The 187187-nt window shown below is 65.1% G+C and carries 183 protein-coding genes, 1 pseudogene and 1 riboswitch; of the genes and pseudogenes, 69 read left to right on the forward strand and 115 right to left on the reverse strand.

The genetic code is table 11. The features are described 5' to 3' along the window. Positions 1-565 (reverse strand): annotated as a pseudogene (locus ACPUD7_RS06160) (IS1380 family transposase); the annotation flags it as partial. A gap of 158 nt (positions 566-723) precedes the next feature. On the opposite strand from ACPUD7_RS06160, the gene ACPUD7_RS06165 reads away from it, so the two are divergent. Further along, positions 724-1059: a hypothetical protein gene (locus ACPUD7_RS06165; protein WP_135538378.1), complete on the forward strand. Its 336-nt coding sequence runs from the start codon at positions 724-726 to the stop codon at positions 1057-1059. 37 nt (positions 1060-1096) lie between these two features. Here the strand turns inward: ACPUD7_RS06165 and ACPUD7_RS06170 are convergent, their stop codons facing one another. The 5 genes from ACPUD7_RS06170 to ACPUD7_RS06190 all read right to left on the reverse strand — a co-directional run bounded on the left by ACPUD7_RS06170 (position 1097) and on the right by ACPUD7_RS06190 (position 6155). Then, positions 1097-1750 carry an MBL fold metallo-hydrolase gene (locus ACPUD7_RS06170; protein ID WP_135538376.1) on the reverse strand — a complete coding sequence of 218 codons (654 nt, stop codon included), beginning with the start codon at positions 1748-1750 and terminating at the stop codon, positions 1097-1099. A 73-nt stretch (positions 1751-1823) separates the two neighbouring features. After that, positions 1824-2894: an NADH:flavin oxidoreductase/NADH oxidase gene (locus ACPUD7_RS06175; RefSeq protein WP_135538374.1), complete on the reverse strand. Its 1071-nt coding sequence runs from the start codon at positions 2892-2894 to the stop codon at positions 1824-1826. A gap of 28 nt (positions 2895-2922) precedes the next feature. Further along, the gene (locus ACPUD7_RS06180) at positions 2923-4569 is read right to left on the reverse strand and encodes an SLC13 family permease (RefSeq protein ID WP_135538372.1); all 1647 of its coding nucleotides are present in this window, start codon (positions 4567-4569) and stop codon (positions 2923-2925) included. Between the two features lie 104 nt (positions 4570-4673). Continuing rightward, on the reverse strand, positions 4674-5453 hold the full coding sequence (locus tag ACPUD7_RS06185; RefSeq protein ID WP_135538370.1) for an alpha/beta fold hydrolase: 780 nt from the start codon (positions 5451-5453) through the stop codon (positions 4674-4676). A 60-nt stretch (positions 5454-5513) separates the two neighbouring features. Beyond that, positions 5514-6155 (reverse strand): thymidine kinase, encoded by a 642-nt coding sequence (locus ACPUD7_RS06190; protein ID WP_135538368.1) that lies wholly within the window; start codon positions 6153-6155, stop codon positions 5514-5516. A gap of 155 nt (positions 6156-6310) precedes the next feature. Between ACPUD7_RS06190 and ACPUD7_RS06195 the strand changes: the two genes are divergently transcribed. The 3 genes from ACPUD7_RS06195 (at position 6311) to ACPUD7_RS06205 (ending at position 9735) form a co-directional block, all read left to right on the forward strand. Beyond that, entirely contained in the window at positions 6311-8539 is a 2229-nt protein-coding gene (locus ACPUD7_RS06195; protein ID WP_425119430.1) for an NADP-dependent isocitrate dehydrogenase, read from the forward strand. 98 nt (positions 8540-8637) lie between these two features. Then, the gene (locus ACPUD7_RS06200; protein WP_425119431.1) at positions 8638-9087 is read left to right on the forward strand and encodes a LapA family protein; all 450 of its coding nucleotides are present in this window, start codon (positions 8638-8640) and stop codon (positions 9085-9087) included. A gap of 3 nt (positions 9088-9090) precedes the next feature. Continuing rightward, positions 9091-9735 (forward strand): 4'-phosphopantetheinyl transferase family protein, encoded by a 645-nt coding sequence (locus tag ACPUD7_RS06205; protein WP_135538363.1) that lies wholly within the window; start codon positions 9091-9093, stop codon positions 9733-9735. A 9-nt stretch (positions 9736-9744) separates the two neighbouring features. Here ACPUD7_RS06205 and ACPUD7_RS06210 read toward each other — a convergent pair whose 3' ends face one another. Further along, positions 9745-10116: a hypothetical protein gene (locus ACPUD7_RS06210; RefSeq protein WP_135538361.1), complete on the reverse strand. Its 372-nt coding sequence runs from the start codon at positions 10114-10116 to the stop codon at positions 9745-9747. Beyond that, positions 10113-11495 carry a PLP-dependent aminotransferase family protein gene (locus ACPUD7_RS06215; RefSeq protein ID WP_135538359.1) on the reverse strand — a complete coding sequence of 461 codons (1383 nt, stop codon included), beginning with the start codon at positions 11493-11495 and terminating at the stop codon, positions 10113-10115. Before ACPUD7_RS06215 ends, ACPUD7_RS06210 begins: the two co-directional genes overlap by 4 nt. 212 nt (positions 11496-11707) lie before the next feature. Between ACPUD7_RS06215 and pdxS the strand changes: the two genes are divergently transcribed. Both pdxS and pdxT read left to right on the forward strand, forming a co-directional pair. Beyond that, on the forward strand, positions 11708-12589 hold the full coding sequence (gene pdxS / locus ACPUD7_RS06220; protein ID WP_425119432.1) for a pyridoxal 5'-phosphate synthase lyase subunit PdxS: 882 nt from the start codon (positions 11708-11710) through the stop codon (positions 12587-12589). Continuing rightward, positions 12586-13167, forward strand: a complete 582-nt coding sequence (pdxT, locus tag ACPUD7_RS06225; RefSeq protein WP_425119433.1) for a pyridoxal 5'-phosphate synthase glutaminase subunit PdxT — start codon at positions 12586-12588, stop codon at positions 13165-13167. Before pdxS ends, pdxT begins: the two co-directional genes overlap by 4 nt. 36 nt (positions 13168-13203) lie before the next feature. On the opposite strand, the gene ACPUD7_RS06230 is transcribed toward pdxT, so the two are convergent. The 6 genes from ACPUD7_RS06230 to ACPUD7_RS06255 form a co-directional block, all read right to left on the reverse strand. Beyond that, a complete protein-coding gene (locus ACPUD7_RS06230) occupies positions 13204-14253 on the reverse strand; it encodes a diacylglycerol/lipid kinase family protein (RefSeq protein ID WP_425119434.1) in 1050 nt (349 codons plus the stop codon). 2 nt (positions 14254-14255) lie between these two features. Then, positions 14256-15365, reverse strand: a complete 1110-nt coding sequence (locus tag ACPUD7_RS06235; protein WP_425119435.1) for a winged helix DNA-binding domain-containing protein — start codon at positions 15363-15365, stop codon at positions 14256-14258. A 122-nt stretch (positions 15366-15487) separates the two neighbouring features. After that, complete coding sequence (locus ACPUD7_RS06240; RefSeq protein ID WP_135538350.1) at positions 15488-16792, reverse strand: carboxylesterase family protein; 1305 nt, start codon at positions 16790-16792, stop codon at positions 15488-15490. A gap of 9 nt (positions 16793-16801) precedes the next feature. Next, positions 16802-17305, reverse strand: a complete 504-nt coding sequence (locus tag ACPUD7_RS06245; RefSeq protein ID WP_135538349.1) for a phosphoribosyltransferase — start codon at positions 17303-17305, stop codon at positions 16802-16804. Between the two features lie 59 nt (positions 17306-17364). Further along, positions 17365-17844, reverse strand: coding sequence for a DUF2087 domain-containing protein (locus tag ACPUD7_RS06250; protein WP_425119437.1), 480 nt, complete (start codon positions 17842-17844; stop codon positions 17365-17367). Positions 17845-18015: 171 nt separating this feature from the next. Beyond that, entirely contained in the window at positions 18016-18378 is a 363-nt protein-coding gene (locus ACPUD7_RS06255; RefSeq protein ID WP_135538345.1) for a YchJ family protein, read from the reverse strand. Positions 18379-18453: 75 nt separating this feature from the next. Between ACPUD7_RS06255 and ACPUD7_RS06260 the strand changes: the two genes are divergently transcribed. The 3 genes from ACPUD7_RS06260 to ACPUD7_RS06270 all read left to right on the forward strand — a co-directional run bounded on the left by ACPUD7_RS06260 (position 18454) and on the right by ACPUD7_RS06270 (position 20689). Beyond that, complete coding sequence (locus ACPUD7_RS06260) at positions 18454-19041, forward strand: HhH-GPD-type base excision DNA repair protein (RefSeq protein ID WP_135538344.1); 588 nt, start codon at positions 18454-18456, stop codon at positions 19039-19041. A gap of 137 nt (positions 19042-19178) precedes the next feature. Continuing rightward, complete coding sequence (locus ACPUD7_RS06265) at positions 19179-19820, forward strand: hypothetical protein (protein WP_135538343.1); 642 nt, start codon at positions 19179-19181, stop codon at positions 19818-19820. Positions 19821-20335: 515 nt separating this feature from the next. Next, positions 20336-20689, forward strand: a complete 354-nt coding sequence (locus ACPUD7_RS06270; RefSeq protein WP_167854360.1) for a hypothetical protein — start codon at positions 20336-20338, stop codon at positions 20687-20689. Positions 20690-20748: 59 nt separating this feature from the next. Here ACPUD7_RS06270 and ACPUD7_RS06275 read toward each other — a convergent pair whose 3' ends face one another. Beyond that, entirely contained in the window at positions 20749-22254 is a 1506-nt protein-coding gene (locus ACPUD7_RS06275) for a DHA2 family efflux MFS transporter permease subunit (protein WP_135538338.1), read from the reverse strand. Between the two features lie 98 nt (positions 22255-22352). Here ACPUD7_RS06275 and ACPUD7_RS06280 point away from each other — a divergent pair, with 98 nt between their 5' ends. After that, positions 22353-23630, forward strand: a complete 1278-nt coding sequence (locus ACPUD7_RS06280) for an oleate hydratase (protein ID WP_135538337.1) — start codon at positions 22353-22355, stop codon at positions 23628-23630. Between the two features lie 6 nt (positions 23631-23636). Here the strand turns inward: ACPUD7_RS06280 and ACPUD7_RS06285 are convergent, their stop codons facing one another. After that, on the reverse strand, positions 23637-24305 hold the full coding sequence (locus ACPUD7_RS06285) for a hypothetical protein (RefSeq protein ID WP_135538336.1): 669 nt from the start codon (positions 24303-24305) through the stop codon (positions 23637-23639). Between the two features lie 110 nt (positions 24306-24415). Between ACPUD7_RS06285 and ACPUD7_RS06290 the strand changes: the two genes are divergently transcribed. Beyond that, positions 24416-25132, forward strand: a complete 717-nt coding sequence (locus tag ACPUD7_RS06290) for a PIG-L deacetylase family protein (protein ID WP_425119438.1) — start codon at positions 24416-24418, stop codon at positions 25130-25132. A gap of 112 nt (positions 25133-25244) precedes the next feature. On the opposite strand, the gene tpx is transcribed toward ACPUD7_RS06290, so the two are convergent. The 5 genes from tpx to ACPUD7_RS06315 form a co-directional block, all read right to left on the reverse strand. Continuing rightward, on the reverse strand, positions 25245-25745 hold the full coding sequence (tpx, locus tag ACPUD7_RS06295) for a thiol peroxidase (RefSeq protein ID WP_135538332.1): 501 nt from the start codon (positions 25743-25745) through the stop codon (positions 25245-25247). Between the two features lie 122 nt (positions 25746-25867). Then, on the reverse strand, positions 25868-26875 hold the full coding sequence (locus ACPUD7_RS06300; RefSeq protein WP_425119439.1) for a DUF368 domain-containing protein: 1008 nt from the start codon (positions 26873-26875) through the stop codon (positions 25868-25870). Positions 26876-26918: 43 nt separating this feature from the next. Next, positions 26919-27437, reverse strand: coding sequence for a DinB family protein (locus tag ACPUD7_RS06305; RefSeq protein WP_425119440.1), 519 nt, complete (start codon positions 27435-27437; stop codon positions 26919-26921). Positions 27438-27514: 77 nt separating this feature from the next. Continuing rightward, positions 27515-27886 carry a VOC family protein gene (locus ACPUD7_RS06310; RefSeq protein WP_135538327.1) on the reverse strand — a complete coding sequence of 124 codons (372 nt, stop codon included), beginning with the start codon at positions 27884-27886 and terminating at the stop codon, positions 27515-27517. Positions 27887-27993: 107 nt separating this feature from the next. Then, complete coding sequence (locus ACPUD7_RS06315; RefSeq protein ID WP_425119441.1) at positions 27994-28812, reverse strand: thioesterase family protein; 819 nt, start codon at positions 28810-28812, stop codon at positions 27994-27996. A gap of 341 nt (positions 28813-29153) precedes the next feature. Here ACPUD7_RS06315 and ACPUD7_RS06320 point away from each other — a divergent pair, with 341 nt between their 5' ends. Further along, positions 29154-30098, forward strand: a complete 945-nt coding sequence (locus ACPUD7_RS06320) for a GNAT family N-acetyltransferase (protein WP_425119442.1) — start codon at positions 29154-29156, stop codon at positions 30096-30098. Between the two features lie 89 nt (positions 30099-30187). Then, the gene (locus ACPUD7_RS06325; RefSeq protein WP_425119443.1) at positions 30188-31498 is read left to right on the forward strand and encodes an ISL3 family transposase; all 1311 of its coding nucleotides are present in this window, start codon (positions 30188-30190) and stop codon (positions 31496-31498) included. Between the two features lie 151 nt (positions 31499-31649). Here ACPUD7_RS06325 and ACPUD7_RS06330 read toward each other — a convergent pair whose 3' ends face one another. Beyond that, positions 31650-33803, reverse strand: a complete 2154-nt coding sequence (locus ACPUD7_RS06330) for an LPXTG cell wall anchor domain-containing protein (RefSeq protein WP_425119444.1) — start codon at positions 33801-33803, stop codon at positions 31650-31652. A gap of 264 nt (positions 33804-34067) precedes the next feature. Continuing rightward, entirely contained in the window at positions 34068-35981 is a 1914-nt protein-coding gene (locus ACPUD7_RS06335; RefSeq protein ID WP_135538322.1) for a S1 family peptidase, read from the reverse strand. 244 nt (positions 35982-36225) lie between these two features. Between ACPUD7_RS06335 and ACPUD7_RS06340 the strand changes: the two genes are divergently transcribed. Genes ACPUD7_RS06340 through ACPUD7_RS06350 form a run of 3 tightly spaced genes read left to right on the forward strand, consistent with a single transcriptional unit; the run spans position 36226 to position 38042 of the window. Further along, positions 36226-36705, forward strand: coding sequence for an META domain-containing protein (locus tag ACPUD7_RS06340; RefSeq protein ID WP_135538320.1), 480 nt, complete (start codon positions 36226-36228; stop codon positions 36703-36705). Next, a complete protein-coding gene (locus tag ACPUD7_RS06345; RefSeq protein WP_425119445.1) occupies positions 36702-37022 on the forward strand; it encodes an META domain-containing protein in 321 nt (106 codons plus the stop codon). The genes ACPUD7_RS06340 and ACPUD7_RS06345 overlap by 4 nt, the downstream gene beginning before the upstream one ends. Then, on the forward strand, positions 37023-38042 hold the full coding sequence (locus ACPUD7_RS06350) for a DUF808 domain-containing protein (protein ID WP_425119446.1): 1020 nt from the start codon (positions 37023-37025) through the stop codon (positions 38040-38042). Positions 38043-38122: 80 nt separating this feature from the next. On the opposite strand, the gene ACPUD7_RS06355 is transcribed toward ACPUD7_RS06350, so the two are convergent. The 6 genes from ACPUD7_RS06355 to ACPUD7_RS06380 all read right to left on the reverse strand — a co-directional run bounded on the left by ACPUD7_RS06355 (position 38123) and on the right by ACPUD7_RS06380 (position 43463). Beyond that, positions 38123-38944: an ABC transporter ATP-binding protein gene (locus ACPUD7_RS06355; RefSeq protein ID WP_425119447.1), complete on the reverse strand. Its 822-nt coding sequence runs from the start codon at positions 38942-38944 to the stop codon at positions 38123-38125. Beyond that, positions 38941-39954 (reverse strand): FecCD family ABC transporter permease, encoded by a 1014-nt coding sequence (locus ACPUD7_RS06360; RefSeq protein WP_425119489.1) that lies wholly within the window; start codon positions 39952-39954, stop codon positions 38941-38943. The genes ACPUD7_RS06355 and ACPUD7_RS06360 overlap by 4 nt, the downstream gene beginning before the upstream one ends. 86 nt (positions 39955-40040) lie before the next feature. Beyond that, positions 40041-41108, reverse strand: a complete 1068-nt coding sequence (locus tag ACPUD7_RS06365) for an iron chelate uptake ABC transporter family permease subunit (protein WP_425119448.1) — start codon at positions 41106-41108, stop codon at positions 40041-40043. Between the two features lie 98 nt (positions 41109-41206). Further along, on the reverse strand, positions 41207-41692 hold the full coding sequence (locus ACPUD7_RS06370; protein WP_135538309.1) for a SufE family protein: 486 nt from the start codon (positions 41690-41692) through the stop codon (positions 41207-41209). Continuing rightward, entirely contained in the window at positions 41692-42600 is a 909-nt protein-coding gene (locus tag ACPUD7_RS06375) for a sulfurtransferase (RefSeq protein WP_425119449.1), read from the reverse strand. Before ACPUD7_RS06375 ends, ACPUD7_RS06370 begins: the two co-directional genes overlap by 1 nt. A 74-nt stretch (positions 42601-42674) precedes the next feature. After that, positions 42675-43463 (reverse strand): alpha/beta fold hydrolase, encoded by a 789-nt coding sequence (locus ACPUD7_RS06380; protein WP_425119450.1) that lies wholly within the window; start codon positions 43461-43463, stop codon positions 42675-42677. A 94-nt stretch (positions 43464-43557) separates the two neighbouring features. Here ACPUD7_RS06380 and ACPUD7_RS06385 point away from each other — a divergent pair, with 94 nt between their 5' ends. Then, positions 43558-44022 carry an NUDIX hydrolase gene (locus ACPUD7_RS06385; protein WP_425119451.1) on the forward strand — a complete coding sequence of 155 codons (465 nt, stop codon included), beginning with the start codon at positions 43558-43560 and terminating at the stop codon, positions 44020-44022. An 87-nt stretch (positions 44023-44109) separates the two neighbouring features. Here ACPUD7_RS06385 and ACPUD7_RS06390 read toward each other — a convergent pair whose 3' ends face one another. The 3 genes from ACPUD7_RS06390 to ACPUD7_RS06400 form a co-directional block, all read right to left on the reverse strand. Continuing rightward, positions 44110-45063, reverse strand: a complete 954-nt coding sequence (locus tag ACPUD7_RS06390; protein ID WP_425119452.1) for an iron-siderophore ABC transporter substrate-binding protein — start codon at positions 45061-45063, stop codon at positions 44110-44112. 38 nt (positions 45064-45101) lie between these two features. Continuing rightward, positions 45102-46586, reverse strand: coding sequence for an amino acid permease (locus ACPUD7_RS06395; RefSeq protein ID WP_425119453.1), 1485 nt, complete (start codon positions 46584-46586; stop codon positions 45102-45104). A gap of 61 nt (positions 46587-46647) precedes the next feature. Continuing rightward, positions 46648-46863, reverse strand: a complete 216-nt coding sequence (locus tag ACPUD7_RS06400) for a hypothetical protein (protein WP_425119455.1) — start codon at positions 46861-46863, stop codon at positions 46648-46650. Here ACPUD7_RS06400 and ACPUD7_RS06405 point away from each other — a divergent pair. Beyond that, positions 46863-47345, forward strand: coding sequence for a hypothetical protein (locus ACPUD7_RS06405; RefSeq protein ID WP_425119456.1), 483 nt, complete (start codon positions 46863-46865; stop codon positions 47343-47345). The two genes, ACPUD7_RS06400 and ACPUD7_RS06405, sit on opposite strands and share 1 nt — an antisense overlap. On the opposite strand, the gene ACPUD7_RS06410 is transcribed toward ACPUD7_RS06405, so the two are convergent. Further along, a complete protein-coding gene (locus tag ACPUD7_RS06410) occupies positions 47323-48594 on the reverse strand; it encodes an alpha-hydroxy acid oxidase (RefSeq protein ID WP_135538294.1) in 1272 nt (423 codons plus the stop codon). The genes ACPUD7_RS06405 and ACPUD7_RS06410 overlap by 23 nt on opposite strands. Before the next feature lie 131 nt (positions 48595-48725). Between ACPUD7_RS06410 and ACPUD7_RS06415 the strand changes: the two genes are divergently transcribed. Continuing rightward, positions 48726-49301 (forward strand): histone deacetylase, encoded by a 576-nt coding sequence (locus ACPUD7_RS06415; protein WP_135538292.1) that lies wholly within the window; start codon positions 48726-48728, stop codon positions 49299-49301. On the opposite strand, the gene ACPUD7_RS06420 is transcribed toward ACPUD7_RS06415, so the two are convergent. After that, positions 49255-50202: a 2-dehydropantoate 2-reductase gene (locus ACPUD7_RS06420; protein ID WP_135538290.1), complete on the reverse strand. Its 948-nt coding sequence runs from the start codon at positions 50200-50202 to the stop codon at positions 49255-49257. The genes ACPUD7_RS06415 and ACPUD7_RS06420 overlap by 47 nt on opposite strands. Then, the gene (thiE, locus tag ACPUD7_RS06425) at positions 50199-50882 is read right to left on the reverse strand and encodes a thiamine phosphate synthase (protein ID WP_135538288.1); all 684 of its coding nucleotides are present in this window, start codon (positions 50880-50882) and stop codon (positions 50199-50201) included. The genes ACPUD7_RS06420 and thiE overlap by 4 nt, the downstream gene beginning before the upstream one ends. Positions 50883-50893: 11 nt before the next feature. Beyond that, a riboswitch (TPP riboswitch) is annotated at positions 50894-50997 on the forward strand. On the opposite strand from thiE, the gene thiO reads away from it, so the two are divergent. The 4 genes from thiO (at position 50987) to moeB (ending at position 54437) form a co-directional block, all read left to right on the forward strand. After that, the gene (thiO, locus tag ACPUD7_RS06430; protein ID WP_135538286.1) at positions 50987-52114 is read left to right on the forward strand and encodes a glycine oxidase ThiO; all 1128 of its coding nucleotides are present in this window, start codon (positions 50987-50989) and stop codon (positions 52112-52114) included. (Overlaps the previous riboswitch by 11 nt.) After that, on the forward strand, positions 52107-52448 hold the full coding sequence (thiS, locus tag ACPUD7_RS06435) for a sulfur carrier protein ThiS (RefSeq protein ID WP_346763074.1): 342 nt from the start codon (positions 52107-52109) through the stop codon (positions 52446-52448). The genes thiO and thiS overlap by 8 nt, the downstream gene beginning before the upstream one ends. Position 52449: 1 nt before the next feature. After that, on the forward strand, positions 52450-53217 hold the full coding sequence (locus ACPUD7_RS06440) for a thiazole synthase (RefSeq protein ID WP_135538284.1): 768 nt from the start codon (positions 52450-52452) through the stop codon (positions 53215-53217). Continuing rightward, positions 53214-54437 carry a molybdopterin-synthase adenylyltransferase MoeB gene (moeB, locus tag ACPUD7_RS06445; RefSeq protein ID WP_425119457.1) on the forward strand — a complete coding sequence of 408 codons (1224 nt, stop codon included), beginning with the start codon at positions 53214-53216 and terminating at the stop codon, positions 54435-54437. Before ACPUD7_RS06440 ends, moeB begins: the two co-directional genes overlap by 4 nt. A gap of 46 nt (positions 54438-54483) precedes the next feature. Here the strand turns inward: moeB and ACPUD7_RS06450 are convergent, their stop codons facing one another. Further along, positions 54484-54969, reverse strand: coding sequence for an SRPBCC family protein (locus ACPUD7_RS06450; RefSeq protein ID WP_135538280.1), 486 nt, complete (start codon positions 54967-54969; stop codon positions 54484-54486). A gap of 23 nt (positions 54970-54992) precedes the next feature. On the opposite strand from ACPUD7_RS06450, the gene ACPUD7_RS06455 reads away from it, so the two are divergent. Beyond that, the gene (locus tag ACPUD7_RS06455; RefSeq protein WP_240689622.1) at positions 54993-55637 is read left to right on the forward strand and encodes a mismatch-specific DNA-glycosylase; all 645 of its coding nucleotides are present in this window, start codon (positions 54993-54995) and stop codon (positions 55635-55637) included. Between the two features lie 58 nt (positions 55638-55695). Here the strand turns inward: ACPUD7_RS06455 and ACPUD7_RS06460 are convergent, their stop codons facing one another. From ACPUD7_RS06460 to ACPUD7_RS06475, 4 genes are all read right to left on the reverse strand, one after another. Next, the gene (locus ACPUD7_RS06460; RefSeq protein WP_276606426.1) at positions 55696-56280 is read right to left on the reverse strand and encodes a thymidine kinase; all 585 of its coding nucleotides are present in this window, start codon (positions 56278-56280) and stop codon (positions 55696-55698) included. Next, positions 56261-56944, reverse strand: a complete 684-nt coding sequence (locus ACPUD7_RS06465) for a PepSY domain-containing protein (RefSeq protein ID WP_240689620.1) — start codon at positions 56942-56944, stop codon at positions 56261-56263. Before ACPUD7_RS06465 ends, ACPUD7_RS06460 begins: the two co-directional genes overlap by 20 nt. 136 nt (positions 56945-57080) lie before the next feature. Beyond that, entirely contained in the window at positions 57081-57542 is a 462-nt protein-coding gene (locus tag ACPUD7_RS06470) for a VOC family protein (RefSeq protein ID WP_135538277.1), read from the reverse strand. 112 nt (positions 57543-57654) lie between these two features. Continuing rightward, positions 57655-58437: a hypothetical protein gene (locus ACPUD7_RS06475; RefSeq protein WP_135538275.1), complete on the reverse strand. Its 783-nt coding sequence runs from the start codon at positions 58435-58437 to the stop codon at positions 57655-57657. Positions 58438-58541: 104 nt separating this feature from the next. On the opposite strand from ACPUD7_RS06475, the gene ACPUD7_RS06480 reads away from it, so the two are divergent. After that, positions 58542-58829, forward strand: coding sequence for a YrhK family protein (locus ACPUD7_RS06480; protein ID WP_135538273.1), 288 nt, complete (start codon positions 58542-58544; stop codon positions 58827-58829). Here the strand turns inward: ACPUD7_RS06480 and ACPUD7_RS06485 are convergent. The 6 genes from ACPUD7_RS06485 to ACPUD7_RS06510 are packed head-to-tail and all read right to left on the reverse strand — an operon-like array spanning position 58762 to position 64077. Beyond that, positions 58762-59301, reverse strand: coding sequence for an HXXEE domain-containing protein (locus tag ACPUD7_RS06485; RefSeq protein WP_135538271.1), 540 nt, complete (start codon positions 59299-59301; stop codon positions 58762-58764). The genes ACPUD7_RS06480 and ACPUD7_RS06485 overlap by 68 nt on opposite strands. A gap of 41 nt (positions 59302-59342) precedes the next feature. After that, a complete protein-coding gene (locus ACPUD7_RS06490) occupies positions 59343-60749 on the reverse strand; it encodes an ATP-binding cassette domain-containing protein (protein WP_135538269.1) in 1407 nt (468 codons plus the stop codon). A 1-nt stretch (position 60750) separates the two neighbouring features. After that, positions 60751-61584 (reverse strand): energy-coupling factor transporter transmembrane component T family protein, encoded by an 834-nt coding sequence (locus ACPUD7_RS06495; RefSeq protein WP_135538267.1) that lies wholly within the window; start codon positions 61582-61584, stop codon positions 60751-60753. Further along, entirely contained in the window at positions 61581-62459 is an 879-nt protein-coding gene (locus ACPUD7_RS06500; protein ID WP_135538265.1) for a histidine kinase, read from the reverse strand. The genes ACPUD7_RS06495 and ACPUD7_RS06500 overlap by 4 nt, the downstream gene beginning before the upstream one ends. Beyond that, positions 62456-63589 (reverse strand): nucleoside hydrolase, encoded by a 1134-nt coding sequence (locus tag ACPUD7_RS06505; protein ID WP_425119458.1) that lies wholly within the window; start codon positions 63587-63589, stop codon positions 62456-62458. Before ACPUD7_RS06505 ends, ACPUD7_RS06500 begins: the two co-directional genes overlap by 4 nt. Before the next feature lie 26 nt (positions 63590-63615). Then, a complete protein-coding gene (locus ACPUD7_RS06510) occupies positions 63616-64077 on the reverse strand; it encodes a DUF2695 domain-containing protein (RefSeq protein WP_135538261.1) in 462 nt (153 codons plus the stop codon). Between the two features lie 119 nt (positions 64078-64196). Between ACPUD7_RS06510 and ACPUD7_RS06515 the strand changes: the two genes are divergently transcribed. Beyond that, positions 64197-65102, forward strand: coding sequence for a carbohydrate kinase family protein (locus ACPUD7_RS06515; protein WP_135538259.1), 906 nt, complete (start codon positions 64197-64199; stop codon positions 65100-65102). On the opposite strand, the gene ACPUD7_RS06520 is transcribed toward ACPUD7_RS06515, so the two are convergent. From ACPUD7_RS06520 to ACPUD7_RS06530, 3 genes are all read right to left on the reverse strand, one after another. Next, entirely contained in the window at positions 65053-65562 is a 510-nt protein-coding gene (locus ACPUD7_RS06520; protein ID WP_167854358.1) for an SRPBCC domain-containing protein, read from the reverse strand. The two genes, ACPUD7_RS06515 and ACPUD7_RS06520, sit on opposite strands and share 50 nt — an antisense overlap. Then, positions 65555-65887 carry a VOC family protein gene (locus ACPUD7_RS06525; protein ID WP_135538255.1) on the reverse strand — a complete coding sequence of 111 codons (333 nt, stop codon included), beginning with the start codon at positions 65885-65887 and terminating at the stop codon, positions 65555-65557. Before ACPUD7_RS06525 ends, ACPUD7_RS06520 begins: the two co-directional genes overlap by 8 nt. 103 nt (positions 65888-65990) lie before the next feature. Then, positions 65991-66380, reverse strand: a complete 390-nt coding sequence (locus ACPUD7_RS06530) for a DoxX family protein (protein ID WP_205683313.1) — start codon at positions 66378-66380, stop codon at positions 65991-65993. Between ACPUD7_RS06530 and ACPUD7_RS06535 the strand changes: the two genes are divergently transcribed. Further along, on the forward strand, positions 66380-67318 hold the full coding sequence (locus ACPUD7_RS06535; RefSeq protein WP_425119459.1) for a sigma-70 family RNA polymerase sigma factor: 939 nt from the start codon (positions 66380-66382) through the stop codon (positions 67316-67318). The genes ACPUD7_RS06530 and ACPUD7_RS06535 overlap by 1 nt on opposite strands. A 12-nt stretch (positions 67319-67330) precedes the next feature. Here the strand turns inward: ACPUD7_RS06535 and ACPUD7_RS06540 are convergent, their stop codons facing one another. Beyond that, on the reverse strand, positions 67331-67822 hold the full coding sequence (locus tag ACPUD7_RS06540; RefSeq protein ID WP_135538251.1) for a winged helix-turn-helix transcriptional regulator: 492 nt from the start codon (positions 67820-67822) through the stop codon (positions 67331-67333). Between the two features lie 120 nt (positions 67823-67942). Here ACPUD7_RS06540 and ACPUD7_RS06545 point away from each other — a divergent pair, with 120 nt between their 5' ends. Then, complete coding sequence (locus ACPUD7_RS06545) at positions 67943-68188, forward strand: hypothetical protein (RefSeq protein ID WP_135538249.1); 246 nt, start codon at positions 67943-67945, stop codon at positions 68186-68188. 5 nt (positions 68189-68193) lie between these two features. Here ACPUD7_RS06545 and ACPUD7_RS06550 read toward each other — a convergent pair whose 3' ends face one another. Next, positions 68194-68880, reverse strand: a complete 687-nt coding sequence (locus ACPUD7_RS06550) for an SDR family oxidoreductase (RefSeq protein WP_135538247.1) — start codon at positions 68878-68880, stop codon at positions 68194-68196. Positions 68881-69056: 176 nt separating this feature from the next. On the opposite strand from ACPUD7_RS06550, the gene ACPUD7_RS06555 reads away from it, so the two are divergent. From ACPUD7_RS06555 to ACPUD7_RS06570, 4 genes are read left to right on the forward strand one after another with little or no spacing between them, the layout of a single operon-like run. Then, positions 69057-69638 (forward strand): hypothetical protein, encoded by a 582-nt coding sequence (locus ACPUD7_RS06555; protein WP_425119460.1) that lies wholly within the window; start codon positions 69057-69059, stop codon positions 69636-69638. 33 nt (positions 69639-69671) lie between these two features. Further along, positions 69672-70277 carry a 1-acyl-sn-glycerol-3-phosphate acyltransferase gene (locus tag ACPUD7_RS06560; protein WP_135538243.1) on the forward strand — a complete coding sequence of 202 codons (606 nt, stop codon included), beginning with the start codon at positions 69672-69674 and terminating at the stop codon, positions 70275-70277. A 1-nt stretch (position 70278) separates the two neighbouring features. Beyond that, positions 70279-70722 (forward strand): alternative ribosome rescue aminoacyl-tRNA hydrolase ArfB, encoded by a 444-nt coding sequence (gene arfB, locus ACPUD7_RS06565; RefSeq protein WP_135538241.1) that lies wholly within the window; start codon positions 70279-70281, stop codon positions 70720-70722. A gap of 45 nt (positions 70723-70767) precedes the next feature. Continuing rightward, positions 70768-71262 carry a mycothiol transferase gene (locus tag ACPUD7_RS06570; RefSeq protein ID WP_135538239.1) on the forward strand — a complete coding sequence of 165 codons (495 nt, stop codon included), beginning with the start codon at positions 70768-70770 and terminating at the stop codon, positions 71260-71262. A gap of 6 nt (positions 71263-71268) precedes the next feature. On the opposite strand, the gene ACPUD7_RS06575 is transcribed toward ACPUD7_RS06570, so the two are convergent. The 8 genes from ACPUD7_RS06575 to ACPUD7_RS06610 form a co-directional block, all read right to left on the reverse strand. Further along, positions 71269-72132, reverse strand: coding sequence for a GNAT family N-acetyltransferase (locus ACPUD7_RS06575; protein ID WP_205683312.1), 864 nt, complete (start codon positions 72130-72132; stop codon positions 71269-71271). 2 nt (positions 72133-72134) lie between these two features. Further along, positions 72135-72692 carry a GNAT family N-acetyltransferase gene (locus tag ACPUD7_RS06580; protein ID WP_425119461.1) on the reverse strand — a complete coding sequence of 186 codons (558 nt, stop codon included), beginning with the start codon at positions 72690-72692 and terminating at the stop codon, positions 72135-72137. A gap of 4 nt (positions 72693-72696) precedes the next feature. Then, on the reverse strand, positions 72697-73668 hold the full coding sequence (locus tag ACPUD7_RS06585; protein WP_135538233.1) for an alpha/beta fold hydrolase: 972 nt from the start codon (positions 73666-73668) through the stop codon (positions 72697-72699). A 97-nt stretch (positions 73669-73765) separates the two neighbouring features. Next, positions 73766-74263: a nucleoside deaminase gene (locus ACPUD7_RS06590; protein WP_135538231.1), complete on the reverse strand. Its 498-nt coding sequence runs from the start codon at positions 74261-74263 to the stop codon at positions 73766-73768. 178 nt (positions 74264-74441) lie between these two features. Next, positions 74442-74831 (reverse strand): hypothetical protein, encoded by a 390-nt coding sequence (locus tag ACPUD7_RS06595; protein ID WP_135538229.1) that lies wholly within the window; start codon positions 74829-74831, stop codon positions 74442-74444. Between the two features lie 353 nt (positions 74832-75184). After that, positions 75185-75625, reverse strand: a complete 441-nt coding sequence (locus ACPUD7_RS06600) for a YtoQ family protein (RefSeq protein ID WP_135538228.1) — start codon at positions 75623-75625, stop codon at positions 75185-75187. Positions 75626-75763: 138 nt separating this feature from the next. Next, positions 75764-76906 carry an alpha/beta hydrolase fold domain-containing protein gene (locus ACPUD7_RS06605; protein WP_425119462.1) on the reverse strand — a complete coding sequence of 381 codons (1143 nt, stop codon included), beginning with the start codon at positions 76904-76906 and terminating at the stop codon, positions 75764-75766. Between the two features lie 292 nt (positions 76907-77198). Continuing rightward, positions 77199-77792, reverse strand: a complete 594-nt coding sequence (locus ACPUD7_RS06610; protein ID WP_135538224.1) for a TetR/AcrR family transcriptional regulator — start codon at positions 77790-77792, stop codon at positions 77199-77201. 250 nt (positions 77793-78042) lie between these two features. On the opposite strand from ACPUD7_RS06610, the gene ACPUD7_RS06615 reads away from it, so the two are divergent. After that, positions 78043-78810, forward strand: coding sequence for an NAD(P)H-binding protein (locus ACPUD7_RS06615; protein ID WP_240689616.1), 768 nt, complete (start codon positions 78043-78045; stop codon positions 78808-78810). A 402-nt stretch (positions 78811-79212) separates the two neighbouring features. Here ACPUD7_RS06615 and ACPUD7_RS06620 read toward each other — a convergent pair whose 3' ends face one another. The 3 genes from ACPUD7_RS06620 to ACPUD7_RS06630 are packed head-to-tail and all read right to left on the reverse strand — an operon-like array spanning position 79213 to position 80116. Continuing rightward, complete coding sequence (locus tag ACPUD7_RS06620) at positions 79213-79494, reverse strand: GNAT family N-acetyltransferase (RefSeq protein ID WP_240689615.1); 282 nt, start codon at positions 79492-79494, stop codon at positions 79213-79215. Positions 79495-79539: 45 nt separating this feature from the next. Continuing rightward, positions 79540-79860, reverse strand: a complete 321-nt coding sequence (locus ACPUD7_RS06625) for a HigA family addiction module antitoxin (RefSeq protein WP_135538222.1) — start codon at positions 79858-79860, stop codon at positions 79540-79542. Next, positions 79835-80116: a type II toxin-antitoxin system RelE/ParE family toxin gene (locus ACPUD7_RS06630; protein WP_135538220.1), complete on the reverse strand. Its 282-nt coding sequence runs from the start codon at positions 80114-80116 to the stop codon at positions 79835-79837. Before ACPUD7_RS06630 ends, ACPUD7_RS06625 begins: the two co-directional genes overlap by 26 nt. 222 nt (positions 80117-80338) lie before the next feature. On the opposite strand from ACPUD7_RS06630, the gene ACPUD7_RS06635 reads away from it, so the two are divergent. Then, positions 80339-80728, forward strand: coding sequence for a VOC family protein (locus ACPUD7_RS06635; RefSeq protein ID WP_135538218.1), 390 nt, complete (start codon positions 80339-80341; stop codon positions 80726-80728). 22 nt (positions 80729-80750) lie between these two features. On the opposite strand, the gene ychF is transcribed toward ACPUD7_RS06635, so the two are convergent. Continuing rightward, positions 80751-81836 carry a redox-regulated ATPase YchF gene (gene ychF / locus ACPUD7_RS06640; RefSeq protein ID WP_425119463.1) on the reverse strand — a complete coding sequence of 362 codons (1086 nt, stop codon included), beginning with the start codon at positions 81834-81836 and terminating at the stop codon, positions 80751-80753. Between the two features lie 72 nt (positions 81837-81908). Between ychF and ACPUD7_RS06645 the strand changes: the two genes are divergently transcribed. After that, positions 81909-83108, forward strand: a complete 1200-nt coding sequence (locus ACPUD7_RS06645) for a DNA recombination protein RmuC (RefSeq protein WP_135538206.1) — start codon at positions 81909-81911, stop codon at positions 83106-83108. 52 nt (positions 83109-83160) lie between these two features. On the opposite strand, the gene ACPUD7_RS06650 is transcribed toward ACPUD7_RS06645, so the two are convergent. After that, positions 83161-84147 (reverse strand): 4-hydroxy-3-methylbut-2-enyl diphosphate reductase, encoded by a 987-nt coding sequence (locus ACPUD7_RS06650; RefSeq protein ID WP_135538414.1) that lies wholly within the window; start codon positions 84145-84147, stop codon positions 83161-83163. A gap of 188 nt (positions 84148-84335) precedes the next feature. Between ACPUD7_RS06650 and xseA the strand changes: the two genes are divergently transcribed. Together xseA and ACPUD7_RS06660 are read left to right on the forward strand one after the other, a co-directional pair. After that, positions 84336-85682, forward strand: a complete 1347-nt coding sequence (gene xseA / locus ACPUD7_RS06655; protein WP_425119464.1) for an exodeoxyribonuclease VII large subunit — start codon at positions 84336-84338, stop codon at positions 85680-85682. Positions 85683-85773: 91 nt separating this feature from the next. Continuing rightward, the gene (locus ACPUD7_RS06660; protein WP_135538202.1) at positions 85774-86013 is read left to right on the forward strand and encodes an exodeoxyribonuclease VII small subunit; all 240 of its coding nucleotides are present in this window, start codon (positions 85774-85776) and stop codon (positions 86011-86013) included. 67 nt (positions 86014-86080) lie between these two features. Here the strand turns inward: ACPUD7_RS06660 and ACPUD7_RS06665 are convergent, their stop codons facing one another. After that, positions 86081-86650 carry a DUF4245 domain-containing protein gene (locus tag ACPUD7_RS06665; RefSeq protein ID WP_240689613.1) on the reverse strand — a complete coding sequence of 190 codons (570 nt, stop codon included), beginning with the start codon at positions 86648-86650 and terminating at the stop codon, positions 86081-86083. Between the two features lie 198 nt (positions 86651-86848). Between ACPUD7_RS06665 and glpX the strand changes: the two genes are divergently transcribed. The 3 genes from glpX (at position 86849) to ACPUD7_RS06680 (ending at position 90136) form a co-directional block, all read left to right on the forward strand. Continuing rightward, positions 86849-87973 carry a class II fructose-bisphosphatase gene (gene glpX / locus ACPUD7_RS06670; RefSeq protein WP_205683308.1) on the forward strand — a complete coding sequence of 375 codons (1125 nt, stop codon included), beginning with the start codon at positions 86849-86851 and terminating at the stop codon, positions 87971-87973. A gap of 67 nt (positions 87974-88040) precedes the next feature. Continuing rightward, on the forward strand, positions 88041-88667 hold the full coding sequence (locus ACPUD7_RS06675; RefSeq protein WP_135538200.1) for a carbonic anhydrase: 627 nt from the start codon (positions 88041-88043) through the stop codon (positions 88665-88667). Between the two features lie 65 nt (positions 88668-88732). Then, complete coding sequence (locus ACPUD7_RS06680) at positions 88733-90136, forward strand: class II fumarate hydratase (RefSeq protein ID WP_135538198.1); 1404 nt, start codon at positions 88733-88735, stop codon at positions 90134-90136. A 107-nt stretch (positions 90137-90243) separates the two neighbouring features. Here ACPUD7_RS06680 and ACPUD7_RS06685 read toward each other — a convergent pair whose 3' ends face one another. Together ACPUD7_RS06685 and ACPUD7_RS06690 are read right to left on the reverse strand one after the other, a co-directional pair. Continuing rightward, the gene (locus ACPUD7_RS06685; protein ID WP_135538196.1) at positions 90244-91551 is read right to left on the reverse strand and encodes a PhoH family protein; all 1308 of its coding nucleotides are present in this window, start codon (positions 91549-91551) and stop codon (positions 90244-90246) included. A gap of 243 nt (positions 91552-91794) precedes the next feature. Beyond that, positions 91795-92559 carry an isoprenyl transferase gene (locus ACPUD7_RS06690; RefSeq protein WP_135538194.1) on the reverse strand — a complete coding sequence of 255 codons (765 nt, stop codon included), beginning with the start codon at positions 92557-92559 and terminating at the stop codon, positions 91795-91797. A gap of 103 nt (positions 92560-92662) precedes the next feature. On the opposite strand from ACPUD7_RS06690, the gene trhA reads away from it, so the two are divergent. Then, on the forward strand, positions 92663-93448 hold the full coding sequence (gene trhA, locus ACPUD7_RS06695) for a PAQR family membrane homeostasis protein TrhA (protein WP_135538192.1): 786 nt from the start codon (positions 92663-92665) through the stop codon (positions 93446-93448). A 50-nt stretch (positions 93449-93498) separates the two neighbouring features. Here trhA and ACPUD7_RS06700 read toward each other — a convergent pair whose 3' ends face one another. Both ACPUD7_RS06700 and mca read right to left on the reverse strand, forming a co-directional pair. Further along, the gene (locus ACPUD7_RS06700) at positions 93499-93894 is read right to left on the reverse strand and encodes a hypothetical protein (protein WP_240689612.1); all 396 of its coding nucleotides are present in this window, start codon (positions 93892-93894) and stop codon (positions 93499-93501) included. Beyond that, positions 93891-94901, reverse strand: coding sequence for a mycothiol conjugate amidase Mca (mca, locus tag ACPUD7_RS06705; protein ID WP_135538190.1), 1011 nt, complete (start codon positions 94899-94901; stop codon positions 93891-93893). The genes ACPUD7_RS06700 and mca overlap by 4 nt, the downstream gene beginning before the upstream one ends. Before the next feature lie 123 nt (positions 94902-95024). Between mca and ACPUD7_RS06710 the strand changes: the two genes are divergently transcribed. Both ACPUD7_RS06710 and greA read left to right on the forward strand, forming a co-directional pair. After that, entirely contained in the window at positions 95025-95450 is a 426-nt protein-coding gene (locus ACPUD7_RS06710) for a DUF4307 domain-containing protein (protein ID WP_135538188.1), read from the forward strand. A 207-nt stretch (positions 95451-95657) separates the two neighbouring features. Beyond that, the gene (greA, locus tag ACPUD7_RS06715; protein WP_135538186.1) at positions 95658-96152 is read left to right on the forward strand and encodes a transcription elongation factor GreA; all 495 of its coding nucleotides are present in this window, start codon (positions 95658-95660) and stop codon (positions 96150-96152) included. Positions 96153-96209: 57 nt separating this feature from the next. Here the strand turns inward: greA and ACPUD7_RS06720 are convergent, their stop codons facing one another. After that, the gene (locus tag ACPUD7_RS06720; protein WP_425119466.1) at positions 96210-97664 is read right to left on the reverse strand and encodes an AI-2E family transporter; all 1455 of its coding nucleotides are present in this window, start codon (positions 97662-97664) and stop codon (positions 96210-96212) included. Between the two features lie 76 nt (positions 97665-97740). Between ACPUD7_RS06720 and ACPUD7_RS06725 the strand changes: the two genes are divergently transcribed. The 3 genes from ACPUD7_RS06725 to ACPUD7_RS06735 all read left to right on the forward strand — a co-directional run bounded on the left by ACPUD7_RS06725 (position 97741) and on the right by ACPUD7_RS06735 (position 101258). Then, positions 97741-98649: an SGNH/GDSL hydrolase family protein gene (locus ACPUD7_RS06725; protein WP_425119467.1), complete on the forward strand. Its 909-nt coding sequence runs from the start codon at positions 97741-97743 to the stop codon at positions 98647-98649. Beyond that, positions 98646-99323 (forward strand): Maf family protein, encoded by a 678-nt coding sequence (locus ACPUD7_RS06730; RefSeq protein WP_135538181.1) that lies wholly within the window; start codon positions 98646-98648, stop codon positions 99321-99323. Before ACPUD7_RS06725 ends, ACPUD7_RS06730 begins: the two co-directional genes overlap by 4 nt. Before the next feature lie 123 nt (positions 99324-99446). Then, a complete protein-coding gene (locus ACPUD7_RS06735) occupies positions 99447-101258 on the forward strand; it encodes an acetyl/propionyl/methylcrotonyl-CoA carboxylase subunit alpha (protein ID WP_425119468.1) in 1812 nt (603 codons plus the stop codon). 70 nt (positions 101259-101328) lie between these two features. On the opposite strand, the gene ACPUD7_RS06740 is transcribed toward ACPUD7_RS06735, so the two are convergent. The 4 genes from ACPUD7_RS06740 to ACPUD7_RS06755 form a co-directional block, all read right to left on the reverse strand. Continuing rightward, positions 101329-102606 carry an RNA polymerase sigma factor gene (locus ACPUD7_RS06740; RefSeq protein WP_425119469.1) on the reverse strand — a complete coding sequence of 426 codons (1278 nt, stop codon included), beginning with the start codon at positions 102604-102606 and terminating at the stop codon, positions 101329-101331. Beyond that, on the reverse strand, positions 102606-102947 hold the full coding sequence (locus tag ACPUD7_RS06745; RefSeq protein ID WP_135538175.1) for a YciI family protein: 342 nt from the start codon (positions 102945-102947) through the stop codon (positions 102606-102608). Before ACPUD7_RS06745 ends, ACPUD7_RS06740 begins: the two co-directional genes overlap by 1 nt. A gap of 122 nt (positions 102948-103069) precedes the next feature. Beyond that, on the reverse strand, positions 103070-104494 hold the full coding sequence (locus ACPUD7_RS06750; RefSeq protein ID WP_135538173.1) for an NAD(P)H-quinone dehydrogenase: 1425 nt from the start codon (positions 104492-104494) through the stop codon (positions 103070-103072). 136 nt (positions 104495-104630) lie between these two features. Further along, the gene (locus ACPUD7_RS06755; RefSeq protein WP_135538171.1) at positions 104631-105182 is read right to left on the reverse strand and encodes a gamma carbonic anhydrase family protein; all 552 of its coding nucleotides are present in this window, start codon (positions 105180-105182) and stop codon (positions 104631-104633) included. A 262-nt stretch (positions 105183-105444) separates the two neighbouring features. Between ACPUD7_RS06755 and ACPUD7_RS06760 the strand changes: the two genes are divergently transcribed. Next, positions 105445-105693, forward strand: coding sequence for a WhiB family transcriptional regulator (locus ACPUD7_RS06760; RefSeq protein WP_009374875.1), 249 nt, complete (start codon positions 105445-105447; stop codon positions 105691-105693). 183 nt (positions 105694-105876) lie between these two features. On the opposite strand, the gene ACPUD7_RS06765 is transcribed toward ACPUD7_RS06760, so the two are convergent. Further along, a complete protein-coding gene (locus ACPUD7_RS06765; protein WP_135538170.1) occupies positions 105877-107391 on the reverse strand; it encodes a sensor histidine kinase in 1515 nt (504 codons plus the stop codon). Positions 107392-107560: 169 nt separating this feature from the next. Further along, positions 107561-112441, reverse strand: coding sequence for an NAD-glutamate dehydrogenase (locus ACPUD7_RS06770; RefSeq protein WP_425119470.1), 4881 nt, complete (start codon positions 112439-112441; stop codon positions 107561-107563). 141 nt (positions 112442-112582) lie between these two features. On the opposite strand from ACPUD7_RS06770, the gene ACPUD7_RS06775 reads away from it, so the two are divergent. Further along, positions 112583-113047: a DUF2505 family protein gene (locus ACPUD7_RS06775; protein WP_135538166.1), complete on the forward strand. Its 465-nt coding sequence runs from the start codon at positions 112583-112585 to the stop codon at positions 113045-113047. 13 nt (positions 113048-113060) lie between these two features. Here ACPUD7_RS06775 and ACPUD7_RS06780 read toward each other — a convergent pair whose 3' ends face one another. From ACPUD7_RS06780 to ACPUD7_RS06790, 3 genes are read right to left on the reverse strand one after another with little or no spacing between them, the layout of a single operon-like run. Further along, the gene (locus tag ACPUD7_RS06780) at positions 113061-113546 is read right to left on the reverse strand and encodes a DUF6912 family protein (protein ID WP_135538164.1); all 486 of its coding nucleotides are present in this window, start codon (positions 113544-113546) and stop codon (positions 113061-113063) included. Between the two features lie 18 nt (positions 113547-113564). Then, complete coding sequence (locus ACPUD7_RS06785) at positions 113565-114833, reverse strand: AAA family ATPase (RefSeq protein ID WP_240689628.1); 1269 nt, start codon at positions 114831-114833, stop codon at positions 113565-113567. Beyond that, a complete protein-coding gene (locus tag ACPUD7_RS06790; RefSeq protein ID WP_135538162.1) occupies positions 114833-115480 on the reverse strand; it encodes an SAF domain-containing protein in 648 nt (215 codons plus the stop codon). The genes ACPUD7_RS06785 and ACPUD7_RS06790 overlap by 1 nt, the downstream gene beginning before the upstream one ends. A 141-nt stretch (positions 115481-115621) precedes the next feature. On the opposite strand from ACPUD7_RS06790, the gene ACPUD7_RS06795 reads away from it, so the two are divergent. After that, positions 115622-115843, forward strand: coding sequence for a helix-turn-helix domain-containing protein (locus tag ACPUD7_RS06795; protein ID WP_135538160.1), 222 nt, complete (start codon positions 115622-115624; stop codon positions 115841-115843). A gap of 37 nt (positions 115844-115880) precedes the next feature. On the opposite strand, the gene ACPUD7_RS06800 is transcribed toward ACPUD7_RS06795, so the two are convergent. Next, positions 115881-116396 carry a hypothetical protein gene (locus ACPUD7_RS06800; RefSeq protein ID WP_135538158.1) on the reverse strand — a complete coding sequence of 172 codons (516 nt, stop codon included), beginning with the start codon at positions 116394-116396 and terminating at the stop codon, positions 115881-115883. A 149-nt stretch (positions 116397-116545) separates the two neighbouring features. On the opposite strand from ACPUD7_RS06800, the gene ACPUD7_RS06805 reads away from it, so the two are divergent. Together ACPUD7_RS06805 and ACPUD7_RS06810 are read left to right on the forward strand one after the other, a co-directional pair. Continuing rightward, positions 116546-117352 (forward strand): LysM peptidoglycan-binding domain-containing protein, encoded by an 807-nt coding sequence (locus tag ACPUD7_RS06805; protein WP_135538156.1) that lies wholly within the window; start codon positions 116546-116548, stop codon positions 117350-117352. A 92-nt stretch (positions 117353-117444) separates the two neighbouring features. Then, complete coding sequence (locus ACPUD7_RS06810; RefSeq protein WP_240689611.1) at positions 117445-117834, forward strand: Rv3235 family protein; 390 nt, start codon at positions 117445-117447, stop codon at positions 117832-117834. Between the two features lie 18 nt (positions 117835-117852). Here the strand turns inward: ACPUD7_RS06810 and secA are convergent, their stop codons facing one another. From secA to mtrA, 7 genes are all read right to left on the reverse strand, one after another. Further along, positions 117853-120543: a preprotein translocase subunit SecA gene (gene secA / locus ACPUD7_RS06815; protein WP_425119471.1), complete on the reverse strand. Its 2691-nt coding sequence runs from the start codon at positions 120541-120543 to the stop codon at positions 117853-117855. A 54-nt stretch (positions 120544-120597) separates the two neighbouring features. Beyond that, positions 120598-121839: a winged helix-turn-helix domain-containing protein gene (locus ACPUD7_RS06820; RefSeq protein WP_425119472.1), complete on the reverse strand. Its 1242-nt coding sequence runs from the start codon at positions 121837-121839 to the stop codon at positions 120598-120600. A 98-nt stretch (positions 121840-121937) separates the two neighbouring features. After that, positions 121938-122606 carry a ribosome hibernation-promoting factor, HPF/YfiA family gene (gene hpf / locus ACPUD7_RS06825; protein ID WP_135538148.1) on the reverse strand — a complete coding sequence of 223 codons (669 nt, stop codon included), beginning with the start codon at positions 122604-122606 and terminating at the stop codon, positions 121938-121940. Between the two features lie 66 nt (positions 122607-122672). After that, positions 122673-123395 (reverse strand): ComF family protein, encoded by a 723-nt coding sequence (locus ACPUD7_RS06830; RefSeq protein ID WP_135538147.1) that lies wholly within the window; start codon positions 123393-123395, stop codon positions 122673-122675. A gap of 43 nt (positions 123396-123438) precedes the next feature. After that, complete coding sequence (locus tag ACPUD7_RS06835) at positions 123439-125163, reverse strand: LpqB family beta-propeller domain-containing protein (protein WP_425119473.1); 1725 nt, start codon at positions 125161-125163, stop codon at positions 123439-123441. Continuing rightward, positions 125160-126986: an MtrAB system histidine kinase MtrB gene (gene mtrB / locus ACPUD7_RS06840; RefSeq protein ID WP_240689610.1), complete on the reverse strand. Its 1827-nt coding sequence runs from the start codon at positions 126984-126986 to the stop codon at positions 125160-125162. The genes ACPUD7_RS06835 and mtrB overlap by 4 nt, the downstream gene beginning before the upstream one ends. Beyond that, positions 126983-127663, reverse strand: coding sequence for an MtrAB system response regulator MtrA (mtrA, locus tag ACPUD7_RS06845; protein WP_135538143.1), 681 nt, complete (start codon positions 127661-127663; stop codon positions 126983-126985). The genes mtrB and mtrA overlap by 4 nt, the downstream gene beginning before the upstream one ends. A gap of 116 nt (positions 127664-127779) precedes the next feature. On the opposite strand from mtrA, the gene ACPUD7_RS06850 reads away from it, so the two are divergent. From ACPUD7_RS06850 to ACPUD7_RS06870, 5 genes are read left to right on the forward strand one after another with little or no spacing between them, the layout of a single operon-like run. Then, positions 127780-128847 carry a hypothetical protein gene (locus tag ACPUD7_RS06850; RefSeq protein ID WP_240689609.1) on the forward strand — a complete coding sequence of 356 codons (1068 nt, stop codon included), beginning with the start codon at positions 127780-127782 and terminating at the stop codon, positions 128845-128847. Next, the gene (locus ACPUD7_RS06855) at positions 128844-129545 is read left to right on the forward strand and encodes a DUF4129 domain-containing protein (RefSeq protein WP_135538142.1); all 702 of its coding nucleotides are present in this window, start codon (positions 128844-128846) and stop codon (positions 129543-129545) included. Before ACPUD7_RS06850 ends, ACPUD7_RS06855 begins: the two co-directional genes overlap by 4 nt. Next, complete coding sequence (locus ACPUD7_RS06860; protein ID WP_135538140.1) at positions 129542-130795, forward strand: DUF4350 domain-containing protein; 1254 nt, start codon at positions 129542-129544, stop codon at positions 130793-130795. Before ACPUD7_RS06855 ends, ACPUD7_RS06860 begins: the two co-directional genes overlap by 4 nt. Further along, positions 130792-131877: an AAA family ATPase gene (locus tag ACPUD7_RS06865; protein WP_135538139.1), complete on the forward strand. Its 1086-nt coding sequence runs from the start codon at positions 130792-130794 to the stop codon at positions 131875-131877. The genes ACPUD7_RS06860 and ACPUD7_RS06865 overlap by 4 nt, the downstream gene beginning before the upstream one ends. Next, positions 131878-133164: a DUF58 domain-containing protein gene (locus ACPUD7_RS06870; RefSeq protein ID WP_135538137.1), complete on the forward strand. Its 1287-nt coding sequence runs from the start codon at positions 131878-131880 to the stop codon at positions 133162-133164. Between the two features lie 68 nt (positions 133165-133232). Here ACPUD7_RS06870 and ACPUD7_RS06875 read toward each other — a convergent pair whose 3' ends face one another. Further along, entirely contained in the window at positions 133233-134231 is a 999-nt protein-coding gene (locus ACPUD7_RS06875) for a stage II sporulation protein M (RefSeq protein ID WP_135538135.1), read from the reverse strand. A gap of 67 nt (positions 134232-134298) precedes the next feature. On the opposite strand from ACPUD7_RS06875, the gene ACPUD7_RS06880 reads away from it, so the two are divergent. Beyond that, a complete protein-coding gene (locus ACPUD7_RS06880; protein WP_135538133.1) occupies positions 134299-135123 on the forward strand; it encodes an RDD family protein in 825 nt (274 codons plus the stop codon). Between the two features lie 107 nt (positions 135124-135230). On the opposite strand, the gene ahcY is transcribed toward ACPUD7_RS06880, so the two are convergent. From ahcY to ACPUD7_RS06895, 3 genes are all read right to left on the reverse strand, one after another. After that, positions 135231-136691: an adenosylhomocysteinase gene (gene ahcY, locus ACPUD7_RS06885; protein WP_425119474.1), complete on the reverse strand. Its 1461-nt coding sequence runs from the start codon at positions 136689-136691 to the stop codon at positions 135231-135233. Positions 136692-136791: 100 nt separating this feature from the next. Next, the gene (manB, locus tag ACPUD7_RS06890) at positions 136792-138282 is read right to left on the reverse strand and encodes a phosphomannomutase/phosphoglucomutase (RefSeq protein ID WP_135538129.1); all 1491 of its coding nucleotides are present in this window, start codon (positions 138280-138282) and stop codon (positions 136792-136794) included. Next, the gene (locus ACPUD7_RS06895; protein ID WP_135538407.1) at positions 138279-138635 is read right to left on the reverse strand and encodes a DUF3499 domain-containing protein; all 357 of its coding nucleotides are present in this window, start codon (positions 138633-138635) and stop codon (positions 138279-138281) included. Before ACPUD7_RS06895 ends, manB begins: the two co-directional genes overlap by 4 nt. An 88-nt stretch (positions 138636-138723) precedes the next feature. On the opposite strand from ACPUD7_RS06895, the gene ACPUD7_RS06900 reads away from it, so the two are divergent. Continuing rightward, on the forward strand, positions 138724-139086 hold the full coding sequence (locus ACPUD7_RS06900; protein WP_135538127.1) for a hypothetical protein: 363 nt from the start codon (positions 138724-138726) through the stop codon (positions 139084-139086). 68 nt (positions 139087-139154) lie between these two features. On the opposite strand, the gene ACPUD7_RS06905 is transcribed toward ACPUD7_RS06900, so the two are convergent. The 3 genes from ACPUD7_RS06905 to ACPUD7_RS06915 are packed head-to-tail and all read right to left on the reverse strand — an operon-like array spanning position 139155 to position 144033. Further along, entirely contained in the window at positions 139155-140612 is a 1458-nt protein-coding gene (locus ACPUD7_RS06905; protein ID WP_135538125.1) for a DUF5719 family protein, read from the reverse strand. Continuing rightward, on the reverse strand, positions 140609-143785 hold the full coding sequence (locus ACPUD7_RS06910) for a glycosyltransferase family 2 protein (protein ID WP_135538123.1): 3177 nt from the start codon (positions 143783-143785) through the stop codon (positions 140609-140611). The genes ACPUD7_RS06905 and ACPUD7_RS06910 overlap by 4 nt, the downstream gene beginning before the upstream one ends. After that, entirely contained in the window at positions 143782-144033 is a 252-nt protein-coding gene (locus ACPUD7_RS06915; RefSeq protein WP_167200753.1) for a WhiB family transcriptional regulator, read from the reverse strand. The genes ACPUD7_RS06910 and ACPUD7_RS06915 overlap by 4 nt, the downstream gene beginning before the upstream one ends. Before the next feature lie 537 nt (positions 144034-144570). On the opposite strand from ACPUD7_RS06915, the gene ACPUD7_RS06920 reads away from it, so the two are divergent. The 4 genes from ACPUD7_RS06920 to ACPUD7_RS06935 all read left to right on the forward strand — a co-directional run bounded on the left by ACPUD7_RS06920 (position 144571) and on the right by ACPUD7_RS06935 (position 147918). After that, positions 144571-145698: a coenzyme F420-0:L-glutamate ligase gene (locus ACPUD7_RS06920; RefSeq protein WP_135538121.1), complete on the forward strand. Its 1128-nt coding sequence runs from the start codon at positions 144571-144573 to the stop codon at positions 145696-145698. Positions 145699-145786: 88 nt separating this feature from the next. Next, entirely contained in the window at positions 145787-146485 is a 699-nt protein-coding gene (locus ACPUD7_RS06925) for a hypothetical protein (RefSeq protein ID WP_135538119.1), read from the forward strand. Beyond that, positions 146473-147243: a CoA transferase subunit A gene (locus tag ACPUD7_RS06930; RefSeq protein ID WP_135538117.1), complete on the forward strand. Its 771-nt coding sequence runs from the start codon at positions 146473-146475 to the stop codon at positions 147241-147243. The genes ACPUD7_RS06925 and ACPUD7_RS06930 overlap by 13 nt, the downstream gene beginning before the upstream one ends. A gap of 12 nt (positions 147244-147255) precedes the next feature. Continuing rightward, positions 147256-147918, forward strand: a complete 663-nt coding sequence (locus ACPUD7_RS06935) for a CoA transferase subunit B (protein ID WP_135538116.1) — start codon at positions 147256-147258, stop codon at positions 147916-147918. A 360-nt stretch (positions 147919-148278) separates the two neighbouring features. Here the strand turns inward: ACPUD7_RS06935 and manA are convergent, their stop codons facing one another. The 8 genes from manA to ACPUD7_RS06975 all read right to left on the reverse strand — a co-directional run bounded on the left by manA (position 148279) and on the right by ACPUD7_RS06975 (position 159591). Beyond that, on the reverse strand, positions 148279-149628 hold the full coding sequence (gene manA, locus ACPUD7_RS06940) for a mannose-6-phosphate isomerase, class I (RefSeq protein ID WP_135538114.1): 1350 nt from the start codon (positions 149626-149628) through the stop codon (positions 148279-148281). A gap of 285 nt (positions 149629-149913) precedes the next feature. After that, on the reverse strand, positions 149914-152706 hold the full coding sequence (locus tag ACPUD7_RS06945; RefSeq protein ID WP_425119475.1) for an NlpC/P60 family protein: 2793 nt from the start codon (positions 152704-152706) through the stop codon (positions 149914-149916). A gap of 262 nt (positions 152707-152968) precedes the next feature. Beyond that, on the reverse strand, positions 152969-154489 hold the full coding sequence (locus ACPUD7_RS06950) for an LCP family protein (protein ID WP_135538112.1): 1521 nt from the start codon (positions 154487-154489) through the stop codon (positions 152969-152971). A 304-nt stretch (positions 154490-154793) separates the two neighbouring features. Next, positions 154794-155942, reverse strand: coding sequence for an acyl-CoA dehydrogenase family protein (locus ACPUD7_RS06955; RefSeq protein ID WP_135538110.1), 1149 nt, complete (start codon positions 155940-155942; stop codon positions 154794-154796). A gap of 37 nt (positions 155943-155979) precedes the next feature. Continuing rightward, positions 155980-156504, reverse strand: a complete 525-nt coding sequence (gene purE / locus ACPUD7_RS06960; RefSeq protein WP_135538108.1) for a 5-(carboxyamino)imidazole ribonucleotide mutase — start codon at positions 156502-156504, stop codon at positions 155980-155982. A 104-nt stretch (positions 156505-156608) separates the two neighbouring features. Then, entirely contained in the window at positions 156609-157811 is a 1203-nt protein-coding gene (locus tag ACPUD7_RS06965; protein WP_135538106.1) for a 5-(carboxyamino)imidazole ribonucleotide synthase, read from the reverse strand. Positions 157812-157825: 14 nt separating this feature from the next. Beyond that, positions 157826-159004 carry an alkaline phosphatase family protein gene (locus ACPUD7_RS06970; protein WP_135538104.1) on the reverse strand — a complete coding sequence of 393 codons (1179 nt, stop codon included), beginning with the start codon at positions 159002-159004 and terminating at the stop codon, positions 157826-157828. After that, the gene (locus ACPUD7_RS06975; protein ID WP_135538102.1) at positions 159004-159591 is read right to left on the reverse strand and encodes a DUF5998 family protein; all 588 of its coding nucleotides are present in this window, start codon (positions 159589-159591) and stop codon (positions 159004-159006) included. The genes ACPUD7_RS06970 and ACPUD7_RS06975 overlap by 1 nt, the downstream gene beginning before the upstream one ends. A 98-nt stretch (positions 159592-159689) precedes the next feature. Here ACPUD7_RS06975 and ACPUD7_RS06980 point away from each other — a divergent pair, with 98 nt between their 5' ends. From ACPUD7_RS06980 to ACPUD7_RS06990, 3 genes are all read left to right on the forward strand, one after another. Continuing rightward, the gene (locus ACPUD7_RS06980; protein ID WP_135538100.1) at positions 159690-162362 is read left to right on the forward strand and encodes a bifunctional GNAT family N-acetyltransferase/acetate--CoA ligase family protein; all 2673 of its coding nucleotides are present in this window, start codon (positions 159690-159692) and stop codon (positions 162360-162362) included. A gap of 272 nt (positions 162363-162634) precedes the next feature. Next, positions 162635-163189 (forward strand): TetR/AcrR family transcriptional regulator, encoded by a 555-nt coding sequence (locus ACPUD7_RS06985; RefSeq protein ID WP_135538098.1) that lies wholly within the window; start codon positions 162635-162637, stop codon positions 163187-163189. 148 nt (positions 163190-163337) lie between these two features. Then, positions 163338-166130: a DNA gyrase/topoisomerase IV subunit A gene (locus ACPUD7_RS06990; protein ID WP_425119476.1), complete on the forward strand. Its 2793-nt coding sequence runs from the start codon at positions 163338-163340 to the stop codon at positions 166128-166130. A gap of 23 nt (positions 166131-166153) precedes the next feature. Here the strand turns inward: ACPUD7_RS06990 and ACPUD7_RS06995 are convergent, their stop codons facing one another. Together ACPUD7_RS06995 and ACPUD7_RS07000 are read right to left on the reverse strand one after the other, a co-directional pair. Then, the gene (locus tag ACPUD7_RS06995) at positions 166154-167905 is read right to left on the reverse strand and encodes an adenylate/guanylate cyclase domain-containing protein (RefSeq protein ID WP_240689605.1); all 1752 of its coding nucleotides are present in this window, start codon (positions 167903-167905) and stop codon (positions 166154-166156) included. After that, positions 167905-168777, reverse strand: a complete 873-nt coding sequence (locus ACPUD7_RS07000) for a biotin--[acetyl-CoA-carboxylase] ligase (RefSeq protein WP_135538094.1) — start codon at positions 168775-168777, stop codon at positions 167905-167907. The genes ACPUD7_RS06995 and ACPUD7_RS07000 overlap by 1 nt, the downstream gene beginning before the upstream one ends. A 67-nt stretch (positions 168778-168844) precedes the next feature. Between ACPUD7_RS07000 and ACPUD7_RS07005 the strand changes: the two genes are divergently transcribed. Both ACPUD7_RS07005 and ACPUD7_RS07010 read left to right on the forward strand, forming a co-directional pair. Beyond that, the gene (locus tag ACPUD7_RS07005) at positions 168845-170425 is read left to right on the forward strand and encodes an acyl-CoA carboxylase subunit beta (protein WP_135538092.1); all 1581 of its coding nucleotides are present in this window, start codon (positions 168845-168847) and stop codon (positions 170423-170425) included. After that, entirely contained in the window at positions 170422-170835 is a 414-nt protein-coding gene (locus tag ACPUD7_RS07010; RefSeq protein WP_240689604.1) for a hypothetical protein, read from the forward strand. The genes ACPUD7_RS07005 and ACPUD7_RS07010 overlap by 4 nt, the downstream gene beginning before the upstream one ends. Positions 170836-171046: 211 nt before the next feature. On the opposite strand, the gene ACPUD7_RS07015 is transcribed toward ACPUD7_RS07010, so the two are convergent. The 4 genes from ACPUD7_RS07015 to ACPUD7_RS07030 form a co-directional block, all read right to left on the reverse strand. Then, positions 171047-172840 (reverse strand): MDR family MFS transporter, encoded by a 1794-nt coding sequence (locus ACPUD7_RS07015; RefSeq protein WP_425119477.1) that lies wholly within the window; start codon positions 172838-172840, stop codon positions 171047-171049. After that, positions 172837-173544, reverse strand: coding sequence for a TetR/AcrR family transcriptional regulator (locus ACPUD7_RS07020; RefSeq protein WP_425119478.1), 708 nt, complete (start codon positions 173542-173544; stop codon positions 172837-172839). Before ACPUD7_RS07020 ends, ACPUD7_RS07015 begins: the two co-directional genes overlap by 4 nt. Positions 173545-173754: 210 nt before the next feature. After that, positions 173755-174552: a carbon-nitrogen hydrolase family protein gene (locus ACPUD7_RS07025; protein WP_425119479.1), complete on the reverse strand. Its 798-nt coding sequence runs from the start codon at positions 174550-174552 to the stop codon at positions 173755-173757. A 153-nt stretch (positions 174553-174705) separates the two neighbouring features. Further along, positions 174706-175902, reverse strand: a complete 1197-nt coding sequence (locus tag ACPUD7_RS07030; protein ID WP_135538084.1) for an MFS transporter — start codon at positions 175900-175902, stop codon at positions 174706-174708. Positions 175903-176021: 119 nt separating this feature from the next. On the opposite strand from ACPUD7_RS07030, the gene ACPUD7_RS07035 reads away from it, so the two are divergent. Further along, entirely contained in the window at positions 176022-177698 is a 1677-nt protein-coding gene (locus ACPUD7_RS07035; protein WP_425119480.1) for a DUF885 domain-containing protein, read from the forward strand. A gap of 11 nt (positions 177699-177709) precedes the next feature. After that, positions 177710-178429, forward strand: a complete 720-nt coding sequence (locus tag ACPUD7_RS07040; RefSeq protein WP_425119481.1) for a GntR family transcriptional regulator — start codon at positions 177710-177712, stop codon at positions 178427-178429. A gap of 67 nt (positions 178430-178496) precedes the next feature. Here the strand turns inward: ACPUD7_RS07040 and ACPUD7_RS07045 are convergent, their stop codons facing one another. The 7 genes from ACPUD7_RS07045 to ACPUD7_RS07075 all read right to left on the reverse strand — a co-directional run. Then, the gene (locus ACPUD7_RS07045) at positions 178497-179234 is read right to left on the reverse strand and encodes an aspartate/glutamate racemase family protein (RefSeq protein WP_425119482.1); all 738 of its coding nucleotides are present in this window, start codon (positions 179232-179234) and stop codon (positions 178497-178499) included. Between the two features lie 10 nt (positions 179235-179244). Beyond that, positions 179245-180762: an NCS1 family nucleobase:cation symporter-1 gene (locus ACPUD7_RS07050; protein WP_425119483.1), complete on the reverse strand. Its 1518-nt coding sequence runs from the start codon at positions 180760-180762 to the stop codon at positions 179245-179247. A 199-nt stretch (positions 180763-180961) separates the two neighbouring features. Beyond that, positions 180962-182443, reverse strand: coding sequence for an MFS transporter (locus ACPUD7_RS07055; RefSeq protein ID WP_425119484.1), 1482 nt, complete (start codon positions 182441-182443; stop codon positions 180962-180964). 108 nt (positions 182444-182551) lie between these two features. Continuing rightward, the gene (locus ACPUD7_RS07060; RefSeq protein ID WP_425119485.1) at positions 182552-183865 is read right to left on the reverse strand and encodes an MFS transporter; all 1314 of its coding nucleotides are present in this window, start codon (positions 183863-183865) and stop codon (positions 182552-182554) included. An 89-nt stretch (positions 183866-183954) separates the two neighbouring features. Then, entirely contained in the window at positions 183955-185334 is a 1380-nt protein-coding gene (locus ACPUD7_RS07065; protein WP_425119486.1) for an LLM class flavin-dependent oxidoreductase, read from the reverse strand. A 55-nt stretch (positions 185335-185389) separates the two neighbouring features. Then, the gene (locus ACPUD7_RS07070; RefSeq protein WP_425119487.1) at positions 185390-186652 is read right to left on the reverse strand and encodes an MFS transporter; all 1263 of its coding nucleotides are present in this window, start codon (positions 186650-186652) and stop codon (positions 185390-185392) included. A 293-nt stretch (positions 186653-186945) separates the two neighbouring features. After that, positions 186946-187187 (reverse strand): hypothetical protein (locus ACPUD7_RS07075; protein WP_425119488.1); only part of this gene is annotated, 242 nt, incomplete at its 5' end.

The following is a 187187-nucleotide window of genomic DNA, read 5'->3' on the forward strand; positions in this document are numbered from 1 at the left end:
CTTTGCGCAGACGCTGGCCCACAATGATCTGGCTGGAGTCGCGGGTTGACGCGGTCGCCAACAGTGCGTTGAGGCCGCGACTGCCTTGGTAGCCGAACCCAGCTCCCTGCTTCGACGCAGAGTGAACGTCGATGACGGTGTCGTCGACATCGACGAAGACTGTGGATGATTGCTCGTTGTCCTGACTGGCCGGCAGCAGAGGGGTGTGTTCATTGAGGTTGGTCAGGAAGCGGGAGGAGATGGCGTCGAGTTGTCTGACGTGGCCGAAGGCGAACGAGCGGAGGAACGAGCCCAAAGTCGAAGGGGCATAGACGCGGTCGAAGAGGTGTTTCATGCCGCCATGGCGGAGGATGTTCATGTCATCGATCGAGTCAGCCCCGGCGGCCATCCCCGCGACCAGTGTGGCCAGCTTCGCTGCTGGGTTCGCGCCCTTATCGGCCCCGGTGGTGGTCACGGTCAGATGGTCATCGGCAAGGTCTGGCAGGGCGGCGTTCTGGGCCAGTGCCATGGTCGGGACGAGCCCGGTGGCAGCGGTGAGGTTCGTGTCGTCGAAGGAGTGGGACACAGTCGTGGGTGTGTGGTTGAATAGCACCTGAGAGGTGCCCCTTTCTGTGTGGGATATGGAGACTTAGAACATCACCATTTTCCCAGTTCAGGAGGGGCATTTCCATTTCACGCGCGGCTTGATCCGGCTACTCGCATCGGTGGATCAAGGTTAACCCAATGCAGACCGTGACCATCCCCTGGAACCTCGTCGATGGCTTCGAGACGCATTTCGGCCTGACCGTGCGTACCCATGAGAAGAGGTTCTCGTCCTGGCCGCTGGCCGGCAAGGGCAAGAAGTGGGAGAAGGATGAGAACGAAATGCGTCGGCTCGTCGAGAGCCCGAGCCCGGCCGTCGATGCGGTGCTCGACCGCTACTCAGGTCTCAGCGATGAAGAGCTGGCCAACCCGGGCGGGAAGCGCACGATCGAGACGCGGTGGAACCTCGGCATCATCGTCGTGGGCCTCCTCGCCGCGGCCTGGGCCGTAGTGGGAATAGCAACGCTGCCCGGCTGAACGAGCCACCGGGCGTGGCAGCACAGGCAGGTGGAAGTCACCAGCCGCGTTCGCGCCACTCCCCCAGCTTCGGGCGCTCATCGCCGAGCGTCGTCGATGCCCCATGTCCGGGCAGCACAAGGGTGTCATCGGGCAGCGCAGCGAAGACCCGTTCCTCGAGGTCGTCCATGAGCGAGGTGAAGTCATCTCGCGACCAGGTCTTGCCCGGCCCGCCGGGGAACAGCGAGTCACCGGCGAACAGGATCGTATGTCCTCCGTCGCGCAGCAGCAGCGCGACCGACCCCGGGGTGTGCCCACGCAGCCCGATGGCTTGGAGGACGAAGCCGCCGAAGTCCCCGACGTCGAGGTGGTCGACTCTGTGTGCGATCTCCACTCCCTCGGCTTCGGCGATCGCTGCGGCGTCTTCGGACCCGGCGATCGTCATCGCATCCGGATATTTCGCCGAGGCGGCCGGCAATGCGCGGATATGATCCCAATGCCGGTGCGTGGTGATGATCGCCCGCAGCTCCGGCTGCGCCTCGGTGTCCGCGGCGCCGGCGGCCACGAGCCCGGAGATCGCCTCGATGTCGTCGGCCGCGTCGATGAGCACCTGCGAACCGGTCTCCTTCGCCGTGATCAGGTAGACGTTGTTCTCCATCTCGGAGACTGCGATCGATCGGATGACGACGTGCTCGGTTGCGATCGTGTTCATTTCCCAACTCCTCTTCACGCTGTGCACGGTTGAGTGCGCTGTCTGCGGTCCGTCCGCAGGGATCAGTGGCAGGTCACCAGGCTCCTCGAGTGTACTGCGGCGGGTAGGGACCGGGTTCGACACCGAGGACATGTGCGGCACGCTGCGGCCACGACGGCTCGCGCAGGGCGGCCCGAGCCATGAAGATCGCATCGGCCTGGCCGGTGCTGAGAATGGTCTCGGCCTGCTCCGGGTCGGTGATGAGGCCGACGGCGCCCGTCGGTACGCCTTCGGCGCGGATGGCGGCGGCCAGGGACACCTGGTAGCCGGGACCGATGGGGATGCGTACCGGATGATTGCCCCCGGACGAGACGTCGATGAGGTCGACGCCTGCTTCGGACAGGCTGCGGGAGACCTCGGCGGCCTCGGAGATGTCGAAGCCGCCTTCGGTCCATTCGCTGGCCGAGATCCGCACGAACACCGGCACGTCCTCGCCGACCTCGGCGCGGACTGCCGCGTTGACCTCGTGCAGAAGCCGGGAGCGACCGGCGAGGTCGCCGCCGTATTCGTCTTCACGCTGGTTCGACAGCGGGGACAGGAACGAATGGAGCAGGTACCCGTGGGCCGCGTGGAGTTCGACGAGGTCGAACCCGGCGTCAACAGCACGTCGGGCTGCGGATGCGAAGGCTGCGACCACCTCGGCGATATCGTCTTTCGTCATCGCCTGCGGCTCGGCAAGATCCGGGTAGGCAACAGCACTGGCACCGGCGGTCGGCCATCCGCCGGCGGACTCCGGGACGCTGCCCCGAGGTTCGCCTGCGAATGGCCGGTACGTGCTCGCTTTGCGGCCGGCATGGGCGAGCTGGATGCCGATGATGCTGCCCTGGGAGTGGACGAAGTCGACGACGGCCGACCAGGATTCGGCCTGTTCGTCGTTCCAGATTCCCGCGTCCTGCGGAGAGATGCGTCCCTCTGGGACAACGGCAGAGGCTTCGGTGAGGATGAGACCGAAACCGCCCTGAGCCCTGGCGCCGAGGTGGACCAGATGCCACGGACCGGGCATACCGTCCTCGGCTTCGCAGGAGTACTGGCACATCGGGGCGAGCCAGATGCGGTTGGGAATCTCGATGCCACGCAGGGTCAGCGGTGTGAAGAGCTCAGTCATGGCTCAAGTCTGCCAGTTCCGATCGGGCTCACACAGCGATCCCGAATACCGGTACGGCGAGCAGATAGACGGTGGCTGTGATGAGAACGATGCCGATGATGTTCAGCCACAGGCCGCCCTTGACCATCTGGCCCACGGTGACATATCCGGAACCGTAGGCCACCGCATTCGGCGGGGTGGCTACGGGCAGCATAAACGCGCAGGTCGCGGCCAGGGCGACGGGGACCGTCAGCAGCAGCGGGTCGAAGTTGAGTCCCATGGCCACTCCCCCGACAACGGGTACGAATGTCGCCGCCGTTGCTGTGTTCGAGGTCAGTTCGGTGAGGAACAGGATGATGGCGGCGAAGATCGCGACGACGAGAACGACCGGCAGAACGCCGAGGCCGCTCGTCGTCTTGCCTATCCACTCGGTCAGTCCGGAGTCCGAAAACTGCGCCGAGAGCGCGAGACCGCCGCCGAAGAGCAGGAGCACACCCCACGGGAGCTTCTCCGCAGTATCCCAGTCGAGGAGGCGCACCCCGCGGTTCGCCCCTCCCGGGATGAGGAAGAGGAGTAGGCCGATGACCATTGCGATGCCTTCGTCACTGATCGGCGGTTCGTCGAAGATCAGAGGCAGCGAGATCCAGCTCGCGGCGGCAAGCACGAACATGACGAGGACCAGCTTCTCACCGGTTGACATAGGCCCGAGCTTGCTCAGCTCATCTCGGATGAGTTCGCGCCCGCCGGGGATGTGATCGATCTCGGGTCTGAACAGGACCTTGACAAGCAGGAACCAGGCGATCGCCATCATGACGATCGACAGCGGCACACCGACGATCATCCATTGGGCGAAGCCAATGGAAATGTCGTGATTGTCCTTGAGGTACCCGACGAGAAAGAGGTTGGGAGGAGTGCCGATGATCGTCCCCAGCGATCCGATCGATGCGGAGTACGCGATGCCGAGCATCAGCGCGGTGCCGAAGTTCGACTTGACCACCGCTCCGAGACCGGTGTCATCGCCGCCGGCAGATGCCTGATCTGCGGCTTCGTCAGCCGCGGTTCGGTCAGCGTCATCGCCTTCGTCCGTATCCGCAGTTTTGCCCGCACTGTCGGTGAGCGCTGTGCCCACGACTTTCGACACGATCATGAGCACCGACATGCCGATCGGCAGCATCATCACCGCGGTGGCCGTGTTCGACACCCACATCGAGATGAATCCGGTGGCGATCATAAAACCGGCGATCATCGGCCCTGGCCGATCGCCCATGATGCTCAGAGTCACGAGCGCGATCCGGCGGTGCAGATTCCATCGCTGCATCGCCAGAGCGATGAGGAAGCCGCCGAGGAAGAGGAAGATGATCGGGTTGCCGAAGGAGGCACCCACCGTCTCCATATCCACATCCGTGCCGAGCACCGGGAAAGCGACGAGCGGGACGAGCGAGGTCGCTGCGATCGGCAGCGCCTCGGTCATCCACCAGACGGCCATCAGCACCGCGACGGCTGCGGTCAGCTTCGCGGGATGACCCACACCAGCAGGCATGATCGCATATATGAGGGTGGAGAAGATGAGCCCGAGCAGGAATCCGGTCCACCGGATCCGCAACGTGCTGCGGCTGATGCCGGGTTCTCGTTCGCCGGGAGACCGCAGATCGATTTCGGTGGAGCTGAACTCAGGTGTTTTCGAGCGCGGGGACATTTTCGCTCCTCTACGAGCAGAGTTGCCTGTGCTTTCGCACCACCCTACTGCAGCGGCGGTCTCCCTATCGGATGCAAAGTGCTCTGACCCTCGCTGCTCCGATCTCAGAGCCCGTCGCAGAACTCCTGGATGTGGTCGGCAACGATGTCCGGATGTTCGACTATCGGCAGGTGCGCGGAGTCGGGAATCGTGACGAAGCGCGAACCCTCGACCTGATCGGCCATGGCCCGCATCGCCTCCGGGGTGCACCCGGAATCCTGGGCTCCCGCCATGAACAGGGTCGGAGTGGTGATCGCTGAGAGCAGCCCGGTCAGATCATAGGACTTCAGCGCCGAGGCGGCTCCGATGTAGGCGTCATCGTCGATGAGGGCGAGGTCGGCGAGCACGAGGTGGCCGGTGGCGATGTCCTCACCGAGGAATCCCGCCGCGAACCACCGATCGGCGGTGTCATCGACGAGGCCGCGGGTCCCGGAGGTTCGCACCTCACCGATCCGCTCCTGCCAGGAATCCGGTGTGCCGAACTTCTCCGCGGTCGCACACGCGACGAGCCCGGTCAGCGCGTCGGGATGGCTGCGCGCAAGCGAGAGCCCGATCGCACCGGAGATCGACACCCCGCAATAGGCGAAGGAGGTCACGCCCTCGGCGGCCAGGGACTCGACGAGGCCGGAAGCCAGCTGATCGATCGTGGGCGGTTCGGCCGCCTCGGCGAGGGGCTCAGGCCCCGGCACGGTGTGTCCGGGCAGGTCGGAGACGTAGATCTGGAAATCATCGGCCAAGCGTGCGGCCACAGACGACCACAAGGTCATCCGTGTGCCCAGGGCGTTGCCGAAGACGAGGACGGGAGAACCGGGATTGTCGTTGAAGGCACGGACGGCGATGCGCATGGGAGGCTCCTAGAGAAGAGGTGGGGCAGGATTTCGACGGGAGGGCGACGTCGCGATCGGTCAGGAGTCTGTCGATGTCAGCCTACCGCCGGAGTACTCGAGATAACAGCGTGGGCACAGCGACTCATAGGTCACGGCGTTGCCGTCGATGGCGACCTGATCACCATCGAAGATGAACTGACCGTCGACGAGGCGACCGTTGAACATCGCCTTGCGTCCGCAGCGACAGATCGTCTTGAGCTCTTCGAGGGTGTGGGCGATCTCGAGCAGCCGTGCCGATCCGGGGAAGGCCTTTGTCTGGAAGTCGGTGCGGATTCCGTAGCACATCACCGGCACCGAAGCATTCGTGGCGATCCGCATGAGCGAATCCACTTGGACGGGGGTGAGGAATTGCGCTTCGTCGATGAGCAGGCAGGCGACGGGAGTCTTCGGTGCGTCGATCGACTCGAGCAGAGCATCATGGTCGACGTAGTCGGCGTGCTCGGCGTAGATGGTCTCGGCATCGCCGTCTGGAGGGATGAGGAAGTCGACCTCCCGAGTCACGCCCAAGCGCGACACGATCTCGGAGGCGCCCTTCGTATCGACGACCGGTTTGGCCAACAGGACCCGCTGTCCGCGCTCCTCGTAGTTGAAGGCAGCTTGCAGGAGAGCGGTCGACTTGCCGGAATTCATCGCCCCGTACCGGAAGTAGAGTTTGGCCACTGTCATCCTCTTTCTGTTGTCCGTGCCGACACAGAAGACTACCCGGTGCCGGGCGGGGTGTGAGCACCATCATCGGCCCGGGCCGACTACCGAAATCGTCCGGAAGGTAAGATGGAGGCGACAAACCCCAAGAAGATGCGGAGTAGTCCACAACTATGGCTAAAATCATTTACACGCGCACGGATGAAGCACCGCTTCTGGCGACCTACTCGCTCAAACCGATCATCGAAGCCTTCGCCACATCGGCCGGCGTCGAGGTCGAGACGCGAGATATCTCCCTTGCCGCGCGCGTGCTGGCCCAGTTCAGTGACCGCCTGCCCGAAGATCAGCAGGTCGGCGACGCCCTGGCCGAACTGGGCGCTCTGGCCCAGACGCCCGATGCCAACATCATCAAGCTGCCGAACATCTCGGCTTCCGTGCCGCAGCTCAAAGCCACCATCGCCGAGCTGCAGGGACAGGGCTACGAGCTGCCCGACTACCCGGAAGAGCCTTCGACCGATGAAGAGAAGGACATTCGGGCACGCTACGACAGGGTCAAGGGCTCGGCCGTCAACCCGGTGCTGCGCGAAGGCAACTCCGACCGCCGCGCGCCCGAGGCCGTGAAGAACTTCGCCAAGGCCCACCCGCACTCGATGGGCGAATGGTCCAAGGACTCGAAGACCCACGTGGCCACCATGGACTCGCAGGACTTCCGCGACAACGAGAAGTCCGTGATCATCGATGCCGATGACACGCTGACGATCCGTCTGCGCACCGAATCCGGTGAGACGCAGGTCCTCAAGGAGTCCCTGCCCGTCCTCGCCGGTGAGATCATCGATGCCACGAAGATGGATGTCGCCGCTCTCGACGAGTTCGTCAAGGAGCAGATCGAGCACGCCAAGGCCGACGGAGTCCTGTTCTCCGTCCACCTCAAGGCCACGATGATGAAGGTGTCCGACCCGATCCTCTTCGGCAAGGTCATCGAAGCCTTCTTCCCCGAGGTGTTCGCCGAATACGGAGACGTCCTCGCCGAGGCGGGGCTGACCTCCGACAACGGACTGGCCGCGATCCTCGCCGGCCTCGACACCCTGCCTGCCGACGCTGCAGCCGGCATCAAGGCCGGAATCGAGAAGGGCCTGGCCGACGGACCTGACCTGGCCATGGTCAACTCGCACAAGGGGATCACGAACCTCCACGTCCCCTCCGACGTCATCGTCGATGCCTCGATGCCCGCGATGATCCGCGTCGGCGGCAAGATGTGGAACAAGGACGATCAGACCCAGGACACCCTGGCCGTCATCCCCGACTCCTCCTACGCCGGCGTCTACCAGACCGTCATCGAGGACTGCAAGGCCAAGGGCGCCTTCGACCCGCAGACCATGGGCACCGTGCCCAACGTCGGTCTCATGGCGCAGAAGGCCGAAGAGTACGGCAGTCACGACAAGACGTTCGAAATCGCCGCGCCCGGAGTCGTCGAGGTCGTCAACTCCGCCGGTGAGGTGCTCATGAGCCACGAGGTCGCCGCCGGTGACATCTGGCGCGCCTGCCAGACCAAGGACATCCCGGTCCGCGACTGGGTCAAGCTCGCTGTCACCCGTGCCCGTCTCTCCGACACCCCGGCCGTGTTCTGGCTCGACGAGACCCGTGCGCATGACAACAACATCCGGTCGAAAGTCGAGGAATATCTCCGCGACCACGACACCGAGGGACTCGACATCCGGATCATGAACCCGGCGGAGGCGACCCAGTTCTCCATCGACCGCATCCGCGAGGGCAAGGACACCATCTCGGTGACCGGCAACGTGCTGCGCGACTACAACACGGACCTGTTCCCGATCCTCGAGCTCGGCACCTCCGCGAAGATGCTCTCCGTGGTTCCGCTCATCGCCGGCGGCGGACTCTTCGAGACCGGTGCCGGCGGTTCGGCACCCAAGCACGTCCAGCAGCTCGTGGAGGAGAACCACCTGCGCTGGGACTCCCTCGGTGAGTTCCTCGCCCTGGCCGAATCGTTCCGCCACGAGTTCAATGTTCACGGCAATGAACGTGCCGGCGTCCTCGCCGACACCCTCGATGCCGCCACGGGCAAGTTCCTCGAAGAGAACAAGTCCCCGTCACGCAAGGTCGGCGAGATCGACAACCGCGGAAGCCACTTCTACCTCACCCTCTACTGGGCGGAGAACCTGGCCGAGCAGACCTCCGACGAAGCGCTGGCCGAGGCCATCGCACCGGTGGCGAAGGCTCTGGCCGAAAAGGAAGAGACCATCGCGGCCGAACTCCTCGAGGTGCAGGGCAGCCCGGTCGACCTGGGCGGCTACTACTACCCCAACGAAGAGAAGATCTCCGCGGCGATGCGCCCCTCGGCCACGCTCAACGAGATCATCTCCTCGCTGAGCAAGAACGTCTGATCTCCTGATCGACGTTCCCGCAGTGCCCTGACAACGGTTCGGGGACACCCACAGCACTACCCGACTCATGCGCCCCATCAGCAGTTATGATGGGGCGCATGAGTACTCAAGACCCGCGCGGCGAATCCCAGACGCCCGAAGAGCTCCTGGCCGAAACCGATTCCGTGCTCGGGAACGAGACTCCCGCGACCGGCGAGACACGAGAGATCGATCCGCACGGGCAGACGCAGCCGCCCGAACCGACGCAGCCTCCGGCCGAGCACACCAACGACCTGCCATCGACGAAGGGCGGCACAGGAATGTCGGCGGGCATGTGGATCTCCCTCATCATCGGGGCGATCATCGTCGTACTGCTCCTCATCTTCATCCTGCAGAACAATGTGCCCGCCGAGTTCAAGTACTTCGGCTGGCAATTCGAACTGCCCTTGGGCGTAGCCATGCTCTTTGCCGCGATCGGCGGCATCCTCATTGCCGGTCTCCTCGGTTCGGTGCGAATCTTCGTCCTCAGCCGCAAGCTGAAGAAGATCCACAAAGCACTGGGCCGCTGAACCATGCCGTTCCATCCCAGCTTCACCGAGTTGTCCACCACGCTGCCCGCGACCCTCATCCTCGCCGATACCGCAGCCGAGGCGGCCTGGACGCGCACAGACGATTCCGTGCTCACCGAGCAGGAACGCAACTATGCCCGCGAATTCGACGCCGAGGCGGCCGCCACCTGGTCAGCCGGCCGTGTCGTTCTGCGGCACGTGCTCGGATCGCATCTGGACCAGGATCCGGGCGGGATCGAGATCCGTCTCGACTCGGCAGGCAAACCCCGCAACGACGACTGCGAGTTCTCCGTGTCCCGATCGCGCAGGCTCGTGATCGTCGCCGTCTGTGAGGATCCGGTCGGCCTCGACATCGAAGCCGCTCCGGACACCGCGATGGCCCTCGAAGCGCTGAGCCTCGTGCATCCGACAGAACGCAGTGAGCTTGAGGCACTGCCCGAATCCGAGCTGGCTGTCACGTTCGCACGGCTGTGGGCGCGCAAGGAGGCATTCCTCCGGGCACTGAGCACCGGGCTGGCTCGCGATCCCGGGATGGACTATGTCGGCTGCGGACCGCAGCCGCAGTCACCGCACCCGGATATCGACATCCACGACCTCGATTCGGGGATCCCCGCCGGGCACGTCGCAGCGATCGCGTTCAACCGCTGAGCCGCGGGTTCAGTCGTTGAACCGCGGACCGTTCTCTCCCGTTGTGAATACCACGGCGATGCCCAGTGATCCCACAATCACGAGGCCGAAGAGGATCCAGGCACCAGCAGGATTCGCAGCTGCGGCGAGGACGAGACCGATGACGATCGCCAGGATGATCAGGGCGTCGAAGATCATCGGGTACTTCAGGTAGCGCTTCTCCCCTTTACTCACGGCGTAGGAGATCTGAGTCGCAGCGCTGAGGAACAGCAGCACCATGGCGGTGATGACCAGCCAGCGCGGTGACAGGAAGAAGTGCGCAAGACCATTGGAGAACACTGCGCCGAGGACGGCAAGGACCAGTTTGATCGTGCCGTCGACCGCGAAACCGGATTTCCTCATGCCTGCATCCTACTCAACAGCTCCTGCACGGTGGCCAGAGCCCCCTGCAGCACCGTGGCCTCGACGTTCGAATGGGCGATGACGAGTCCATGCCGCACCTCATCCCCACCGGTCCAGCCTCGGGCCAGGGACGCGACGAGGATGCCGCGCTCGGCGAGCTGTCGCAGCAGGCTGTGCGCCTGGGCCTCGGAGGTTTCGATGACGAGTGTCCTCCCTTCGTGGACCAGCCCGGGGATCGGCCCGACGCCGGCGACGATGCCTTCGGCCGCCCGCAGCCGTCGTCGGCCGCGGGAGATGCGCCGACGCAGTCCCCCGGAACCGAGGTAGGAGGCGATGGCCATCTGCAGGATCGGTGAGAACGCCGGTCCGAGTGCTGTGCGCATCCCCATGAGACGGGTGGACAGTTCACCTCGGGCGATGAGGTATCCGGTCGACACGGCCGAAGTCAGCAGGGTGGAGAAGGTTCCGATGTGCACGACCTGGGCGCGACTGCCCGTTGACGACGCGAGTTCGAAGAGAGTCGGCAGCACGGTGCGGGTGTAGCGGGCTTCGCTGTCGTAGTCGTCTTCGACGAGGACGATGCTGTTCGCCGCGGCCCAGTCGAGAAGTCGGACTCTGTGATCGACCGGCATCGGCGTTCCGTGCGGGAACTGATGGTTCGGAGTCACAACGGCCGCACCCACCCCGTGCGGTGCCGGCGCCGACTCGTCGAATTCGAGCGGCACGAGTTCCTGGTCCGTCATCGCCTGCCGCAGACCGGGGAAGCCCGGGTTCTCCACCGCGATCGTCCCGGTCACGCCGAGGCTGAGCAGCAGTCGCAGTCCATCGCGGGATCCGCTGGTGAGGATGATCTCGTCGGGATCGACGGCCATGCCCCGGGTCAGACGCAGATAGTCGGCGATGGCCCACCGGGCGTCCGGTTGGCCCAACGGGTCGATGGGGCCCGGATCGAGGTCGAGTGACTCCCGCCAAGCGCGCCGGAACGCCGGTTCCCGCAGCGGGTCGTCACCGCCGAAACCGGGGCGCAGGTCGACGTAGTTGCGCAGACGCCGCCGCGGGGAGTCGGGCACTCGGGACCGCGGACGGGCACGCTCCGGCGTGGACGGCAGCTCCGGGTTGATCCGGGTCATCGACCGTTCAGCGCTGACGAGGAATCCCTCGACGGCGAGCTGGCCGTACGCGGTCTCGACGCTGCCTCGCGAGATCCCGAGGTGCTTAGCCAGACGCCTGCTCGAGGGCACAGCATCTCCGGAGCGCAGCGTGCCTTCGGCGATGAGCCGCCGCATCTCCTGGGTCAGCTGATCGGGCAGCGGAGTCGGTCGGGTCTTGTCGACGCTCACGGGAAGAGCGATCCCCTCAGCCTGCTTGCTCGCATCCATCCGTCGATAGTAGTCCCCCAATGATCATCTGGCCTAAAATCCTTCCTGCTTTCTGGCTCTCTCGTTGAGCCACCGAGCCGTTTAGGCTGAGAAGGAACGGCCGTTCACCCCTGAAGAAACTCGATCCTCGACCCCATGACAGCCCGCGGCAATCTGCTGCAGCGCTGGGTCGACTCGGATCGTCTCCGCAACAGTGAATGGACAAACACCCAATGACCGAGACACAGACCCTGCTCAACACCGGACTGGCTCAGATGCTCAAGGGCGGCGTCATCATGGACGTCGTCAACGAAGAGCAGGCACGCATCGCCGAAGCCGCCGGAGCATCGGCCGTGATGGCCCTCGAACGCGTTCCCGCAGACATCCGCGCTCAGGGCGGAGTCGCCAGGATGAGCGATCCCGATCTCATCGATTCGATCATCAGCGCCGTGTCCGTCCCGGTCATGGCGAAGGCTCGTATCGGCCACTTCGTCGAAGCCCAGATCCTCGAGACCCTCGGGGTGGACTACATCGACGAATCCGAGGTCCTCTCCCCCGCCGACTACGTCAACCACATCGACAAATCCGTCTTCCAGGTTCCCTTCGTCTGCGGGGCGACCAACCTCGGTGAGGCGCTGCGCCGCATCACCGAAGGCGCTTCCATGATCCGGTCGAAGGGCGAAGCCGGCACCGGCGATGTCTCCGAGGCGATGCGTCACCTGCGGACCATCAATTACGAGATCCGTGCCCTCGGCGCCAAGAGCGAAGACGAGCTCTACGTTGCGGCTAAGGAGATCGCCGCCCCATACCACCTGGTCAAGCAGGTTGCGAGCCTCGGTCGTCTGCCCGTCGTGACCTTCGTGGCCGGCGGCATCGCCACCCCGGCCGATGCGGCGATGATGATGCAGCTCGGCGCCGACGGCGTGTTCGTCGGCTCCGGCATCTTCAAGTCCGGCAATCCGGAGGCCCGGGCGAAGGCCATCGTCGAAGCCACCACCCACTTCGATGACCCAGCGGCGGTGGCGGCGGCTTCGCGCGGGCTCGGCGATGCCATGGTCGGCATCAATGTCGCCGACGTTCCCGCTCCCCACCGCCTGGCCGAGCGCGGCTGGTGAGAGTCGGGGTCCTCGCCCTCCAGGGAGCGTTCCGTGAGCACCTGATCATGCTGCGCTCCCTGGGGGTCGACTCCTGCCCGGTCACCCGAGCCGAACACGTCTCCGACGTCGATGCGGTCATCCTGCCCGGAGGCGAATCCACGGCCATGGTCCGCATCGCCTCCGGTACGGATCTCTTCGCCCGTCTGCGAGAGCGGATGGACGGCGGGCTCCCTGTCTTCGGCACTTGTGCCGGGCTCATCCTCATGGCTGACCGGCTGAGCGACGATTCGCTGGGCGGCTTCGAACGCCTCGGCGGTCTGGACATCACCGTGGCCCGCAACGCCTACGGACGGCAGCGGGACTCGTTCACAGCACCGGTCGACGTCTCAGGATTGGCCGACCCGTTCAACGCGACCTTCATCCGGGCCCCGCAGATCCTCGATGTCGGATTCGACACCGAGGTCCTGGCCTGTCACAACGACCGCCCGGTGCTGGTGCGACAGGGCAACCTCTGGGGCGGCAGCTTCCACCCGGAGTTAGCGCAAGATCCGCGGGTCCATGCAGAATTCCTCCAACGCCTCGGCGCCACGGTGTGAGGTTCGAGTCATGGCCGCCCCGGAACCTCCGACCCCTTACGAGGGAGGCGCTGACACCCACAATCGGCTCTCACCGGCGTTCACTCGCAGTTCGAGACAGTCACCGATGAGATCCCCGTCGACCTGTGCGGGTGCGGGGCTCGTGAGCTTCACCATCGCCGAGGCAGACCTGCGATAGTGCATGAACGGACTCTGCGCGGGGCGTCCTTGCAGGCAGGCCGAGGCGATGCCGCCCCAGGCCAGGAAGCGTCGAGCGGTGCCGCGCGGCAGAGGGCCGACCCTGAGCACGGAGAATTCGGCGTCATCGATCCGGGCATCCGGGAACACCGAGGTGGGCCCGGCGGGACGAGCGACCTTCGACGCCATCATCGACCACATCGATTCCGGTGTGGATGCTTCGACGGCTCGCCGCGTCTGTGAGGCCAGATCGGCGGCGAAGAGAGCACGCGCTGCACCCCAGGCGTAGCCGAGCAGCCCGGGCGCACGATGGTGATGGGCGACGGCTCGGGCGTCGCCCCCGATCCCGGCCAGGCTGATGAAGTCATGTCGGGTCCAGCTTCCGTCGGCGCCCCTGGCTTCGACAGTGTTGATCGGGATGCTGCGTCCGTGATTCGTCGCGGCCGCAGAGACCACTGTCATGGTGTCTGCGTGCTTGCCCGCCTGGTTCGACGGCCGGTGCCCGGGTTTCGGATCTGCGGTCAGAGGCAGGGTGTGCAGACAGTGGTCGATCGCCTCCCGTGCAGAACTGATTCCCACGTGGCGGCTGAGCACATTCGCCGTTCCCGTCGGGATGAGGAACGTCAGGACACCGGCCTCGGCGAGGACCGGTGCTGCGGCCCGAATGGTGCCGTCTCCTCCGAGGATGATGATGGTCTCTGCACCCCAGGCCAACAGCTGTTCTGCTTGCCATCGGCCGGAACGAGATTCGGTCGTCGTCATCGTCCGATACCGCATCCGGAGCCGGCGCAGCCCGGCGGTGAGAACGGCATAAGCACGGTGGGTCGGGGCATGTTTCGGGTTGACGATGATCCCGATGCCGGTCATCGGGTGGACAGTCTCGGCTCGGCCTTCCACTGGTTCTTGCATTGTCATTCGAAGGCCGGATGGGTGGCGGCGACCTCTTCGACAGCACGGGTGTCGATCGTCTGATCAGGAAAGGCCTCGACGAGAACGCGCGGACCGGTTTTGCGCGGTGAGCGTTTCCAGGTGCCGCGGGCGCGGCTTCCGCTCACGACCGTATTCTTGAACATTCCGTTGCCGCCGGGCACGACGAGCTTCTCGCACTCCCGGTCGAGAGTCGCGCTGCGATCCTTGTATCCGAGGATGAGCTCGTCGAATCCGGGCAGCAGCATCGTCTTGTGCGCGGTCGATTCCCATTCGCTGAGTCGGTGCTCGAGGTCGGGGGCCTGAACATAGTCGGTGTCGCCGATTCGCACATTCGTGATCTCTTCGGCGTCGATGGCGGCCCGGATGGCTTTCCTCACTTGGGTCTTCGGCAGTCCTGTCCACCGGGTGGCGTCGTCGATCGTCACCGGGCCGTGGCTGGTGACGTAGCGTCGCATCCATTCGTGCAGGGCCTCCTCGGCGTCCAGTTCTGTGGGAGTGGGGACCCATTCGGCGGTCAGGACGTACCGCATTTCGTCCTTCCCCTCGATCATGGGGGCTTGGACGATGAGGTTGTTCAGCGCCAGTGAGGTGATGAGGTACCGAGCGTGACCGTATTCGTCTCCGGCTCTCAGCGGCGCGAAGGCTTCGAGCAGTTCCTCCCTGGTCAGGGGCCCACGGTCGCGCAGGGCCGCGACCGCGAGTTCGGCAGCGGATTCGAGCATGGCATCGGTGATGCCGAAGACCTCCCGGCGTTTCGTCGTGGATTTCATCGTCCGTGCCCCGGTCAGTCCGAGGATCCATCCGAGGTCCTTGGCTGTGGTCAGGTGGATGGTGCCGCGTTGGGTCCAGGAGCGCACGATCTCGCCTGCGTCGATCGCGGCTCTCACGGCGGCCACACCAGCGGCGGCCCCGGCGCCGAGGCGCAGTGCGACCGAGGCCAGGGCACCGCCGAGTGCTTGGGCTTGGACGCATCCGAGATGTTCGACGACGGCCCCGGCCGGTGAGAGTCCGCTGCCGGTCGGCGATGGGGGCGGAGGTCCGGCGAGTCCTTGGGAGATCAGACGTGCGGCCGAGATCTGGTGTGCGTCCATGGTCCAACGGTAGTCGACGCCGGTGACACGACGACTGTGGGAACCTGACATCGCCCGACAGTCTCAGTCGCGTTCACCCCGCGACCACGGTCCGGCAAACGCTTCGAAGTCGGTCGATCGACTCAGCCCATGATGTCGACGAGGCCGGGCACTGGAACGCGCGGCAATGCCCCCGAAGCGGCGAACCGACCCCAGATTCGTCGCAGTTCGGGACCGGCGACGGCGGTGGTCTCACCGTAGTCGAGGAAGGAGTCATGCCAGATCTCGCCAGGGAAGATCAGCGGCAGATCGCCGGAATGGGCTGCGTCGAAGAAGCTGCCGTCGCCGCGGGAGACGATGAGCAGACGTGCTCCCTGTCCACCTGACATCCTGTGCCGATCGTAGAACTCTCTTCCGGCGCGGGTGTATACCGCCGAGGTGAATCCGGCGATGAGGGATTCGAGCATGGGCGAGGTCAGGGTTCGGTCGTGGAGGCGGCGCAGCGCGGGCACGAATCCGGCGAAGAAGGCGATCTCGCGTTCCGTTCGGGTCATGAGCACGTCGTATTTCGGTGCGACTTCGGCCCAAGCCGCTGCCGCGTCTGCACGTGTCGGCAGCGGATACCGGCCGTAGTGGACTCCGAAGCACATTCCGGCGTGCAGGCCTCCGACGAGAGCGGCTCTATGGACCTCTTCCTGAGCTTCGAGTATGTCGTCGACGCTGGCGTCGGGGTCGATCTTCTGCGCGACCTTCGCCATCGCCCAGTTCATCGTGTCCGTGCCGCCGGCCAGCCCCAAGGGGGCTGAGGCCATGAGCACTCGGCGGAAGAGATCCTCGGTGCCTTCGGCGATCATCAGATGGGCGCAGGCATCGGCTCCGGCGCTCTGCCCGGCGATCGTCACGTTCTCCGGGTTCCCACCGAAGGAGGCAATGTTCGTCTGCACCCAGCGCAGGGCGGAGATCTGGTCGAGCACTCCGAGGTTCGAATGCTCGGGCTTGCCGGTGCCGAGGTAGCCGAGGACACCGAGGCGGTAGGTCACGGAGACGACGATGATGTTCTGTTCGGCCGCGAGGGTGTGCGGATCGTAGATCTCAGCATCCCCGGCACCGGCAACGTAGGCTCCGCCGTGGATCCAGACGAGGACGGGCAGCCCCGCCTCGGTGTCGGTGTCCTTGGGGATCGTCACGCTCAGGCGGAGGCAGTCCTCACTGATGGGCAGACCGCCGAGCTGGTCGAAGGTCATTCCCGCGTTCGGGTCCCGACGCAGCTGCGGACTCGCGGGGCCGGGACCGCCGCCGTCGATGAAGTCGACGGGCGGTGCGTCGACGGGCCGGTGGAATCGCTGTGCGTGGGCGTAGCGGATGCCCCGTGCTCGGATCACATCGTCGTACGCATAGGCGCGGACCCGTCCGCACGGGGCGAGGAAGTCCCGTGAATCCTCACTCATGCGGTCAGTTTACTTGTTGGGTTCCACCGGGGGTTCAGCCGACCACGGGAAGACGATCCACTGATCGGTGCGCTTCCACACGAAGTCCGGGTCGATGATCGACGCTGACTTGGCGTAGATGACAGCCGACTGCGCCTCGGCGCCGTGCTTGCGCAGCAGCTCGAGGACGAGTGCCAGAGTGCGACCGGAATCGGCGACATCGTCGACGACGAGCAGCTTCTTGCCCTTGATCGCTTCGATGTCGAGCATCGGAGCGAGGAGGATCGGATCGGGCAGAGTTTCGTGCACATCGGTGTAGAACTCGACGTTGATCGCGTCGGAGAGCTTGAGCCCGAGGGCGTAGGCGAGGGCACCGGCTGGCAGCAGACCTCCACGGGCGACGGCGATGACGATCTCGGGATCGTAGTCGGAATCCGCGATGGTCTGGGCCATCTCCCGAGCCGATTGGCCGAACATATCCCAGCTGAGAATCTCTTTTTCGTCGAGATCAGTCGAATCGGCATGGTAGGCCATGAATACTCCTCGTGTCTGCCCGGTGTTGGCTCGAGCTTCAAGGATACGCCGTCGCCGTCTCAGCGCAGAAATGCCTCGAACCCGGCCATCTCCTGCGCCTGCGGACCCGTGGGCGTCGAAGGGTTCGGGTTGACCCAGTACCGTCCTGTGTGCGGGTTGCGTTCGAGCAGTCGGTAGTCGATGAGTTCTCGCCGCAGGAGCGCGAAGTCCGGGTGGAAGTCGGCGAGGTGCTCGTTGAGGGCCTTCTCGTCATAGATCCGATCCGCATCCAAGGTCGCCACGATTTCGATGAGGAGGACGACGAGGGCTCGGCGTTTGGTCGGGATGGCAGTGATGCGGCCCGACGACATGAACGTCTTGAGTGTCTTCGTGCGGAATCTTAAGACGCTCTGATCGATGGCTTCGGCCGCATTCGGAACGGCGGGGTTCGTCGCGCTGTTGGCCGAGTCGAGCAGGGTTTGGCGAGCGGTTGTGAAGTTCTCACCGGTCTCGGTCATCCGCGAACGGACGAGCTTCTTGAAGTCTTTGTCCTTGGTCATGGTGTCTGTTCCTCTTCGACCAAGTCTCTCCCAGCACGAAACCTGGTCAGGAATTCACCGTGCCAGATTCGTCCGAGGATCTTCTCCCCTTCGCCGTGCGGTCGATGTGCTGGGACCACGACCTCGGCTGGGCGTTGGATGCGCCGAAGTTCAGTATAGACACAGTTCCCGTCAGTTCTCGAGCGCGTCGAAGTACATCCATCGTCCCGCGCGGCGGACGAACGAGGAGTTCTCTTCGAGCACATGGTCGCCGAGGTGGTCGCGGAATTTCGCACGGAAGTGCACCGTTCCGGTGGCATCGCCGACTCCCCCGTCCGTGGTGTGGAGGATTTCGAGACCGCGCCATTCCGTGTCCTCGTCGACGCCGAGGTCGACGGGTCGAGTCTTCGCGTGCCAGGTGCGGAAGAGGTGGTTCTCATCTCTGCGGACGAATGCGGTGTAGCGGGAGCGCATGAGCGCCTCAGCGGTGGTCGGCCAGTTCTCACCGTCGAGTGCCGGCCGGCAGCAGTGGTCGTAGTCGGTGCCAGGCGGCATCCCAGAACAGGGGCAGATCATTCGACGATGATATCCGGAGATGAACGACCGGCGTTTGCGTGCGAGGATGGTCTCATGAGTTCAGTGTTCCTCTCTGGAGACCCGAAGGCCGATGCGCTGTTGGCCGAAGACCGTTTCGCTCTGCTCATCGGCATGTTGCTTGACCAGCAGGTGACCATGGAGAGCGCCTTCGCCGGGCCTGCGAAGCTGGCCGAGAGATTGGGGAAACTCGACGTCGATGAGATCGCCGAGATGAATCCCGACGACTTCCTCGACACTTTCGCGCAGACGCCTGCTGTGCACCGGTTCCCCAAGTCGATGGCAGCGCGGGTGCAGAAGTTGGCTGCGGCGATCGTCGATGACTATGACGGAGATGCCGAGGCGATCTGGACCACGGGTGATCCGAGTGGCGCCGAGGTGCTCAAACGCTTGAAGAAGCTGCCAGGTTTCGGTGATCAGAAGGCGAAGATCTTCCTCGCTCTGTTGGGCAAGCAATTCGCGCTCAAGGCTGAGGGCTGGCAGGAAGCCGCGGGAGATTACGGGGCTGAGGGCACCCGGCGGTCGATCGCCGATGTCGTTGATGAAGACACACTGCTGGAAGTGCGTGCTTTCAAGAAGCAGCAGAAGGCGGCGGCAAAGGCCGCCAAGGTGGCGAAGAAGTAGGGTCGAATTCACCCCTCCGCAAGTTATCCACAGATTTGACTTCGCCTGTTCTAAAAGACGCGCCCGTCGAATAATGTAGGGGTTCCGGGTGTCGGCCGAAGGGGCCGCGCCACAGTTGCAGACCACAGAGGCGTGGAATGAGAACTGGAACGACCCGACCGCATCGTCGACCTGCTCTGCTGTTCGTTGCTCTTTTTGCCGCATTGAGCCTGCTGTCTCTGGCGGGGTGCGCAGGCAGCTCCCCCGTGGCTGTGCCGACGTCGACTCTGCCTGAAGAGCAGTCTGATGATAGTTCGACAGATGGCACCGCCGAGGTGGAGGTCCCCGAATACGAGACTGACCTCGACCTATCGGAAGAAGAGAAGGAAGCTGTCGACGGCGCACTGGTGGCGTTTGTTGGCTACATCAAAACGATCAACCGCGTGTTCTCCTCGGGCGGGACAGACATGAAGGGCATAGACACCTTTGCTGCTAAAGATTCGCTCCGATCTCTAAAAGACAGCGCAAACGGTCTGAAAAAAGAAGACAAATACATGGCGGGTGAGTACGACTACTACAACCTCCGAATTCACGAGACAACTCTTGACTCTAAATCTCCGGAGAAGGACTCGGTCAAGATTCTTTTCTGCTCCCACGACAGCAAACATGCCGTCGTTAAGACTGGCAAATCTATGCCAAGCCAGACGAGCAAAAGCCTTACGATCTTGCAAACTGCGAGCAAGCATGGAGGCAAATGGAAAATCTCTAATCAGGAGCTATGGAGCGAAAAGTGCGAGTAGGTTCCCACCTCTTCGCCGCATTCGCGTTCATACTTGCGGTGATCCTTAACCCGTTAGTTCCCGCCAACGCTAATAGCGGTCCAGCCTGTGACGCCCTTCAAGAACGTAACTGCAGTGTCGTCAAACCTCCGGCACCGGCACCACCCCCAGGGGGCGGCTCCGGCGGAGGTTCAGGTGGCGGAGGTTCAGGTGGCGGCGGTTCAGCTGGCGGCGGTTCAGCTGGCGGTGGCTCAGGAGGCGGATCCGGCGGCGGCAGTGGTGGAGGCGGCGCTGCACTCCCAGACTGCCCGACTGAAGTAGTCGGCCATCTCTGTGTCATCGAACCCGGCCCCGGCGGTGGAGGCTCCGGTGGTGGCGGCGCTCCGGCTCGTCCCGAACCGCCGACTCGGATCCCCGAGTCGCAGTTCCAGAACTTCGACATTCCTGCTCCGACGATCTATGCATGGCCGAAGGATTGGGCCGTCGTCGGCAAACCCGCGGCCTTCTGGACCGACACCGAAGTCAGCTACATCGACATGACTCTGCTGACCTACGCTGTCACGGTGAAGGTCATCCCGGAGCGGTACAACTGGGATTTCGGTGACGGCACCGGCACGACCACCTCGGCGAAGGGGGCGAAACCGCTGCCCGGAAACAGCCCCCAGATCGGACACGAATACCAGAAGTCAGGGAAGGTCGCGGTGTCGATGACGGCAACATTCAGCGGAGAATTCTCCGTCGACGGAGGTCCCTGGCTACCAATCGACGGATTCGCCCACGTCGCCAGCAACGACATCGGCATCGATGTCTACCGGTACCACCGCTACCTCGTCGACGAGGACTGCTACACCAATCCCCGCGGACCTGACTGCACCCGCTCTGCCCGATGACACCGACTCCGCCTGACATCTCGGTGTCGACGGGACCGCACCACATCGGGCACAGCGATTCAGCTGTGCACGCGCGGTTTCGGTCGTTCGAAGAACATGACAGCGATGAATCCGACGATGACCAGCCCGGCAGGCACCCACAGTGATTGCCCCATAGCATGAGCGAAACCAGAGGCGATGGCTTCCGGCATTCCTGCCGACGCTCCCCCGGTTGCCTCAGCGGAACCCGCACCCGCCTCGGCGCCGGCGCCACCGACCGCGCCGCTCGAGGAACCGATATTCGCCGCCAGCCGCGACTCCATCGCGACGGAGATCGCGGCGCTGCCGAGCACCGCACCGACCTGCCGCACCGTGTTGTACACGCCTGACCCGGCCCCGGCATGATGCAGCGGAAGGTTCCTCGTGGCCGTGGAGCTGATCGGTGCCCACATGAACCCGTTGGCCACACCCAGCAGCAGCACCGGCGGGATGATTTCCCACAGAGAAGTGTGCGCACCGAGGATCGCCCCAAGCCAGAACAGAGCGACCGAAAACGAACCGAGTCCGATACCGGCCAACAGTCGCGGATTCCCATGATCGACGAGACGGCCGACGAACGGGGCAAGCACACCGGAGAGGATCGCCATCGGCGCCAACAGCAGCGCCGCCTGAGTCGGTGAGTAGCCGAGCACCGTCTGCGCCCACAACATGAGAGGGAACGCCATCGCCGTGACGCCGAACCCGACCGTCAGCATCGCGATGGCAGCAATCGTGAAATTGCGGTCTTTGAACAGCGACAGCGGCACCAGCACCTCTGAGCGGTTTGCCCTCTGCCACAGGACGAAGGCAATGAGGAACACCACCCCGCCGGCAAGAACGAATGGCACGGTCACCGGCCCGATGAGTGGGCCCCAGTTCACTCCGTGAGCCTGTTGGATCCCGTAGACCAACAGGAACATCCCGCCGGCAGAGAGCACGACGCCGAACCAGTCGAAACGGTGCGGATGCGTCTCGAGCCGTGGCACCAGCCAGATCGCCATGACCAGGGCGATGATGCCGACCGGAACGTTGATGAAGAAGATCCATTCCCAGCCGAGGGCGTCGACGAGCACCCCGCCGAGGATCGGGCCGACCAGGGTGGCGACTCCGGCGACAGCACCCCACATGCCCATCGCCGCACCCCGTCGGTCGGGTGGGAAGATGCGGGTGATCACGGCCATCGTCTGCGGAGTCATCGCCGAGGCGCCCAGCCCCTGCACGACGCGTGCGACGATGAGCGCAGCGACCGTGGTCGTCAGTCCGCACCACAGCGAACTGGCCGTGAACACGACAAGCCCGACGAGATACACGCGTTTGGGGCCGAACCGGTCCCCGAGACGGCCGGTGATGAGCAGCGGCACGACGTAGGCGAGCAGATACGCCGAAGTGACCCAGATGACGGCGTTGATATCCGCGTCCAGGGAGTCCATGATCTCGCGTATGGCCACGGACACGATCGTCGAATCGACGAGGATCATGAAGAAGCCGAGGCACAGGGCCCACAGCGCCCGCCACGGATTCGATACAGCGTTCTGTTGAGAGCTCACCGCATCATCTTTCTCCCATTCCACCGTCTGGTCAATCCGAACGGCGGTCAGAGCACGCCGCCGGCGACATGGCCGTGGGAACCTGAAACAATGGCGCCATGGTGTGCCGAATAAACGAACTCCTCGTCGACTCACACTGGTCCGTCGTCATCATCGGCGCAGGCCAGGCCGGCCTGTCGGCGGCGCACTACCTGTGGCGCGACGGCTTGGTCCCCGGCAGAGACTTCATCATCCTCGACGCCGGAGACGGACCGGGCGGCGCCTGGCGTGAGCGCTGGGACTCCCTGACCCTGGGCACGACGAACCACATCTCCGACCTGCCCGGCTTCCCCCTCGGCCGGCCGAATCCGAATGTGCCCGCCTCGCGAGTCGTCTCGGACTACTATGACCAGTTCGAACGCGAACTCGAACTCTGCGTCGTCCGTCCCGCCGACGTCTCCTCGGTGACCTCTGAAGAACGCAGGGCGGGAATTCTCCACATCACCACCGACATCGACGGTCAGCGGGTACGGCTGTCGACCGATTTCCTCATCAACGCCACAGGGACATGGACCCAGCCGTATGTTCCCTTCGTCCCGGGGATCGGCGACTTCGAGGGCCGCCAACTGCATACGGTGAACTTCCGTGATGTCGAGGACTTCCGCGGACTGCGCACTCTCGTCGTCGGCGGCGGCATCTCCGCCACCCAGTTCCTCCTCCAACTCGCCGAAGTCACCGACACTGTGTGGGCGACTCGCCGTCCGCCGAATTTCACCACCAGAGAGTTCGACGGCCAATGGGGGCTCGAAGTCGAACGGGCCGTCCGCGAAAGGACACTGTCCGGTCTGGCCCCGGCCAGCGTCGTGAGAACGACAGGTCTGCCGATCCGTCGCGAATTCCGTGAGGGTGTCGACTCCGGGGTCCTCGTCTCCCGCGGAATGTTCGACCGCATCCTCCCCCATGGCGTGCACTTCCCCGGGACCACCGAATCCCCGCCGCCGACCACCTCGGACGGCCTGGGGCCATCAGCCAACGATGTCCTCGCGGTTCCCGAATCGTGGGCACCGTTTGCCACCGCCCGGGTCGAGGAGATCGACGTGATCTTCTGGAACACCGGTTTCCGCGCCGCACTCAAACATCTTGCCCCCTTGCACCTGCGCACCCCCGAAGGTGGAATCGCCATGGACACCGAGGTGGCGGTCAGGGACGATCCCCGGCTCTTCCTCGTCGGCTACGGTTCGGCCAGCTCCACTCTCGGCGCCACCCGTGCCGGCAGGATCGCCGCGCGCGAGCTGCTCAAGCGGATGTCCGGCCGACAACGATCGCCACGCTCCTCGCGCCCGGAAGCCGGCGCTGAGCTGGGTCCCGAGTCCGCAGGAAACACCGCCGAGAGCTGACCGAGTTCATGTGAGGTCGGGCACCCGGAGTTCCTGATCGTCTAAGCGAACTGTCGGCAGCATCTGTCGGAAATCGTCGGCAGCTTCCGCATCATCGGCTGGCGCGAGCATGTCGACGCTGACTTTGAACAGTCGTCCGTCGACGGAGATCCCAGCAACGACTCCGAAGAACACCGAATCCTGTTCGTCCACGGCTCGCATGTCCTCAGGGGCGAGCCGGCCGTGAACGACCCAGTACTCGCCGCCGTCGAGTGCCCCGGCGGCTTCGCTGGCCCGGGCCGAACCTGGGGTGCTGAACATCCGCTCCCGGGCCTTGTCGACCAGCTTGCTCGCCGATGGCTCATCGTCTTCGAAGCAGTCGACCGTGATGATGGCTTCCGAACCGCTGGTGAAGAGCCGGTACCCGTCATACCCGGACTCATCCGTCCAGTCCGGCCCCACGGCGAAACTGACCTCGACGGGACATTGGCTGCCGAGGTCGACGGTGGTCTGGGTCATTCCGTCGGGGATCTGTGCTTTCGTCGGACTCGGCTGGGCGGTGGACTTGCCGTCATCGATTCCCACGTGCGCCGGTTTCGGTCCGGCCTCCTCGGTGCTGCTGATCTTCAGTGCCGAACACCCGCTGAGGATCATCGCCAACCCCACCATCGCCGTTACGAGCACGCTGTTCTTCATCGGCTGCCTTCATTCGGTCGGAGATTCCTCCATATCGTACCCACGATCACTTTCGGACACCGGACCTCGGGTCTCTGGCGGAACCTTCTATTGCCGCCTAGCCTGGAGGCATGACTGAACTCCCGCTCTTCGATGACAGCGATGTCGACCGGATCCTGTGCGTGGTCGCCCATCCCGACGATATGGAATACGGCGGTTCGGCGGCCGTGGCCAAATGGACCGATGAGGGAAAGGAGGTGTCGTACCTGCTGCTGACGCGCGGTGAGGCCGGTATCCGGAACATGTCTCCGGAGGAGGTAGCCGCTCTGCGAGCCGACGAGCAGCGGCGGGCGTGCAACCTCGTCGGCGTCGATGACCTGGAGATCCTCGATTTTCCCGACGGGCTCCTCGAACCCGATCATGAGCTCCGACGTGCGATTGCGCGCAAGATTCGCCAGTTCCGCCCCAATGCGGTGGTCGTCACGACCTTCGACCTCAAGGTGCGGTGGGGGCTCAACCATGTCGATCACCGGCATGCCGGCATCGCCACCGTCGACGCGATCCGAGACGCCGACAACCCGTGGATCTTCACCGAGCTCAAGGACGAGGGCCTTGAGGCGTGGAAGGCGGACCGTCTGCTCATCAACGGTGCCGAGCCCACCCATGCTGTGGCCCTGACAGCCGCACATGTCGACCGGGGTGTGCGATCGCTCGAAGCCCACGGGGTCTACCTCGAGGCGCTGCCCGACCATCCGGCTCCGAAGGACATGATTCCCGACATCACCGCCTCCGGTGGGGAGCTTGCCGGAGTCGACTACGCACTTCCGGTCACGGTCGTCAATATGTGAGCTTCGGACCCCATACGAGAACCGGGCGGGACGTTGGAGGACGTCCCGCCCGGTTCTGCTGTCACGCTGCTCGCCGAACGACCGATCGCCCGGCGGGGTCACCTGAGGTGACTCAGGCGCCCAGAGCGGCCATCGCTGCGTCGTAGTCGGGTTCGGTGGTGATCTCGTCGACGAGCTGCGTGTGGGTCACGGTGCCCTTCTCGTCGAGGACGACAACGGATCGAGCCAGGAGACCGGCCAGCGGACCGTCGACCATGGTCACACCGAAGTCTTTGCCGAAGGAGCTGCGGAACCCCGAAGCCGCGACGACGTTTTCGATGCCTTCGGCACCGCAGAAGCGGCCCTGGGCGAACGGGAGATCGTTGGACACACAGAGAACGGTGGTGTTCTCCAGCCCTGCCGCGAGTTCGTTGAATTTGCGCACCGAGGCGGCGCAGACTCCCGTGTCGACGCTGGGGAAGATGTTGAGCACGACGCGCTTGCCCGCGTTGTCCTGCGAGTTCACTTCGCCGAGGTCGCCACCGACGAGGCTGAAGGCCGGTGCCTGCTCGCCCTTGGCCGGCAGATCGCCGACGGTCTTGACCGGAGTTCCCTGAAATGCTGTGTTGGCCATGCTTGTCTCTCTCCTTCTTCAGAGCTGACTGCTGTCTCTCCCACTCTACGTGAGAGGCGCCCATGACCGTTCCAACGTTCACCGTTGGGCTGCGAGCCACGCGCATCGAGGAGGTTGGCGACTCAAGATGAGCCGGCAGATGCACTGTCGGCTTCGGCCTTCTCGTCGGCGAACTTCGCTTCGACCATGATGAGGACCACGACGACGATCGCGCCGAGGGCGGCGAGCAGAACCGGGCCAAGCACGGGGTCGGCCGGGGCCAGCAGTCCCCCGGCGCCATGTGCTTCGCCGTCGGCACCGATTTCGGCTTCGGCCTGCCAGGGCCACAGGGCACGCAGTGAGCCGAGCATCAGTCCCGCCATGACGAGGAGAGTCCACCATCGGTGGTTGTGGAGGAAGTATTTGAGGATGTTGACGAAGACCGCCAAGCCGAGGATCGCGCCGAGCATGAAGATCCCGAGGTATCCGAAGTCGCGGTCGTCAACGGCCCGCAGTGTCGTGGAGTACATGCCGACGGCGAGGAGGAAGAACGATCCCGAGACGCCGGGGACGACAAGAGCGCAGATGGCGATCGACGCGACGAAGAAGACAGCGATGAGCGGAGGATTCTCCACATCGGCTCCGCCGGCCAAGCTGGTCATCCAGAACGCGAGTGCTGCAGCGGCGAGGAACGCGAGGATCCCGAGGAGTATGGGTTGGCGTGGCCCGCGCGCCGGCAGCATCCGCAGGGGCACGGCGATGCTGGCGGCGACGAGGCCGAAGAAGAGTCCTCGGGCCAGCTCGGGGTTGGAGGAGACGAAGGACTCCATGACACCGGCGATGGTGAACACGGCAGTGGCCATACCGAGGAGGACCGGAATGACGAGGAACCAGTCCGTGCGTCTCAGCTCGGCCAGGGCTCCGGAGACCCGGTGGGGTCCGGTTACCAGGGTTTTGGCCGCGGAGACGACGTGCGAGGCGGAATCGATGAGCTGGTCGTAGACTCCGGTCACGAGCGCGATCGTGCCTCCGGAGACTCCAGGAACGAGTTCGGCGCTGCCGATGAGGAAACCGCGGGCAAGGTCGAGCGGGATGAGCGCTTTGGGTCGATCGGGCGCGGTCTCGGCGCCGGCCGTCGGAGTATTCGTCATGGCTCCCAGCCTAGAGGATGCATCCTCCACGCACGGTGAGGGCTCAGTCGCCCGTCTGGCCGTCGATGTCCTCGCGGATGAGGTCTGCGTGTCCGGCGTGGCGGGCATATTCTTCGACGAGATGGATGAGGATCCAGCGGACGTTGAACTTCGTTCCGTCGTGACCGCTGCGCACGGTGAGCAGGTCGAGGTCGTCCACCTCGGCTAGGATCTCACGGGAACGCTCACAAGCGTGTGCGTGCGTTGCCAGCAGTTCCTCGGCCGTCGAACCTGCTGCGCTGTCGAAGTCCCAGTCCGGTTCGGACTTCCAGTCGGCACTCGCCCATGGTTCACCGAGTTCTCCGCCTTGGAATACTTCGAGGAACCAGGACTCTTCGACGAGTGTCAGGTGTCGGACGATGCCGCCGATCGTCAGCGACGAGGATGCGACCGAGTGGGTGAGCTGGGCCGGAGTCAACCCTTCAGCCTTGCGCCTCACGACCTGCCGGAAATAGTCGAGGAACTCTTCGAGTCCCTGCCGTTCGGCCGGGGTCTTGTTCGGGTCGGTCAATGGAAGTGTCACGCTGAGCCTCTCTGATCATGCGCAGACAAGTCCCCCGCTTCCCGGCGGGCGCATCCGTCGGTCACGAGGTCGGGACATCAGTCTACTGTGCGACGGCCGATGTCGAAGACGTTTCCTTCGGGATCTTTCAGCGTGGTCCATTCGATTCCGTACTCGGAGAAGGATCCGAGTCGTTCCGCCCCCAGCGCCACCGCTCGATCGACATCCGCCGGATAGTGCGGGTCATCGAGGTCGATGTGCACGGGGTTCTTCCCCTCGACGCGTTCGTCGACCTTGAGGAAGAGCATGCCCGGTGTCGGTGATTCGGCATTGTGCACACCGCCGATGCTGGCAACGAATTCGTCGGCCCCGGGGTCGAGATCCGCGCCGAGGAGCTCGGCCCAGAAGAGCGATTGCGCTTCGACATCGAGGCAGTCGAAGGTGATGCTCAGTGATGACAGCGACGCCATGAGCGTGGTCCTTTCACCGTAGGGTCAGAATGGTTCCGACTCTAGCCCCGACCACGGACACGGATCGCCGGCCTCGTCATCGACGGTTATCCTGCGTCATCTTCGGTTCAGCCGCGCGGCTGGCGTGCCAATTGGCGCGACTGCGCGACGAGGCGGCCGGAGGAGTCCCACAGGTCGCAGTCCTCTTCGAACATGCCGCCGGCGATGTTCTTCGTGGAGATGCGGGCGCCGATCCAGCCCGGTGCCGGCAGGGCACGAACATGAGCGGTCAGCTCCATTGTCGGTGCCCAGTTGAATCGGCCGAGGTCGAACATCACCGGAGGGAAGGCATCAAGGAAAGTCAGCAGCGACAGCGGTTCCGGGTCAGTCCCATCGACGAGTCGGATCCAGCCCTGCAGCAGGCCCCTTCCGCTCGGTTTGCCCACCGCGAATCCGGCGGTCGCCGGATCCAGGCGCATATCGAACCGATCGATGATCGGTGCCGCGTTCTTGAAGTCTTCGCTGGCCTCGGCAACACTGATGCACTCTTCCGGCGGCGGCAGATGAGGCGGCGTGGCGGTGGTGGCGACATCGTCGGGAAGCGCACCGAGGTTGCCCATTGTGGCCATCGCTGCGATCGTCGGCGCCCCGTTCTGTGAGAGTTCGATGCCGTAGTTTGCCGTTGACCGGCCTTCGCGCAATGTGCGTGTGGTGATGTCGACGGGGCCTTCTCTGCTTGGGCCGAGGTAGAAGGTGGAGATCACCAAGGGATCCGGGGTTGTCGGACGAAGGTCGCGCAGGGCACGTCCGGCGACGCCGAGCAGGTATCCGCCGTTGACAGCACCGGCGACCTTCCACCCGGCGTCGAGGTCGGCAGTGAAGCTGTGATCGCCGTTCCGTTCGACGGCGGTGGCGCGGGCGAATTCGCTGGAAGTGTCGTGGGTCATAGCGTAAGACTATCAAGCACTGAACGAACGTCCAGCAAGTGTCATAAGTGACGGGGCCGACGTTCGTTGCCGTGTTGATAATTGCCTGTCGCCCGGGCCAGCAGCTGCTGGTTGGTATCGGCATCGCGTCCGAGCCTGGGGATTAGAGCGGCGGCCTTCTTCCCGCCGAGTTCCATGACGGCATGGCCGCCTCGGCGAATGAGCAGGACTCCAGATTTGGTGATCTGCTAGTCGAACGGATCGTCGTCTAGACTCACGGGTGGACTCCTTCATCGGTTGAGCCAGCGACCTGCCGCCGAGAAGCTGTCCCGTGGCAAAGAGGATTGCCCTAGTCTAAGGGTATGGGCGTGAAACTGACTGCGATCGATCCCACAGGAGCCGACCGGGACGCACTTGTCGAGTTCTTCTCGTCTCAGTCCTTTCCGTTCCATGTCGCCGCAGACGCCTGGTCAACCGGTACGGTGATGGAACGGATTGCGGTCGGGTATTTCCTCAACGCTGACAATGCCGCGTTCTGGCTAGACCACGACGAGTTCGGTCGGGTCGGATACGTGCGGCTCGAGGATCTTCGCGATGACACCCCGATGTTCGATCTGCGCTTGTCCGAACAGCACCGGGGCAAGGGACTCGGCGTCGATGCGCTGAATGCGATTGCCGGCCATGTGTTCTCAACTACTCGGGCACTCCGCATAGAGGGGCAGACCCGTGAAGACAATCATGCAATGCGTGTGGTGTTCGAGCGGGCCGGGTGGACGCAGGAGGCGCACTACCGTCATGCATGGCCGGCAGCTGACGGCGTCCGGCTGGCCTCTGTGGCTTGTGCGATTCTGCGTGAGGAGTGGCAGGCAGGGCGCACTCTCGGCGTGCACTGGCAGGATCGTCCCCGCTTTCGGCCACGGAAGAGCGCCGGGATCACTTATGCGTCAAATGTCCTGCCTTCCCTCGGCGAGCTCCTCCATCTCTACGATGCGGTCGGCTGGTCGGCCTACACCGAGGATCCGGCACGGTTGCTGCGCAGCCTCAACGGGTCAGCGCATGTCGTGTGTGCACGTGTCGATGAGGAGCTGGTCGGGTTGGCCCGCATTGTCAGCGATTTCGGCACTCTCGTCTATGTCCAGGATGTTCTTGTCGATCCGCGACTGCAGCGTCGTGGAATCGGTGCCGAACTCATCCGGAGTGTGCTCGAGCCATTCGACGATATTCGCCAGACCGTCCTGCTTACCGATGATGCCCCTGCCCTCGCCGCGTTTTACAGGCTCTTCGTAAAAGAGAGTGTAGATCGGTGATTCCAGGACACGGCGCGTCGCTGCGCGGATAGACGTCGAGGTCTTCCGATGATGGAAGTTCCTACACCGTCCATCCGAAAGACCTCGACGTGGCCAAGCCTACTTTCTCGACCCCTGACCTCACGACATTCTGCCGACTCGACACCCTCGATCTGACCTGTATTGGCCAGCACATCACCGGGCACAAAGCCATTCTGGAATGCCGTCCAAACACTGCTGATGACTGGTGCCGACGGTGCGGTGGCCACGGGATCGTTCGCGATACCGTCGTCCGCCGTCTGGCCCACGAACCTTTCGGCCACCGACCGACCACGCTTCATATTCGCCTCCGCCGTTACAAGTGCGTCGAGTGTGGCCGCGTATGGCGTCAAGACACCACAGCTGCGGCGCCACCACGAGCGAAGATCTCGCGAACCGGCCTCGACTGGGCGTTGCGTGCTCTCGTGATCGATCACGACACCGTGTCCGTGATCGCTGCGAAGCTCGCCGTGTCCTGGCACACCGCGAACTCCTCCGTCCTCGCCGAAGGTCAGCGGTTGTTGATCGACGACCCGACTCGTTTCGACGGGGTCAGCGTCATTGGTGTCGACGAGCATGTATGGCGGCACACCCGGCGTGGTGACAAGTACGTCACCGTCATCATCGACCTCACCCCGATCAGCCAGGGGGCAGGCTCGGCACGTCTGCTCGACATGGTGGCTGGCCGTTCGAAGCAGGTGTTCAAACAATGGTTGAAAGCCCGACCGAAAGACTGGCGTGATGGCATCGACGTCGTCGCGATGGACGGATTCTCCGGCTTCAAAACAGCCTCAGCTGAGGAGCTGCCCGACGCTGTCGAAGTCATGGACCCCTTCCACGTCGTCAAACTCGCCGGTGATGCCCTCGACGAGGTACGTCGCCGAGTTCAGCAGGAGACCACCGGCCATCGCGGACGAGCAAAGGACCCGTTGTACCGGGCAAGAAGAACTCTTCACACGGGCAGCAGCTTACTCACGACCAAGCAGCAGGAAAGAATCGCGAACCTCTTCGCTGACCCGAACTTCACCGAAGTCGAAGTCACCTGGGCCGTCTACCAAGACATTGTCAGCGCTTACCGAACCGCGGACCGCAAAGAGGGCAAGAGACTCTTGCAAACGGTCATCGACGCCCTGACAACGAATCTGCCGACAGGACTGGTCGAGCTCAAACGGTTAGGACGAACGTTGAAGCGTCGAGCTGCTGATGTGCTCGCATTCTTCACCCGACCGGGAACGTCGAACGGTCCCACTGAAGCGATCAACGGCAGACTCGAGCATCTACGCGGGTCCGCGCTGGGATTCCGCAACCTCACGCATTACATCGCCAGATGTCTGCTCGAGTCCGGTGGCTTCAGACCGGTTCTACACTCTCAATTACGATGAGCCGTTTTACACTTCGCTGAGCTTCACGGAGGCATCCGCGGCTGCCGGCTCTTCCCTGCGCGCTTTCTTCCGCATATGAGAAAGTGCCCCTGACCGGATGGTCAGGGGCACTTTCGCTCAGTGGGTCAGCTGGTGACCGTCAGAGGGTGTTTCAGTTGTTCTTCTTGCGACGCATGGTCAGAACGACTGCGGCTCCACCGACGATGAGGAGACCGGCTCCGGCAGCGAGACCGGTGAGTTCGGCACCGGTGCGAGGCAGATCGGATCCGCCGTCACCGTTTCCGTCGTCATTGCCGTTGTCGTCACCGTCGTTTCCGCCGCCGTTGCCGTCTTCGTCGGCAACGACCTGGAACGAACCGGTCAGAGCGGACTCATCGGCGGTGTCATTAGCTCCGGTGACCTCGAGCTCGTACTTACCGAGGTAGGCCTCGGGGTTCGATGCGCTGGTGCCATAGATCGAGAAGCCGACGACGCCATCCGCGTTGGCGGTCTCGTCGAGGGTGATTCCCTCGACGTTCTCCGGACCGGCCACAACTTCAAGAGTGACCTTTTCGCCCTCTTCGAAGCCTTCAGCGGTGATCTGCACGCCCTTGTCTTCCTTCACGAAGTCCGCAGCGGAGATCTCCTTCGGATCGACAGTCAGCTTGCGCTCAGCGGGAGCCTCTTCGGCTTCAACGGTCACGGTGAACTCGGCTTCCGCGGAGTTCTGTCCGTTCACATTGACGACCGCGGTGTAGTTGTAGTCACCGGCTTCAGCGGGAGCTTCCGTCGTGAACTTGCCGTTCGCATTGGTCTTGACGGTGGTGCTGCCCTGAGCCGGTGCGGCGTGGGCGGAGACCTCAGAAGAACCGGCATTGGCGCCAGCGGGCTTCCATGTCAGCTTCACCTCGGCGTTCGGAGCAGCCTGACCGGTGATCTGTCCGCCTTCGACGACGGTCTGGTCGCCGACCTTAGGAGCTTCGGGCTTTTCGTTGCCGTCGGCGTCCGAGTCGGCATCCTTGCCGTCAGCAGCGGCGTCCGAGTCAGCATCCTTGCCGTCAGCAGCGGCGTCCGAGTCAGCATCCTTGCCGTCAGCAGCGGCGTCCGAGTCAGCGTCCTTGCCGTCGGCAGCGGCGTCCGAGTCGGCATCCTTGCCGTCGGCAGCGGCGTCCGAGTCAGCATCCTTGCCGTCAGCAGCGGCGTCCGAGTCAGTATCCTTATCGTCGTCGCCCGGGGGTTCCTCATTGGGATCTTCGAACGAGATCGTCTTGCCCGACTTCTCAAGCGAGTAGTCAAGGTCGGCGACCCAGCTCGCATCGATGGCGTCACCATTCTCATCGGTCATAGGGCCGCCGCCTGAGATCACGCCGACAGCTGTATCCCCCTGGAAGACACCTCCGCCCGAATCGCCGGGGGCCGAGAAAGGGTCACCGAGAGGCGCCTTGACACCAAAACCGTGGACAAAGCGTCCACCGACATTCATGAAGTCAATTTCCTCGTTGAGAGCCGTCCAAGTCTCGTTTTCGGTCAGTCCGGTCGTACGGCCGGCCTTCTCCACCGTTCCTTCGGTGTGGGCTCCGACCTTAGTGATGTCAGTGGCGAGCTTCGCGCCGAGATCCTCGCTGTCTGCGGTCGACCAATCCGTCACCCCGGTCTTGACCTTGTACTTCGCTTCGTCAACGTTGATGACGGCGAAGTCAATGTCGTCTTCTTCAGGCTTTTGCTGGTCGCTCGTCACAAGCTCTCCACCGAACTTGTGGTAGCCCCACTGTCCGACGACTCCGAGTCCGGACCGGATGAAGCCCTCGCCCTCGTTCGCCGGGGCTGTTGAAGGCTGCTCGGTCTCATCGACCGTAGTGTCACCTTCGAACTCGTTCGTCTCTTCATTGATGATCTTCGCGCAGTGCCCTGCGGTGAGCACGATCGGCTTTCCGTCGGCATCCCAGCCAGAGAACCCTGTCGAGCAGGCGCCGCCGCTGGCCCCAGCTGTCACCAGGTAGCCTGCTCCACCAACGAGATCCTCGGCGGCGTAAGGCTCGAGTGCGTCGATTCCCTTGAAGACCTTGACGTTCGAGTATTTCTTCTCCAAGGCGTCAGCATTGTCGTTGTCACCAGACACACCAATGGTCAGCTGACCGTTCTTGGCACCGTAGGCATTGACCCCGCCCACGTCCTCAAGAACGTCCTGCACTTTGGCGTCGCTCTGCACATTCAGCTCTTGCGGGCCGTTGTCAGCAACAGCCGGGCCGGCGACGAACGAGCTGCCGAGACCGAGCGCCGCGGCGGCGGTCAGTGCAAGCGAACTCTGCATGAGTTTCTTCTGCATAAGTAGTTGTCTCTCTTTTCTGAGGGATCAAGGTTACAAATCGATGACCTAAGTCACGATAAGGTTACGGGCAATCCTCAGCGACTACCAAGAAAGTACGTCCGAAACTGTGAACTAAATGAACGAAACTTCAGGCGGTGTAGAACCCTCCGGTTCCGTGCCGTCTCCTTCGAGTCTGAGTGAATCGACGAAGCCCCCGGTCACACGACCGGGGGCTTCGTGCTGAGTTCTCAGCGGACCGTCATTCGGTCAGCATCACTGCACTCAGTTGTTGTTCTTGCGACGCATGGTCAGAACGACTGCGGCTCCACCGACGAGGAGGAGACCGGCTCCGGCAGCGAGACCGGTGAGTTCGGCACCGGTGCGAGGCAGATCGGATCCGCCGTCACCGTTTCCGTCGTCATTGCCGTTGTCGTTGTTTCCGTCGTCATCGCCGCCGGTTCCACCGCCGGTACCGTCTTCATCGGCAACGACTTCAAAGGTTCCGGTCAGTGCGGACTCATCTTCGGTGTCATTGGCACCGGTGACCTCGACATCGTACTTGCCGAGGTAAGCCTCGGGATCCGATGCGCTGGTGCCGTAGATCGAGAATGCAGCCGCGCCGTTTTCGTTAGCGATCTCATCCAGCGTGATGCCTTCGACGTTCTCGGGGCCGGAAGCAACCTTCAGTGTCGCCTTCTCACCTTCGTCAAAGCCCTTGACCGTAATCGTCACACCCTTCTTCTCCTGAACGAAGTCAGAAGCGGTGATCTGCTTGGGGTCGATGCTGATCTCGCGCTCGGCGGGAGCAGGGGCCTCAGACTCATCCTTCTCGACGGTCACGTCGAACTCTGTGGTCTTCGACTCCTGTCCGTCGACGGTCGCAGTCGCAGTGAACTTGTAGTCACCTTCGGCCTTCGGCCCCTCGACGGAGAAGTTGCCTTCCTTATTCGCCGTAACGGTCTTCGAGCCCTGCTCCTCAGCCTGGGCACCGGTGCCTTCTTCACCCGTGGCTTCCCAGGTCACCTTGACCTTGGAACCCGGCTCAGCCTGACCTGTGACCTTCGCCTCGGGCTCGATGGTCTGGTCCTCAGCCTTCGGAGCATCGGGGACCTCTTCACCCGGCTTCTCGAGCTTGAAGTCCGTGCCGGACTCCTCGAGCGAGTGATCGAGGTCGGCGACCCAGGTGAACGAGGTGTTCGCGTCAAGGTCTCCACCACCGGAGATGACACCGACCGCGGTGTTGCCCTGGTAGACGCCTCCGCCGGAGTCGCCGGGCTGCGAGAAGGGCTTGTCGATCGGTGCGGTCACGCCGAAGCCGTGGACCCAGCGCCCGCCGACGTTCTGATAGTCAAAGTCGTAGGACTCGCGGGGCAGTACCTTGCCCTCGGTCTTGCCTGTCGTCCGGCCCGACTTGCTGATCGCACCTTCCTTGTGCGCACCCACCTTGGTGATCTCGGTCGTCGATTTGGCCAGGTCATCCGAATCAGCGGTGGACCAGTCGGTGATTCCGCCCTTGACGTTGTACTTCGACTCGTCGACGTTGATGACGGCGAAGTCGATGTCGGACTCACTCGGATTCGGCCACTCCTCTTCGTCGGCACCTTCGAGAAGATCGCCGCCGAAGTTTGCGAAGCCCCACTTACCGATGACGCCGTTGCCGGAGGCCTGGAAGCCTTCACCGCCGTTGGCAGCGGAGGTCGAGGGCGTCTCGGTCTGGTCGACCGTGGTGTCACCTTCGAACTCGTTTGAGTCCTCGTTGATGATCTTCGAGCAGTGTCCGGCGGTCAGCACGACGGGCTTGCCGTCGCCGTCCCAACCGGAGAAGCCGGTGGAGCAGGCTCCGCCGCTCTCGCCGGCCTTGACGAGGTAACCGGCGCCACCGACGAGGTCGTTGTCCGCGTAGGGCTTGAGTTCCTTGATGCCCTCGGTGACGTTGATGTTCTTGTACTGCTTTTCGAGATCCTTGATCTCGTCAGTCTTTTCGGCAACGCCGATGTTGAGCTCGCCGTCTTCGGCACCGTAGGCGTTTACGCCTTCGATTCCGGACAGCGCCTTCTGAACGTGCGCTTCGCTCTGCAGGTCAAGCTTCTGCGGGGCACTGTCGGCCATCGCGGGTGTCGCGACGAACGCGCTGCCCAGGCCGAGCGCCGCGGCGGCGCTCAGTGCCAGTGAACTCTGCACGAGTTTCTTCTGCATACTGTTGATTCCCTTGATCGTTGTCGATGCTTCGATTGTCCGGTACCTCAACACGATCCACGGTTACCGATGTTTCGTGCCTCTGGTGTCAGATTTTCAACCGTGTGAAAGGTTACGGTTTGATCACGACGCATAGCAAGAACAATGAGAGTTGTGAGTGAACACAACGTACAGAAGTCGCCAGATGCCCTGCTCCAGCGGTTCTTGCAGACGACTCCGAATCGAGGCCGTTATGATCAGGGGCATGTCGAACCACACCTCACTTCGCACACCGGCCACACCTCGTCTGGCGTCCAGACTGGCGCTTGGCATCGCCACACTGGCGCTGGCCCTGCCCCTGGCCGCCTGCGACTCGGGAACCGACCCTCAGGATCCGAGCTCCCCGACGCCGAGCGAATCGACCGAGACTTCGTCTCCGAGTGATGACGCGGCTGCACTCGACCCGGTCGGCAAATGGACCTCCCCGGAGAAGGGCGATCCGTTCCTCGAGTTCTCCGATGACGGCTCGCTCAAAGGCTCCGACGGCTGCAATGCGATCGTCACGACGTGGGAGGTCAAGGACGATGAGATCGCCATCGACTCCTTCATGACCACGCAGAAGGCCTGTGCCGGTGTCGACCCCTGGCTGAGCAAGGCATCCTCGGCCACGATCGAGGGCACCGTGATGAAGGTCCAGGACAGCAACGGCAAGGTCATCGGCGGTCTGGAGAAGGAAGAGAAATGACACAGGAAGTCATCGGCCGCTGGGTTGCCGAGAAGAACGACAGGGCGTTCCTCAAATTCCAAGAGGACGGAACGCTGCGCGGCAGCGATGGCGCCAATGCCCTCGCTACCTCATGGACGCTCGAGTCTGAGGGCATCACGATCAAGCCCTCGCTGACGACGCTGAAAGCCGCTCCCGGAATGATCACGTGGCTCCCCAAAGCCCGCAGGGTCTCCCCCGACGGAGATCGGCTGCAGCTCTTCGACGCAGCCGACAACCACCTCGGCGATCTTCACCGGCAGCCGGCGGGCACCACCTACGCCCTCGGCGGTCGATGAGTGGCCGGTGGTCTCATCGCACTGCTCGACGACGTCGCCGCGCTCGTCAAGCTCTCTGCCGCCAGTCTCGATGATGTCGCCGCCGGCGCCTCACGAGCAGGCGCGAAAGCAGCCGGCGTCGTCATCGATGATGCCGCCGTAACCCCGAAATTCGTCGAAGGCGTGAGCCCGAAACGCGAACTGCCGATCATCGAACGCATCGCCTTGGGCTCGCTGGTCAACAAGATCGTCATCATTCTGCCGATCATCCTGCTGCTCAGTCAGTTCCTGCCGTGGCTTCTCACCCCGCTCCTCATGGTCGGCGGCACATACCTGTGTTTCGAAGGCGCAGAAAAAGTCTTCGAGAAGCTCGGATGGATCGCCCACCATGAGAAGGAAGCAGCCGGTGCGGACACGCCAGCCGATGGCGCAGCCGCCGATGGCGCAGCCGCCGAGAAGAAGATCGTCCGCTCGGCCATCACCACCGATTTCGTGCTCAGCTGCGAAATCATGGTCATCGCCCTCAACGAGGTAGCCGTCGATTCCCTGACGAGTCGAGCCGTCATCCTGATCATCGTCGCTTTGGCGATCACGCTGGGGGTCTACGGTGTCGTCGCGCTCATCGTGAAGATGGATGACATCGGACTGCACCTGGCGAAGAAGGATTCGCCCGGTCCGCAGAGGTTCGGTCGCTTCCTCGTCAGTGCCATGCCGAAGCTGCTGACGCTGCTCTCCGTCGTCGGCACTTTCGCCATGCTCTGGGTCGGCGGGCACATCATCCTCGTCGGCACCGACGAGCTCGGTTTCCATGCCCTCTACGGATTCGTCCACCACCTCGAGGTGCCGGCCGCGGCGGTTCCCGCGATCGGCGGGATCCTCGGTTGGGTGGTCAACACTGTCTTCTCCCTCATCTTGGGAGCAATCTGGGGCGGGATCGTCGTCGCGGTGATCGTTGGCGCCAAGGCACTCTTCACCGTGAACAAGAAGAACAACAGTGAGGACCGCCCCGAAGGCGAAGAGCACGCCGCTCCCAGAGCCTGAACGCAGCATGGAAAGCCGCTTGGCCCGGCGAAGACGCCCCGGGCCAGGTGGAATCCGCCGCTTGGCCAGGTGGAGCAGTCTCAGGCGAAGGTCTTCTTCGGCATTCCGGCCACGATCATCGGGGCACCGGTCACCGGGTCATCGATAACGGTGCACCTGATTCCGAAGACCTCATCGACGAGCTCAGCGGTGATGATCTGCTCCGGCGATCCCTGGGCGACGATCGCGCCGTCCTTCATCGCGATGATCTCATCGGCATAACGGCACGCCTGATTGAGGTCGTGGAGCACGGCGACCAGCGTGTGCCCGTATTCGTTGTTCAGCTGCGAGAACAGGTCGAGCAATTCGATCTGGAAGGCGACGTCGAGGAAGGTCGTCGGTTCGTCGAGCAGCAGCAGGGAGGTCTCCTGAGCCAGGACCATCGCTACCCATACACGCTGCCGCTGACCGCCTGAGAGCTCGTCGACCAACCGCGAGGACAGAATCTCCGTGTTCGTCGCTCGCAGAGCAGACAGCACAGCCTCCTCATCAGCATCGGTCCACTGGCGCAGGAATGACTGATGAGGATGACGGCCACGGGAGACGAGCTCGGCGACGGTGATCCCCTCCGGGGCGATGGACGACTGCGGAAGCAGACCCAACCGCTGGGCGATCTTCTTCGTCTTCATCTGCGCAATATTGTGCCCGTCGAGCAGCACCGACCCCTTGGCCGGCGGCAGCAGTCTGGCCAGGGCCCTGAGCAGAGTCGACTTTCCGCAGGCATTGGGTCCGACGATGATGGAGAACTTCCCGTCGGGAATGCTCACATCGAGGTCGGTCACGATCTGTCGGTGGTCGTAGGCCAGATCGAGATTCTGGGCGACCAGCGGCGACTGATCGCCGGGGAGATGAGGAGCGCTCATGATGCCTTCCGAGCTTCTTGGATGAGGAGCCAGATGAGATAGATGCCGCCGATGCTCACGGTGATCACACCGACAGGCAGCTGGATGTCGCCGAATGCGTGCTGGGCGATGAGGTCAGCGCCCACGAGCAGCAGAGCACCGACGGCCGCAGAGGTGAGCAGGCTGGTGCCCTGCGCCCGGGCGATCCGTCGTCCGATCTGCGGGGCGGCCAATGCGACGAAGGCGATCGGGCCGGCCGCAGCGGTGACCACAGCGACGAGTGCGACCGCGATGACGATGAGGACGGCACGCACCGGTTCGTTGCGCACGCCCAGCGCCTTCGCAGTGTCATCGCCGAGTTCCAGCGTGCCCAGGTCTCGGGCGAAGAGAGCACAGGCTAGGCCGAGGACGATCGTGGCAACGGCGGCCGGGACGATCGTCGGCCAGCCCATGCCGTTGAGCGTACCCGCGCCCCACGTGGCGGCGGCCATTGCGAGGTCGAGGTCGGCACGGAGGATCAGCCAGGTGTTGAAGGCGTTGAGCATTGCGGTCAGAGCGATGCCGACGATGATGAGGCGGAACCCCTGCACACCGCCCTTCCACGTGAGCAGGTAGACGATCGCAGCGGTGAGGAGCCCGCCGAGGATCGCCCCGGCGGCCGTGGACACGAAGCTCGAGCCGAAGACGATGATGGTGACGATACCGCCGGTGTAGGCACCGGTGGAGAAGCCGATGATGTCCGGGGAACCCAGCGGATTGCGCGTCAGGGACTGGAAGACCGCACCGGAGACGCCGAGCCCGGCGCCGAGGACGATGCCGGCGATGATCCGCGGGGCCCGCCACTCCCCGACCACGGTGTTGACGATGCGCTTCTCCGCCACGCTGAACAGACCTTGGAACACCTCGGCCGGGGTGAGGGAGAACTTGCCGAGCATGAGACCGGCAAAACCGCAGGCCAGTGCGAGCAGAGTGAGGATGCCTGCAGTGATGACAACCCGCATGTCGATGCGGAATCCGAAGATCCGCAGCATCGGGCGGCCGAAGTCGATCTTCTCTCCGGGCAGAGTGCTCGGGCGTGGTGCGAGTGTGCGGTCGTGCACCGCTGAGTCGGTGGACTTCACAGGCCGCTCGCCTTCTTCCGACGTACGAGTGCGATGAGTACGGGTGCGCCGACGAACGCGGTGACGACCCCGACCTGGAGTTCTCCGGGCTTCATCACGACTCGGCCGATGACGTCGGAGGCCAGCAGCAGAATCGGTGAGAGCACCAGGGAGTAGCCGAGGATCCACCGTTGGTCGGGCCCGACGATCCACCGGGCGATGTGCGGGATCATCAGTCCGATGAATCCGATCGGCCCGGCGGCCGCAGTGGCCGCGCCGGCGAGCAGGGTGACGGCGAGGATCGAGAGAATTCTCGTCCGATTGACCGAGGTGCCGAGGCTGGCGGCGAGGTCATCGCCCAGGGCTACCGCGTTGAGCGAATGGGACAGGCCCACAGCGAGCACGGTGCCGATGATCATGAACGGCAGGATCGCGGTGACGGTGTCGAAATCGCGTCCGGCGACAGCTCCGACATCCCAGGAACGGAATGAGTCGAAGGCGCGTTCGTTGGTGAGCAGGATGCCTTTGGTCAGTCCGGTCAGCACGGCGGCCACGGCGACTCCGGCCAGGGTGAGTCGAATCGGGTCGACGGTGCGGCTGCGCCCCGCGGAGCCGATGATGTAGACGCCGACGGTGGTGATGAGCGCACCGGCAAAGGCGAACCAGATGTATCCGGTGATCGTTTCGGCGCCGAAGAAGGCAACTCCGATGGTGATCGCGAACGAGGCTCCGGCATTGACTCCGAGGATGCCCGGGTCGGCCAGCGGGTTGCGGGTCAGAGCCTGAATGAGTCCGCCCGCCAATCCGAGCCCCATGCCGACGAGGATGCCGAGCACCGTCCGCGGCAGACGGAGTTCAAGGACGACGAGCTGATCATCACTGCCCGTCGGGTTGAAGAAGGCTGCGAGCACCTCGGAGACCGGCATGTCGCGAGCTCCGACGGCCAGGGAGGCCATCACCACGGCGATGAGCGCGATGACGGCCGCCACCAGCCCCACCACCCGCTTGACCCACAGATTCCGACCGGTCGAACGACCTGTGTCGGAGTGCGGTTCCGCCGCAGCGGTGGTGGCAGAACCGGTCATCGGGGTGGTCCTTCGCAGTTAAGCTGATCATCAGTGGACTAAGGGCAGGCTAACCACACTGTAACCCACTGATCCACCTCAGCCAAGCGAAATCGGTCTCACCGAACTGTGATCTTGCCGATCCTCTCAGACACCTGGCGCTGGATCCGGGAGAGCATTCCGCTCATGCCGCGCAGCCGCAGCGGGCTGACGATATCGGACAGCGACAGTCGCAGCGGCAGATCCGAAGGAACTGAGAGGATCACTTCGGCGGTGGACCCGTCGAGCCCCTCGTGGAGGATCCCGGCGAATCCGCGAGTCGTCGGCGATTCCGGCGGGGCGGAGAAGTGCAGCCGCACTTCGGCCTGCTCCCCCGCCTCGGGGGATTCGACCTCGGTGACGAGGAAGATCGGAGACTGGCACTCGGGCACGGGCTCAAGCAGTTCGGGATGATCCGTGTACTTCTCCGGCAGATCCGGCAGATCCGTGGCGAACTCGAGCAGCACCTGCAGACGATCGTCGGCCGGTGTCTCAGCGAAATCGGTGACGATCTCGGCCAGGCCCTCGGGCAGGTCGGCGGTCTCGGGGGTGGTGGTCTCGGCCATCAGCGTCCGGAGACCTCCCCGGGCTCGGAGCCGGTGACGATCGGCACGCCCACGACATTGCCCCATTCGGTCCAGGAGCCGTCGTAGTTGCGGACCTTGTCGTAGCCGAGCAGGTGTGTGAGGACGAACCAGGTGTGACTGGAGCGTTCGCCGATGCGGCAGTAGGCGATGACCTCTTCGCTTTCGCCCAGTCCGGCCTGCTCCGTGTAGAGCTCGCGCAGCTCGGCCGCCGACTTGAACGTGCCGTCCTCGTTGGCTGCCTTGCCCCAGGGCATCGACTTCGCGCCGGGGATGTGACCGCCGCGCAGTGCGCCCTCCTCCGGGTAGGCGGGCATGTGGGTGCGTTCTCCGGAGAATTCTTCAGGGCTGCGCACATCGATGAGCGGCAAGTCGCCGAGGCTGTCTCGAACCTCGGGCAGGAAGGCGCGAATCGCCGAATCGTCGCGCTCGACGACCGGGTACTCGGTGGGTTCGGGCTGCGGCTTCTCCGTCGCCATCTCACGGCCTTCGGCCTGCCATTTGGCGCGACCGCCGTCCATGAGGCGGACGTCTTCGTGACCGAAGAGAGTGAAGACCCACAGCGCATAGGCGGCCCACCAGTTGGATTTGTCGCCATAGACGATGATCGTGTCATCGCGGGAGATGCCCTTACGCGACATGAGCGCGGCGAAGCCTTCCCCATCGACATAGTCGCGGGTCACGGAATCGTTGAGCTCGGTGTGCCAATCGACCTTGACCGCTCCTGGGATGTGGCCGGTCTCGTAGAGCAGTACGTCCTCGTCGCTTTCGACGATGACGAGTCCGGGATCACCAGCATGTTCAGCGACCCAATCGGTGCTGACCAGTCGGGTTCCGTCCGCGTATTCGGCGAACTTCGGTGTGGGATCGGCCGGGATCGAAGTGCTCACGCATTCCTCCTGAAATGTAGTCACGGTGACGTGCTCGTTGGGGCAACGTCGTGCTCAACCAGCATATTCCCTTTTCAGGGTCGGCCGAGAAATGTCACGAGTGCCGAGACGAAGGCCTGCGGCTTCTCCGAGTGCACCCAGTGCCCGGCCCCTTTGACGGTGAGCAGCGTGGTACGGGGGAACAGCGCCCGCATCTGGGGCAGATCCTCGCGGCTGACATAGTCGGATCTCTCACCGGCCACCCACAGGACCGGGCGGTCGAATTCTGCGTCACCGAGGTCGGGGAAGTCGCCGATGACATCAAGGCTGGCATGCAGCAGTGCGAGGTTGGGCTGCCAGGCGAGGCCCGCCAAGGTGGGGCGCAGGTTCTGCAGCAGGAATCCCCGGATCGCCGCCGCGGGGATCGGCTCTCGCAGTGCGGCGTCGGCGTCCTTGCGCGATCCGACCTGATCCAGATCGAGGGCGGCGAGGCTGGAGAGCAGGTGGTCGAAGACGCCGGTCGATCCGCCTGCGTTGGGTCCGATGTCGACGATGACGAGTCTGTTGATCAGCTGCGGGTGGCGCAGTGCGAGCACCATGGCGACCTTCCCGCCCAGGGAGTGTCCGACCAGATGCACGGGCCTGCGATCGTCGTCGATCGCATCGACGATATGGTCGGCCACGGCATCGGCGATATCGATGTAGTCGAAGGTCTCGGTCCAGTCGGAGTCGCCGTGGTTGGGCAGGTCGACGAGCAGGCTCGAATACTCGGGTTCGAGTGCCTTGGCGATCTGAGTGAAGTTCTTGCCTCGACCGAAGAGCCCGTGGAGGAAGACGAGGCGCGGGCCCGAGTCACCGATGAGTCTGCTGCTGATGGAAGTCACCCCTCCAGACTATCCGGTGAGCGGATGCGGTCGAGCTCGCCTCATCGGATTCGGTTCCATCGGCCTCGGAACGGGGCGCGGGTAGGGTGAGGGCATGCACTTCTCCGAATATGACACTCGCCTTGCCGGTTATGCGATCATCGTCAACGATGACGACGAAATCCTCCTCAGCTGGTTCAACGGAGGGCGGGATCACTCCCACGCGATCTGGACGCTGCCCGGCGGCGGGATCGAGTTCTCCGAGAGCATCGAAGAGGGCACGATCCGGGAGATCAAAGAGGAGACCGGCTACGATGCGGAGCTCGTCCGTCCCCTGACCACGCATTCGTTCACGGAATCGCGCCGCAATCCCGCATTCGGAGCTTCGACGGCTCGGCCGTTCAAAGGAGTGCGTGTCGTCTTCGAGGCGCGGATCACCGGAGGGACTCTGGGCACGCTCGAGGTCGACGGGACTACGGATCGGGCAGAATGGCTGGCGATCGAGTCTCTCACCGACATCCGCCATGCCCGCATCATCAACGTCGGCCTGGAGGCGCTGCGCGGCGACGGGCGAGACTGAGAACGCGACGGGCCCCGAGGCACAGAGTCCTCGGGGCCGGTTTCTTCGCCTCGGCCGTCTGTCGGCTCAGCCGGCGGCCCGTTCGCCTCAGTTCAGCGTGTCGGCGATGAGATCGGGCATCTCATCCGCGGCGAAGGAAGCCGAGAGCACCGAGTTCAGTGAGAAGGCCTGGCGCACATCGTCGAGGTCTTCGGTGAGCACCAGGTCGTGGCCGTCTTCGACCGCAGGCACGCGTTTGAACGCGGGATCGTCCGTGACCTCGGCGTCCTTGATGTAGATGGGGAAGACGACGAGCAGGTCGGCGTCGAGCTGGTCGAGCTTCTCCTCGGAGATGCTCACGCTGAAGCCTTCGGGTTTGAGCGCCGCGATCTTCTCCGACGGCTCGAAGCCGAGGTTCTTCATGAACTCCACACGTTCCGAACCCTCGACGTAGGCACCCCAGCCTTCCGAGGTCTTCGACCCCACAGTCACGGACTTGCCGGCGAACTCCGGGTGATCCTTGCGCACGGATGCGAACTTCTCATCGAGGTCCTCGAGGAGCTTCTTGCCGTCGTCTTCCTTGCCGAGGGCCTCGGCGACGAGATCAACCTGCTGGTCCATCGTCGTCAGGTAGTTGTCTCCGCCTTCCGGCGCACCGACGGTCGGGGCGATCTCGGAGAGACGGTCGTAGCGCTTCTGCTCGCCGGAGCTCTTCGTGTCGAGGATGAGGTCGGGTTCGAGGGCGGCGATCGCCTCGTAGTCGGGTTCCATCGTGGCGATGATCTCGGGAGCCTCATCGTAGAGATCCTCTGCCCAGGGGCCGACGCCCTGACCGCCGAATTCGACCCAGTCGGAGGCACCGACGGGCTGCACCCCGAGCGCGAGGGCCGTCTCGGCGTCGCCCCAGCCCAGAGCGACGACGCGCTGCGGGTCGGAGGGGACTTCGACGGAACCGAACTTCGTCTCGACGCTGGGCCCGGAGGCCTCCTCGGCAGCACCTCCCCCGCCGCAGCCGGCAAGGACGAGAACAGAGGCGAACAGTGGGGCGAGAATACGGCGCATGGATTCCTTCTCAAGTAGTTAGGCGAGCCTAGCTTAACTCATTTTTCGGAATCCGTGATCTTCAACCCGGCGACGTCCATCTCGTCGAGGGCGACGACGCCGGAGGCACGGCCGGTGAGGATGCGGTGGATGAGCCACAGGAGCAGGAACGCCGGCAGCCCGGCATAGGCGCTGGCGACCTGGAGCAGCTGCCCGTTGACGATGGCCTGCACGTTCTGGCCGATGATGACGACGATGAGCATGATGAGCGCGATGACCGGGCCGATCGGGAACAGCGGCGCCCGGTACGGCAGATCGTCGATGCTGTGGCCTTGGCGCACATAGGCACGGCGGAAGCGGAAGTGACACCAGGCGATGCCGACCCAGACGATGAACCCGGACAGGCCGGAGACATTCATCAGCCACGTATAGGCACCGCCGTCGCCCATGATCTCGGTGAGGAATCCGAACAGGCCGATGACCGCGGTGGCCAGCAGTGCCATGACGGGGACTCCGCGCGCGTTGAGTCGGGCGAACATCCTCGGCGCGGTTCCCTCTTTCGCCATGGCGTAGAGCATGCGGGTCGAAGCGTAGAGACCGGAGTTGCCGGCAGACAGGATCGCGGTGAGGATGACGGCATTCATCACACCCGCGGCGACAGCGATTCCGGCGCGCTCGAAGACGAGCGTGAAAGGTGAGGCCGTGATGTCCTCGTTGTTCGCCGAGGCCAGGAGCGAAGGGTCGGTGTAGGGCAGGAGGAAGCCGATGATGATGATCGCGCCGATGTAGAAGAGCATGATGCGCCAGAACACGGTCCGGATGGCCCGGGGCATGTCTCGGCGCGGGTTCTCGGATTCCCCGGCGGTCACGCCGACGAGCTCTGTGCCCTGGAATGAGAAGCCGGCGATCATGAACACGCTGACGACCGACATCCACCCGCCGACGAACGGGGCCTGCCCCGTCGTCCAATTCTCCACCCCCGGCGAGGAACCGCCGATGATGCCGATGATCATGAGTACGCCGAGGACGAGGAACGCGAGCACTGCGGTGACCTTGATCGCGGCGAACCAGAATTCGCCTTCGCCGAAGGCCCTCGCGGATAGGAAGTTGAGACCGCCGAGGAGGATGAGGAAGCTGGCCGCCCAGATCCACGATGGCACGCCGGGGTACCAGAAGGACATGATGACTCCGGCGGCCACGAGTTCGGCAGCGAGGGTGATCGCCCAGTTGAACCAGTAGTTCCAGCCCATCGCGAAGCCGAAGGAGCGGCTGACGTACTTCGCGCCGTAGGTATGGAAGGAACCTGCCACCGGAAGGTGCGTCGACATCTCCCCCAGCGACTGCATGACGAAGAGGACCATGACACCGATGGCCGCATACGCCAGCAGGGCACCGCCGGGTCCGGCTTGGGAGATGGTGCCGCCGGATCCGAGGAAGAGTCCGGTGCCGATGGCTCCGCCGATGGCGATCATCTGCAGGTGACGCGACTTCAGCCCCCGTTTGAGTTCGCGGTTCTCCATCGCCGAGGCGGCTGCTGTTTTCATCGTGTCCCTTGACTGTCGTGCGACCGGCGTCCCGTTCGGGCCCCGGCCATTTTTACCACATTCAGTTGTCGGAGCTGCGCACCTTGTCCGTTCCAGCCGGGTGCTTGAGCAGGTCGATGATCGGTGCCAGTGCGGCCTTGATGCTCACCAGTCGGAAGAGGAGTTCTCGCGGACCGGTCAGGATCTTGGGCAGGTGGAACATGAGGCCGGCCAGTTGTCGAGAGGTGGACTGTGCCTGTTCGACTCGGGGCCGCTGGACGGCCTCGTAGCGGGCCAATGAGCAAGAGCTCCTTCTACCACGTCATCGACTCCAAAGAATCACTGTTGTCACTGGTCGTCGATGAGCTTCGGGAGCAGGCGAGGAAGGAGTGGACTCCCCCGGACCCGAGCGATTTCGCCTCTGATTTCTGGGCGACTGCGGCCGACATCTTCGACGATGCCCTGCATGTCTGGCCGCAGAGTCGGGCCCTCGAACTGCTGTGGCGGATCGTGCATGCCAATCGGGCCGATCCCGGTGTGAGCAGTCTTGACCACGACTACAGGACGTGGATCTCGTCGGTGTTGGAGGTCGGACGGGAGACAGGCGCCGTCGATGCGGACTGCCCGGCAGACCTCCAGGCCCTGGCGGCTGCGACCCTGTTGACGGCCTTCGACGAATCGGCGCTGCGGCAGGTCGACGGCGACAGGCTGACCGGCGGCGACCTCGAGGCTGCCGCCGGTCAGCAGTTCCGTCTGCTCAAACGTCTGCTTCAGGCGTGAGGCGCCAGCCCGGTGCCTCGTCGGGCAAATCGGCAGCTGTCGGAAGCCCTCTGGCCAACTGCGGCCCGAGGTCGGAGATATTCCGGGCGCCCATCAGCCCCATGGCAGTCAGCATTTCGGTCCGGATCAGGTCGATGGCCCGCTCCACCCCGCGCTGTCCGCCGGCCATCAGTCCGTAGAGATAAGCCCGGCCGATGAGTACGAAATCCGCTCCGGCGCACAACGCGGCCACGACGTCGGTACCGGACATGATTCCGGAGTCGAGGATGAGCTCCATCTCCTCTCCGACCGCCGCACGCACCTCTGCCAGCGCGGTCAGGGAGTCGGGAGCGCGATCGAGCTGGCGCCCTCCGTGGTTGGACACGACCAGGCCGTCGGCACCGATGGACCGGGCCCTGCTGGCATCCTCGGCGGTGAGGACGCCTTTGACGAAGAGTCGGCCCTTCCACTGCTCGCGGATCCACCTGAGGTCATCGAGATCAAGCGTCGGATCGAACATCGTCCGCGTCAACTCGGCCAAGGACTGCGAAGAGCTCGACAAGGAGGCATACTTCGGCGGTTCGGTCGTGAGGAAGTTGAACCACCAACCGGGTCGGTAGGAGGCGTCCAGAATCGTTTTGAAGGTCAGCTTCGGCGGAATCGAGAGTCCGTTGCGGTTATCGCGCAGACGCAGTCCCGTGATCGGAGTGTCGACGGTCACGAGCAGGGTCTCATATCCGCTGGCCTGGGCGCGCTGAAGCAGGTCGAGGCTGCGTTCGCGGTCCTTCCACAGATAGAGCTGGAACCACCGCGTCGATCCCGGTGCCGCCTGCGCGACCTCCTCGATCGACCGCGTGCCCATCGTTGAGAGGGAGAAGGGAATGTCGGCCTTCGCCGCGGCGCGAACTCCCCCGATCTCCCCCTCGGAATGCATCATCCGCGTGTAGCCGGTCGGGGCGATGCCGAATGGCAGCGCAGTGTCCTGACCGGCGATCGTCGTCGATGTGTTCGGAACGTCGACTCCATGCAGAATCCGCGGGAGGAGTTCGACGTCGGCGAAGACCTGGCGATTCTTGCGCAGCGTGTGCTCGTCGAGCGCACCTCCGTCGACGTAGTCGAAGGGCGCCGTCGGCGTCACCCGTTTCGCGATGCGGCGAAGGTCCCAGATATCGGCGGCGGATTCGAGTCTGGCCGCGACGCGATCGAACCGGGGCGGCTCGAACTGCAGCAGCGGGGCAAGCTCTCTGATGTCGGGGAATCGACGCTTCATCTCTCTCCTAGCTCACGATCGCGGAACCGCCAGTCTAGGCACGGAGTCTCGGCTCCGGCCGGGCCGACCGCGATGCGAACCGCGCCGCCCGGTTCCACGCGTTGCGGGGCGGAGATGGCATCATGGAGGTGATGTCTCAAACGCATGTGTGGTACGTCAGCTACGGTTCGAACATGGCTCGTGATCGGCTCGCCTGCTATCTGCAGGGCGGGCGACCACCCGGAGCCCAGGTCACCTATCCGGGAGCACGGGACACGACTCTGCCCCGTGCCGAGGCCGGAATCGAACTGCCTGGCACGATCTACTTCGCCGGAGCTTCGAGAGTCTGGGGCGGCGGAATGGCCTTCTATGACCATCACGTGCCCGGCCCCACCCCGGCCAAGGCCTATCTCATCACCGCCGCACAGTTCGCCGATGTCGCATCCCAAGAGATGAATCGGCCCCCGGCCGCCGATTCCCCGCTGGAGCGCCTCGTGTTCGACCTGCCCGCCGGTACCTCGCATTCGGTCGGCCCCGGCGGATATGAGACTCTCATCGTCCTCGACACGCTCGACGACGTTCCGATGGTCACATTCACTGCTTCGCATGGTTCGGCTGACATCGAGCACACTCAGCCCAGCGAACCCTATCTGGCGATGCTGCACACGGGAGCGGCCGAGGTCAGTGCTGCTTCCGGGCTGCACCTGCACGCAGCTGCACAAGCGTAAGGTCGAGCAGCGGGGTCCGGACTCCCAGCCCGGCGGCCTTCGTAGCCAGATCGCCGAGGATGTGCTCGGCTTCGCTGTCCAGACCCGCAGTGACGTCCCGGTAGAGGGATGAGGTGAACGCCGACCCCTCCTCGGTGAGCATCTTCACCGTCACGGCGTGCGACTTCTCCGACACCGGGTGCCCGGCGGCGTTCGCCACGGCTTCGATCTCGTCGATGATCTGCAGCACCTGATCACGTCCGCCGGCGCTCATGATCGCGCCCACCGGGGCCCGGAAGAGGCAGGTGACGACGCCGGCGGCAGCGATGAAAGCCCATTTCTCCCACAGCCCGTCGATGATGCCGTCGATGACCTGCAGCCGGTACCCGGGCACGTCGAGAGCCGCGGTGATCGGGGCGGGCACCGCCGTCCCGTCGAGGTCGCCGATCGTCATCACGGACAGGTCGGTGAGCTGATGGACCGCATCGTCCTTGATCGTGCCCACGATCTTGACGAGCCCGCCGAGCACCTGCCCCGGGTAGTCCTCCGCCAGCCGATCGATCTGCGCCATGCCGTTGAGGAAGGGGATGATCTTCGTCTCCGGACCGACGGCAGGGCGGATGTCGGTGAGCACCGAGTCGAGTCCATTGGCTTTGACCGCGATGATGACGAGGTCGAACGCACGCGGAGCCTCGTGGAGTTCGGCCGCGGTGAGCACATTCACGGAATTCGTCCGGTCTGCGTCGGGTGAGACGAAGCGCAGTCCGGCGGCGCGGATCCGCTCCGCCTTGGCCTCGCGGAGGAGGAAGGTGACGTCGCGGCCGGCCTCGAGCAGGTAGGACCCGAAAGCCCCACCGGTGGCTCCGGCCCCGGCGATGAGGATCGCGGGTCCGTCGGGTCGGGCATTCGTCGTCTCGGTCATTCCAGCGCCTCCTTGAGTTCCCGTGCGGCCGCAGCGGGGTCCTCTGCCGAGGTTATCGCACGCACGACCACCGCCCGGTTCGCGCCCGCTTGCCGGATCGCCGTCAGCCGCGGTCCTGCCGCAATCCCGCCGATGGCGAACCAGGGTGTGCTCACCGAGGCGGCCACCTCGGTGAGCAGAGACCTGCCCACGGCCGGTCGGCCGGGTTTCGTCGGCGTCTCCCACACCGGTCCGACGCAGAAGTAGTCGACCTCCGGATCCGCCTCGGCGGCGAGCGCCTGGTCCAGGGAATGGGTGGAGCGGCCGAGGATGACGTCGGGGCCGAGGACGGTGCGGGCCTGGGCGCTGGTGAGGTCGCCCTGTCCGACATGGAAGACGTCAGCTCCGGTGAGGAGTGCGACATCGGCACGGTCATTGACAGAGAAGAGTTTTCCGTGTTCGGCGGCGATGTCGCGCAGCACTTCGAGGGCGGCGATCTCGGCTTTGGCCTCAAGGGTCTTGTCGCGAAGTTGGATGATGTCGACTCCCCCGGCATAGGCGGCCCGAAGGAAGTCGGGCAGATCCCCTTCGTCGCCTCTGGCATCGGTGCACAGGTAGAGCGTGGAATCTGCCAACTGGGCTTCCCGTCGGGCCCGCAGTGTTCCGGGCCTTTCGGTGCGCGGTGGAATATCTGTGGTCATGGTCATAGAGTAGAGGAGTTCGCGGGAGCCTCCCAACGAGGCTGAGAGGGCGTAAGAGCCGACCGTCAGACCTGATGCGGGTTATGCCGCCGGAGGGAGAATCCATGCACGTCATCGTCGTCGGCGCCGGAATCATCGGCCTGGCCACGGCTTGGCATCTGCGCCGCCTCGGTGCAGTCGTCACCATCATCGATCCCACCCCCGCCCAGGGAGCCTCCCATGCCGCGGCGGGGATGATCGCCCCGGCCGCCGAAGTGGTGTGGGGTCAGACTCCCCTGTATCCGCTGATGCGATCATCCGGTGAGTTGTACCCCGGGTTCACTGCCGAGGTGGCGAGCGCAACGGGAGCCGAGCTGGGGCTCAATTCCACCGGGACTCTCGTGTGCGCCGGCGACCGGGCCGATCTGCAGACCCTGCGGGAACTGCGCGGGGCCCAGTCAGCAGCCGGGTTCACCACCGAACTCATCTCCGGGTCGAAGGCCCGGGCGGTCGAGCCCTCTCTGGCCCCCTCGATCATCGGCGCCGTGGACATCCCCGACGACTGGTCGGTCGATCCCCGGCGACTGAGCGCGGCGCTGCTGTCGATGACCACGGAGACGCTTGTCCGAGAAACAGTCACCGAGGTGGTTCGCCGTGGCGAGACGACCATCGGAGTCAGACTGGCCGACGGGCGCAGTCTCGAGGCCGACCAGGTGGTGCTGAGCACCGGCAGCGCATCGATCACCGGTGCTCCGGTCCTGCCCGTGCGACAGGTGTGGGGTGATGTGCTCCGGTTACGGACCCAGGCCGAGCACACTCCCCTGCTCACTCGCACCATCCGTGGTTTGGTCAACGGTCGGGCCGTCTACCTCGTTCCGCGTCCGGACGGTGAGATCGTGCTCGGGGCCAGTTCCCGTGAGGACGGTCGATCCGCCACATCTGCCGGGGCTGTGCACCGTCTGCTCCAGGACGGTCAGCGCCTCGTCCCCGGCATCCTCGACTGTGACATCACCGAGGTCACGACTCGGGCCCGCCCCGGCTCCCCCGACGATCTGCCGTTCATCGGCCGTGCCGACGACGGCTGTGTCGTGAGCACCGGGTACTTCCGTCACGGAATTCTGCTCGCCCCTCTCGGCGGACGGTTGGGGGCCGAGCTCGCCCTCGGGATCTCCCCGGACTGGTTGCCCGACGGTGCCCTCGATTCCGTCTCCCCACATCGTTTCTCCGAGGCGGCGCCGGTGTCGAATGCCTGATGCCGTGTTCACCCGCCACCTGTTCAGCCCCGACCATCATCACTTCGAAGAGGAGCCCGATATGACCCGATCCGCATCGACACCCCGAGCCGCCCATTCACCGTCCATCGTTCTCAACGGGGAACGCCGTGAGCTCACCACATCCTCGGCGCTCGACCTCGTCGCCGAGGTCACCGGACGGCAGCTGCACAGCGACGGAACCCCGGCCGACGGAGGACGACTGGGCATCGCCGTGGCCGTCGACGGCGAGGTCATCCGTCGCGGCATGTGGTCCGACTTCACTCTGTCCGACGGGCACACCGTCGACATCGTCACCGCGGTGCAGGGAGGCTGAGATGACCTGGACGATCGATGGTGTGGACATGACCTCCCGGCTCGTCATGGGCACCGGAGGGGCGAGCTCGCTGAGCATCCTCGATGCCGCTCTGCAGGCCTCGGGGACGGAACTGACGACTGTGGCGATGCGTCGCTTCGATGCGCAGTCACGTGATTCGGTATTCAAGCTGCTCGACCGCTTGGGCATCCGCATCCTGCCGAACACGGCCGGATGCTATACCGCCCGGGATGCTGTGCTCACGGCGCAGCTGGCCCGGGAGGCACTCGAGACGAATTGGCTGAAGCTCGAAGTCATCGCCGATGAGGACACCCTGCTGCCGGATCCGATCGAACTCTTCACCGCCGCCGAGGAGCTCGTCCTCGACGGCTTCACCGTCTTCGCGTACACGAACGACGACCCTGCACTGGCCAAACGCCTCGAAGATGCAGGAGTGGCGGCGGTGATGCCCGCCGGTGCGCCCATCGGCAGCGGACTGGGCATCCTCAACCCGCACAATATCGAAACCATCGTCGACCGGGCCGAGGTGCCGATCATCCTCGACGCCGGTGTCGGCACCGCCTCCGATGCGGCCCTGGCGATGGAACTCGGGTGCACCGCGGTGCTTCTGGCCTCAGCGGTCACCCGCGCTCATGATGCGCACGCCATGGCCCGGGCGATGTCCCTGGCCGTCAAGGCCGGGCATCTGGCCGCCGGTGCCGGACGCATCCCGAAGCGGCCGCTGGCGCTGGCGTCCTCGCCGCTGGACGGAATGGTCGGATCACGATGACCGCCGCCGACTCCCGATTGGCTCCGCTGGTGGCCCCCGGGCCACCGCTGTCACCGGAGGAGATCGCACGCTACTCCCGTCACCTCAGCCTGCCGAGTTTCGGACTCGAGGGTCAACGGCGGCTGCGGGCCGCCTCGGTGCTGGTCATCGGTGCCGGCGGACTCGGCTCCCCAGTGCTCAACTATCTGGCGGCGGCCGGGATCGGATCGATCACGATCGTCGACGATGATGTGGTCGAGACCTCGAATCTGCAGCGCCAGATCATCCACGGCACGGCCGATGTGGGCCGGTCGAAGGTCGAATCGGCCGCCGCCGCACTGCACCGGCTCGACCCGGATCTGACCGTCCGGACGATCGAGGGCCGTCTGAATCCGGACAATGCGCTCGACCTCTTCTCCGGACACGATGTGGTCCTCGACGGGGCCGATAACTTCGCCACCCGCTACCTGTCCAATGATGCCGCTGAGCTCACCGGCACGCCGCTGGTGTGGGGCACGATCTTCCGGTTCTCCGGCCAGGTGAGCACCTTCGTGCCCGGCCACGGACCGATGCTGCGCGACCTGTTCCCCGACATCCCCGACCCTGATTCGGTGCCCAACTGCGCCGAGGGCGGGGTGCTCGGTGTGCTGTGCGGGACCGTCGGTTCCGCGATGGCCACCGAGGCGATCAAACTCATCTGCGGCATCGGCACACCGTTCATCGGCAGGCTGCTGCGCTATGACGCTTTGGCCGGGGAGTATTCGACGCTGCGGTTCTCCCCCGATCCCGATCGGCCGACCGTCACCGACCTCACCGAGGTGGCCGCCGCCTGTGCTGTCACCGCATCCACGAGTGCCGCGGCCGACGGCTCAGCGGCCGGAGTGGAGGAGATCGACCCGGCCGAACTGCTCTCGCTCGGGGACACGACGGTGCTCCTCGACGTCCGGGAGGACTGGGAGCGGGCGCTGAGAGTCATCCCGGGCAGTCTCCATCTGCCCTTGGAGCGGATCCGCGAACACGGCTGGGACGCCGTCTCCGAGGTGTGCGACTCTGCGGCCGAGGGGCCTGCCCGGCGCGAGGTCGTCGTCCATTGCAAGTCAGGGGTGCGTTCGGCCGAGGCAGTCTCTCTGCTCACGAAGGACGCACCGCCCGCGATGCGGCTGCGGTCCCTGGCAGGCGGGATCGACGCCTGGGCGGCCCAGGACGAGACCGGCGAGGACGCTGCCGGCCGCTTCTCCTGAGCCAGACGCACCCGAGTCAGGCGCACCCGCGTCAGGCACTCCTGAGTCACGCACAGGCACGTCCGGACAGTCGTCGACGGAGACCGCGTTCACCGGCTCGCATCACGAGTGCGTGCATGAGCCCGGACAGCGGCCGCAGCGCACGGATGACCGGGCGGGTGGTCGTGACACACCACAGCGAATCGATGTGCGTGGACGAGCCATGGGGCGTCAGCGTCCACACTCCTTCGCCGCGCAGATCACCATGGGCGCTGAAACTGATGCGCCTCGGTGCGTCGACGTGTTCGGCGGCGATGGTGAAGCACAGCGACATGCCGATCGGGGTGCGCACCTGGATGTCGGCCCGGCTGCCGGGGATGATTCGGTCCTCGAACCAGTGTGCTCCGGCCAGGCCCGGCCACCACTGCGGCCAGGCTTCGACTTCCTCCAGGACCGCCCACACCGACTCTCTCCCGGCTTCAACCGTCCACCGGTCGTCGAAATGGAATGGAGCGGATTCCCCGGCCCGCTGTCGCACATGTTCGTGGCTCATGGTACGACGGTAGTGTGAAAGACGTGAGTGAGGAAAGCAGTGTCAGCAGCCGCCGCCCCTCCCCCTTGGGCGGTCGCAAACCGACGAAGGACGACCTCGCCGCGTTCGCCACGGATGATCCGAATGCGATCGATGACATTCTGCCCGGCGATTCCTCCGGGTTGAAGATGCTCATCGTCGGCATCAACCCGGGTCTGTGGACGGCCGCGGTCAACGCCCCGTTCGCTCGGCCCGGCAACCGGTTCTGGCCGTCTCTGCATCAGGCGGGCCTGACCGACCACCTCGTCGATGCTTCCCGTGGACTCGACCCGGCCGATGAACAGCAGCTGCTGCGCCGCGGCATCGGTCTGACCAATCTCATCGGGCGGGCCACCGTGCGTGCCGACGAACTCTCCCGCGAGGAGCTGCGTCATGGTGCCAGTCACCTCATCGACCGGCTCGCTGACATCCGTCCGCGTGCGGTGGCGATCGCCGGCATCACATCGTTCCGGATCGGCTACCGGCAGCCGAAGGCGCAGTTCGGTCGGCAGGACACCTCGCTCATCGACGGCTGGCCCCGAGAGGTCGCCTTGCATGTGGTGCCCCAGCCCAGCGGTCTCAACGCCCACTATCAGGTCGCCGACCTCGCTCGGATCTGGCGCGAAGTCTGGGACAGCATCGACGACTGAGTTCCGTCGCACCGGTCGCGGCTCGTGACGACCCGGGTCGTCGACCACAGGCTGCGGTCTAGTGTGGGGCGCCGGTGAAATGTTCGCGGCACCGGGCGACGTACGCGTCCGATCCGCCGATGTGCCGGGCGTCGATGGCGGTTGCAGCGAGATCCGACGAGTCGGTGCGCTGGTGGAAGACGGCATCACGACCACAGACCGTGCAGACTGCGGTGAGTCTGAGGACGTCTTCGGCTGAGGCCATGAAGCTCGGCAGCGGTTCGAACGGCTGCCCGTCGAAGGTCACGCACAGGCCTTCGACGATGACGTCGATTCCCCTCCTGAGCAGATCATCGACGACGGGGATGAGCTCGAAACCGAAGAACTGGGCCTCATCGATGGCGATGAGGGCGTAGTCAGCGGCCCGCGCCGCCTCGGCGAGGGCCGAAGCCTCGCCGAGGGGAACGGCAGGGATATTCATCCCGATGTGGGAGGTGATCGTCGCGATGTCCACTCGGGTGTCGAGGGAATGAGAGACGACGAGCACCTTCGTCCCAGCGATCGTGGCCCGCCGGACCCGGCGCATGAGTTCTTCGGACTTCCCGGAGAACATGGGTCCGGCGATGACCGCGAGTCGGCCGAAATCAGTCGTCGACGGTGACACGCTCGGTTTCGGTGTCGACGGTGACCTCCGTCTCTTCACCGCCCTTGTCGAAGTCGAACTGGAATTCCTTCATGTTGTCATCGTATTCGAGCTTCCAGCCGACGAGTTTCCCGGACGCCTTCTTCTGGGCGAGTTCGAGTGCTTCGTCGAAGGTCATCGGATCGTTGAGATCGATGGCCTTCTCCTTGTCGTCGGTGGAATCCTGCTCATGTTTGACGATCTTGCCGGAATCGGCGTCGATCTCGACGTCATGATCGGTGCTGCCGTCGAGGATGGACACCTCGTACTGCCACGCCTGGTCCTTCTCGTCCCAATCGAGTTCGATGCCGTGGACGATGCCGTCGCCGACCTTCTTCTCCGCCGTCTTGATCGCATCTTCGGCACTGGTTGCCGGGGTGTCCTTGCTCAGGTCGGCATCGGCGGACAGACCGTCCCCGGACGAATCCTGCTTCGAACCCTGCTCGGAATCCGTGTCATCGCCGGTGTCCTCGCCCTGGTCCTCGGCGTCCTCGGTGGTGCTGTCGGAGGTCGATTCGCTGGCCGCGGGCGAATTCTGAGCCTCATCGGCTCCGTCTCCGGAGTCACTTCCGGAACACCCGGCCAGGCCGAGAGTGAGTGCTGCGAGTCCTGCCACTGTGCTCATTGCCATGCGATTCGTCTTCATATTTCACACGCTAACAGTCGCCTGCGGCTGACCCTACGTTTCTGAGAGAAGTCTCATCTGCACATCCTGCGGATCCGGTCGGACGTGTCCTTCCCGAAGAGGACCCGATGTGACCATCCCGGCTGGGAGGGGGCGGTCAGTCGAGACAGAATTCGTTGCCCTCGGGGTCGGCCATGACGATGAACCCGAATTCCAATGGAGGATCCGGATCGACCCGTCGAAGCCGACCTCCCCCAAGCTCCACCAGCCGGGAGCATTCGGCTTCCAAGGCATCCATTCGTTCATCGCCGTCGAGTCCCGGCGCGGCACGCACGTCGAGGTGGACCCGGTTCTTCACCGTCTTGGCTTCGGGCACTGTTTGGAAGAAGATGCGCGGGCCGGTCCCCTCGGGGTCCTCGATGGCGGCGCGCATGTCCTCTGGCCGCAGTTCGATTCCGAGGCCGGCGAGGAACTCCTTCCACGCGTCGAGAGGGTCGTCGTCGGCACCGAGTCGGACCCCGGGCGGGCCCGGCACGATGTAGCCGAGGACTTCGGCCCAGAAGCGGGCAAGTCTGCCAGGATCGTGGCAGTCGAAAGTGACTTGGACTGTTCTGCTCATAGCGTCCTCTTCATCGTGGAAATGAGCCGACCTCGACCCTATTGTGCGCTCTCCGAACTCCTGACACCAGGGTCCGGCCCCGAACTTCTGAAGTCGGCTTCGGTCCCCGAGGTCAGACCGCCAACTGCTCGTCGAGATCGAACAGGCTCGGCATTTCGTGGCGTACGGCCGTCCCGAAGGCGAGCGCCCCGCCGAAGAGACGCTCGATCGCGTTGACCGTGTGCAGCACACGGTCGCGGGAGACCGGCGGCATGAGCTCACCGTGTTTGAGGTAGCCCTTGAGCGAACCGGTCGCTGCCGCCCGCAGCCCGATCCTCCCGGCGATGAGCCAGGTGATGCACTCGGTTTCGAATCGCACTTGTGACCGCTCGACATGCGGGTCGGCTGCGCTCACGGCGAGTTCGGGCCGCGAACCGCGGTGCCCGCTGTAGATGAGCGCCAATTCCGTGAGGAGACGGGTGAGCATGACGCTGGCGCTGCGTGTCTGCGGCAGGTGCTCGGGAAGCAGGTTCTTCCGGCGCAGTGTGGCAACGACGAGGTGCAGTCCGTCCCAGGTGGGTGCACCGACCGCCGCGAAGGGGGTGGACACTTCAGTCGGCAGTTCGGGCCCTGTGGTGTCGGCGATGTCGTAGACGAAGCGGACGGGCCCGAAAGGATGGAGGATGACCATGGAGGTGGCGTCGGCCTCGACGCTTCGGCCGAATCGCTCCCGCCATCCGTCCTCGGTCTCGACGAAGGTGGCAGTCGGCCGCTGTTGGGCGATGAGAGCGGCGTTGAAGGCCGCCAGCTGAGGGAATCGGCGAACGAAGGCGAGCAGCTCGTCCCAGCGCATGAGCGGTCGATGCTCGTGCGCGTCGTTGTAGAGAGCGTCGAATGAGTTCGTGTTCTGATCCATGTCCTCACGGTAGACGTCGCTGCTGACACGAGATTCTGAGCAGATCAGCCGACTGCGCCAGTAGGCTCACTGAGAGGACTATTCGATGGAGAGGGGACAGCGCGATGGCTGAGAGCAACCGGGACATTCATCTGCGGATCGGGCGTGAGGAGCTCGTCATCCGGCAGCGCTACCAGGTCATCAGCATCTCCAATGATGTGCTCATCGGTGTGTGGTTCCTCGTCGGCAGCTTCATGTTCTTCTCCGACTCCCTCACGTATACGGGAACGTGGCTGTTCGTCATCGGCAGTGTGGAGATGCTCATCCGCCCGGTCATCCGCCTCATCAGGCACCTGCACCTGCAGAGGCTTCGCAGCCCCGCAGCGGCCGGCGACGACTCCTTCGATTTCTGAAGCCGACAGACCAATCGGTGCGCACAGCCAGGTGGGCGGCCGCAGCCACCGCTGCCATCAGTGCACTGCCACCTCGCCAGTCGGCTGCGGTCAGTGGTCGCCCCAGTGCGGCAAGCTCTCGTCTGGCCAAGGCCGCTCCCGGCAACATGATCGGCACGGCAGTGATCACTCCAGCCGTGTAGCGTCGCAGCACGGCCGACGACAGCAGGTGAGTGAAGACGTGGGCTTCAAGACCGGCGACCGCGTATCGGTACAACGGTGACTCCCCCTTGGTCTGCGCCCCACGGATACCTGCCCCTGCAACGACCGCGCCGACCAGCCCGATGGCTGCCAGACTCTGTCTCGTACTCATCCGCAGCGCATCGATGCCGGTGAGTTCGGCCAGCTGGTTCGCTGTGGCGGGGAAGGTCAGCGCCTCCTCGGCGTCATGCAGCGTCCAGGCGATGAACATCAGCGCTGGTCCTCGCATCATGGTGCGTCCTTTCCGCAGGCGAACATCTGTTCACCATTCCATCATGCTTGCGCTCGACCGTTCGCCAGCCGCAGATTGCGGTGCGCCGACTCACCTGCCCAGCGCTGATCGTGGGTGGTCGCCACGACGGCGCCCCCACGCCCGAGGACCCGCCCGATGATCGCATTCAACCGGTTCATCCCGGCCAGGTCGCGCCCGATCGTCGGTTCGTCGAGCAGCAGCACAGGTGCTCCTGTCATCAGCGCCGAGGCGATGACGACGTCTTTGCGTCGGGGCACATCGAGATCGAACGGATGTTCTTCGGCAACGGAGCTCAGCTCGACGTCGGTGAGGACGGAATCCACGACCGAGCGTCGTCGGCGGCGCACTTCGGTCCGGTCACGCCGTCGGTGGGCCGGCAGCGGTGCCGAGTGCAGCAGCTCATCTGCCACCGTGGCCGCGCAGAGTTGGAGTCCCGGGTCCTGCCCCACCCACCCGAGGTGGGTGCTGCGCTCATGAGCCGGCAGCGCATCCACATGCGTCACCTCGCCGAGGCGGCTGAGCGTGATCGTGCCCGTCACCGTTGCCGTCCGTTCGAGGAGTCCGACGAGCGCCTTCAAGAGAGTCGATTTTCCGGCACCGTTGGCTCCGGTGACGGTGACGAGCTCGCCGGGGCGCAGGTCGAGGTCGACACTGTCGAGGATACGAGTGCGCCCCCGCTCCACTCTCAGGTCACGCACCGTGAGCAGCGGATCCCTCCGCGGAGTCGGTGCTTTCCGACCGGGCTCGGCAGCATCGGGACGAGTGTCCCAGACGCCGATGGACTGTTTTGACGCGGTCGCCGGCCGCAGCTGTCCGGAGTCGAGGTGGTGCACTGCCCGACAGTCGCGAGTGAGTTCGTCGATCTGATGACCGGTGATGAGCGCCGATCCTCCGTGAGCGCAGAACTCCTTGAGCACGGTCGACAGGCGAGCCCGCATCGTCGGGTCCAGAGACTGCGCGGGCTGGTCGAGGACGACCAGGTCGGGGCCGGGTGCAAGGATCCGTGCCAATGCGACCAGTTGCCTCTGCCCGCCGGAGAGCGTGTCCACCCGTCGGTCCCACAATTCGTCGATGCCCAGCTGTCGCTGCATGTGCAGGGCGCGGGCTCGGGCATCGGCCGGGGCGTATCCGCGCAGTCGGCATGCCAGCTGCGTCTCATCGCTGACGTGGCTGGTCATTCCGCTCAGCTGCGCTTCCGGATCGTCACCGAGCAGGGCGACCGTTCCGGCGCAGTCGATGGTGCCGGACAGCGTGCCCCGGGCGGCGAGTTCGCCGGCCAGCAGGCGGCACAGCGTCGAAGTGCCCGAACCGATGGGGCCGAGCACGGCGGTCATGGCTCCGCCGCTGAGTTCGAGGCTGATACCGGTCAGCGCGGGATCAGCTTCTCCGAGAAAGGTGAAGCCGGCGTCGGTGATTCTGGCGGTCATCTCAGGCACCGCCGATGAGCTGTGAGGCTCCCGGCAGCGGCAGGAGTCCCGCCACCGAGGCGATGATGAGTCCGAGGGTCGCGAGCGGAGTCAGGATGCGCAGGAGGCTCTGGCCCGGTCCGTCTCTGTGGTCCTGCAGCGCGACCGTGGTCGGGCGGGTATCGAGTCCGCTCTGTTCGAGCACTTCGTGACGCTGTTCGACGGTGAGGAGGACCGCGGTGACGAGTCCGACGACGATCCCGGGCAGCAGTCGGATCCGCACCGTCCAGGAGTCCGCTGCCCACCCGCGGGCCTTCCTGGCGTCGATGATGTGTCGGGTGCGTGCGCCGATGAGCGGGATGAGGCCGATGGCCGAGGCACAGACATAGGCGAGCCCTGCGGGCAGGCGGAGTCGGCGCAGCCCGTCGAAGAGCCGTGCGGAATCGGATCCGAGCCCGAACAGGGCGCACAGGCCGATCAGGGCGGCCACGCGCAGCCAGATCTGCACGGCGATGCTCAGTCCTTCGACGCTGAGGTGGGCGGGTCCGGCCTGCCAGAGCACATGCACCTCCGTGCCCGGGTAGAAGAGCCCCTGGACGACGACGAGGACGAGCAGAGTCGGCAGGCACAGCAGACCCACCGTCAGCGACCACGACCGCAGACTCATCTTCGACGAGGAGAGGACGGTCCCGATCGTGCCGACGATGATGAGTGTCGGCACGATCGGTGAGGGCACCCCGAAGACGAGCAGCAGACCGCACAGCAGGATGACGAGTTCCGTAGCCGGATGCAGTCGGCGTGCGGGTCTGATGATGTCGTCCTCAGGTGTGGCGGGTTCGGGACGAACGGGACTCATTCCGCTCGGGGAACCGAACCGACCGGTGATGTCGACGAATCCTCTCGGGCCGCCTCGGCGCGGGGGCGACTGTGCAGGGCGAAAGGATAGCGCCCGATGATGCGTCTGGGCAGGGACCTGATGACGACACAGGCCAGGGCGAAGATCAGTGCCTTGTCGGCGATGTCGGAGACCATGCTCTGGGCGAAGGTGGCGTTGAACATCTCGAGGCCAGCGGCTTGGAGGATCGCGACGACTCCCCCGGTGCCGGCGCCGAGACCACCGCCGAAGACGTAGGCGGCGACAGGGGCTCCGATGGCTCCTGCGGGAACACCGGCGATGGCTCCGACGAGGACCGCTGTCCACGGGGTGCGGAAGGTTCCGAGTCGTGCGGCCCATCCGGCGGCGGCACCGATGAACGCGGCTCCGGAGCTGAAGGCGATGACGCTGGGGCTCAAGGTCACACCCCAGATGAGGTTCGAGATGATTCCGGTGAAGGCTCCCGCCGCCGGTCCGGCGAGGACGCCGATGAGAACGGTGCCGATGGAGTCGAGGTAGAGCGGAACCGGAGTGTAATTGCCGATGACCTGACCGATGACGATGTTGAGCGCGACGGCGACGGGGATGAGCGCCAGGACACTGCGGGGAATGAGTGGGAGGGTGCCGGAGGCCAGCAGGGCTCCTCCGGCGAGGTAGCCGAGCATGACCCACAAGGTGGTGTGGCCGAGTTCGATTCCGAGGTCGGCCGGCTGGGTGAGGAGCACGGCGAGGTAGGTGCCGATGACGACGAGGGAGCTGAGCAGCGTGAGGGTGAGGGGAAGAGCGAGGTTGCGGTTTTGTCCGGGACCGACCGTGGTGGTCGGCCCCTGCCCAGACCGTCTGGAGTGTGTGGTCATGCGGGTGGTCCTTTCATCAGGGTGGTGCTGAGGTGGTCGAGGAATGCGGGAGCATCGATTCCGCGGATGATCTCTGCGTTCACGGGCCGGTTCCACCGCCCCAGCCAGTCGGCGACGGTTTCGCCTCGTGTGAGTGTACCCGTGAGTTCGACATCGACCGGCGCCCACAGCGTCCTCGCCCAGGGAAGTGAGCCGGTCGTGCCGTTCCCCATTGCCGAAGCTGCTCGCGGCCCTTCGCCGGCGCTGGGTCGCTCCGGTGTCGGGTCGGTCGACGCACTGGAGTGCTCTCGAACCCAGTTGAGGGCGCAGGCGAGCACGAACGGGTCGTGAATGTGGGCGAGGTAGCCGAGCCCATCGGATTCGTGGAATTCGAAGTAGAACCGCAGCGCCTCGGACAGTTGCCTCAGCACCGCTTGCCATGCTTTTCCGGTGCAGAGAGCTCCGTCGAGGATGTGCTCGAATCGCTGAGAGGTCATCTCCACGGCTTCGGTGGCTTCGATCGGTGCGATGACAGGAAGATGTTCGGGGTGAGCGTGCGCATGGACCGATCCGAAAGCGGCGATGACCCGAGAAGTGGATTCCGGGTCGAAGGTGACGTTCCATTCCGTCGTCGGGCGGGTATTGCCCCGATAGTTGAACGCACCTCCCATAATGAAGATCCGTTTGAGCAGTCGCGGCAGTTCCGGGTCGATGTCAAGCGCCAGAGCGAGGTTCGTCGCCGGGCCGATGACGACGCCGAGGAGCTGCCCGGGATGAGCGTGAGCCGCATCGACCCAGGCCTGCGCGGCCGACACCGAACTGACTGGGACGGTGGCTCCCGGCAGCTGGGCGTACCCGCAGCCGGTGTCACCGTGTGTGAGGTCGGCGTATTCCAATGGTTCGTCCGGCGCTGTCGCCGGAGTCTGCCAGGCCAGGGGAAGTTCGTGGCCGGCATGGACCGGGATGTGGGAGCGTTCCGCCAGTGCCAGCCATCGGCGGGTGTTCTCAACGACCTGCCTGGTGGCGACATTGCCTCCGGACGCCGCGATGCCGACGACATCGACGTCGTCTTGGCAGCACAGGTAGGCGAGGGCGAGCGCATCGTCGATCCCGGGGTCACAGTCGAGGAACAGCGGCAGAGTGGAAGACATGGTTCCATTCTGCCGGACGTTTCCGGTCACCACCCGGGGATGCGCTTCCAGTTCCCGCAGGGCTGCGTTGAACCGCGCCTGACGATCTTGCAGCACAGGTACTTCGTGCTCTCCTTCGCCTCATCGATCTCCTCGAGGCTCTTGCCTTCATCGACCTCGACCGTCCTGATAGGGGTGCCGAGAGCTTCGGCGAAGGAGCCGGCTTCGATGATCCACGGGTTCGTCGAAAGCTGGTAGGCATTGCCGAAGATCTCTCCGTCGCAGCAGCTCGCCCCCATGTTCCTCAGCCGATCGAACAGGGCCGTGGCCCGCGGGGCCGTCTGATCCCGAAAGATGCGCGAGAAGCGGTGAGTGCCGTTGCAGCCGAATTCGCTGAGTTGGCGGAAGACATAGCAGACCAGGCATTCGCCGGGCCGAGGGGTGAGGATGCGGGCCGAAGCGCCGTCGATGATCGTTCTGACGTCTGTGTCAATCGTGTTCTTGTCCATGACCGCACACTTCCAGACGGCACTGACACGAAATCGATCAATCTCACAGCAGTCACCGATTTTCGTCCTATTGCCGCAGGTCACAGTGGAGATATGATTTTCATCTTAGAATCGTGACCATGAGCATTCTCGTCGTCGGTGAAGCCCTCATCGATATCGTCAGCACCCCCGGTGCCCCTGACCGCTACGCGCCCGGCGGAGCGCCTGCGAATGTCGCTCTCGGTTTGGGCCGCCTCGGCGATGAGGTCGAGTTCCTCACCGATGTCGGTGATGACTTCCACGGTGGATTCCTTCTCGCCCATCTGCGTGAGTCCGAGGTCACCGTACTCACCTCCCCGCGTGGCAGCACCTCCACGGCACTCGCCCGACTGGCCGCGGACGGTTCGGCCGAGTACACGTTCCGACTGCGGTGGGATCCCGATGCCTCGCTGTTCGACAGCAGTGGGCGATCCGTCCTGCACTTCGGGTCGATCGCAGCGTTCCTCGAACCCGGTGCCGCCGTGATCGATCGGCTCCTCACCACTGCTGCGGAGGAATCCGGGCCACAGTCACGTCGTCCTCTCATCAGCTTCGATCCGAATATCCGGCCGTCGATCATCGGCTCCCATGAGGAGGCCCTGCCGCGGTTCGAGGATCTGGCTCGACGCGTCGATGTCCTCAAACTCAGCGATGCCGATGCCGATTGGCTCTATCCCGGCCTCGACGAAGAGACGCAGATCGGCCACCTGCTCGGCTTGGGCCCGACGCTCGTGGCGATGACTCGCGGGGGTCAGGGCGCGACCGTGGCGACCGCCTCGGCGCGAGTGGCAGTGGCCTCGGCACACGTCGATGTCAAGGACACGATCGGCGCCGGGGACACGTTCATGGTCTCTCTCATCCACGATCTGCACGCTTCAGCACAGGGACTGTCCGGTCTCGGTGCAGCGGAGCTCACGACGCTGGCCGAACGGGCCACAGCGCTGGCGGCGATCACCGTCAGTCGCGAAGGAGCCGACCTTCCCTGGGCCCAGGACCTGAAGAGCTGAGGAATTCTGCGAGCTGTCGCAGGCAGATTTCGTGGCCGCTGCGGTGGCCGTCGATCATCCCCTGACCGGCGAAGGACACGACCTGGTCGACGAGATCGACGCGGGCGCCGGTCGGAGTCGCGGCAAACGTCCAAGTGATGATCGCGGTCGAGAGGATCTCATCGTCTCTGGTGAGGGTCTCAGTGGTCACGAGGTGACGCTCTGGCGCAAGTGAGCAGTACTGCCCAGCGGAGACGAACTCCAACACTCCTGGTGACCCACAACGGGCGCGGCTCGCTCCGCCGGGGCGGAACTCGTCGATATCGCAGATCATCTCCTCTCCCTCGGGGACTCCCCACTGCACGCGCTGCCTCGTATCGGCGAAGGCGTTCCACACCTTCGAGACAGGCTGATCGAAATCAGCGCCGAGGTTGATCGTGGCGGCCACCGGCGCACCCTGATCGGAAGATGCGTCACTCACCGAAGAACACCACCTGATTTCCATCCGGGTCGCTGACCGGGAGGATGCGCTGTCCGCCACCGCGGCTCGGCTCGTCGTGGTCGATTCCGGCCGCTCGCAGATGCTCGGCCATCGTGTCGAGGTCGTCCACGTCGATGACCACATTGGAGCCTCCGGCTCGCTGCGGGTCCTCCCAGATCTGGACGCCGAACTTCTCGTCGAAGCACCATTGGGCCAGCCCCGCCATCGGCTTGTCATCCGGCTGCCTTTCGAAGAGTCGAGAGTACCATTCGGTCGCTTCTTTCTCGCCGGTGACAACGATATTGGCCATGAGTCCTGTGAACATGATCGCTCCTTCGGGATCAGCCTGGAGTATAGGTGCTTGCAGTTTGCAATCACTTGTTCCATAGAAGCACACATCGGCCCCGGGGACAAGAGCGATGTTCAACTCAGCCGCCGAACGGGGCCAGGGCAAATCGACCCCACGCGAGGAACGCAAACACCAGCAGGTATGCGGTGTCCCCTGCCATGAGGCCCCATTCGCTGCGACGAAATCGTGTCGTCGCCGCCCCTGTCATCACCAGCATGAGTCCACACGCCGCGATCGGTGAGAGCACCGGGAGGATCCCGACGAGTGGCGGTACGATCAGCCCGAGCACGCCGAGGAGCTTGATGGTTCCGATGGCTTTGATATGCCCAGGGCCGAAATCATCCACCCAGTGCTGGCTGCGAGCGAGCGCACGGTATCTCTCCTTTGGCAGGACGATCTGCGAGGCTCCGCCGATGCCGAAAGCCAATGCCATCGCGGCGGCGACGACCCATAGTACGATATCCATCATTGCAATTCTCCTTTGCCGAAAGAGCCCGGTCTGGCTCTCACTCCGATGACGCACCGCCGCCCGGAAAGGTAACAGCCATCGCGGAGTCACCTTCGATCTCAGAGTTCGAAGCTCATCGCCCTCGCCTCACCGCGCTGGCCACACGAGTGCTCGGATCCCACTCGGACGCCGAGGATGCCGTTCAGGAGGCGTGGCTCCGCTGGGAGAGACACAGTTCGGAGTCCATCGACAATCTCGGCGGGTGGCTGACCCGTGTCGTCGGACGAATCTGTCTCGATATGCTCCGCCGCCGTACCGCCCGGGGAGAATCGTCGCTTGACGCCTGGGTCGATGAAGCCATCGTCAACGAGGATGAGCTGACTCCTGAGCAGAGTGCGACGCTGTCGGATCTGTTGGGACCGGCCATGCTCATCGTGCTCGACTCACTGTGCCCGGAAGAGCGATTCGCCTTCGTTCTGCATGACATGTTCTCAGTGCCCTTTGCTGAGATCGCCGCCGTCATCGGTTCCTCGGAGGCGGCGGCGAAGATGGCCGCCAGTCGGGCGCGGCGCAAGGTCAAGGACGCACCAAGTCCCTCAGGAGAGCTCGCGCAGCGTCGTGCTGTCGTCGACGCCTTCCTCACTGCCGCACGGAACAGTGACTTCGACGCCCTGTTGCACATCCTCGACCCGAGTCTGACTTGGCACCGCACCACCGCCCGCGGTCACATGGTCCAGATGGGTGCGAACGAGGTGCTCACAGCGATTCGGCGAGGCGATCCGGACAGGATCGAAATTCGAAAGGTCAACGTCAACGGCGAGCCAGGTCTCCTCGTTTTGACGCCGAGCGGCCGCCGCTTGGGATTCATGGCATGCACCGTGGCAGACGGCAGAATGGTCGGCATCGTCTCGATCACCTCAAGGAAGCAGCTGGAGCGGCTGAGACTGCCGAGACAATAGCCCCTATCTGATTCAACTTCCGGCGATCTCCGCCTCGTAGGCGGCCTGCAGTCGCTGAGAGGAACGCGGAGCACCAGGGTTCGGGCGGGGCACTCCGAGGTGGGTCTCTCGGAGTTCATCCATGAGGCCGTCCACGAGCTGCGGATCTTCTGCCATGAGGCGGGAGCGGATCGTCAATTCCCGCGAGGTCTCACGGTGGGTCATCCCCCAGCTCCCGAGAGCGACCATGACCGGCAGAGTCTGGATTCCAGCCTCGGTGAGGGAGTATTCGGCTCGCTGCCCGCGTGCGGCTTCCGCCTTTGTCAGCAGCCCTTCGTCGATGAGCTTCTTCAGACGACTGGCGAGCATGTTCGAGGCTATGCCCTCATTGTTGTGGGTGAGCAGCTCGCGGAAGTGCCGGCGATTGCCAAAGATGATGTCGCGCAGGACGATGAGCGACCAGTTGTCGCCGAGGACTTCGACGGCGGCGTTGATCGCACATCCTGAGCGCGGCTGTGCAGGCATCGATCCACCTCCAGTGATTGCATTCTGAAACTACTTAATCTTACACTGGGTCCACTTCCCGGGAACCGACGCTATCCATCCGACTGCAGACATCAGCCGAACCATCACATCGGGGTGCTCATGGCCAAAGCGTGTGTCAACAACCTCTTCGTCTCCCTCGACGGCTTCGCTGCCGGCGAGTTCGTCACCTTCGACCAGCCGATCGGTCAAGCGCAGGCGCTGTTCTCCTACTTCGACGGCCGCGGGATCTGGCTCTGGGAAGGCCTCGACGGCAGCTTCGACATACCTGCACTGAATACACCGATGGCCTGTCGTCTCCGATCGGAGACGACAGGCCATCGCACGGGGCTGTGTCCGTGTGGATGATCAGGTCAGCTGATCGCCTCGGCGATGGGGGTCTGCCCGTCGTAGAAGTTCACGGTCTCACGCACGGCCACCGTTTCGGCGATGACGTGGGTCATGACGTCAGCGACGAGTTCGCGGGAGGTCACGCGCACATCGTCTGCCGGCTTCTGCCCGTCGAGGTCACCAGCGGCGTCGGCGATGAGGACTTCGCCGCTGGAAGGTTCGAGGGTGAGCCCGCCGGGACCGAGGATCGTATAGTCGAGCGAGCTGGCTCGCAGATGCTCATCGGCACCACTCTTGGCCTGCACGTAGGGGTAGAAGGAGCTGTCCGGATCGACGCGGTCGGAGTCGACACTCGCGCTGGCGTAGGAGACCATGACGAAGCGCTTGACGCCGGCCTGTTCGGCGGCATCGACAGAGCGCTTGGCAGCGTCGAGGTCAACGGCCTTCGTCCGGTCAGGGTTGCCGCCGCCGGCACCGGCGGAGAACACGACCGCTTGGGCTCCGGCGAAGACGTCGGCGAGCGCCTGGGTGTCGGCGGTTTCGATGTCGAGCACGACCGGGTTGGCCTCTGCGGCTTCGACGTCGGAGGACTGGTCAGGATTGCGGATCACTGAGTCAACGGCGAAGCCCGCAGCCGTGAGTTTGGGTGCTGCCAGGAGCGCGATCTTTCCATGGCCGCCGAGAATGACGACACGAGCTGAATCAGACATATCTACCTCCGTTGTCGGTGATGCTTGGTGCTCGGTACAGCGATGTCTCCGGCGCGAATATTCCCGGACAGGTGAGACCGGAGCCGTCGACCGCCTCGGCGAGCGCATCTCAGCCGTCGACGATGATCGTCCGTTCTTCGGTTCGGACCACGCCGGCGCGGGGTATTCTGATGACCATGGCCGACGACTTCTCCCCTACCGCTGTCGTGGCCACGTTGGAGCACGGTCGATCGGTGCTCATCCCCTCCTCGAACCGACATTCCATCCTCGTTCTGGTTCTTGCCTTTGTCATCGGGATCGGCCTGCTCGCCTTCTTCGTCGTCATCGTCACCGCAACGCTCCAGGACGGGCGCAGCCGGTGGATCATCGTCGCCAATCTGCGCATCTGGGCTCTCGTCGTCGGCATCGTCGGGTGCTTAGTCGTCGCACCGATCGCTGTGGTGGTGCGGATGCGCAGGCGCGAGTCCCTCGTTCTCTCCCCCGCAGGCGTCGCGTTGGCCCGGCATGGTGAGGTTCTGCCCGGCACGCTGCTGCCCTGGCACGACATCGTGGAGGTTGTCTTCGAACAGGCGGTGCGCCGAGGGCCGAAGGCACTGGCTTATATTCTCACTGAGGACGCGACCCGTCGACGGCGCGGCCGCAACCTCAACCCACGGCTGCTCGTGAAGGGCGGGTTCGTCCTCAGCCATCGTCGGCTCTACCCGGTGCTGGCGGCCGCCCATGCGCGATTCGCACCCCGCATTCATGGGCGCCGGTAGGCCTGCAGATGCGCGTGCTCTACCGTTGAGATCATGATCCGACGCCTCCTCGCTCGCACATTCTGGACGTTCAGCAAGTGGAAGCTCGTCAGCGAGCCCGCCCCACAGCGCCCGACCGTACTCATCGGCGCACCGCACACGTCCAATTGGGACTTCGCGCTCATGCTCGCCATCGCCTGGCGCTTGGGGGTGAAGGTGCATTGGCTGGGCAAACATTCTCTGTTCACCGGCTGGCGGGGTCCGATCATGCGTGGACTCGGAGGGGTCCCCGTCGATCGGTCCGATCCCAGCAGAATCGTCACCGAGATGGTCGAACGTGTCCGCGCCGGCGAAGTCTTCGGCCTCGTCATCACCCCGGACGGCACTCGCGGCGGACACTCGCATTGGAAATCCGGCTTCCACCGCATCGCCCGTCAGACCGGCATGCCCGTGACCTTGGGATATCTTGATTCGGCCACACACACCACTGGGCTCGGCCCGACCTTGGACATGACCGATGACCTGGTCCATGACATGGACCGGATCCGCGCGTTCTATGCCGACAAGCACGGCATCCGCCCGCATCTGCAGATCGTTCCGAGTCTGCGTGAGGAGAGCCCCGAAGCAGATCCGCGCAGCGGCGAAGCGGAGTCGAACTGAGATGGACGGTGATGTGCGGGTGCCGTCCGGGCCGGGGATCCCGACCGGACTCGTCATCCCCGCAGCAGAGATCTCCGAACAGTTCTCCCGGTCTTCCGGCCCCGGCGGCCAGCATGTCAACACCTCTGATTCGCGGGTGCAGCTGAGCCTCGATCTGGCTTCGGCGAGCTTCCTCACCGAGACTCAGCGCGAGCGGGTGCTCGGCCGATTGTCGCCTCGCCTGTCGGGCACGGTACTCACCGTGACCTCGGAGAAGCAGCGTTCTCAGCTGAAGAATCGCCAGGACGCGCGGAGGCGTCTGGCGCAGCTGCTGCGCGATGCGCTGGCTCCGCCGGTGCAGAGACGAGCAACGAAGCCGTCCAGGAATTCCCGGCGCAGACGAGTCAGGTCCGAACAGCGCCGCTCGGAGATCAAACGCAACCGCCGCAGGCCCCGTCTCGATTGAGCCCCGGTGGTGACAGCGGTTGACGTGAAGAGCAGAATGGGCGACATGAACAGCATCGACATTCTCACCGACCTGTCCCAGCGCCCTCTCCAGGCAGCACAAGCTCTGCCCGACCTCTCCCCCGAACAGCTCAACAGCCGTCTGGGCGGTCATCCGAATTCCGTCGCCTGGCTGCTGTGGCACAGCGGCCGTGAGATCGACGTGCAGCTCTCAGCCCTCACGGGCAAGCCCGAGCAGTGGGAGGACTTCCGGAACCGGTTCGATCTCGGCGAGATCGGCGAGACCTTCGGCTACGGACACAGTCCCGAACAGGCGGCAGAGATCAAGGTCGACGATCAACAGCTGCTCGTCGACTACCTCGCCGCTACTCTGAACGCGTTCACCGACTATGCAAAGACGCTCTCCGAGGATGACTTCGACGAAGTCATCGACAGGAACTGGACTCCCGCAGTCACTCGTGGCGTTCGGATGGTCTCGATCATCGACGATGCGATCCAGCATGTCGCGCAGGCGGCCTTCATCGCAGGTGCGTCTGTTTGATACGGTTCAGGGTCGACAGAAATCCCTGACTTCGCCGAGGATGCTCATCCCAGCCGCACGGTAAGTGGCGACGGCGACTGTGTTCGATGTCGGCGTGGCAACGGTGACGCTCGAGGCTCCCATCTCCCTCAGCGCCGCGGCCGCGGCCAGTGTCATCTCGACTCCGAATCCGTGACCCCGGTGGTCGCCGTGGACGCCGAGTGGTTCGATGACACCGGGGCGCCTAGGGCCGGCCGACCAAACGGTTGTGGCACCGGCTGGAGCGCCGTCGGCGGTAAATCCGACGAGACATTTGGCCTGCTTGTAAGCGTGACCGTCGGCCATGGACCGCCAACGGTCCGCAGTCAATGAGGACCCGGGAAAAGCCGAGGATTCGACCGCGATACGGTCGGCGATACGGTTATCTGCTCTGTCGGGGTCGACCGTTTCGATCCGCTGGGTAACGGATGGGATCGGTTCGCTCAGATCTCGGTGGAGCGTGGTCCACGCTTCGTCGGATCCCCATCCCGCCTCGGTGAGGGTATGTTGCAGGGCGGATCCGAATCGAGCTTCGACGATGCCCTTCCCTGCAGGCAGCAGTTCGGTGAGATCTCCGGTGAAGTCGGCCAAGATCGCCTCGGCGAGCGCTTGGTCATCGGAGTGATCGGGTGAGATGGCCATTCGGATGAGTTCGGATTCGTCGAGGAATCCGACGGCCGCGGGGTCGTCACCGACCGTCCACACCCGCAGGGCCGAGGCGAGCGCTTCGGCTCCGAAACGCTGATACCAGCCCAGGTCGCCGGGATGAACCTGCAGAGGCAGTCCTTCGCGCTGCCAGGACCCGACGGTGTCGATGATGCCCGGCAGGTCCGTCGTAGTCGGTTTCGACATGGTCATTCCTCTGTCCTCGTCTCTGCTCGCCAGATGACTTCACCGTCGTCGATCTCGTCGGTCGGCTGCAGTCCGAGACGGTCAGCGATTCGGGCGGAAGCGGCGTTGTCAGGATGGATGGCCGCTTGCAATACAGTCACGAGGTGATCCGCCAGCCAATCGACCATGGCTCGGGCCGCCTCGGTTGCGAATCCCTGCCCTTGACTGTCGACGCCGATGACCCAAGCGATGTCGGCTTGATAACCGGTTTCGACTGTTGTCACTGTGGCCTGGACATATCCGACTGCAGCGGACTCAGCCGTTTCGCGAACGATCCAGTTCAGCCAGCCGGCGTCACCGGTCGGAGAGGCACCTGCGGATTGGAGTGCATAGAGTCGTTCGAGTTCGGACAGGCTCGGGCTCGTCCCACCGATATGGGTGTATAGGTCGGGTGAGGACAGTGTCTCCACCATCTCCGACGCATGGTGGACTGCGAGCGGCTCAAGCTGCAGCCTGTCGGTGACGATGGGTGTCGCCCGTGGCCAATTCACACTGCGGTTCGAGCTTTCTGCCGGGTTCACGGATTCAGCTCTCGTTCGTTTGAACGGGCCTCGTCCGATTGCTGACGCGGGAAGCGAAGTCGACGATCTCCGCCTCGACCTCGAGGCGGGTGGTCGGTTCGTTGTGGACTTCGTGGCGGACTCCGGCGAAGACGCGGGTGCGCACATCGTCGTGTCCGGTCGCGCGGAGGCGGTTCGCGACGTGATAGGCGCCTTCGCCGTAGTTCGCGACAGGATCCTGGTCACCTGCGAGGATGAGCACCGGCAGACCGCTGGGGATCGTCGCGTACCAGGAATCGGCATTGGCACCGTCATAGAGGTCGACGAACCCCTGCAGGAATCGCGCACTCATCGGGGCGCCGAAGTTGTTGAAGGGGTCGCGCCCATGATCGGCGACGACAGCCTCGTCGAGGGCGACCCAGGCGGTGGGGCCGGCATCCGGACCGAAACGTTCGATGAATCCGTCGAAGAGCTGGCCCACCAAGTGATCGGATGCAGGGTCGGCCCGTCGGTCGCCGATGGCCGCCTCGGCGAGCTCATCCCGGTCGATGGTCTGGTCGATCCCGCGCATCTGCGCAGCGACCCCGCACAAGGCGAGCCCGGCGAGGTCGGCATCCGGGTGGGAGGCCATGACACGGGCGATCATCGATCCCCAGCTGTGGCCGAACACGATGTACGGCAGGCCCGGGAGAATCTCACGGGCCTTACGCTGCAGCGTCAGCTCATCGCTGACGACGATGCGGGCTGCTTCGTCGCCGGCGTCGCCCCAGATCCCTGATTGCATCGCCGTCCTCCCGTGCCCGGCATGGTCATCGGCGACGACGGCGAAACCGGAGTCGAGGAGGGTTGTGATGAGGTGAAGGTAGCGTCGGGAGTGTTCGCCGAGACCGTGGATGAGATGAATGATTCCGGTCGGCGTGGTGGTCGGTGTGTAGAGCCAGCCGTGGATGGTATCGCGGTCGTTGCTCGAAGTGAAGTCGATTTCATCAATCGCCACGGCAGGACTCCTCGGGTGCAGGTCGAACTAGCAGTATGATCCAGATCACTGTATCGCAGGGCTCAGCTCCGTGGGGAGCACGTCCGGCCGGCCGAGTTCAGAGTTCGATCCCGTGCAGCCGTGCCTGCAGCCTTCGCACCTGCTCGCTGAGTTCCGAGTCTGGTCCGTCCACGTCGAGTCCGGGGGCCACGGCTCGCACCGGCAGCGGCAGCACGGGCCCGGGTGCCACTCCCCATTCTCTCTGCCAAGTTGTGAGCTGTTCGCTGCTGCTGGCGTAGACGATGCGTCCGAGGCCGACCCACGCGTGCGCCGCCGAACACATCGGGCAGTGCTCGCCCGAGGTGTACACGGTCGTTTTCTCTCGTTCTTTCGGGGCGAGGTGCTCGGCCGCCCAGCGAGCGATTTCGAACTCGGGGTGACGGGTGTGGTCTCCGCCGGCGACATGGTTGCGATCGGCGAAGAGTTCACGCCCGTCACCGGAGACGAGCACGGAGCCGAAGGGTTCGTCTCCTGCGTCGAGAGCCTCGCGTGCCAAATCCACACAGCGCTCGAGGTGCCTGCGGTCATCATCGTTGAGATCGAGGTGGTGTGCCATGGCCCCATCCAATCACATCGATGGATTCCGGGAACGTCACCGGCACTGACGAGCTGGTGACGGGATCAGTCCCTGAGAATGCAACGCAGGGGCTCGACGACCTGATCGGTTGTCGTGCACCAGGCTTCGGCCTCGGCGTCGGGTTCACCCTGGTGGGCCCGTCATTCCAGGTCTCGGGTCAGGGCGCTCTGGTGGCTGCCAACTCGTGCCAGGTGAGCCGGACCTCACCCGAGGTTTCCCGAAGTGCCGCAGTGAGGTCATCGGCTGCGCTCAGCACCGAGTCGAATCCGTCCTCACCTGCCGACGCCAGAACGATCTGCAGAGCGCCAGCATCATCCGTCGGCATGGTCTCGACGGTGAAACCGCCCTGGTAGTAGAGGTCGACGCCGGCTGGCACTCGGGCATCGGGGTTGTGTGTGAGGGGTTCCAGGAAATGCTGTACCGCACGTGTCGCCGCCGCTCCGGTGACAGAGGCGAGGATCTGAACCGACGTCGACACTCCGTGCGGCCAGTCTGCGTACCAGTCCTCGCTCGGGTTGAACGATGGGATCACCGAGTTGTCACACATATCGGACCTCCCTGCCCGCCAGCGGGGCAGAAGTCATTGAACTGCACTCACGAGCGTCCGCCCGTCACGGCGCGATTGTATTCCATCGCGATCTCGACCCAGGAGGACAGCTGGCTGTTGTCACGGATCGTCGACAAGCAGGGCGCGGATGCGTTCGATGAGAATGTTCTGTTCGGGAGTCATGCCATGTACTCGCTTCAGTTCTGCTCGGGCGGACCGATGAGTATTGGGGCGAAACCGCCGATGAATTTCTGATCGGCGTCTTTGCCGTCCAAATCTACTCCTGGAGCACGGCAGGTGATGTCGTCGGAAAGGTACGTCGTCGCCGAGTCGATGACGAGATGGTGACAGGCTCAGTCCCTGAGAATGTAGCGCAGGGTCTCGACGACCTGATCGGTTGTCGTGCACCAGGCTTTGGCCTCGGCGTCGACTTCTTTGAGCGGGTGGATGATGTCGGCGTCGTGGAGAGTCACATAGGGTTTGCCCAGTGCGGCGCAGTATCCAGCGTCGAAGGCAGCATTCCATTGTTTGTACTTGTCGCCGAAGCGCACCACAACCATGTCAGCCTTCTCGATCAGGGTACGTGTGCGGATCGCATTGACCTTGGCTGATTGATGATCCCGCCAGAACTGGCTGTCATTCTCACCGAGGTGGTCGCCGGCGGCATCGCTGGCAGGGTGGTCGGTCACCGGTGCAGTGAACACGACATCCAGGCCGGCCGCCTTGGCACCGTGTTGGATCTCGTCACGCCAGTCGGTGTGGATCTCGCCGGAGAGATAGACGCTGAAGCTCATGATCGAAGACTCCTGATTCGAATATGGGTGGGACCGGTATGCCCCTTCCGGCACCACCATAGCCAATTGGTGATCATCAATCTTGTCCTGAAGCTTCCTGCGCACCTCCGAAGCGCTTTTCGGGTCGGGAGGCAGGGGTCAGCGAAGCCGTTCGGACAGGTATGCCTCTGCGATGCTCAGATGACCTTGACTGCCGAGTGAGTTCTTCGATTTCTGCGTGTAGGCATGGTTGGCGAGTGGAATACGCACGGTCTGGACGTCGACTCCACGGCTTCGGGCCGCTTCCGCCCATGCAAACTGGTCGGCTGGGGTGATGACGTCATCGCGCATCGCAGTCATCATGAGCATCGGAGGCGCGGGATCCTCGAGATGAGTAACGGAATTCACCGCTGCGTAGCGTTCCGGATATTCCTCCGGTGTGCCACCCGTGTAGCTGGTGGCAAAAAGGCGAGTGCCGGCTCCCGCTCCAGGGCCGGCCGGAGCGTTCTCGTAAAGGCCAGTCACGTCGAACGCAGGGTAATCTGCGACGACAGCGGCCGGAACCGGAACCTTCCCACCACATGACGATTCGGCGGTGCCTTGGGCTGCGGCGCCGGCGGTATTGGCGACCATGTTGCTGCCTGAGCTCTCGCCCCAGAACACGAGGCGGTCCATATCTGCACCGAGCGCATCTGAGTGGGTCTGAATCCAGCTCGCCGCACACGCAACCTGCGAGGGCGCGCTCTGCCAGGTTGCGTTGTCCAGGCTCGCGAGTTCGTATTCGACCGAGACGACCAGGTAGCCGTGATCAGCGAGTTCGCGGAGCTCCGAGCTCGAAGCGTTCGGCTCGCCCGCGATCCAACCGCCCCCGTGAACGTACATGATCGTCGGTGCCGAGCCTGTCACGCCCTCCGGTTCGTAGATCGATACGGAAAGGTCGTCGCCGGATCCGGTCTTGTCGTACACTTCCTGTCGATCGGGCGTCGCCGCGTCTATTGCGGACAGCCCGAACGTTGCGGTGAAAAGGTTCACCGTGCCGCCGGCGGCCGAGATGGCGCCGACGAGGACGATGATGACCGCGAAGTTCCCCAGCGTGCCGACCCCGCCCAGCACTGCTGCGACCGCTCCGGTTCGTCGAGTACCCCTGCGCACAGCAGCGATTCCGATCAGGAGCGCAATCAACCCCGCCAGCGCTACCGGCGGCGCCACGGTGGGAGCCCATCGAGACGCGATCGGACTGAGTGGGCCAAGCCCGGGAATGAGCGATGCGAGGCCGAAGACCGCAGAGATCGCACCCAGCATGAGCGCGAGGATGAGACCTGTGGCTCGAAGTGTATGGGCGACGTTCTGCGACACCGACAGCTGTGACGAACTCTTGTTGCCTGTCATCTTCGGTCCTCGACTTTCGATCTTTCGGGCTGGTATTCCCCTAACGCAGATCTCATCGTTGCGATCACATGCTGATGCCAGGGGTCACTCTAACTCAGGTCGATTCGCACAATCTTGCTGTTTCGTGTGCGGCGAAGACGAGGAGCGGGATGTTGCAGACTGCAGAGCACCCTGCACCCAGGGCAGTCTCTTCGACCCCGCGAGGCTAATCGGACGCACATGACGATGCGCAGATCCCACCGAGCACGAACGCGGTTCGGCGATCGTAGTCGGCCCGAGTCGGCCGACCACCGTGCTTGAGGGCCAGAGCATTGTCTCGAGCGAGTGCGTGGAAGTCAGCAGGGGTGAAGTCGGGAGCCAGGACGCCTGCGGCATGCCCTTGAGCGACGAGGCTGTCGTGAAAAGCCGTCCCAGCATGACACAGAGCGAGCAGAGGCTCGGAGTCGCGGTACACCTGCAGCAGGACATCATTCACTGCTGGAAGTCGATACTGCAGGTCCCGGAGCGCTCCAACGTAGGAGCAGATCCGCTCTCGGACCTCGACAACGGACCGCGCATCCTCGATGATGGCCCGCAGCTTCACCGCGACGACGTCGTCGATGACGGCATCGATCAGCCCGATCCTCCCGCCGAGCCGATTGAAAATGGTCGCCTTGCTCACTTTGGCGGCTGCGGCGACCTCCTCGAGCGGTGCAGAGAACCCCTGCTCCCGGAAAACCTGCGCCGCCGCATGCCGGATCCGATCGACGTTTCGGCGGGCATCCGCCCGCAGAGCTGACGCGCCTCGAGAGTCGGTCATGGTGCAGGCTCCTTCCGGATCGACGACTAACTTGATCCTAGCAGTCAAGTTAATGCAGGATGGATCGCGGGGAAGTTGACCATGAGAGTCAACTTCACGTTCATCCCCGCCCGGCGTTCGACCAAAGCAGCATGCCGGGTCACCGCCGCACGAAAGGACGTTCAGATGATTGTTGTGACCGGAGCTACAGGCACTCTCAATGGGGCCACGGTCGACCACCTCCTCAAGCGGATGCCGCCACACCAGATCGGTGTCAGCGTCCGTGACCCCACGCGTGCGGCGCACCTTGCCGCTCGCGGAGTCCGCGTGCGGCAAGGCAGCTACGACGACCCCGGCCCTGCGCCACTCCTTCGCTGACGCCGAGCAGGTCCTCCTGGTCTCCTCGAGCGACCTCTCTTCTGACGTCGTCGCGCAGCACCATAGGGCGATTGATGCTGCCGTCGATGCAGGAGCACAGCGGATTTTGTACACGAGCGCCCAGGGGACGGCTTTCGACACGCCGTACCCGCCGCTCGCGATCCACGCCGCCACCGAACAGCATCTCGCAGCATCCGGAGTCGCCTGGACTGCTTTGCGCAACGGCTTCTACGGCGATCCCGCCCAGCTGCTCGGCGCGTGGCAGGAAACGGGCGTGATCGCCATGCCCGCCGACGGCCCCTTCTCTTGGGTCGATCGGCGAGATGCTGCAGAGGCCGCCGCTGCGATCCTCACCGCTGATGACCCCTTCGACGGGCCGATCGATCTGACGCTGCCTCAGCCAGTCACCCTCGCGGACTTCGCCGCCTCCGCGTCCGAGATCACCGGCCGCCAGATCGATCGCATCGTCATCGAAGACGAGAAATGGGTGTCCGATGCGACCACCAGCGGAATGCCCGAGGCCGTCGCGCGCTTTACCCTATCGATGTTCCAAGCCACCAGGAGCGGACACTTCTCAGGTGCGGACCCCACACTCTCGCGACTCCTGGAGCGCGAACCCCGCAGCATCACCGATCAGCTGAACGATCTAGAGGTCCGGTAGTCCATGACTTCATGCGGCGCCCGCGCTCGATGGGGCTGATTGACTCAGCCTGACCATTCGACGTCGACGCGGGCAGGTCGGCTCGATTCCGGTGATGAGGGCAGCCCTGGCCCCGAGCTCCACCGCCAACAGTGGCGCCACGAGCCACGTCGAGCAAACCGGTCCGCTCCCCCGCATACGGCCATGGTCGATTAGCGGAACGGCATCGTCTGCTTCAGCAAATGAGGCCGTTCTGTCGCTTCGAGACTCACACGTTGAACCGGAACTCCACCGAGTTCCGACCGATACCAACTTCTGGGTGGAACTCGCGCAACGCTCGTGCCCGCATACCTCTCAAAACCTCGATGATACAGGGATCGTCAGGGCGTACCTGCTGTTCGCGAGGCAGCGACTTCACCATGATCAGACAGGGGTGCCTTGACTCCAGAGCGCGGTCTCCTCAAGCGGCAGAAAACCCCACCGCTCATAGAAGAGCCGAGTGCGCGCATATCCGGGATCTGGGTGCGAGGCTCCGACGGTCTTCACCTGCAACAGCCGCACCTCACGGCAAACCGCATCGACTTCGACGGCCCTGAGCATTGCGGTGCCGACGCCGGTCCCGTGAACTGACCGGTCGACGACGGTGAGGTGCACTTCAGCGACATACGGAAAGTGGCGATCGATCAGCGTGGCACCGACGACCACTCCATTGCTGTTACGGACCGTCCATGTCTCCTTGGAGCGAGTTGCTCATGCGACCTGCAACGGCGTGATCGCGGCAACCTTGTCGTGCAGTGCACGGCGCTGGAGCCGCAGCTCGTAGTTCGACTGCAAGTTCATCCACAACTCCTCGGACGTTCCGAAGTAGCGCGCCAGACGGATCGCAGTATCAGCGGTGATCCCCCGCTTGCCGTGCACAATCTCGTTGATCCGGCGCGGCGGCACACCGATGGACACGGCGAGCTTGTTCTGCGTGATACCGAAGCCCTCGATGAAATCCTCCATCAGGATCTCTCCCGGGTGGATCGGCTCGATCAGGTCGCTCTCAGTGGTAGTCGACGAGTTCGACATTGTCCGCACCTCCATCTCTCCAGACGAAGCAGAGACGCCATTGCGCATTGACGCGGATGCTGTGCTGCCCGCGTCGGTCGCCGACCAGACGCTCCAGGCGGTTGCCTGGCGGTGCCCTGAGGTCCTCGACATCCTTCGCCGCGTGGATGAGTTCCAGCTTCCGCAAGGTCGCCCGCTGCACCGTCCGGTCAACGCTCTTGACGTACTGCTCATGCCAGATCCGCTCGGCGTCCTTGCTCCCGAACGATCTGATCATGAACCCATTGTATAACGGCAACCGTCAATAACGCTAGACGTTAACCCGGATCTTCACCGTGTTCCGGCACATACGGCCATCTCCTCGACATCGGCGCAATGGTCGCTTCACCAGGCTCAGGTGGCACAACTCCCTGATCTGCGCGCCGACCAGGTGGCAGCTCGCGCCTGGGGGCTTGCTCTCTCATCCTGTTGTCATCCCTGCCCATGGCAAACTGACGACATGACGGTCTTTCGAACACCCCAGGTCGTTCTGTTCACGCGCGACATCGACCGTGCAGCGGAGTTCTATCGTGGCCTCGGCTTCGACGAAGTGTTCCGCACGCCCCGGACAGGGACACCGATCCACGTCGATCTCGTCCTCGACGAGTACCGGATCGGACTCGCGACCGAGACCAGCACCCGCGATGACCACGGGCTCGATCCTGTCGCGGACGGCCAGCGTGCAGCGTTGATCCTCTGGACGGACGACGTTCCTGCCGGCTATGCACGTCTGGTCAAGCTCGGCGCGACGCCCATCAAGCTGCCCGAGCCATGGCTCGACCGTCTGCTCATCGCCTGGGTCGAGGACCTCGACGGACATCTGGTGCAGGTCGTGCAGACCGTCAACTGACGAGGTTCCACCCCAGCACGGATCACACGTTGAACCGGAACTCCACCACGTCGCCATCGACCATGACGTAGTCCTTGCCTTCCATCCGGACCTTGCCGGCGGCCTTCGCCGCCGCCATCGTTCCGTTGGCATCGAGATCACCGAAGGAGACGACCTCAGCCTTGATGAAGCCCTTCTGGAAGTCGGTGTGGATGACCCCGGCTGCCTCGGGGGCGGTGGCACCTTTCGGGATCGTCCAGGCTCGGGATTCCTTGGGGCCGGCCGTCAGGTAGGTCTGCAGACCGAGAGTGTCGAAGCCGACACGTGCGAGCTGGTCGAGCCCGCTTTCGTCCTGACCGGTCGACTCGAGCATCTCCCGGGCTTCTTCCTCATCGAGTTCTGCGAGTTCGGATTCGAACTTCGCGTCGAGGAAGATCGCCTCGACCGGGGCCACGAGGGACCGCATCTCGTTCTTCTTGCCCTCGTCACCGAGCACATCGTCATCAACGTTGAACACGTAGAGGAACGGTTTGACGGTCATCAGCTGCAGCTCACGCAGAGCTGAGACATCGAAATTGTCGGCTTGCATCGCCTGGTACAGCGTCCGACCGCCTTCGAGGATCTCGGTGGCGGCGTCGATCGCGGTCAGCTGCTCGGCAGGGGCACGCTTGCCCTTGACTTCCTTCTCGATCCGCGGCCGCGCCTTTTCCAGCGTCTGCAGGTCGGCAAGGATGAGCTCGGTGTTGATCGTGTCGATGTCATCGGCGGGACTGATCTTGCCGTCGACGTGGACGACATCGTCGTCGACGAACCCACGGATGACCTGACAGATCGCGTCGGCTTCGCGGATATTGGCGAGGAACTGATTGCCCAAGCCCTCGCCTTCGGAGGCACCGCGCACGATCCCGGCGATGTCGACGAAGTCGACGGTCGCGTTGAGGATGCGTTCGGAACCGAAGATCTCCGCCAACCGCGTCAATCGGACGTCGGGCAGAGGGACCACGCCCACGTTCGGTTCGATCGTCGCGAACGGGTAGTTCGCCGCGAGAACTTGGTTCTTGGTCAGTGCGTTAAACATGGTCGACTTGCCGACATTCGGCAGCCCCACGATTCCAATAGTCAAAGCCACGATATCCAAGTCTAGCCGCCGCCGAGGTGGTCCTCGAATTCTCGTGTCCGTGCCCTCTGTCACCCTGGAGTCATGAATGCTTTCCCCGCATCCGGAGTCATCATCGCCTTCGTCGTGGCGATCCTCTTCGCCGCCGTCCTCGGGTTCCTCCTCGGGCGCACGCTCACGCGTTCGCGCTACCTTGAGAGGATCACCCGAGCGGAGACGACCTCCCGCATCCTGTCCGAACGCACCGAAGACCTCGAAGCCGATGCGCAGATGGCCGGTGAGATCACCGCAGCCATCGGGCCGTTGGCGGCGAGTGTGAAGAGCCTCCAGGACAATCTCCAGACCCAGGACCGCACGCAGATCGAACAGATCACCCGGCTGAACTCCCAGATCGGCCACCTCAGTCAGCAGAACCTTCGACTCCAGGAATCGACCGGGTCCTTGGCCAACGCCCTGAATTCGACTACTCACCGTGGTGACTGGGGTGAGGTGCAGCTCAAACGCATCGTCGAATATGCGGGGCTCCTCCCCCACGTGGACTTCGACACTCAAGTCACTGCCGACCGCGACGGGAAGCGTCATCGCCCCGATATGGTCGTCCACCTGCCTGGCGGCGGCACGATCGTCATCGATGCGAAGACACCCCTGTCGGCCAGAATCAGTGAAGAGACCACCGAGGCAGCCGGCGGGGCTGCGGCGGGTGGCCATGACCATGCCCGAGCGCTGCTGCGGCATGTTGATGCGCTGGCGTCGAAGGAGTATTGGAAATCCTTCGACTCCTCCCCTGATTTCGTCGTCTGCTTTGTCCCCACCGACGGTCTCCTCTCGTCGGCCGCAGCCAGCTACCCGAAGATGATCGATCATGCGTTGGGCAAGAACGTCGTCCTCGCCTCACCGGCAACACTGCTCGTTCTGCTCAAGACGGTCGCGCTCAACTGGCGCCAAGCCGACATGTCGACCTCGGCCTCCGAGGTGCTGCGGCTGGGCACAGAACTCTATGAACGCATCGGCACACTGGTCACGCATGTGTCGCGGCTGGGTGCGAGCCTCGACCGGTCCGTCGAGGACTACAACCGGTTCGTCTCCTCCCTGGAGTCCCGGTTCCTCGTCACAGCGCGGAAGTTCCCGTCGACAGGGATCGTCGCCGATGAACTCGACACCGTTGCCGAACTCGATACCCGTGCTCGAGGCGTCAGTGCCGAAGAGCTGTCGCGTCCTCACTCGACGGCATTCGACCACAGTGGCCCCACAGATCTGCGCGATCGACAGACCGGTACGCACTGAACAGTCGACCGCAGGCGGCCCCGGGTTGCCCTGCCGCACAGGGGCTGGAGCTTCAGCCGAGTTTGCGCAGTTCCTTCGGCAAGGAGAACAGGAGGTCTTCCTCGGCGGTGATGACCTCGTCAACGCTGTCGAAGCCGTAGTCGGCCAGCAGCCCGAGCACGTCCTGGACAAGAGTCTCGGGAACACTCGCTCCTGAGGTGAGCCCGACGGTGGCGACATCGTGGAACCAGGTTTCGTCGATCTCGCGGGCGAAGTCGACACGGTGCGCGGCTTTCGCCCCGTGTTCGAGCGCGACTTCGACAAGACGCACAGAGTTCGAGGAGTTCGCCGAACCGACGACGAGGACGAGATCCGCCTCGGGAGCAATCTTCTTCACTGCGACCTGCCGGTTCTGTGTGGCATAGCAGATGTCATCGCTGGGCGGATTCTGCAGGTGCGGGAAACGCTCGCGCAGAATCTCGACGGACTCCATCGTTTCGTCTACGCTCAGCGTCGTCTGGGAGATCCACACGAGCTTCTCTGAATCAGGGACTTCGACGGTGCGTGCATCGTCGGGACTCTGCACGAGCGTGATGTGCTCCGGCGCCTCTCCCATGGTTCCTTCGACCTCTTCGTGTCCGGCATGGCCGACGAGCAGGATCCGGAAACCGTCGCGAGCAAACCGGATCGCTTCTTTGTGGACCTTCGTCACCAGCGGGCAGGTCGCATCGATCGTGGACAGTGATCGTTCGGCTGCCTCGGCGTGGACGACCGGTGAGACTCCGTGAGCGGAGAATACGACCCGTGCCCCTTCCGGCACTTCATCAGTGTCATTGACGAAGACGGCACCGCGGTCGGACAGGGTTTCGACGACATGCCGGTTGTGCACGATCTCCTTGCGCACATAGATCGGCGCACCGAAATGCTCAAGGGCACGCTCGACTGCGATCACCGCGCGATCGACCCCGGCGCAGTAGCCGCGCGGGGCAGCCAGCAGCACCCGCTGTTCGGTGCCCTCGGGGGTGCGGATATCGCTGGCAGGCACACGCCGGCGCGGCATCGTCGGGGTGGGTACGGAAACGGCAGTCACCTCTCCAGTCTAAGCAGGGGCCGGCGGTGGCGGCCAGGGTGACCGCACGCACGGTGCAGAAGCGGATGCCCGCCGAAGAAGCGGCGGACTGGCGGGAGCCGAGAAATGGGCTGTGTCCGTGTCGTTCGTTAGGCTTGGGGCTCGGAAGGGGACTTACCATGGCGCAAAGAATTTCCGGCACTCCCGGCACACTCGGCGAAACCGTCGAGCCGAAGGAGCTCGCGGCCACCGCGGCCGAGACCACCGCGGAGAACCCGTGGCCGCTGAGCCTGCTCTCGTCGAAGATGAAGTCCTATATCGATCGCATGTCGAGCGTGTGGATCGAAGGACAGGTCGTCGAGCTCAACCATCGCGGCAAGGCCAGCTACCTCACCCTGCGCGACACCGATGTCGAAATGTCCCTGCCCGTTCAGATCTGGAAGAACGTCCTCGAGCGCACCGGTGCTCCGCTGACCGAGGGCAGTCATGTCGTCGCCAACCTCAAAGCCGACTTCTGGACGAAGACCGGTCGACTCACGATGCGCGCCAACGACATCCGCGCCGTGGGCCTCGGCGAGCTGCTCGCTCGTCTGGAGCGGCTGAAGAAGCAGCTGGCCGCAGAAGGGCTCTTCGACCCCAGCCGCAAACTGCGACTGCCGTTCCTGCCCAATAGGATCGGGCTCATCACCGGCCGTGACTCCGACGCGCAGAAAGATGTTGTGCGAAATGTGCACCTGCGCTGGCCGGCCGCGGAATTCGAGATCCGCAACTGTGCGGTCCAGGGACCTGACGCGGTGCCTGGAGTGATGAAGAACCTCGCCGAACTCGACGAGGACCCGCAGATCGACGTCATCGTCATCGCCCGCGGCGGTGGCAGCATGGAAGATCTCCTTCCCTTCTCCAACGAAGCTCTGGTCCGTGCCGTGTCCGCCGCACGCACTCCGGTGGTCTCTGCAGTGGGGCATGAGGCCGACCGGCCCATCCTCGACGAAGTCGCAGATATGCGAGCTTCGACCCCGACGGATGCTGCCAAGCGGATCGTTCCCGACGTCGCCGAGGAGGGCATGAACCTGCTGCGCGCCCGGGCCGAACTCGAAGCCGCAGTCCATCGCATCCTCGACCGCGAACAGGAGATGCTCACCGCGGTGCGCTCTCGACCGGTCCTGGCCGAACCGCAGACGATGATCATCGCTCATGAGAACGAATTGGCGACGATTCGTCGCCGCAGCCTGCAAGCGACGACCGGTCTTGTCATTCAGGCGCAGAACGAGATCCACCATCTCCGTTCACAGGCCCGCTCACTCTCGCCCCTGCGCACCCTCGAACGCGGGTACGCAGTCGTCCAGACCGATGCCGGACAGGCGGTGCGCAGCGCCGCCGAGGTCGCAAGCGGGGATGCGGTGCATGTGCGCGTCGCCCATGGCCGTTTCGATGCCGCGGTCACCGACGTCACCCCCGAACCCGCATCCGATTCCACCGACGATGCGAACGACGCTGCCGAGACGGCGAACGGATCCGAGAGCTGAAGGTTCACCGGACGATCCCGTTCGTCGACACCGCCCCAGCTCCGCACAGACAGACCAGCACAGTTCCACCATTTCCACGAAGGAGACTCCGATGACCGAACCGACGACCCAGCAGGATCAGCCCGAAATCAATTCGCTCAGCTACGAACAGGCTCGCGAAGAACTCGTCATGACCGTCAAACGTCTCGAGACCGGCAATCTGCCGCTGGAAGAGTCTCTCCGGCTGTGGGAGCGCGGCGAGGCACTGGCCGATCGTTGCCAGTCATGGCTCGACGGGGCCAAGGAACGCCTCGACAAGGCACGCCAGGAAACCTCCGACGACGCCGACTGAGCACTGACCACCTCTCACAGGTCGACAGTGCAGGCACCGACTGATCACTCAGTCCGGCCCACAGCGGTCACTTGAGCTGTGCGGCGACCTGGTCGGCGAAGGTGTTGATGGTATCGGGTGCGGCGGTTGCGGTCAGCACGACGTAGACATCGCCCTTGTTGGTGACCCAGTATTCCTTCGCATCATCGGTGCGGTAGATCTGGAAGTCGGCACCGCCGACGGTGACCTTCTCGGCGGCGATCGCGCCGTCGGTCTTCTTCTTCGCCCAGTTCTCGCTCGACTTGGACTGTTCGATGCTCACCCACTGGTCCTCGGGGCCGATGAACGACATGTACCACGAGGTGTATTCAGAGTCATTGAGCCGATCGAGGCTGGCTTCGTTCGACGTCCATCCGCGCGGAATCTGAGGAACGATGAGATCGAAGTCGGCGTTTCCCTCCGACTGTTCGGCGATGCCCTGGTAGTCGACGACGCGTTCGGAATCGACCTCCGGCTGGGGTGCGAGGAACAGGATCCCCACCGCGACCGCCAGGCAGGCGAGGATCGCAATGACCATGTTGACCCAGTTGGAGTTCTTCCTCAGGAAGCGCATCTCTTCACGGGATCCTGGCAGCATCACTCCGGACTCGTCAGCCATGGACTCTCCCTCAGGGACCCGCGCCGTGTCATCGACGACTGCTCGGGCTCCCGTCTCGTCGGCAGCATTTCGGACATTCACACCGCCATTGTCCTCGGCTCGCGCGCGAAGAGCCAATCCCACAGCACGGAGGTGACTGCGGCCACAACCCGGTGCCGCTGTCGCGACCTCGATCACAGGGGTGGCACAATTGAGAGCATGAGTGACTCCAAAGAGCCTGTTGACGTGAAATCTCACCATGACCGAGGACGAGTCGATGACGAGACTCCCCCTGTCGCAGTGACCGATGCTTGGTCACAGAAGGCACAGGTCGGAGAGGACGCTCCCGACCGCAACCTCGCCCTCGAACTTGTCCGAGTCACCGAGGCGGCGGCCATCGCCGCCGCCCCCTGGGTCGGCCGCGGCGACAAGATCGCCGCCGACGGAGCGGCCGTGGCCGCCATGCGCAATGTCATCTCCACCGTCCGGATGGCCGGCACCGTCGTCATCGGCGAAGGCGAGAAAGACGAAGCGCCGATGCTCTTCAACGGTGAGCAGGTCGGAGACGGCACCGGACCCCACTGCGATGTGGCCGTCGACCCGATCGACGGCACCCGCCTGACCGCTCTGGGCATGCCCAATGCGATCTCGGTCATGGCTGTCACAGAGGACGGCGCCATGTACGACCCATCCGCCGTGTTCTACATGGAGAAGCTCGTCACCGGACCCGAAGCCGCCGATGCGGTGGATCTGCGTCTGCCGATCGCTGAGAACATCCGCCGGGTCGCCAAGGCGAAGGGAACGAAGGATCCCACCTCGGTGACGGTGATGATCCTCGACCGTCCACGCCATCAGCAGATGATCGACGAGATCCGCGCCGCCGGCGCGCGTATCCAGCTCATCACCGACGGCGACGTCGCCGGTGCCATCGCCGCCTGCCGCCCCGGCACCGGAGTCGATATGCTCATGGGCATCGGCGGCACCCCCGAAGGCATCATCACCGCATGTGCGATCAAGGCTCTGGGCGGAGTCATCCAGGGTCGACTGTGGCCGCAGGACGATTCCGAGCGCGAGGCCGCAGCGGCCGCGGGCCTGGACGTCAACCAGGTGCTCAACACCGATGACCTCGTCACCGGCGACAACAGCTACTTCGTCGCCACCGGTATCACCAACGGCGACCTGCTCGACGGAGTGAAGTTCCAGGGCGGTCACGTCACCACGCACTCGCTCGTCATGCGTTCGAAGTCGGGCACTGTCCGTCAGGTCTTCGCCGAGCATCAGTCCGCGAAGACCCACTCCTACGTGGAAGCCGCCGAGGAAGCAGCCCGACGCGGACTCATCTGACATCCCTGCCGGACCCGAGCCCGGGTGCGACGCAACCATCTCGAAATCGGAAGCAGGTTCGAAAACAATGCCCAATGCGGCTTGGAATCGACTCTTGGAGGGAAATCGGCGTTTCGTCGACGACGTTCCACAGCACCCCAATCAGGACACGGCACGGCGTGAAGCGCTGTCGAGCGATCAGACGCCCTTCGTCACGCTCTTCGGCTGCTCGGACTCCCGAGTCGCTGCGGAGATGATCTTCGACGTCGGCCTCGGCGACATGTTCGTCGTCCGCAACGCCGGCCAGGTCGTCGATCCGGTCACCCTCGGCTCGTTGGAATACGGTGTCGAACTCCTCGGCACTCCCCTGCTCGTCGTGCTCGGCCACGACAGCTGCGGAGCCGTGACGGCAGCCTACAACGCCTACGATTCAGGTGAGACGCCCCCGGGATTCATCTCCGATGTCGTCGCGCGCATCCTGCCCACCGTGGCCCGGGCCCGGACGAACAAACGCACCACGGTCAATGAGACCGTCGCGCAGAACACCATCGACACGGTCGACAAGATCATGCAGCTGTCGTCGATCATCAGGACCGCAGTCGAAGAGGGCCGACTCATCATCGTCGGTCTCACCTATCAGCTCCACGACGGTCGCACGACCGTCGTCGCCCAATACGGAGGCGACGAGGCGGCAGTCTCGCACCACGCCTCCTGACGCTCGGCCACTTCGGTGGTCGATCACATCGACAAAACTCAGACAGCCCAACGGAAAGGACAACAATGAGCGAAGAATTTCGCATCGAACACGACACCATGGGTGAGGTCAAGGTCCCCAAGGACGCTCTCTACAGTGCCCAGACCCAACGCGCCGTCGACAACTTCCCGATCTCCGGCAAGAGCCTCGAATCGGCGCACATCGCGGCCCTCGCCCAGGTGAAGAAGGCCGCTGCGAAGGCCAACCTCGAACTCGGCGTCCTCGACGAGGCCCGCGCCAAGGCGATCCAGGACGCGGCCGACAAGGTCATCTCCGGTGAGTACGACGCGCACTTCCCCATCGACGTCTTCCAGACCGGTTCGGGCACCTCCTCGAACATGAACACCAACGAAGTGCTCGCTTCGCTGGCGACCAAGTCCCTCGAAGCCGACGGTGTCGATGTCCACCCGAACGACCATGTCAATGCTTCGCAGTCCTCCAACGACGTGTTCCCCACTTCGGTGCACCTGGCCGTGACCAAGGCACTCGTCAACACGCTCGTTCCGGCCATGCAGACCCTGGCAACTTCGTTGGAGAAGAAGGCCGAGGAGTTCTCCTCCATCGTCAAGTCCGGCCGCACCCATCTCATGGACGCCACCCCGGTGACGTTGGGCCAGGAGTTCGGCGGATACGCCGCGCAGGTCCGCTACGGCATCGAACGCATCGAGGCCTCCCTGCCTCGTGTTGCCGAAGTGCCGCAGGGCGGAACTGCAGTGGGCACCGGCATCAATACGCCCAAGGGCTTCTCCTCGCGTGTGGTCGAGATCCTTGCCGAAGAGACCGGTCTGCCCATCACCGAAGCGCGCAACCATTTCGAAGCGCAGGCCAACCGCGACGGGCTCGTCGAGGCCTCCGGTCAGCTGCGGACCATCGCCTACGGCTACATGAAGATCTGCAACGACCTGCGCTGGATGGGTTCGGGCCCGAATACCGGTCTCGGTGAGATCGCGATCCCCGACCTGCAACCCGGTTCGTCGATCATGCCCGGCAAGGTCAACCCGGTCATCTGTGAGGCCACCATTCAGGTCGCCGCCCAGGTCGTCGGCAACGACACCGCGGTGTCCCTGTCCTCGACGAACGGTGCCTTCGAGCTCAATGTCGGCATCCCCGTCATGGCCTCCAATCTCCTGGAGTCGATCCGCCTGCTCGCAAACTCCTCGACCGTCATGGCCGAGAAGATGATCGACGGGCTCACCGCCAACGAGGAGCGCGCTCGCTTCCTCGCCGAGGCCAGCCCCTCCATCGTCACCCCACTGAACAAGGTGATCGGCTACGAAGCTGCGGCGAAGATCGCCAAGCACGCTGTGGCCAACAAGATGACCGTCAAGGAGGCGACGATCGCCCTCGGCTTCGTCGAAGACGGCTCCATCACCGAGGCGGATCTCGATCAGGCGCTCGACGTCACGACGATGATCGGCGACTACAAGTAAGCACCCGGCCTCTCTGATCAGCAGACGGCCCATGCTGGTCAGCACTCGGCACGGCCGATCAGCATACGGCGCCCGGACAGACCCGTCCGGGCGCCGTTTCGTGCTCTTCAGCCCCGGAAGGGATCGAACTCCTCGAGCACGTCGGTGACCAGCGCCGCGATCTCCGATCGTTCCGAACGCGTCAGCGTGACGTGGGCGAAGAGGTCGTGGCCCTTGAGCTTCTCTATCACCGCAGCGATTCCATCGTGCCTGCCGACCCGCAGATTGTCCCGCTGCGCGACGTCGTGGGTGAGAACCACCTTCGAATTCATCCCGATGCGTGAGAGCACCGTCAGCAGCACATTGCGCTCCAGGGACTGCGCCTCGTCGACGATGACGAAGGCATCATGGAGCGAACGTCCTCTGATGTGCGTCAACGGCAGCACCTCGAGGATGCCCCTGTTGACCACCTCGTCGATGACGTTCTTGCTCACCAGTGCGCTCAGGGTGTCGAACACCGCCTCGGCCCAGGGGTTCATCTTCTCCCCTTCGCTGCCGGGAAGGTATCCGAGGTTCTGCCCGCCCACGGCGTAGATCGGCCGGAACACCATGATCTTCGAGTGCTTGTTCTCTTCGAGCACCTTCTGCAGTCCGGCAGTGAGGGCCAGCGCGGACTTCCCCGTTCCGGCTCGCCCTCCCATCGAGACGATTCCCAATGCGTCGTCGAGCAGCATGTCGATGGCGATCCTCTGCTCCGCCGAACGTCCGCGGACTCCGAAGAGGTCGCGGTCCCCGCGGACCACGGACACACGGTTGCCTGCCTCGACCCGCCCGAGACCCGAACCCCGCGGTGAGGTGATGACCACGCCGGTGTTGACGACCTCCTCGGACACCGCCTCGGTGACGATCGCCCCCGATTCGTAGAACTCGCTCATCTGCTCCTCGTCGAGAGCGAGTTCGCTCATTCCCGTGAAGCCCGAATCGGCGGCCAGCTCCGCCAGATACTCCTCGGCATGCAGTCCCAGCGCAGAGGCCTTCACCCGCATCGGCACGTCTTTGGTCACGACGACCACATCGTGGCCTTCGGCTGAGAGGTTGCGGGCCACCGCCAGGATGCGTGTGTCGTTCTCTGTGCGGTCGAAACCCACCGGCATCGTCGAAGCGTCGATGTGGTTGAGTTCGACGCGCAGCGTCCCACCCGCTTCGCCGACGGGTATCGGCTGGTCCAGTCGGTCGAATTCCGAGCGGAAGTCGTCGAGGATGTGCAGGGCTCTGCGGGCGGTGAAACCGAGCTCGGAATGGTTGCGTTTGGCTTCGAGTTCGGAAACGACGATGAGTGGGATGACGACGTGATGTTCGGCGAAGCGCAGAAGTGCGCCGGGATCCGAGAGCAGCACTGAGGTGTCGAGAACGTAGGTGTGAACATTTTCAGCCATGAGGACCTCTGTGGCGTGAGTTCCGCCGAGATCCGGTTCTGACATCCCCCGATCTCGGGTTGGTGTCGACCAACTACTGTCAACCTAACCCGATTCGACCGCAATCACGTGTCGGCACGCGCGGTCGGGCACGTCGAGGTCGTGAACTTCGCGTGAATGCGAGATGCCCCGGTCCGCATCCCGAAACCGTGGTCTGCTGTCTGTACTCGATGCCCTGCCGGCGGGCACGAGGATGACCATTGCCTATTTGCCGAAGCGGCGTTGACGCAGACCGTAGTCGCGGACGGCGCGGAGGAAGTCCGTACGCCGGAAGTCCGGCCAGTAGGCTTCGCAGAAGTAGAACTCGGAGTACGCGCTCTGCCACATGAGGAATCCGGAGAGTCGCTGCTCGCCGGACGAGCGGATGATGAGGTCGGGATCGGGCTGGCCCTTGGTGTAGAGGTGTTCGCCGATCTGTTCCGGCGACAGTTCCGAGATGATCGTCTCAAGATCCGTGCCCTCACCCCGGCGGGCCCGCAGCAGGGACTTCACCGCGTTGACGATCTCCTGCCGACCGCCGTAGCCGACGGCGACGTTGACGCGCATCCCGCAGTCATCGGTGTTCGTGGTCACCGCTTCCAGGCGGGCCCGCAGATCGTCGGGGAGGATGTCCAGGTCACCGACCAACTGCACTCCGACGCCGTCGAGTGCGGCGATCTTCTCCACGAGGTCCGAGATGATCTCGATGAGAATGGCGACCTCTTCGGCCGATCGTGCGAGATTCTCCTTGGACAGCACATAGAGGGTGACGATCTCCACGTCGATCTCGAAGCACCAGCCGAGGAACTCGACGATCTTCGCCGCCCCCGCCCGATGCCCGTCAGCGGTCGTCGCCCCGAATTCCTTCGCCCACCGACGGTTGCCGTCGGTGATGACCCCGACATGGCGCGGAACCGGCACCGACTTGTCGAGCTCACGCTTGAGCCGTCGCTCATACAGCCGATAGAGCAGGTTCACTGGTCGCGCCACGGCTGTCCTCTTTCGCGTTGGTCTCCGGTCGATTCGAACACTGTACAGACTACTAGCCGCCGTCGCTGAATGAGGCTTCAGACTCACTGGTTACCATGGTGTCATGAATGCTCCCGTCACAGGTCCGTCCCCGATCGTTCCCGACGCCTCCCGGCCCATCGGCGATACTTCCGCGGACGCTGCTTCGACAGGCAATCACCAGCGCATCGCCCGCCGTCGCATGGCGTTGCGTGCCGAACTGACCAAGCTCGCCGGGCAGGTCAAGCCGAAGCTGCGCGGCTGGTTCCACGCCGGTGCGTTCCCGCTGGCGATGCTCGGCGGACTCGCGCTCGTGATCATCTCTCCGACGATCGAATCGCGCATCGCGGCGGCAATCTTCGCGATCACCGGAATGCTGCTCTTCGGCACCTCCGCCGTGTACCACCGCGGTCGGTGGCGCACCCGCGTCCGCCTCGTTCTGCGACGCCTCGACCACGCGAACATCTTCCTCATCACGGCCGGCACCTACACTCCGCTGGCCGTGCTCATGCTCCGCACCGATCAGGCCATCCTGCTCCTGTCTGTGCTGTGGGGCGCGGCCGCGCTCGGCGTCGCCTTCCGCACGATCTTCACCACCGCACCGAGGTGGCTCTTCGTACCGATCTATGTCGGCTTCGGAGTCGCCGGAGTCGGCTATATCCCGCAGATCTGGGCGACGAACCTCTCCGTCGGTCTCCTCGTCGTCCTCGGCGGCGTGTGCTATGTCGCCGGTGCCGTCATCTACGGCATCAAGCGTCCGAACCCGTCACCGAAGTGGCTGGGCTTCCACGAGATCTTCCACATCCTCACGATCCTCGGTTACGGCTGCCATCTCGCCGCGCTCATCGTCGCGGCCGTCGCCGCATACTGATCCCCACACCGAGGCGGCGGGATGCCGAGCAGGCCCTGCCGAGCAGAGTCTCAGGACTGTTTGTCGGAGTCTTCGGTGCGCTCCTGCGCCCCTGTCGCCTCCGTGGCTTCGTCCGCCTGCTTCGCCCCTGGCGTTTCGTCGCCTGCCGCTTCGTTGCCTGTCGCTTCGTTGCCTGCGGGCTTCTGGGCCTGTTCGGGCTCGTCCGGTCCCGAGAGCTTCGACTGGTTCGGAACCACGTGCCTGCGCAGCGGAATCGGGTAGGCATCGCTGGCCCCTGAACGTGCACGGACCCGACGGACTCGGCGCAGAGCATCGCGGATGAGGAAGATCGTCACGACCACCACGGCCAGGGTCGCGAGGAAACCGATCGTTCCCGGGGTCACCAGATCCGGATTCGGAGAGCCTCCGTCGGTGGTCGGAGCTGGAGTGGAGGCGAGGAGGATCATGCGTGAGTATCGCTTTCGGTCAGGGTGGAGTCAGCGGCGGTGGTGTCCTCACCGGCTGGCGAATCCGGCAGCATCCCCTCGTCCGGAACACGCCGCCCGTCGTCGCGGGTCACTCCCGCGAAGAGGTCTTCTTCCTGGAAATCGACGTCCGGAGTCAGCGGCGCACGATCGGTGCGGTCGACGGCCAGTTCGAATTCCTCGGTCGGCCAGTAGGTGCGAGCGGCATTGCGCGAAGCGGAGAAGAATCCGCCTTCGGGGTCGATCTGGGTGGCGTGTGAGAGCAGCGCCCGGTCTCTGGCGGGGAAGAACTCCGAGCAGGCGATTCGGGTGCTCAGCCAGTTGCGACGGGCACTGTCGCGCTTCTTGAAGTCCTCGAGGTGGTCGGCGAAAGGGGATTCGAGTCCCGCCTCGGCCATCTTCTCGTGGATGGTGATCCACTTCTTGGCTGACAGGTCCTGGTTGTAATAGACCTTCTGCACCTGCCACGGCTCGCCGAGCTCGGGATGCGAATCCGCATCGGCTGCCGCTTCGACGGCGGCCATGGTCACGGCATGGTTCTTGATGTGGTCGGGGTGCGGGTACCCGCCGAGTTCGTCATAGGTGGTCACGACCTGCGGACGGAAGGTGCGGATGATGTGGACCAGCGGCAGCATCGCCACTTCGTCCGGCACCCGATAGAAGCAGCCGGGCGGAGTCTGGTTGTCGAAGTCGCCGTCGGGCAGACCCGAATCGACATGGCCGACCCAGACGTGCTCGGCACCGAGCGCGGCGGCCGCGGCAGCCATCTCCTCACGCCGGAGACCGGCGATGTCACGACTGGCCTTCGGACTCTGCAGCAGTGCGGGGTTGAGGATGTCTCCGGCCTCGCCGCCGGTCATGGTGGCGATGAGGACCCGGGCCCCCAGAGAAGCGTACTTCGCGCTCGTCGCCGCACCCTTGGAAGATTCATCATCGGGGTGGGCATGAACCGCGAGCAGTCGCAGCCCATGGTACGGAAGCGAAGTCATAATGAAGATGTCCCTTTCGAATCAGCCTGGTCGCCACCTGCTGCCGGCACAGGGTCTGACATGATCGCCGGCAGAGGATCGACTACTCTAGATTAGTGCGCGAAGTACTTAAAGAGGAATTCAATGACTGAGGTAACAGTGGCCCAACCGCTGCAGGATGATCGTTACGGTCGACCCCGAACGCACAAACGCGGTCTGAGCCGTCGAGCCAGGATCATCTCCGTCATCGTCCTCCTCGTGGTCGCCGCGGTCATCGCCGTGTGGGCGTTCCGTCCGCAGACGAATCCCACGACACCGCAGACCCTCGACTATTCCGTTGTCGACTCCTCTGCAACGCACGTCAGCGTCGGAATATTTCCCGACCGGGAGCGCGATGTCCACTGCATCATCCAGGCCACGAACGACAGCGAAGCGATCGTCGGCTTCACCGAGGTGACCGTCCCGGCCTCCGCGGACAACGATCCGAACTCGCCGAAACGCGTCGAGGTCGAATTGGCGACAACACAGCTGGCCGCATCGGGACACGTCGATTCCTGCTGGTTCGAATAGCGCGAATCCCTTCGAATAGGTCTCGCACGCATCAGGGTTCTGCCGCAGCACCGGCAGACTCGATTGCGGGAACGTGACTCAGCTCATCGTTTTCGCTCACGGATGCGTTACACTGTAGTTTCATTCAACTTCCGGGCGTGCCCATACGCCCGGTTTTTTCGTTGCCTGACATGCCCGTCAGCGCACCGAACCGTAGAAGGAGAAGTCATGACCGAGGAAGTCACCCAGGAAGAGACATGGTTGACCCAGGAAGCCTTTGACCGCCTGTCGAAGGAACTCGAGCATCTCTCCGGACCGGGTCGTGCAGAGATTGCTGAGAAGATCGAAGCCGCCCGCGACGAGGGTGACTTGAAGGAGAACAGCGGTTACCACGCAGCGCGTGATGAGCAGGGCAAACAGGAAGCACGCATCCGCCAGCTCGAGGTGCTGCTGCGCAACGCGAAGGTCGGCTCCAGCGACAGCGACGGCAAGACCGTGGCTCCCGGAACCGTCGTGACCGCCAGCGTCGCCGGCAACTCGATGCGCTTCCTGCTGGGCAACCGCGAGATCGCCGGAGATTCCGACATCGACGTGTTCTCGGAGAAGTCACCGCTCGGTGCCGCCGTGCTCGGCGTCAAGGCCGGAGACACGAGCTCCTATGAGGCTCCCAACGGCAAGACCATCGAGGTCAAGGTCGAATCCGTGGAGGCCTTCACCGGCTGAATCGGTGTCAGAACAGTTGTGGGCGGGTGAGATCACCCGCCCACAACTGTTCTCAGATCATTTCCTTCGACCGTCGGAATCGTCGGGACTCTCCCCATCGGCATCCGCAGAATCCGGTCCGAGTTCCTCGGGATCGGTCGCGGTCGATCCGGCTCCACCCGCACTGTCATCCTCGGCGGACTCATGGACCGCCTCGGTGAGTCGTTCCTTCGCCGCGTCCAACACGGCCGCGGCCTCCCGGGCCTTCGGATCGCTCGGCGGGCCCTCCGCGTCCTCCGCGTCATCATCACCGGCGGCGCTGTCAGCGCGAGCGATGTAGCCGACCACGCTGTTGAGCACGGCCACCAACGGCACGGCGAAGAGCGCGCCGACGATGCCGAAGAGGAAACCGCCGCCGGTGACAGAGAGGATCACGGCCAGCGGGTGGACAGAGACGGCCTTGCCCATGAGGAACGGTTGGAGGGCCTGGCTTTCGATCTGCTGCACGGCGATGACGACGATCAGCATGATGACGGCGCTGCCCAACCCGTTCGACACCAGAGCCACCAGAACGGCGACCGCACCGGAGGCGATGGCGCCGACGACGGGGACGAACGAGGTGAGGAACACGAGCACGGTCAACGGGATGACCAACGGAATCCCGAGGAACGCCGCACCGATGCCGATGCCGATCGCGTCGACTGCGGCGACGAGGATCTGCACCCGCACGTACTGCACGAGCGTGGTCCACCCCCGCTGAGCGGCACCGGTGGCGACGGGGCGGGCGGGGATCGGCAGCAGGCCCACCACCCATTTGAAGATGTTCGCTCCGTCGTAGAGGAAGAAGAACGTCGTGAACAGGCACACGGCCATCCCGGTGAGGAAGGTGCCGACCGAGGAGGTGGCCTCCAGCGCCCCGCCGAGGAGCTGGCTGCTGTTGTTCTGGAAGAAGTTCGTCGCGGTATCGATGCCTTTTTCGATGTAGCCCGAGACCGTCGTGGAGTCGATGCCGAAGGGGTTCGTCGACAGCCAGCTGCTGATGCCTGAGACACCGGCGATCACCTGTTTGACGAGGTCGGGCATGCCCGAATAGATCTGCTGCCCGACGAGGCCGAAGAGTCCGAGGACGACGACGATGAACCCGACGAATGAGATCGCCGCCGCGCCACCGCGGGGCATGCCCTTCTTCGCCAGCCACCCGGTCGGGGGTGCCAGCAGTGCGGCCAACAGCAGCGCGATGAGTACCGGCAGAACGACGCTGGAGATCTTCGACAGCAGCCACAGCGCCACGCCGACGGCGACGAGGACGAGAAGCGACCGCCACGACCACGCGGCTGCGAGCTTGAGGCCCGGGGCCACATACGGCTTGGCTTCGGCTTCGATGCGGCTGAGGGCGATCTCCTCGGGGCTGACGCTGCGGGCGGGGGAGATTTCTGCTTCGGGCCGGGAACGGGAGGAACCGCGTCCTCGCCGGAAGGCCTCCCAGGCACCACGGAAACGGTTCGTAGGATGCTGCTGATCGTTATCGGTCATGCCTCAACAATAGTTGTTGAGAGACTGACTAAGGTGGAATGATGACGCCTGAGGAGGGAAATCAGTGGGAAGACGCATGATTCTTGCCGTAGCGACCATGGGTGCCACGGCGGTCGGCGCCGGTGCATCGGCGGTCGGACTCCTCCGCCATCAGGCGAGTGCGCTGCGTCGGTCCTTCGACGACGATGAGAGTCGTCGCCATTCCACCTTCGCCGAGGCGATCGCCGCCCCCAGAGACCGCGACGATGGCGATTCCGCCGCCTTAGCCGTCATCGGCGATTCCTGGCTGTGCGGGGTCGACGTCGGTCCCGAACATGCCCCGCCCACACTCATCGGCCGCGGACTGGCTCGCATGCTCGGCACCACCGTTCGCGTGCAGACCACCGCACGCCCCTCAGCACTGTCCGAGGACCTGCACAGGCAGGTCGACGAAGTGCTGCGCTCACCATGGCTGTCGCGCCAGCTGTCCGACCGCTGGAGCGAAGACCGTCGCTTCGCCATCATCTCGATCGGCACCGGCGACATCATCCACCCGATCCAAGCGACGATCGGCATTCCCGTGCTCAATCAGGCCATCAACCGTCTCCAGCGGGAGGGCCGGTACACGGTGTTCGTCCTCGTGTGCCCCAACCTCGGCGGCCTGCCGGGACTGCGCGACCCGCTCAAGACCTCGCTGCGCCGCACCTCACGGGTCCTCGCCGGTTCCCAGTGGCTGGCCGCCCTGGCGGCACGCGCCGTGCCGCTGCGGTCGACCGGGTCTCTGAGCGGCACGACACGCAGGTCCCTGCTCAACGAGTCCGGGCGCTTCCCCAGCGAGCTCGGCTACGCGCAGCTGTCGTCGACTCTGCTCGCCGCGATCGCCGAACGCATCGAAGCGCCGGTCGTCGTCGATCGCAGCCTCGACATCCCGGAGAAGGGCGAAACCGCTCGCCGCAAAGAACTCGCTCCCGACCAGGATCCGCACCCGTCGGCGGCCGTCTCGTGATCCCGGTCGTCCTCGCCTCACAGTCTCCGTCCCGTCGCCAGATCCTCACGGCCGCGGGCATCGATCCGCTCATCATCGTCTCCGACGTCGACGAACGTGCCATCGAGGAGGAGTTCACCGGCTCCGTCGGCGATCTCACCACCGCGTTGTCGGAGGCGAAGGCCCAGGCGGTCGTCGACCGGATCATCGCTTCCCCTCCCCCGGTGCTGCACAGCTCGGAGACCATCGTCGTCATCGCCGGGGATTCGCTGCTCGAATTCGACGGACACGCCATCGGCAAGCCGGGCACCGCGGAACGCACCCGCACCATCTGGTCGGCGATCGCCGGCGAGTGGACGCAGCTGCATTCGGGACACACGGTTGCCGTGCTCAACCGCGCCTCCGGTGCCGAAGCCGAGGCGACGGAACTCGAACTCGGCGCGCTGCGTTCGAAGCGGTCGACCACCTCGGTGCTCATCGGTTCCCCCAGCGCCGAGGAACTCGAGGCCTATATCGCCACGGAGGAACCTTTTCAGGTGGCCGGGGCACTGACGATCGACGGCTATGGGGGTGCCTTCGTCGACCGCCTCGACGGCGATCACCTCACGGTGCTCGGACTCAGCCTGCCGGCAGTGCGCGAATTGGTCACCGATAGCGGCCTGTTCTGGCCCGATCTCTGGTCGCATCAGCACTAGACTCGGTTGCGGCAGGGTGACACGCCCGACGCCATTGAAGTTCTCGCCCGAATTTTTTATCGGTGTCCTACAAACCGTTGGTGCCCTTCTCTAAATTGATCTGTGATCATACAAAGGAGCGCCATGACCACAGTTCTCCCCGACGCAGCGACCACGGTACTCAGCACCACTGTGCCGACCGGGGCCGTCCGCCGAGTCCTCATCGCCAATCGCGGTGAGATCGCACTGCGCATCATCCGGGCCGCACACGACCTCGGCATCAAGGCCGTCGCCGTGTACACCCGCGCCGATTCGGATGCCGACTTCGTCGACCTCGCCGATGACGCCTGGCTGCTCGACGGCTCCGGAGCCGGGGAGACCTACCTCGACGTCGACAAGATCCTCGCACTGGCCAAGCGCTCGGGCGCCGATGCCATCCATCCCGGCTACGGCTATCTCGCCGAGAACGCGCACTTCGCGCAGGCGGTCATCGACGCCGGGCTGATCTGGATCGGCCCTCCCCCGGCCGCCATCGAGCTCCTCGGCGACAAGTCCGGCGCCCGCGGCGTCGCCGAAGCCGTCGATGCCCCTGTCGCACCCGGTTCCGACGGTGCTGTGGCCGATCTGGCCGAGGCCGCCTCGGTGGCCGAACGCATCGGCTTCCCCGTCGTCGTCAAGGCCGTCCACGGCGGCGGCGGACGCGGTTTCCGTGCCTGCGCTTCGGCCGAAGACCTGGAAAGCGCCTACACTGCGGCCACCCGTGAGGCCCAGGCCGCGTTCGGTCGGGGCGAATGCCTCATCGAGAAGCAGATCGTACGTCCCCGTCACCTCGAGACGCAGTGTCTGGCCGATGCACATGGCAATGTCGCCATCGTGTCCACCCGCGACTGCACCCTGCAGCGCCGCAATCAGAAGATCATCGAAGAGGCACCCGCACCGTTCCTCAGCCCCGAGCAGGAACGCATCGTCAGCCAGGCCTCGGCCCGGCTGCTCGCACACGTCGGCTACGTCGGCGCCGCCACCTGCGAGTTCCTCCTCGGTGAAGACGGCACGATCATCTTCATGGAAGCCAATGCGCGCATCCAGGTCGAGCACACCGTGACCGAGGAGATCACCGGAGTCGACCTCGTCGGCTGGCAGGTGCGCATCGCCTCGGGCGAGTCCCTGCCCGATGAGTTCCCCGCTGTGCGCGGCCACTCGCTGCAGTTCCGGATCAACGCCGAGGATCCCGCGACATTCTTCCCCGTCACCGGTGCTGTCAAGAACTACCGCGCCCCGTCCGGTCCCGGCGTGCGTGTGGACTCAGGCATCGGAGAGGGAAGCGTCGTCGGCACGGACTTCGACCCGATGATGGCCAAACTCGTCGTCACCGGCTCCACCCGTGACGAAGCTCTGGCCCGTGCCCGTCGGGCGCTGGCGGAATACCGCATCGAAGGTGTCTCGACGCTGCTTCCTCTGCATCGCGTCCTCGTCTCCGACCCTGCCTTCGCCGCTGATTTCAAGGTCTGGACCAACTGGCTCGAAACCGCTTTCGTCAACCCTCTCGCCGATTCCCAATCAGGAGAAGTCATGAGTGCTCCAACCGACAGTTTCAGCGTTGTCGTCGAGGTCGACGGCCGTCGGATGACCGTGTCGGTCCCCAAGGACGTCATCTCCGATCTCGGCCATGTGCCCAGCCCCAGCGTGCCGCGGCGCAAGCGCAGCCTCAGCAGCCGCAACGGTGCGAAGCTCGCCGACGATTCGAACGCGCTCAACGCCCCCATGCAGGGCACCATCGTCTCCGTCGCCGTCAACCCCGGTGACACCGTCGAGGCCGGCGACACTCTCGCCGTCATCGAAGCGATGAAGATGGAGCAGCCGCTCAAGGCCGGTCATTCCGGCACCGTATCGGAGGTGCTCGTCGACGCAGGCGCCTCGGTGAAGTCCGGTGAGGCGATCGTCCGCTTCGCCGCCTGAGGACTTGCGACTTCCTGTGTTCGCCGGCGACCGAACGCAGGAGTCCCGAACACAGAAATCCCTGCCCGGGTCACCGCTGAAGATCGGTGATCCGGGCAGTGATGTATTCGGATTCGGCATCGTTGCCGGGGCATTTCAGACCTGCGGCATAGGCGTCCTCGGCTTCGGCCGTGCGACCGAGTTCGTCGAGGGTGATCGCCCTCGCAATGTGGAAGGGCCTGTGCCGCAGCAGCTGCGGATCGTCGGCGAGTTCGTCCAGGGCGATCATGGCCGCTTCGGGGCCTGAGACCTGGCCGAGGGCGATTGCGGTGTTGAGGGCCACGACCGGCGACGGGTCGAGGTCGGAGAGCATCCGATAGAGCACGAGGATCTGCTTCCAGTCCGTGTCGGCGAACCTCACGGCGTCGGCGTGGAGGGCGGCGATCGCCGCCTGGATGGTGAAAGCACCGGCCGCCGGTTCACCGGCGGCCGCACCGACGAGTGCGGTGCCTTCGGCGATGAGGCGGGAGTCCCACTGGCTGCGGTCCTGATCGGCCAGCGGCACCGGCCGCCCCTCCGCGGTCACCCGAGAGCGGTCGCGTGCCCGGGTGAGCAGGAACAGGGCCAGCAGACCACGGGCTTCGGTCTGCTCGGGCAGATATCCGACGAGCAGTCGGGTCAGGCGGATGGCTTCCTGCTGCAGATCGACTCGTGTATGGGCGGGACCTGCAGTGGCGTTGATGCCCTGGGTGAAGATGAGGGAGAGGACGCGCAGCACCCCGGGCAGCCGGTCGCCGAGCTCATCGGGTGCCGGGCGGCCGAAGGGAATCCCGGTCTTGCGGATCCGCTGTTTGGCGCGCACGATCCGCTGCTGCATCGTGGCGGTTTCGACGAGGAACCCGGCAGCCACCTCGGCGGTGGTCAGTCCGGAGAGGAAGCGAAGGATGAGGACGATGCGCTCGTCCTCACGCAGTGTCGGGTGGGAGCAGGTGAAGAACAGCCCGAGGCGTTCGTCGGGCATGTCCGCTGCGTCCATCTCCTCGCCGATGCGCACCGCGTGGTCGTCGTGGTCACCTGGTCGCAGCTCGTCCTCGATGCGCAGCCGGGCGAGGTGCCGGGTGCGCACCTCGTCGGCGCGGATGAGATCGATGGCGCGGTTCTTCGCCGTAGCCATCAGCCACGCCTGAGGACGTTCGGGCACTCCTCGCCCCTGCCATGTCTCGACCGCGCGGAGCACTGCGTCGTGGAGGGCTTCCTCGGCGAGGTCGAAATCGCGGAACCGGGTGACCAACGCCGCGAGCAGCCGCCCGAAGTCCTCCTCGCCGATGGCGCTGAGGACTCGGGCGGCCGAATCGGGGTCGGGACCCATCAGTAGTCGGCCACAGGACGGATCTCGATGTGTCCGGACTTCGCAGCGGGACTCTTCTTCGCCCAGGCGATCGCCTCGTCGATGTCGGCGACCTCGATGACGTAGCTGCCGCCGACGAACTCGTTCGATTCGGCGAACGGGCCCGAGGTGACAAGGCACTCGCCTCCGGATTCGCTCACGCGGACCCCGAGTTCGGGCCCTTCGAGGGCGAAGCCGCCGACGACGACCCCCGCCTCGCTGATCTCCTTGTCGAATGCCATGAACTCGGTCGGATCCGCTCCGCCGTCCTCACCGCATTCGGGATCCTGTGTGGTTCCCATGAGCAGAAGTGCGTACTTCATGTCGTTCTCCTCCGTCGTTTCCCATGTCATGCCGGGCGGCCTGACACCATGATGACGGTCGAGGAGCGATCGGATCGACAGCTGCGGAGAAAAACTTTCCTGCGTTCGCAGAATCGACCAGATCAGAGGTGGCGGTGGAGCTTCCGCGCCGCCTCGGTCAGCGAACCGCTCACCGAGGGGTAGACGACGAACGTCGCCGAGAGCTGGTCGACGGTGAGCCGGTTCTCCACTGCCATCGTGATCGGCAGGATGAGTTCGCTGGCCCGCGGGCCGACGACGACTCCGCCGAGGATGGAGCCGGATCCGCGGCGCGCGAAGATCTTGACGAAGCCGTCTTCGATGCCGAGCATCTTCGCGCGCGGGTTCGTATCCAGCGGCAGCATCACCGTGTCGATGTCGGTCGGGTTCTCCCGGTAGTTCTGCTGGGTGAAGCCGACGGTGGCGATCTCGGGAGCGGTGAACACGTTCGAAGCGACGTTGCGCAGCTTGAGCGGCTGCACGGCGTCGCCCAGTGCGTGGTTCATCGCGATCCGGCCCTGCATCGCGGCCACAGAGGCCAGCGGGAGCACGCCGGTGCAGTCACCGGCGGCATAGATTCCGGCCCGTGAGGTCCGCGAGACCCCGTCGACGACGATGTGTCCGGATTCGCTGACCCGCACACCGGCCTTCTCGAGCCCGAGGCCTTCGGTGTTCGGGATCGAACCGACGGCCATGAGGCAGTGGGAGCCTTCGACACGGCGGCCGTCGGCGAGCACCACTTCGACTCCGTCGTCGGTGCGGGTCACCGAGGAGGCTCGGGACCGGGAGAGGACGTTCATCCCCTTGTTGCGGAACACGAATTCGAGGACATCGGCCGCGTCTTCGTCCTGACCGGGCAGAACCTTCTCACGCGAGGACACGAGAGTCACCTCGGTGCCCAGGGCGCGGTAGGCCGACGCGAATTCGGCACCGGTGACACCGGAGCCGACGACGATGAGGTGTTCGGGCAGCTCGTCGAGGTCGTAGAGCTGCGTCCAGGTGAGAATCCGCTCGCCGTCGGGCTGCGCGGTCGGCAGTTCCCGCGGGTGAGCGCCGACGGACAGCAGGATGGTCGAGGCATCGAGGGTGTACTCGGTGCCGCCGGACTCGACGACGTGAACCTGGTCGCGACCGGCCAGCGTCGCTTTGCCCTGAATGGCTTTGACCCCGGCCCGGATGAGGCCTTCGTAGATGTCGTTGGCCTGCGCGTCGGCGAGCGACAGGATGCGCTTGTTGACGGCTTCGAGGTCGGCGGTCACCCGGCGGGCATCGGCCGCGGTCTCATCATCGTTCTCGATCCGGATTCCGAGGCCGTCGGATCGTTCGATCTCATCCATCATCTCCGCGGTGGCGATGAGGGACTTCGACGGAACCACATCGGTGAGCACCGCCGCGCCTCCGCAGCGGTTCTGCTCGATGAGCATGACATCGGCGCCCAGCTGAGCCGCGACGAGCGCGGCCTCATAGCCGCCGGGGCCGCCGCCGATGATGACGACGCGATCTGCAGTGGAATCAAATTCAGTGTTCACACTGCGATTGTCTCAAATCGCCACGGACCTTGCGAACGGAACCCCGGTGTTCCCGCTCGCGAGCTCACAATCGGGCTCGCGATCCGAAACCGAGGCTCACGGCCCGAAGCGGAGACTCACGATCCGCCCGGTCCGATCACGACGGATCGACCACCTCGGCGGTGTCTTTGTGCAGGGTCGAGAGCAGCACATACGACAGTGCGTTCTGCCGCACCTTCTCCACACCGTCGTCGTCCATCTCCCGGCGCACCTTCGCCGGAACTCCCGCCACGAGGGAACGCGGAGGGATCTGTGTGCCCTCGAGGACGACGGCCCCGGCGGCGACGAGGGATTCGCTGCCGACATGAGCGTCATTGAGCACGGTCGAGTGCATCCCGATGAGCACATCGTCGTCGACGACGGCCCCGTGGACGAGCGCCTGGTGGCCGATCGAGACGCGGGCGCCGATGACCACGGGCTTGCCGGCATCGGTGTGCATCACGGTGTTGTCCTGGACGTTCGAGTCCTCGCCGATCGTGATCGGTGCGGCTTCGGCCCGGAGCACGCAGCCGTAGAAGACGCTCGCCCCCTTCTTCACATGCACATCACCGACGAGGGTGGCACCGGCGGCGACGAACGCCTCGGGATCGACGTGCGGGGTGTGCCCGCCGACGGAGACGATGCGGGGGCTGGCGAGGTCGTTGGTCATGAGTCCTCCATTGGTTCACGAACTGTCTGCTTGCGTCTGACAGTCTAATCCGAGAGCCCTGACACGGTCGGTCGGGACGCATAGCGGACCGATTTGCGCGATCGCGTCCATAGCAGGACAATAGGGAAAATATTTGTCAGAAATTTCACACTGCCGGACCCTTGTGCGCCCAATTGCGTTATGTGAACCTTGACTGAGAGAGTTGCGCGCTCGGAATTCGGGCGCGGTCAACCGCGTTCACCGAATTCGTCGAAAGGTCACCATGGATTGGCGACACCGTGCAGCATGCCTCAATGAGGATCCGGAACTCTTCTTCCCGATCGGCAACACCGGACCCGCTCTGCTCCAGATTGAGGAAGCGAAGACCGTCTGCCGCCGCTGTGAAGTAGCCGAGACCTGCCTCCAGTGGGCACTCGAATCCGGTCAGGATGCTGGAGTCTGGGGCGGATTGAGCGAAGACGAGCGTCGCGCGCTCAAGCGCCGCGCCGCCCGTGCCCGTCGCGCCGGCTGAACCACCTGAGACACCGCGGGCGTTGCACTGCGCCCGCCCCGCAAGCCACTGAGTCCCTTGTGCCGACGACGAATCATCGTCATCGGCACAAGGGACTCAGTTGTCTTCGCGCCCTGAGGCCCTGGACAGCCCCGGCGATGCTGCAGCCGGAACCCGGATGATCGGGACGGACAAGTCAGCCGCTCAGTCGTAGGAGTCCGGACGCAGCGGAACATCGAGAGTCGCCACGGTGCCGCCTCCTTCACGGGCTTCCCACTGGATCGATCCGGCCAGGTCCGCCGACACCAGGGTGCGCACGATCTGCGTGCCGAGCCCGTTGCCCGGATTCTGTGAGTCGCCGAGTCCGACACCGTCATCGGCAATCGTCACCCGCAGATGGTCACCATCGCGTTCGGGAGTCACCCACACATGCCCGTCGAGCGTCTCCCCCGGCGCCAGACTCTCCTGCTTCTCGGCAGGGAAACCGTGTTCGATCGCGTTCGTGATCAGCTCGGTGATCGCCAGTGCCAGAGAGGTCGCATCCGCTGAGGAGATCGCACCGAAGCTGCCGCACCGTTTGAGTTCCATGTGCACCAGTGGGCTGGTCAGCTCCGGCGTCAGGCGCAGACCTTTGTCGACGACCTCATCGAAGTCGACTTCGGATTCGACACCCTGACTGAGCACGTCGTGGACGACGGCGATGATCGAGACTCGCCGCATCGCTTCGGTCAGTGCGCTCTTGGCCTCGGGACTGTCGATCCGGCGGGTCTGCAGACGCAGCAGAGCCGACACGGTCTGCAGGTTGTTCTTCACCCGGTGGTGCATCTCCTTGATCATTGCGTCCCGCGACAGCAGCTCGCGTTTGCGGCGCCGGATCTCGGAGACGTCACGGGCGAGCACGATCGCTCCGACCCGCTCCCCCTCATCGGTCAGCGGGATGGCGCGCAGAGAGATGCTCGTGCGCCCGACCTCGAGTTCGGTCCGCCACGGGGCCCGCCCCGTGAGCACCAGCGGCAGGGTCTCGTCGACCTGCCGCAGCTCGGCGCCCAGGCTCGAAACCACCTCGGCGAGGTAGCTGCCTTCGATCTCTCCCCCGTGGCCGAGCCGGTGCATGAGCGACACGGCGTTCGGGGACGCATACTGCACATGGGAATCGCGATCGAGGATGAAGATGCCGTCGCCGACCCGCGGTTCCCCGTGCCGCGCCCCGCTCGGGGCGGCACGATCGGGAAAGGTGCCCTGGACGATCATCCGCATCAGGGCCATCGCCGTTTCGCGGTAGTACTTCTCCAGTCGGGACGAACCCCGGCGGCGAACCTCTTCGGAGTAGCGGACGACGAGCGCGATCGCCTCGCCGTTCCGGACGATCGGGACCGCCTCGGCGAGGATGCCGACATCGGCCGAACCCGCGCTCACCCCCAGGTCACGGGCCGTCTCCACCTGAGTGACGTAGGTGCGGGTGTCGCTGGCTTCGTCGAGCAGCTCCTTCTCCATCCCGGTCGCGCGGGCTCCGATGAGATCCCGGTTGAACAGGGTCGCCCCGGTCGTCGATCGGGCGTGGGCGACCACCGTGTACGCGCCGCTCAGCGAGGGCACCCACAGCACGAGGTCGGCGAAGGAGAGATCGGCGAGCAGCTGCCAGTCCCCGACGAGCAGATGGATGTGTTCGACGTCTGACTCATCCGTGAGACCCTCGGCCGCCAGCAGTTCGTTGAGCACGATACGTTCCTCCCAGGTGAGATCAGCAGACCCGGGTTCCCCTCGGATCTGCTGATGAGTCGATGATCAGACGCTACCACTTCATCCGCCCATCTCCGGACTCGCCGAGGCGGCCGGAAGGCAGTTCGGGTCCGACCGAGCACTGTTCGGCCGGGCCCGAGCCGTGGAGTCAGGAGTTGTGTTCGCTCTCCCACGTCGAGGAGCGGACCATCGACCGCAGCGACCGCAGCAGCACCGACAGCGGCGCCTGGGTCACGGAGTCGAGCCCGAGGATCGTCTCCGTCGTCTCGATCACGCGGGAGACCACGGTCTCGTTGCGTTCGAGCCATTCGGCCACGCGCTGCTTCGCCCGCTCATCCGGGGTGCCCGAGATCGGCGAATCCGTGGCGGCCAGCACCGTTTCCGCCACCGAGAGGATAGCGGAGTAGAAGTCGTCGCGCATCGAGCCTCGCGCCAGCGCCGACCAGCGGTCGCTGCGGTCGAGCCCGCCGATGAGAGTGAGCACCTGCGACCCGGCGAAGTGTTCGTTCACCGCGTAGTAGACCTCGGCGACGTCCTCAGCGGATTCGTTCGCCCGTGCCGCGAGCTGCGTGATGTCGAGGAGCACGAACTCATCGAGCAGAGCCGCCGCTCGCCATGCCAGATCGCTGGGCACACCGTCGTCGATGTACTCCTGCGCCTTCGCCTGCATGGACTCCGCATCGTAGCCGTCGACGAGCTCGGGCACGCGGGAGCGCAGCGCCTCGACCACCTTGCCGTACATCTCGATGCCCGAATCGACGTCGAGGGTGTCCGGGGCCTGCTGCACGAGCCAGCGCGAGGACCGGTCGAGCAGACGCACATAGTCGTGTTGGAGCTTCACCTGCACCTCGGTGGGCACCTCGTTGTCGAGTGCGCACACCGCCTCGAAGTAGTCGTCGAGGCCGAAGATCTCGGAGACGACGACGAACACACGTGCGATCTGCGGCACCGAGGCGGGTGTCTCCTCGAGCATCCGGTAGATGTAGGTCAGGCCGCCGCGGTCGACGAGGCGGTTGACCAGCTTCGCCGTGGCGATCTCGCGGTGCAGCGGGTGTTCCGGGATGAGCTCCCCGTATTTCTCCTGCAGGGACTCCGGGAAGTAGGAGACGAGTTCCCGCCGCATCCACATCTCATCGGGCACGACGCTGTCGAGGATCTCGTCGGCGGCGTGCATCTTCACATAGGCCAGAAGCACGGCCAGCTCCGGCGACACGTAGTAGCCGAATCGACGCTTGGCCAGTTCGTCGGCGTTGGGCAGGAATTCGACGGCACGGTCGAGGTCGGCGTGCTTCTCCAGGTAATTCAGCAGTCGGCCGTAGGTACCGGACATCGCTTCGGTCTGTGCCCTGGCCTCACCGAGGACGACGTTCTGCGAGTAGTTGTTCGACAGCACCCGATCGGCCACCTGATCGGTGAACGAGTGGAGCACCTGTTCACGCTCCTCGGCGGCGAAGGCGCCCTTGTGCACCAGGGTGCGCAGGAGCAGCTTGATGTTGACCTCGTGGTCGGAGCTGTCGACGCCGGCCGAGTTGTCCACCGCATCGGTGTTGATCTCGACCCCATTCAGCGCCGCTTCGACACGGCCCAGTTGGGTGACGCCGAGGTTGCCGCCCTCCCCGATGACCCGCGCCCGGACATCGGCGCCGTCGATGCGGATGCTGTCGTTGGACTTGTCCCCGACCTCCGCATGGCTCTCTGTCGAGGCCTTGATGTAGGTGCCGATGCCTCCGTTGTAGACAAGGTCGACGGGAGCCTTGAGGATCTCGGACATGAGATCGGCGGGGCTGCGACGACCGGGGTCGACTCCGAGCACCGAGGCGGCTTCGGCACTGAGGTCGATCGACTTCGCCGACCGCGAGAAGACCCCGCCGCCTGCGGAGATGAGCTCCCGGTCGTAGTCCTGCCAGCTCGAGCGCGGCAGATCGAACAGCCTTTGGCGTTCAACGAAGCTGCGTGCGGCATCGGGGTTCGGATCGAGGAAGATGTCTCGGTGGTCGAAGGCCGCGACGAGGCGGATGTGCTCGCTGCGCAGCATGCCGTTGCCGAACACGTCGCCGCTCATATCGCCGATGCCCACAACGGTGAAGTCGTCGGCGGCGGTGTTGAGACCGAGTTCGCGGAAGTGCCGTTCGACGGACTTCCAGGCGCCGCGGGAGGTGATGGCCATCTTCTTGTGGTCGTAGCCGACCGATCCGCCCGAAGCGAAGGCATCCCCGAGCCAGAACCCGCGGCGTTCGGCAATCGCGTTCGCCACATCGGAGAAGCGTGCAGTGCCCTTGTCAGCGGCGACGACGAGGTAGTAGTCGTCTCCGTCGTGGCGGACCACACGGTCGGGGTGGACGACGACGCTGGAGTCGTCGGCACCGTAGGTGAGGTCGTCGGAGACCTCGAGCATGCTCTCGATGAACACCTCGTAGGCGGCCTGACCGGCGGCCATCCACGCGTCCCGGTCGCTCATCGGCGGCAGCTGCTTGGGGAAGAACCCTCCCTTGGCGCCAGTCGGGACGATGAGGGCGTTCTTGACCATCTGCGCCTTGACGAGGCCGAGGACCTCGGTGCGGAAGTCATCGCGCCGGTCCGACCAGCGCAGACCGCCGCGGGCGACGGCGCCGAAGCGCAGGTGCGCGCCTTCGACCTGCGGCGAGTACACCCACATCTCCAGGGCCGGTTTGGGCTTGGGGACGAAGCTGAGCTCGGTGGGCCGGATCTTGAGCACGAGAGCGGTCGGCAGCTCACCGGACTCATCGATGTAGTAGTTCGTGCGCAGAGTGGCGCGCAGCAGCTCGAGTGAGGAGCGCAGCACCCGGTCGGCATCGAGGCTCGCGACTTCGGACAGTGCGGCTTCGATCGCGTCATCGATCTCGGCCATCGCACCTTCACGGCTCTCGTCGTCGGCGGCAGGATCGAACTTCGCGGCGAAGTAGTCGACGAGCAGCTTCGAGATCTCCGGATGGTCGCTGTAGACCTCACCCACATAGGCGTCGGAGTAGGTGAACCCGGCCTGGCGCAGGTATTTGCCCAGGGCGCGGATGATCGTCACATGCTGCCAGGACAGACCGGTGACGATGAGGCGGTCGAAGACGCCCGCTTCCTTCTTGCCTTCCCATCCGGCCATGAACGCGTCGGAGATGCGTTCGCAGTCGTCGTCGCCCAGCTCTTCGGAGAAGCTGAGCCCGAAATCGTAGATATAACGGTGGCTGCCGTCGGCGAGGTCGAGCTCGTGCGGGCGCTCATCGATGACGGTGGCGCCGAACGCCGTGAGGAAGGGCAGCACTTCGGACAGGCCGACCCGCTCGCAGCGGTAGAGGACGAGGCGCACGGAGGCGTCGGCCGAGCGTTCGGGCCGGTACAGGCGCACCGCCGAACCGTGCCCCGCGTCAAGGGCCTCGAACCGGCCGACGTCAGCGACCGCCTCGGCGGGGGTGTGATGCTCGCCGTAGCTGGGCGGGAACGCCTTCGACCACAGGTCGGCGCGCGCATTCGTCGTTCCGCTGTCGCCGTGTTCGGCGGGGATGAGGAAGGCGTGGACATCTTCGGACCACGAACGGACGGCACCGACGATGCGTCGTTCGACATCCTCGGCGCTGATCTGCGGGAGCTGCTCATCGCGAGCCATACGAGCCACGAAGTGGATGCGCGCCAGCGCCGATTCGCTCAGCAGCACGTCGAAGTCGACGCTGTCGGCATTGTAGAACTCGCGCAGAACCTCCTGCACGCGCACGCGGGCATCGGTGTTGTAGAGGTCGCGGGGCAGGTAGAGGATGACAGAGACGAAGCGCTGGTACGGGTCGGCGCGGACGAAGACCCGCGACTCCCGTCGCTCCTGCATGTCGACGATCTCCATGACCACGTCGAAGATCTCTTCGGTGTCCTCGTGGAGGAGATCTTCGCGCGGGTAGGTCTCAAGCACGCCGAGGAGCTCGTTGGCCGAGTGCGAACCGGCGGGGAAGCCGCTGGCGGAGAGGATCCGGGAGACCTTGCGGTCGATGACGGGGATGTTGAGGACGCTGTCGTTGTAGAACTCGGGTTTGAACACACCGACGAAGCGACGTTCGCCGACGATCTCGCCGGAGGAGTCGAAGGTCTTCACCCCGATGTAGTCCATGAAGGACGAGCGGATGACGCGTGAGCGCGAGTTCGCCTTCGTCAGCACGAGCACATGCGGTTCGAGTGCCTTCTCGGCCACGGCCCGGCTGAGCGGCGATTTCACGAGGGGGCGCAGAGCGGAGATGCCCATCGAGGTGTCTTCGATCGGTTCGAGGCTGCTGTGCTCGGCATCGTGGGTGTAGTCGTATTCGCGGTAGCCGAGGAAGGTGAAGTGACCGTCGAGCCAGTTGAGCAGGGCTGCTGCGGCTTCGGCTTCCGAGGCCAGCTCCGGGCGGGGAGCATGGGCGGAGAGTTCGGCCGCGATGTCCTTGGCCTTGCTCGCCATCGCCTGCGCGTCGCGGGCGGCGGCAGCGACGTAGGCGAGGACTTCACGCAGCCGCTGCTCGAGTTCGGCGAAGTCGTCTTCGGGGATCCGGTCGATCTCGAGACGGATCCACGACTGCTGCTGCGGGTCATCGGAGGACTGAGCGTCCGGCGCTGCGGAGACCTGCGGGAGGCTTGCCGTATCAGCGGTCACCGAGGGGGCCTCGGCCGGGGACACAATCGAGAGGTCGGAACCGGAACCGGAGACGGTGATGATCGGGTGATGGACGCGGCGGATGGCTCGACCGGCCGCCGCCAGGTCGCTGACGATCGAGGACACGAGGTGCGGCATATCTGCCAGCACCAGCGCGACGACCGTGTGATTGTCCCGGAATTCCGGTGAGTCGACGGCCGGGTTGTAGATCGCGATCGCCGGCGTCTGCCCGTCATATTCGGTGCCGACGGCGAAGTGTCGAGCCGCTGCCGCGGCATAGGCCTCGGGGTCGCTTGCCCCTGTTTCGAATCGCGGATAGTACGCGTCGAGGAAATTCTCGGGGGCACCCTGCCCTCGCAGCTTCCTCCACTCTTCTGCAACGTCCGAAATTGAGACCTGAGTCACTGTGCCACCTCTATGAGAACCGAGCAATCGTCACGCGGTTCGTCCTCGAACCGCCATCTCCCACACTATGCCCAAATATCGAGAAAGGCACGCCGAGCGGCCTGATGTGGTGTACCGTTCATTCGCTGGCAAACTGGAGCTATGCGAACTCTGACCCTCAATCATGACTACTCGGTCGACCTCCTGACATTCCTGGCCAAACTCGCCGACGTCGGCTCTTGGGAGAAGCTCGGATCCCGGGCCAGCTCGGAGCACATCGATCCCGACACCGAGATGACCGTGCGGACTCCGATGCCCAAAGGCGAACTTCCCGCGGCCTTGGCCTCCCGCCTGCCGAATGAGACCGAGCTCGTCGAGGTCTACATGATCCCCGGAGACGTCCTCGGCGATGAGGCGGAGATCCGAATGTCCGCACGTGCCGCCGGGGTTCCCGTGGAGATCGACGCCGTGATCGAACTCAGGCAGGTGGACTCGGAGACGAAGCTGACGGCGCACGCTGAGATCAGCTCGTCGATCCCGATGTTCGGGGCGATGATCGAACAGGCCGTGGTGCCGATCCTGGACAAGCGGCTGAGCGAGCGTCTCCGCCGTTTCGAAACCCTCTGAAGTCGACTCCGACTCAGCCCTCCTCGGCGAGGAGCTGATCCAGTTCCGTGACGTCGTACCACAGCAGATCCGACTCGCCGAGGCGGTCCTCCGCCGCCTGCGCACCCGCAGTTCGGGCGAGTTCCACGGCTTCGTCCCAGACCGCTTCCTCGTCGAGGTGGAAGCTGGCGACTGCGGACATGTCGAGGGTGTCGATGCCGATGAGTTCGAATCCGTCGGTCAGCCGGTGGCGTGAGCTGGACTCGGGTGCATCGTAGGCGACGATGACACGGGCGGCGGGCCCCGCCTCGGCGAGGGGAACTGCGGATCCGGACTCCTCGGCACCGAATGCCGCGCTGGAGGCGAGAGCGGCGGCGATGCACATGGCGTCGAATTCGGCGGTCTCGAACTCCTCGCCGCGCAGGCTGCGGCCGTGCTCATCGGGGGCAACAGCCCGAATGTCGGTCAGTCCCGTGCGCAGCGCGCTCAGGGTGGTCGGAATGTAGCAGCGGATGGCCATGCCCTCATCCTAGTCCCGTCACAATCGGACCCTGGATCTGCCGGGCCTGCGGCCCTGCTTCCTTTCGCCGCCGTCCCGTCGGCCCCTTCCGCCCCCGGTCCGGCGGCTGCGTTTGCGGCCGGGCAGCAGATCCTCGGCCATGGCCGCGATCTCCTGGCAGAGGAGGGAGCGCGGATTCTGCTCGTGCAGGGTCTTGCCCGCCAGCATTGCGGCATCGGCGGTGGCCCGATCATCGCTGAGGACGTAGTCGGGGGTGACGCGGACGAAGCGGTTGAGGACCTCGCGGATCCTCGCCTCGGGCGGATGACCGACCGCGCCGGGTCGCAGCTTCGTGATCACCAGACGCATCTTCTCCCGCAGCTCCTCTGCCCGCGGCGTGCCCAGCAGCTTGACCAGACGCTGCAGACCGATCGGCTCTCCTGCAGCGAGCACGAGGACGACATCGGCCGCTGCGAGCGCCGCCCGGGTGGCGCAATGCCGGTCGTAGAAGGGGTCGGCCATCTCGTCATCGGGATCGACGCGGTCGCTGACGTCGACGACGACGAGATCGTAGAGCCTCGCGAGCCGATGCAGCACGGCTTCGAGCACTGACGCTCGGATCTCCGGCCATCGCTCGGGCTTCGTCAGTCCCGTGATCACGTGGAAGTCCTCCCGGACCACGGCGTGGGGCACGGAATGCCCGTCGAGGGGGACGGACCGATCGGACTGCGCCCGGCACAGGCTGGCCAGATGGGAGGATTCCTCGGTCAGCCCGAGTGTGGCGGCGACCATCCCCGAAACGGTGTCGGCGTCGACGATGACGGAGCGTCGGCCGAGGCGGGAGGCCTGGTCGGCCAGGTTGACCGCGGTGAGGGTCCGCCCCGGCGAAGAGCCGGTCCCCCACACCGTGATGATCCTCCCCTGTCCTCCGACCGGGCCGGGAGGCGCTGTCGGTCGTGGAGGAACGACGGTGGAGGCGCGGAGATCGTCGAGCGCCGTGGCCAGAGCGGCCGCATCGGCGTCGGTGCCGACCCGGACGGTGATGCCCAGCCCGGCAAGCGCGTCGGCATCATCACCGAAGCCGAGGACCTTCGCCCCCGTGGCCGCGACAGCAGCGACCACCTCGGCATCGAGCCCCGGGAAGTAGCGGCCGATGATGACGACCTCGGCGCTGCCGGTCCGACAGTGTGCCAGCAGCTCCACCTCGTCGGCGGGACGGGCGACGATGGTGACGTCGTCGATGTCGCTGAGGAGTTCGAAGAGGATGAGGTCGTATTCGAAGTCGACGGCGAGCAGGACCTGAGTCATCACTGCCCGCTGTCTGCCGCGACCGCCGAGGGCGCCCCGACCACGGAGAGTACGCTGCGCCCGTCGAGGGCGGCAAGCACGTCGGAGAGCTGCCCGGTCTCGACGAAGACCTCGATGCGCGCTCCGTCGCCGACCCCGAAGCTGCCCACGTCCCGCGTGATGTGGGCGACGGGTGCGGATTCGACGAGCTGACGCGGTGCGGGCCCGTCATCGTCGAGGCCGTTCTGCTCCGGCTGCGCCCACACATCGACGAGGCTTCCCGCGGCGACGACGCTGGGGACGGAGCCGGCGACATCGATGGCGACGACACGGCCTTCGAGCTCCGTCAGAGGCGCGACCGTCGAGGCGGCCAACAGCTCCCCTGCGGCCACGACGCTGCGCACGCTCGTCCCTGCGGGCAGGTCCTCATCCGCCGAAAGGTATTTGCTGCCGATATCCGCGAGATTGACCTCGGCCACCCTGAGGTCCGTCGCATCAAGGACTTCACCGGGGACGAGAGCATGAGCGCTTGCCCAGACGCGGGTGGTGGAATTCGCCGCGGCGATGAGCAGATAGGTGCCGACCACGGCGAGGACGACGAGCATCGCGCCCACAAGAAGTCGGGTGTCGGTCCATTTGGGGCGGCGGATTCGCTTCGAGAGCTCCATTGCATCTCCAGATTCGCGGAAGTTTCGCTGACAGAAACTGTTTCTCAGTGATAGTATTAGGCATCAAATGATGCCAAAGCAATGTTTTTGGCAAAGTGAATCAACAAGCAGACAGACATCTGGAATGGGAGAAGTCACCACATGGTCGTCGAAAACCGCTTCCTGCCGCTCACCGATGTGGCCGAACTGCTCAATGTCTCGATCGCTCAGGCCAGGGCCCTGGTCCGCTCGGGCGACCTCCGTGCGATCAAGGTCGGCGGACGCGGCCAATGGCGCGTCGAGAAGTCGGAGATCGAGGCTTATATCCAGCGCATGTACGAGCGCACCGAGCACCAGATCAAGACCGGCTCGATCGAGGACTGACTCCGCCTCTGCCCGTACCCCAAGTTCCACAGCCGACTCACCCGAAGGGGTTGGTTCGGGCGTGGACGGCGGCGATCGCGGCGAACGGGATCATCCGGCCCGCGATCTCGACATAGTCGGCACCGACGAGAGTGCAGCGTCCGCGTGTCGGCCCGGGACGGTCTGCGACGTCGATCGCCACTTCCTCATGCATTGCCGCCCAGCGGCGCAGCGCCGAACCCAGACCCAAGCGCTCGAGCCCTCCCGCCTCGAGGCGGTGGACACGTGAGTCCGCCCGCAGTCCGCGGATCCAGCTGATCGCGATGACGGAGGTCTCGGCTCCGTCGACGACGAGGATGTCGCGACCGAGGAAGTCGGCCGTGCCCGCGATCTCCCGCGCCGGCATGACCACCTGCACCGCCTGCCCGAGCGCCCCTCGGATCCTTTCCAGCAGTGTTCGCTCGGCGGCCTGAGCGGCTACTTCGTCACCGAACTCTCCCCTTCTGGCGTGCCGTTCGGCGGCGGTCTCGGCGGCTTCGACGTCCGCCAGGAGTGCATCGATGCGATCATCCATAATCGCTAAGCCTGCCCCAGCTGTAGTCGACTTTCAAGAGCCGGAACGAAGCGCGTGAGAACTACAGTGGTGTAGTTATTCGTAATCTATTGACAACAAATCACATCTAACGACATCATTGGAATCAATATCCAATGGAGGATGTCTAGATGTATCTCTTGATCGCATGCGCGGGGTCTTGGCTGGTTCTGCTCGGTTCACTCTGCACCGCGTGGGCACAGCTGCCGCAGCCGCGGACGACGAATGATCTCGTCGTCATCACCATCATCGGCGCCGCCGCTCTGGCATTCTCACGTCTCGGTCTCGTCTCCCTCCTCACCCTGCTGCTGCGGCTCCTTCCCTCCGGCCGCTTCAGGGCACTCCTGGCGGACTGCCTCGTCAGAGCCATGCCGCGGCTTCTCGCCTCGAGCGTGCTCGCCGCAGTGTCGGCCGGTCTCGTCGTCCAGGCCGCGCAGGCCGCTCCGGTCGCCGGAGACCTCGGAGACGCGATGCCCGCGGCGGGCCCGTACACGGCGACCGCTGCGCCCGCCGATCCCGGATGGCCGACTGTCGAAGGCGGCGCCTCGGCCGCCGATGGTGAGTACTCCGATGGCGATGCGCCCGCGGACGAGGACCTGCATGATCCGGCCTGGCCCACCGAACCTCCGAAAGAAGCCGCTGCTCCGCCTGAGGATCCGTCTGCACCACCGCGAACCGACCACCGGGAACCCGCCGACGACGTGCACGATCCCGCTGCTGCCGAGGATCCCGAATCACGACCGGATGCTGCAGCCCCCTCGCCGACTGTGCACGTGGTCGAGCCTGGGGAGAGCCTGTGGTCGATCGCCGCCGAACTCGTCGATGCCCCAGAGGACACCCCGCAGCTTGTCGACGACGTCTATACCGCCAACCGCGAGATCATCGGGCCCGACCCGAGCCTCATCATCGCAGGTCAGAGATTGGAGATTCAGCCATGACCGCCCCGCTCACTCTCACCCGTCCGCAGGCGCCGCAAGCTGCGCCCCGGCGGAACTCCTTACCGCTGTCCACGTCCCCATCGGGACGCCGGGTGAGCGCACGGGTCAGCGGACTTGACGATGAGTCCGCGGACGAACGGCAGCGGATAGCGGCCACGGCCGCCTCGTTGGCGGTGGCCTGCCTCGAAGTCCTCGCCGGAGTCCGACGCAGCGACACGATCGCCCGCTGGGTCGATCCCGAACTGCTGGCGAAGATCGATCACCGCGCTCAGCTGCGCGCAGAGGTGGCGCCGCGACATCCGGCCAGCGGTCTCGGCGCGCAGCCGGCGGTGCAGCCGGGGAGGGCACATGTGTGCCAGGTGAGTCCCGGGATCGCCGAAGTCACGGTCATCGTCCGCAGCCCGAACCGCATCCGGGCGGTGGCAGTCCGTTTGGAGCTGCTCACCACCCGGTGGACGCTGACGGCGCTGCAGACGATGTGAAGTCTGCGCGCCCCTAAGTCAGCTCTTGGCCTTCTTCTTCGCGCGTCGCTCGGCCCGATTGGCCGGAGCCGGTTCGTCGTCGTCCTCAGATTCGGAGATCGAGGAGGAGCCGTTCTCCGATGGGGCCGACAGCTGCATCTTCGGGGTCGTATGCCGCAGTTCCTCGGCGTCGACTTCGACCTCGGAGTCGTCCCCGGACTCCGCCGGTGAGGAGCTGACCTGGACCTTGAGCGTATTGGTGAGGCGGACGACGTCCTCCTTGATCCCATCCTGCATGGTGGTGAACATGTCGAAGCCCTCCCGCTGGTATTCCACCAGCGGATCACGCTGCGCCATCGCGCGCAGTCCGATGCCGTTCTTCAGGTAGTCCATCTCGTACAGGTGCTCGCGCCAGCGTTTGTCGATGACGGAGAGCACGACACGGCGTTCGAGTTCGCGGGTCGCATCCTCACCGAGCTCTTCCTCTCGCTGGGAGTAGAAGACTTCGAGGTCCGACTGGATCTCCGTATTGAGTCGATTCTTCGTGAGGTTGCCGAGTCCGCCGACCTCCTCGGCGAGGTCTTCGGAGGTGATCGACGGAGTATAGATCTTGCCGAGGGCTTCGAAGAGTTCGTCGACCTGCCAGTCCTCGACCGGTCCTCTCGTCGCCTGGGCGACGTAGGCGTCGATGATCTCTTCGCGGAAGTTCGCGACCTGCTCTTTGAGGTCGGCTCCGTGGAGGACGCGGCGACGTTCGTCGTAGATGACGGTGCGCTGACGGTTGAGTACGTCATCGTATTTGAGGACGTTCTTGCGCTGTTCGGCGTTGCGCTGTTCGATCTGCGACTGGGCGGAGAGGATGGCGCGGCTGACCATCTTCGACTCCAGCGGCACATCATCGGGCACATTGGCCGTGGCCATGATGCGTTCGGCGGCGCCGGAACCGAACAGGCGCATGAGGTCGTCGGTCAGCGACAGGTAGAAGCGGGATTCGCCCGGATCGCCCTGACGTCCGGAGCGTCCGCGCAGCTGGTTGTCGATGCGGCGGGATTCGTGGCGTTCGGTGCCGAGCACGTAGAGACCGCCGAGTTCGACGACCTCCTCCGCATCGGCCTTGACCTTCTTCTCCGCCTCCTTGAGCACGTCCTGCCATTCGGCTTCGTACTGGTCCTCATTCTCGACCGGATCAAGACCCCGCCGCTCCATCTCTGCGACAGCGAGGAATTCCGCATTGCCGCCGAGCATGATGTCGGTGCCTCGACCGGCCATATTCGTGGCCACGGTGACCGAGCCCTTGCGACCGGCCAGCGCCACGATCGAAGCTTCCCGAGCGTGGTTCTTTGCGTTGAGGACTTCGTGCTTGACTCCGCGCTTGGCCAGATGCTTGGAGAGGTATTCGCTCTTCTCCACGCTCGTCGTGCCGACGAGGACCGGCTGGCCGGCCTCGTGTCGAGAGACGATGTCGTCGACGACGGCTGCGAACTTCGCGACCTCGTTCTTGTAGACGAAGTCCGACTGGTCGACGCGCTGCATCGGCTTGTTCGTGGGGATCGGCACCACACCGAGCTTGTACGTCGACATGAACTCCGCGGCCTCGGTCTCTGCCGTGCCCGTCATGCCGGAGAGTTTGTCGTAGAGGCGGAAGAAGTTCTGCAGAGTGATCGTCGCCAGGGTCTGGTTCTCGGCCTGGACCTGGACGTTCTCCTTCGCCTCGATGGCCTGGTGTAGACCTTCGTTGTAGCGGCGGCCCTTGAGCACACGGCCGGTGTGTTCGTCGACGATGAGGACTTCGCCGTCAAGGACGACGTAGTCCTTGTCCTTCTTGAACAGCTCCTTGGCGCGGATGGCGTTGTTGAGGAAGCTGATGAGCGGAGTGTTCTCCGCGTCGTAGAGGTTGCCGATGCCCAGGTAGTCTTCGACACGCTCGATGCCGGGTTCGAGCACGCCGACGGTGCGCTTCTTCTCATCGACTTCGTAATCGCGATCGGTCTTCAGCCGCTTGACGACCTTGGCGAACTCCCCGTACCAGCGGTTCGCATCGCCTTCGGCCGGGCCGGAGATGATCAGTGGGGTGCGTGCCTCGTCGATGAGGATCGAGTCGACCTCGTCGACGATGGCGAAGGAGTGTCCGCGCTGGACGAGTTCGTCGGCTGACCAGGCCATGTTGTCGCGCAGGTAATCGAAGCCGAATTCGTTGTTCGTGCCGTAGGTGATGTCCGCGGCGTACTGCTTCCGGCGCTGGACCGAAGGCATGTTCGCCTGAATGCAGCCGGTCTCCATACCGAGGAAGCGGAACACGCGGCCCATGAGCTCGGACTGGTAGGTGGCCAGATAGTCGTTGACCGTGATGATGTGGACCGGGTCCCCGGTCAGTGCGTTGAGGTACGCCGGCGCGGTGGCTACGAGGGTCTTGCCCTCACCGGTCTTCATCTCTGCGATGTTGCCCAGGTGCAGAGCGGCGCCGCCCATGAGCTGGACATCGAAGTGACGCAGGCCCAGGGTGCGGCTCGAGGCCTCGCGCACGGCGGCGAAGGCTTCGGGCAGCAGGGAGTCGAGGCTCTCTCCGTCCTTGTAGCGCTCCTTGAACCTGCCGGTTTCCTCACGCAGCTCAGTGTCGGACATCTCGCTGAACTCGTCGGACAGCTCATTGATGGCATCCGTGTATCGGCGGAGCTTCTTCAGAGTTCTGCCTTCACCTGTGCGCAGAAGCTTCTCGAGGAAATTAGCCACTTTTCTCCTAATCGGCATGACTGCCGGACAACAACTCGAACGACTGTATAGTCTCTAGCTTAATGGCAGGTGAGTGCCTTCGAGGTCCACTCCGCTCAGGCCCAGCCATGTGGCCATCGCCTGGAGCTCTTGGACGAGCTCCGCTGTGTGCTCCTCCCCCGGCTCCCATGTCACCCGGTGTGCACGCAGGGTGCCCGCCGCACGGTCCCGGTGCAGATCGACGCGGCCGACGAGCCGATCACCGAGGAGGAACGGCGTCACATAGTAGCCGTACACGCGCTGCGGAGCGGGGGTGTAGATCTCGATGCGGTAGTGGAAGTCGAAGAGCCAGTCGATGCGCGGCCGGTAGAAGACGAGTGGGTCGAAGGGAGCCAACAGTGCTTGCGCGTCCACTGTGCGCGGGGTGCGTGCCTCATGCCAGCGCAGGGCGGTGACGCCGTCGACCTCGACTTCGCGCAGTTCACCAGTGGCAAGCAGTTCCGCGATGGCGGTGTCGGTGGGTGCGCGCAGCTGTCGGAAGTAGTCCGCGATATCGTCGGGACGGGCGATTCCCAAAGCACGGGAGGCGGTGCGGGTCAGGGCGAGGACGTCGTTGTCGACGCCGGAGACTCCCCGCTGACGGGAGGCGACGGGGTCGAGGCCGAGGTCCGGGTTCTCAGGGGTCCCGAAGGCCAAGGGGATCTCGGGCAGTTCCGGGGAGACGTGTTTCGTGCGTGCGTAGATCCGTTCGAAGTGATCATTGCGCCCGGAGGCGCTGATCACGCCTCCGGCGAACAGCGCCTCGAGGGCGAGTTTGACCTGGCTGGGGTTCCAGCCCCAGTGCCCCCGGTGCCGTTCGGGCAGATCATGGTCGACGAGTTCGGAGACCTGACGCGCCGTCTTCGGTCCTGCGGCCAGCACGTCGAGCACGGAGGTCTGCAGCTCACGGAAGGCGGCACCAGATTCGGGGTGCCGTTGTCCGTAGTCGTTTCGCCACCACTCGGCGCGGTTGCGTGCGAAGTGGTTCCACGTCTGCGGGGGCACGAACGCCGCCGCATGGGCCCAGTATTCGACGCCCATCCTCGGCGAGGAATAGAACAGGCGGTCGAGCGTCTCCCGTTGGTACGGTCCCAAGCGAGAGAAGAATGGAAGGTAATGGGAGCGGACGACGCGCGCCACGGAGTCGATCTGGGTCAGCCCCATCGTGGCGAAGACTGATCTCAGGTGGCGAGCCGTGACCCGCTGCGGTCGCGGCCGGTCGAGTCCGGTCGCCGCGATGGCAGTCCTGCGTGCCTGCGCGCGTGTCATCTTCTCCATGATCCCACGCTACATTCCCCACCCCTATTACTACGTGACGGCGGCCCAGCAACCTCGCGCGAGGTTGCTGGGCCGCCGTCGGGTAGTAATAGGGGAGGTTAGTCGGCTGCTTCTTCGAGTTCGCGGTCGAGGGCGATGACTCCGTAGCTCCAGCCCTTGCGGCGGTAGACGACGGAGGGCTTGCTCGACTCCTCATCGATGAACAGGTAGAAGTCGTGACCGACGAGCTCCATCCGGTTGAGGGCCTCTTCGATGCCGATCGGTGCGGCGGTGAAGGTCTTCTCCCGCAGGACCACCGGCGAATCGCCCTCGGCCTTGATCCGACCGTTCGTCTTGTCGACGTTCGTCGGCTGATCGTCTGCCGCGGCCGAAGAGTCGGCGTCAGGGTCGGGAATCAGCGGTTCGGCAATCGGCATCTTCGCCAACGCTTCGGCGGTGGATTCCTTGCGGTGGTGACCCGAACGCGGAACCTTGTGCCGATCTCTGGCGCGCCTCAGCCGCTCGACGAGCTTGGCCCATGCCAGATCGAGGGCCGCGTATTTGTCGCTGGCCATGGCCTCAGCCCGAATCGCCGGCCCCTTCGCCACCACGGTGAGTTCAACCCTCTCGCTCGTCTCGGGCTGGCGGGAGTTCTTCTCGTGGGTGACGTGCACTTCGACGCGCTGAGCTCGGGGAGCGAGCTGTTCGACCTTCGCGATCTTGTCCTCGATGTGGGCTCGAAAGCTGTCGGAGATGGTCAGTTGACGGCCGTTGACAACGATGTCCATGATGTGTCCTTAGCGACTCGCTCGTCGGATTCATCCGATCCCATGCCCTTGGATGGGTAAACACCGTTATACAGTAAAGGGAGAGACAAATCGAGTGCCCCCGCGGCCGAGCCCGAGAACGGCTCCTGCAGCGGGTCTGATCTGCACCGATGCTAATAATCGTGCGCTTTCTGCCAAGGTCGCACCGGTCGTGGAGAAGTCATCGACGAGGATGTCCGCCGAGGCGGCCCGCCGCCGGTCACGCGGTTCGGATGACCGAATGATCTCCAGTTCCACCGCATCGAGATGCTGGGTGCGAGAGGCGTTCTTCGACCGCTCCTTCGCTCCGAGCCCGACCTGGTCCCGGGACCGTTCGGCCCGCAGCACGTCATGGACTTCCAACGGCAGCTCCGGGGCCAGCTCCTGCGCCCTCCGCGCCAGAGCGGCGGTATGGGAACCGCCGCGACGACGCCTGGCACGAGCTGAGCTTGGGGCCGGGAAGAGTCTGATCGCCCCTCCCCTGTAGCCGATGAGGTCGAGGGCCGCGACGACCGAGCGGTTCAGGGCCAGTGCCAGGGGATCGAGGATGTCGCGGCGGCCTCCGTCCTTATATCCGACGACCATCCGCGAGATGCGCGAGTTGTATTCGCAGACGCCGACGATCGGAATCTGACCGTAGCGCGGCTCCATCGCCCGCGGGATTCCGCCGAGCAGCTGCAGGCAACTCGTACACAGCGAGACGTTCTCCCGCCCGCATCCGGCGCATCGTCGGGGCAGGAGCAGTTCGCCGACCTCCTCGAGCAGCCCCATGGGAGCAATCTACTATGCGCCCGCAACCCCACGGGCCTAGCGGTCAGCCGGGGTAGGACGGATCCTTCGCCGCAACATCGACGAGTTTCTGCCACGCATTCGAGTTATACGAATACAGCGCCCCCTCGGAGCCGGTGACCAGGATCGAGCGGCCATCGGCGCCACCGGCGATACGGCTTCCGCCGGAGACCTCACCGAGCTGCTCCGAGGGACCGGTGACGCCGATGCGGAACGGCTGCGCGGAGTCGCCCTCTTCGGCCGCCAGAGCCACCAGATTGGTCGAACCGGCCCAGGAGACGTCCTTGACCTCGTCGAAGTTCGCGCCCACGGAGATCGGGGTCTCGGAAGCGTGGCCGGACGGATTGCCGGCCTTGTCCCGGGGGATGCCCACGACGTCGATGCGGTCCGGTTCTCCCTTATGGCGACTGAGCAGGGCGACTCGGGTGCCGTCGCGGGAGACTTCGACGTCGGCGAGCTGCCTGCCGGAGAGGAAGTCCACGGCCACGGTGAAGACCTTGCCGTCACGGCCCACCGCCTTGAGCTCTCCCTTGTTCTTGGCTTCCCCGGTCCACGTCATGTTGAACCGGTCGATACTCGGACGCACGAGCTGTCTGCCCTCGAGGATCGGGGTGGCGTCGACCGCGTCAGATTTCAACCGCATGAGTTCCCGGCGCTCGTTCTGCAGGTACACGTACAGGGAATCATCGAGCGAGACCGCAGGATCGCTGGCCTTCTTCCCCTTGAGGTTCGGACTGTTCTCGACCTTGGCCACGGTGGTGCCCGAGACCCGGGAGAGCCGATTGTCGGCGAGCACCACGGGAGGACCGTCGACCTGGATGGACGTGTCGGTCTTCGGCTGCAGGCTCGCAGAGATCGTCTGCCCGCCGATGCTCAGTTCGATGCTCGAGACCGAGGGGATGACCTGAAGAGTCGTTGAGATCTGCTGGCGGATCAGCCCCTTCTCCCGGTCCGAGAGGGCGGGGCTCTGCGGTCCCAACGACACATGTGCGACCCCGTTCTCGATCGTCACAACGTTCGATTCGCTGAGCTTCGCGCCGTCCGGGACAGCGGTGATCACCGCGCCCGACAGATACGGGGCCGGCCCGCTGAGCAGTTCGTTCATCAGCGCAGTCGGGGTCGACGAGGAGCGGAGGAACCACCGGGAGTCGGGGACGAGATACGAGTAGTCGGAGGTGAAGAACTGCAGCGAGTAGTTGAGGAAGATCGTGCGGAAATCGGACTGGCTGATGAGCAGGCCGTCCGGGGCCGAGGAGATCCGCCATTCGCCGTTCTCCTGCCGCAGCGAGAACTCCAGAGTCGACTGGGTGCCGGGTTTCGTCGAGTTATACACGCCGGAGGAGTCGACGAGGCCGACTACCGGGGCCGACATGCTCAGGGTCTTCTGGTCGGAGGTGACCTCTTGGTTCAAGGAATCGATGTCCGTGTCGTTGGGCAGCACCGACACGGATTCCTGCGGACTCCACTCCTGCGCCTCGGCCTCGGTGAGGAAGGAACGGGCGACGGAGAAGTTGTTGCCGGTTCCCGCGCCCGCGGCGAGGAATCCGCGCACGATCTCCGAAATGCTGTCGCCGGGTTCAGGCCCGTCGGGGATGCGGGCATTGCTGGCCCCGGGATCCCCCGAATCGTCTTCGATGTGGCCGACCGGTGAGGAGGTCGGGATCGACGAGCAGCCGACGAGGGCAAGAGAGGCGAATACGGAGACCAAGATCGTCCGCATGCGGAACCTTCGTGACTGCAGCGATGTCATGATCGGCCTCCTTCGCCTTCGCCATCGGTCTCGGCGGCGTCGCCGAGGCGGTTGTCGTCCTCATCGGAATCCGCCGCCTCGGCGGCATCGGTGTCCTGCTGTTCGTCCTCGGCGGCCATCGTCTGATCGGTTTCAACGACGATCGGGATCGACCCGGTCTGGATCCGCACGGATCCATCGGAAGACAGAGGACCGGCGACGAGGGCGGCACCCTGGATCTGCGCATCGCGGGGCGGCAGCGGCAGCGGTGAGGAGGTGATCTCCTGATCCGGGCGACGCGGAATCGTCAGACGGAAACAGGACCCCTCGCCGGGTTTGCCCCAGACCTGCAGCCACCCGCTGTGCAGGTGAGCGTCCTCGAGTGAGATCGCCAAGCCCAGCCCGGAACCGCCGAGGGTGCGTTTGCGGGCCGGGTCGGCGCGCCAGAACCGGTCGAAGACATGCTCGACCTGTTCCAAGTTCATGCCCACACCGTGGTCGCGCACGCTGACTGCGACGGCCTCGGCATTGGAGGCGACATAGATGTCGATCGGGTTGCCGTCACCATGCTCGATCGCATTCACCACGAGATTGCGCACGATGCGGGTGATGCGCACCCGGTCGGCCTCGGCCATCACCGGCGAGGACGGGGCGTGGACGACGATGCCCGTCGACATCTGCTCGGCGACCATCGACACCGTCTCGATGACGGAGGTGACGATGGCCCCGATGTCGACGGGTTTGGCCACGAGCGCTGCGGCACCGGCATCGTAGCGGGAGATCTCGAGCAGGTCGGAGAGCAGATTGTCGAAGCGTTCGGCCTGCGAATTCAGCAGCTCGGCGCTGCGGGCGGTGACGGGGTCGAGTTCGTCACGCGAGTCGTAGATGAGGTCCGCGGCGGCGCGGATCGTCGTCAGCGGTGTGCGCAGTTCGTGCGAGACGTCGGAGACGAACTGACGCTGCAGCACGGACAGCCGTTCCATCTGCTCGATCTGATGCTGCAGAGTGTCGGCCATGTCGTTGAAGCTCTCACCGAGCACCGCGATCTCGTCGTTGCCGTGCACGGGCATGCGTTCGTCGAGGTCACCGTCGGCGATGAGGCGGGCGACTTCGGCCCCCGTGCGCACAGGGGTGACGACGAGGCGTGTGACGATCCAGGCGACGGCACCGACGAGGACGACGAGGACGAGTGCGGCGACGAACATCGACCTCTGCACGAAGTTCAGGGTGTCCTGCTGTTCGCTGAGATCGCCCAGGTAATAGAGCTGGAATTGGCCGGCGCCCGGGATCTGCAGCTCCTGGGTGATGAGCAGTCCGGGGCCGTTGCCGTCCGGCAGACTCACTGATTGGTAGAGCTTGTCATCGGTCGGGGCTTTGCGGATGGCTTCGCGCAGTTCGTCGGTGACGGGCACCTTCGCCGTTTCCCCGTCCTCCTCGGCGACGCCGGCGGTGATCGTGGTGAACGAGGAGTTCGGTTCCTTCGGCTCCAGTGTCAGCGAATACACCGACCCGGCCGAACGGTTGTAGATCGACGACAACTGCGAAGACAGGGTGTCCTGAGTCACCGCCTGACCATCGACGGGAGCCAGAGAACGCAGCTCGGAAAGGATCGACCGGGCCTGTGAGGACAGAGAGTCCAGACGGGTGTCAAAGAGGCCGCGGGCGATCTGCTGGGACATATAGGTGCCGACTCCGAAGATCGCCACCGAAGTGAGCACGATGGTGAGAGCGACGATCCTGACCTGCAGGGAGTGGCTGAACGATCGAAGGATGAAACTCCAGAACGTTCGCAGTGCCGAGGCCGCGGTGCGGATGGGCCCGCCCGCTGCCGACCCGGAACTCACGCGGCTCTGCCGGCCTTATAGCCGACGCCGCGGACAGTGACGATGATGTCGGGTTTCTCTGGGTCGCGTTCGATCTTCGACCGCAGCCGCTGCACGTGCACGTTGACCAGTCGAGTGTCGGCGGCATGACGGTAGCCCCAGACCTCTTCGAGGAGAGTCTCACGAGAGAACACCTGCCAGGGTTTGCGGGCCAAGGCCACCAGCAGATCGAATTCGAGGGGAGTCAGCGATACCGGGGAACCGCCCTTGGTCACGGTGTGGCCGGCCACGTCGACGACGACATCGCCGACGGTCAGCAGCTCCGGGGCCTGCGGTTCGGAGATCCGCAGGCGGGCACGGACACGGGCGATGAGCTCCTTGGGTTTGAATGGCTTCGGCACATAGTCGTCGGCACCGGATTCGAGACCGAGGACGACGTCGACGGTGTCCGATTTCGCCGTGAGCATGATGATCGGCACCGAGGACACCTCGCGGATCTCTCGGCAGACTTCGAGACCGTCCTTGCCCGGCAGCATCAGGTCGAGGAGGACGAGGTCCGGGCTGACCTTCTGGAACTCCTCGAACGCCTGGTCGCCTGTGGCACAGAAGAAGGGCTCGAAGCCTTCACTTTTGAGCACAATTCCGATCATTTCGGCCAAAGCCGTGTCATCATCAACTACGAGGATTCGAGCGTTCATGCTCCCATTGTCCCTTATGTTCGCCTGTTCTTTCGTTCCCGACACTCCTACCCTATCGGGCCGAGCCGACCACCTCGGTCATCACGTGGCCTCTGCTCGGCACGAACAGGAGAATCATGGCAGGATTGGCAGTGATGGGACGCTCGAATGCATGGACCTCGGAGGTCGACTGGCACACCGGCCGATGGCAGGCCCGCACCGCATCCGCCCCGCATCACAGCTGGGCGCCTCCGCCGCCTCGCGGACTGTTGCCCAAACGTCCGCTGACCTTCATCGAGGCACTCGATTCCGGGTTTCGGCTGCTGCGATTCGCGCCGGGGCTGAGCATCGGCTCCTCCCTCATCGTCTTCACGCTCTGGAGCCTTCTGCTCACCGCCATCGGCACATTCGTCGCCGTGCAGTTCCTGCCGTTCCTCTACGATCTCAGCGGCAACGACGAGGCCCTCTCCGGCTTCCTCGCCCTCGCCCAGCTGGGATCGGCTGCTCTCAGCCTGCTCAGCCTCGGACTGGCACATCTGCTCTCCGGACTCATCGCCACCGGCACCCGCGCCTCCTTCGGAGCACGCAGGACCACCCTGTCCGAGGCGTGGAAGGCCCTAGCCGGCCGTCGGCTGCGCCTGGTCTCAGCGACCGTGCTCATGTCGGCGATCAACCTCGGCCTGCTGCTCGCCCTCGCCGCCCCCACCGCTCTGTTCGCTCTCATCGATTCTCCGGTTCTCGCCTTCGTCTGGGCCGGAATCGCCGTGCTGCTGTGGCTGCTCGCACTCCTGTGGATCAATCTGCGCCTGTCCTTCCTCGGCGCATCGATCGTCGTCGAGGATCTCAATGTGCGCGCCGGGATCCGCCGGTCGTGGGCGCTGACATCGCGCGGGTACTGGAGGCTGCTCGGTCAGCTGGCGCTCGGCTATTTCCTGTCGAATCAGCTCGTCCAGCTCGTCATCTCACCGCTGGTCTTCGTCATCTCCATCGCCGTCGGCCTCGGCTTCGCCACGACGGAGGGCAACGACACCGCACAGCTCGTCCTCGGAGTCGTCGCCGGCGGTCTGCTGCTGGCTCTGACGCTGATCTCCTCAGCCGTGCTCTTCGCCTACTTCTCCTGCCTCGTCACGGTCTGCTACTTCGACCAGCAGATGCGCACCGAAGGTCTCGACCTCATCCTCATCCGCAGTGAGGAGGAGCGATGACCGGCAGCCTCTTCACCACCGCGGTCTCGGTGGCCCAGCTCAGCGCCGCCTCGGCGAGCATCGACCGCAGGACCGGCCGCGAATGGGTCGAACATGAACTGTCGAAGCAGGAATACGCGGCCAACGACCTCACCCCGCTCGAGCAGATCGGCCAGTGGCTGTCCTCCCTGTGGGATTCCCTCGTCAGCGCCGCGCTGGGGGCGAATTCGCCGTGGCTGCTGCTCCTCGTCGTGCTCGCCGTGATCGCGATCATCGCCCTCATCATCTGGCGCATCCGCCGTGCCGGGTTCCGCCGCACCGGCCTCCCGCTGTCGGCCTTCGACCCGGTCGTGTCCCTGCCCGAACCCGGTCCGTGGCGCGAGAGCGCGGCCCGGGCCGCGGCCGCGGGAGACTTCGAGACTGCGGTCATCGACGAGTCCCGCGCGATCTTCGCGGTCCTCTCGGTCAAGCAGATCGTGTCGTTGGAGTCCTCGGCGACGGCCAATGAGATCGCCCACGACGCCGAGGCGGCCCTGCCCGACCACGGCCCGGACCTGCACCGCGTCGCTGAGGTCTTCAACGACCTCCTCTACGGACAGAGGACCGCACAGCGGTCGCGACCGGACCGAGACCTGTCCGCGGTTTACGCGCAGCAGTGCGCTCTCGACCGGAGCCTGAGCGCGCTGCCGGTCCGCAACAGGCAGGAGGCACCGGCATGAGCGCACAGCTGGATGTGGCCACCCGCGGCACCCGTTCGAGCACCCGCATCCCCTTCGGCACCCGGATGCGTTCGGTCGGAGTCTGGATCACAGCGGCCATCGTCATCCTCATCGTCGTCATCGCGATGATGGTCCTCACAACCGATGACGAAGTCGACGAGCCCCTCCACTTTGATTCGACCTCGCGGAGCGGGACGAAGGCTCTTGTCGAGACGCTGCGCGCCCACGGCGTCGAGGTGACCACCACCGAGGACAAGAAGACGGCACGCACCGCAGCCGCACGTCCCGATACGACCCTGCTCATCCCCGCCAACACCGATGCCCTGTCGGCCGGGGACATCAACGGGTTCGAATTCACTCTGCGCAAGCACGCCAATCGGCTCGCGCTCGTCGACCCGGGCGCGAACGTCGCCTCATTCACCGACCGCATCACCGTCAATGACAATGGGAGTCCGCTGAGCACCCCGGACCCGGTGTCACAACCGGACTGTTCGGCCCCGAGTGCCCGTGCCGCCGGCACCGTGACCACCGGTGAGATGGAATACGCCGAAACGGCGAAGGGCACCGACGGCATCACCGCGTGCTACCCGTTCGCGGGCCCGGGTGTGACGGAGGTCGACGGCGCCGAGGTGGCTCCCGGATCCGCGCGCGGACAGCTCGTCACCGATACCGGTGGTCCGGTCCCCCTGACCGTGATCGGCAATCCGGAGTGGGTGACGAACGAACACATCGATGAGGAGGGCAACGCCGCCCTGGCCCTCTCGACGCTGTCGGAGACCGACCATCTCGTCGTGTACTACCCGCAGTTCGACGCCGATGAGCAACCGCCGCCGTCGCTCATCGACTACGTGCCCAGGTGGTTCCTCGCCGGTGCCCTGTGGCTCATCCCCTGCACGCTCGTCCTCCTCCTCGTCCTCGGGCGGAGGTTCGGCCCCCTGGCCGTCGAGCGACTGCCCGCGATCGTGCCCGCTGTGGAGACAGTCCACGGCCGTGCTGCCCTGAGCTCCCGCAGCCACGACCGTGCCGGTGCTCTGCACACTCTGCGCACAGCGGCGCTGCTGAGGATCGCCAAACGTCTGGCGCTGAGCCCCGATGCCCGCATGCCGGACATCCTCGACCGCATCGCCGCAACCACCGGGGCGGATCCGGCTCTGCTCCATCATGTCTTCGTCTCGGCTCCTGTGCGTACGGATGCCGAACTCACCGACCTCGTCCATCAACTCACCCAGATCGAAAGTGAGATCCCATGACCCAGTCGCCGCAGGACAACTCCGCACCCCAGACTCCCGCTGCGCCGGAGGCCCCCGAACCGGACACGCCCCCTGCTCCGCAGACCCCGGTCGGCGGCGAGGCCCCCGCCCAGCAGGTGACTGCGCCGGGACCGGATCCGCTGCGCGAGGCCTTCACCGGTGTGCGCACCGAGATCGCCAAAGCCGTCGTCGGTCAGGACCAAGCGGTCACCGGAATGCTCATCGCTCTGCTGAGCCAGGGACATGTCCTCCTCGAAGGTGTGCCCGGAGTTGCCAAGACACTCCTCGTGCGCAGCTTCGCCGCCGCCGTCTCCCTCGAGAGTTCACGCGTCCAGTTCACCCCTGACCTCATGCCCAGCGATGTCACCGGTTCGCTGGTCTTCGACGCCTCGGCCGCTGACTTCTCGTTCCGTCCCGGACCGGTGTTCACGAACATCCTCATCGCCGATGAGATCAACCGCACCCCGCCGAAGACCCAGTCGGCGCTGCTCGAAGCGATGGAGGAGCACCAGGTGTCCGTCGGTGGTCGTCCCCGCCGGCTGCCCGAACCGTTCCTCGTCGCCGCCACGCAGAACCCCGTCGAATATGAAGGCACTTATCCGCTGCCGGAAGCCCAGCTCGACCGGTTCCTGTTCAAACTCGTCCTCGACCTGCCGGAACGTGAACACGAGTTCGAGATCCTCGAGCGCCACGCTCGCGGCTTCGATGCCGCCGAGCTCTCGGCGGCGGGCCTGCGCCCGGTCGTCGACGCCGACCTCATCGCCGGCGCCCGTGAGGCCATCGCGGGAATATACATCGCGCCGCAGATCATCACCTATGTCGTCGATCTCGCCCGCGCCACCCGCCGGGCCCCGTCCCTGGCGCTGGGTGTCTCCCCCCGAGGAGCGACGAGGATGCTCGGAGCCGCCCGCGCCCACGCGTGGCTGAGCGGACGGAACTACGTCACCCCCGACGATGTCAAGGCACTGGCGCATATGACGCTCGGTCACCGTGTCATCCTGCGGCCCGAGGCGCAGATGGACGGCCTCGACGTCAATCAGGTCCTCGATTCGATCATCGCCACCACCGAAGTTCCGCGCTGAATGACCGCCCGGCTGTTCCTGCTCACTCTCCTCGGTCTCGTCCCGATCCTCCTCGTGCCCACCTGGACGATGGGGCTCATCGTGATCGGGGTGCTCATCATCGTCGGAGTCCTCGACTTCTTCCTCGTCCCCCGCATCCATGATCTGCGGCTGCAGCGCACACCGGGCCCCCTCGTCCGCCTCGGCGCCGGGACCCACAGCACGCTGACGCTGATCAACGATTCGCCGCGGCGACTGCGACTGGACGTCCGTGACGCGTGGGCGCCGAGCGCCGGAGCGGTGAGGACCCGCTCACATCATGACCTGGCGCCCGGCGAGGAGGCCGAGGTGCGCACAGCACTGCAGCCGGTCAGGCGTGGAGCCCTGCCGGCCGATCTGGTGACGGTGCGCAGCCGCAGCGTGCTCGGTCTCATCGCCCGCCAGAAGAGCATCGAGGTCCCCGCCGAAGTCCGTGTGCTGCCCCCGTTCGCCTCTCGCCGGGAACTGCCGTCGAAGACGCAGAAGCTGCGTGAGCTCGAGGGCCGGTCCGCGGTGATGATCCGCGGCCTGGGCACCGAGTTCGATTCGCTGCGCGACTATGTCGACGGTGATGATGTGCGCTCCATCGACTGGCGGGCCAGTGCCCGCGCTCAGGATCTCGTCGTCAAGACGTGGCGACCGGAGAAGGACCGAAGGGTCGTCATCGTCGTCGACTCCTCCCGCTTCGCCGCCCGCCGCTGCGGTGAGGGTACGGTCTTCGATGCGGCCCTCGAAGCGTCTCTGCTGCTCACCGCCCTGGCCACCGGAGCAGGCGACCGCGTCGATGTCATCGTCGCCGATGCCCGGGTGCGCGCCATGGCCTCGAGCCGACGCGCCCACGACCCGGTCCATGACCTGTCGGTGGCATTGACCCCGGTGCATCCGGAGCTCTTCGACGCGGATTGGGAGTCGATCACCGCCTCGGTGCTGGCCACGGCTCGTCAGCAGGCGCTCGTCGTGTTGGTCACGCAGCTCGATGAGTCGACGCTCGCCGACGACATTCTGCCGGTCCTGCCCACCCTGACCAGCCGTCACCGGGTGGTCGTGGCCAGTGTCGAGGATCCTTCCCTGCGTGACCTCGCCGAGGCTCGCGGTGATGCCGAGGAGATCTACACCGCGGCCGCCGCCGAGGCGGAGCTGCTGACGACGACCTCGTTGCGGACCCGTCTGCGCGGGCTCGGTGTGTCCTCGGTGCAGGCCGCACCGGAGGATCTTCCCGGTGCCCTGGCCGACCTCTACATCCGGCTCAAGGTCACCGGGGGCCTGTGAACGGGTTCCCGGCCCCGGACTCATCTGCCAGCTCACACGAACCCGTCGGCGGCCGCTGACCGGGTGTTCTAATGGTCGGTGGAGATGACGGAATAACCGGCCTGATGTTCGTCGAGATCGGCGCTGAGCCCGGCCTCGGCCGCGCGTTTGCCGAAGTGCCGGGCATAGAGGACGACGGCCGCGGTGCAGAGGACTCCGATGGCGATCTTGAGCACCGGCGGAATCGGGTTCGGAGTCACGAACCCCTCGATGAGGCCCGAACCGAAGAGCAGAATCACGAGTCCGCCGGCGACGATGAGCAGCGACCGGGCTTCGGAGGCGAGCTTGTCACGACGGAGTCGGGGCCCCGGCACGACCCAGGCGAAGAAGAGTCGCAGGCCGGCGGCTGCGGCGAGGATGATGCAGCTGATCTCGGGGATCCCGTGCGGCAGGATGTAGAGGAAGAAGTCTGACGCTCGGTCGAACTCGAACATCATGGCGCCGGAGAAGCCGACGTTGATCGCGTTGGAGAACAGTCCGGCGACGACATAGACGCCGGTGATGCCCAGGAGGACGAATTGGACGGCGATCCACGCGTTGTTCGTCCACACGCCCACCGCGAAGAATCCGTTCGGGTTCTCCTTGTAGTAGTCGACGAAGTCATGTTCGGCGAACTGTCTGCGGAACTCACGGTCGCCGAAGGTCTCGAGCACTTCCGGGTGCATTCCCGCCCACACTCCGGAGACGACGGCGACGGCGAGGAACGCCGCGGCCACGATGACGAAATCCCAGCGCAGGCGGTACAGCGACAGCGGCAGGCTGATGACGAAGAAACGCGACAGACCCGACAGTCCCCCGCTCGGTACGGAGGACAGATGGTTGCGGGAACGGTGGACGATCGCGGAGAGCCGGGCGGCTTCGAGCGAGTCCGGGGCGACGGTCATGATCCGAGAGAGATCCTTCGACGCCGCCCGGTAGAGGTCGAGGAACCGTGTCGTCTGATCGGGGGTCAGCGTGTTCTTCTTCGCCAGTGCCGACAGCTCCTGCCAGTCATCGCCATGCAGCTCGGCCAGAAGGTTCGGATCCATGCCTCCACTCTATCGGAGACCGCATGCCTCATGACGATTTCTCGGCCGGATATGACACGATGGACCGGTGAGTACTCTGGTCACCGGTGAAGCCGTCGAACTCAACGTCCAGCCAGCCGCGCTGGCGGCACGCGCGTTGAGCTGCCTCATCGACTACATCGTCTATTCCCTCGTGAACATCGGGCTGCTCATCGCCACGTTCTGGCTGCTGCTGGCCGCGCTCGACGTCAATGGGCTGCTGCTGGCCTCGATCATGACCATCATGACGGTGTCCGTGTTCGTGCTGCTGCCGATGCTCGTCGAGGTGCTCAGCCACGGCCGGTCGCTGGGAAAGCTCATCCTCGGGCTGCGCATCGTCCGCGACGACGGCGGCGCCGTGCGGTTGCGTCATTCGTTCATCCGCGCACTGCTGTGGCCCTTCGAGATCCTGTCCACCGGCGGCGGTATCGCCGCTCTGTCCGGGCTCGTCTCACCTCAGGCGAAGCGCCTCGGCGATTATCTGGCCGGCACCGTGGCGGTGAGCGAACGCAGCGCTCCGCCTCCGCCGATGCACACACATGTGGCACCGCAGCTGCAGGCGTGGCTGGCCCGCACGGACGTGTCCGCAGTGCCCGCGGGCCTGCACCGGCGCATCGTCCAGTTCCTCGCCATGGCGCCGCAGCTCGGCAACGAATCGAGATGGCAGCGGGCGATCGAACTCGCCACCGAACTCAACCCCTATGTCGCGCCGGCACCACCGGAGGGAACCTTCCCCGAACAGTTCCTGTCCGCGGTCATCCACCGAATCCGCGCCGCCGAAGTCGACACGCTCCGGCAGCGCGCGGCCCGGGCGGAGAAGTTCAGAGCCGGGGTCGACACGCTCCCCCACGGCCTGAGCCTCCACCGCCGCTGAGCGAGCCGCCAGCAGGGCGCTGAGCGCGTCGACGACAGCGTGCTGAGCCTGCCCGGCGGCGTCGCACTGCATATGCCGGCGAAAGCGCACTGAGGCCGCTGGCGGCGTCAGTAGCGGTAGTGATCGGGTTTGTACGGTCCGGCCACGTCGACGCCGATGTATTCGGCCTGTTCCTTGCTCAGTTCGCTCAGCTTCGCTCCGAGCGCGGGCAGGTGCAGACGTGCGACCTTCTCGTCGAGTTCCTTCGCCAGACGGTGCACCGAATCATCGTAGCGTTCGTGGGCGGCCCACAGTTCGATCTGGGCGAGCACCTGATTGGCGAACGACGCGCTCATGACGAACGACGGGTGCCCGGTGGCGTTGCCGAGGTTGAGCAGCCGCCCTTCGGAGAGGACGAGGAAGTCCGTCCGCGCCCGGTCGAGTCCCACCTCGGCGGGCACCGGAACGGACCATTCGTGGACCTGCGGTTTGATCTCGATCTTCTCCACACCGGGCAGCCGGGACAGTCCGGCCAGGTCGATCTCATCGTCGAAGTGGCCGACGTTGCCGACGATCGCTCCGGGCTTGAGCGTCTGCAGCACCTCGACGTTCACGACTCGGGTGTTCCCGGTCGTGGTGATGATGATGTCGGCCTGTGGTGCCGCCTCGGCGAGGTGATCGACCTGGTAGCCGTCCATCGTCGCCTGCAGTGCGCAGATCGGGTCGATCTCTGTGACGATGACGCGCGCCCCCTGACCGCGCAGGGCTTCTGCGGCGCCTTTGCCCACGTCTCCGTAGCCGACGACGACGGCGATCTTGCCGCCGATGAGCACGTCGGTGGCGCGGTTGAGTCCGTCGGGCAGGGAATGGCGGATGCCGTAGCGGTTGTCGAACTTCGACTTCGTCACCGAGTCATTGACGTTGATGGCGGGGAACGGCAGCGCTCCCTGCTCGGCGAGGCGGTAGAGGCGGTTGACTCCGGTCGTCGTCTCCTCGCTCACGCCCTTGATGCCGGTGGCCAGCCGGGCGAAGCGGCCCGGGTTCGCCTCGATCGCCGCTGCGATCTGGGTGAGCAGGACCTTGAATTCCTCCGGGTCGTCCTCGGCTGCGGTGGGTACTCCCCCAGCGGACTCGAATTCGGTGCCTTTGAGCACGTACATGGTGGCATCGCCGCCGTCGTCGAGGATGAGATTCGGGCCCTCGGGGAAATCGAAGATCTTGTCGGCCGCCCACCAGTACTCCTCGAGCGTCTCGCCCTTCCACGCGAAGACCGGGACCCCTGCCGGAGCCTCGGGTGTCCCGGAGCCGACGACGACGGCGGCTGCGGCCTCGTCCTGAGTGGAGAAGATGTTGCAGCTGGCCCAACGGACTTCGGCGCCGAGGGCCACGAGGGTTTCGATGAGCACCGCGGTCTGCACGGTCATGTGCAGGCTGCCGGCGATGCGGGCACCGGACAGAGGCGCTGAGGCGGCGAACTCGTCGCGCAAGGCCATGAGCCCGGGCATCTCCCGTTCGGCCAGGCGGATCTGGTGCCGACCGGCCTCGGCAAGGGTGAGATCGGCGACCTTGAAGTCGGTGGAATCGAGCACGGTACCTCCATATGGCGGGCTGTCGGATCGTGTTCGAGTCTATTGCCCGAACAGCTGGCTTGTCCCACCCGGCCCGGTCCGCGGACAGAGAACCGGTCGGTCAGGCGCGAGCGGTGACGAAGTCGCTGACCCGATCCCGCAGTTCCTGCATCCGGGCGACGTCCGCGGCTTCGACGTTGAGCCGGACGAGGGGTTCGGTGTTCGACTTGCGCAGGTTGACCCACCAGTCGTGACCTTGGAGTCCGATGCCGTCGAGGTCGTCGACCGTGTTGTCCGGGAAGTCTCCGGCGTGTGCGGCGAAGTCCGAGAGCACGGCGTCGGGGTCGGCCACGGTGAAGTTGATCTCCCCGGACTGCGCGAAACGGTCGAAGGAGTCCACGAGTCGGGAGGCGGGTGCTCCGGACTCGGCCAGGGCCGAGATGAGGTGGCAGGCGGCGAGCATGCCTGAGTCCGCGCCGAAGAACTCCTCGAAGTAGAAGTGGGCGGAGTGTTCGCAGGCGAAGACCGCTCCGGTTTCGCGCATGAGGGTCTTGATCCCGGAGTGTCCGACCTTCGAGCGCAGGGCACGCCCGCCGGCGGCCGTGATCGTCTCGGCCACGCTGCGGGAGGTGATGAGGTTGTGGATGACGGTGGGCTGTTCGTTGCCCTGAGCTCGTGCGCGGGCGATCTCTCGTTCGGCGACGAGGGCGCCGACGGCCGAAGCCGACATCGTCGCTCCTGTCTCGTCGATGAAGAAGCAGCGATCGGCATCGCCGTCGAAGACGAGTCCGAGATCCGCCCCGGTCTCGACGATGGCGTGGGCGGCGTCGACGAGGTTCTCGGGCTTGAGCGGATTCGCTTCGTGGTTGGGGAAGGTGCCGTCGAGTTCCGTGTACAGCCCGATCACCTCGAAGGGCACCGAGGCGGCTCCCGCGTCGGTGCCGAAGACCTCCCCGAGGAGCCGGCCGGCCATGCCGTTGCCGGCGTCGAGGACAATCTTCAGTCCCGTGACCTCTTCGATGCGGGTCAGTGCCCGCATCCGCGCGACGTACTGTTCGCGCATGGTCTTCGCTGCCCCTTCGTCGACGGCGACGGCACGGCCATCGTTGAGAGGTGCCGTGGCGGCGAGCTCCCTGACTCGGGACAGACCGGAGGCGAGGCTGACCCCGGCGGCGCGGGGGCCGCAGATCTTGATCCCGTTGTAGTCGGCGGGGTTGTGGCTGGCAGTGATCATCGCACCGGGGATGTCGAAGATCCCCGAAGCGAAGTAGAGCTGGTCGGTCGAGCACAGTCCCAGCAGCATCGGTCGTAATCCGGCGGCTTCGACTCCCGCGGCGAAGGCGTGGGCGAACCCGGGCGAGCTCGGGCGCATGTCATGTCCGAGGACCACCTCGGTGGTGGAGTGGAGCTCGGCCATCGTCGCTGCGGTCGCGAAGCCGAGGGCGAAGAGGACGTCATCGTCGAGCTCGTCCGGGATGCGCCCGCGGATGTCATAGGAGCCCACGACCGCGGTGAGGGCGGCGGTGCGGTGCGGGGCCGGGCCCGCGTCGTTCGAAGCGGGGTTCGGTGTCTCGGGCGAGGCTTCGGACGAGGACGAGCCGGTGGGGCTCATGAGTCGCCGATGATGCGCAGGTGTCCGTGCTTGCGGCCGGAGTGCGCGGAATCGTTCGCGCCGGTCTGTTCGCCGCGGGCCGGGGTCCGGTCGGCACGGTCGGCGGCTTCCCTCACAGCATCGGCGATGGCCAAGAGGTCGTCGCGACTGCGCTCGGGCGGGGCCTGCCCGGAATCGATGCGGATGAGCTGCCAGTCCACGGGCGCGGTCAGCTTGGCAGCATGTTCGGCGCACAGGTCGTGGGCACCCGGCTCGGCGCGCCTGCCCAGCGGCCCGATGACGACGGTCGCATCAGCGTGCACGTACGTCATAGTGGCGGCGGCGGGGCGCGAGCAGCTGACTTTTGAACACATTCTCACGGCTGACACAGTCCAATACTCTACACGCCGGATTCGACCGATTCGCTCAGGCGCGGCGGCCTCGCACGTAGAATGGCGTCCTATGAGATCGAGGCGACATCGCGACCGGCACGGACGGGGCCTGCGCTCCCCGCTGCACCGGGCCGCGGTACCGGCCAAGCTGAGTCGGGCCGAGAGCTTCGCCCAGGCCGCTGCCGCCGAATTCGCCCGGATGCGCACCCGCGAACCGGATCTCCTCGCCGAGGTGGTGCTGGCCGTCGATGCGGTTCCACCGGCGAGTTCGACCGAGCCGAGTTTCGGTCGAGTGTTCCCGGCGACGGCGAATCGTGCGACCCATATCGTCCTCTACCGACGGGTCATCGAAGATCACGCCGGCACAGAGAACAGGGACGCGCTCATCGCCGAGGTGGTCGCCGATCAGGTCGATATCCTCCGCCGTACGTGACGGCCGTCTCCGCGCGGTCCCCACAGACTCGGAGCCGAAGCGGCTTCAGCCCGAACCGTGCAGCCGACTCAGCCGAGGCGGATGTCGCGGTAGGCCACACCGGTCGGTGCCGGGGCCGGAGCGACGGTGGAGATTCCATCGTCGGTCGTCACGACGGCGGTGGCGTGCACTCCCTCGGCGCGTGAGCCCGAGGCCTGGGAACCCTTGAGGACCAGAGCGCGCACCGATTCCTCGGAGACCGTGCCGGTGTCGACCACCGTCGTTCCGGTGGGGTTGAGGTCGACCGTCTGCGGGTCGGTCAGCGAACCGTTGTCGAGCATGCCCTGCACCTGCACGCGCCCCTGTCCGGGTGAGAGGTGCAGGGAGGTCTCTCCGGTGCGCGGCAGCGCCATGATCTGGGTTTCGGCCAGGGATTCGCTGGCTTGGACGCTGCCGAAATCGCTGGCGCCCTTCTTGCCGTCCTGGCCGATGAATGCTCCCGCCTGGATCTGCTGATCGGCGTCGATGACGAGACTCGTGGCCTCGAGGTCACCGAGATCGGCTTCGGCGACTCCGTGTCCGACCACGGTCATCGACTGTCGGGGAATGTCGATTTCGCCATCGGGGCCGAAGGCCTTGAGTCCGACCTCGGCCAGCCCCTTGCCCGGGTTCGCCACACGCACCCGGACGTCTTTGCCGTTCAAGCCGGTGAGCACCTGCTCACGGTCGGCATCCGCGCCGGCTGCGGCAAGGTCGATTCCCTGAGGTTTGAGCCCGTCGAGCACGGTCTCCTGCACGGAGCCGGCAAGGACTCCCCCGTCGACGGTGACATCGACGGCCAGGGCTTCGGCTCCGCCTGCCAGTCCGGCCAGACGCACGGCGCGCTGTTCGCCGGCTTTGATGCTCAGTTCGGTCGGCTCGGCTGCGCCTCCACCGGGGGTCATGAGCTTGACTTCAGCCTGGACGGGAGCGTCGCCGGGGTTGCTCAGCAGCAGCTGCGAATTCGAGCCGGTGGCACCGGAGCCGGCGAGGATGCGAAAGCTGCTCGCGGCCTGTGCGCAGGTGAGTGTGGCCAGACCGGTGAGGTCGCCGGAGCTGCCTTCGACGGTTTCGAGACCGGTGGTGAGAGCGGGGGCGCCGGGGCGGGCGAATCCCGTGACGACTTTCGTCGAGTCGATGCTGTCGTCGCCGGAGACGAAACCCTGCCCGGCAGGGTTGTCGAAGTCGACCGAGCCGCCGAGGTCGGCGACCTGCAGCCTCGCCGAGGAGGTCGATCCGTCCGCGGCCCCGATCGGTGCCGAAGCGGCGACGACTCGCGTCGAGACCTTCGAATCGTCGACGAACTCCGCGTCCGTGCCCTCGGCCGTTCCGTCGGTGAGCAGAGGGCCGGGGCACACGACGCGCGTGTCGGCGGTGGGCATTCGCACCTGTTCCGGACTGCGATCGAGGGTGCCCGGGGTCATTGGCGCGAGGAATGAGGTCGTGGCCACGAGCACTCCGGGTACGGCGATGGCCCCGAAGGTCATGATGCTGCGCAGATTCTTCATGCGCTCGTCTCCTTGCTGCCGTGGCCGTCGGTGCGCTCGGTCGTCCGACTCGTCCGCTCGGTCGTCCGGCCCGTCTGCCCGGTCGTCCGGCCCGTCCGCTCGGTCGTCCGGCTCGTCCGGCACGTCTGCCCGGTCGCAGCGCCGGACTGCCTGCTGGACACGCGGGTGTGTCTGCGAGATCCGCCGAAGGGGATGGCTGCGATGATGCTCAGCGCACCGAGCACCCAGCCGGCGATGACCCCGACCGGATAGGCCGGCGAATTGAGTGAGAGCTCGACTCGGCCGCCGGAGGCGGGGAGATCGAATTCGCTCACCCAGGTCTCCTGGGAATTTTCCGGCTGCGGCAGCACTTCGCCGTTCGAACGGGCGGTGATCCCGTCTGCGGCATCGGCGATGATCAGTGTGCGTCCGTCCTCACCGGCGGGCACCTCGGCGGTGGTGCCGTGCATCGGTGCGGTGCTCAGCCGTCCATCGGCATCGCGGATGAGGAAGCGCCCGCTGGAGGGCTTGTCGACTCGCCACAGCTGTCCGGATTCGGTGGGCCCGACGGCGATCAGCCCCTGCGCGACCGAGACGGATTTCTGCAGCCCCTCGGCGTTGGTGCCGACGAGGACGAAGTCGGCGCCGAGTTCGCCGAGGATATCGCTGACGTCTCCGGCGTCGTCGGCCGACAGGGCGGCCGCCGCCTGTGCCACGAGCACCTGGTCGTCAGGGATCGGCAGCGGGCGTCGCTGCCACGGCCATCCGCCGACGGTCTCAGCTGCGGTCACCGTCGAGGTGCCCAACACGGTTCCGTCCTCGGCCGACAGCAGAGTCGCGAGGACCTCCCCGTCGACATTGTCCAGGCGCAGGGTGCGAGCCTTCGCGTCCCCTTCGGCACGGTCGGCGGCCAGGGCCGGGACGGTGCTGTCCTCGGTGGCGGTGACGGCCTCGGGCGAGGTCGCGGCCCGGCCGGCGCCGATGGCGATGAGTCCGATGGAGGCGACGGCGACCAGGCCGACGAGGCCGCGCATGGGCATCCGTCCGCTGCCGGTCCGACTCGCCGAGGTGCGATCGGCCCCCAGGGACAGCAGCAGGATCGCCCCGAGGCTGATCAGGGTCAGGCCGGCGGCCGGGTAGGAGCCGATGAGATGGAATGGGCCGGTCTGTGCGGGCAGGTGCACCTGGATGGCGGCGAGGATGAGCCCGCCGAGGTAGAGTCCCACCGCCCAGGTCAGCCGAGTGAGTTCGAGCCTGGCCTCGATGAGAGTGAAGAAGGCGAGGATGAGCATCGGGAGAACGAGGACGGGTGCCCACAGCTGGAGCGCTCCCGGGCTGATTCCGCCGAGTCCGAAGTGTTCGGCGAGGTCCGCCAACCAGGACAGGTCGATCGGTCCCGGGAATCCGACGGCCAGCAGGTAGGTCGGCGCGGTCTCGGCCGCTATGGTCTGTCCGGGCATGGTCAGCTGCGTTCCGGGCTCCCGCACGAGAGCCCACAGCCAGGGCCAGGCGAGGAACAGTGTCGGTGCCAGCAGCCACAGATGGCGCAGCCCGCGCCCGGCCACGAGCAGCACCGCAGTGCCGAGGACCGCCACGGTCAGCAGCAGCGGGATGCCGGAGATGATGACGAAGAGCAGCAGTCCGCTGCCGGCCGCGGCCGCGATCGATCCCGTGCGCAGACTCCGTCGCAGGCTCAGCGCCAGCAGCGGCGCGCAGATCCAGACGAGCACCACACCGAGGCGGCCGTCTGAGAGAGCGGAGGTGAACAGCGGTGAAGCGATCCACAGCAGAGCGGCGAATCCGCGTACCCAGCGGCGTGGGAGCACGCTTCCGGCCCCGGCATAGGCGGTGATCCCGGCGAGGATCGGCGCCGCGAGCAGCAGGGTGCGGACCATGATGTCGACATGGCCGAAGAAGAGGAGTGAGAGAGTCCCGAGGACGAGGTGGTAGGGGTCGGCAGGGGCTGCCGCGCCGGTCGAGACATCGAGGTGACGGCCGAGCAGGCGGGAGAAGATCTCACCGAGGCCGACATCCGTGGTCCCCAGGGCGCCGCCGTCGAGGTGGCCGGGTCCGAAGAGCCGGTAGCTGATGAAGCCGCTCATCACCACGGCGGCCAGAACCACATAGGTCAGGGGCGCACGCAGCAGACTCGAACCGCCGGAGATCTCGAGTCGGGAGAAGGAGTCGATGGCCTCTTCGGTGTCGCCGATCGGATTGAGCTCGGCATCGGCGTCGGGCCCGCCGGTGGGCACCTCGGCTGGATGCGAGTCATCGTCCACGTCGCCCATCGACCGACGCTGGACGGCCAGTTCGTCCGCATCGGCATAGAGTGCGGCGACGTGGGAGGTGGAGGTGCGCTTGGCCGATCGGCTGCGCCGAGCATTGGCGCGGCGCAGCGGCGCCGTGGTCCTCGCGTCCGCGGGCAGACCGAAGAGGGCACCGAGGTACCAACCGGCGGACCGGAAATTATTCGACAGCAGCCCACCGAGGATGTGCCCGAAGTTCGAGAAGGCGAGCAGGAAGAGCAGAGCAGCCTGACCCTGACCGGCGAGACTGAGTCGGTAGCGCTGTTCGGTGCGGATCTGGAACTTCGAAACCGGGGGCTGGGGAGAGGACCGGAGCTGAGCGGCCGCCTCGGCGGAGATCTCCATCCGTGCTCCCGGGGCCAACAGCACACGACGCCCGAGATCACGCAGCCGACGGGAGTATTCGATCCCGCGATATGCGGGACCCAGGACGCGAGAGGGGGCGCCGATGCGCGTCAGTTCGGCGGTGGCCATGAGCAGGCCGGGCAGGTCGAGGCCGAGCGTTTCGGTGCGGCTGTCACGCTGCCCCTGATCGATTTCGCCGGAGCCCACGGGATTGAAGCGCTCCCCCGCCGGAGTGGTGCTCACACCGGCGGAGACGATGCGATCGCCGCGCATGAGCTTCGGGCCCACGGCGGCGATGGATTCGGTTTCCCCGATGGCGTCGAGCAGCTCATCGAGACAGCCGGGTTCCGGTCGGCAGTCGGGGGTGAGGAACCACAGATAGTCCGAGTTCGCGACAGCGGGATCCTCGGTTGCCTCGGTCAGCGTCCGTCCCCCGAGATCCACGACTGGGATCTCGGGGAAAAGCGGACGCAGAGCTGTTTCGAGCTCGACCTTGCTGGCGTCGTCACCGGAGGTGACAACGACAGTGACGGCTGGCCTCACACGACCTTTTTCTTGAGCCGGCGGCGTTCGCGTTCGGACATGCCGCCCCAGATGCCGAAACGCTCATCGTTGGCCAGAGCGTATTCGAGGCATTCGGAACGGACGTCGCAGGATGCACAGACACGCTTGGCTTCGCGAGTCGATCCTCCCTTCTCGGGAAAGAACGCCTCCGGGTCGGTCTGGGCGCAGAGGGCCTGGTCCTGCCACGACAGTTCACCGTCTTCTGCGGCACCGAGAAGCAACGACAGCGGCGAGACCGCGGCGTTGTCCTGCTGCAGCGGCGTCAGATCACTCGGATCGACGGCGAGCGGATCAGGCAGCGTCTCGGGTGTACGTGCTCCCGGTTCGATGAACCAGTCTTCGGCACGGCGGGAGGTGACTCCCGGTGCGGCGGTGAAGTCTTCTCTCTCCCGCCATTCTCTCTGTGCGCTTTGCACGGTCTTCCCCTTTCTCACGCTCGAGCAGGTCCTTCACCGTGACTGAGCCGATCAGTCCGATGTACGGTCGAATCCTGAGATCCATGCTCGGCGCGTTCCCCTTTAGGTATAAATTACACGCGTGTCATTACCGCTCCGTCAAGCCCTCATGGAGTATTGGGACAGCACCTGAGACCCGAATAGAACACACGTTCACATGCACACGCGCCCGGAACACCATATGTAGGGAGAGCCCTTGAGCCCCAGCACAACCTGTGGGATCCGCCTGAGCAAACCTGGAGAATTTAGAAAGAACGCGCCGTCGATGGGATTATGGAGGAATGAGAGTGGAATCACCGGCGGCCGAGCATGAATGACCGACTCCTCACCGTCTACGCTCCTCCCGTCGAGGAGGACATCGCGCCGGGTTCCGACCTCGCCGCGATCCTCATCAACGCCCTGCGACGCAATCGCATCGACCTCAAGGACGGCGACATCCTCGTCGTCGCCTCGAAGGTCGTGTCCAAGGCCGAGGGCCGTCTGCGCACCGTCGCCGATCGCAGCGAGTTCGAAGAGCTCGTCGCAGCCACCGGCACACATCTCGTCGCCGAACGCTCCTATGGTTCCGGCACCACCGTCCAGGTCGTGCGCACCCCGGCCGGCACCGTGCAGGCCGCGGCGGGACTCGACCAGTCGAATTCTGCCGGCGCCGTCATCATGCACCCGCTCGACAGCGATCGCTCGGCCGACCGGCTGCGGCTGAGGGTGGAGCAGGCGTTCTCCGTGCGCATCGGCCTCGTCGTCTCCGACACGAGCTCTCGACCGTGGAGGATCGGCGTCGGCGACATCGCCCTCGGTCTGTCCGGCTTCTCCGGGCTCGACGATCAGCGCGGACGCCCCGACGACGACGGCCGCGTCCAGACTGTGACGGTGCGAGCCATCGCCGATGAGATCGCGGCAGCCGCGGATCTCGTCAAAGGCTCTTCCCGCGGTCTGCCGATGGCTCTCGTGCGCGGCGCCGGCGGGTACCTCGACAACGGTCGCGACGGAGCGAAGGCCCTGTCGCGCGAGCTCGGCGACGACTGGTTCCGCTACGGACACGTCGAAGCCGTCCAGCGCAGCCTCGGCGTCACCGAACTTCCCGGCGGGGCGCCCGCCGGGGACAGCAGCGATGACATCCTCGAGCGCGTCTCACGTGCGATCCGACTGGTGCGCGCCGGGCAGTCGCGGACACCCGGCCATGCGGCATGGCGGATGCGCATCGAAGGCGCGGGCTCGCGGATCACCCTCAACCCCTCGGATTCGCCGGCAACAGCGCAGTCGGGAGGTCCCCCGCTGCTCGAAGCGATGGTCGGACTCGGGTCACTGGTCGAGCGACTCCACACGGCGCTCTTCGCCGAGGATCTCAGCGCCTCCACCAGGTACCACTGGGTCGACGGCGAACTCGGCGCGTTCCCGCGCGGAGTGACCATCGACATCGGACTCATCGTCCCCTGAACGGCACGGTCCTGTCCTACGCAGGTGCCGCCTCGGCGGGCGGAGACGGCCGTGCCACAACTGTCAACACTCAAGGATGGATACGGATATGGATCTGACAGTCATTGCGAACACCGGCGGGCCGGTCCTCATCTGGCGCGGACCCGACCACGACCGCCTCGACCTCACCGGGCCGGTCGTGGCGAACTGGGTCAACAAGGGCGTCGGACTCTTCGGCGACTATGACCTCGGACCCGACTTCACCCTCTTCGCGCCCCTTCCACAACGCCTGCACTGGCGCGAACTCGTCGCGCTGCTCAGCGTCCTCCTCGCCGGCGGTCGTGTCTGCATCGGCGAAGAACCGCCGACGGAGGACTTCATGGCCTTCGTTCCGCTCGGCCACGAGGACCTTGGTTCCGTGGCCGATGCCGAAGAGGTCTTCGTCTTCAACCCGCCGGCGCTGGCTCTGAGCACGCCGGTCGATGAGGACTTCATCGACGTCAATTCGGCGATTCGGGCCTATCCCGATGTCGCCTCACGTCGCCTCGACGCCTCGGGCACTCTCGAAGTCGACGGGCAGATCATCGACTGGGCGGGAGCAGAGCAGGCGGCTCCTGTCGGCGGCAGACCGCAGGGTCTGCTGGCGTCGAACTCGACCCCACGGCCCGATGAGTGGCCGCGGCTGCTGCAGCATCTCCTCGGCGGTGGTGAACTCCTCCTCACCAGCAGTGTCGACGATGCTCGTATGACGGACCTGGCCCACGGCCTCGGAGTGCTTCATGGCACACTGGGCACATGGACAAAGTAGTTGATAGCCCCGCAGAAGCGGTGGCCGACATTGCAGATGGATCATCGATCGCCGTAGGCGGCTTCGGTGTCGTGGGCGTACCCGAATTCCTCATCCGTGCGCTGCAGGACCAGGGTGCCAAAGACCTCGAGGTGATCTCGAACAACGCAGGTGTCGATGGTCGCGGTCTGGGCATTCTGCTCGCCGACGGACGCCTCCGCCGCATCATCGCCTCCTACGTCGGTGAGAACAAGGAATTCGCCCGTCAGTACCTCTCGGGAGAACTCGAGGTCGAACTCACCCCGCAGGGCACACTGGCGGAGAAGCTGCGTTCCGGAGGCGCCGGCATCCCGGGCTTCTACACCATCACCGGTGCCGGCACGCAGGTCGCTGAGGGCGGAATGCCATGGAAGTACGACTCCGAGGGCAATGTCGTCAAGAAGTCTCCTGCGAAGGAGACGAAGGTCTTCGACACCTTCGGCGAAGAGAAGGAATACGTCCTCGAAGAGTCGCTGGCGCCCGACTACGCCCTCGTGCGCGCCGCGGTCGGCGACCGTCACGGCAACCTCGTGTTCCATTCCTCCGCCCGCAACTTCAATCCCCCGGCGGCCCAGTCCGCACGCGTCACCATCGCCGAGGTCGAGAAGCTCGTCGAACCCGGCGAGATCGATCCGGATGATGTCCACGTGCCCGGGGTCTTCGTCCACCGTGTGGTGCCGTTGACGCCCGAACAGGTGGCTGACAAGCCCATCGAGAAGCGCACCGTACGAGAAGCCTGAGGAGACACAGCAATGTCATTGACACGCAATCAGATGGCGGCCCGTGCCGCCCAGGAACTCGAAGACGGCAGCTACGTCAACCTCGGCATCGGCATGCCGACCCTGGTTCCGAACTTCCTGCCCGAGGGTGTCCACCTCGTGCTCCAGTCCGAAAACGGCCTGCTCGGCGTCGGCCCCTACCCGACCGAGGACGAGATCGATCCCGACCTCATCAACGCGGGCAAGGAGATCGTCACCATGAACCCGGGCGCGGCCTACTTCGACTCCGCTGCGAGCTTCGGCATGATCCGCGGAGGCAAGATCAACGCCGCAATCCTCGGCGCGATGCAAGTCGCCGTCAACGGCGACATCGCGAACTGGATGATCCCGGGCAAGATGGTCAAGGGCATGGGCGGTGCGATGGACCTCGTCCACGGTGCTCAGCGCGTCATCGTCATCATGGACCATGTGGCCAAGGACGGATCGCACAAGCTGCTCAAGTCCTGCGACCTGCCGCTGACCGGCAAGGGCGTGGTCTCGCGCATCGTCACCGATATCGCGGTCCTCGACGTCTCCGGTGATTCCTTCACCCTCGTCGAACTCGCTCCGGGCGTCACCGTCGATGAGGTCAAGGAGAAGACCGCCGCAGAGGTGATCGTCCCCGACGACGTGCCCACTATCGAGGTCGCCGCCTGAGCATCTCCGGATGTCCGGCAGGCCGCTGACCGAGTAGCGCCAGGCCGCTGGCCGAGTAGCGCCGGGCCGCTGACTGAAACGCGCCGGGCCGCTGACCAAGTAGCGCCGGGCCGCTCGCCGAATAACGGGTCGCGTGCCGAGAAACGGGTTGACACATACCGTGTACACCCGCGTTTCGGCACGCGACCCGTTTCTCGGTGACAGCAGGCGAGCCTCCCCAGCGACAGAGACGCCCAACAACAGAGAAGTGGTCACGTTCGGATACGGAATCTCGGTTCTGGTATCCGAACGTGACCACTTCTCGTTGTGAGCGCCAAGCCGGAGGAAGCCCCGCGCGTCACGAGCGTGAGATAGCTTCGCTCAGGCGAGAGACGGGGTGGGGGCGAGTCCGGCGGGGGCGAGTCCGGAGGGGGCGAGCCCGGTGGTGGCGACGAACAGGTCGCCGTGGCCGTCGGCGGTCACCATCGGCTCGTTGGCCGCGATGAAGGCACTCTCGCCGCGTTCGAGGGTGAGCGAGGAGCCCAGCGAGTTCAGCGTGATCGTTCCCGCGGTGCACAACACGATAGCGGCTCCGCGGCGTTCGAGCGTGGCCAGCCTGGGGCAACGCAGCGCCTGCAGAGCGAAGTCGTCTGTGGCTCCGAACATGACGCCGGCACGGTCGGGTTCGACCATGCGCGGTCTGCCCGCGCGGAAGTCAGCGACCTTCGTCAGTTCCGCGATATCGACGTGCTTCGAGGTCAGACCCCCGCGCAGCACATTGTCGCTCGAGGCCATGATCTCGATGCCGGTGCCGAACAGGTAGGCATGCAGCACCCCGGCCTCCATAGCCAGCGCCTCCCCCGGCTGCAGATGCACACGGTTGAGCATGAGCCCCACGAGCACACCGGGGTCGTGCGGGTAGTCGTCGACGAGCTCGCAGAAGGTCTGCGCCGGGTCGACGGCGCTGCCGAGTCGGCTCACGTGCCGTTCCGGCAGTTCGTCCATCCCGTGCGCGGCCACCTCGTCGACGAGTCCTGCGGCCCGCGGATCGCCGAGGACGAGTTCGACGGCGTGTGAGAGCGCTCGGCCCTCTCCGAGGGACTTCAGCGCGCCGATGACGTTGCCGAGGAAGTCCAGCGAAGGCGGCGTCAGCGGCTGGCAGAGCATCCGTTCGAAGGTTGCTCGGACAGCCTTGCGCGGACGGAATCCGGTGAGAGCGTGGAAGTCAGTGAGTGCATAGATGAGTTCCGGTTTCGCCGAGGCGTCCTTGTAGTTGCGCTCGGGAGCATCCAGTGTCGGCCCGTGGGCCTCTTCAGCGGCGAATCCGGCCCGTGCCTGGTCTCGGTCAGGATGGACCTGGATCGACAGTGCCTTCCGGGCCGAGAGCACCTTGAGCAGGAACGGGAGGCGAGCACCGAAGGCCTCGACGGATTCCTGCCCGAGCAGACCCGTGGGGTCTCCAGCCAGGTATTCGATGAGGTTGGGGCCGAGTTCGCGCGCGGTCTCCGTCGCCACCGTTCCAGTCGAGTCGATGCCGCCGAGGCGGCTGCGGCGTTCGTCGACCGCGCGGGTCCGATCCTGGTGTATATCGAGCCGGGAAGGACTCATCGGATGGGCACCCAGCCACAATTCCGCGCAGGGGGTGCCGTCGGGGGCGGTGCCCAGGAGCGCGGGAATCGCGTCCGTGCTGCCCCATTCGAAGTTCTTGACCGTGTTGTGCAAGCGGTGCACTGGAGGCCCCCTTGGATGGATCGGTGTCGAAACCACATCCGGCTGTTCCGGGTGTGCACTGTCCACGATAGCGTCACCAGCGCGTTCGGACCCGGCACTTCACTGACTGTTCAGCCGAAGTCACACACTATTCACCGCCGCCACCTGCAAGGACGTATCCGGCCCGCTGAGAGGGCGAGAAGAATCCGCAGGAGAACCTGACAGTGCCCCCGCGGGGTTCCGGAACCGGATCCCCGCGGGGGCACTGTCAGTGGGGCCTTGGAATTCCCGCTGCGAGGCTGTCGATCAGCCGATGACGCGGATGACCTTCGCTCCACGGTTGAGCATCCAGCTGTAGCTGCGCTTCGTGGTGTTCGTCCGGGTCGATCCCGCATCGTACATCTGCCCCTTGGTCTCGGAGATGATTCCGATGTGACCGGGGATCCAGATCAGGTCGCCTGCCTTCGCGTCCTTGATGGGGATCTCCTTGCCCGCAGAGCGCTGCTGGCTGGTCGTGCGCGGCAGCTTGATGCCGTTCTTGGCGTAGACGTACTGGGTGTAGCCCGAGCAGTCCCAACCGGACTTCGGCGAGGTGCCGCCCCAGACGTACTTGACACCGAGGTTGGCCTTGGCATCCTTGATCACGGACGCACGCTGAGCCGCGATCTTCTCTGCCTTGGTCGGCTTATCCTTCTTCTTGTCGTCCTTCTTCTTCGAATCGTCCTTCTTGGAGTCGTCCTTGGACTTGTCGTCCTTCTTGGAGTCGTCCTTGGACTTGTCGTCCTTCTTCGAATCGTCCTTCTTGGAGTCATCCTTTGTGGAATCGTCCTTGGACTCATCATCCTTCGAGTCTTCGTCGTCTGCAGAACCTTCCCCGGAGTCTGCAGGCGAATCGCCATCGGTGGACTTGTCTCCCGGCGGTGTCGTGTCGCCCGAAGCATTATCATCCGTCACTCCGCCGGCGATCGAACCCTTGGGAGAGAATTCGGTGGTGCCGTATCCTTCGGCCCAGACCAGTCGAGCACCTTCGAAGAGCTGCTCGCCGCGACCGTCCTTGAAGACCACGTCGGACTTGGGGTAGCCCAGGTGGCCCTTGACAGTCCCCTTGTCACCCCAGTACTTCATGATCGCACCGGTGGTGTAGTGGGCGCCGGTGGCCTTCGACCAGTAGAAGGATCCCTTCTCGAAGCGCTGTGCGACACCCCCGTCCTTGAGGCCGCCCTTCTCCGCAGAGGTGGGCAGCCCCAAGTTGGTGACCGCGTCGCCCTTGTACGACGAGGCGATCGCTCCTGACAGGTGGTAGGCGCCGGTCTTCTTGGACCAGTAGACGACACCCTTTTCGAACTTCTGAGCCTTGGCACCCGAGATGCCCTTGACCGCGTATTCCTTGCCGACAGCCTTGCCGAGCTTGTTCTTCTCGGCGTACTTCTCGATCGCAGTCTTCGTCTTCGGCTTCTCAGACTTCTTGGAGTCATCCTTCTTGGAATCGTCCTTATTCGAGTCGTCCTTCTTGTCGCTGGGCTGTTCGCCGGTCTTCAGGATCGAGTTGACCGTTGAGCGGACCTCGCCCAGCTTTGCGTAGAAGGCATCACCGGGGCAGTCGGTGCTGCCCAGGTCACGGTGGCCGACCAGGTTCGACTTCGTCGCCTTGGAGATTCCGTTGAGCGAGAACTTCCAGGCGATGGCCGAAGCCACGGCGTCACGGGTCTTCTTCGGAGGAGCTGCGCTGTTGTAAGTGCCCAGCACGGAGATACCGAAGGTTCCGGTGTTGTGTCCGGCCACGTGTGCGCCGATGACGGCCTTCGAGACGTCACCGCCGCGAGCGTGCCAGAGGCGACCGTACTTGTCTGCGACGACGTTGTAGCCGATATCGCTCCACCCACGGCCGTCCTGGTGGTAGGCCTGGATACCGCGGATGATTCCCGGGACGTCCTCGGCTGAGTAGCTGTTCGAACCGGAGGTGTGGTGGACCACGGCCTGCTTGATCCCGCTGGCATAGTCAGGGCTGCCCCGGTAGGCTTTCGCACCCCAGGAGCTGCGCGAACCGATCTTCGGCTTCGCAACCTTCTTCGCGACGGTGGACACCGTCGACGAACCGGGCACATAGTTCTGGTTGGCCACGGTCGCGCCGGAGACGTCGCTGAGGTTCTCGGCCTCGGCCGCCTCGGCGTCGGTCGATTCCTCGGACGCGGCATCGGAGGTCTCCGCGTCGTCGGCGTTCTGCTGTTCGAGGTCGACGGGGGCGTTCTCGGCGACGGCCTGTGCGTCACCGGAGTCGCGCTTCGGATCGACGAGGACGAGCTCGGCGTCACTCGGTGCGGAATCACCGAGGATGCGCATCTGCACTCCGGAGGCGTCCGTCACCGTCATCGGCTCCGAACCCTTGTTCTCGGCTTCGTCCTGCTCCTCTTCGTCGAGAGTGTCCCAGCTGCCCCACTCGGATCCGTGCTTGATGCGGATCTGAATGCGGATGTTCGACTTCGACTCGGAGAAGGTGAACCCGACGAGGCTCGGGTTCTTCGTCGGAACATCGAGGACATCAGAGATGAGTGCGATGTTCACGCCGTCTTCGGTCTTCTGCCGGACCGAGCCGGAGATGTCTTCGTCGTCCTTGGCCTCCGACTCCTCGGCGGAGTCCTGCCCGCCCTCGTCCTCGGAGTCTTCGGACTTCTTGGCAGGGGTCTGCTCCGTCTCGGACGGGGAGGAACCCTCGGACGGCACGGTCTCGTCGGATTCAGAGGCGAGTCCGGCGGATGTGGTGTTGACCGTCCCGGTCGCAGCGGAGGCGTTGACGGCCGACCCGGTGTCTGCCGAGGCGGATGCGTTGACGAACTCCGGCACCTTGGTCCCGGCCAAAGCGGTCTGCGACTTGAAGATGTTCGGCAGATTGCTCGTGGCGCTCTGGTTGGCGGCAGTGGCGGTGGAATCGCTGGAATCACGGGCACCGGGGACGTTGAGTCCCTCTTCGCTGACGTTCAGCGCCTCTTTGGACACGTCAGGCGACGTCGTGGCCGCAGAGGCCGTCGATGCCGTGACCGCTAAGGTGCCGACGAGTGCGACAGAAGCGCAGCCCGCGACAGTGGGCAATAGATATTTCATCGTTACAGCCTTTTCGAGGAAGACAGGGAAGTTCAGGCCTCGAGGTCCCCTGCACCGTTGGCAGTACGGCGGGCAACCCCAACATCTCAAAATTGTTACACATTTTCGGCGTGTCAGACTAGCCACAGAGCGGAATATTCTAATTACACGAGTGTGGTTCCCAGTATTGGCAAGGGACACACCGAGCAAAAGTTTTTCCCGGAATCGTCGTCGGCCGGACGTTTTCGGTCATTGTTCGGCCGCCCGAGCCGCTTCCGGTGCCTCACGGCACGTAGCAGATCGCCTTTGCGTCGGCTTCATCGCCGTTGTCAGCAGAGTTGTCGCCGGCACTCTGTGCCAGCAGCTGCGGCCCGGAACCGGGGTTCGGATCGAGTCCCGCATCGACTCCGGCGGCAGCTGACAGATCGCTTCCGGAAGCCGAGAATGCGTCCTTGTCCTCCTTCGAGGACTTCGACGCCTCCTCGATCCTATCGGCTACGAGCTGTCGTGCCACATCGAAGTCCGGATTCGACGGTGTCACGCGCGGCGGAGTGAGGTCGAGGGACTCAATCTTCTGCGACTTCACCTTGAGAGCCAAGTCGACGAAGGAGTCCACCTGGGAGGACGGAATGTTCGTGGCCACAGCCCCCGGAGTGGCCTTGGCGATCGCCTGGTAGCGAGTGAGCACCGTAGCCGGATCGAGCTGCTTGACCATGGCCGTCTGCACGCAGCGCTGCCGGATCATCCGCTCGTAGTCGCTGGAGAACTCTCGGGAGCGGGCGAACCACAGTGCGTGGAATCCGTCGAGCTTCTGCTTGCCCGGCTCGATCCACCCTTTGACCGGGCCGTGCTGGCCCGTCTTCCGGTCGACCTTCGAAGAGATCGGCACCCGCTTGCCCGAGACCAGAGTGATTCCGCCGAGGGAGTCGATGAGGTGCTCGAATCCCTTGAGGTTGATCATCGCGTAGTACTGGACCTCAAGCCCGGTGATCGCGGATACGGCGTCCATCGTTGCCTGCTCGCCGGCCTGCTCCGGGTCGTCGAATTCGTCTTTGTGCTGCTCGCCCTGCTGGAATACGGCGTTGAGCAGGCACTCCGAGCCGCAGTTGTACCCCTGCGGGTACTTCTTGTGCAGCGGCGAATCCTCCGTGAATGGCACGTTCTCCATATTGCGCGGCAGCCCGATGATCACGGTCTTGCCCGTCTTCGCGTCGATCGAGGCCAACGACAGAGAATCCGGACGGATGCCCGTGCGCCCCTTGCCGGCGTCGGATCCCAGAAGCAGGATGTTGTAGCGGCCGTCGACGGGTTTGAGGGCCTTGCCGGAGGCGAAGAGGTCGCTCATGAGACCGCGCTGAGAGTTCAGCATCGACGTCCCCCAGGCCAGCGGGCCGACGACGATGAGGAGGAGAGCACAGAACGCCGCGACGAAGCGTTTGCGGGCCCTCTGCGAGATCGTGACGAGTCGGATCCGGCGCAAGGAGTCGAACAGGCACACGGCCCAGTTGATCGCGATGACCGGAACCCAGATCGTGAGGAAGGTGAGGATGAAGGGGTTCGTGCCGATGGTGAACAGGAACGTCCGGTTGATGAGGACGGTGACTCCGGCGAGGATGGCCAGAGCCCAGCTGATCGCGGTGATCGACAGGGAGATCTTCGCCCACCGACGATGTCCGAACAGCAGCTGGACGCCGCCGGGGACGACGACGGTGACGAGGAGCAGCAGCCAGGCCCGCACATCCCGTGTGGACTGCGAGGCGTACGAAGGGTAGCGGATCGGGTCCACGTATCTCGTTTCGGCCACTGCCTTCCCTTCGTCTCCTCGGCGGTCTTCACGGCTTCCGGCACACAGTCGCACGCGCCTCGACGACGAGCGACACGGTCTCTGACCGGACGTGCGGCGAAGACAACTGTGCCAAACGTTCTTCAGAGTCCACTGTGTTCATCCATTGTGTCGCCTGCGGGCCGTGGATTCCGGCAAATCCGCGCCGTGCATGTCGGATTGCGCTGCTGTGCGATTCTTCACAGACGACGGCGAGGGTGCTGCGTCCCGACCATCTTCGTCGAGTCGCAGCACCCTCGCCGGGGTTCGCACGCGGGCTGAAGGCTCAGCGCAGGAGCTGGCGTCCCATCACCATCCGCTGGATCTGGTTCGTGCCCTCGTAGATCTGGGTGATCTTCGCATCGCGCATCATCCGCTCGACCGGGTGGTCGACGACGTAGCCGGCGCCGCCGAGCAGCTGCACGGCGTCCGTGGTGATCTCCATGGCCGCATCCGAGGCGTAGGCCTTCGCCGCCGCCCCGAAGTAGGTGAGGTCGTCATCGCCGCGTTCGCTCTTGGCGGCCGCGGTGTAGGTCAGCTGACGGGCGGCTTCGAGTTTCATGCCCATATCGGCGAGCATGAATTGGATGGCCTGGTTATCGGCGATGGACTTGCCGAACTGCTGACGTTCCTTGACGTAGGACAGCGCGTAGTCGAGCGCGCCCTGGGCGATGCCGACAGCCTGAGCGGCGATCGTCACACGGGTGTGGTCGAGGGTGCGCAGCGCAATCTTCAGGCCCTCTCCGGGCTGTCCGACGATCCGGTCCCCCGGCAGCCGGACGTTGTCGAAGAGCAGTTCGCGAGTGGGCGAACCCTTGATGCCGAGCTTGCGTTCCTTCTCGCCGAAGGTGAAGCCCTCATCCGATTTCTCGACGACGAAGGCCGAGATGTTGCGACCGCGGGCGCCGTCGGGGTCGGTCACGGCCATGACCGTGTAGTAGTCGGATTCCCCGGCGTTCGTGATCCAGGTCTTCACTCCGTTGAGGATCCAGTCGTCACCGTCGGCGACGGCGCGAGTCTTCATCGATGCGGTGTCCGAGCCCGCCTCCCGCTCGGACAGGCCGTAGGAGAAGCCGGCCTCGCCGGAGGCGACCGAGGGGAAGTACTTCTTCTTGATCTCTTCGCTGCCGCCGAGCTGGACGGGCATGCTGCCGAGCTTGTTCACGGCCGGGATGAGCGAAGACGAGGCGCAGCCTCGGGCCACCTCTTCGATGATGATCGCCACGGCCAGCGCGTCGGCACCCATTCCGCCGTATTCTTCGGGAATGTGGGCGGCGAAGAAGTCGGTCTCGACCAGCGCCTCATGAGCTTCTCGCGGGTAGCGGGAATCCGCATCGACCTCCGCCGCGAACGGCGTGATCCTCTTCTCGACGATATCGCGTACGGCCGCACGGATCTCTTCATGCTCTTCGCTGGGCTGGTAGAGGTCGAACATTCTTCTCCTAATGCTTATCGGACGTTCAGTAACACCATTATTCCTGCAGAGCCCGGCCCTTGTCGAGAGCGACCTGCCGCAGTTCGTCTCGGTAGCCGTCCAAACGCTGCCGCACAGCGGCGGCTTCGTCGCCGTCTCCCGCGCCGAGGATGCGTGCGGCGAGCAGGCCCGCATTCTTCGCTCCGCCGATCGACACGGTCGCCACGGGCACTCCCCCGGGCATCTGCACGATCGACAGCAGGGAGTCCATTCCGTCGAGGTATTTCAGCGGCACGGGAACGCCGATGACCGGCAGAGAGGTCATCGATGCGATCATGCCCGGCAGGTGGGCCGCTCCCCCGGCTCCGGCGATGATGACACGTACGCCTCGGTCGGCCGCGGACTTCGCCCAGGCCACCATGTCTTCGGGCATGCGGTGGGCGGAGACGACCTCGGCACTCGAGGCGATGCCGAGTCCGTCGAGTGCCTCGGCGGCGGCCTTCATCGTCGGCCAGTCTGAATCCGAGCCCATGACGATTCCGACCGGAGCCGCTGTTGCTGTGGAGTCGTGTGCTGTGGTCATCTGTGCTTCCTTCGTCGCAGGCGGTGCGGGATCTCGTTCGCTGCCGTCCGGATCGGCGGTTGCCGATGTGGTTCGGCAGCAGGTCGGTGACAGCCGGTTGGGTTTCAGCCCGTGCTCGACTCCCGGTCGGCCAGGAGATTCTCCGGGGTGGGCATCCGCGGGTGCGGGTCGACATCGACCCCGGCGATGAAGTCAGCGGCATGGCGGGCCCGAGCGAGCACGAGCTCGCGGTCGTCACCGTAGGCGTTGACGTGGCCGACCTTGCGGCCCGGACGCACGCTCTTGCCGTAGAGGTGGACCTTGACCGCCGGATCGTGGGCCATGACGTGCAGGTACGGCTGGTAGAGGTCCTCGTGCTCGGCACCGAGGATGTTGACCATCGCAGACACGTCTTCTCTGGCCGCGGGGCTGCCCAACGGCAGATCGAGGACGGCACGCAGATGCTGCTCGAACTGGCTGGTCACCGACCCGTCCTGGGTCCAGTGCCCGGTGTTGTGGGGGCGCATCGCGAACTCGTTGATGAGGAATCCATCGGCGGTCTCGAACATCTCCATCGCCATCACACCGGTGACCTCGAGGGTTCCGGCGACGGTGAGGATCGCCTCGGTGATGGCCCGGGACTTCTCTGCCGACAGGTCGGGTGCCGGGGCGAGGGCCTCTTTGCAGACGCCGTTCTGCTGCCAGGTCTCGACGACCGGCCACACGGCGGTCTGGCCCATCGGGGAGCGTCCGACCATGACGGCGAGCTCACGGGCGAAGTCGACCTTCTCTTCGGCCAGCAGCTGCCCGACTTCGGCGAGCCACTCGGAGGCTTCTGTGAAGCTCTCGATGACGCGGACGCCTTTGCCGTCGTAGCCGCCGCGCGGCGTCTTGAGGACGAAAGGATAGCCGACGCGATCGGCGAAGGCCGCGATATCGGCCTCCGAGGTGATGTCTGCCCAGGCCGGGTTCGGCAGTCCCAGCTCGTCCATCTTCGTGCGCATCCGGATCTTGTCCTGTGCGAAGATGAGCGCCTGCGGTCCCGGGCGCACGGCATGGCCGGCCTCGACGAGGTCTTCGAGATGCTCGGGCGGGACGTGCTCGTGATCGAAGGTCACGACATCGACGGTCTCGGCGAAGGCCTTGAGCGTCGGATAGTCCGTGTAGTCGCCGACGCTCACCTCATTGATGACCTGGGTGGCGGGGGCATCGGCGGTCTCCGCGAGGACGGAGAAGCGGACACCGAGGGCTTCTGCGGCGGGGGCGAGCATGCGTGCCAGCTGGCCGCCGCCGATGACACCGATTCGAGGAAAAGTCACGTCTGTCATCCTAACTGTCGATCTCAGAGGACGAGGAGCGGGATCTGCAGTTCGCGTTCCGTCGTCGAGCCGTGGTGGCCGATCAGCGCCAGCGCCGAGGCGGACTCCACGTCCGAATCGACGACGGCGAATCCGTCGGAGCAGATGACGACGAAGTCCCCGATCCGCGGGTTCACGTGTGCGGCGACGGGACCGAAGTATCCGCGGGCGATGGCCTGGGACTTCGGGATGATCAGCGCCCGGTCGCCGAGCGTCTCTGACCACGCGGATTCGACGTCGGCCTCGGCGCCGGGCTCGGCATAGAGATGCAGAGCTCGCGGTTCCCCTCCGACGTGGCGCAGCCCGGACTTGAGATCGGGAGCCGAGGCGAGGTCGAGGCGTCGGTCATGATCGATGTCAACCATGCCGTGGTCGGCGGTCACGAGCATCGTCGCATCGTGGGGCAGGTCCGCGGCGAGCCGGGACAGGGCGAGGTCGACGCGTTCGAGCTCTTCGGTCCAGGCCGCCGAATCCGAACCGTGCACATGACCGGTCTTATCCAGGTTTCCCCAATAGAGGTAGACGAGTCGCCGGCCCGGAGCCTTCGCTTCGGCGAGGGCCTGCGCGCAGCGATCCTCCAGTGTCTTCGAATCCCGGAACCGGCCACCGCGCAGAGACGCGCGATTGAGCCCGCGTCCGGCGAACTTCTTCTCACCGAGGCTGACCACATCGACACCGACGTCGGTGAGTCGTTCGAACAGGGTGGCATCAGGGACCCAGGCGACGGGGTCGACGTCGAGGTTCCAGGTCAGCTGGTTGAATACCGCGTCCTTCTCCGGGTCGAGGACGCGATAGCCGACGACCCCGTGGGCACCGGGCAGCCGGCCCGTGGCCAAGGAGGACAGGGAGTTCGCGGTGGTCGAAGGGAACCCGGCCGACAGAGTCCGGCGGGCCTCTGCCTGCGACCGGAAGAACGGAGTGTATCCGCTGAAGCGGCGCAGCTGCTGCTCACCGAGGCCGTCGATGAGCACGACGATCGTGGTCCGTGAGTCCCGGTCGAGCCCGAGGGCCCGAGCCCGCTCACGCGCCTCGGCGTCGAAGATGCCCCCGGCGCCGAGGCTGAGCGCGGCGGCGGGCACGATGTCGGAGAGGATGGGCCCCGAATAGTCCGGTGGGCCCAAGAGACCGTTGCCTGCGGGTGTCTGCGCGGCCGCGTCGCCCATCAGCGGCGTGACCGCAGCCGGGCGTGGAAGACCGCGGCGCGCAGCTTGCCGGCGAATTCGGTGATCCGGTCGACGGCGGCCTGGCCTTCGGCTTGGGCGGAGACTCGGAGCATGACATCCTCGGCGAACATCGATCCGCCGTAGCCGTGGTCGCCCATGCAGTCGGGATCCCCGCACGTCTCGGGGAAGGCTTCGATCCGCTTCGACGCTCCCCAGGACAGGGTGAGGGAGACCTCGACGGGTTTGTCGCCGGGTTTGTAGGCGGCCGGATCGGCGAAGGTGCGGCCGACCATCACGGTGCCGAGCCGGTCGAGGTCGATGTCCTCGCTGCTCGTGACCGCCCGCGGTTTGGACCCGGGTTCGGCGTTCGGATCGTCATCGACGTGGGCCAGCAGCAGCCGGGTCTCGGTGAGGACGAAAGCGGTGACGTGACGGTGGATGGATTCGATGTCGACATGGGTGTCGATGTGGACGAAGTGGGCCAGTACCGGTTCGTCGAAGAGGGAGTCGGCGAGTATGCCTTGGGTCAGCTGAGGATAGTAGCCGGCCGACTGCAGATCGTGAACGAGAACCTCGGGTAATGCCATGCCCACTATTGTGCCCCACTCCCCTGACACTTCCCAGCGCCCCCGACACTTCCGAGGACGGTCGGCCACAAACGTGAGCAGACGCATATGCTGGGAACATGGAAAACTATCCTGCCGGGTGGGAAGCCGATGTCGTCCTCCGCGACGGCGGCACCGCCCATCTGCGTCCGATCACTCCCGCTGATGCCGATGCCCTGTCCCGGATGCATGAGGCCCAGTCGCCGGAGTCCGTGTATCTGCGCTTCTTCGCCCCGCTGCCGCGGCTGCCGCAGCGCGACCTCGACCGGTTCGTCAACGTCGACCATCACGATCGTGTCGCTCTGATCATGCTCATCGGCGATGACATCATCGGCGTGGGCCGGTTCGACAAGATCTCCGACACCGACGCCGAGGTGGCCTTCAACATCGCCGACGCCCACCAGGGACGCGGCATCGGCTCGATCCTCCTCGAGCACCTCGCCGCGGCCGCGCGTGAGGCGGGGATCCAGAGGTTCACCGCCGAGGTGCTGCCTCAGAACCGCTCGATGCTTCAGGTCTTCCAGGCCGCCGGCTACGAGGTCTCCCGCGGCTTCGACGACGGCGTCGTGGCCGTGAACTTCGACATCGACCCGACGGCGCGTTCGATCGAGGTCCAGGCCTCCCGCGAACACAGGGCCGAGGCCCTGAGCGTGCGCACGGTCCTCCACCCCACCTCGGTGGTGGTCATCGGCGCCAGCCGGAAGCGCAACTCCACCGGTCATCTGCTCATCCGCAACATCACGGCCGCAAAATTCGCCGGCGACCTCTGGGTCGTCCATCCCGAGGCCGATCAGATCGCCGGAGTCCAGGCCTACCCGAGCCTGGAGAATCTGCCCGGCAAGGCCGACCTCGCCGTCATCGCCGTTCCGGCCGATTCCGTCACCGAGGTGGTCAAGGACTGTGCCGTGCACGGGGTCAAGGCCGTGCTCGTCATCTCCTCCGGCTTCGCCGAAACCGGCCCCGAGGGCGCCGAGCTGCAGCGGCGGATGGTCGCGACCTCGCGCGCCTACGGCATGCGGGTGGTCGGGCCGAACTCCTTCGGCCTGGTCAATGAGGCCGAAGACATCTCCCTCAATGCCTCGCTCGCACCGTTCCTGCCCGCTTCGGGCACACTCGGACTGTTCAGCCAGTCGGGGGCCTTGGGCACCGCGCTGCTGGCGGCGGCGAAGAACCGCGGCCTGGGCATCTCCACCTTCGTGTCCGCAGGCAACCGGGCCGACCTGTCGGGCAACGACCTGCTCCAGTACTGGGAGGAGGACCCGGCCACGCAGACCGTCGGCCTCTATCTCGAATCGATCGGCAATCCGCGCAAGTTCTCGCGCATCGCCCGCCGGGTCTCGCGCGTCAAACCGGTCATCGTCATCAAGTCCGACCTCACTGGGCGAGAGCTGCCGCCCGGGCATATCGTGCGCACCTCCTCCCTGGCCCCGAACACGCTCGATCAGGTGCTCGAACAGGCGGGCGTGATCCGCGCCGACACCGTCCACCGCCTCTTCGACCTCGCTCAGGTCTTCTCCTCGCAGAAGCTGCCCGCCGGCCGCCGGGTCGGTGTGATCGGCAACTCCGCGGCGATGGGCACGCTGATCATGCAACGGGCCCGATCCGAGGGTCTGCGCGTCGACACGGACCCGGTCTCCCTGCACCCGGAGGTCGATACGCAGACCTTCCGCGCAGAACTCGATGCGATGTACGACCGCGACGACGTCGATTCGGTCATCGTCACGTTCACCCCGTCGGCGGGGGCCGAGGAAGCGGAGATCGCCGCGCTGCTGTCCGAATCGGCTGCGAGGTCGGGCAAGACCACGGTCGCGTGCTTCCTCGGCATCCAGGGCGTCCACGACGAACTCACCACTTTCCTCACCGATGACGAGGGCAACCGCGTCTCCCACACCGTGCCCAGCTACATCGGTCCCGAGGACGCGGTGTGGGCGCTGGCCCGGGCGACGGACTATGCCCGCTGGCGGGCCGCCGATCACGGCACGTACGTCGAACTCGATGACATCGATGACAAGAAGGTGCGTTCGATCATCGACTCGGCGCTCGACGGCGCCAAGCCGGGCGCTCCGGTACGGCTCGAACGCGATGACACCCGCGCCCTGCTCAACGCCTACGGCATCGAGGTGCTGCCCTATATTGCGGCGTCCTCGGTCGAAGAGGGGCTCGCCGCGGCGGAGACCATCGGCTATCCCGTTGCCCTCAAGGCGGTGACGAAGATGCTGCGGCACCGGATGGAGCTCGGCGGTGTGCGGTTGAACATCGACTCTCCGGAAGAGCTCGCCGAGGATTTCGCCGCCGTCCAGGACACCATCCGTCAGCTCACCGATGAGGACGAACCGCTCGTCGACGTGCAGGCGATGGCCCCACACGGTGTGCCCTGCGTGATCCGAGCCGGAGAGGACCCGCTGCTCGGTCCGTTGCTGGCCTTCTCTCTGGCCGGCGACTCCACGGAGCTCCTCGGAGACGTCGAGCACCGGGTCGCCCCGATCACGGACAAAGAGGCCGAGGACATGATCCGCTCGATCAAGTCCTCCCCACGCCTGTTCGGCTACCGGGGCCTGCCGCCGATGAACATCGAACCTCTGCGCACGGTGATCGAGAGGCTCTCGGTGCTGGTGGAGAATCACCCGCAGATCCTCGAGCTCGTCATCCACCCCGTGGTCGCCACGGAAACCGAGTCCCACGTGCTCAGCGCCCACGTCGATCTGCTGCCGGATCCCACCCGCATCGACGGGACTCGACGGCTCCTCAGCTGAGCCCGAAACGGCGGCGAAAACTGAACGCGGAATCTGCGCCGGCCCGAGACCGGCTCCGAATTTTGGGAACCGACTCTCAGATTGGCGAGTCCTATACCAATTCGCAGACTTGACGGGTAGTGTCTGTATCCATTCGACACGAATAGTTATGAATTCGTGTTTTCCATGAGTGGCCGCTCCGGCGGCCACCATCTGTGGTCAGCATCCTGACCATTCACCGTCCACGGCACCGGCGACCTGCGGATGTCCCACGAGAGCGAGGCCTCACAGTCATGATTTCGCGCAGAGACGTCGTCACCGACTCCGCGATCGCCGTAGTCGCCGAACAAGGTGTCCGCGGACTCACCCACCGAGCAGTCGACGCATTGGCAGAGCTGCCGGTCGGATCGACCTCGAATGTCTACCGCACCCGGGACGCCCTGATCACCGGAATCATGGAACGCATCGGGGAACTGAACTCCCAGCAGCTCGAACGCATTCCCGAGCTGATGCGCTCTCCGGACGCCGATCCGATCGAGGTCGCCATCGATTTCTGCATGAACTGGCTGACCACCGACCGCAACCGCTTCTACACGATGATGATGCTCAGCCTCGATCCGGCGCTGCCGCCGGAGGCCGTGATCGCCAAGGAGAAGAACCTCCGCGCGATCCAGGACTTCATCATGCGCTTCGCGGGAATCGACGCCGAATACGCGCGGCGGGTCAACAGCTCGGTCGCGGGCATGATGCTCAGCGAACTCGTTGCCGGAACCGCTGAACGCTCCCACGTCGAGGCCTACCTCAAGGACTTCTTCGTCTGGCTTCGCTCAACGCGCGAAGAAGCCTGAACTTCCGACACGAAACCTCCGGGAACTCCCGATTGAACCGGAGAACGCAAATCGAACGCTAGAATCGACAGGTGCACGCCCACGCTGAGGCACGGCTTCGGAGCGGGCAGGCGTCCGAATCGAACAGTTCGTGTGTCAAAGGAGTTCCATGCCCGAAGGCAGAGTCATCGATGTCGACGTCTCCTCAGAGATGGAGAGCTCGTACCTCGAGTATGCGTATTCGGTCATCTACTCACGCGCACTGCCTGATGCTCGTGACGGCCTCAAACCCGTGCAGCGTCGCATCGTCTACCAGATGGGCGATATGGGGCTGCGCCCGGAGCGCGGTCATGTGAAGTCCTCCCGCATCGTCGGCGATGTCATGGGCAAGCTCCACCCCCACGGCGATTCGGCGATCTATGACGCACTGGTGCGTCTGAGCCAGAGCTTCATCATGCGGGTGCCGCTGGTCGACGGGCACGGCAACTTCGGCTCCCTCGACGACGGTCCCGCCGCACCCCGCTACACCGAGGCCCGCCTGACCACAGCGTCGATGCAGATGATCGCCGGTCTCGACGAGGACGTCGTCGACTTCGTTCCGAACTACGACAACACGCTCACCCAGCCCGAAGTGCTGCCGAGCGCCTTCCCGAACCTGCTCATCAACGGGGCTTCGGGCATCGCCGTGGGCATGGCCACGAACATGGCCCCGCACAACCCCGGAGAGGTCATCGCCGCCTGTGCGCACCTCATCCGCAACCCAGAGGCCGGTCTGGCCGAGCTCATGCGCTTCATCCCCGGACCCGACCTGCCCACCGGAGGTCGGATCATCGGCCTCGACGGTGTGCGTGAGGCCTACGAGACGGGACGCGGCACCTTCCGGACCCGCGCCACCGTCTCGATCGAGAACATCAGCGCCCGCCGCAAGGGCATCGTCGTCACCGAACTGCCCTACCTCGTCGGCCCGGAGAAGGTGGTCTCGAAGGTCAAGGATGCCGTCGGTGCGAAGAAGCTGACGGGAATCGCTTCGATCGACGACTATTCCGATCGCAAGAACGGCATGCGTCTGGTCATCGGGATCAAGAACGGCTTCAACCCCGAGGCGGTGCTGGCCGAGCTCTACCGGCAGACTCCGCTCGAGGAGTCCTTCGGCATCAACAACGTCTGCCTCGTCGAAGGCCAGCCCTCGACGCTGGGGCTGCGGCAGCTGCTCACGGTCTACCTCAGCCACCGCATCGACGTCGTCCGTCGGCGCACGGTCTTCCAGCTGCGCAAGGCCAAGGACCGGCTCCACCTCGTTGAGGGTCTGCTCATCGCGATCCTCGACATCGACGAGGTCATCCAACTCATCCGCTCCTCCGATGATGCGGCCACGGCACGCACCCGGCTCATGGACGTCTTCGAGCTCTCCGAGCTGCAGGCGACCTACATCCTCGACCTGCAGCTGCGCCGGCTCACGAAGTTCTCCCGCCTCGAGCTCGAAGCCGAGCGGGACGAGCTGAAGAAGCGCATCGACTACCTCGAGTCGCTGCTGGCCGATGAGGCCAAGCTGCGCGAACTCGTCGCCACCGAGCTCGAAGCGACCGCTGAGATCATCGGGACGCCGCGGCGGACCGTCCTCATCGAGGGGTCGATGAAGGAGCTCACCGCCAAGGGCAGGAAGGCGCCGACGAACCTCAAGATCGCCGATTCCCCCTGCCGGGTGCTGCTGTCGACTTCCGGACGCATCGCGCGCACCTCGGATGCCGCACCCCTGGCGCGGGAGGGCCGACGCTCGAGCCATGATGCGCTGACCTCGGAGATCGTGACCACAACCCAGGGCAAAGTCGGTGCGGTGACCACGGCCGGACGCCTGCATATGGTCGATGTCGTCGACCTTCCGGCACTGCCTCCGGCCGCCGCGCGACCGAATGTCGCCGGTGGTGTGAAGATCGCCGAGTATGCGGCCCTGGAGAAGAACGAGAAGATCCTCGGGCTCATCGACCTCGATCGCGAGTTCGTCGTCGGCATCGCCCAGGGCGTGGTCAAGCGCGTGTCGGTGGCCGGACGACCGAACAAGAACGAGTGGGAGACGATCACTCTCAAGGGCAAGGACACCGTCGTCGGCGTCGCCCAGCCGGAGGACATCGATGATTCCCTGGCCGTGTTCGTGACCTCGAACGCTCAGCTGCTCGCCTTCGACGCCTCCGGGCTGCGGGCCCAGGGATGGAATGCTTCGGGCGTGGCCGGGATCAAGGTCGCAGCCGACGCCCGGGTGGTGTTCTTCGGGATGACGCCGAAGGCCGCGAAGACCGATGAAGACGGAGCCGCGGACGCCGAACTCGGCAGCTTCGCCGTCGTCACCATCGCCAGCGGAGAGAACTTCTACGGCGCCCCGTCCTCATCGATCAAGGTCAGTGAGTTCTCCGAGTTCCCGACGAAGGGCCGGGCCACCTCGGGTGTGCGGGCGCACAAGTTCCTCAAGGGAGAGACCGAGCTGTCTCTGGCATGGGTCGGGGATTCGCCGCAGGCCGCAGCCTCGGACGGCGGTGCTCGCACGTTGCCCGCGGAACTGTCGCGGCGTGACGGCACGGGATCCCCGTTGGAGTCGAAGATCGACGTCATCGGCACTCTGCCCCGCCTCGGTGGGGCCGAGAGCATCGACCATTCCGCAGCAGACGCGGCGGAGGACGCCGAGACCGGTGGCCAGGCGACGACCGATACTGCAGAATCGACCGCCGAGGCGAGTTCCGGTTCTGCCCCGCGCGCCGGGAAGGCGAAGCCCGCAGGCAAGAAGTCCGGGGGCAAGAAGCCTGCGGGCAGGGGACAGCGTGGTCAGCAGGGATTGGCGACGAGTTTCGATGGGCTCGAACTCGATCTCGATGATGCGAAGGACGAGATCGCCCGGGCGAAGTTCGATGACGAGGACGCCGTCATCGTCTCCCACGACGATGAGGACGATGACGGCTCAGCACTGTTCTGAGTCCGTCGAACATCTCGGGGCGCTCAGCCCTCTCCCTCGTCGTCGAGATCGAGGCGCATCCGCGTCGCGGTGCCGCGCTTCATCTCACCGATCGAGGTCTCCCCGAGACCGTGGAGCGAGATCGAATCACGCGGTTCGTAGACATAGTCGTCGGAGGCCGAGAGCACCCGCGCCGTCTCTTCGTCGGTGAAGATCGTGCCGGGATCGGCGACGGCCGTCAGCCGTGCCGCGAGGTTGACGCTGGAACCGAAGATGTCGCCGAGGCGGGAGAGCACACGTCCCCAGACGAACCCGACCCGCGCCTGCGGCAGGTCTTCGGCCGCGGTGACCCGTTCCATGAGCGTCATCGCGATCTCGGCTCCGGCCAGCGGCGTCGAGGCGGCGAAGAACACCTCATCCCCGACGGTCTTGATGACGCGGCCGCCGCCGGTGGCGACGATGTTGTAGGCCATGCCCTGGAACTCCTGGACCATGTTCGCCAGCTGCCGCGGTTCCATCTTCTGCGAGAGACGGGTGAAGGAGACGAGGTCGATGAATCCGACGGCCCTGGCCAAGGGCATCGATGAGTCGTACCAGCCCTGACGGTTGTCCATGGCCAGCCCGTCGGAGACGTTGACGTTGAGTCGCCCCATGACATCGGCGAGGTTGCGTCGCCATGAATAGGTGAGCATCTTCTGCAGAGGGTCGATCATGTCCTCGACGACCTGCAGGGCATCACGTCGGGCTTCCGGATCGGTCAGTCCCTTCTCCTCGGTGAGGAACTCGACGAGCGTCTCCATCTGCCAGACGACGAGACGGTCCGTGGTCTGTCCGATCGCACGCGCCAGCGACAGCGCAGTGGTCTGGTCGATGAGGCCGTCGGCGACGGGCTTCGCCCAGATCCGCAGCGCATGAGCATCACTGACGGTGTAGGCCTTGTCCGATTCGTTCGCCTGAGACATGCCCAGCGCGCGCCACATCTTGCGTGCCGATACCGTCGAGATCCCGCCGAGCTTCGCGGCCTCACGCCGGTCGAGGACGCGTTTGCCGTCGAGCAGGATCTCTTCGAGGCGTTCAGCCGCCGTCCGCGTCTCATAGATCGTGTCATCGAAGTCCGGAGCGTCGGCATCGACGTTGACCGATGCGCTCCCGTCGTCGTCCTCGACGGTCGGCATCGCCGAGGTCCGCGGGTCCTCCCGCAGTCCGCTGAAGAAGTCCTCCTCGTCGTCGGCCCGCGTGTTCGTCTCGCCTGCGCCCCGGCCTGCGGAGTCGCTTGCGTCGGTGGTCTCGATTCCGCGGACCAGATCGTCATCGCCGTATTCGATCCCCGGCACCGAGGCGGCTGCTGCACTGCCCTGCGGCCCCGAGTCGTCGGCCGAGTGAGTCGGCGGTCGGTCTTCGGTGATGACGGGAATCGAGTTCGGTTCGAACGGGGCTCCCGCCTCGCTGGCGGAATCGCTGGCGGAATCGGTGGCGGAATCGGCCTCGGCGCGGGTGCCGGATCGGTTCCCACTCTCGGTCGACGACGCAGGGGCTTCGTCCACCGGCACATCGGGGTCGGACTCTCCGGACTCGGCGGCACGGGGCTCTGCACTGGTCGAGTCGCTCGCGCCCGCTGCCGCCTCGTCGACATCAGCTTCCATGTCGGAAGGGCTCGCTGCGCGGTCCTCCGCCTGCCCTCCGGTGTTCTGCGACTGTGAGACTTCGTCCCGGCTGTCGGCGGCCCCGACTTCTGCGGTGCCGAGCTTTTCGGGGTCGACGATGTCGAAGCCGGCCGTGAAATCGGAGACCGCCATCACCGCTCGCCTTCGGTCGGAGCCGTCGGCGGTGCGACGGGACGCAGGTGGTGGACGTCGCCGGCGCTGACGGACACGCGGTCGTCGATGATGAGGTCAGCGTCGGAGTCGAGGCCGGTGGCGATGCCGATGAGGTCCGAGCCGTCGGGTTTCTCCACTCGGACTCGCGTCCCGAGCGTCACCATGTGCTCACGTACTCTCTGCGCCGCAGTGCTGGAACGGAAATCCGTCTCGCCATACTCAGCCAGCTCTCTCAAACAGGGAATCAAGGTGCTCAGAATTGAGACTAGCAACGCTTCATGATCAATTTCTGAACCGTGTCTGCCGGTTTCTATGGCGATCGAGCTCGCATCGGCACGCGGCAGGTCTGCCGGTTCCAATCGCGTGTTCAGCCCGATCCCCAGCACGATCTGCGGACCGCTGGCCAGGGGTTCGATGCGGGCGAGGATCCCGCACAGCTTCTTCCCTTCGGCGGTGAGCACATCATTGGGCCATTTGATGACGGCGGGCACCCCCACCTCGGCGACGGCAGAGCGCACGGCCTCTCCTGCGATGAGCGCAATCCAGCCCCAGCGGGTGAATCCGGCCGGGGGCGTGAGGAGGATCGACCAAGTCAGCGAGCGACGGGCAGGCACAGTCCAGGTGCGCCCGAGTCGACCATGCCCGGAGTTCTGGAAATCGGTGCCGCGGATGGTGAACTCGGCCAAGGGGGTGCCGTTCGCTGCGTTCTCGCGAACCAGCCGAGCGAGGTCGTCATTCGTCGACGGACAGTCATCGTCCCAGATCAGAGGCGGAAGCGAGAACCCACGGTCCGCCGCTGCGCGGAGCACGGAGTCGGCGTCGACGAGAAGAGGAAGGTGTTGGCTGTTCACCAGTCCACTCTAGATTCTTTTGGTGAGAGTGCACAATGATCGCCTCTTCCATCGTTATTGTGGAGGCATGACGGATACCCCACGGACTACAGCCGAACGCATCGACGCTTTCATCCAGCGCCGGGACGCGGCTCACACCGGCAACCAGCGCTCGGTGGACAATCAGCACAAGCGCGGCAAGCAGACCGCCCGTGAACGCATCGACGCTCTCCTCGATGACGATTCCTTCCAGGAGATCGACGAATTCGCCCGCCACCACAACCACCAGTTCGGGATGGAGAACAATCGTCCCGACGGTGACGGTGTGGTCTGCGGCCTGGGCACGATCGAAGGCAAGACCGTCGCGGTCTTCGCTCACGACTTCACGGTCCTCGGCGGGTCGCTCGCCGAAGCGAACGGACGCAAGATCGTCAAGGTGCAGAAGCTTGCGCTCAAGCTCGGCTGCCCGATCATCGGCATCAACGACTCCGGCGGCGCCCGTATCCAGGAAGGCGTCGGCTCGATCGCCCTCTTCGCCGAGATCTTCCGCCTCAACGTCGCCTCCTCCGGCGTCATCCCGCAGATCTCGCTGATCATGGGGCCCTCGGCCGGCGGTGCGGTCTACTCCCCCGCGCTCACCGACGTGACGATCATGGTCGATCAGATCAGCCACATGTACATCACCGGCCCCGACGTCATCAAGACCGTCACCGGTGAGTCGGTCGGCCACGAAGAGCTCGGCGGCGGCCGGACGAACAACACGGTCTCGGGCAATGCCCACTACCTCGCCAGCGATGAGGACGACGCACTCAACTATGTGCGCGATCTGCTCTCCTTCCTGCCGCAGAACAACCTCGATCCGGCCGATGCCGACGAGTTCGAATCCGATCTCACGCTCACGGCCGAAGACGAGGCGCTGGATACGCTGATGCCGGATTCTCCGTCGCAGCCCTACGACATCCTCGACGTCGTCACCGCTGTCCTCGACGACGGCGAGTTCCTGCAGGTCTCCGAACTCTTCGCTCCCAACGTCGTCACCGGCTTCGGCCGAGTCGAAGGGGTCAGTGTCGCCGTCATCGCCAACCAGCCGATGCAGCTGGCCGGAACCCTCGACATCGACGCTTCGGAGAAGGCCGCTCGCTTCGTGCGCCTGGCCGACGCTTTCAACATCCCGATCCTCACCTTCGTCGATGTGCCCGGGTTCCTGCCCGGAACCGACCAGGAGTACGGCGGCATCATCCGTCGGGGCGCGAAGCTCATCTACGCCTACGGTGAGGCCACGGTCCCGCTCGTCACGCTCATCACCCGCAAGGCCTACGGCGGTGCCTACTGCGTGATGGGTTCGAAACAGCTCGGTGCCGACATCAACCTCGCCTGGCCGAGCGCGCAGATCGCCGTGATGGGCGCCCAGGGTGCGGCGAACATCGTCTACCGACGCAAGCTCAAGGCCGTCGAAGAGGCCGGTGAGGACGTCGAGGCCGCACGCGCTGAACTCATCCAGGACTACGAGGATGCGCTGCTCAACCCGTACCTCGCCGCCGAAGAGGGGTACATCGACGCCGTCATCAAACCCAGCGAAACCCGCAACCGGATCGTGCGCTCCCTGCGGGCGCTGAAGAACAAGCATGTCGACGCCCCCGCGCGCAAGCACGGTAACATCCCACTATGAGCGAGGATGCACACACCGATTCCGCAGCCGTGCCCGAAGCGGACCACACCGCCGGGGCGAGCACTTCAACCGAAGCGGACCCCGCAGCTGGAGTGACCACCTCCATCGAAGCGGACCACACCGCCGAGGCGGTGGCGGAGTCTCCGGAGACGCTGCGGGTGCCCTCGGTCGAGAGTCGATCACGGGTGCATGCCGATGACGGAGAGCCGATCAGCGATGAGATGGCCAGCGCCGCGGCCGTAGCCGCCGTCGTCGCAATCCGCCAGGTGGCGACCGCCTACGCCGCGCAGCAGGCCGAAGCCGCAGCCGAATCCGAGACCCGCAAGGGCGACCTGGCAGGCTTCCGGGCTCCCCGCCGGAATGTGCGCAGACGTCTCCCCCAGACCTGGACCCAGAAACTGGGACGCTGACCTCTCGGCAGAACACGACTCGCCGCAGGAGCTCGCTGAGGGCGCCGACAGATCGACTGTCGGTGCCCTCAGTGTCTCCGCCGGCACCGCATCTCGGAACGAGCCTCGCCGAAAGGACCGCTGCGCGTCGAGCGGACCGGTTGCAACTGGTCCGCTCGACGCGCAGCGGTCCTTTCGGTGCCGCCGGTCGGCCAGGGCCGACACTCCGCGACTATCGCAGGCGGTACTGTTCCTTAGCCGGATCCGCGCCGGTCTCAGGTGCCACCCGGGTCGTGCCGGGCTCAGTCCCCAGCGCACCGGTGTCGGGTGCTACCCGGATCGTGCCGGTCTCGGCCCCGGGTGCGGGACGGGACTGCTCCTCGACCGAGATCGTGCTCAGTCGCTGCTGGCCCTGCGGCTCGGAGTCCCCACGTGCGGCTCCGCCCATGTCCTCTCCGTAGACGGCCTCACCGCGAGCGACCATCCCGGCGACATCGGAGAGTTTGAGCTGCGGGAGGAACCAGGCGAGGACGAAGGCGAGGAGGAAGACCGGAACCATGTACCAGAACGACGGCGCCAGCGCATCGGCATAGGCGTTGACGACGAGGTCGTGGATCGGACCGGGCAGGCTCGCCACCGACTCGGGCGTCAGCGAATCCGTCGTGGGAGCGCCCGCCGCGGCATTGGCCGCATCCGCCGGCAGGCCTGCCATCGCCTCGGCGATCTTGTCCGAGAGTCGGGAGGTGAAGATCGATCCGAACAGTGCCGTGCCGACCGACGCACCGATCTCCCGGAAGTAGTTGTTCGTCGAGGTGGCCGTGCCGACCATCGCCGGGGCGACGGAGTTCTGGATGATGAGGACGATGATCTGCATGACCAAGCCGAGTCCGAAGCCCATGGTGAAGATCATCGTGCCGACGAGGACCATCGAAGTGTCCGCGGTCATCGTCGTCATCCACGCGAGCCCGGCCCCGGCGATGAGGGTGCCCAGCAGCGGGTAGATCTTGTACTTGCCCGTCTTCGACACGATGATGCCCGAGACGATCGAGGTGAGCATGACGCCGGCCATCATCGGCAGCATGAGCAGCCCGGACCCGGTGACATCGGTGCCCGCAGCCATCTGCATGAACGTGGGCAGGAACGCCATCGCGGAGAACATCCCCAGGCCCAGCAGCAGACCGATCGTCGTGGAGAGCACGAAGGTCGGGTTCTTGAACAGCCGGATCGGGATGATCGGGTTCGACACCTTGGATTCGACGATGACGAAGATCACCGCGGCCACGATGGTGCCGATGATGAGGCCGATGATCGTCGGTGAGTCCCAGTCATAGTCGTGGCCGCCCCAGCTGGTGACGAGGATGAGCTGCGAGGTCGCGGCGATCATGAACACGATGCCGAGGACGTCGACCTTCTGGTCGGAGCGGTGGCTGGGCAGGCGCAGAGCGAAGAGTGCGATGAGGAAGGCGATGATGCCGATGGGCACATTGATCCAGAAGCACCAGCGCCAGTCCAAGTGCTGGGTGAAGAATCCGCCGAGCACCGGCCCGAGGACGCTGGAGATCGCGAACAGGCCGCCGAGCGGGCCCATGTACTTTCCGCGTTCGCTGGCGGGGATGATGTCGGCGATGATCGCCTGGGAGAGGATCATCAGTCCGCCGCCGCCCAGGCCCTGGAATCCGCGCCAGGCGATGAGCTCCCAGAAGGACTGGGACATGCCGGAGCCGAAGGAGCCGACGACGAAGATCGCGATGGCGACGAGGAAGATGATCTTGCGTCCCCACATGTCGCCGAACTTGCCGTAGAGCGGCATGACGATGGTCATCGCGAGCAGATAGATGGTGACCAGCCAGGCCTGATGTTCGACACCGTCGAGTTCGCCGACGATGGTCGGCATCGCTGTGGACACGATCGTCTGGTCGAGGGTGGCCAGGAACATCGCAGCCATGAGGGCTGCGAAGATGAGGACGATCGTCTTCTTCGTGAGGACGATCGGGGACTTCTCGGCCGGCTGCACGTTCGTGCTCATTCTTCGTCCTCCTTGAAGATCTCACGCAGTTCATCGAAGAGCCGGTCGACCACCGGGCCCGGATCCCCTTCGAGTCGGCGCATCCGCGTGAAGGTCGCCTTGAGCGCCATCATCGCCAGGGCGGCGACGGCTTCGGCTCTCACCGAGACGTCCTGGTCCTCGGTCTCCGAACAGGAGAAGATCTCGTCGGTGCCCGTGGATTCCGACGCCGAGGCGGTGCCGGGCCGGCCGTCGAGGCGACGTTGGATGATCCGTCGGAAGAGACGTTCGTTGTTGCCCATCCGCGCCATCTGCAGCTGCAGCAGCGAGGGGTCCTGTTTGAACATGAGATGGTACTGGTGCATCTCTTCGCGTTTGCTCATCCGAGTGGCGACGATGAAGGACAGCAGGTGTTCGAGATCGGCGACGAGACGGCCGTGGGGTCCGCCGGCTTCGAATTCCTCGATCGCCGGTTGGTCCTCTTCGTCGAACACGGTGTCGGCGCGACCGAGCAGGGCCTCTTCCTTCGACGAGTAGTAGTTGAAAAAGGTGCGCCGGGAGACTCCGCAGCGTTCGCAGATGTCTTCGACGGTGACGTTGTGATAGCCCTTTTCCAGGGCCAGATCGATCGCGGCACGGCGCAGGGCCTGGCCGCGTTCGCGCTTCTTGCGTTCACGCAGCCCTTCGGACGGTGCCGCTTCCTCTTTGTCGGAACTGAAACTCATGATCCCAGTATTGCACTCAGTGCATTTTTGCCTCAAGTGCAACTAACGTGTTCTGAGGCACATTCCCATCGCTCCCGCAGCGAACCGGATTCAGTGCCCCGTCGACGAACGGGGTCGCCGCCGATTCCGGTCGGGCCATTCGGTCATCGAGTCGAGCCTCGGGGACGGGCCGAAACCGTCAGCGGATGAGCTGCACGGTCGACATGCGCATCAGTAGCCGAGCTTCGCGTTGGCCAGCACAGGGACCGTCTCGGCGGCGGAGTCCGCGGCACTGAGGTCGAGGTCGACGATCTCGAGGCGTTCGGCGCCGTCGAGGGAGACCAGCACCTTGCCCAAGGGGTCGGACACGAGGCTGTGCCCGACACCGGTCGGCCCCTTCTTCGGCACCTCGACTCCGGTGACTTCGGGATCGGCCTGGCCGAGGGCGGCGATGAACATATTCGAGTCCAAGGCCCTGGCCCGGGCGAGGATCTCCCACTGTTCGACCTTGCGCGGACCGGCGCCCCAGGAAGCGGCGACAAGCGCGAGGCGGGCACCGCGTCGGCTGAGTTCGGCGAAGAGTTTGGGGAAGCGGATGTCATAGCACAGGGCCAGCCCGATGTCTTCGCCGTCGATGTCGATGACGACCGGCTCCTCTCCGGCCTCGACGGTGTCCGACTCCTTGAAGCCGAAGGCGTCGTAGAGATGGATCTTCGCGTAGCCACGGCGTTCGCCGCTCGGTGCGTACACGGCCAGCAGATTGATGACCTTGTCCGCGGCCGTGGCGAATTCGCCGACGATGACGGTGATGCCGGAATCGACGGCGAGTTCCTGCAGCGCTGTCCGCCAGGTTTCGGAGTTCTCCTCGGCGATGGCGCGCAATCCCGACCCGAAGGCCGACATCGTGGCTTCGGGGAAGACGATGAACCGGGCGCCCGCAACGGCTGCCTCATGCGCATAGGTGCGAACCTTCTCGAGGTTGTCGGACACCGAGGTGGTCGAGTTGATCTGAGCGAGAGCGAACTTCATTCTCATCCTCCGGAAACGGGCGTGCGAAGGAGGGTGCGCCCTCCCTGCGGTTCACTCTCAGGCTATCTCGTCCCTCGCTCCGGCGGAACCGTGCGGAGCTCACCTGGCTGCCGACGCAGCCCGGAACGGGGACCCGGTGGCGACATGCGCCTGTCAGGCGAGGAATTCCCGGCCCGGTCGACCGCCTCGGCGACGTCCGTGGACCCACACGTAGACGACGATGGCCGCGACGACGAGTCCCGCGCAGACGAGGAACATGCCATTGCCTCCGGTCAGCGGATAGAGGAAACCGAGGACCACCGGGCCGATGCCCGAGCCCGCGTCGAGGAGGAGGAAGAACGACGCGGTGGCCACGGGGACCCTGCTCATCGGCACGGATTTGACCGTGATCGCCTGCATGCACGGCATGAGCGAACCGAAGCCGAATCCGATGAGCACACCGGCGAGGACGATTCCCGGCATCGTCGGCCACAGGGCCAGGAGGAGATTGCCGGCGATATCGCAGATGAAGACGGGGAAGATCACCGCATTGTCGCCGAAGGCGTCCTGCATCCGGCCGACGAACAGGCGGGCGACCAGTGAGGCCGCAGCGAAGGCGACGAAGAACAGCGAAGCCGCCGCAGCGACTCCGTGTTCGGCCGCGTACCCGGCGAGGAAGACGAGCGCCGCGGCGTACGCGGTTCCGGCCAGCAGCATCACCGAACCGATGCGCAGACCGTCCCGGTCGACGAGCGTGCCGAGGGTGAGCTGCCATTTCGTCCGGCGCTGATAGTCGCTGAGCTCCTGGACCGGCAGGCGGATGAGCACACAGGAGATGAGAGCGAACACGGACATGATCGCCGAGGCGATGAAGAGCATCGCGAAGTCGAATTCGCGGGGGATGATCACCCCCAGGTACGGACCGAGTGCCGTCGACAGAGTCGTCGCGGTCCCGAAGTACCCGGTCCCCTCACCTCGCCGAGAGGCGGGGATGATGCTCTGGATGGCGGTCATGATCGCGGTGTTCCCGGCTCCGAAGGCGATGCCGTGCACAATCCGGAGGACGAGCAGGAGTGTGAGACCGTCGGCGGCCATATACGCCAGCGAGGCGAGGACCGAGACCGCCATGGTGATGATGAGCAGAGTGCGACGGCCGATGAAGTCGAGATACTTGCCCGTGAGCACACGGGCGACCACGGCACCGAGGACGAACGATGAGGACGCGAAGCCGGCGGCAGCCTCCCCGGCGGAGAACCGGGCGACGGCGTATCCGGCCATGGACGTCATGAGCAGGTAGAACACCATCGACATCGACAGATTGAGACCGATCCCGACGATGAAGTCCTTCGTCCACAGCTTCGCTCGTGCCACGGGAGTTCGGCCTCTCTTTCTGCTGTGCGTCGGGACCTTAGATACACTAGCGGGTTCGAGAGCACGACTGTGCTCGGGTCCACCGCGGATGTGACTCAGCTCGCGATAGGGTGGAGGACATGACCCAGAAGAGAACCCCTTCCGCCGTCGACGCGGTCGCCGAAGCCTACGTCGATGACATGCTCGCCCTCTCCCCGTCCCTGGCCCTCTACCTCGGGCTCGACGGCAAGCAGGGACTCGATGACTTCTCCCCCGCCGGGCTCGCCGCGCTCAACGATGTCACCGTCGCGACCCTGGCCCGACTCGATGAGGCCGCGGCCGGATCCGAGCTCGACGAGGTCGATCTCGTGACCATCGATGCCATGCGAGATCGCCTTGGTGTCGACCGGGACTGCTACGAAGCAGGACTCAAGCACTCCAGCCTCAACGTCATCGAATCCCCACTCCAGCAGGTCCGCGACGTCTTCGACCTCATGCCCACCGACACCGTCGCCGACTGGCAGACCATCGCGACCACGCTGGCCGCGGTGCCCTCCTCCCTCGCCGGCTATCAGGAGTCGCTGGTGATGGCACGCGAGGACGGTCAGGTCGCCGCTCGGATACAGATCGAGAAGGTCATCGAACAGGCTCGTGCCCTCGCTGAGCCCGGCAGCAGCTTCGACCGCCTCGCCACCGGCGCAGGCGATGTCCCCGAGACTCTGCATGGGGAGCTGAAGTCCCACGCCGAGGCGGCCCGCGAAGCCGCCGCCGGTCTTGCCGACTTCCTCGGTGAGCAGCTGCTGCCCGCCGGCGGAGAGAATGAAGCCTGCGGACGCGAAGCCTATGCGCTGCACTCCCGGGACTTCCTCGGCGCCGAAGTCGACTTCGACGAGACCTACGCCTGGGGGCTCGAAGAGCTCGCCCGCATCGATGCCGAACAGCGCGAGATCGCCGCGAAGATCCTGCCCGGCGCAGACCTGTTCGAGGTCATGGAGGAGCTGAACAGAGATCCCGACCGCACCCTGAAGGGCGCCGATGCTCTGCGCGAGTGGATGCAGGGGGTGGCCGACGAAGCGATCACCGCACTCGGCAAGTCCCATTTCGACATTCCCGAACCCGTGCGCACGATCGAATGCATGATCGCACCGTCAGCCACCGGCGGCATCTACTACACGGGCCCGACCGATGACTTCTCCCGACCCGGCCGCATGTGGTGGTCGGTGCCCGAAGGCGTCACGGAGTTCGCCACCTGGCAGGAGAAGACGACCGTCTATCACGAAGGTGTGCCCGGACATCACCTGCAGGTCGGCCAGGCCACGTACGTCTCTGACACCCTCAACCGCTGGCGCAGGCTCATGTGCTGGGTGTCCGGTCACGGTGAGGGCTGGGCACTGTACGCGGAGAAGCTCATGGCCGATCTCGGTTTCCTCGACGATCCCGGCGACTATCTCGGCATGCTCGATTCGCAGCGTCTGCGGGCGGCTCGCGTCGTTCTCGACATCGGCTTCCATCTCGGCCTCGAGGCCCCTTCCAGCCTCGGCGGGGGAATCTGGAACCGAGAGAAGGCCTGGCAGTTCCTCACCGACAATGTCGCCATGGACCGGTCCTTCCTCGCCTTCGAACTCGACCGCTACCTCGGTTGGCCCGGTCAGGCTCCGAGCTATAAGATCGGTCAGCGGCTGTGGGAGCAGTACCGGGACGAGGCGAAAACCGCCGCCGGTGCCGACTTCGACCTCAAGGACTTCCACACTCGTGCGCTGGGTCTCGGTTCGGTCGGCCTCGACGCTCTCGGCCGTGCGATGAAGCGCACGCAGTGAGAAGAGGTGAGATGACGTCTGCTGAAACTCCGCGTTCGGAGACCGTGCGGGTCACCGAGGTGCTGCGCAATGAGATCATCGACGGCGACCGGGCACCGGGTGAGAAGCTCGTCGAACGCAATCTCGCGACCGAGCTCGGTGTCTCACGCGTACCGATCCGAGAGGCGCTGAAGAAGCTCGCCTCCGAAGGGCTCGTGACGAATCGGCCGAACACGTGGTCGACGGTCCGGGAGTTCTCCCCCAGCGACATCGCCGACCTCAACGAGGTGCGCACGGTATTCGACGTGCTCTCCTTCGAGCTCGCCGCCCAGAGGCACACTCGCCAGGGTCTGGCACGGCTCGAGGCGACGATGCTCAAAGGCCGTGAGCTCTCGGACGCCGGCGACGTCGTCGGAGCCCACCGGTGCGCCGCGGAATTCCATGCCATCGTCGTCGAACTCTCCGGCAATGAGCTGCTGGCAGAGATCGGCACCCTGCTCGATTCGCGGATGCGCTGGCAGCTGAGCCAGCATGACGACCTGGACGTCGTGGCCACCGAGCATGCTGAACTCTTCGACGCAATCGCCCGTCGGGATCAGGAGCTCGCTGGCGCGCTGGCGGCCCGCCACCTGGGCACGAGCCAGGAGCAGCACGACAAGAAGTCGAAACGGCTGGCCCAGGCCGGCCACTCAGCTGACGGTTCTCCGGCCGATCCCTCCGCCGCACCGCAGGAGTCGGACCCGACCGACTGAGCGGCCGAGGTCAGTCAGGAGACCGTTGCCGAACAGGCGGCCGGGGTCGCTGAGAGGCCGAGGGCGTTCAGGAGGCCGAGGGCGTTTCAGGGAATGGCCAACCGCTCAGGCGCTTCTTCCGGGCCGGGGCATAGGTGCGCACCTTCGAGGTGCTCAGACCGAGCCCGACGAGAGATTCGGCCAGACGCACGGCCGCGGCGACGCCGTCGACGACGGGGACTGCACAGCGTTCGCGGATCGTCTCGCCGAGGTCGGCCATGCCGCCGCAGCCGAGCACGATGGTCTCGGCACGATCCTTTTCGACCGCCGCGGCGGCCTGATCGACGATCGCGGAGACCGCGGCATCGGGATTCTCCTCGATCTCGAGCACGGCCATCCCCGAAGCCCGCACGGACACGCAGTGCGCATCGAGCCCGGCCAGCAGCAGCCGATCCTCGATGAGCGGGACGGTTCGATCGAGCGACGTGACCACGGAGAAGCGGTGGCCGAGGAACAGCGCCAGAGCCGCCCCCGCCTCGGTGATGTCGATGACGGGCACGTCGAGGAGCTCCTGCAGACCCTCCCTTCCGTGCTCTCCGTACCCGGCTTGGATCACGGCATCGAACTGGCCGGAGTATTTGAGCACGGCATCCATGACACCGAGGGCGGCAAGATAGCTCTCGACGTTGCCCTCGCAGGATTCCGCCCCGAATTCGGGGGTCAGGCCGATGATCTCCGTGCCTGCCGAAGCGGCCTGCCGGGCCGCTTCGGCGATGCCTTCGGTCATGGTCTGCGTCGTATTCACGTTGACGACGAGGATTCTCATGGCGCTCCGATCAGTGCTGGGTGGGGACGGCGATCTCCTCACCGTCGACCTCACGGAAGGTGAAGTCGCGGCGGGCGATGACGAAGTAGATGAGGGCGGCGATCGCGGCGCCGGAGAACCACGAGAACTCCGAGAATCCGGCGAAGGCAGGCACGAGGGCGAAGACCAGTGAGATCACAGAGGCCGGGATGAACGCGCCGATGGCTCGCCAGTTGACGCCGCGATGGTAGAAGTACTCACCGTCCTTGGCTTCCGTGTACAGCTGCGGGACATTGACCTTGGTCTTGCGAATGACCCAGTAGTCGACCATGATCACGCCGAACAGGGGTCCCAGCAGCGCCCCGAGCCCGCCGAGGAAGTAGACGATGACCACCGGTGAGTTGTAGAGGTTCCACGGCAGGATGACGAATCCGATGATTGCGGAGATGATCGCCGCGCTGCGGAAATCGAGGTGGCGCGGGAAGAGATTCGTCAGTGCGTAGGTCGGGGCGACGAAGTTCGCCATGAGGTTGACGGCGACCGTGAGCAGCAGCAGAGACAGAGAGGCGAGGGCGAGCAGAACGGGGTTGCCGATCGACTGGACGATATCGGCCGGTGAGGTGATGACGGTGCCGTCGATCTTGTACTGGGCTCCGGCGAGCGAGATGACGACGAGACCGAAGACGAGCATGTTCACCGGGATGCCCCAGAAGTTGCCGACGACGATCGACCCCTTCTTCTTCGCAGCCCGGGTGAAGTCGGAGAAGTTGAGCACGAAGGTGCCGTAGATGGCCACCCACAGGGAGCCGCCGCCGAGGATGTGCATCCACATCGGCCACCCGGACAGGGCGTCATCGGTCGACCAGGCGATGGAGAAGTCGACGCGCACGAGCATCCAGATCGCCAGGGCGAGGAAGGTGACGAGGATGATGGGTCCGGCGATGGCTTCGTAGCGTCGGATCATCTCCATGCCGTAGCTGACGATGATGACCTGGACGATCCACAGCAGGGAGAAGGAGAACCAGCCCAGGCCCGACAGACCGAGGAACTCGGCATCGGCCCACGGCTGCAGGCCCGGGATGATCGTGAGCAGCAGAACGTTGAGCACGCTCGAGGCCAGATAGGTCTGGATGCCGAACCAGGCGATGGCGACGATTCCGCGCACCGAGGCGGCCAGCTGCGCGCCGTGGACGCCGAAGGAGATCCGGCTCATCACCGGATAGGGCACGCCCGTCTTGTATCCCATGAACCCGGAGAGGGTGAGCAGGAAGAACAGCAGTGCGGCACCGACGAGCAGAGCCACGAGGATCTGCCAGGCACCGAGGCCGAGGGCGAAGAGTCCGAGCGCGAAGCCGTAGTTGCCGAGCGAGTGGACGTCGTTGGCCCACAGGCTGAAGACGCTGTACGCCGTCCAGCTGCGCCCTTCCTTCCGCGCCGGAGCAAGGTCGGCATTGTAGAACCGAGGGCTGATCCCATGCGCTGTCAGCTGTTCGGGGCTGGGCCCCAGGCGTGCGGGCTTTGCCGCCTCCGCCGTCTCGGTTTTCCTCATGCGTCCACTCCTCGGTTCCAACGCACCCCACGCTGGGATACCAAAAGTGGGAACACAGCGCTGTAGTGCCGAAATCTGACTCGTTCAGCGTAACCTGGCTCACACGCGATTGGCAATGCAGATCACAAAGAGAAGTGTGCCGCCGAGGCAAACGGGAATGGCATACCATTCCCGTTTGCCTCGGCGGCGCGGACTGGCTTCAGGCTTCGTCTTCGACGTCCTTGGCCGTCGGGTCCCAGGCGACGACGCCGACGGCGATCGCACCGGCCAGCGGGGCACAGGCGACGATCCAGAACACGCCGGTGCCCAGCGAAGCGGCGAGGATCGGGAACATGATGAGCGAGACGATCGAGAAGGCACGCAGCACGGACTGGTTGAAGCCGATGCCGATTCCTCGCAGCCGCGTCGGATACGACAGCGTCGCGTAGTTCATGAGGTTCGCTCCCGGACCGCCGGCCTGAGCGAAGACGAAGGCCGAGAGCATGGCGACGGCGACGATGACCAGTGCCCCGTTCGGGATGCCGACGATCGCCAGCAGCCCGAGCGAAGCCGCCTGGATGATGAATCCGACGAGAGTGATCCTGCGGGTGCCGAAGCGGTTGACGATGCTCATCCCCAGCAGACCGCCGATCGTGCCGAAGCCGAGGTTGATGATCAGCGAGGAGATGATCGTGATCAGCGGCGTCTGATGGAAGAGCGTGGTGATGATGAGCGGGGTGCCGTAGGCGACGGCGTTGTAGCCGAACGTCGAGAACACGGACACGCAGAGGGCGACTATGGTGCGCACACGGTAGCGAGGAGAGAAGAGTTCGGCGAAGCCACTCCACCGTCCGCCCTTGACTGTGTCGGTCGAGGTCGCGGCCTCGCGATCCTCGGCGGGAGCGAGCTCGACATTGAGGTTGTGGTGGCTGCGCATGACTTCGACTGCTCCGCGCAGATCCCCCTGATTGGCCAGCCATTCGGGCGATTCGGCCAGGTAGCGGCGACGGACGAGGAGCACGATGAGGGCCGGTACGGCACCGAAGCCGACGACGATGCGCCACAGGATCGTGTGCTGGTCGTACGGCAGGGTGATGAAGATGATGAGCACGACGAGATAGCCGACGCCGGTGGCGAAGTACCAGGCCGGAGACCAGGCGTTGACGCGCTGTGAGCGGTTGCCTTTGCCCTTGAGTTTGGAGAATTCGGCGAGGAAGGCCATCGCCACCGGCAGGTCGAGTCCGACGCCGATTCCCATGACGAAGCGGAAGGCGATGAGCACCCACTCGTTCGGCGCCAGCGCGCAGCCGATTGCCGCGACGACGAAGAAGACCATATCGGCCATGAACAGTTTGTAGCGTCCGAACCGGTCGACGAGGTATCCGCCGAAGAGCGCGCCGATGACAGCACCGACCATGATCGAGGCATTGACGAGACCTGTCATGAAGCCGCTGAGACCGAACTGCTCTTGGATCGCGGTGATCCCGAAGGCCAGGGAGGAGAAGTCGTAGGCGTCCATGAAGATGCCGCCGAGGGCGAGGATGATGACCGCCGTCGTCTTCGTGCCCTGGGACCCGAATTCGGCGAGGACCGAGTGGATGTCGGCGGCGGAGGCCACGATCCGCGGGGGCTGGGCGGCCGATGGCGCCGGAGCTGCTGATGCTGTCTGAGCCGCGTCGGCGGCGGGATCTGTCGAAGTCACAGTCGCCAAGTATGACTCCGTCGTCGCTGAGGGTCGGTTCCGGCCGTCACACTTCGTCACCGATGCGACGAGCACGGCCGGCCCCCGCGGTTCTTCACCGACGCCGGCTCAGACGAGAGCGTGCCCGCGCTTCTCCGGAAGCAGGAACATGGCGAGGAACTGGATGACGTAGATGGTCGGCAGCAGCGCCAGTGCGAATCCGAAGCCCAGGGATCCGGCCAGCACAGCGATGACGACGGGGGCCAGGCCGCCGAGGGCTCGGCCGATGTTGAAGATGACGTTCTGGGCCGTGGCGCGGACTTCGGTCGGGTACATCTCCGCGAGCAGCGCCCCATGGCCGCCGAGCATGCCGTTGGCGAAAGCGCCCATGAAGAACCCTCCCGCGAGCAGCGCTGTCGGGTCACTGAGCTGGCTGTAGACGAGGATCGTGACGATCGCCCCGGACTGGAAGATCCAGAAGGCGGGTCGACGCCCGAGGCGGTCGGCGAACTGTCCGAAGATGAGGATTCCCGCGAGCATGCCCATCACGGTCACGCCCGTCCACAGGGAGCCCTTCGTGATGCCGAGTCCCATCTGCTCCGAGAGGTAGTTCGGCAGCCAGGTGATGATGCCGAAGTACCCGAAGTTCTGCACGCTGGTGAGGACCGTCAGGGCGAAGGTGATCGTCACTGTCTCCCGGTCTTTCGCCAGGGCGCCGATCTTCGCGGCGAAGGACTCTCGGACTGCTGCCGAGGATTCCCGCGAGGAGGCCGCGGGCCCCGCCCCGGAACCTGCCTCCTCATCGACGTCGGCTTCGGCGGTCTGCTCCTGCGCCCGGACGAAGGCCTCGGGTTCGCCGACGCCGCGGCGGACGAAGAAGACGTAGACGGCGGGGAAGAGTCCGATGACGAACAGCGCCCGCCACCCCCACCAGGCGATGACGGGAGCAGAGACGACAGCGGCAGCGAACACACCGAGCTGGAATCCCACCCCGACCCATGAGGTGGCCCGGGCACGCTGGTCGGCTCGCACTGCCTCGGCGGCCAGGGCCATCCCGATGCCGAACTCACCGCCGATGCCGATTCCGGCGACGAACCGGTACGCCGCAAGATCCCAGTACCCCTGGGCCAGGGCTGAGAGCCCGGTGAACACGGCGAAGATGAGCACCGTCCACGTGAGCACCCTGACTCGACCGTGTCGGTCGGCCAGCGCGCCGAAGACGATTCCTCCGACCACGGCGCCGAGCAGAGTGATCGTCGACAGAGATCCCGCTTCGACGTCGCTGAGTCCGAAGGAGGCGATGATGCCGGAGAGAGCGAAGCTGAGGATGAGGAGGTCGAAGCCGTCGAGTCCGTAGCCGACGGCGGCGGCGAACAGCGCCTTGCGTCGGTATCCGCGATCCTCGGCGTTGTCGGTGGTGGTCAGCGGCGTCGATGCACTCATGCGGTCTCTGTTCGGTCGACGGATCGGAAAACGGCCGCAGACCATTATGCCCCACGGCCGCTTCCGGCACCCGGCTCACTCCGTCGCGGTCAGACGCGCGCACCCTCCCCGAGGCGGTACCGAGCTCCCGTGTGATCGTCGGCCAGTCGTGGCCCGGACCCGGTGAGCTGCTCACGCACCGTGGCTCCGGCGACGGGTTCGGGCAGGAGGCCGCGGCGGCGCAGTTCGGGTGAGACGTATTTCGTGAAACGTTCGGCGTCGGCCGGTCGGACGGCGGCCGCGATGTTGAAGCCGTCGATATCGGCTTCGTCCATCCACCGCTGGAATTCGTCGACGACCGCGGCAGGCGATCCGGTGATGACCGGTCCGCGGCCGCCGAGGGCGACGAACTCCGCGAGGTCGCGAATGGTCCACGGCTTGTCTCCGGCCATGGTGGTGAAGGAGGCGAGCGCGGACTGGTTGGCATCGGTGGCCACATATTCGAGGGTGTCGTCGGGCGAGGCCCCGGAGAGGTCGACGCCGGTCCACCCGCCGAAGAGGGAGAGCGCGGATTCGGTGTCGACATAGCGGCGGTAGTCGGCCAGCCGAGCCTCTGCGGCTTCATCGGTTTCGTCGACGATGACGGTGGCCAGGGCGAAGATCTTCACGGCGTCTCGGTCCCGTCCGCGTTCCTCGAGTCCGTCACGGACCTTGTCGACCCAGCTGCGCAGGATCTGCGGTGTCGGACCGGAGAAGAAGATCGCCTCGGCGTGGTCGAGGGCGAACTCCTGTCCGCGCTTCGAGGCTCCGGCCTGGAACAGCAGCGGGGTGCCCTGCGGGCCCGGGACGGCGAGCGCCTGACCGGGCACGGTGAAGAACTTGCCGTCGTGGCCGATGTCGCGGACTTCGGCGGGGTCGACGAAGACGTTCTCCTCGGCGTCGGCCGTGAGCGCCTCGGGGGTGATCGAGCCTTCGAAGAGCTTGTACATGACTTCCATGAACTCACCGGCTCGATCGTAGCGTTCGTCGTGCGGGATCTGCCCGTCCAGCCCGAGGTTGCGGGCGGCGGATTCGACGTAGCTGGTGACGATATTCCATGCCACTCGTCCGTTCGTGAAGTGGTCGAGGGTGGTCAGGGTGCGGGCGAGCAGGTAGGGCTTCTCATACGTCACCGATGCGGTGACGCCGAAGCCGAGCGTCGTCGTCGCTGCGGCCATGGCGGGCACGGCGACCAGCGGGTCGAGCAGCGGGAACTGGACTCCCCCGCGGTTGGTGACATCAGCATTGCCGCCGTAGACATCGTAGACGCCGAGGATGTCGGCGAGGAACAGGGACGAGAACCCGCCTTCTTCGAGTGTCTGTGCCAAGTCGGTCCAGTAGGACAGCTGAGTGAAGTCCTCGACGCGCGATTCCGGATGGCGCCACAGTCCGGGTGACTGGTGGACGGGGGTCATCATGTCGAATGCGTTGAGCTGGATCGGTTTCGTCATCGAGAGTCTCCTGTGTCGGTGATTTGTGGTGCTGGTGCAGATGTGTGTCGCCTGTTCAGGCCGGGGTGCGGGAGAGCTCTCGGGCCGGGTCCTTCGCCGCCACGGCGGCGTAGAGCAGGGCTGCGACCATCGGCATGATTCCACCGCCGATGACGGTGCCCAGCTGGTAGCCCATGTTCACGCCCGAGTAGCGGACCTCGATGGGGAACTGCTCAGCGAACCATGCGGCCTGCGGCCCGTAGATCGCATCGTGGGCGAGGTTCATGCCGAGGATGACGATGAGGGGAAGAAGGCTCAGCGGACCTGCTTCGAGGTAGGCGAAGAAGAGCCACCCGAAGACGGCCACGCCGATGATGCCGCCGATGGTCACCGGCTTCCGGCCGAGTCGATCGGAGACCCAGCCCCAGGCCGGCCCCGTGACGAGTCCGATGCCCGAGGCGATCATCACGGCCGTCACCCCCGAGGTCGAGTCGCCGCGGTTCTCGGTCAGGTAGCTGAGCATGTAGACGGTGATGAGGTAGAAGACGCTGTTCTGCGCCAGTCGCAGTCCGATCGTGACGAGCAGGACGCGCGGGTGGGCGGTGAGGACTTCACGCAGCGGTGCCTTCGCGACCTGGCCGGAGTCCTTGAGCTCTTGGAATTCCGGGGCGTCGGAGACGCCGAGGCGAATCCACAGTCCCAAGGCGACGAGGAGGGCGGAGGCGAGGAACGGGATGCGCCAGCCGAAGGATTCGAACTGCTCCGTGCTCAGCAGGTTCTGCACGAGGAAGAAGGCGCTGGTCGCCAGCAGCATTCCCGCCGCCGAGCCGATCTGGGTGAATGAGCCGAAGAGTCCGCGCTTGCGTGCCGGTGCATGTTCGACCGACAGCAGCGCCGATCCGCCCCATTCGGCTCCGGCCGACAGACCTTGGACGATACGCAGCACGACGAGGGCCCCGGCCGCCCACCAGCCGATGGTCGCGAAGTTCGGCACCAGCCCGATGAGAGTCGAGGCGATGCCCATCGACAGCAGGGACACGACGAGGAGGGCCTTGCGTCCGACCCGGTCGCCGAGGTGGCCGGCGATGATGCCGCCCAACGGACGGGCGAAGAACCCGACCGCCAGGGTGGCGAAGGAGGCCAGGCGACTGCCGAGTTCGCTGTCGGAGGGGAAGAACTGGACATTGAAGATCAGCGCCGCAGCGGTGCCGTAGAGGTAGAAGTCGTACCATTCGATCGTCGTACCGGCGAAGGCCGAAGCCAACACCCGTTTCTTTCCCGCCAGCAGCCGCCGAGGCGGGGCCTGCGTCATCGGCTCGGTGACCGGACTCTGTGTCATGGCCTGCTCCTGTGCGCCCGAATGGGCATGTCGTATCGGTGTTCAGTGTCGGTTTCGCTGAGCAATCTATGCTTTGCGGCTCGGGGTCCGCCGTGCACGTCGTCACGACCCGACACCGTCCGTCACATGGGGTCACACGTCGTCGTCATATGACCTCGACCGCTGCATCTGGCGTCACAGTTTGCGATGATCGTCTCCGACGGCCTCACACAGGGGCCGTCACGCAGAACCGACAGTCAACCGAGCGATCCGCGCCGGAGCCCGCACTCGCGGGAAACTCCGATGAGCATTGCTCAACAGAGCAGCAGAGGTGAAGGAATGACGATCCTGGCAGACCCCACCACCACACATCCGTCGAGGGCGAACCAGGTCACCCCGGAAGCACTTCGCGAGACGTTCTCCCACTTCTGTGTTTTGTCAACTTTTTTCCGGCCAAAAGAGCGCCGAAAATCCAGCCAGGCGAGCATGGTTTCCAGCCGTGTGAGCTCCGCGTCCGATACGGGGAACGTGCCTACCCGTGCAGGGCTGCGGATGG

Source organism: Brevibacterium sp. FAM 24630 (assembly GCF_049804075.1).
Taxonomy (GTDB): Bacteria; Actinomycetota; Actinomycetes; order Actinomycetales; family Brevibacteriaceae; genus Brevibacterium.

Coding starts and splice junctions, on each gene's coding strand:
- ACPUD7_RS06360 (WP_425119489.1), bottom strand. CDS start 39,954: ATGCTGCGGATCTTCGGATTCCGCATCGACATGCGGGTTGTCATCACT.
- manB (WP_135538129.1), bottom strand. CDS start 138,282: ATGAGCCCCACCGGCTCGTCCTCGTCCGAAGCCTCGCCCGAGACACCG.
- ACPUD7_RS06505 (WP_425119458.1), bottom strand. CDS start 63,589: ATGTCTTCCACTCTGCCGCTGTTCCTCGACTGTGACCCCGGGATCGAC.
- ACPUD7_RS06830 (WP_135538147.1), bottom strand. CDS start 123,395: ATGGGGCTGCTCGAGGAGGTCGGCGAACTGCTCCTGCCCCGACGATGC.
- ACPUD7_RS06440 (WP_135538284.1), top strand. CDS start 52,450: ATGACCTGGACGATCGATGGTGTGGACATGACCTCCCGGCTCGTCATG.
- ACPUD7_RS06725 (WP_425119467.1), top strand. CDS start 97,741: ATGATTCTTGCCGTAGCGACCATGGGTGCCACGGCGGTCGGCGCCGGT.
- greA (WP_135538186.1), top strand. CDS start 95,658: ATGACCGAGGAAGTCACCCAGGAAGAGACATGGTTGACCCAGGAAGCC.
- ACPUD7_RS06490 (WP_135538269.1), bottom strand. CDS start 60,749: ATGACCGCCAGAATCACCGACGCCGGCTTCACCTTTCTCGGAGAAGCT.
- ACPUD7_RS06590 (WP_135538231.1), bottom strand. CDS start 74,263: ATGGCACACCACCTCGATCTCAACGATGATGACCGCAGGCACCTCGAG.
- ACPUD7_RS06195 (WP_425119430.1), top strand. CDS start 6,311: ATGGCTAAAATCATTTACACGCGCACGGATGAAGCACCGCTTCTGGCG.
- ACPUD7_RS06550 (WP_135538247.1), bottom strand. CDS start 68,880: ATGTCTGATTCAGCTCGTGTCGTCATTCTCGGCGGCCATGGAAAGATC.
- ACPUD7_RS06790 (WP_135538162.1), bottom strand. CDS start 115,480: ATGGAGCTCTCGAAGCGAATCCGCCGCCCCAAATGGACCGACACCCGA.
- xseA (WP_425119464.1), top strand. CDS start 84,336: ATGGCGCAAAGAATTTCCGGCACTCCCGGCACACTCGGCGAAACCGTC.
- ACPUD7_RS06955 (WP_135538110.1), bottom strand. CDS start 155,942: ATGTTCGACCTCTACCAGCCCAGCGAAGAGCATGAAGAGATCCGTGCG.
- ACPUD7_RS06905 (WP_135538125.1), bottom strand. CDS start 140,612: ATGAAGAATCTGCGCAGCATCATGACCTTCGGGGCCATCGCCGTACCC.
- ACPUD7_RS06175 (WP_135538374.1), bottom strand. CDS start 2,894: ATGACTGAGCTCTTCACACCGCTGACCCTGCGTGGCATCGAGATTCCC.
- arfB (WP_135538241.1), top strand. CDS start 70,279: ATGGACGGTGATGTGCGGGTGCCGTCCGGGCCGGGGATCCCGACCGGA.
- ACPUD7_RS06865 (WP_135538139.1), top strand. CDS start 130,792: ATGACCCAGTCGCCGCAGGACAACTCCGCACCCCAGACTCCCGCTGCG.
- ACPUD7_RS06710 (WP_135538188.1), top strand. CDS start 95,025: ATGACTGAGGTAACAGTGGCCCAACCGCTGCAGGATGATCGTTACGGT.
- ACPUD7_RS06560 (WP_135538243.1), top strand. CDS start 69,672: ATGATCCGACGCCTCCTCGCTCGCACATTCTGGACGTTCAGCAAGTGG.
- ACPUD7_RS06970 (WP_135538104.1), bottom strand. CDS start 159,004: ATGGGCGACGCGGCCGCGCAGACACCCGCAGGCAACGGTCTCTTGGGC.
- ACPUD7_RS06365 (WP_425119448.1), bottom strand. CDS start 41,108: ATGACCGGTTCTGCCACCACCGCTGCGGCGGAACCGCACTCCGACACA.
- ACPUD7_RS06895 (WP_135538407.1), bottom strand. CDS start 138,635: ATGTGTTCAAAAGTCAGCTGCTCGCGCCCCGCCGCCGCCACTATGACG.
- ACPUD7_RS06270 (WP_167854360.1), top strand. CDS start 20,336: ATGACTCTGCTGACCTACGCTGTCACGGTGAAGGTCATCCCGGAGCGG.
- ACPUD7_RS06755 (WP_135538171.1), bottom strand. CDS start 105,182: ATGACCAACGACCTCGCCAGCCCCCGCATCGTCTCCGTCGGCGGGCAC.
- ACPUD7_RS06480 (WP_135538273.1), top strand. CDS start 58,542: ATGGCTGAGAGCAACCGGGACATTCATCTGCGGATCGGGCGTGAGGAG.
- ACPUD7_RS06605 (WP_425119462.1), bottom strand. CDS start 76,906: ATGCTGGGTGCGATCTCTGCGGTCTTCGGCCTCGCATCGCTCATTCCC.
- thiO (WP_135538286.1), top strand. CDS start 50,987: ATGCACGTCATCGTCGTCGGCGCCGGAATCATCGGCCTGGCCACGGCT.
- ACPUD7_RS06240 (WP_135538350.1), bottom strand. CDS start 16,792: ATGAGTGAGGATTCACGGGACTTCCTCGCCCCGTGCGGACGGGTCCGC.
- ACPUD7_RS06285 (WP_135538336.1), bottom strand. CDS start 24,305: ATGAAGAACAGCGTGCTCGTAACGGCGATGGTGGGGTTGGCGATGATC.
- ACPUD7_RS06635 (WP_135538218.1), top strand. CDS start 80,339: ATGACGGTCTTTCGAACACCCCAGGTCGTTCTGTTCACGCGCGACATC.
- ACPUD7_RS06250 (WP_425119437.1), bottom strand. CDS start 17,844: ATGACCAAGGACAAAGACTTCAAGAAGCTCGTCCGTTCGCGGATGACC.
- ACPUD7_RS07060 (WP_425119485.1), bottom strand. CDS start 183,865: ATGAGTGCATCGACGCCGCTGACCACCACCGACAACGCCGAGGATCGC.
- ACPUD7_RS06345 (WP_425119445.1), top strand. CDS start 36,702: ATGACACAGGAAGTCATCGGCCGCTGGGTTGCCGAGAAGAACGACAGG.
- ACPUD7_RS06800 (WP_135538158.1), bottom strand. CDS start 116,396: ATGGATGATCGCATCGATGCACTCCTGGCGGACGTCGAAGCCGCCGAG.
- thiS (WP_346763074.1), top strand. CDS start 52,107: ATGCCTGATGCCGTGTTCACCCGCCACCTGTTCAGCCCCGACCATCAT.
- ACPUD7_RS06410 (WP_135538294.1), bottom strand. CDS start 48,594: ATGAAGCGTCGATTCCCCGACATCAGAGAGCTTGCCCCGCTGCTGCAG.
- ACPUD7_RS07010 (WP_240689604.1), top strand. CDS start 170,422: ATGAGCGAGGATGCACACACCGATTCCGCAGCCGTGCCCGAAGCGGAC.
- ACPUD7_RS06300 (WP_425119439.1), bottom strand. CDS start 26,875: ATGACGAATACTCCGACGGCCGGCGCCGAGACCGCGCCCGATCGACCC.
- ACPUD7_RS06980 (WP_135538100.1), top strand. CDS start 159,690: ATGGAAAACTATCCTGCCGGGTGGGAAGCCGATGTCGTCCTCCGCGAC.
- mca (WP_135538190.1), bottom strand. CDS start 94,901: ATGACTTCGCTTCCGTACCATGGGCTGCGACTGCTCGCGGTTCATGCC.
- ACPUD7_RS06355 (WP_425119447.1), bottom strand. CDS start 38,944: ATGAGCGCTCCTCATCTCCCCGGCGATCAGTCGCCGCTGGTCGCCCAG.
- ACPUD7_RS06945 (WP_425119475.1), bottom strand. CDS start 152,706: ATGAAATATCTATTGCCCACTGTCGCGGGCTGCGCTTCTGTCGCACTC.
- ACPUD7_RS06415 (WP_135538292.1), top strand. CDS start 48,726: ATGTCTCAAACGCATGTGTGGTACGTCAGCTACGGTTCGAACATGGCT.
- ACPUD7_RS06200 (WP_425119431.1), top strand. CDS start 8,638: ATGAGTACTCAAGACCCGCGCGGCGAATCCCAGACGCCCGAAGAGCTC.
- ACPUD7_RS06920 (WP_135538121.1), top strand. CDS start 144,571: ATGAATGACCGACTCCTCACCGTCTACGCTCCTCCCGTCGAGGAGGAC.
- ACPUD7_RS06515 (WP_135538259.1), top strand. CDS start 64,197: ATGAGCATTCTCGTCGTCGGTGAAGCCCTCATCGATATCGTCAGCACC.
- ACPUD7_RS07050 (WP_425119483.1), bottom strand. CDS start 180,762: ATGAGGAAAACCGAGACGGCGGAGGCGGCAAAGCCCGCACGCCTGGGG.
- ACPUD7_RS06540 (WP_135538251.1), bottom strand. CDS start 67,822: ATGCCTGCACAGCCGCGCTCAGGATGTGCGATCAACGCCGCCGTCGAA.
- ACPUD7_RS06685 (WP_135538196.1), bottom strand. CDS start 91,551: ATGGCTGAAAATGTTCACACCTACGTTCTCGACACCTCAGTGCTGCTC.
- ACPUD7_RS06985 (WP_135538098.1), top strand. CDS start 162,635: ATGATTTCGCGCAGAGACGTCGTCACCGACTCCGCGATCGCCGTAGTC.
- ACPUD7_RS06595 (WP_135538229.1), bottom strand. CDS start 74,831: ATGTGTGACAACTCGGTGATCCCATCGTTCAACCCGAGCGAGGACTGG.
- ACPUD7_RS06900 (WP_135538127.1), top strand. CDS start 138,724: ATGAGATCGAGGCGACATCGCGACCGGCACGGACGGGGCCTGCGCTCC.
- ACPUD7_RS06165 (WP_135538378.1), top strand. CDS start 724: ATGCAGACCGTGACCATCCCCTGGAACCTCGTCGATGGCTTCGAGACG.
- ACPUD7_RS07005 (WP_135538092.1), top strand. CDS start 168,845: ATGACGGATACCCCACGGACTACAGCCGAACGCATCGACGCTTTCATC.
- ACPUD7_RS06680 (WP_135538198.1), top strand. CDS start 88,733: ATGAGCGAAGAATTTCGCATCGAACACGACACCATGGGTGAGGTCAAG.
- ACPUD7_RS06530 (WP_205683313.1), bottom strand. CDS start 66,380: ATGATGGATATCGTACTATGGGTCGTCGCCGCCGCGATGGCATTGGCT.
- ACPUD7_RS06860 (WP_135538140.1), top strand. CDS start 129,542: ATGAGCGCACAGCTGGATGTGGCCACCCGCGGCACCCGTTCGAGCACC.
- ACPUD7_RS06205 (WP_135538363.1), top strand. CDS start 9,091: ATGCCGTTCCATCCCAGCTTCACCGAGTTGTCCACCACGCTGCCCGCG.
- ACPUD7_RS06465 (WP_240689620.1), bottom strand. CDS start 56,944: ATGAAGACGAATCGCATGGCAATGAGCACAGTGGCAGGACTCGCAGCA.
- pdxS (WP_425119432.1), top strand. CDS start 11,708: ATGACCGAGACACAGACCCTGCTCAACACCGGACTGGCTCAGATGCTC.
- ACPUD7_RS07035 (WP_425119480.1), top strand. CDS start 176,022: ATGACCCAGAAGAGAACCCCTTCCGCCGTCGACGCGGTCGCCGAAGCC.
- ACPUD7_RS06555 (WP_425119460.1), top strand. CDS start 69,057: ATGGCCGACGACTTCTCCCCTACCGCTGTCGTGGCCACGTTGGAGCAC.
- ACPUD7_RS06925 (WP_135538119.1), top strand. CDS start 145,787: ATGGATCTGACAGTCATTGCGAACACCGGCGGGCCGGTCCTCATCTGG.
- ACPUD7_RS06390 (WP_425119452.1), bottom strand. CDS start 45,063: ATGCGCCGTATTCTCGCCCCACTGTTCGCCTCTGTTCTCGTCCTTGCC.
- ACPUD7_RS06745 (WP_135538175.1), bottom strand. CDS start 102,947: ATGAAGTACGCACTTCTGCTCATGGGAACCACACAGGATCCCGAATGC.
- ACPUD7_RS06775 (WP_135538166.1), top strand. CDS start 112,583: ATGCGAACTCTGACCCTCAATCATGACTACTCGGTCGACCTCCTGACA.
- ACPUD7_RS06230 (WP_425119434.1), bottom strand. CDS start 14,253: ATGCAAGAACCAGTGGAAGGCCGAGCCGAGACTGTCCACCCGATGACC.
- ACPUD7_RS06310 (WP_135538327.1), bottom strand. CDS start 27,886: ATGGCGTCGCTGTCATCACTGAGCATCACCTTCGACTGCCTCGATGTC.
- ACPUD7_RS06850 (WP_240689609.1), top strand. CDS start 127,780: ATGGCAGGATTGGCAGTGATGGGACGCTCGAATGCATGGACCTCGGAG.
- ACPUD7_RS06875 (WP_135538135.1), bottom strand. CDS start 134,231: ATGGATCCGAACCTTCTGGCCGAGCTGCATGGCGATGACTGGCAGGAG.
- ACPUD7_RS07015 (WP_425119477.1), bottom strand. CDS start 172,840: ATGAGCACGAACGTGCAGCCGGCCGAGAAGTCCCCGATCGTCCTCACG.
- ACPUD7_RS06575 (WP_205683312.1), bottom strand. CDS start 72,132: ATGTCGAAACCGACTACGACGGACCTGCCGGGCATCATCGACACCGTC.
- ACPUD7_RS06870 (WP_135538137.1), top strand. CDS start 131,878: ATGACCGCCCGGCTGTTCCTGCTCACTCTCCTCGGTCTCGTCCCGATC.
- thiE (WP_135538288.1), bottom strand. CDS start 50,882: ATGACCACAGATATTCCACCGCGCACCGAAAGGCCCGGAACACTGCGG.
- ACPUD7_RS06370 (WP_135538309.1), bottom strand. CDS start 41,692: ATGGCCGAGACCACCACCCCCGAGACCGCCGACCTGCCCGAGGGCCTG.
- ACPUD7_RS07065 (WP_425119486.1), bottom strand. CDS start 185,334: ATGACGAAACCGATCCAGCTCAACGCATTCGACATGATGACCCCCGTC.
- ACPUD7_RS06720 (WP_425119466.1), bottom strand. CDS start 97,664: ATGACCGATAACGATCAGCAGCATCCTACGAACCGTTTCCGTGGTGCC.
- ACPUD7_RS06340 (WP_135538320.1), top strand. CDS start 36,226: ATGTCGAACCACACCTCACTTCGCACACCGGCCACACCTCGTCTGGCG.
- ACPUD7_RS06315 (WP_425119441.1), bottom strand. CDS start 28,812: ATGACCCACGACACTTCCAGCGAATTCGCCCGCGCCACCGCCGTCGAA.
- tpx (WP_135538332.1), bottom strand. CDS start 25,745: ATGGCCAACACAGCATTTCAGGGAACTCCGGTCAAGACCGTCGGCGAT.
- ACPUD7_RS06420 (WP_135538290.1), bottom strand. CDS start 50,202: ATGACCGAGACGACGAATGCCCGACCCGACGGACCCGCGATCCTCATC.
- ACPUD7_RS07025 (WP_425119479.1), bottom strand. CDS start 174,552: ATGAAGTTCGCTCTCGCTCAGATCAACTCGACCACCTCGGTGTCCGAC.
- ACPUD7_RS06235 (WP_425119435.1), bottom strand. CDS start 15,365: ATGGACGCACACCAGATCTCGGCCGCACGTCTGATCTCCCAAGGACTC.
- ACPUD7_RS06780 (WP_135538164.1), bottom strand. CDS start 113,546: ATGGCCATCCGCTGCTACATTCCGACCACCCTGAGCGCGCTGCGCACG.
- ACPUD7_RS07040 (WP_425119481.1), top strand. CDS start 177,710: ATGACGTCTGCTGAAACTCCGCGTTCGGAGACCGTGCGGGTCACCGAG.
- ACPUD7_RS06475 (WP_135538275.1), bottom strand. CDS start 58,437: ATGGATCAGAACACGAACTCATTCGACGCTCTCTACAACGACGCGCAC.
- ACPUD7_RS06210 (WP_135538361.1), bottom strand. CDS start 10,116: ATGAGGAAATCCGGTTTCGCGGTCGACGGCACGATCAAACTGGTCCTT.
- ACPUD7_RS06855 (WP_135538142.1), top strand. CDS start 128,844: ATGACCGGCAGCCTCTTCACCACCGCGGTCTCGGTGGCCCAGCTCAGC.
- trhA (WP_135538192.1), top strand. CDS start 92,663: ATGAATGCTCCCGTCACAGGTCCGTCCCCGATCGTTCCCGACGCCTCC.
- ACPUD7_RS06255 (WP_135538345.1), bottom strand. CDS start 18,378: ATGCCGCCTGGCACCGACTACGACCACTGCTGCCGGCCGGCACTCGAC.
- ACPUD7_RS06320 (WP_425119442.1), top strand. CDS start 29,154: ATGGGCGTGAAACTGACTGCGATCGATCCCACAGGAGCCGACCGGGAC.
- ACPUD7_RS06990 (WP_425119476.1), top strand. CDS start 163,338: ATGCCCGAAGGCAGAGTCATCGATGTCGACGTCTCCTCAGAGATGGAG.
- ACPUD7_RS07020 (WP_425119478.1), bottom strand. CDS start 173,544: ATGAGTTTCAGTTCCGACAAAGAGGAAGCGGCACCGTCCGAAGGGCTG.
- ACPUD7_RS06510 (WP_135538261.1), bottom strand. CDS start 64,077: ATGGACAAGAACACGATTGACACAGACGTCAGAACGATCATCGACGGC.
- ACPUD7_RS06495 (WP_135538267.1), bottom strand. CDS start 61,584: ATGAGTCCCGTTCGTCCCGAACCCGCCACACCTGAGGACGACATCATC.
- ACPUD7_RS06650 (WP_135538414.1), bottom strand. CDS start 84,147: ATGCCGCGCCGGCGTGTGCCTGCCAGCGATATCCGCACCCCCGAGGGC.
- ACPUD7_RS06170 (WP_135538376.1), bottom strand. CDS start 1,750: ATGAACACGATCGCAACCGAGCACGTCGTCATCCGATCGATCGCAGTC.
- ACPUD7_RS06735 (WP_425119468.1), top strand. CDS start 99,447: ATGACCACAGTTCTCCCCGACGCAGCGACCACGGTACTCAGCACCACT.
- hpf (WP_135538148.1), bottom strand. CDS start 122,606: ATGGACATCGTTGTCAACGGCCGTCAACTGACCATCTCCGACAGCTTT.
- ACPUD7_RS06600 (WP_135538228.1), bottom strand. CDS start 75,625: ATGAGCTTCAGCGTCTATCTCTCCGGCGAGATCCACACCGACTGGCGT.
- ACPUD7_RS06545 (WP_135538249.1), top strand. CDS start 67,943: ATGGCCAAAGCGTGTGTCAACAACCTCTTCGTCTCCCTCGACGGCTTC.
- ACPUD7_RS06280 (WP_135538337.1), top strand. CDS start 22,353: ATGGTGTGCCGAATAAACGAACTCCTCGTCGACTCACACTGGTCCGTC.
- ACPUD7_RS06630 (WP_135538220.1), bottom strand. CDS start 80,116: ATGATCAGATCGTTCGGGAGCAAGGACGCCGAGCGGATCTGGCATGAG.
- ACPUD7_RS06935 (WP_135538116.1), top strand. CDS start 147,256: ATGTCATTGACACGCAATCAGATGGCGGCCCGTGCCGCCCAGGAACTC.
- ACPUD7_RS06795 (WP_135538160.1), top strand. CDS start 115,622: ATGGTCGTCGAAAACCGCTTCCTGCCGCTCACCGATGTGGCCGAACTG.
- ACPUD7_RS06610 (WP_135538224.1), bottom strand. CDS start 77,792: ATGACCGACTCTCGAGGCGCGTCAGCTCTGCGGGCGGATGCCCGCCGA.
- ACPUD7_RS06660 (WP_135538202.1), top strand. CDS start 85,774: ATGACCGAACCGACGACCCAGCAGGATCAGCCCGAAATCAATTCGCTC.
- ACPUD7_RS06665 (WP_240689613.1), bottom strand. CDS start 86,650: ATGGCTGACGAGTCCGGAGTGATGCTGCCAGGATCCCGTGAAGAGATG.
- ACPUD7_RS06570 (WP_135538239.1), top strand. CDS start 70,768: ATGAACAGCATCGACATTCTCACCGACCTGTCCCAGCGCCCTCTCCAG.
- ACPUD7_RS06965 (WP_135538106.1), bottom strand. CDS start 157,811: ATGACAGACGTGACTTTTCCTCGAATCGGTGTCATCGGCGGCGGCCAG.
- ACPUD7_RS06470 (WP_135538277.1), bottom strand. CDS start 57,542: ATGAGCAGAACAGTCCAAGTCACTTTCGACTGCCACGATCCTGGCAGA.
- ACPUD7_RS06335 (WP_135538322.1), bottom strand. CDS start 35,981: ATGCAGAAGAAACTCGTGCAGAGTTCACTGGCACTGAGCGCCGCCGCG.
- ACPUD7_RS06820 (WP_425119472.1), bottom strand. CDS start 121,839: ATGGAGAAGATGACACGCGCGCAGGCACGCAGGACTGCCATCGCGGCG.
- ACPUD7_RS06805 (WP_135538156.1), top strand. CDS start 116,546: ATGTATCTCTTGATCGCATGCGCGGGGTCTTGGCTGGTTCTGCTCGGT.
- ACPUD7_RS06245 (WP_135538349.1), bottom strand. CDS start 17,305: ATGGCCTACCATGCCGATTCGACTGATCTCGACGAAAAAGAGATTCTC.
- ACPUD7_RS06395 (WP_425119453.1), bottom strand. CDS start 46,586: ATGAAAACAGCAGCCGCCTCGGCGATGGAGAACCGCGAACTCAAACGG.
- ACPUD7_RS06385 (WP_425119451.1), top strand. CDS start 43,558: ATGCACTTCTCCGAATATGACACTCGCCTTGCCGGTTATGCGATCATC.
- ACPUD7_RS07045 (WP_425119482.1), bottom strand. CDS start 179,234: ATGAGAATCCTCGTCGTCAACGTGAATACGACGCAGACCATGACCGAA.
- ACPUD7_RS06265 (WP_135538343.1), top strand. CDS start 19,179: ATGAGAACTGGAACGACCCGACCGCATCGTCGACCTGCTCTGCTGTTC.
- ACPUD7_RS06260 (WP_135538344.1), top strand. CDS start 18,454: ATGAGTTCAGTGTTCCTCTCTGGAGACCCGAAGGCCGATGCGCTGTTG.
- ACPUD7_RS06930 (WP_135538117.1), top strand. CDS start 146,473: ATGGACAAAGTAGTTGATAGCCCCGCAGAAGCGGTGGCCGACATTGCA.
- ACPUD7_RS06645 (WP_135538206.1), top strand. CDS start 81,909: ATGAATGCTTTCCCCGCATCCGGAGTCATCATCGCCTTCGTCGTGGCG.
- ACPUD7_RS06405 (WP_425119456.1), top strand. CDS start 46,863: ATGAGCAAGAGCTCCTTCTACCACGTCATCGACTCCAAAGAATCACTG.
- ACPUD7_RS06760 (WP_009374875.1), top strand. CDS start 105,445: ATGGATTGGCGACACCGTGCAGCATGCCTCAATGAGGATCCGGAACTC.
- ACPUD7_RS06525 (WP_135538255.1), bottom strand. CDS start 65,887: ATGTTCACAGGACTCATGGCCAATATCGTTGTCACCGGCGAGAAAGAA.
- moeB (WP_425119457.1), top strand. CDS start 53,214: ATGACCGCCGCCGACTCCCGATTGGCTCCGCTGGTGGCCCCCGGGCCA.
- ACPUD7_RS06215 (WP_135538359.1), bottom strand. CDS start 11,495: ATGGATGCGAGCAAGCAGGCTGAGGGGATCGCTCTTCCCGTGAGCGTC.
- glpX (WP_205683308.1), top strand. CDS start 86,849: ATGAGTGACTCCAAAGAGCCTGTTGACGTGAAATCTCACCATGACCGA.
- ACPUD7_RS06185 (WP_135538370.1), bottom strand. CDS start 5,453: ATGCGCATCGCCGTCCGTGCCTTCAACGACAATCCCGGTTCTCCCGTC.
- ACPUD7_RS06785 (WP_240689628.1), bottom strand. CDS start 114,833: ATGACTCAGGTCCTGCTCGCCGTCGACTTCGAATACGACCTCATCCTC.
- ACPUD7_RS06975 (WP_135538102.1), bottom strand. CDS start 159,591: ATGGCATTACCCGAGGTTCTCGTTCACGATCTGCAGTCGGCCGGCTAC.
- purE (WP_135538108.1), bottom strand. CDS start 156,504: ATGACCACAGCACACGACTCCACAGCAACAGCGGCTCCGGTCGGAATC.
- ACPUD7_RS07070 (WP_425119487.1), bottom strand. CDS start 186,652: ATGACACAGAGTCCGGTCACCGAGCCGATGACGCAGGCCCCGCCTCGG.
- ACPUD7_RS06835 (WP_425119473.1), bottom strand. CDS start 125,163: ATGACATCGCTGCAGTCACGAAGGTTCCGCATGCGGACGATCTTGGTC.
- ACPUD7_RS06625 (WP_135538222.1), bottom strand. CDS start 79,860: ATGTCGAACTCGTCGACTACCACTGAGAGCGACCTGATCGAGCCGATC.
- ACPUD7_RS06450 (WP_135538280.1), bottom strand. CDS start 54,969: ATGAGCCACGAACATGTGCGACAGCGGGCCGGGGAATCCGCTCCATTC.
- ACPUD7_RS06500 (WP_135538265.1), bottom strand. CDS start 62,459: ATGACCACACACTCCAGACGGTCTGGGCAGGGGCCGACCACCACGGTC.
- ACPUD7_RS06485 (WP_135538271.1), bottom strand. CDS start 59,301: ATGATGCGAGGACCAGCGCTGATGTTCATCGCCTGGACGCTGCATGAC.
- ACPUD7_RS06700 (WP_240689612.1), bottom strand. CDS start 93,894: ATGATCCTCCTCGCCTCCACTCCAGCTCCGACCACCGACGGAGGCTCT.
- ACPUD7_RS06675 (WP_135538200.1), top strand. CDS start 88,041: ATGCCCAATGCGGCTTGGAATCGACTCTTGGAGGGAAATCGGCGTTTC.
- ACPUD7_RS06740 (WP_425119469.1), bottom strand. CDS start 102,606: ATGGGTCCCGACCCCGATTCGGCCGCCCGAGTCCTCAGCGCCATCGGC.
- ACPUD7_RS06995 (WP_240689605.1), bottom strand. CDS start 167,905: ATGGCGGTCTCCGATTTCACGGCCGGCTTCGACATCGTCGACCCCGAA.
- ACPUD7_RS06290 (WP_425119438.1), top strand. CDS start 24,416: ATGACTGAACTCCCGCTCTTCGATGACAGCGATGTCGACCGGATCCTG.
- mtrA (WP_135538143.1), bottom strand. CDS start 127,663: ATGAACGCTCGAATCCTCGTAGTTGATGATGACACGGCTTTGGCCGAA.
- ACPUD7_RS06180 (WP_135538372.1), bottom strand. CDS start 4,569: ATGTCCCCGCGCTCGAAAACACCTGAGTTCAGCTCCACCGAAATCGAT.
- ACPUD7_RS06330 (WP_425119444.1), bottom strand. CDS start 33,803: ATGCAGAAGAAACTCATGCAGAGTTCGCTTGCACTGACCGCCGCCGCG.